204 protein-coding genes, 4 tRNA genes, 1 other RNA gene, 8 pseudogenes and 1 riboswitch (2 of these 218 only partly in view) are annotated in these 224,420 nt (G+C 71.4%); of the genes and pseudogenes, 92 read left to right on the forward strand and 125 right to left on the reverse strand.

The genetic code is table 11. The features are described from left to right. The 3 genes from ACFYV1_RS08440 to ACFYV1_RS08450 all read left to right on the forward strand — a co-directional run. Window positions 1-747 carry the 3' portion of an NAD(P)/FAD-dependent oxidoreductase gene (locus ACFYV1_RS08440; protein WP_389394666.1) on the forward strand. The gene continues 534 nt to the left of window position 1, outside the view, so the window shows 747 of its 1,281 coding nt (coding positions 535-1,281); its start codon lies beyond the left edge, outside the window; its stop codon occupies window positions 745-747. Window positions 748-781: 34 nt separating this feature from the next. After that, window positions 782-2,695 (forward strand): DNA primase, encoded by a 1,914-nt coding sequence (dnaG, locus tag ACFYV1_RS08445; RefSeq protein ID WP_389394667.1) that lies wholly within the window; start codon window positions 782-784, stop codon window positions 2,693-2,695. 407 nt (window positions 2,696-3,102) lie between these two features. Beyond that, on the forward strand, window positions 3,103-4,203 hold the full coding sequence (locus ACFYV1_RS08450; protein ID WP_389394668.1) for an RNA polymerase sigma factor: 1,101 nt from the start codon (window positions 3,103-3,105) through the stop codon (window positions 4,201-4,203). A gap of 100 nt (window positions 4,204-4,303) precedes the next feature. Here the strand turns inward: ACFYV1_RS08450 and ACFYV1_RS08455 are convergent, their stop codons facing one another. The 4 genes from ACFYV1_RS08455 to ACFYV1_RS08470 form a co-directional block, all read right to left on the reverse strand. After that, a complete protein-coding gene (locus ACFYV1_RS08455; RefSeq protein ID WP_389394669.1) occupies window positions 4,304-6,226 on the reverse strand; it encodes an ABC transporter ATP-binding protein in 1,923 nt (640 codons plus the stop codon). Beyond that, entirely contained in the window at window positions 6,223-7,956 is a 1,734-nt protein-coding gene (locus ACFYV1_RS08460; RefSeq protein WP_389395259.1) for an ABC transporter ATP-binding protein, read from the reverse strand. Before ACFYV1_RS08460 ends, ACFYV1_RS08455 begins: the two co-directional genes overlap by 4 nt. A gap of 119 nt (window positions 7,957-8,075) precedes the next feature. Continuing rightward, complete coding sequence (locus ACFYV1_RS08465; RefSeq protein WP_389394670.1) at window positions 8,076-9,521, reverse strand: FGGY family carbohydrate kinase; 1,446 nt, start codon at window positions 9,519-9,521, stop codon at window positions 8,076-8,078. Window positions 9,522-9,587: 66 nt separating this feature from the next. Further along, window positions 9,588-9,887, reverse strand: coding sequence for a YtxH domain-containing protein (locus tag ACFYV1_RS08470; protein WP_389394671.1), 300 nt, complete (start codon window positions 9,885-9,887; stop codon window positions 9,588-9,590). Window positions 9,888-10,061: 174 nt separating this feature from the next. Between ACFYV1_RS08470 and ACFYV1_RS08475 the strand changes: the two genes are divergently transcribed. From ACFYV1_RS08475 to ACFYV1_RS08490, 4 genes are all read left to right on the forward strand, one after another. Beyond that, window positions 10,062-10,134, forward strand: a tRNA-Asn gene (locus ACFYV1_RS08475). 5 nt (window positions 10,135-10,139) lie between these two features. After that, a tRNA-Asn gene (locus tag ACFYV1_RS08480) sits at window positions 10,140-10,212 on the forward strand. Between the two features lie 200 nt (window positions 10,213-10,412). After that, window positions 10,413-10,486, forward strand: a tRNA-Ile gene (locus ACFYV1_RS08485). Window positions 10,487-10,721: 235 nt separating this feature from the next. After that, on the forward strand, window positions 10,722-11,021 hold the full coding sequence (locus ACFYV1_RS08490; protein WP_389394672.1) for a hypothetical protein: 300 nt from the start codon (window positions 10,722-10,724) through the stop codon (window positions 11,019-11,021). A 305-nt stretch (window positions 11,022-11,326) separates the two neighbouring features. Here ACFYV1_RS08490 and ACFYV1_RS08495 read toward each other — a convergent pair whose 3' ends face one another. Continuing rightward, window positions 11,327-11,740 (reverse strand): VOC family protein, encoded by a 414-nt coding sequence (locus ACFYV1_RS08495; protein WP_389394673.1) that lies wholly within the window; start codon window positions 11,738-11,740, stop codon window positions 11,327-11,329. A gap of 516 nt (window positions 11,741-12,256) precedes the next feature. On the opposite strand from ACFYV1_RS08495, the gene ACFYV1_RS08500 reads away from it, so the two are divergent. Then, a complete protein-coding gene (locus ACFYV1_RS08500; protein WP_389394674.1) occupies window positions 12,257-14,194 on the forward strand; it encodes a ricin-type beta-trefoil lectin domain protein in 1,938 nt (645 codons plus the stop codon). On the opposite strand, the gene ACFYV1_RS08505 is transcribed toward ACFYV1_RS08500, so the two are convergent. Continuing rightward, on the reverse strand, window positions 14,187-14,975 hold the full coding sequence (locus ACFYV1_RS08505) for a VOC family protein (protein WP_389394675.1): 789 nt from the start codon (window positions 14,973-14,975) through the stop codon (window positions 14,187-14,189). The two genes, ACFYV1_RS08500 and ACFYV1_RS08505, sit on opposite strands and share 8 nt — an antisense overlap. A 416-nt stretch (window positions 14,976-15,391) precedes the next feature. Here ACFYV1_RS08505 and ACFYV1_RS08510 point away from each other — a divergent pair, with 416 nt between their 5' ends. Beyond that, window positions 15,392-15,679: a hypothetical protein gene (locus ACFYV1_RS08510; protein ID WP_389394676.1), complete on the forward strand. Its 288-nt coding sequence runs from the start codon at window positions 15,392-15,394 to the stop codon at window positions 15,677-15,679. Window positions 15,680-15,896: 217 nt separating this feature from the next. Here ACFYV1_RS08510 and ACFYV1_RS08515 read toward each other — a convergent pair whose 3' ends face one another. The 6 genes from ACFYV1_RS08515 to ACFYV1_RS08540 form a co-directional block, all read right to left on the reverse strand. Further along, window positions 15,897-17,327, reverse strand: a complete 1,431-nt coding sequence (locus ACFYV1_RS08515; protein ID WP_389394677.1) for a carboxyl transferase domain-containing protein — start codon at window positions 17,325-17,327, stop codon at window positions 15,897-15,899. Further along, window positions 17,320-18,771: an acyl-CoA synthetase gene (locus ACFYV1_RS08520; protein WP_389394678.1), complete on the reverse strand. Its 1,452-nt coding sequence runs from the start codon at window positions 18,769-18,771 to the stop codon at window positions 17,320-17,322. Before ACFYV1_RS08520 ends, ACFYV1_RS08515 begins: the two co-directional genes overlap by 8 nt. Window positions 18,772-19,108: 337 nt before the next feature. Continuing rightward, complete coding sequence (locus ACFYV1_RS08525) at window positions 19,109-19,759, reverse strand: lysine transporter LysE (RefSeq protein WP_389394679.1); 651 nt, start codon at window positions 19,757-19,759, stop codon at window positions 19,109-19,111. Window positions 19,760-19,953: 194 nt separating this feature from the next. Then, window positions 19,954-21,555, reverse strand: a complete 1,602-nt coding sequence (locus ACFYV1_RS08530) for a GAF domain-containing protein (protein ID WP_389394680.1) — start codon at window positions 21,553-21,555, stop codon at window positions 19,954-19,956. Window positions 21,556-21,577: 22 nt separating this feature from the next. Next, entirely contained in the window at window positions 21,578-22,657 is a 1,080-nt protein-coding gene (locus tag ACFYV1_RS08535; RefSeq protein ID WP_389394681.1) for a rod shape-determining protein, read from the reverse strand. A 122-nt stretch (window positions 22,658-22,779) separates the two neighbouring features. Then, a complete protein-coding gene (locus tag ACFYV1_RS08540; protein WP_389394682.1) occupies window positions 22,780-23,340 on the reverse strand; it encodes a hypothetical protein in 561 nt (186 codons plus the stop codon). Window positions 23,341-23,482: 142 nt separating this feature from the next. Here ACFYV1_RS08540 and ACFYV1_RS08545 point away from each other — a divergent pair, with 142 nt between their 5' ends. Then, a complete protein-coding gene (locus ACFYV1_RS08545) occupies window positions 23,483-24,238 on the forward strand; it encodes a hypothetical protein (RefSeq protein ID WP_389394683.1) in 756 nt (251 codons plus the stop codon). Window positions 24,239-24,359: 121 nt separating this feature from the next. On the opposite strand, the gene ACFYV1_RS08550 is transcribed toward ACFYV1_RS08545, so the two are convergent. Then, window positions 24,360-24,818, reverse strand: coding sequence for a MarR family winged helix-turn-helix transcriptional regulator (locus ACFYV1_RS08550; protein ID WP_389394684.1), 459 nt, complete (start codon window positions 24,816-24,818; stop codon window positions 24,360-24,362). Between the two features lie 90 nt (window positions 24,819-24,908). Here ACFYV1_RS08550 and ACFYV1_RS08555 point away from each other — a divergent pair, with 90 nt between their 5' ends. Together ACFYV1_RS08555 and ACFYV1_RS08560 are read left to right on the forward strand one after the other, a co-directional pair. Continuing rightward, on the forward strand, window positions 24,909-25,925 hold the full coding sequence (locus ACFYV1_RS08555) for an NADP-dependent oxidoreductase (RefSeq protein ID WP_389394685.1): 1,017 nt from the start codon (window positions 24,909-24,911) through the stop codon (window positions 25,923-25,925). A 78-nt stretch (window positions 25,926-26,003) separates the two neighbouring features. After that, window positions 26,004-26,426 (forward strand): organic hydroperoxide resistance protein, encoded by a 423-nt coding sequence (locus ACFYV1_RS08560; RefSeq protein ID WP_389394686.1) that lies wholly within the window; start codon window positions 26,004-26,006, stop codon window positions 26,424-26,426. A gap of 54 nt (window positions 26,427-26,480) precedes the next feature. On the opposite strand, the gene ACFYV1_RS08565 is transcribed toward ACFYV1_RS08560, so the two are convergent. Beyond that, window positions 26,481-29,030 (reverse strand): M14 family zinc carboxypeptidase, encoded by a 2,550-nt coding sequence (locus ACFYV1_RS08565; protein ID WP_389394687.1) that lies wholly within the window; start codon window positions 29,028-29,030, stop codon window positions 26,481-26,483. A gap of 142 nt (window positions 29,031-29,172) precedes the next feature. Between ACFYV1_RS08565 and ACFYV1_RS08570 the strand changes: the two genes are divergently transcribed. Beyond that, window positions 29,173-30,015 carry an EI24 domain-containing protein gene (locus ACFYV1_RS08570; protein ID WP_389394688.1) on the forward strand — a complete coding sequence of 281 codons (843 nt, stop codon included), beginning with the start codon at window positions 29,173-29,175 and terminating at the stop codon, window positions 30,013-30,015. On the opposite strand, the gene ACFYV1_RS08575 is transcribed toward ACFYV1_RS08570, so the two are convergent. From ACFYV1_RS08575 to ACFYV1_RS08585, 3 genes are all read right to left on the reverse strand, one after another. After that, complete coding sequence (locus tag ACFYV1_RS08575; RefSeq protein WP_389394689.1) at window positions 29,991-30,731, reverse strand: carbon-nitrogen hydrolase family protein; 741 nt, start codon at window positions 30,729-30,731, stop codon at window positions 29,991-29,993. The genes ACFYV1_RS08570 and ACFYV1_RS08575 overlap by 25 nt on opposite strands. A 7-nt stretch (window positions 30,732-30,738) precedes the next feature. Beyond that, window positions 30,739-31,992, reverse strand: a complete 1,254-nt coding sequence (locus ACFYV1_RS08580) for a pyroglutamyl peptidase (RefSeq protein WP_389395260.1) — start codon at window positions 31,990-31,992, stop codon at window positions 30,739-30,741. A 69-nt stretch (window positions 31,993-32,061) separates the two neighbouring features. Then, window positions 32,062-32,991 (reverse strand): GDSL-type esterase/lipase family protein, encoded by a 930-nt coding sequence (locus ACFYV1_RS08585; protein ID WP_389395261.1) that lies wholly within the window; start codon window positions 32,989-32,991, stop codon window positions 32,062-32,064. Between the two features lie 264 nt (window positions 32,992-33,255). Here ACFYV1_RS08585 and ACFYV1_RS08590 point away from each other — a divergent pair, with 264 nt between their 5' ends. Further along, window positions 33,256-33,750, forward strand: coding sequence for a DUF3145 domain-containing protein (locus tag ACFYV1_RS08590; protein ID WP_389394690.1), 495 nt, complete (start codon window positions 33,256-33,258; stop codon window positions 33,748-33,750). A 146-nt stretch (window positions 33,751-33,896) separates the two neighbouring features. Here ACFYV1_RS08590 and fabF read toward each other — a convergent pair whose 3' ends face one another. From fabF to ACFYV1_RS08615, 5 genes are all read right to left on the reverse strand, one after another. Continuing rightward, complete coding sequence (gene fabF, locus ACFYV1_RS08595; RefSeq protein WP_389394691.1) at window positions 33,897-35,159, reverse strand: beta-ketoacyl-ACP synthase II; 1,263 nt, start codon at window positions 35,157-35,159, stop codon at window positions 33,897-33,899. Between the two features lie 79 nt (window positions 35,160-35,238). Continuing rightward, a complete protein-coding gene (locus ACFYV1_RS08600) occupies window positions 35,239-35,487 on the reverse strand; it encodes an acyl carrier protein (RefSeq protein ID WP_389394692.1) in 249 nt (82 codons plus the stop codon). Window positions 35,488-35,553: 66 nt separating this feature from the next. Further along, entirely contained in the window at window positions 35,554-36,585 is a 1,032-nt protein-coding gene (locus ACFYV1_RS08605; protein ID WP_389394693.1) for a ketoacyl-ACP synthase III, read from the reverse strand. 16 nt (window positions 36,586-36,601) lie between these two features. Next, complete coding sequence (locus tag ACFYV1_RS08610) at window positions 36,602-37,516, reverse strand: ACP S-malonyltransferase (protein WP_389394694.1); 915 nt, start codon at window positions 37,514-37,516, stop codon at window positions 36,602-36,604. Window positions 37,517-37,605: 89 nt separating this feature from the next. Then, entirely contained in the window at window positions 37,606-38,790 is a 1,185-nt protein-coding gene (locus ACFYV1_RS08615) for a PucR family transcriptional regulator (protein ID WP_389394695.1), read from the reverse strand. Window positions 38,791-38,883: 93 nt separating this feature from the next. Between ACFYV1_RS08615 and ACFYV1_RS08620 the strand changes: the two genes are divergently transcribed. Then, window positions 38,884-39,543: a pirin family protein gene (locus ACFYV1_RS08620; RefSeq protein ID WP_389394696.1), complete on the forward strand. Its 660-nt coding sequence runs from the start codon at window positions 38,884-38,886 to the stop codon at window positions 39,541-39,543. Window positions 39,544-40,816: 1,273 nt separating this feature from the next. Continuing rightward, window positions 40,817-42,967, forward strand: coding sequence for a HEAT repeat domain-containing protein (locus ACFYV1_RS08625; RefSeq protein ID WP_389394697.1), 2,151 nt, complete (start codon window positions 40,817-40,819; stop codon window positions 42,965-42,967). A 209-nt stretch (window positions 42,968-43,176) separates the two neighbouring features. On the opposite strand, the gene ACFYV1_RS08630 is transcribed toward ACFYV1_RS08625, so the two are convergent. Further along, window positions 43,177-44,364: an Ig-like domain-containing protein gene (locus tag ACFYV1_RS08630; RefSeq protein WP_389394698.1), complete on the reverse strand. Its 1,188-nt coding sequence runs from the start codon at window positions 44,362-44,364 to the stop codon at window positions 43,177-43,179. A 187-nt stretch (window positions 44,365-44,551) separates the two neighbouring features. Between ACFYV1_RS08630 and ACFYV1_RS08635 the strand changes: the two genes are divergently transcribed. The 5 genes from ACFYV1_RS08635 to ACFYV1_RS08655 all read left to right on the forward strand — a co-directional run bounded on the left by ACFYV1_RS08635 (window position 44,552) and on the right by ACFYV1_RS08655 (window position 50,311). Then, on the forward strand, window positions 44,552-45,724 hold the full coding sequence (locus ACFYV1_RS08635) for a lipid II:glycine glycyltransferase FemX (RefSeq protein WP_389394699.1): 1,173 nt from the start codon (window positions 44,552-44,554) through the stop codon (window positions 45,722-45,724). Further along, on the forward strand, window positions 45,721-47,439 hold the full coding sequence (gene murJ, locus ACFYV1_RS08640; RefSeq protein WP_389394700.1) for a murein biosynthesis integral membrane protein MurJ: 1,719 nt from the start codon (window positions 45,721-45,723) through the stop codon (window positions 47,437-47,439). Before ACFYV1_RS08635 ends, murJ begins: the two co-directional genes overlap by 4 nt. A 156-nt stretch (window positions 47,440-47,595) precedes the next feature. Further along, the gene (locus tag ACFYV1_RS08645; RefSeq protein WP_389394701.1) at window positions 47,596-48,279 is read left to right on the forward strand and encodes a response regulator; all 684 of its coding nucleotides are present in this window, start codon (window positions 47,596-47,598) and stop codon (window positions 48,277-48,279) included. Beyond that, the gene (locus ACFYV1_RS08650) at window positions 48,276-49,754 is read left to right on the forward strand and encodes an ATP-binding protein (RefSeq protein ID WP_389394702.1); all 1,479 of its coding nucleotides are present in this window, start codon (window positions 48,276-48,278) and stop codon (window positions 49,752-49,754) included. The genes ACFYV1_RS08645 and ACFYV1_RS08650 overlap by 4 nt, the downstream gene beginning before the upstream one ends. Then, on the forward strand, window positions 49,751-50,311 hold the full coding sequence (locus tag ACFYV1_RS08655; RefSeq protein ID WP_389394703.1) for a hypothetical protein: 561 nt from the start codon (window positions 49,751-49,753) through the stop codon (window positions 50,309-50,311). Before ACFYV1_RS08650 ends, ACFYV1_RS08655 begins: the two co-directional genes overlap by 4 nt. 103 nt (window positions 50,312-50,414) lie before the next feature. Here ACFYV1_RS08655 and bla read toward each other — a convergent pair whose 3' ends face one another. The 4 genes from bla to ACFYV1_RS08675 form a co-directional block, all read right to left on the reverse strand. Further along, a complete protein-coding gene (gene bla / locus ACFYV1_RS08660) occupies window positions 50,415-51,386 on the reverse strand; it encodes a class A beta-lactamase (RefSeq protein ID WP_389394704.1) in 972 nt (323 codons plus the stop codon). A 248-nt stretch (window positions 51,387-51,634) separates the two neighbouring features. Next, entirely contained in the window at window positions 51,635-52,453 is an 819-nt protein-coding gene (locus ACFYV1_RS08665) for a serine hydrolase domain-containing protein (RefSeq protein ID WP_389394705.1), read from the reverse strand. Between the two features lie 134 nt (window positions 52,454-52,587). Beyond that, on the reverse strand, window positions 52,588-52,980 hold the full coding sequence (locus tag ACFYV1_RS08670) for an ACT domain-containing protein (RefSeq protein WP_389394706.1): 393 nt from the start codon (window positions 52,978-52,980) through the stop codon (window positions 52,588-52,590). A gap of 43 nt (window positions 52,981-53,023) precedes the next feature. Then, a complete protein-coding gene (locus ACFYV1_RS08675) occupies window positions 53,024-53,488 on the reverse strand; it encodes a GNAT family N-acetyltransferase (protein ID WP_389394707.1) in 465 nt (154 codons plus the stop codon). A gap of 86 nt (window positions 53,489-53,574) precedes the next feature. Here ACFYV1_RS08675 and ACFYV1_RS08680 point away from each other — a divergent pair, with 86 nt between their 5' ends. Together ACFYV1_RS08680 and ACFYV1_RS08685 are read left to right on the forward strand one after the other, a co-directional pair. Then, window positions 53,575-54,096 carry a MerR family transcriptional regulator gene (locus tag ACFYV1_RS08680; protein ID WP_389394708.1) on the forward strand — a complete coding sequence of 174 codons (522 nt, stop codon included), beginning with the start codon at window positions 53,575-53,577 and terminating at the stop codon, window positions 54,094-54,096. Window positions 54,097-54,103: 7 nt separating this feature from the next. Further along, window positions 54,104-55,117 carry an aldo/keto reductase gene (locus tag ACFYV1_RS08685; RefSeq protein WP_389394709.1) on the forward strand — a complete coding sequence of 338 codons (1,014 nt, stop codon included), beginning with the start codon at window positions 54,104-54,106 and terminating at the stop codon, window positions 55,115-55,117. A 129-nt stretch (window positions 55,118-55,246) separates the two neighbouring features. On the opposite strand, the gene ACFYV1_RS08690 is transcribed toward ACFYV1_RS08685, so the two are convergent. From ACFYV1_RS08690 to ACFYV1_RS08720, 7 genes are all read right to left on the reverse strand, one after another. Continuing rightward, a complete protein-coding gene (locus ACFYV1_RS08690) occupies window positions 55,247-56,440 on the reverse strand; it encodes an acyltransferase (protein WP_389394710.1) in 1,194 nt (397 codons plus the stop codon). Continuing rightward, on the reverse strand, window positions 56,437-57,465 hold the full coding sequence (locus ACFYV1_RS08695) for an alpha/beta hydrolase (protein ID WP_389394711.1): 1,029 nt from the start codon (window positions 57,463-57,465) through the stop codon (window positions 56,437-56,439). Before ACFYV1_RS08695 ends, ACFYV1_RS08690 begins: the two co-directional genes overlap by 4 nt. 140 nt (window positions 57,466-57,605) lie before the next feature. Continuing rightward, on the reverse strand, window positions 57,606-58,289 hold the full coding sequence (locus ACFYV1_RS08700) for a response regulator (protein ID WP_389394712.1): 684 nt from the start codon (window positions 58,287-58,289) through the stop codon (window positions 57,606-57,608). Then, window positions 58,286-59,587, reverse strand: coding sequence for a sensor histidine kinase (locus tag ACFYV1_RS08705; RefSeq protein ID WP_389394713.1), 1,302 nt, complete (start codon window positions 59,585-59,587; stop codon window positions 58,286-58,288). Before ACFYV1_RS08705 ends, ACFYV1_RS08700 begins: the two co-directional genes overlap by 4 nt. Window positions 59,588-59,888: 301 nt before the next feature. Beyond that, the gene (locus ACFYV1_RS08710) at window positions 59,889-60,818 is read right to left on the reverse strand and encodes a DUF4429 domain-containing protein (RefSeq protein ID WP_389394714.1); all 930 of its coding nucleotides are present in this window, start codon (window positions 60,816-60,818) and stop codon (window positions 59,889-59,891) included. 84 nt (window positions 60,819-60,902) lie between these two features. Next, the gene (locus ACFYV1_RS08715; protein ID WP_389394715.1) at window positions 60,903-62,105 is read right to left on the reverse strand and encodes an alpha/beta hydrolase; all 1,203 of its coding nucleotides are present in this window, start codon (window positions 62,103-62,105) and stop codon (window positions 60,903-60,905) included. A gap of 198 nt (window positions 62,106-62,303) precedes the next feature. Beyond that, window positions 62,304-62,954, reverse strand: a complete 651-nt coding sequence (locus ACFYV1_RS08720; RefSeq protein WP_389394716.1) for a TetR/AcrR family transcriptional regulator — start codon at window positions 62,952-62,954, stop codon at window positions 62,304-62,306. A 115-nt stretch (window positions 62,955-63,069) separates the two neighbouring features. Here ACFYV1_RS08720 and ACFYV1_RS08725 point away from each other — a divergent pair, with 115 nt between their 5' ends. Further along, window positions 63,070-64,680, forward strand: coding sequence for an MFS transporter (locus tag ACFYV1_RS08725; RefSeq protein WP_389394717.1), 1,611 nt, complete (start codon window positions 63,070-63,072; stop codon window positions 64,678-64,680). A 170-nt stretch (window positions 64,681-64,850) separates the two neighbouring features. After that, window positions 64,851-65,291, forward strand: a complete 441-nt coding sequence (locus ACFYV1_RS08730) for a peptidase inhibitor family I36 protein (protein WP_389394718.1) — start codon at window positions 64,851-64,853, stop codon at window positions 65,289-65,291. On the opposite strand, the gene ACFYV1_RS08735 is transcribed toward ACFYV1_RS08730, so the two are convergent. After that, entirely contained in the window at window positions 65,272-66,117 is an 846-nt protein-coding gene (locus tag ACFYV1_RS08735) for a potassium channel family protein (RefSeq protein ID WP_389394719.1), read from the reverse strand. The genes ACFYV1_RS08730 and ACFYV1_RS08735 overlap by 20 nt on opposite strands. 146 nt (window positions 66,118-66,263) lie before the next feature. Then, window positions 66,264-68,996: a pyruvate dehydrogenase (acetyl-transferring), homodimeric type gene (gene aceE, locus ACFYV1_RS08740; protein ID WP_389394720.1), complete on the reverse strand. Its 2,733-nt coding sequence runs from the start codon at window positions 68,994-68,996 to the stop codon at window positions 66,264-66,266. A gap of 440 nt (window positions 68,997-69,436) precedes the next feature. Between aceE and ACFYV1_RS08745 the strand changes: the two genes are divergently transcribed. The 6 genes from ACFYV1_RS08745 to ACFYV1_RS08770 all read left to right on the forward strand — a co-directional run bounded on the left by ACFYV1_RS08745 (window position 69,437) and on the right by ACFYV1_RS08770 (window position 73,966). Further along, a complete protein-coding gene (locus ACFYV1_RS08745; RefSeq protein WP_037774769.1) occupies window positions 69,437-69,877 on the forward strand; it encodes a DUF3052 domain-containing protein in 441 nt (146 codons plus the stop codon). 144 nt (window positions 69,878-70,021) lie between these two features. After that, window positions 70,022-70,480, forward strand: coding sequence for a peroxiredoxin (locus ACFYV1_RS08750; RefSeq protein ID WP_389394721.1), 459 nt, complete (start codon window positions 70,022-70,024; stop codon window positions 70,478-70,480). 134 nt (window positions 70,481-70,614) lie between these two features. Next, the gene (locus ACFYV1_RS08755) at window positions 70,615-71,190 is read left to right on the forward strand and encodes a TerD family protein (protein ID WP_389394722.1); all 576 of its coding nucleotides are present in this window, start codon (window positions 70,615-70,617) and stop codon (window positions 71,188-71,190) included. Between the two features lie 118 nt (window positions 71,191-71,308). Then, window positions 71,309-71,884, forward strand: a complete 576-nt coding sequence (locus tag ACFYV1_RS08760; RefSeq protein WP_389394723.1) for a TerD family protein — start codon at window positions 71,309-71,311, stop codon at window positions 71,882-71,884. A 71-nt stretch (window positions 71,885-71,955) separates the two neighbouring features. Continuing rightward, window positions 71,956-73,107 carry a DUF475 domain-containing protein gene (locus ACFYV1_RS08765; protein ID WP_389394724.1) on the forward strand — a complete coding sequence of 384 codons (1,152 nt, stop codon included), beginning with the start codon at window positions 71,956-71,958 and terminating at the stop codon, window positions 73,105-73,107. 115 nt (window positions 73,108-73,222) lie between these two features. Beyond that, window positions 73,223-73,966 (forward strand): Tellurium resistance, encoded by a 744-nt coding sequence (locus ACFYV1_RS08770; RefSeq protein ID WP_389394725.1) that lies wholly within the window; start codon window positions 73,223-73,225, stop codon window positions 73,964-73,966. A 341-nt stretch (window positions 73,967-74,307) separates the two neighbouring features. Here the strand turns inward: ACFYV1_RS08770 and ACFYV1_RS08775 are convergent, their stop codons facing one another. After that, window positions 74,308-75,141 (reverse strand): TerD family protein, encoded by an 834-nt coding sequence (locus ACFYV1_RS08775; protein ID WP_389394726.1) that lies wholly within the window; start codon window positions 75,139-75,141, stop codon window positions 74,308-74,310. Between the two features lie 203 nt (window positions 75,142-75,344). Between ACFYV1_RS08775 and ACFYV1_RS08780 the strand changes: the two genes are divergently transcribed. From ACFYV1_RS08780 to ACFYV1_RS08790, 3 genes are read left to right on the forward strand one after another with little or no spacing between them, the layout of a single operon-like run. Further along, a complete protein-coding gene (locus tag ACFYV1_RS08780) occupies window positions 75,345-76,508 on the forward strand; it encodes an HpcH/HpaI aldolase/citrate lyase family protein (protein WP_389394727.1) in 1,164 nt (387 codons plus the stop codon). Further along, complete coding sequence (locus ACFYV1_RS08785) at window positions 76,508-78,955, forward strand: phosphoribosyltransferase (protein WP_389394728.1); 2,448 nt, start codon at window positions 76,508-76,510, stop codon at window positions 78,953-78,955. The genes ACFYV1_RS08780 and ACFYV1_RS08785 overlap by 1 nt, the downstream gene beginning before the upstream one ends. After that, window positions 78,952-79,809 carry an HAD family hydrolase gene (locus ACFYV1_RS08790; protein ID WP_389394729.1) on the forward strand — a complete coding sequence of 286 codons (858 nt, stop codon included), beginning with the start codon at window positions 78,952-78,954 and terminating at the stop codon, window positions 79,807-79,809. The genes ACFYV1_RS08785 and ACFYV1_RS08790 overlap by 4 nt, the downstream gene beginning before the upstream one ends. Here the strand turns inward: ACFYV1_RS08790 and ACFYV1_RS08795 are convergent. Continuing rightward, the gene (locus ACFYV1_RS08795; RefSeq protein WP_389394730.1) at window positions 79,778-80,422 is read right to left on the reverse strand and encodes a DedA family protein; all 645 of its coding nucleotides are present in this window, start codon (window positions 80,420-80,422) and stop codon (window positions 79,778-79,780) included. The two genes, ACFYV1_RS08790 and ACFYV1_RS08795, sit on opposite strands and share 32 nt — an antisense overlap. A 226-nt stretch (window positions 80,423-80,648) precedes the next feature. On the opposite strand from ACFYV1_RS08795, the gene ACFYV1_RS08800 reads away from it, so the two are divergent. Then, on the forward strand, window positions 80,649-81,833 hold the full coding sequence (locus tag ACFYV1_RS08800; RefSeq protein ID WP_389394731.1) for a sensor histidine kinase: 1,185 nt from the start codon (window positions 80,649-80,651) through the stop codon (window positions 81,831-81,833). Next, window positions 81,824-82,468, forward strand: a complete 645-nt coding sequence (locus ACFYV1_RS08805) for a response regulator (protein ID WP_389394732.1) — start codon at window positions 81,824-81,826, stop codon at window positions 82,466-82,468. The genes ACFYV1_RS08800 and ACFYV1_RS08805 overlap by 10 nt, the downstream gene beginning before the upstream one ends. 38 nt (window positions 82,469-82,506) lie before the next feature. Here ACFYV1_RS08805 and ACFYV1_RS08810 read toward each other — a convergent pair whose 3' ends face one another. The 4 genes from ACFYV1_RS08810 to ACFYV1_RS08825 all read right to left on the reverse strand — a co-directional run bounded on the left by ACFYV1_RS08810 (window position 82,507) and on the right by ACFYV1_RS08825 (window position 85,986). Next, window positions 82,507-82,728 carry a zinc ribbon domain-containing protein gene (locus tag ACFYV1_RS08810; RefSeq protein WP_389394733.1) on the reverse strand — a complete coding sequence of 74 codons (222 nt, stop codon included), beginning with the start codon at window positions 82,726-82,728 and terminating at the stop codon, window positions 82,507-82,509. Window positions 82,729-82,738: 10 nt separating this feature from the next. Further along, window positions 82,739-83,464, reverse strand: coding sequence for a DUF4383 domain-containing protein (locus ACFYV1_RS08815; RefSeq protein WP_389394734.1), 726 nt, complete (start codon window positions 83,462-83,464; stop codon window positions 82,739-82,741). A gap of 238 nt (window positions 83,465-83,702) precedes the next feature. Then, window positions 83,703-85,109: a hypothetical protein gene (locus tag ACFYV1_RS08820; protein ID WP_389394735.1), complete on the reverse strand. Its 1,407-nt coding sequence runs from the start codon at window positions 85,107-85,109 to the stop codon at window positions 83,703-83,705. An 82-nt stretch (window positions 85,110-85,191) separates the two neighbouring features. Further along, window positions 85,192-85,986 (reverse strand): DUF4097 family beta strand repeat-containing protein, encoded by a 795-nt coding sequence (locus tag ACFYV1_RS08825; protein ID WP_389394736.1) that lies wholly within the window; start codon window positions 85,984-85,986, stop codon window positions 85,192-85,194. A gap of 178 nt (window positions 85,987-86,164) precedes the next feature. Between ACFYV1_RS08825 and ACFYV1_RS08830 the strand changes: the two genes are divergently transcribed. The 3 genes from ACFYV1_RS08830 (at window position 86,165) to ACFYV1_RS08840 (ending at window position 88,263) form a co-directional block, all read left to right on the forward strand. Continuing rightward, window positions 86,165-86,239 (forward strand) — tRNA-Val (locus ACFYV1_RS08830). Window positions 86,240-86,484: 245 nt separating this feature from the next. Next, window positions 86,485-87,174, forward strand: coding sequence for a hypothetical protein (locus ACFYV1_RS08835; protein ID WP_389394737.1), 690 nt, complete (start codon window positions 86,485-86,487; stop codon window positions 87,172-87,174). A gap of 129 nt (window positions 87,175-87,303) precedes the next feature. Then, window positions 87,304-88,263: a reverse transcriptase family protein gene (locus ACFYV1_RS08840; protein WP_389394738.1), complete on the forward strand. Its 960-nt coding sequence runs from the start codon at window positions 87,304-87,306 to the stop codon at window positions 88,261-88,263. Between the two features lie 87 nt (window positions 88,264-88,350). Here ACFYV1_RS08840 and ACFYV1_RS08845 read toward each other — a convergent pair. From ACFYV1_RS08845 to ACFYV1_RS08860, 4 genes and pseudogenes are all read right to left on the reverse strand, one after another. Continuing rightward, window positions 88,351-88,683, reverse strand: a pseudogene (locus ACFYV1_RS08845) (tyrosine-type recombinase/integrase); the annotation flags it as partial. A gap of 165 nt (window positions 88,684-88,848) precedes the next feature. Further along, entirely contained in the window at window positions 88,849-89,526 is a 678-nt protein-coding gene (locus ACFYV1_RS08850) for a hypothetical protein (RefSeq protein WP_389394739.1), read from the reverse strand. Window positions 89,527-89,588: 62 nt separating this feature from the next. Further along, window positions 89,589-89,749 (reverse strand): annotated as a pseudogene (locus tag ACFYV1_RS08855) (IS5/IS1182 family transposase); the annotation flags it as partial. A 364-nt stretch (window positions 89,750-90,113) separates the two neighbouring features. Continuing rightward, a complete protein-coding gene (locus ACFYV1_RS08860) occupies window positions 90,114-90,437 on the reverse strand; it encodes a hypothetical protein (RefSeq protein ID WP_389394740.1) in 324 nt (107 codons plus the stop codon). A gap of 329 nt (window positions 90,438-90,766) precedes the next feature. Here ACFYV1_RS08860 and ACFYV1_RS08865 point away from each other — a divergent pair, with 329 nt between their 5' ends. Together ACFYV1_RS08865 and ACFYV1_RS08870 are read left to right on the forward strand one after the other, a co-directional pair. Beyond that, window positions 90,767-91,423: a hypothetical protein gene (locus tag ACFYV1_RS08865; protein ID WP_389394741.1), complete on the forward strand. Its 657-nt coding sequence runs from the start codon at window positions 90,767-90,769 to the stop codon at window positions 91,421-91,423. A gap of 678 nt (window positions 91,424-92,101) precedes the next feature. Next, the gene (locus ACFYV1_RS08870; protein ID WP_389394742.1) at window positions 92,102-92,308 is read left to right on the forward strand and encodes a hypothetical protein; all 207 of its coding nucleotides are present in this window, start codon (window positions 92,102-92,104) and stop codon (window positions 92,306-92,308) included. Between the two features lie 108 nt (window positions 92,309-92,416). Here the strand turns inward: ACFYV1_RS08870 and ACFYV1_RS08875 are convergent, their stop codons facing one another. Then, a complete protein-coding gene (locus ACFYV1_RS08875) occupies window positions 92,417-93,217 on the reverse strand; it encodes a hypothetical protein (protein WP_389394743.1) in 801 nt (266 codons plus the stop codon). Window positions 93,218-93,440: 223 nt separating this feature from the next. Between ACFYV1_RS08875 and ACFYV1_RS08880 the strand changes: the two genes are divergently transcribed. From ACFYV1_RS08880 to ACFYV1_RS08890, 3 genes are all read left to right on the forward strand, one after another. Continuing rightward, window positions 93,441-93,821 (forward strand): hypothetical protein, encoded by a 381-nt coding sequence (locus ACFYV1_RS08880; RefSeq protein WP_389394744.1) that lies wholly within the window; start codon window positions 93,441-93,443, stop codon window positions 93,819-93,821. 69 nt (window positions 93,822-93,890) lie between these two features. Next, on the forward strand, window positions 93,891-94,163 hold the full coding sequence (locus ACFYV1_RS08885) for a hypothetical protein (protein WP_389394745.1): 273 nt from the start codon (window positions 93,891-93,893) through the stop codon (window positions 94,161-94,163). Window positions 94,164-95,186: 1,023 nt separating this feature from the next. After that, entirely contained in the window at window positions 95,187-96,407 is a 1,221-nt protein-coding gene (locus tag ACFYV1_RS08890) for a Cmx/CmrA family chloramphenicol efflux MFS transporter (protein ID WP_389394746.1), read from the forward strand. Between the two features lie 82 nt (window positions 96,408-96,489). Here ACFYV1_RS08890 and ACFYV1_RS08895 read toward each other — a convergent pair. Continuing rightward, window positions 96,490-97,008: pseudogene (locus ACFYV1_RS08895) on the reverse strand (hypothetical protein); the annotation flags it as partial. Window positions 97,009-97,074: 66 nt separating this feature from the next. Between ACFYV1_RS08895 and pyrF the strand changes: the two are divergent. Beyond that, window positions 97,075-97,779 carry an orotidine-5'-phosphate decarboxylase gene (pyrF, locus tag ACFYV1_RS08900; protein ID WP_389394747.1) on the forward strand — a complete coding sequence of 235 codons (705 nt, stop codon included), beginning with the start codon at window positions 97,075-97,077 and terminating at the stop codon, window positions 97,777-97,779. Between the two features lie 37 nt (window positions 97,780-97,816). Then, on the forward strand, window positions 97,817-98,623 hold the full coding sequence (locus tag ACFYV1_RS08905; protein WP_389394748.1) for a maleylpyruvate isomerase family mycothiol-dependent enzyme: 807 nt from the start codon (window positions 97,817-97,819) through the stop codon (window positions 98,621-98,623). 148 nt (window positions 98,624-98,771) lie between these two features. Here ACFYV1_RS08905 and ACFYV1_RS08910 read toward each other — a convergent pair whose 3' ends face one another. Beyond that, window positions 98,772-99,113 carry a hypothetical protein gene (locus ACFYV1_RS08910; RefSeq protein WP_389394749.1) on the reverse strand — a complete coding sequence of 114 codons (342 nt, stop codon included), beginning with the start codon at window positions 99,111-99,113 and terminating at the stop codon, window positions 98,772-98,774. A gap of 419 nt (window positions 99,114-99,532) precedes the next feature. Between ACFYV1_RS08910 and ACFYV1_RS08915 the strand changes: the two genes are divergently transcribed. After that, window positions 99,533-100,273 carry a class I SAM-dependent methyltransferase gene (locus ACFYV1_RS08915; protein ID WP_389394750.1) on the forward strand — a complete coding sequence of 247 codons (741 nt, stop codon included), beginning with the start codon at window positions 99,533-99,535 and terminating at the stop codon, window positions 100,271-100,273. A gap of 82 nt (window positions 100,274-100,355) precedes the next feature. Here ACFYV1_RS08915 and ACFYV1_RS08920 read toward each other — a convergent pair whose 3' ends face one another. Further along, window positions 100,356-101,180 (reverse strand): SAM-dependent methyltransferase, encoded by an 825-nt coding sequence (locus ACFYV1_RS08920; RefSeq protein ID WP_389394751.1) that lies wholly within the window; start codon window positions 101,178-101,180, stop codon window positions 100,356-100,358. A gap of 152 nt (window positions 101,181-101,332) precedes the next feature. After that, window positions 101,333-101,743, reverse strand: a complete 411-nt coding sequence (locus ACFYV1_RS08925; RefSeq protein ID WP_389395262.1) for a four-helix bundle copper-binding protein — start codon at window positions 101,741-101,743, stop codon at window positions 101,333-101,335. Window positions 101,744-102,150: 407 nt separating this feature from the next. Here ACFYV1_RS08925 and ACFYV1_RS08930 point away from each other — a divergent pair, with 407 nt between their 5' ends. Both ACFYV1_RS08930 and ACFYV1_RS08935 read left to right on the forward strand, forming a co-directional pair. Continuing rightward, window positions 102,151-102,840 (forward strand): hypothetical protein, encoded by a 690-nt coding sequence (locus ACFYV1_RS08930; protein WP_389394752.1) that lies wholly within the window; start codon window positions 102,151-102,153, stop codon window positions 102,838-102,840. A 68-nt stretch (window positions 102,841-102,908) separates the two neighbouring features. Continuing rightward, window positions 102,909-103,214 carry a hypothetical protein gene (locus tag ACFYV1_RS08935; protein WP_389394753.1) on the forward strand — a complete coding sequence of 102 codons (306 nt, stop codon included), beginning with the start codon at window positions 102,909-102,911 and terminating at the stop codon, window positions 103,212-103,214. Between the two features lie 22 nt (window positions 103,215-103,236). Here the strand turns inward: ACFYV1_RS08935 and cobN are convergent, their stop codons facing one another. Next, on the reverse strand, window positions 103,237-106,899 hold the full coding sequence (cobN, locus tag ACFYV1_RS08940; protein WP_389394754.1) for a cobaltochelatase subunit CobN: 3,663 nt from the start codon (window positions 106,897-106,899) through the stop codon (window positions 103,237-103,239). Between the two features lie 55 nt (window positions 106,900-106,954). Next, window positions 106,955-107,027, reverse strand: a riboswitch (cobalamin riboswitch). A 151-nt stretch (window positions 107,028-107,178) separates the two neighbouring features. On the opposite strand from cobN, the gene ACFYV1_RS08945 reads away from it, so the two are divergent. From ACFYV1_RS08945 to ACFYV1_RS08955, 3 genes are read left to right on the forward strand one after another with little or no spacing between them, the layout of a single operon-like run. After that, on the forward strand, window positions 107,179-108,996 hold the full coding sequence (locus ACFYV1_RS08945) for a hypothetical protein (protein ID WP_389394755.1): 1,818 nt from the start codon (window positions 107,179-107,181) through the stop codon (window positions 108,994-108,996). An 11-nt stretch (window positions 108,997-109,007) separates the two neighbouring features. Further along, entirely contained in the window at window positions 109,008-109,634 is a 627-nt protein-coding gene (locus ACFYV1_RS08950; RefSeq protein ID WP_389395263.1) for a precorrin-8X methylmutase, read from the forward strand. Further along, the gene (locus ACFYV1_RS08955; RefSeq protein WP_389394756.1) at window positions 109,631-111,127 is read left to right on the forward strand and encodes a precorrin-2 C(20)-methyltransferase; all 1,497 of its coding nucleotides are present in this window, start codon (window positions 109,631-109,633) and stop codon (window positions 111,125-111,127) included. Before ACFYV1_RS08950 ends, ACFYV1_RS08955 begins: the two co-directional genes overlap by 4 nt. Here the strand turns inward: ACFYV1_RS08955 and ACFYV1_RS08960 are convergent. Beyond that, the gene (locus ACFYV1_RS08960) at window positions 111,115-111,855 is read right to left on the reverse strand and encodes a cobalt-precorrin-6A reductase (RefSeq protein WP_389394757.1); all 741 of its coding nucleotides are present in this window, start codon (window positions 111,853-111,855) and stop codon (window positions 111,115-111,117) included. The genes ACFYV1_RS08955 and ACFYV1_RS08960 overlap by 13 nt on opposite strands. A gap of 12 nt (window positions 111,856-111,867) precedes the next feature. Between ACFYV1_RS08960 and ACFYV1_RS08965 the strand changes: the two genes are divergently transcribed. Further along, window positions 111,868-112,992, forward strand: coding sequence for a cobalt-precorrin-5B (C(1))-methyltransferase (locus ACFYV1_RS08965; protein WP_389394758.1), 1,125 nt, complete (start codon window positions 111,868-111,870; stop codon window positions 112,990-112,992). A gap of 60 nt (window positions 112,993-113,052) precedes the next feature. Here ACFYV1_RS08965 and ACFYV1_RS08970 read toward each other — a convergent pair whose 3' ends face one another. From ACFYV1_RS08970 to cbiE, 4 genes are all read right to left on the reverse strand, one after another. Continuing rightward, window positions 113,053-114,321 carry an SGNH/GDSL hydrolase family protein gene (locus tag ACFYV1_RS08970; protein WP_389394759.1) on the reverse strand — a complete coding sequence of 423 codons (1,269 nt, stop codon included), beginning with the start codon at window positions 114,319-114,321 and terminating at the stop codon, window positions 113,053-113,055. A 4-nt stretch (window positions 114,322-114,325) separates the two neighbouring features. Next, the gene (locus ACFYV1_RS08975; protein ID WP_389394760.1) at window positions 114,326-114,931 is read right to left on the reverse strand and encodes a TetR/AcrR family transcriptional regulator; all 606 of its coding nucleotides are present in this window, start codon (window positions 114,929-114,931) and stop codon (window positions 114,326-114,328) included. Window positions 114,932-115,136: 205 nt separating this feature from the next. Next, window positions 115,137-115,886: a precorrin-4 C(11)-methyltransferase gene (cobM, locus tag ACFYV1_RS08980; RefSeq protein ID WP_389394761.1), complete on the reverse strand. Its 750-nt coding sequence runs from the start codon at window positions 115,884-115,886 to the stop codon at window positions 115,137-115,139. Continuing rightward, the gene (gene cbiE / locus ACFYV1_RS08985; RefSeq protein ID WP_389394762.1) at window positions 115,883-117,121 is read right to left on the reverse strand and encodes a precorrin-6y C5,15-methyltransferase (decarboxylating) subunit CbiE; all 1,239 of its coding nucleotides are present in this window, start codon (window positions 117,119-117,121) and stop codon (window positions 115,883-115,885) included. The genes cobM and cbiE overlap by 4 nt, the downstream gene beginning before the upstream one ends. A gap of 165 nt (window positions 117,122-117,286) precedes the next feature. On the opposite strand from cbiE, the gene ACFYV1_RS08990 reads away from it, so the two are divergent. Further along, window positions 117,287-117,556, forward strand: coding sequence for a DUF2277 domain-containing protein (locus ACFYV1_RS08990; protein WP_389394763.1), 270 nt, complete (start codon window positions 117,287-117,289; stop codon window positions 117,554-117,556). On the opposite strand, the gene ACFYV1_RS08995 is transcribed toward ACFYV1_RS08990, so the two are convergent. The 4 genes from ACFYV1_RS08995 to ACFYV1_RS09010 all read right to left on the reverse strand — a co-directional run bounded on the left by ACFYV1_RS08995 (window position 117,510) and on the right by ACFYV1_RS09010 (window position 121,895). Continuing rightward, window positions 117,510-118,169: a DedA family protein gene (locus ACFYV1_RS08995; protein ID WP_389394764.1), complete on the reverse strand. Its 660-nt coding sequence runs from the start codon at window positions 118,167-118,169 to the stop codon at window positions 117,510-117,512. The two genes, ACFYV1_RS08990 and ACFYV1_RS08995, sit on opposite strands and share 47 nt — an antisense overlap. A gap of 290 nt (window positions 118,170-118,459) precedes the next feature. After that, the gene (locus ACFYV1_RS09000; RefSeq protein WP_389394765.1) at window positions 118,460-118,924 is read right to left on the reverse strand and encodes a DoxX family protein; all 465 of its coding nucleotides are present in this window, start codon (window positions 118,922-118,924) and stop codon (window positions 118,460-118,462) included. Between the two features lie 364 nt (window positions 118,925-119,288). Continuing rightward, window positions 119,289-121,022 carry an alkaline phosphatase D family protein gene (locus ACFYV1_RS09005; RefSeq protein ID WP_389394766.1) on the reverse strand — a complete coding sequence of 578 codons (1,734 nt, stop codon included), beginning with the start codon at window positions 121,020-121,022 and terminating at the stop codon, window positions 119,289-119,291. A gap of 192 nt (window positions 121,023-121,214) precedes the next feature. Continuing rightward, a complete protein-coding gene (locus ACFYV1_RS09010) occupies window positions 121,215-121,895 on the reverse strand; it encodes an HNH endonuclease family protein (protein WP_389394767.1) in 681 nt (226 codons plus the stop codon). A 166-nt stretch (window positions 121,896-122,061) separates the two neighbouring features. Between ACFYV1_RS09010 and ACFYV1_RS09015 the strand changes: the two genes are divergently transcribed. Together ACFYV1_RS09015 and ACFYV1_RS09020 are read left to right on the forward strand one after the other, a co-directional pair. After that, the gene (locus ACFYV1_RS09015; RefSeq protein ID WP_389394768.1) at window positions 122,062-122,814 is read left to right on the forward strand and encodes an ABC transporter permease; all 753 of its coding nucleotides are present in this window, start codon (window positions 122,062-122,064) and stop codon (window positions 122,812-122,814) included. 247 nt (window positions 122,815-123,061) lie between these two features. Further along, complete coding sequence (locus ACFYV1_RS09020; RefSeq protein ID WP_389394769.1) at window positions 123,062-123,646, forward strand: TMEM165/GDT1 family protein; 585 nt, start codon at window positions 123,062-123,064, stop codon at window positions 123,644-123,646. A 29-nt stretch (window positions 123,647-123,675) separates the two neighbouring features. Here ACFYV1_RS09020 and ACFYV1_RS09025 read toward each other — a convergent pair whose 3' ends face one another. Continuing rightward, window positions 123,676-124,341, reverse strand: coding sequence for an HAD-IA family hydrolase (locus tag ACFYV1_RS09025; protein WP_389394770.1), 666 nt, complete (start codon window positions 124,339-124,341; stop codon window positions 123,676-123,678). 121 nt (window positions 124,342-124,462) lie between these two features. Continuing rightward, window positions 124,463-125,248, reverse strand: a complete 786-nt coding sequence (locus ACFYV1_RS09030; protein WP_389394771.1) for a peptidoglycan-binding protein — start codon at window positions 125,246-125,248, stop codon at window positions 124,463-124,465. Between the two features lie 945 nt (window positions 125,249-126,193). Between ACFYV1_RS09030 and ACFYV1_RS09035 the strand changes: the two genes are divergently transcribed. Next, entirely contained in the window at window positions 126,194-128,266 is a 2,073-nt protein-coding gene (locus ACFYV1_RS09035; protein WP_389394772.1) for a DHA2 family efflux MFS transporter permease subunit, read from the forward strand. Between the two features lie 19 nt (window positions 128,267-128,285). Here ACFYV1_RS09035 and ACFYV1_RS09040 read toward each other — a convergent pair whose 3' ends face one another. Beyond that, entirely contained in the window at window positions 128,286-128,765 is a 480-nt protein-coding gene (locus ACFYV1_RS09040; protein ID WP_389394773.1) for a GNAT family N-acetyltransferase, read from the reverse strand. 116 nt (window positions 128,766-128,881) lie between these two features. Here ACFYV1_RS09040 and ACFYV1_RS09045 point away from each other — a divergent pair, with 116 nt between their 5' ends. Next, window positions 128,882-129,511, forward strand: coding sequence for a hypothetical protein (locus tag ACFYV1_RS09045; RefSeq protein WP_389394774.1), 630 nt, complete (start codon window positions 128,882-128,884; stop codon window positions 129,509-129,511). After that, complete coding sequence (locus ACFYV1_RS09050; protein ID WP_389394775.1) at window positions 129,508-129,990, forward strand: hypothetical protein; 483 nt, start codon at window positions 129,508-129,510, stop codon at window positions 129,988-129,990. Before ACFYV1_RS09045 ends, ACFYV1_RS09050 begins: the two co-directional genes overlap by 4 nt. 139 nt (window positions 129,991-130,129) lie before the next feature. Here ACFYV1_RS09050 and ACFYV1_RS09055 read toward each other — a convergent pair whose 3' ends face one another. From ACFYV1_RS09055 to ACFYV1_RS09065, 3 genes are all read right to left on the reverse strand, one after another. Beyond that, window positions 130,130-130,459 (reverse strand): antibiotic biosynthesis monooxygenase family protein, encoded by a 330-nt coding sequence (locus ACFYV1_RS09055; protein WP_389394776.1) that lies wholly within the window; start codon window positions 130,457-130,459, stop codon window positions 130,130-130,132. 69 nt (window positions 130,460-130,528) lie between these two features. Further along, a complete protein-coding gene (locus tag ACFYV1_RS09060) occupies window positions 130,529-131,200 on the reverse strand; it encodes an O-methyltransferase (protein WP_389394777.1) in 672 nt (223 codons plus the stop codon). 16 nt (window positions 131,201-131,216) lie between these two features. Next, window positions 131,217-132,311, reverse strand: a complete 1,095-nt coding sequence (locus ACFYV1_RS09065) for a DUF2330 domain-containing protein (RefSeq protein ID WP_389394778.1) — start codon at window positions 132,309-132,311, stop codon at window positions 131,217-131,219. A 221-nt stretch (window positions 132,312-132,532) separates the two neighbouring features. Here ACFYV1_RS09065 and ACFYV1_RS09070 point away from each other — a divergent pair, with 221 nt between their 5' ends. Further along, window positions 132,533-134,569 (forward strand): bifunctional glycosyltransferase 87/phosphatase PAP2 family protein, encoded by a 2,037-nt coding sequence (locus tag ACFYV1_RS09070; protein WP_389394779.1) that lies wholly within the window; start codon window positions 132,533-132,535, stop codon window positions 134,567-134,569. Between the two features lie 222 nt (window positions 134,570-134,791). Here the strand turns inward: ACFYV1_RS09070 and ACFYV1_RS09075 are convergent, their stop codons facing one another. Beyond that, window positions 134,792-136,036, reverse strand: coding sequence for a cytochrome P450 (locus ACFYV1_RS09075; RefSeq protein ID WP_389394780.1), 1,245 nt, complete (start codon window positions 136,034-136,036; stop codon window positions 134,792-134,794). Between the two features lie 274 nt (window positions 136,037-136,310). Here ACFYV1_RS09075 and ACFYV1_RS09080 point away from each other — a divergent pair, with 274 nt between their 5' ends. Continuing rightward, complete coding sequence (locus ACFYV1_RS09080; RefSeq protein ID WP_389394781.1) at window positions 136,311-137,480, forward strand: steroid 3-ketoacyl-CoA thiolase; 1,170 nt, start codon at window positions 136,311-136,313, stop codon at window positions 137,478-137,480. A 114-nt stretch (window positions 137,481-137,594) separates the two neighbouring features. Here the strand turns inward: ACFYV1_RS09080 and ACFYV1_RS09085 are convergent, their stop codons facing one another. The 7 genes from ACFYV1_RS09085 to ACFYV1_RS09115 all read right to left on the reverse strand — a co-directional run bounded on the left by ACFYV1_RS09085 (window position 137,595) and on the right by ACFYV1_RS09115 (window position 145,813). Further along, entirely contained in the window at window positions 137,595-138,020 is a 426-nt protein-coding gene (locus ACFYV1_RS09085) for a transglycosylase SLT domain-containing protein (RefSeq protein WP_389394782.1), read from the reverse strand. A 326-nt stretch (window positions 138,021-138,346) separates the two neighbouring features. Beyond that, the gene (locus ACFYV1_RS09090; RefSeq protein WP_389394783.1) at window positions 138,347-139,177 is read right to left on the reverse strand and encodes an ECF transporter S component; all 831 of its coding nucleotides are present in this window, start codon (window positions 139,175-139,177) and stop codon (window positions 138,347-138,349) included. After that, window positions 139,174-141,000, reverse strand: coding sequence for an ABC transporter ATP-binding protein (locus tag ACFYV1_RS09095; RefSeq protein WP_389394784.1), 1,827 nt, complete (start codon window positions 140,998-141,000; stop codon window positions 139,174-139,176). The genes ACFYV1_RS09090 and ACFYV1_RS09095 overlap by 4 nt, the downstream gene beginning before the upstream one ends. Beyond that, entirely contained in the window at window positions 140,997-142,100 is a 1,104-nt protein-coding gene (locus ACFYV1_RS09100; protein ID WP_389395264.1) for an energy-coupling factor transporter transmembrane protein EcfT, read from the reverse strand. Before ACFYV1_RS09100 ends, ACFYV1_RS09095 begins: the two co-directional genes overlap by 4 nt. A gap of 458 nt (window positions 142,101-142,558) precedes the next feature. Continuing rightward, on the reverse strand, window positions 142,559-143,209 hold the full coding sequence (locus ACFYV1_RS09105) for an SCO2322 family protein (RefSeq protein WP_389394785.1): 651 nt from the start codon (window positions 143,207-143,209) through the stop codon (window positions 142,559-142,561). After that, complete coding sequence (locus ACFYV1_RS09110; protein WP_389394786.1) at window positions 143,209-144,426, reverse strand: prenyltransferase/squalene oxidase repeat-containing protein; 1,218 nt, start codon at window positions 144,424-144,426, stop codon at window positions 143,209-143,211. Before ACFYV1_RS09110 ends, ACFYV1_RS09105 begins: the two co-directional genes overlap by 1 nt. 322 nt (window positions 144,427-144,748) lie before the next feature. Continuing rightward, window positions 144,749-145,813, reverse strand: coding sequence for an MBL fold metallo-hydrolase (locus ACFYV1_RS09115; protein ID WP_389394787.1), 1,065 nt, complete (start codon window positions 145,811-145,813; stop codon window positions 144,749-144,751). A gap of 80 nt (window positions 145,814-145,893) precedes the next feature. Between ACFYV1_RS09115 and ACFYV1_RS09120 the strand changes: the two genes are divergently transcribed. The 3 genes from ACFYV1_RS09120 (at window position 145,894) to ACFYV1_RS09130 (ending at window position 149,619) form a co-directional block, all read left to right on the forward strand. Then, complete coding sequence (locus ACFYV1_RS09120) at window positions 145,894-147,354, forward strand: aldehyde dehydrogenase (RefSeq protein ID WP_389394788.1); 1,461 nt, start codon at window positions 145,894-145,896, stop codon at window positions 147,352-147,354. Further along, entirely contained in the window at window positions 147,354-147,587 is a 234-nt protein-coding gene (locus ACFYV1_RS09125) for a ferredoxin (protein ID WP_389394789.1), read from the forward strand. The genes ACFYV1_RS09120 and ACFYV1_RS09125 overlap by 1 nt, the downstream gene beginning before the upstream one ends. A 109-nt stretch (window positions 147,588-147,696) precedes the next feature. Further along, the gene (locus tag ACFYV1_RS09130; RefSeq protein ID WP_389394790.1) at window positions 147,697-149,619 is read left to right on the forward strand and encodes a hypothetical protein; all 1,923 of its coding nucleotides are present in this window, start codon (window positions 147,697-147,699) and stop codon (window positions 149,617-149,619) included. A 114-nt stretch (window positions 149,620-149,733) separates the two neighbouring features. On the opposite strand, the gene ACFYV1_RS09135 is transcribed toward ACFYV1_RS09130, so the two are convergent. Continuing rightward, complete coding sequence (locus tag ACFYV1_RS09135) at window positions 149,734-150,453, reverse strand: TetR family transcriptional regulator (protein ID WP_389394791.1); 720 nt, start codon at window positions 150,451-150,453, stop codon at window positions 149,734-149,736. Between the two features lie 178 nt (window positions 150,454-150,631). Here ACFYV1_RS09135 and ACFYV1_RS09140 point away from each other — a divergent pair, with 178 nt between their 5' ends. From ACFYV1_RS09140 to ACFYV1_RS09150, 3 genes are read left to right on the forward strand one after another with little or no spacing between them, the layout of a single operon-like run. Beyond that, on the forward strand, window positions 150,632-151,957 hold the full coding sequence (locus ACFYV1_RS09140; RefSeq protein ID WP_389394792.1) for a glycosyltransferase family 4 protein: 1,326 nt from the start codon (window positions 150,632-150,634) through the stop codon (window positions 151,955-151,957). 44 nt (window positions 151,958-152,001) lie between these two features. Continuing rightward, a complete protein-coding gene (locus ACFYV1_RS09145; protein ID WP_389394793.1) occupies window positions 152,002-152,736 on the forward strand; it encodes a methyltransferase domain-containing protein in 735 nt (244 codons plus the stop codon). Then, window positions 152,733-153,812: a prenyltransferase/squalene oxidase repeat-containing protein gene (locus ACFYV1_RS09150; RefSeq protein ID WP_389394794.1), complete on the forward strand. Its 1,080-nt coding sequence runs from the start codon at window positions 152,733-152,735 to the stop codon at window positions 153,810-153,812. The genes ACFYV1_RS09145 and ACFYV1_RS09150 overlap by 4 nt, the downstream gene beginning before the upstream one ends. Before the next feature lie 316 nt (window positions 153,813-154,128). Here ACFYV1_RS09150 and ACFYV1_RS09155 read toward each other — a convergent pair whose 3' ends face one another. Further along, the gene (locus tag ACFYV1_RS09155; protein ID WP_389394795.1) at window positions 154,129-154,419 is read right to left on the reverse strand and encodes a hypothetical protein; all 291 of its coding nucleotides are present in this window, start codon (window positions 154,417-154,419) and stop codon (window positions 154,129-154,131) included. Between the two features lie 119 nt (window positions 154,420-154,538). On the opposite strand from ACFYV1_RS09155, the gene ACFYV1_RS09160 reads away from it, so the two are divergent. Beyond that, the gene (locus ACFYV1_RS09160) at window positions 154,539-155,105 is read left to right on the forward strand and encodes a hypothetical protein (protein WP_389394796.1); all 567 of its coding nucleotides are present in this window, start codon (window positions 154,539-154,541) and stop codon (window positions 155,103-155,105) included. Between the two features lie 15 nt (window positions 155,106-155,120). Here ACFYV1_RS09160 and ACFYV1_RS09165 read toward each other — a convergent pair whose 3' ends face one another. The 4 genes from ACFYV1_RS09165 to ACFYV1_RS09180 form a co-directional block, all read right to left on the reverse strand. Continuing rightward, entirely contained in the window at window positions 155,121-156,131 is a 1,011-nt protein-coding gene (locus tag ACFYV1_RS09165) for an LLM class F420-dependent oxidoreductase (protein WP_389394797.1), read from the reverse strand. 99 nt (window positions 156,132-156,230) lie between these two features. Further along, entirely contained in the window at window positions 156,231-157,061 is an 831-nt protein-coding gene (locus tag ACFYV1_RS09170; protein WP_389394798.1) for a hypothetical protein, read from the reverse strand. 150 nt (window positions 157,062-157,211) lie between these two features. Further along, window positions 157,212-158,171: an N-acetylmuramoyl-L-alanine amidase gene (locus ACFYV1_RS09175; protein WP_389394799.1), complete on the reverse strand. Its 960-nt coding sequence runs from the start codon at window positions 158,169-158,171 to the stop codon at window positions 157,212-157,214. Between the two features lie 32 nt (window positions 158,172-158,203). Continuing rightward, on the reverse strand, window positions 158,204-158,857 hold the full coding sequence (locus tag ACFYV1_RS09180) for a class I SAM-dependent methyltransferase (RefSeq protein ID WP_389394800.1): 654 nt from the start codon (window positions 158,855-158,857) through the stop codon (window positions 158,204-158,206). A 150-nt stretch (window positions 158,858-159,007) separates the two neighbouring features. On the opposite strand from ACFYV1_RS09180, the gene ACFYV1_RS09185 reads away from it, so the two are divergent. Both ACFYV1_RS09185 and ACFYV1_RS09190 read left to right on the forward strand, forming a co-directional pair. Beyond that, a complete protein-coding gene (locus ACFYV1_RS09185; protein WP_389394801.1) occupies window positions 159,008-160,195 on the forward strand; it encodes a beta-ketoacyl synthase N-terminal-like domain-containing protein in 1,188 nt (395 codons plus the stop codon). Window positions 160,196-160,426: 231 nt separating this feature from the next. Next, window positions 160,427-161,863, forward strand: a complete 1,437-nt coding sequence (locus tag ACFYV1_RS09190) for an MFS transporter (RefSeq protein WP_389394802.1) — start codon at window positions 160,427-160,429, stop codon at window positions 161,861-161,863. A gap of 220 nt (window positions 161,864-162,083) precedes the next feature. Here ACFYV1_RS09190 and ACFYV1_RS09195 read toward each other — a convergent pair whose 3' ends face one another. Further along, window positions 162,084-162,740 (reverse strand): response regulator, encoded by a 657-nt coding sequence (locus tag ACFYV1_RS09195; protein WP_389394803.1) that lies wholly within the window; start codon window positions 162,738-162,740, stop codon window positions 162,084-162,086. A gap of 376 nt (window positions 162,741-163,116) precedes the next feature. Here ACFYV1_RS09195 and ACFYV1_RS09200 point away from each other — a divergent pair, with 376 nt between their 5' ends. The 3 genes from ACFYV1_RS09200 to ACFYV1_RS09210 are packed head-to-tail and all read left to right on the forward strand — an operon-like array spanning window position 163,117 to window position 166,104. After that, window positions 163,117-163,989: a MaoC/PaaZ C-terminal domain-containing protein gene (locus ACFYV1_RS09200; RefSeq protein WP_389394804.1), complete on the forward strand. Its 873-nt coding sequence runs from the start codon at window positions 163,117-163,119 to the stop codon at window positions 163,987-163,989. A gap of 22 nt (window positions 163,990-164,011) precedes the next feature. Further along, entirely contained in the window at window positions 164,012-165,088 is a 1,077-nt protein-coding gene (locus ACFYV1_RS09205; protein ID WP_389394805.1) for a Zn-dependent alcohol dehydrogenase, read from the forward strand. Between the two features lie 11 nt (window positions 165,089-165,099). Next, entirely contained in the window at window positions 165,100-166,104 is a 1,005-nt protein-coding gene (locus ACFYV1_RS09210; RefSeq protein ID WP_389394806.1) for a 3-oxoacyl-ACP reductase, read from the forward strand. 354 nt (window positions 166,105-166,458) lie between these two features. On the opposite strand, the gene ACFYV1_RS09215 is transcribed toward ACFYV1_RS09210, so the two are convergent. Continuing rightward, window positions 166,459-167,700 carry a hypothetical protein gene (locus ACFYV1_RS09215; RefSeq protein ID WP_389394807.1) on the reverse strand — a complete coding sequence of 414 codons (1,242 nt, stop codon included), beginning with the start codon at window positions 167,698-167,700 and terminating at the stop codon, window positions 166,459-166,461. Between the two features lie 184 nt (window positions 167,701-167,884). Here ACFYV1_RS09215 and ACFYV1_RS09220 point away from each other — a divergent pair, with 184 nt between their 5' ends. The 4 genes from ACFYV1_RS09220 to ACFYV1_RS09235 are packed head-to-tail and all read left to right on the forward strand — an operon-like array spanning window position 167,885 to window position 171,830. Then, a complete protein-coding gene (locus ACFYV1_RS09220) occupies window positions 167,885-168,922 on the forward strand; it encodes an ABC transporter substrate-binding protein (RefSeq protein WP_389394808.1) in 1,038 nt (345 codons plus the stop codon). A 42-nt stretch (window positions 168,923-168,964) separates the two neighbouring features. Continuing rightward, window positions 168,965-169,804 carry a Nif3-like dinuclear metal center hexameric protein gene (locus tag ACFYV1_RS09225; protein WP_389394809.1) on the forward strand — a complete coding sequence of 280 codons (840 nt, stop codon included), beginning with the start codon at window positions 168,965-168,967 and terminating at the stop codon, window positions 169,802-169,804. Beyond that, window positions 169,801-170,544 (forward strand): zinc ribbon domain-containing protein, encoded by a 744-nt coding sequence (locus tag ACFYV1_RS09230; protein ID WP_389395265.1) that lies wholly within the window; start codon window positions 169,801-169,803, stop codon window positions 170,542-170,544. The genes ACFYV1_RS09225 and ACFYV1_RS09230 overlap by 4 nt, the downstream gene beginning before the upstream one ends. Further along, window positions 170,544-171,830, forward strand: coding sequence for a bifunctional RNase H/acid phosphatase (locus ACFYV1_RS09235; protein ID WP_389394810.1), 1,287 nt, complete (start codon window positions 170,544-170,546; stop codon window positions 171,828-171,830). Before ACFYV1_RS09230 ends, ACFYV1_RS09235 begins: the two co-directional genes overlap by 1 nt. Window positions 171,831-172,398: 568 nt before the next feature. Here ACFYV1_RS09235 and ACFYV1_RS09240 read toward each other — a convergent pair. Both ACFYV1_RS09240 and yaaA read right to left on the reverse strand, forming a co-directional pair. Continuing rightward, a complete protein-coding gene (locus ACFYV1_RS09240; protein WP_389394811.1) occupies window positions 172,399-173,013 on the reverse strand; it encodes a bifunctional 4-hydroxy-2-oxoglutarate aldolase/2-dehydro-3-deoxy-phosphogluconate aldolase in 615 nt (204 codons plus the stop codon). 59 nt (window positions 173,014-173,072) lie between these two features. Continuing rightward, entirely contained in the window at window positions 173,073-173,873 is an 801-nt protein-coding gene (gene yaaA, locus ACFYV1_RS09245; protein ID WP_389394812.1) for a peroxide stress protein YaaA, read from the reverse strand. Window positions 173,874-173,982: 109 nt separating this feature from the next. Between yaaA and ACFYV1_RS09250 the strand changes: the two genes are divergently transcribed. Further along, window positions 173,983-175,419: an RNB domain-containing ribonuclease gene (locus tag ACFYV1_RS09250; protein ID WP_389394813.1), complete on the forward strand. Its 1,437-nt coding sequence runs from the start codon at window positions 173,983-173,985 to the stop codon at window positions 175,417-175,419. On the opposite strand, the gene ACFYV1_RS09255 is transcribed toward ACFYV1_RS09250, so the two are convergent. Beyond that, entirely contained in the window at window positions 175,406-176,233 is an 828-nt protein-coding gene (locus ACFYV1_RS09255; RefSeq protein ID WP_389394814.1) for a hypothetical protein, read from the reverse strand. The genes ACFYV1_RS09250 and ACFYV1_RS09255 overlap by 14 nt on opposite strands. Continuing rightward, complete coding sequence (locus tag ACFYV1_RS09260) at window positions 176,230-177,012, reverse strand: MerR family transcriptional regulator (protein ID WP_389394815.1); 783 nt, start codon at window positions 177,010-177,012, stop codon at window positions 176,230-176,232. The genes ACFYV1_RS09255 and ACFYV1_RS09260 overlap by 4 nt, the downstream gene beginning before the upstream one ends. 134 nt (window positions 177,013-177,146) lie before the next feature. On the opposite strand from ACFYV1_RS09260, the gene ACFYV1_RS09265 reads away from it, so the two are divergent. Both ACFYV1_RS09265 and rnpB read left to right on the forward strand, forming a co-directional pair. Then, window positions 177,147-177,728 carry a Uma2 family endonuclease gene (locus ACFYV1_RS09265; RefSeq protein WP_389395266.1) on the forward strand — a complete coding sequence of 194 codons (582 nt, stop codon included), beginning with the start codon at window positions 177,147-177,149 and terminating at the stop codon, window positions 177,726-177,728. Window positions 177,729-177,758: 30 nt separating this feature from the next. Then, window positions 177,759-178,176, forward strand: an RNA gene (gene rnpB, locus ACFYV1_RS09270) — RNase P RNA component class A. A 547-nt stretch (window positions 178,177-178,723) separates the two neighbouring features. Here rnpB and ACFYV1_RS09275 read toward each other — a convergent pair. The 14 genes and pseudogenes from ACFYV1_RS09275 to ACFYV1_RS09340 form a co-directional block, all read right to left on the reverse strand. Beyond that, window positions 178,724-179,182, reverse strand: a complete 459-nt coding sequence (locus ACFYV1_RS09275; RefSeq protein WP_389394816.1) for a Fic/DOC family protein — start codon at window positions 179,180-179,182, stop codon at window positions 178,724-178,726. Beyond that, on the reverse strand, window positions 179,179-179,529 hold the full coding sequence (locus ACFYV1_RS09280; RefSeq protein WP_307625421.1) for a type II toxin-antitoxin system Phd/YefM family antitoxin: 351 nt from the start codon (window positions 179,527-179,529) through the stop codon (window positions 179,179-179,181). Before ACFYV1_RS09280 ends, ACFYV1_RS09275 begins: the two co-directional genes overlap by 4 nt. Window positions 179,530-179,933: 404 nt before the next feature. After that, window positions 179,934-180,743, reverse strand: a pseudogene (locus tag ACFYV1_RS09285) (alkaline phosphatase PhoX); the annotation flags it as partial. 30 nt (window positions 180,744-180,773) lie between these two features. Then, the gene (locus ACFYV1_RS09290) at window positions 180,774-181,298 is read right to left on the reverse strand and encodes an alkaline phosphatase PhoX (protein WP_389394817.1); all 525 of its coding nucleotides are present in this window, start codon (window positions 181,296-181,298) and stop codon (window positions 180,774-180,776) included. 197 nt (window positions 181,299-181,495) lie between these two features. Continuing rightward, window positions 181,496-181,969: a DUF6083 domain-containing protein gene (locus ACFYV1_RS09295; RefSeq protein WP_389394818.1), complete on the reverse strand. Its 474-nt coding sequence runs from the start codon at window positions 181,967-181,969 to the stop codon at window positions 181,496-181,498. Between the two features lie 147 nt (window positions 181,970-182,116). After that, window positions 182,117-182,305 (reverse strand): annotated as a pseudogene (locus ACFYV1_RS09300) (hypothetical protein); the annotation flags it as partial. A 90-nt stretch (window positions 182,306-182,395) separates the two neighbouring features. Next, window positions 182,396-183,004: an NUDIX hydrolase gene (locus ACFYV1_RS09305; protein WP_389395267.1), complete on the reverse strand. Its 609-nt coding sequence runs from the start codon at window positions 183,002-183,004 to the stop codon at window positions 182,396-182,398. Between the two features lie 61 nt (window positions 183,005-183,065). Then, window positions 183,066-183,542: a hypothetical protein gene (locus ACFYV1_RS09310; protein WP_389394819.1), complete on the reverse strand. Its 477-nt coding sequence runs from the start codon at window positions 183,540-183,542 to the stop codon at window positions 183,066-183,068. Between the two features lie 6 nt (window positions 183,543-183,548). Further along, complete coding sequence (locus tag ACFYV1_RS09315; RefSeq protein ID WP_389394820.1) at window positions 183,549-184,088, reverse strand: hypothetical protein; 540 nt, start codon at window positions 184,086-184,088, stop codon at window positions 183,549-183,551. A gap of 131 nt (window positions 184,089-184,219) precedes the next feature. After that, on the reverse strand, window positions 184,220-184,759 hold the full coding sequence (locus tag ACFYV1_RS09320; RefSeq protein WP_389394821.1) for a DUF6262 family protein: 540 nt from the start codon (window positions 184,757-184,759) through the stop codon (window positions 184,220-184,222). Between the two features lie 26 nt (window positions 184,760-184,785). Beyond that, window positions 184,786-186,672 carry a tyrosine-type recombinase/integrase gene (locus ACFYV1_RS09325; RefSeq protein WP_389394822.1) on the reverse strand — a complete coding sequence of 629 codons (1,887 nt, stop codon included), beginning with the start codon at window positions 186,670-186,672 and terminating at the stop codon, window positions 184,786-184,788. A 653-nt stretch (window positions 186,673-187,325) separates the two neighbouring features. Further along, entirely contained in the window at window positions 187,326-188,507 is a 1,182-nt protein-coding gene (locus tag ACFYV1_RS09330; protein ID WP_389394823.1) for a tyrosine-type recombinase/integrase, read from the reverse strand. 76 nt (window positions 188,508-188,583) lie between these two features. Further along, complete coding sequence (locus ACFYV1_RS09335; protein ID WP_389394824.1) at window positions 188,584-188,820, reverse strand: MazG-like family protein; 237 nt, start codon at window positions 188,818-188,820, stop codon at window positions 188,584-188,586. 14 nt (window positions 188,821-188,834) lie between these two features. Continuing rightward, on the reverse strand, window positions 188,835-189,638 hold the full coding sequence (locus ACFYV1_RS09340) for an SDR family oxidoreductase (RefSeq protein ID WP_389394825.1): 804 nt from the start codon (window positions 189,636-189,638) through the stop codon (window positions 188,835-188,837). Between the two features lie 132 nt (window positions 189,639-189,770). Between ACFYV1_RS09340 and ACFYV1_RS09345 the strand changes: the two genes are divergently transcribed. Next, window positions 189,771-191,399 (forward strand): alkaline phosphatase D family protein, encoded by a 1,629-nt coding sequence (locus tag ACFYV1_RS09345; protein WP_389394826.1) that lies wholly within the window; start codon window positions 189,771-189,773, stop codon window positions 191,397-191,399. Here ACFYV1_RS09345 and ACFYV1_RS09350 read toward each other — a convergent pair. Beyond that, on the reverse strand, window positions 191,396-192,400 hold the full coding sequence (locus ACFYV1_RS09350) for a Gfo/Idh/MocA family protein (RefSeq protein ID WP_389394827.1): 1,005 nt from the start codon (window positions 192,398-192,400) through the stop codon (window positions 191,396-191,398). The genes ACFYV1_RS09345 and ACFYV1_RS09350 overlap by 4 nt on opposite strands. Before the next feature lie 114 nt (window positions 192,401-192,514). On the opposite strand from ACFYV1_RS09350, the gene ACFYV1_RS09355 reads away from it, so the two are divergent. The 4 genes from ACFYV1_RS09355 to ACFYV1_RS09370 all read left to right on the forward strand — a co-directional run bounded on the left by ACFYV1_RS09355 (window position 192,515) and on the right by ACFYV1_RS09370 (window position 197,042). After that, window positions 192,515-193,825, forward strand: a complete 1,311-nt coding sequence (locus ACFYV1_RS09355) for a Bcr/CflA family multidrug efflux MFS transporter (protein ID WP_389394828.1) — start codon at window positions 192,515-192,517, stop codon at window positions 193,823-193,825. A gap of 176 nt (window positions 193,826-194,001) precedes the next feature. Next, window positions 194,002-195,039 carry a small ribosomal subunit Rsm22 family protein gene (locus tag ACFYV1_RS09360; protein WP_389394829.1) on the forward strand — a complete coding sequence of 346 codons (1,038 nt, stop codon included), beginning with the start codon at window positions 194,002-194,004 and terminating at the stop codon, window positions 195,037-195,039. Window positions 195,040-195,077: 38 nt separating this feature from the next. After that, complete coding sequence (locus ACFYV1_RS09365) at window positions 195,078-195,695, forward strand: TetR/AcrR family transcriptional regulator (RefSeq protein WP_389394830.1); 618 nt, start codon at window positions 195,078-195,080, stop codon at window positions 195,693-195,695. Between the two features lie 588 nt (window positions 195,696-196,283). Continuing rightward, complete coding sequence (locus ACFYV1_RS09370; protein WP_389394831.1) at window positions 196,284-197,042, forward strand: bifunctional DNA primase/polymerase; 759 nt, start codon at window positions 196,284-196,286, stop codon at window positions 197,040-197,042. A 55-nt stretch (window positions 197,043-197,097) separates the two neighbouring features. Here ACFYV1_RS09370 and ACFYV1_RS09375 read toward each other — a convergent pair whose 3' ends face one another. After that, window positions 197,098-198,093: a hypothetical protein gene (locus ACFYV1_RS09375; protein WP_389394832.1), complete on the reverse strand. Its 996-nt coding sequence runs from the start codon at window positions 198,091-198,093 to the stop codon at window positions 197,098-197,100. 268 nt (window positions 198,094-198,361) lie between these two features. Here ACFYV1_RS09375 and ACFYV1_RS09380 point away from each other — a divergent pair, with 268 nt between their 5' ends. Continuing rightward, window positions 198,362-199,147 carry a PhzF family phenazine biosynthesis protein gene (locus ACFYV1_RS09380; RefSeq protein WP_389395268.1) on the forward strand — a complete coding sequence of 262 codons (786 nt, stop codon included), beginning with the start codon at window positions 198,362-198,364 and terminating at the stop codon, window positions 199,145-199,147. A 3-nt stretch (window positions 199,148-199,150) separates the two neighbouring features. Here ACFYV1_RS09380 and ACFYV1_RS09385 read toward each other — a convergent pair whose 3' ends face one another. Further along, window positions 199,151-199,813 (reverse strand): heme oxygenase (biliverdin-producing), encoded by a 663-nt coding sequence (locus ACFYV1_RS09385; protein WP_389394833.1) that lies wholly within the window; start codon window positions 199,811-199,813, stop codon window positions 199,151-199,153. Window positions 199,814-199,946: 133 nt separating this feature from the next. Then, on the reverse strand, window positions 199,947-200,804 hold the full coding sequence (map, locus tag ACFYV1_RS09390) for a type I methionyl aminopeptidase (protein ID WP_389394834.1): 858 nt from the start codon (window positions 200,802-200,804) through the stop codon (window positions 199,947-199,949). Window positions 200,805-200,862: 58 nt separating this feature from the next. Here map and ACFYV1_RS09395 point away from each other — a divergent pair, with 58 nt between their 5' ends. Beyond that, window positions 200,863-201,093: a hypothetical protein gene (locus ACFYV1_RS09395; protein WP_389394835.1), complete on the forward strand. Its 231-nt coding sequence runs from the start codon at window positions 200,863-200,865 to the stop codon at window positions 201,091-201,093. 403 nt (window positions 201,094-201,496) lie between these two features. Here the strand turns inward: ACFYV1_RS09395 and ACFYV1_RS09400 are convergent, their stop codons facing one another. Next, a complete protein-coding gene (locus tag ACFYV1_RS09400) occupies window positions 201,497-202,765 on the reverse strand; it encodes an MFS transporter (RefSeq protein ID WP_389394836.1) in 1,269 nt (422 codons plus the stop codon). 43 nt (window positions 202,766-202,808) lie between these two features. Beyond that, window positions 202,809-203,429, reverse strand: coding sequence for a hypothetical protein (locus ACFYV1_RS09405; RefSeq protein WP_389394837.1), 621 nt, complete (start codon window positions 203,427-203,429; stop codon window positions 202,809-202,811). Window positions 203,430-203,611: 182 nt separating this feature from the next. Here ACFYV1_RS09405 and npdG point away from each other — a divergent pair, with 182 nt between their 5' ends. Further along, a complete protein-coding gene (gene npdG / locus ACFYV1_RS09410; protein ID WP_389394838.1) occupies window positions 203,612-204,331 on the forward strand; it encodes an NADPH-dependent F420 reductase in 720 nt (239 codons plus the stop codon). A 103-nt stretch (window positions 204,332-204,434) separates the two neighbouring features. Then, complete coding sequence (locus ACFYV1_RS09415) at window positions 204,435-204,623, forward strand: hypothetical protein (protein ID WP_389394839.1); 189 nt, start codon at window positions 204,435-204,437, stop codon at window positions 204,621-204,623. 4 nt (window positions 204,624-204,627) lie between these two features. On the opposite strand, the gene ACFYV1_RS09420 is transcribed toward ACFYV1_RS09415, so the two are convergent. From ACFYV1_RS09420 to panB, 4 genes and pseudogenes are all read right to left on the reverse strand, one after another. Continuing rightward, the gene (locus ACFYV1_RS09420; protein WP_389394840.1) at window positions 204,628-205,428 is read right to left on the reverse strand and encodes a site-2 protease family protein; all 801 of its coding nucleotides are present in this window, start codon (window positions 205,426-205,428) and stop codon (window positions 204,628-204,630) included. A 386-nt stretch (window positions 205,429-205,814) separates the two neighbouring features. Next, window positions 205,815-206,073 (reverse strand): annotated as a pseudogene (locus ACFYV1_RS09425) (ATP-binding cassette domain-containing protein); the annotation flags it as partial. Between the two features lie 39 nt (window positions 206,074-206,112). Beyond that, entirely contained in the window at window positions 206,113-206,475 is a 363-nt protein-coding gene (locus tag ACFYV1_RS09430) for a cupin domain-containing protein (RefSeq protein WP_389394841.1), read from the reverse strand. Window positions 206,476-206,587: 112 nt separating this feature from the next. Continuing rightward, window positions 206,588-207,451 carry a 3-methyl-2-oxobutanoate hydroxymethyltransferase gene (panB, locus tag ACFYV1_RS09435; protein ID WP_389394842.1) on the reverse strand — a complete coding sequence of 288 codons (864 nt, stop codon included), beginning with the start codon at window positions 207,449-207,451 and terminating at the stop codon, window positions 206,588-206,590. A gap of 337 nt (window positions 207,452-207,788) precedes the next feature. Here panB and ACFYV1_RS09440 point away from each other — a divergent pair, with 337 nt between their 5' ends. After that, window positions 207,789-208,832: an endonuclease/exonuclease/phosphatase family protein gene (locus tag ACFYV1_RS09440; RefSeq protein ID WP_389394843.1), complete on the forward strand. Its 1,044-nt coding sequence runs from the start codon at window positions 207,789-207,791 to the stop codon at window positions 208,830-208,832. Between the two features lie 54 nt (window positions 208,833-208,886). Here the strand turns inward: ACFYV1_RS09440 and ACFYV1_RS09445 are convergent, their stop codons facing one another. Together ACFYV1_RS09445 and ACFYV1_RS09450 are read right to left on the reverse strand one after the other, a co-directional pair. Then, entirely contained in the window at window positions 208,887-210,260 is a 1,374-nt protein-coding gene (locus tag ACFYV1_RS09445) for a PP2C family protein-serine/threonine phosphatase (protein ID WP_389394844.1), read from the reverse strand. Beyond that, window positions 210,244-211,062 (reverse strand): alpha/beta fold hydrolase, encoded by an 819-nt coding sequence (locus tag ACFYV1_RS09450; protein WP_389395269.1) that lies wholly within the window; start codon window positions 211,060-211,062, stop codon window positions 210,244-210,246. Before ACFYV1_RS09450 ends, ACFYV1_RS09445 begins: the two co-directional genes overlap by 17 nt. 188 nt (window positions 211,063-211,250) lie before the next feature. On the opposite strand from ACFYV1_RS09450, the gene ACFYV1_RS09455 reads away from it, so the two are divergent. Further along, window positions 211,251-212,483: an MFS transporter gene (locus ACFYV1_RS09455; protein ID WP_389394845.1), complete on the forward strand. Its 1,233-nt coding sequence runs from the start codon at window positions 211,251-211,253 to the stop codon at window positions 212,481-212,483. Here ACFYV1_RS09455 and ACFYV1_RS09460 read toward each other — a convergent pair. The 8 genes from ACFYV1_RS09460 to ACFYV1_RS09495 form a co-directional block, all read right to left on the reverse strand. After that, entirely contained in the window at window positions 212,452-214,209 is a 1,758-nt protein-coding gene (locus ACFYV1_RS09460) for an NAD+ synthase (protein ID WP_389394846.1), read from the reverse strand. The two genes, ACFYV1_RS09455 and ACFYV1_RS09460, sit on opposite strands and share 32 nt — an antisense overlap. A 75-nt stretch (window positions 214,210-214,284) precedes the next feature. After that, window positions 214,285-214,740 (reverse strand): CBS domain-containing protein, encoded by a 456-nt coding sequence (locus ACFYV1_RS09465; protein WP_389394847.1) that lies wholly within the window; start codon window positions 214,738-214,740, stop codon window positions 214,285-214,287. A gap of 139 nt (window positions 214,741-214,879) precedes the next feature. Then, the gene (locus tag ACFYV1_RS09470; RefSeq protein WP_389394848.1) at window positions 214,880-215,548 is read right to left on the reverse strand and encodes a DUF305 domain-containing protein; all 669 of its coding nucleotides are present in this window, start codon (window positions 215,546-215,548) and stop codon (window positions 214,880-214,882) included. A 5-nt stretch (window positions 215,549-215,553) separates the two neighbouring features. Then, the gene (locus tag ACFYV1_RS09475) at window positions 215,554-216,201 is read right to left on the reverse strand and encodes a DUF3105 domain-containing protein (protein ID WP_389394849.1); all 648 of its coding nucleotides are present in this window, start codon (window positions 216,199-216,201) and stop codon (window positions 215,554-215,556) included. Window positions 216,202-216,270: 69 nt separating this feature from the next. Further along, entirely contained in the window at window positions 216,271-216,642 is a 372-nt protein-coding gene (locus tag ACFYV1_RS09480) for a hypothetical protein (RefSeq protein ID WP_389394850.1), read from the reverse strand. Between the two features lie 129 nt (window positions 216,643-216,771). Then, the gene (locus ACFYV1_RS09485) at window positions 216,772-218,973 is read right to left on the reverse strand and encodes an MMPL family transporter (protein ID WP_389394851.1); all 2,202 of its coding nucleotides are present in this window, start codon (window positions 218,971-218,973) and stop codon (window positions 216,772-216,774) included. A gap of 175 nt (window positions 218,974-219,148) precedes the next feature. Continuing rightward, entirely contained in the window at window positions 219,149-219,403 is a 255-nt protein-coding gene (locus ACFYV1_RS09490) for a hypothetical protein (RefSeq protein ID WP_389394852.1), read from the reverse strand. After that, window positions 219,400-219,732 (reverse strand): ArsR/SmtB family transcription factor, encoded by a 333-nt coding sequence (locus tag ACFYV1_RS09495; RefSeq protein ID WP_389395270.1) that lies wholly within the window; start codon window positions 219,730-219,732, stop codon window positions 219,400-219,402. The genes ACFYV1_RS09490 and ACFYV1_RS09495 overlap by 4 nt, the downstream gene beginning before the upstream one ends. A gap of 348 nt (window positions 219,733-220,080) precedes the next feature. Between ACFYV1_RS09495 and ACFYV1_RS09500 the strand changes: the two genes are divergently transcribed. Then, a complete protein-coding gene (locus tag ACFYV1_RS09500) occupies window positions 220,081-221,442 on the forward strand; it encodes a glutamine synthetase family protein (protein ID WP_053557377.1) in 1,362 nt (453 codons plus the stop codon). Window positions 221,443-221,517: 75 nt separating this feature from the next. On the opposite strand, the pseudogene ACFYV1_RS09505 reads toward ACFYV1_RS09500, so the two are convergent. The 4 genes and pseudogenes from ACFYV1_RS09505 to ACFYV1_RS09520 form a co-directional block, all read right to left on the reverse strand. Further along, window positions 221,518-222,159, reverse strand: a pseudogene (locus tag ACFYV1_RS09505) (site-specific integrase); the annotation flags it as partial. A gap of 92 nt (window positions 222,160-222,251) precedes the next feature. Continuing rightward, window positions 222,252-222,710, reverse strand: coding sequence for an SMI1/KNR4 family protein (locus ACFYV1_RS09510; RefSeq protein ID WP_389395271.1), 459 nt, complete (start codon window positions 222,708-222,710; stop codon window positions 222,252-222,254). A 134-nt stretch (window positions 222,711-222,844) separates the two neighbouring features. Further along, window positions 222,845-223,674 (reverse strand): annotated as a pseudogene (locus tag ACFYV1_RS09515) (IS5 family transposase). A 55-nt stretch (window positions 223,675-223,729) separates the two neighbouring features. Continuing rightward, window positions 223,730-224,420 carry the 3' end of a dsDNA nuclease domain-containing protein gene (locus ACFYV1_RS09520; protein WP_389395272.1) on the reverse strand. 2,630 nt of this gene lie beyond the right edge of the window, so only the last 691 of its 3,321 coding nucleotides appear in the window; its start codon lies beyond the right edge, outside the window — the gene reads right to left on this strand; it ends in the stop codon at window positions 223,730-223,732.

A 224,420-nucleotide genomic window follows, 5' to 3' on the forward strand; every position in this document is an offset into this window, starting at 1 on the left:
GTCGTCGAGCCGCAGGCCACCCCGCTCCACCAGGCCATCGGCCCGGAGCTCGGACAGGTCTTCGCCGACCTGCACCGCGAGCACGGGGTCCGCTTCCACTTCGGCGCCGGCATCGCCGAGATCATCGGCCAGGACGGCATGGTGCTGGCGGCCCGCACGGACGACGGCGAGGAGCACCCGGCCCACGAGGTCCTCGCCGCGATCGGCGCCGCCCCGCGCACCGCCCTCGCCGACGCGGCAGGCCTCGACCTCGCCGGCCGGGAGCACGGCGGCGGCATCGCCGTGGACGAGAGCATGCGCACCTCCGACCCCGACATCTACGCCGCCGGCGACGTCGCCGCCGTCCGGCACCCGCTGCTCGGCGCCCGGCTGCGGGTCGAGCACTGGGCCAACGCCCTCAACGGCGGTCCGGCCGCCGCGCGCGCCATGCTCGGCCAGAACGTCAGCTACGACCGCGTCCCCTACTTCTTCTCGGACCAGTACGACCTGGGCATGGAGTACTCGGGCTGGGCCCCGCCCGGCTCCTACGACCAGGTGGTGCTCCGCGGCGACGTGGGCAAGCGGGAGTTCATCGCCTTCTGGCTCAAGGACCGGCGGGTGCTGGCCGGGATGAACGTCAATGTGTGGGACGTCACCGAACCGATCCAGCAGCTGATCCGGTCCCGCGCAGAGGTGGATCCGCAGGTTCTCGGCGACCGGGACGTGGCCCTCACCGACCTCACCGGTGTGGACCGCGTCGCCGACTGACCGGAGTGTCGCAGCGCCACCGTAGACTTCACACGTGGCAGGCAGGATCAACGATGACGACGTGAAGGCGGTCAGGGACGCGGTCCCGATCGACGCCGTCGTTTCCGAGTACCTCCAGCTGCGCAACGCCGGCGGCGGGAACCTGAAGGGGCTCTGCCCCTTCCACGACGAGAAGTCCCCTTCCTTCCAGGTCAGCCCGAGCAAGGGTCTCTTCCACTGCTTCGGCTGCCAGGAAGGCGGCGACACGATCGCCTTCGTGATGAAGATCGACCATCTCTCCTTCTCCGAGACGGTCGAGCGCCTCGCCGCCCAGGCGGGCATCACCCTGCGCTACGAGGAGGGCGGGTACAACCCCACCCACCAGCGCGGCGAGCGGATCCGTCTGGTCGAGGCCCACAAGATCGCCGCACAGTTCTACGTGGATCAACTCGACGGCCCCGAGGCGGAGATCGGCCGGAAGTTCCTCGCGGAGCGGGGCTTCGACCAGGCCGCCGCCCAGCATTTCGGTGTGGGCTACAGCCCGGCCGGATGGGACCACCTCACCCGTTTTCTGCGCGGCAAGGGCTTCAGCGACAAGGAGCTCACCCTCTCCGGGCTCTCTCAGGAGGGCCGCCGCGGCCCGATCGACCGCTTCCGCGGCCGGCTGATGTGGCCGATTCGCGACATCACCGGCGAGGTCGTCGGCTTCGGCGCCCGCAAGCTCCGCGAAGACGACAACGGCCCGAAGTACCTGAACACGCCCGAGACGGCGATCTACAAGAAGTCGCAGGTGCTGTACGGGATCGACCTCGCCAAGAAGGAGATCGCCCGCACCACCACCGCCGTCGTCGTCGAGGGCTACACCGACGTCATGGCCTGCCACCTCGCGGGCGTCACGACCGCCATCGCAACCTGCGGCACGGCGTTCGGCGGCGACCACATCAAGATCCTCCGGCGTCTGCTGATGGACAACGCCACCGCCGAAGTGATCTTCACTTTCGACGGCGACGCGGCCGGTCAGAAGGCGGCGCTGCGCGCCTTCGAGGACGACCAGAAGTTCGCCGCGGAGACCTCCATCGCGATCACGCCGGGCGGTATGGACCCGTGCGAGCTGCGGCTCGCGGAGGGCGACGCGTCGGTGCAGAAGCTTGTCGAGACCCGCACGCCGCTGTTCGAGTTCGCGATCCGTCATGTGGTGACCCGGCACAACCTGGAGACCCCGGCGGGCCGTGCCGCCGCCCTCGACGAGGCCGCGCCGATCGTCGCCGGCATCAAGAACATCGCTATCCAGCACGAGTCGGCCGTGCAGCTCGCCGGCATCCTCGGCATCCTCGACACGCAGTTCGTCGTCAAGCGGGTCGCGCAGCTCGCCCGCTGGGCCCGTGACCGGGGTGCCGACCGCGGCGGCCGCGGCGGCGGCAGTGCCCACAGGCCGCAGTACGCGACGCAGGCAGCGCCCGCCCCGGCCGCGCCGTCGGGTCCGGCCCTCAACCTGCGCAGCCCTGCCCACCGCACCGAGCGCGAGCTGCTCAAACTGGCCCTCCAGCACCCCGAGCTGGTCTCACCCGCCTTCGACGCCTACGGCATCGACGAGTTCACGGCCCCACCGTACGCCGCGGTGCGCCGGACCATCGAGGAGGCAGGCGGTGCCGAGCAGGGCACCCGCGACACCTCCGGCTACCTGGCCCGCGTCCGCGAGGCCGCCCCCGACGACACCGTGCGTGCACTGGTCACCGAGCTCGCCGTGGAAGCGGTGCACACCCGCACGGTCGACGAGGTGTACGCGGGCGTCCAGCTCGTCCAGGTCCGGCTGCGTGCCGTCGACCGCCGTATCCGTGATGTCCAGGGCACGATGGCACGGCTGGGCAACGGCGGGGACCCGGAACAGTACGCGGCGGTCGCCAACGAACTGTGGGTCCTCCAGCAGTACGCGCAGTCCCTGCGCAACCAGGGAGCGGCCGCGCTGTAGCCCGCGTCGGGCTCTGCGGGCGACCGCCGGCCGCCGGTCCATCCCGGCCCGTGGGCCACAGAGCCCGTCAACGGACGTCAACGGACGTCAACGGACGTCAGCTTCGGCATCGGCCGGGAGCCGTCCGCCCCGGCACCGGCCCGATGCGCGTCACCTCGAGCCCGGCGACCGGTTCCCCGGCGTCCGACCGGCCCCAGAGCCCTGTCTGCGCGGCGCGCCGGCACGACGCGGACGCACCGGCGGCGTCTTTGGACGCACGTACGACGGACTTCCGGGTAACCGGGCGGTCACGCACGGGTCTCAGAAAGTCGCCGCACGCCCCTCGTGGCGGTGATGTGTCGTACCCCACACTGGGGGGCGGTATGTAGGGCCCCCCGACCGGCAGCGATCACCCTGGAGGTCGCCCCGTGCAGACCCAGACCCTGACCGAGAGCCATACCGACGCCGTCGCGGCCGTACTCGCGACCGCGGTCGAGCAGGTGCCCGCGCAGGGCCTGCCCGCGGGGCATCCCGAGACAGTGCCGGGGAGTGTGGTCGAAGAAGTGGTGGAGCCTCCCGAGCCGCCGCGGCCGACCGGGCGCGGCACCGAGACCGGCGGCCCGTCCTCGGACCTCTTCCGCCAGTACCTGCGGGAGATCGGCCGCATCCCGCTGCTCTCCGCCGCGGAGGAGGTGGAGCTCGCCCGGCGGGTCGAGGCAGGGCTCTTCGCGGAGGAGAAGCTCGCCAACACCCGCGACCAGGACTCCCGGCTGGCCTTCGACCTCGACCGGCTCGTGGTCATGGGCCGGATGGCCAAGCGCCGGCTGATCGAGGCCAACCTCCGGCTCGTCGTGTCCGTGGCCAAACGGTACGTCGGCCGGGGCCTGACCATGCTCGACCTGGTCCAGGAAGGGAATCTGGGCCTGATCAGAGCGGTCGAGAAGTTCGACTACGCGCGGGGCTACAAGTTCTCGACGTACGCGACCTGGTGGATCCGCCAGGCCATGTCCCGCGCCCTCGCGGACCAGGCCCGCACCATCCGAGTGCCGGTCCACGTCGTCGAACTGATCAACCGGGTGGTGCGGGTGCAGCGCCGCATGCTCCAGGAACGGGGCTACGAACCCACCCCCGAGGAAGTCGCCCTCCAGCTGGAACTGACCCCCGAGCGGGTGAGCGAGGTGCTGCGGCTGGCCCAGGAACCGGTGTCCCTGCACGCCCCGGTGGGCGAGGAGGACGACGTCGCCCTCGGCGACCTCATCGAGGACGGCGACGCGGCGTCGCCGGTCGAGTCGGCCGCCTTCCTGCTGCTGCGCGAGCACCTGGACGCGGTGCTGTCCACGCTCGGCGAGCGCGAACGCAAGGTGGTGCAGCTGCGCTACGGCCTGGACGACGGGCGGCCCCGCACGCTGGAGGAGATCGGCCGGCTCTTCGGGGTGACGCGCGAACGGATCCGCCAGATCGAGTCGAAGACGCTCAGCAAGCTCCGCGACCACGCGTTCGCGGACCAGCTCCGCGGCTATCTGGACTGACCGGGCCCGCCCCCGCGGCCGTGATCATCGGCGGGGGCCCGTGCCGGGAAGGGGCCGGGGAAAGCGCCCGGCAGGGCGCCATTCCCCGGCCCCCGGTCCGTCACTCGACCTCGACCACCGCCTGCGCGAACTGCGCGGCGTACAGCGCCGCGTACGAGCCCTCCGCCGCCAGCAGCTCCTGGTGCGTCCCCTGCTCGACGATCGCCCCGTTCTCCATCACCAGAATCACGTCCGCGTCGCGGATCGTGGAGAGCCGGTGCGCGATCACGAAGCTCGTGCGGCCGTGCGCCAGTCGCGCCATCGCCTTCTGGATCAGCACCTCCGTACGGGTGTCGACCGAGCTCGTCGCCTCGTCCAGCACCAGGATCACAGGGTCGGACAGGAACGCCCGCGCGATCGTGATCAGCTGCTTCTCGCCGGCGCTGACCCCGGAGCCCTCGTCGTCGATGACGGTGTCGTAGCCGTCGGGCAGCGTACGGATGAAGCGGTCCGCGTGTGCGGCACGCGCCGCGGCCTCGATCTCCTCGCGCGTGACCTCGCGGGACGCGCCGTACGCGATGTTGTCCGCGATCGTGCCGCCGAACAGCCAGGTGTCCTGCAGGACCATGCCGATGCCGGAGCGCAGGTCCTCGCGGGACATCTTCGCGATGTCGAGCCCGTCGAGCGCGATCCGCCCGCCGGTCACCTCGTAGAACCGCATCAGCAGGTTGACCAGGGTGGTCTTGCCCGCTCCGGTCGGGCCGACGATCGCGACCGTGTGGCCGGGTTCGACAGCGAGGGACAGGTTCTCGATCAGCGGCTTGTCCGGCTCGTAGCGGAAGGAGACCTTCTCCAGCGAGACCCGCCCGCGCGGCCGTTCGAGACGATCCGCGGACGGCGCGTCGGCTTCCTGCTCCTCCGCGTCGAGCAGCTCGAAGATCCGCTCGGCGGACGCGACACCCGACTGCACCAGGTTCGCCATGGACGCGACCTGCGTCAGCGGCATCGAGAACTGCCGCGAGTACTGGATGAACGCCTGCACGTCGCCGATGGACAGGGACCCCGACGCGACCCGCAGTCCGCCGACGACCGCGACCAGCACGTAGTTCAGGTTGGAGATGAAGAACATCAGCGGCTGCATCATCCCGCTGTTGAACTGCGCCTTGAACCCGGCCTCGTACAGCGCCTCGTTCTGCTCCGAGAACGCCTTCGCGGACTCCTCCTGGCGCCCGAAGACCTTCACCAGCGAATGCCCGGTGTACATCTCCTCGATGTGCGCGTTGAGCGCACCCGTCGACTTCCACTGCGCCACGAACTGCGGCTGGGACCGCTTGCCGACCTTGGCCGCCACGAACACCGACACCGGCACCGTGACCAGCGCGACCAGCGCCAGCAGGGGCGAGATCCAGAACATCATCGCCAGCACGCCGACGATGGTCAGCAGCGAGTTGATCATCTGACCCATGGTCTGCTGCAGGGTCTGCGAGATGTTGTCGATGTCGTTGGTGGCCCGGCTGAGCACCTCGCCGCGCTTGGCCCTGTCGAAGTACGACAGCGGCAGCCGCGACAGCTTCGTCTGCACGTCCTCGCGCATCCGGTACACGGTCCGGTTGATCACCTTGATCGACAGCCGCGTCGCCACCAGCATCGTCAGTCCGGCCGCCACGTACACGGCCAGCGCCAGCAGCAGGACATCGCCCACGGCGGTGAAGTCGATGCCCTCGCCGGGAACGAAGTCCACCCCGGAGAGCATGTCGGCGAGACCGCCGTCACCGCTCTGCCGCAGGCCCTCCACGGTCTGCTCCTTCGAGGTGCCCGCAGGCATCTCACGGCCGACGACACCGGCGAAGACCAGGTCGGTGGCCCGGCCGAGGATCTTGGGGCCGACCACCGCGAAGGCGACGCTCAGCACGCACGCCGCGAGCATCACCCACAGCGTCGCCCGTTCCGGGGCCAGTTGCCGAAGCAGCCTCTTGCCCGAGCCCTTGAAGTCCATCGACTGCTCGACGGGGCCCGTCATCATGCGTCCACCCGGCCCGCTCATGCGGCCTCAGCCTCCGTCAGCTGCGAGAGCACGATCTCTCGGTACGTCTCATTGCTCTCCATCAGCTCGTGATGGCTGCCCGCCCCCACGACCCGCCCCTCGTCCAGAACCACGATCCGGTCCGCGTCACGGATCGTCGACACCCGCTGGGCGACGATCACCACCGTCGACTCGGCGGTCTCGCGGGCCAGGGCCTCGCGCAGCGCCGCGTCCGTCGCGTAGTCGAGCGCGGAGAACGAGTCGTCGAACAGATAGATTTCCGGCCGCCGCACCAGGGTCCTCGCGATGGCGAGCCGCTGGCGCTGTCCGCCGGACACGTTCGTACCGCCCTGGGCGATGGGCGCGTTCAGCCCGCCCTCCAGGCCCCGTACGAAGTCGCCCGCCTGCGCCACCTCGAGCGCCTGCCACAGCTCGTCGTCACTGGCGTCGGGCTTCCCGTAGCGCAGATTGGTCGCCACGGTGCCCGAGAAGAGGTACGGCTTCTGCGGAACGAGACCCACGGTCCGCGCCATCAGAACGGGATCCAGCTCCCGCACGTCGACCCCGTCGACGAGTACCTCGCCGCCGGTCACGTCGAACAGCCGCGGCACCAGCCCCAGCAGCGTCGACTTGCCGCTGCCCGTCGAGCCGATGATCGCCGTGGTCTCTCCCGGACGCGCCTCCAGGTCGATGCCGTGCAGCACCGACTCCTCCGCCCCGGGGTAGCGGAAGTCGACGCCCCGCACCTCGAGCCGGCCGCGGCTGCGCAGCTCCCGCACCGGAGCGAGCGGCGGGACCACGCTCGAGTCGGTGTCCAGCACCTCCTGGATGCGCTCCGCACACACCTCGGCGCGCGGCACCATCATGAACATGAAGGTGGCCATCATCACCGCCATCACGATCTGCATCAGATAGGCGAGGAACGCGGTGAGCGCGCCGATCTGTATGGCACCGCTGTCGATCCTGAGGGCACCGAACCAGACGACGGCGACGGAGGAGACGTTCACGACGGTCATCACGGTCGGGAACATCAGCGCCATCAGCCGGCCGGTGGACAGCGACACGTCGGTCAGCTCTTCGTTCGCCCCGCGGAAGCGCTCCTTCTCGTAGCCGTCCCGCACGAAGGCGCGGATCACGCGGTTGCCGGTGATCTGCTCGCGCAGCACCCGGTTCACGGTGTCCAGCCGTTCCTGCATGGTGCGGAACAGCGGCCGCATCCTCTTCACGATCAGCGAGACGCAGATGCCGAGCACCGGCACGACCGCCAGCAGCACCGCCGACAGCGGCACATCCTGGCCGAGCGCCATGACGATGCCGCCGACGCACATGATCGGCGCGGACACCATCAGCGTGAACGCCATCAGCACCAGCATCTGGACCTGCTGGACGTCGTTGGTGGTGCGGGTGATGAGCGACGGCGCCCCGAAGTGGCCGACCTCGCGGGCCGAGAAGCTCTGCACCCGGTCGAAGACGCCGGCCCGGACATCGCGCCCGAGCGCTGCCGCGGTGCGCGCGCCGTAGAACACCGCCCCGATGTTGCAGAGCACCTGGACGACGCTGACGGCGATCATCAGCGCGCCCAGGGCCAGGATGTAACCCGTGTCGCCCTTCACGACACCGTTGTCAATGATGTCCGCGTTGAGGGTGGGCAGGTAGAGGGTGGCGCTGGTCTGCAGCAGTTGCAGCGCCACCAGGAAGCCAATGGGTCTCTTGTACGGACTGAGGTGGGTCCGCAGCAGTCGTATCAGCACGCACTGTCTCTCGGGCTCGGCAAGATCGGGGGTCACCCAATCTTCCGGCACCCGGTCGGGAAAACTCGAAGGGTTTTCCTCAAGCCCGGGTCAAAAACAGCTTGTACGACCAGCGGTTGTCACGACCCGGTGGTGAACGCCCCCGGGTGGATCTCGTCCCGCGTCGCTCCGTACTGCTGGCGCACCGCCTGGCCCACCGCCAGGTCCTCACCCGGCTCGAACGCCTGAGCCGACGCCTCCTGCCAGGCCGGGGGCGCCTGCGGCGAGAGCGTGCCCCGGGCCGCGCCCAGCGCCCAGGCGGCCTGCCGGGCCGCGCCGAGCGCCGCGTAGTCGGCGGGCTGCGGCACGACGACCTGCGCCCCGAAGATCGCCGGAGCGAGCGCCTGTACAGCGGGCAGTTCCGCGGCCGCGCCGAGCAGGAACACCCGGCGCACCTCCACCCCCCGGCCTCGCAGCACGTCCATCGCGTCCGCGAGGGAGCAGAGCATGCCTTCGAACGAGGCCCGGGCGAGGTGCTCCGGTTTCATCGACTCACGCCGCAGGCCGGTCAGCGTTCCGGCGGTGTGCGGCAGCTGCGGCGTCCGCTCGCCCTCCAGGTAGGGCAGCAGCACGAGCCCGCACGAGCCGGGTGTCGACTTCATCGCCAGCGCGGAGAGCTCATGGAGCTCCGTGACACCGAGCAGCTCCGCGGTGCCGCGCAGCGCCCGTACCGCGTTAAGCGTGTGCACGACCGGCAGATGCATTCCGGTCGCGTCGGCGAAGGAGGTGATCATCCCACTCGGGTCGGACAGCGCCTCGTGGTGCACGGCCATCACGGAACCGGACGCCCCGAGCGACACGACCGCGTCGCCGACGGCCACTCCGAGGCCGAAGGCCGCCGCCATGGTCTCGCCGGTGCCGGCGGAGATCAGCAGCCCTTCCGGCGTCGTGCCGGCGGCCTCCGCGGGGCCGAGCACCTCGGGCAGCGCGCACTGCTGCCCGAGTGCGAGTTCCACGAGGTCCGGCCGGTACGCCCCGGTGCCCGCCGACCAGTAGCCGGTGCCGGACGCGCCGCCGCGGTCCGTGGTCCTACGGGCCGGGCGGCCCAGCAGTTGCCACACCAGCCAGTCGTGCGGCTGCAGTACGGAGGCGACGCGCCGCGCCGCCTCCGGTTCCGCGCGGGCGAGCCAGCGGAGCTTCGCCACCGGCTGCCCGGACTGCGGCACGGAACCGACCGCCTCCGCCCAGGCCTGCCGGCCGCCCAGCGCGTCGACGAGATCGGCGGCCGCGACCTGAGCACGCTTGTCGTTGCCGAGCAGCGCCGGGCGCACCAGGCCGCCCTGGGCGTCCAACGGGATCACGCCGTGCTGCTGCGCGGACACACCGATGGCCTGCACACCCTCGAGCAGGCCGCCGGTGGCGGCTTCGCCGAGGGAGAGCAGCCACGCCTGCGGGTCGATCTCGGTGGCCTTGGGTTCGACCGGGTGCGGTGCGTACCCCTGGCGCAGTACGGCTCCCGTGTCCGCGTCGCAGACGACGATGCGTGTGAACCCAGACGAACTGTCCAACCCGGCGACTATCCCCATGTCCGGAATTCTGCCGTACGCGGGAGGTGGGTGACGTCACGCGTGCCGCGGGCGGGACCGGTCGTCTCAGGTGTTGGTCGTTCCCCAGTCGTCCTCGACGCCGGCGCCCCGCTCCCGAAGCGCCCGCACCCGGCCCGCCACGGACTCCGGCACGCGGTCGCCGACCTTGTCGCTGACCACGTGGTAGGCCTTGCCGGCTGCCTCGCGGCCGCCCAGTGCGGCGGCCTCGGCGGCGTTGCGGACCGCCGGGTTCTGGGAGATCTGCCGCGCGGACTTCTTGAGCTGTTCGTAACGCTCGCGCCCGGCCCGTGTCCCGAGCACGAAGCCGATGGCCAGTCCGGCGACGAACGTGAGCTTGTACCGCATGGGTGACACCCTTCCGTTGCGTCGGTGCTGCCCGCCTACCCGTCGGGAGCGTTGATCACCCGGCGCCATACCGATTGGCGGAGCACCCCCCTGCTTGCGCTAATGTATGTGTCGCAGCGAGCGCACGCCCTCCGGGAAGCCCCGGGGTAGGTACGTTCGGTGCACACGCAGCAATCCCCTGTAGCTCAATTGGCAGAGCAGCCGGCTGTTAACCGGCAGGTTACTGGTTCGAGTCCAGTCGGGGGAGCGCGATCCCCTGTAGCTCAATTGGCAGAGCATTCGGCTGTTAACCGGAGGGTTGCTGGTTCGAGTCCAGCCGGGGGAGCACATACGGGAGAGGGCCCTGAGGGGCCCTCTTTCATGTTCCGCTCGTATGACTTTCATGTGTTCTTCCCTGCGGCTGGAACCGCGCGGGCGGCAGCGCAGTCCTCATGATCGAGTGTTGCCGACCATGCGGAGCAGGAGATCGTATGACCGGCTATGCTGCGGCAGACGGCGCGCACAAATGTGCGCGACGCGCCGTTAGGGGCGGTAGCTCAGCCGGTTAGAGCAGCGGACTCATAATCCGTCGGCCGTGGGTTCGAGTCCCACCCGCCCCACTCCGGAGTTCTCTCAGAGGACCGTTTCTACCTGTGGAAACGTGGCAACGGGGGAAGCGCGCCAGGGTGGCGACCACCGTTCATACGTTCAGACCAAGATCCACTGGGCGCGTGGTGAACGCCGCGACGTTTCAAAGGGCAGAGGCGCTCCCCCAGGCTGTCGGGCAGGGGCCGCCCCCTCGTCGCCCCTCACCTCACGCCCGTGCGCGGTCGGAGGTCTCGGCCCGGCAGGAACATGCGCGAGATGGGCCCGGGGCCCGAGCCGCTGCCGATGGGTGAAGGCGCCGTCCGGAAGCCCGCGTTGACCGACGCCAGAGCATGGGCGGTCGTCAAATGCGACGGCGAGAACGCCGGATTCGCCGCGCACTGGGGCGACGGCTTCCCCTGCCGGGAGCCAGGGGAGAAGGCCGGACCTCCGACAGAGGTCAAGCGCCAGGAGCGGCGTGTGCTGCTGCGTGAGTACGTCGCTGCGTTCGCCGACGACCAGGTGCGGCGCGGCGGCTGTACGGAGTTGCAGCTGCCGGCGGTCCCGTGAGGCGTGCTGTCCGCGGGCATGCGCCCGCTCGTTGACGTGCCTTTTCTGACCGGCGCCCCGGTGGGTCCGGACGGTTGCCGTCGTACCGGCCGCCGATGGCGGACGAGCCGCCCTTCGCTCGCCGCCGCGCCCCACCGCCTGGGACCGCTGTGGGCGAACGCCGCAACGGCCTCTGTCGGACCGTCCTGACCCGCCGAGGCGACGAACGTCATCACCCTCTCGGATCAGGACCGGCAGGACCGGCTGCGCGGGCGCGGAACGAGGGGCGTGGCCCGCGATGCCGCACCCCCGCCCGCAGGTACGACTCAGGCCTGGCTCTCGTTGATGTTGACCATCCAGGCGACGCCGAACCGGTCCACGCACATGCCGAAGGTGTCGCCCCACATCTGCTTCTCCAGCGGGACCTGAACCGTGCCGTCGGCGGAGAGCTTCTCCCAGTAGCCGCGGAGTTCGTTCGCGTCCTCGCCGCTCAGGCTCACTGCGAAGTTGGTGCCGGGCTTGTACTCCATCCCCGGCGGGGTGTCGGCGCCCATCAGTGTGAAGCCGCGGTCGGTCTCGAGCATGCTGTGCATGATCTTGTCGGCGTCGCCGGGTGCCTGCCCGCCGAACTCGCCGAAAGTGTTCAGCCGCAGGTCGCCGCCGAGGACGCTCTTGTAGAACTCCATCGCCTCGCGGGCATTGCCGTCGAAGCTGATGTACGGGTTGAGGCGAGATGGCATGGAGTGCTCCTTTTGTCCGTGCTCCGTTTCCCGCACAGTAGCGGCCGCGGCTCCGTGGGTCGGTGTTCTGTGCCGAGCGGCAGTCGCGTCCCCTCTCCCGGGTCAGCCCCCTCGGGTCGGCCTCTCGGCCGCCCCCGCCTTCACCCGGTGCGCCGCGTCGACTTCCGCCGTGGGGTGACGCATTTGCGGACTTCGTCAAGCGGCGCCGCTGCAATGCTTCGCCATTGTTGTACTTACTCGAGTTCCAGAAAGTGGAGCGCCTGCCCGGAAGATGTCTTGAACGGTGCGGAGGGAATGGTCGGCGTTCCGGAACTCTTGTTCGCAGCAGGCCAGTTGTGTAAGGGTGAGGCCCCTCGACACCCGAACAGCATCACCCGGATCAACCGTTCGAATTTCTCAGCGGCCAACTCCAAAAGAGCACCGAGCCGCTCACTCGAAGGTATGTACCAATCGGTGCACCCCTTTCGATCGCACACAGCAACCCCCCACCGCATTGCCATGGATGGAACGACGTCGATGCAGCATCCCCGTACGCCCGGAACCGCCCCTACTCCGCAGCCCGGCCGTGCCCCCGGGGTCTCCGACGAGGAGCTCGCCGCCGCGCTGCGGGCTGGTGGAGGAGCCCAGGAGGTCCAGCCGGTCGCCATGCTGCTGGCCCGGCACTGGCAGTCCGTGTTCGACTACGCCTCTATTTGTGCGGGCTCGAACAAAACAGCCTCCATGCTGACCACCACCGCTTTCGCGCAGTTGCTGGAAAACCTGGCGCGCAACGGAGCCGTAAGCGCTCTGCGCCCCCATCTTCTGGTGACCGTCCGTCATATCGCCAAGGCCTGGGCCGGCGATCAGCGCGTCGCCGCGGTGCTGACCGGACTCATTAATCCGGAAGGTCCCCAGGAGAATAGGCAGTTGATCTCGCGGGCTTTCCATGCAATGCCGCTCACCGCTCAGGTGCTGCTCTGGCATGCGGAGGTCGAGGCGGAGGGCATATCCATACCGTCTGGTTTGCTGGGAATTGATCCGCGTGTCGCCTCCGACGAACTCGTGGAGGCGCGTGAGCAGTTCAGACAGGCCTGTGTACGGGTCCACCGGGAGTACGCGCCGACGGGGGAGTGCCGGCACTACAACCGTCTCCTCGACATCTCGCTGCGCCGCGGCGGGGCACTGATCCCCGACATCCAGGTGCATCTCTCCGAATGCTCGTACTGCCGGTTCGCCGCCGACCAGTTGCGCCAGTCCGATGGGCGTCTGGGAATGCTGCTCGCCGAGGCGCTGCTCGGCGGCGCGTCCCGGCCCTATCTGGACTCGCGGCCGGGACAGCGGCGCAAAGCAGGTGTCCGGGGCGGAACCGGAGCCGGGCCGCGGCCCCCTCGCGGCAGCGGCCGGCACTCCCGTGGCGGCCCCCGGACACTGCGCGGCCTCGCCCTGCGGGGCCGGCGCGTGGCGGCGGTCGGCATCACGCCGGGCGCACTGGCCGTCGGGGTGGCCGTGGCCGTGACCGGACTGCTCGTCATCGCGCTCGCGTCGGCCTTCTGGGAGGACGACGACAACCACGCGGGCCCGGCCGTCCCCAGCGGCGCCGTCACCGGTACCGCCCCTCCGGCCACCGGCACAGCCACGCCCGTACCTTCGGCCCCCGTGCCCGGCCCGTCGGCCACCTCGGCCAACAACCCTGTCGGGCCGCTGACCACCCGCCTGCGCAACGTCGAGGCGGATCTCTGCCTCGACATCGCGGACCCCGCCCCGGCGGCGGGGGCGGAGGTGACCATGGCGGCCTGCTCCTCCGCGCCCACGCAGCAGTGGGTGTACGAGACCGACGGCCGGCTCCGCAGTGCCTTCGCGCCGGCGCTCTGCCTCGACTCCCACGGACTCGACGGCATCGTTGTCCTGGACGGCTGCACCGGCCGGTCCGCCCCTGACGCCGTGGACGTCCGCTACGACCTGACCATCCAGGGGCAGGTCGTTCCGCGCTGGAACGAGGGGCTCGCCATGGCGCCCGCGGCGAGGGAACGGGGGTCCTCCGTGGTGGTCAAGATCCGCGACGAGTCACCCGCCCAGGTCTGGCGGACCGATGGCTCCGGCACCGGGCCGCAGCAGCAGTCGGGTACGAGGGAGAGCAGTCCGTACGCGGAGGAGGTCAACGTGCCGCCGGCCGCGGACGACGACTGCGTTCCGGAGACCTGCCCGGCGCCGCGGGCGGACCCTCGCGCGGGCACGGCACCGGTCGCACCCGGCGGTCCCGCCGCCGACGACGCGCGGGGGGCCGTGCGCGACGGGGCGCCGGGGCCCGCGAGCGAGGGAGATCCACGCCGGGCCGACGACGGTCCGCCGGACCAGGGTGCGCAGCACAGCCGTCCGTCCGTGGTGCCCGCCGGCGTGATCAGGGACCTGGCCGGGGTGCCCGTCGGGCCTGCCGCCCTCGCGCCCCCGACGGTGCCGGCGAGCCCGGTCAGGTGAACCGGGGCGTCTCGCCGACGGTCCTGGTCACGTCGATCACGGAGAACGCGGCGCCCTGCGGGTCGGTCACCGACGCGTACCGCCCGTAGGGGCTGTCCGACGGGCCGCGCCGCAGTTCGCCGCCCAGCCGGGTGACCGTGGCGATCGCCGCGTCGCAGTCGTCGACGCCGAAGTACACGTTCATATAGGGATGCGCCTCCGGCGGGAAGTCGTCCGTCATCTTCAGCCGGCCCGCGACGGGCTCGCCTCCGAGGTGCCACAGGCTGAAGTCGACCGACTCGTGCTGCATCTGCCGCATCTCGTACGAGAACACGGCGGAGAAGAAGTGGTCGGCCTTCTCCACGTCCCGCGTGGTGACCTCGGCCCAGCAGTAGGCACCGGGCTCCCCGGTCGTCCCGAAGCCGGTGTGACTGCCCGCCTGCCACAGGCTGAAGAACACCCCGCTGGGTTCCTCCGCCGTGACCATCGTGCCGAAGGGGCCCACCGGCATCGGATCCATCAGCAGCGCGCCGCCGTTGTCACGGACCCGCTCCGCGGCCGCGGCCACGTCGGACGCGGCGAAGTAGAGGTTCCAGGCCGGCGGTCCGCCCGTCCCCGGCATCCGCGGGACGACCGCCGCCACGGCCCTGCCGCCCGAGAACGCCTGCGTGTAGCCGCCGAACTCCGGTGAGCCCTCGTCGAAGGTCCAGCCGAGCAACTCGCCGTAGAAGCGCTTCGCGGCCTCCACATCGGGGAACATCGCGTCGGCCCAGCAGGGCGTGCCTTCGGGGTGCGCTGCCATGGTGACCAAACCTTCCTGCCCGTCGGGGTCCTCTCCTGCGCACGCTATGCGCCTCTCCGCCGTGCCGCCCGTCGGGCGCGGCGGCGGGAGCGTCTCGCCCCCCGGCCCGTCCGGCGGGCCGGGGCGGGGCCTGCCGCGGGCGACTTCCGGCGATTGACCGCCATGGCACCCACCCGTCGGCGAACGCCGATTCGTATCCGGCCTGATCGCCCAAGGACTCGTCCCAGCGTCCGGAGCCACCCCGTTGCACCGGGCGTCCGAGGAGAGGCATCCATGACCAGAGCACCCGCGAGACGCGGAGCCCCGCTGATGGCGCCGGGGTACCGCTCGTCCTGCTCCCGGCCGGGCAGGCCGTCGCCGTGGCGGGGACCCGCGAACCGGTCCCCGCGGCCATCACGTCGGTCACAGGTGACAAGGTGGCCGTCACCGAACTCGGCGGCGGGAGGAAGCCGGTGACCGTGCAGCGCCCCCAGGGCGCCACGGGTGCGCTGCGCAGCGAGATCTCCGGTGGGCGCATCACCGTCGTGCCGGACGAGGCACGCTCCTCGGCACCGGCCGCGTCGACGTTCCCGGCCGCCGTCGGCGCCGCCGTCACCGCGACCGGCAGTGCCGGCCTCGGCGTGTTCGCCGAGTACGTGGACGGGCGCCGGGCGCTGGGCCTATCGGTGGCGGGATCTGGAGGTCTCGTTCCGACGGCGGCGTGACAAGGACGGCCGTCGCGCTCGACGGTGTCCGCGGCGGTTAGGCGGCCTGGCAGGGCACGGTCCGTATGCCGCAGGACGCGCAGCACATCTCGGTCCCGGCCTCGGTCTCGGACGACCGGGGCGGCACGGTGAAGCAGGGGAGCATCCGTGCGGTGGGCGTGATGGGCCCCGCGCAAGAGGGAGGCCCGGTACGTGCTCCGAACCGCGCCTCCCTTCGCTACGCGGGCCCCACGATGCCCCGTACGACCCCCAGTTCCACCAGGTCCTGCGGCCGCAGCCGCAGCTGGTCGGCGGTGTGCGGCACCCGCTCGGGGGAGCGTTTGAGGATCGCGGCCGCGAGCTCGGGCGCGATGACGGAGAAGTAACTGTCCGGTGTGACCCAGGTGTTGTCCGGCGCGGCCAGTGCCAGGGCCCCGCCGGAACCCCCTTCGCCGATGAGCAGGCTGGTCAGCGGCGTACGGGCGGCGGCCACGGCGGTGAACAGTTCGGCGATCGCCGCACCCGCACCACAGCGCTCCGCCTCCGCCCCGTTCGCGGCGCCCGGTGTGTCGATGAGCGTCAGCACCGGCAGGCCCAGCCGGTCGGCGAGCCGGACCACACGGGCGGCCGTGCGGTATCCGGCGGGCGTCGTCGCGGTCCCGGACTGGGCGGCGTACGCCACGGGGCGGCCGTCCCTGAGCCCGACGCCGCACAGCATCCCCGGATCGTCCCCGCCGCACCGGTCGCCGCGCAGTGGTTCGCGGCGCGTGAAGTAGGAGTCGAGATAGGCCCGGGCGCGCGGCCTTCCCGCACCGCGCGCCTGCCGCACCGCGTCCCACCCGGTCCGCGGCAGCTCCGCGCCGCCGATCGCCGGCGGCGGTTCCACGGCTTTCGGCCCGCCGGGGCCCGCCCCGTCCGCCGCGCCGGCCCCGTCCGCCACGCCCTCGGCGGACGCGCCGCCCGCCGTACCGTGAACGGGCCCGCCCGCTCCGGGGACCTCCGCGCCCAGCGTCGTCACCCAGAACGCCAGGGTGTCGCGCAGCGACTCGGGGGCGACGACCGCGTCGATCTGGCCGGAGGCGAGCTGGCTCTCGGCCGTGTAGGCCGCCGGGTCCGCGTCCGGCGGGCGCACACGGGAGCCGGCGAAGCCGACCTGGGCGCCGGGCAGTGCCAGGATCACGTCCGCGCCCGCGCCGAGTGTGGCCCAGCCGCCGCCCGTGGTCGGGTCGCGCAGCACGGCGATGTGCGCGACCCGCGCCTCGCGCAGCAGCGCCGACGCGCGTGCGACCCGCTGCAGCTGGGACAGCGCGAGCATCCCCTCCTGCATCCGGCTGCCGCCCGTCGCGATGAGCGAGACGAGCGGCAGCCGGCGCTCACGGGCGAGCGTGTACGCGGCCTCCAGCCGGTCACCGGCCCGTTCGCTCAGTGAGCCGCCCAGGAAGCCGAACTCGAAGGAGATCAGCACGCACGGCGCGCCGCCGGCCCTCGCGGTGCCGTGGACGACGGACTCCGCCGAGCCCGTACGCCGTGACGCGCGGGCCCGCTGCGCGCCGTAGCCCTCCCAGCCGAGCGGCCCGTCGCCGACCTCCGGAAGCTCGGCGATCTCCTGCTCGACGAAGTCGTCGCAGACCAGCGCGATCGCCTCTCGGGCGGACATCCGCTCAGCCATGGAGCGCCCGCTTCATGATCTTGCCCATGTCGTTGCGCGGCAGTACGTCGAGGAACCGGACCGTCCGCGGTCGTTTGTGCGGGGCGAGCTGGGCGGCGACGTGGTCCGTCAGCTCCTGCGCGGACGGCGGGTCCTGCGGGTCCGCGGCCACGATCCAGGCGACCACGCGCTCGCCGAGGTCCGGGTCGGCCTCGCCCGTCACCGCGGCCTCGCGGACGGCCGGATGGTCGAGCAGTACGTTCTCGATCTCACCCGCCCCGATCTTGTAACCGCCGCTCTTGATCAGGTCGGTGGCCTTTCTGCCGACGATGCGCACGTACCCGTCCGGTTCCCGCACGGCCATGTCGCCCGTGCGGAACCAGTCCCCGTCGAAGGCGGCGGCCGTCGCGTCGGGGCGGTTCAGATACTCGGTGAACAGGTTGTCCCCGCGGACCTGGATCTCGCCGATCGTCGTGCCGTCCATGGCGGTGATCTCCGTGCCGTCCTCCTCGACGAGCCGCAGTCCCACGCCGTGCAGCGGCACGCCGACGGTTCCGGGCCGGGCCTCGCCGTCGACGCGGACACTCGTGTTCATCAGGGTCTCCGTCATCCCGTACCGTTCCACGACGCGGCGCCCGGTCGCCGCCGCGATGCGCGCGTGGTCCGGCAGCGGCAGGGCGGCGGAGCCGGACACCAGCAGCCGCGCCCCGGCCAGCGCCTTCGCCAACCCGGTGTCCTCGTCGAGTGCTTCGGCCAGCCGGTGGTACATCGTGGGCACGCCGAAGAGCATCGTCCCTCCGGAGTTCAGCTCCCGTGCCACACCCTGCGGCGTGAAGCGGCCCAGGTGGCGCACCTCGCCACCGCGGCGCAGCGGGCCGAGGACGCCGAGGATCAGTCCGTGCACATGGAACAGCGGCAGCGCGTGCACCAGGACGTCGTCGGAGCTCCACTCCCAGGCGTCCCGCAAGGCGTCCAGTGAGGCGGCGACCGCCCTGCGCGGCAGCACCGCGCCCTTGGGCGGACCGGTGGTGCCCGACGTGTAGACGATCAGTGCGGGCGAGCCGGCCTCGGCCTCCGGCGGAAGTCCGCCCCGGGCGCTGCCGCCGGTCACCGTGATCGTGATCTGCTCCAACGGTCCGAGAGCCGCCGGAAGTTCCTCGTCCGGTCCGGACAGCACCACGGTCGGCGCGCTGTCCGTGACGATGTGCGCCAGTTCCCGTTCGCCGGTCCTCGGGTTCAGCGGCACGACCGGTACGCCCGCCAGCAGGGCGGCCACGACGCCGACCGCGGTCTCCATCGTGGGCGTCGCCCACAGGGCGATCCGACCCGCCCCACCGATCCGCAGCGCCAGGGCGCCCGCCGTGTCACGCAGCTGTCCGTATGTCAGGGACCGTTCCCCGAACCGCAGAGCGACCCGGTCGGTGCCGCCGGCCGTGGCCGCCAGCGCTGGGAAGAGGGAACTCACTCGTCGGCCTCCTGGTGTCGTCGCGTGCCGCGCTCGGCATGGCCGCCCGCGACGGCCATTGTCTCCCCCGTACGGCGGGGCCGCCGATACCGGCGGGTCCCTCCGGGGAACGATGCGCGGGCTTCCTCGAGTCCGGCAGGATCGGGGACCGACGGGGGAAGCCCGCCGTCCGGCCGGCATCCACGGGGCGGGCCGGACGGCGGTCACGCGTCAGCGGGCCGACGCGACCGGCTTCGCGCCGTACGCGTGGACCGGTGCGCCGCCGGGATCCGGCCGAGCAAGCCGACGAGCGACGGCACGGCGACGAGCAGGACCGCCGGCACCGAGCCGGGACGACTCACGGGAGCGGCAGGGCGATCTTGACCGCGTACACGGCGACGAGGCCGTACCCGACGCGGAACGTCCACGCGCGTGCCGTGTCCGAGATCCTGGCCCCGGCGAAGCCGCCGGCCGCCACCAGCAGTTGTTGCCACACGAAAGAGGCGACGAACACACCGGTGACGAACACGGCCCCGGCGACCCCGCCGCTGAGGGCACTGCCCTGGGCTGTGGTGAGGGCGGCGAAGTAGAGCGCCGTGGTGGGATTGACGAGAGTCAGCGCGGCGAACCGTGTGAACACACGGACGGCGCTCGCACCCCCCGCCTCGGTGCCACCGTCGGCCGCGGCCGCGGCCGCGTCGCGGGCGGGGAGCGCCGCTGTGCGCGACGCGAGCAGTCCGTGCGCCGCGATGGCCGCGAGGACGAGGGCGGAGGCGAGCCGCACCCACGCCTCCACACCGGAGAGCGCGGACGCGACCAGCGGGCCGAGCACCGTGGCCAACGCCGCGTACGCCATGTCGACGACAGCGACCGCCGACGCCGCCGCGACCGCTCCCCGGCGCCCGCGCATGCTCTGCTGGATCAGCAGCACGCCCATCGCCCCGACCGGCACGGCAACACCCAGCCCGGCTACCGCACCCGCGGTGGCCGTCGTCCACAGTTCGCTCATGGCACACCACTGTCGCCCTCGTGGCATGGGCCGTGCGACTCATTTACGCGCGGTCCGGGACACGGTCCCAGAGGCGTCCGCCGGGCCGGCCCGCCCCGGCCGGGCGTGGGCCCCGCCCTGTGCCGGTCGCACCCCGTTCACCGCGTCCCAGGCCGAAAACCCCAGGTCACATAAGCCAGGGCACATAAGCCGGGTCACAGCGCGTGGTACCAGGACGTCGTGGTGCCCCGCTCGCCGTCGTCGCCCAGGCCGTCGTCCGCGACCGTGAGCCGCACACCCTGCCGACCGTCCGGCAGCGTCACCGTCGCGTCGACCTCCACGTCGATCGAGGAGACCTCGCCGCGCCGGTGCGCGGCCGCCAGGGCGCTGCGCAGAGCCGCCAGCAGCTCGCGGTCGGCGGGATCGCGCACCAGTGCGTCGACGGCTCCGTTGAAGTGCACCGACGGTGAGAAACCGAGCGGCACGGCAGCGCCGCGCGTCTCCCTCAGCACCCGCCCCCGGAAGGTCGTCGGCGCGTCGGCGGGCGGCTGCTGGAGGGCGAAGATCGTGGTGCGCACCTTCTGGATGGTGGAGTCGAGTTCGTCGACGGCCCGGGCCAGCAGCTCGTCGGTCTCCCCGGCCTCGGCCCGTCTGCGCGTCGACTCCAGCATCATCTCGGTGGCGAACAGCCGCTGGACGACGAGGTCGTGCAGATCCCGGGCGATCCGGTCGCGGTCCTCGTACACCGCGAGCTGCTCGCGGTCGTGCTGTGCGTCGGCGAGGACGAGTGCCAGCGCCGCCTGTGAGGCGAACTGCGTGGCGAGCAGCCGCTCGAGCGAGGTGTAGGGGCGACCGCCGCGCCTCCGGGGCAGGGCCAGGGTGCCGATGAGCCGGCCGCCGCTCTGCAGCGGCAGCATCATGCTCGGGCCGAAACGGCTGCGGACATGCGTGGTCATCCGGGGGTCGGTCGCCGAGTCGCCGATGAACACGGGTTCGCCGCCGAGTAGTTGGGTCAGCACCGGTGAGCCGGGGAGGATGGTCGTCCCGACGATGTCCCCCGGGTCGTCCATGGTGGACGCCGCGACGATCTCCATGCCGCCCTCGGCGGTGGGCTGGAGCACCACTCCTGCGGAGGCGTCGGCCAGGATCCTGGCCTGTTCGGCCACGGTCATCAGGGCGTCGTCGGCACTGCTGCCGGTGAGCAGCGCGGTGGTGACGGCCGCCGCCCCCTCGATCCAGCGCTCGCGCTGCCGGGCCGTCTCGTACAGCCGGGCGTTGCCGATCGCGATGCCGGCCTGCGGCGCGAGCACTCGAAGCAGCGCCCGGTCCTCTTCCGTGAACGGCCTGCCGCGTCCGGCGACCAGGTGCAGCTCGCCGGACACCCCGGCGTCCACCCTGATCTCGACGCGCAGCGGCTCGACGGTCACCGCCGGTTCGTCGGTCACCGCCGGTTCGTCGGCGGTCGCCGGTTCGGCCGCGGGTGCCCCGGGGTCGGCGACGGGGCGTGCGGGCCGCTCGTGCCCCGCTTCGTGCGCCGCCTTGTCCCCTGCGGCGGTGAACCGGCGCTCGTGCGCGGTCTCGTCCCCTGCTGCGGTGAACCGCGCTTCGACACGGCCGCGTTCCGGGTCGGACAGGCCGAGCGCGGCGTACCGGGCGCCGGTCAGTTCGGCGGCGGCGTCCACGATCCGCTGGAGGGTGGTGGCCAGGTCGAGATCGGTACCGATGCCGATCACCGCTTCGAGGAGCGCCGCGAGCCGGTTGACGCCGGCGGACCGCGGCGCCGGGCGGTCGGCGTCGCCCGTGACGCCGCTGGTCACCGGTGTGGCCTCCGCCCCGACGTCAGTCGGTCTCGGTGGCCGAGACGGATGTCAGGTCGGCCGTCGGCTCGGTCTCCGCAGCGAGGTCGAGCGGCTGGATCCGGCCGTCGAGCATCACTCCGAGGCCCTGCACGACACAGGTGTCGGGTCGCTCCGCGATGGTGACGGACATTCCGGTGGCGTCGTGCAGCATCTGGTCGAGCCCCGGCAGCAGGGCGCTGCCGCCGACCATCATGATGCCGCGGTCGACGAGGTCGGCGACCAGGTCGGGCGGGCAGTCCCGCAGCACCTTGCCGATCCCGTCGAGCACCGAGGTGAGCGGGGTGTGGATCGCCTGCCGCACGGCCGCCGTGTCGACGCGCACCGAGCGGGCGAGGCCGGTGGCCACGTCCCGCCCGTGGATCTCCGTGACCGCCGGGCCCTGCTGGGTCAGACCGTTGCCGTGGAGGGCGAGCTGGAGCGGGCGCACGGACTGGCTGGGCAGCATCAGCTCGTGCTGGTGGCGCAGGTGCTGGATCACCGCGTTGTCGATGGCGTTGCCGCCGATGGGGATACGGGCGGCGGTGACGATGGAGCCGAGGGACAGGACGGCGATCTGAGTGGTCGCGGCCCCGCACACCATGATCATGGTCGCCCTGGGCTGTTCCACGGGCAGCCCGCAGCCGACGGCCGCCGCGATCAGGCTGTCCACCAGCTCGACCCTGCGTGCGCCGAGGCCGACCAGGGTCTCGACGGTGGCGCGCTGGGCGAGCGGGTCGCTGTCGTGCGGGGTGCTGGCCGCCGCGCGGAGCCGGGGCTTGCGGCGCAGTTGGCGGCGGAGCTTCTCGCCCAGCAGGTGACGCAGCATCCGCTGGGCCATCTCGATGTCGACGACGGTCCCGCCGGAGACGGGGCGCACGACCCGGATGTAGTCCGGGGTGCGGCCGGTCATCTTCTCGGCGAGCGTGCCGACAGCGATCAGCGCCCCCGTCCGGGTGTTCACGGCGGCGACGCTGGGTTCGTCGACGACGAGGCCGAGCCCCTTCACGAATACGCGGGTTCTGGCTGCGCCCAGATCGACTGCCACATGGCAACGGCGCAACTGCTCAAGGCTGACGGTCACGGCAGGTCCTCCCGAGTGCGGTACTTGTTCGCATCGTGCGATCACCGCGGGCGGGGCGCGCGCTGGGCTGCGCCGGTCGGGCGTACGTACCTGACGGACCGCCAGATCGGTCGGTCACCGGATCAGTCGGTCAGCCGTTGCAGCAGACCCCAGGTGAACTCCGCGACGCGCACCTCTCCACCGGGCAGGGTGAACGTGAGCCGCCATCTGGTCGGGGCGGAACCCTCCATGGGCCGGGCCGGCGGGAAGGCCCGCGCCACCTCGTCCACGGTGCACGACCAGGGGACGAGATCCTCCGCCGTGCGCAGATCGGGGCCGGCCGCCCCCGGGGCGCGCACCAGCCACTCGTTCCATACGGCGCCGCCGTCCGCGGCCAGCACCTCGAACCGCAGGTCCGGCCAGAGTGGAACCGGCCACGACAGCGCGTCGCACTCGAGGTCGCCGATCCGGCGCCGTTCCGCCCGCTCGGGTTCACCGAGCACCGAGCGGTAGCGGGACAGCGCACCGCGCGACCTCGGCGCCCGCACCATCGCCTGCCAGCGCCGATTCGACTCACGCATCCGCGAGAGCGGGACGCCGAGCCGATGCCGCGCGTCCTCCACGAGGCCCGGCTGGAAGTCGGCCATCCGGCGCAGCAGCACCAACTGGAAGTCGAGAGGGCCGAAGCGGGCGTCAGGGGTCATGGCCGACATCCTGCCAATCGCCGGGAGGGTGCGCGGTGTCAATCAGGACGAGCGGACTCGCCGTGGAGTTGAGCATTCCACACAGGATCTACACAGGGTCAGTCGCCTAACGGCCGCCGACGGCGCATAATCTGCGGGCGCCATGGATTACTGCCACCCGTGCGGACGGCATCTCAACGGCGCCCTGGCCTGTGCCGGGTGCGGCACCCCGGTCGAGGAGCTCCGCCACCACAGCCCCAGTGCCGTCGAGCCGGCGCACGTCTACGAACTGGACGTGACGCCCGAGCCTGCGGACGCCGCTGGGCCGCGCCGTTCGCGCCGACAGGCCGCCGCGCCGCGGCGCAAGTCCGCCGGTCGCCGAGCCCGCAAGCGCCGCGGGCGCAAGGTGCTGATCGGGACGGTCGGCCTGGTGCTGGCGGTGGGCGCGCTGAGTCTGGCGGAGCTCGCCATCGAGAGTTCCGGCGACGACGGGGCGGCGACGGCGGTCAGGGAGAGTCCCATCGTCGAGTCGGAGACGCCGGAGCCCACGGCCTCCGACGAGTCGCCCGAGGGCCCGGACCAGGTGAAGGAGTCGGCCGTCACGAAATCCGGCTCGCCGCGTCCCGGGAAGTCAGGGACGGGCTCCGGCGACGGTGAGGGCGAGCAGGGACCGGGCGGCGAGGGCTCGGACGGTGAGGCCGACGGGACGAGGCCCTCCGCGTCGGCGTCCGCCGGTGAGGGTTCCCCGTCGCCGTCGTCCTCGGGTGACCCCTCTGCGCCCGGCGAGCCTGGCGCCTCGGACGATCCGCCGGCGGATCCGGACGACCCCGAATCGCCCGGCCAGGACGATCCGCCGCCACCGCCCCCGGAGCCGACGCCCACAGAGACGTGTGAGCGCTGGCTCTTCTGGTGCCTCTAGGGGTTTGTGTCCGGATCGGGCGAGCCCGGCATGATCGCGGCGATGGGCTCTGGCCGGGTGTGGCGCCGGAGCACACGCGTGCCGGGTGCCGGTGAGCCCCTGTCCGCGCGGGCCCTGGCGGTCAGGCCCGGTCGGCAGATGACGGTTCGGCCGTCTCCTCGCCCAGCATCCGCTTGAGCAGGTCACGAAGCACCGAGCGCTCGACCGCCGTCAGCTGCGCCAGTGGCTCGCGGGCGAAGTCCAGCGACTCGCGCAGCCGCCGCGCCGTGGCGCGGCCCTCCGCGGTGGCGGCGGCCAGCTTGACCCTGCGGTCACCCGGGTCGGGGCGCCGCTCGACGAGTCCCCGCGCCTCGAGCCGGTCCACGATGCCCGTGACGTTCGACGGTTCGCACTTGAGCTTCTGGGCCATGCGGCGCATGGGGGTGGGCTCCAGGGACAGAAGTCCCAGAACACGGGCCTGCGCCCCCGTGAGGGCGTGCTCGGCGGCTGCCTGCTCGTACTCCTCGTGGTAACGGGCCACGACGGTGCCGATGAGCTCGACGACCTCGAGGGTCAGGGGGTCTGTTCGCTGGGCGGCCATGGACGACAGAATACCCCGATGCTTGACAACCTGAAATATTCAGGAGCATGGTTGTTTCAGATAATGAAGCTTTTCTAGGAGGCATGCACCATGTCCGCACTTCCCGCGTCCGGCCGTGAATGGCACCTTGTCGCCCGCCCGCACGGCTGGCCCAAGGTCGAGGAATTCGCACTGCGGGAGGCGCCCGTCGCCGAGCCGGCCGAGGGCCGCGTCCTGGTGCGCAACCTGCACTTCTCCGTCGACCCGTACATGCGCGGCCGGATGAACGACGTGAAGTCGTACGTCCCGCCCTTCCAGCTCGACAAGCCCATGGACGGCGGCGCGGTCGGCGAGGTCGTCGCGTCGAACGCCGAGGGCTTCGCCGTCGGCGACCACGTGCTGCACGGCCTCGGCTGGCGGGAGTACGCGGACGTGCCCGCCAAGCACGCCACCAAGGTCGACGCCTCCCTCGCCCCGCTCTCCGCCTACCTCGGCGTGCTCGGCATGACGGGCCTCACCGCCTACGCGGGGCTGTTCGATGTCGCGTCCTTCAAGGAGGGCGACGCCGTGTTCGTCTCCGGCGCCGCGGGCGCCGTCGGTGGCCAGGTCGGCCAGATGGCCCGGATCAAGGGCGCCTCGCGCGTGATCGGCTCGGCCGGCTCCGACGACAAGGTCAGGCTCCTCGTCGAGGAGTACGGCTTCGACGCCGCGTTCAACTACAAGAACGGCCCGGTCGCGGCACAGCTGCAGGAGGCGGCCCCCGACGGCATCGACGTCTACTTCGACAACGTCGGAGGGGACCACCTCGAGGCCGCGATCTCCTCGTTCAACGTCGGTGGCCGCGCCACCATCTGCGGAATGATCGCCCAGTACAACAACACGGAGGCGACGCCCGGCCCGCGCAATCTGGCGCTCGTCATCGGCAAGCGGCTGCGGCTGCAGGGCATGCTGGTGAACGACCACACCGCGCTCCAGCCGCAGTTCGTCAAGGACGTGGCCGGCTGGATCGCGTCCGGGGAGCTCAAGTACAACGAGACCCTCGTCAAGGGCATCGAGAACGGGTACGACGCGTTCGTCGGCCTCCTCCGCGGCGAGAACACCGGAAAGATGATCGTTTCTCTCGCCTGACAGGGCACCCGTTAGGCTCTTCCCCAGCCGTCGCGATCGTGGGCGCGAGTCGCGGCGAACCAGCAGGAGGAAGACTTCATGTCGATCCAGCAGTCCGAGGTGCTCTACACCGCTGTCGCCACCGCCGAGAACGGCCGTGACGGCCGCGTCGCAACGGACGACGGCACCCTCGACTTCGTGGTGACACCGCCCAAGGCGATGGGCGGCAGCGGTGCCGGCACCAACCCGGAGCAGCTCTTCGCCGCCGGGTACAGCGCCTGCTTCCAGCAGGCGCTCACCGTCGTCGCGCGCCAGGAGAAGGCCGACATCACCGGTTCCACGGTCACCGCGGAGGTCGGTCTCGGAAAGAACGACGACGGCTTCGGCCTCATCGTCAAGCTCTCCGCGACCATCCCGAACGTGGACGCCGCGACCGCGGCCGATCTGATCGAGAAGGCCCACCAGGTCTGCCCGTACTCCAAGGCGACCCGCGGCAACATCACCGTCGACCTCGCGGTCTGACACAGGGCACGGCAGAGGGCCGCACCCCGGTCGGGGTGCGGCCCTCTGTTTGTGTCAGCGGGTCAGCAGTGCCCGTCCGACCTGTGCGAACACACCTTTCGGGTGTGCCCGGAACAGCGGCTCGGTGCCGAACAGCGTCACCGGCGTCCCGGCCGACGAGGTGCCGGAGACGACCGAGGCGTGACCCGCCGCGTCCGCCGGGCCGCCCGTGCCGTTCTCCGCGGCACGCCAGTGACCCGACACCAGCGGGTTGCCTGCCCCGTAGGACTGGTCCGCCCGCACACCGTCACCGAGGCCGGTGAACCACAGCGGCGAGTAGACGAAGGTGTGCTCCGGGGCGCCGCCCGTGATGGCGCCACCCGCGTTGTTCACCCGCACCACACCGTTCGCGTCGCCGTTGCCGGCCACCGTCGTGACGTCGAGGAGCGCCGCGGCCCTGTTGAACGCCGCGCCCTGCTCGCCCAGTCCGACCACACCGACGCCGCTCCTCTCGAACGCGGTGCGGGCGGCCGGGGTCAGCTTGGCGTGGTCCAGGCCGGACGACACGTACAGCACATCGGCCTTCGACCAGTCGAAGCCGGCGTTGAGGACCGTGGTGCCGACCGGCACCACGTCGAAGCCCATCTCACGCAGTGCGAAGAGTTCGCCCGCCGTGACGGCCGCGGCCACCCTGGTGCGCTCGAGCTTCGCCGTGCCCCTCTCCCGGGTCGCGTGGAAGGCCACACCCAGCCGGTCGGCGAGTACGCCCGCACGTCCGCGCGCGGAACCCGGGACGATCGCCGAGCCGTCCTGCCCGCGCCTGACCTGCACCCCCTGCGCCAGCAGGGAGTTGAGGGCCGCCAGTTCCCTCGGGTCGTCCAGACGCAGCCGCAGATCGCCGCGCGGGGCGACGTAACCGGTGGGTGAGGCGGTGTGGACCGTACGCGCGCGGACCCGGAGCTCGCCGGAGGCGACGGCGTCCACGTCGGCACCCCACAGCAGGCCGAGGCTCCAGCCGGAGATGTCGTACATCGTGCCGACGTCGGTGCTGATGTCCCGGCCGTCCGCCAGGATCACATTGGCCATGCCGCGCTTGGGCTGGTGCATGTCGACGACGTACGACCCGGCGGGGTACGAGCGGCCGGCGAGCCGAAACGAGGAGAGTGCCCGCTCCACTCGCACGTCGTTGGCGACCAGGTGGTCGACCAGCCGCGCCGCGGCTGTCGCCGACCGCTGGGCGCGCCCGGCGGGGATGACGTACGCCCTGGGGAACTTCGCGGTGTACACGTCCTCGGGACCGATGCCCGGGACCCCCGGGACGGTCTCCTGCGACACCGGCCGCTGTGCCTCGCCCGCCGCGCCCCGCCGGAACGTCTCGATCTGGTCGGCGATCACCGTGGAGCGGTTCGCGTGCGTGTAGTGGAGCGTCGCGCGCATCGCCGCGCCCGCGATGTCGGTGTTGACGGCCGCCCGGCGGCGCAGCTCCTCGACCGGCAGCGTGTTGTAGGCGTTGTTGTTGACGACCATCGGGAACTCGATGGTGTGCGAGGCGACGGCGCCCTGGAAGGGCATGTACTGCGGGGTGAAGACGGGCGGCCAGTCGTCCCAGCCCTCCTCCTGGTCCCGGAACGGGATCACGGCGGGCCGCACGCCGTCCTTCTCGTCCGTGTAGCCGAGGCCGTTGACGGCCTTCTCCATGCCGAGGGCGTTGGCGTACGCGTTCTTCAGGAACAGGTCGTACTCGTAGTTCTCGCCGTGCGGCGGGGTCGTCGGCTCGATCAGCGTGCCGTTGACGTATCCGTGCAGGTCGAGCATCACGGCCGGCTGCTTGTCGATCGCGATCCGCCGGATGGCGCGGGTCTCCGGCTGTGTGGCGGTGATGAAATCGCGATTGAGGTCGAAGCCGCCGGAGTTGGCGCGGGTGCCCGCGATCCGGCCGTCCGGATTGGCGGTCACATTGAGGTAGATGCGGTTCTCGGCGAGGAGGTCCGCCGTCTTCGCGTCCTTGGCCCGGGCCAGTTCCTCGATGAGTTCCAGGGCGGCGTCCGTGCCCTCCCACTCGTTGCCGTGGATGTTGTTGTTGATGAACACGGGCGTCTTGTAGGCCGCCTTGATGCGCCGGTCCTTCGCGGCGGCGGCCGGCGAGTTCTCGATCCGCTCCCGCATCCGCTCCTGTTCGCGCGCCTGGTCCGCGCTCTCCGGTGCGGTGACGGTGACGAGATACAGCTCGTGTCCGCCCGCCGAGCGGCCGGCCACCTCGACGCTTACCCGGTCGCCGAGCCGCTGCAGCGCGTTGAGGCGCGGAGCGAGGGAGTGGTAGGGCGCGAGGCCCAGTTTTATCGATTTGTCGGCAGGGTTCTCCGGTGGTGCCTCGAGCATGTTTCTGCGGGGATAGCCGCTCTCCCCGTCGAGCTCGGGGGTCTGTGCGCCGAGCGCCTGCGCGGTGGCGGAGAACGGCGCCCCGGCTGCCCCCGGCGCGTCGTGCGCGCCCGAGTCCCGCACGGGGTGCGGGAGCGGCCGGCCCTCCGCGGGAGCGGCCGCGGCTCCGGGCAGAGGGGCGAGCAGAGCGCCGGCGAGGGTGGCGGCGAGAGTGGCGGTGATCAGGGCGGGTCGGGGTGAGACCATGCGGTACGAGCCTCCGGGTTCGGAAGAAATCGGCACAAGATCAGCAGGACACGATCAGCATGTTGATCAGCACGACGATCAGTACGCACGGTCTACCGGTTCGGCTGCCGAACAACAAGAGGCACCCCGATAGGGTGTGCGCATGCGTGATCTCGGGGCGGGTTTCGGCTATCTGATGAAGGGCCAGCGCTGGGTCGCCGGCCACGGCCGGTGGTTCGGCTTCGGCCTGCTGCCCGGCCTGGTGACCCTGCTGCTCTACGGGGCCGCCGTCGTCGGCCTCGTGTTCGGCGCGGACGACGCGATCGCCTGGGCGACACCGTTCGCCGACGACTGGTCCTCGCCGTGGCTCGGCCTCTTCCGCGGCACGCTGACGGCGCTGCTGTTCGCCTTCGGGCTGTTCGTCGCGGTGATCACCTTCACCGCCGTGACACTTCTGGTCGGCCAGCCCTTCTACGAGAACCTCTCCGAGCAGGTCGACCGCTCCGAAGGCGGCGAAGTGCCGCACTCGGGACTGCCGCTGTGGCGAGAGCTGTGGATCTCCGCCAGGGACTCGCTGCGGATCGTGCTGCGTGTGGTTTTCTACGGCGTGCTGCTCTTCGCCTGCGGCTTCATCCCGGTCGTCGGCCAGACCGTGGTCCCCGTGGCCGGCTTCTGCGTCTCCGGCTTCTTCCTGGCTGAGGAACTGACCGCCGTGGCGCTCCAGCGGCGTGGCGTGGAACTGAAGGAACGCCTCGCCCTGCTGAGGGGCCACCGGCTGCGCACGCTGGGCTTCGGTGTCCCGTTGACGCTGGCGTTCCTCGTCCCGTTCGTCGCGGTCTTCCTGATGCCGGGGGCGGTGGCCGGTGCGACGCTCATGGTCCGCGACCTGGTCGGGCCCGACGAGCGGGAGCCCTCCGCTCAGCCGTCGGAGCCCGCCGCGCAGCCGCCGCAGTCCTCGGGGCAGCCGCCGCAGCCGGGCCCCTACGGCTTCCGCAAGGCCGACTGACCCACCGCGACCTCCGCCGCCACGAGACCCGGCGCGTCCGTGCCCGCGGTGGCGAGCAGCGCGCCGTCCGGGCCCCAGACGCCGCTGCCGCCCCGGCACTCACCGACGCCCGAGGGCCCCACCGCGTTGGCGAGCAGCACGGGCAGGGCGTTGTCCCCGGCCCGCACCGGATAGACGGTACGGAAGGAGTCGTTGCCCTCCTCGAGCACCGAACTCGCCACGTACACCTGGCAGCCGTCGGCCGCCGCCCGCTCCGCGACCTCCGGGAACCGGTTGTCGTAGCAGACGGCCACCGCGAACCGCACGCCGTCGAGGGTGAAGCGGCCCTCTTCCGTACCGGCGGTGAAGACGTCGTTCTCCTCGCCGTACAGATGGGTCTTGTCGTAGCGGGCGAGCAGCTCCCCGTCCGGGCCGATCACGAGTGCCGTGATCGTGGGACGGGGGCCGGCCGTACGGGCGGCGCAGCCGATCAGCGCCGCGGTCGACGTCGCACGGCACGCCTCCCGCAGCGGTTCCAGGCGGGGGTCGTCCTCCGCCAGCCACAGCCGCGGGTCCCCGGCGAGCAGCCCCAGGTCGTAACCGGTGACGGCCAGCTCGCAGAAGACGACCAGCCGGGCGCCCTGCCCGCCCGCGGCCCGAACCAGGCTCTCCATGCTGACGACGTTCGCCGTGATGTCGCCCGGTACGGACGTGAACTGCCCAGCCGCGATCCTCATGCGCCCATCATCGTGCCCCGCCGTTCTCCGCCGCCACACGGATGATCTCCCGCACCTGGGCGATGATGTCCACCCGGTTGCGGACGAACTGCGGGTCGGTGATCTCTGTCGTGTTCCCCGCCCCGAACTGAAGCACCGGCGTGTGCACATGGCCGCCCGGGATGTCGAGGCCGAGCCGGTCGCGGAGCAGGGTGGCGCGGTAGGCGATCTCGTTGGAGAGGTAGTCGCCGCCGCCGCCCGCGCGTGCGGTCGAGCCCGGCGTCGGGCCGTTCGGCCGCACCACGGGCGTGCTCTGGCCGGCAGGGATCTCGGTCACGGAGGTGTTGTCGTACACCGGGAAGCGGCCGGTCTCCGCGGCGGTGATCGCCTTGTACGGGAGCGACGTGAGCGTCCACTGCGGCTGCGAGGCCGGATCGGTCACGGGCACGGTCTCCGTGCGGGAGACGTTGTCGTTGTCCGGGAAGCCGCCCCGCCAGGCCCCGTTGAACCGTTCGATGTCGACACGGCCCACCCGGCCCTGGCTCACGGTCGTGAACAGATCAGCCTCCGGCAGCCGCGCCTCGAGGGTGCGTTCGACCGTGCCGTCCGCGAAGTCCTGCCAGCGCACCGGGAAAACGGCCGTCTCGATCCTGGCCGGCCCGTCCGCCGTGCGGATCCAGGTGCCGTCGAGCGCGAGGGCGGTCGCCCCGGACGGGTTGCTGATACGGATGTCCCGGTCGAGCGTGAACGGGTCGAAGCCCGTCATCACGATGCGCTTGACGTCCTTGCCCAGGGGAAAGTCCATCGAGTCCTGGCCGCGCGAGCTCTGCTCCAGACGGTCCATCAGCCGAGCCCGCTGCGCCTGCGGGAGGTCGAACCCGGGCTGCCACTGCCGCAGCGCCGCCGTCATCCCGAGCCGCGCCCAGTACAGCGGCCGGTCGTCGTCGCGGCTCAGGTCGCCGCGCGCCGCGCCCCTGCCCTGAGCCCGGTCCACGGCCCGCTCCCACAGCGCGGCTCCGTGGCGTGCGACGGCACGCTCTGCCTGCCGGTAGGACCGCGCGCCCTCCAGCGCGCGCCGGAGGGCCGGCGCCACCGTGTCGAACCCGCTGCGGCGCAGGATCTCCTGGGGCACGGCACGTTCGAGCCGCTGTTCCTCCACGGTGGGCGCGGCACCCGCCGGGGCCGGCGCCGCGGACGCGACGGGGGACGCGGTGAGTGTGAGGGCGGCGGAGGCGAGCAGGGCGACAGCGGTGGCGTCCAGGCGGGCGCGTATCCGGGGCACGGTGATCCTTTCGTCCAAGTGGCGGAAGTATCGCCCGCGACGAGCCGCCGCGGAAGGCCGTCCGTTCGCCTACCCGGCCGTTTCCGGGGCCCGTGCGGCCGTGATGTTGCGATATGCGATCTCCGCCAGCCGCTGCTGGCCGTCCCTGCCGGGGTGGAACCAGTCCCAGCGGCTCAACTGATCACCGGTGAACCGGTAGTCGAAGACGGCCCCGCCGTCGTAACGGCAGCGGTCGTCCTTCGCGCACACGTCCGCGAGTACGCCGTTGTACGCCACGACCCGCTCCCGGACGCTGTCCCGGCGCTGCTGCGCCCGCTCGCTGTCGTCCTGCGCGTCCCCGAGCATCGAGGCGCAGATGCCCAGTTCCCATATCCGGCTGCCCAGCGCGTCGCTCCGGCCGACCGACCACAGCCGCTTGAGGTCCGGGACGCTGGAGACGTAGACCTGTGCCTTCGGGGCGCCCTTCCTGAGCTGTGCCATGGAGGCCTCGAGGGAGGCGCGGAAGTCCTCGACGGGCGTCATACGGTCCACCGTGTCCGCGCAGGCGTCGTTCGCGCCCACCATCACCGTGACCAGCTCCGGCTTGTGGACCGCGGCCTGCGCCATCTGGCCGGGCAGGTCGGCGGCATCGGCGCCGGACCGGGCGAGGTTCCAACTGCGCTCGGCCACCGCGGACGGGCCGAGCAGCCGCATGGCAAGGCTGTTCACCGTGGTGTCCGTGCCGGTGGCCCACGACACCTCTGGGCAGTCCGCCAGCACCATGCACGCGTCGAAGCCGCGGGTGATGGAGTCGCCGACCGCGGCGAGGGACCGCGGGCTGCGGTCCCACACCCGTGTCGGGCTCGGGCTGGGGGAGGGCCGATCGGACGCGGAGGGGGGACGCCGGGAGGACTCTGACGAGGAGTCACATGCCGCGAGCGCGCCTGCCGCCAGGGCGGCGGTGGCGAGCGCGACGGTCGCACCGGTACGTGCACGGAGCGTCCGGCTGCGCTGGCGCAAGGTCACTTCCCCCTCCACAAACCCGGCATCCGACCTCCTGCCGAGTGAAAGCTTGGTGCGTACGGGCCCCAGGACCGACATTACGTCACCCCTCGGAGGGTTCCGCACGGTAACTTTTGCCACGTCGACCCAGAGGTCCACCTCGTCCATCGGCGCCGGTAAATTACATCACGTCACATGCCGTCCCTTTTGTGGAGACTTGTCCCCGATGCTGTTTACTGAGGCCGCTGGGAAGACGAACCTCGTCCCACACTGGAGGTCCCGGTGACGACACGTGGCGTTCTGTACGTTCACTCCGCACCGCGCGCGCTGTGCCCGCACGTCGAATGGGCGGTCGCGGGCGTGCTCGGCGTACGGGTCCAGTTGGACTGGATCCGGCAGCCCGCATCGCCGGGCACCTGGAGAGCCGAGTTCTCCTGGCGGGGCGAGGTGGGGACGGCCTCCAAGCTGGCGTCCGCGCTGCGCGGTTGGCATCTCCTGCGCTTCGAGGTGACGGCGGAGCCCTGCGCCACGGCGGAGGGCGAGCGCTACAGCGCCACGCCCGAACTCGGGATCTTCCATGCCGTGACCGGCATCCACGGGGACATCCTGGTCCCGGAGGACCGCCTGCGTGCGGCGCTGGCACGGTCCACGCAGGGCGAGACGGACCTCGAGGCGGAGATCGCGAAGCTGCTCGGGAAGCCGTGGGACGACGAGCTGGAGCCGTTCCGCTACGCCGGCGAGGGCGCGCCGGTGCGCTGGCTCCACCAGGTGGTCTGACCGGAAAAGGCAACGGCCCGCGCCTCCGTGAGGGAGCGCGGGCCTCGCCCGTGCGTGGGATCCGCCCGTGCGTTGGGATCTGCCCGAGCCCGTGATCGGACCGTGCCCCGGGATCTACCCGACCCCGGGGCCGGACCGTGTCTGAATCAGACGGTGCGGAACGCCAGAACCACGTTGTGGCCGCCGAAGCCGAACGAGTTGTTGATCGCGGCGATCGTGCCCTCCGGCAGCGTCCGCGGCTCACCGCGGACGATGTCCGCGTCGACCGCCTCGTCGAGGTCGTCGACGTTGATCGTCGGCGGCGCCGTGCGGTGGTGCAGCGCCAGGACCGTCGCGACGGTCTCGATGCCGCCCGCGCCGCCCAGCAGGTGACCCGTCATCGACTTCGTCGCGGAGACCGCGACATGGTCCAGGTCGTCGCCGAGCACGGCGCGCAGTGCCTTGATCTCCGCGACGTCACCCTGCGGCGTCGACGTTGCGTGCGCGTTGAGGTGGACGACCTCGGACGGCTTGAGGTCCGTGGTCTCCAGCAGGTTCCGCATGGCCGCCGCGATACCGCGGCCCGTCGGCTCGGGCTGCGCGATGTGGTGGCTGTCCGCGGACAGACCCTGACCCAGCACCTCGCAGTAGACCTTCGCGCCACGAGCGGCAGCGTGCTCCGCGGACTCCAGGACCACGACGCCCGCGCCCTCGCCGAGGACGAAGCCGTCACGGGCGGTGTCGTAGGGCCGCGAGGCCTTCTCGGGCTCGTCGTTGCTCTTGGACATCGCCATCATGTTGGCGAACGCGGCGATCGGCAGCGGGTGGATCGCCGCTTCCGTGCCACCGGCGACGACCACGTCGGCACGGCCGGTGCGGATCATCTCGACGGCGTAGCCGATCGCCTCGGCGCCGGACGCGCACGCGGACACCGGGGTGTGCACGCCCGCCTGGGCGTTCACCTCGAGGCCGACGTTGGCGGAGGGGCCGTTGGGCATCAGCATGGGCACGGTGTGCGGGGAGACGCGGCGTACGCCCTTCTCCTTGAGCACGTCGTACTGGTCGAGCAGAGTCGTCACGCCGCCGATGCCGGAGGCGATGACGGTGCCCAGGCGCGCCGGGGCGATGGACTCGTCCTCGCCGGCGGGCGCCGTGTAGCCGGCGTCGGCCCACGCCTCGCGGGCCGCGATCAGCGCGAACTGCGCGGAGCGGTCCAGCCGGCGGGCCAGGGGGCGCGGCAGGACGTCGCCGGGGTCGACCGCGGCGGTCGCCGCGATCTTCACCGGGAGCTCGGCGAAACGCTCACCTTCGAGCAGCTTCACACCGGAACGTCCGGCGATGAGACCTTCCCAGGTCGATGCGCTGTCGCCACCCAACGGTGTGGTTGCGCCGATACCGGTGACGACCACGGTGCGATTGGTCGAGTTCACAGGAATTCTTTCTCCACGATTAGAGGGTGCTGAATTTTCACGGCGCCACCGGAGGGTGGCGACAAACGCGACTGAAGACTCAGGCCTGGTGCTTGGCGATGTAGTCCGCGGCGTCGCCGACGGTCTTCAGGTTCTTGACGTCCTCGTCCGGGATCTTGACGTCGAAGCGCTCTTCGGCGGCGACGACGACCTCGACCATGGACAGCGAGTCGACGTCCAGGTCGTCCGTGAAGGACTTGTCCAGCTGGACGTCCTCGACCGGGATACCGGCGATCTCGTTGACGATCTCGGCGAGACCGGAAACGATCTCTTCCTGCGTGGCGGCCATGTTGGCGCTCCTTCGGTGTTTTTTCAGAGGGTGTGGCAGCAGCCGTCCGGAAGATCCGTACGGTGCCTAGGGGAGGGTAACGACCGTCGCGGCGTAGACGAGACCCGCCCCGAAGCCGATGACGAGCGCGGTGTCGCCGCTCTTCGCCTGTCCGGTCGCCAGGAGCCGCTCCATCGCGAGCGGGATCGAGGCGGCCGAGGTGTTGCCGGTGGTCTCCACGTCACGGGCGACCGTGACGTGCTCCGGCAGCTTCAGGGTCTTCACCATCGAGTCGATGATCCGCATGTTGGCCTGGTGCGGGATGAAGACGTCCAGGTCGGCCGCGCTTATTCCGGCGGCGTCGAGCGCCTGCTGGGCGACCTTGGCCATCTCGAAGACGGCCCAGCGGAACACCGCCTGGCCCTCCTGCGTGATGGCGGGGAACTTGACCTCGCCGCGCGAGTTGAGCGGCAGATTCGAGACGTCACCGAGGTGCAGGTCGTCCCACGGGACGGTCTGCTTGATCGTCTCGGACTTGTCGCCCTCGGAGCCCCAGACGGTGGGGCCGATGTGCGGCTCGTCGGAGGGGCCGACGACGACCGCGCCCGCGCCGTCACCGAACAGGAAGGCCGTCGCGCGGTCCTCCAGGTCGGTCAGGTCGCTGAGCCGCTCGACACCGATGACCAGCACGTACTCCGCGGAGCCCTCGACGATCATGCCCTTGGCGAGGGTCAGGCCGTAGCCGAAGCCCGCACAGCCGGCGGAGATGTCGAACGCGGCGGGCTTGCCCGCACCGACCTTGTCGGCGATCTCGGTCGCCACGGCCGGCGTCTGCTTGAAGTGCGAGACGGTCGAGACGACGACGGCGCCGATCTGCTCGGCGGCGACCCCGGCATCCGCGAGCGCCTTGCCTGCGGCCTCGACCGACATCGCGGTCACCGTCTCCTGGGGGGAGGCCCAGTGGCGGGTGGCGATACCGGAGCGGGAGCGGATCCACTCGTCGGAGGAGTCGATCTTCTCGAGGATCACCTCGTTGGGCACGACCCGGGTCGGGCGGTAGCCGCCGACACCCATGATCCGTGCGTACGGGGCGCCCTTGCTGGGCTTGATCTTCGACATGCTCTACGGCTCCTTCTCAGGCTGAGTGCTCGGCGACGAGCGTGCGGGCCGCGTCGAGGTCGTCGGGCGTCTTCAGCGCCAGGGTCGCCACACCGGGCAGCGCGCGCTTGGCGATACCGGTGAGGGTGCCGCCGGGGCAGACCTCGACCAGGGCAGTGACGCCCCGCTCCTTGAAGGTCTCCATGCACAGGTCCCAGCGGACCGGATTGGCGACCTGACCCACCAGACGGGAGATGACGTCGGCGCCGTCGGCGACGATCTGCCCGTCCTTGTTCGAGACGTACGGGACGGCCGGGTCGACGACCGTGAGGGCCTTGGCGGCCTCCTCGAGCTTGGCGACCGCGGGCGCCATGTGGAGCGTGTGGAACGCGCCGGCCACCTTCAGCGGCAGCACCCGGCGGACGCCTTCCGGCTTGTCCTCGGCGAGCGCGGCGAGCTGCTCCGCGGTGCCGGCGGCGACGATCTGGCCGGCGCCGTTCACGTTCGCCGGGGTGAGGCCGAGCTTCTCCAGGTGGGCGATGACCGTGTCGGCCTCGCCGCCGAGGATCGCCGCCATGCCCGTCTCGGTGATCGCGGCGGCCTCCGCCATCGCCACGCCGCGGGCCCGTACGAGCTTCAGCGCCGAGATGTCGTCGACGACACCGGCGAACGCGGCGGCCGTGATCTCGCCGACGCTGTGCCCGGCGACCGCGCCGGGAGCCACCTCACCGAGCGCCGACGCGGACAGCAGTCCTGCGGCGACGAGAAGGGGCTGCGCGACGGCGGTGTCGCGGATCTCGTCCGCGTCGGCCTTGGTGCCGTAGTGGGCAAGGTCGAGCCCGATGGCGTCCGACCAGGCCGCGATGCGGTCGGCGGCGCCGGGGAGGTCGAGCCAGGGAGTCAGGAAGCCGGGCGTCTGAGCGCCTTGGCCGGGAGCGACGAGTACGAGCACCCTCACACTCTCTCTTGTGGACGGCCTTGCCCGCCCGTGAGGACAGGGACGAAGAACCGTCAGGGGAATTGTCGGTGTTCCACAAAAGTCTAGAGCTGGGCATCCCCGTCGGCCAGACGCCCGAGGATGAGAGCGATTCGCAGCGTGAAGGCGGAGCGTACATCGGAGGGTGACCAGCCGGTGACGTCTGTCACACGTCGCAGCCGGTAGCGCACGGTGTTGGGGTGAACGAAGAGCATGCGCGCCGCGCCTTCGAGGCTGCTCGCCTGCTCCAGATAGACACTCAGAGTTTCCAGAAGAGCCGAGCCGGCCTCCTCCAGTGGTCTGTAGATCTCCTCCACCAACTGCTCACGCGCCGCAGGGTCGGAGGCGATGGCCCGCTCCGGCAGCAGATCGTCCGCCAGGACCGGCCTCGGCGCGTCCTGCCAGGCGGAGCACGCCTTGAGTCCCGCCGCGGCGGCCTGCGCGGACCGGGTCGCCGCCAGCAGGTCGGGAACGATCGGACCGGCGACGACCGGCCCCGCCGCGTACGGGCCGATCAGGGCCTTCGCGACATGCAGCGGATTGTCGTTGCCACCCGCGATGACGACGAGCCGGTCGCCGAGCACCCCGGTCAGCACCTGAAGCTTGGCGTGCCGGGCGGCACGGCGGATCGCCTCGACGGTCAGCTCGCTGTCCCCGTCCGGCGCTGTGCCGAGGATCACGCACACATGCTCCGGCGAGTTCCAGCCGAGGGCCGCGGCACGGGACACCGCACCCTCGTCGGCCTCACCGGAGAGCACCGCGTTGACGACGAGCGACTCCAGGCGGGCGTCCCACGCGCCACGGGCCTCCGCGGCCTGCGCGTACACCTGTGCGGTGGCGAAGGCGATCTCCCGCGCGTAGACGAGCAGCGCCTCACGCAGCACGGACTCGTCACCTGGTGCGGCGACCTCCTCGATCGCGGTCTCCATGACCTCGATCGTGGTGCGCACCATCTCGACGGTCTGGCGCAGGGTGATCGCCCGGGTCAGCTCGCGCGGGGCGGTGCCGAAGACGTCGGTGGAGATCGCCTGGGGGGTCTCCGGGTGCCGGAACCACTCGGTGAACGCGGCGATACCGGCCTGGGCGACCAGGCCGATCCACGACCGGTTCTCCGGTGGCATGGCCCGGTACCACGGCAGTGACTCGTCCATGCGGGCGATGGCGTTCGCGGCGAGCCGGCCCGAGGACTGCTCGAGGCGGCGCAGGGTCGCGGAGTGCGGGTGGGAGGAGTTCGCTGCAGGTTCGGGCACGGGACAAGAGTGCCTTATCAGGACGCGTGGGCTGCGTCCCGGGGTTCTTGTTCACCGCCACGACATGTGCGCGCTCCCGGCTACCGTGGTGGCGTGATATCCGTTCGGCGCGCCGGTGAGCGCTACAGCGGCGGCGATCTCGCGGCCGGTATCGAGTCCTTCCACGCCTTCTCCTTCGGGTGGCACTACGACCCGGACAACCTGCGCTTCGGCGCGATCCTCGCCTGCAACGAGGAGCGGCTCGCGCCCGGCGCCGGCTTCGACGAGCATCCGCACAGCCACACCGAGATCGTCACCTGGGTCGTCGAGGGCGAACTCACCCACCGCGACTCGGCGGGTCACGCCACCGTCGTGCGCCCCGGCGACGTCCAGCGCCTGAGCTCCGCGGGCGGTGTGCGGCACGTGGAACGCAACGACGGCGACGCTCCGCTGGTCTTCGTCCAGATGTGGCTCGCCCCGCTGGAACCGGGCGGCGAGCCGTCGTACGAGATCGTGCCCGGCATCGCCGACTCCACTCCGTACGCCCTCCCGGAGGCGGGCGCGATGCTCCACGTACGGCGGACGGTCGCCGGGGAGCGGTGGGCGGTGCCGGACGCGGCGTCCGTGTACGTACATGTGGTGCGCGGCCGTGTGCGCCTCCAGGGGGACGAGTTGGGCCCCGGGGACGCGGCGCGGATCACGGATGCGGAGGGCCTGGAACTCCTCGCGGCCGACGCGGCCGAGGTGCTGCTGTGGGAGATGGCCGCCGGCTGACCGCCGACGGGCGGGCCGCCCGTCGCCCCGCGGCCGAACGAGGTGAGGGGATCTCCCTCCGGATCGAGGCGCGAGGTGGCCGTCGAGCGTCAGTGCGCCCTTGAACTCGGCAAGCCGAGCCGGTGGTTCGCGAGGCGGGAGGTGGAGGGCCGGACGCGACTTCCGGTCAATTCATGACAGAGAACTGTCGTCTCCTGCACGCCTTCCTGACATGCCGCAACAACGAGTTCGTCGTCGATGACGGCACTCTCCAGTTGCCGCCGCGGGCGGAATGACAAGCGAGCACGACCGCCGAGGGCGGTACCCGGAGTTCCACGGGTACCGCCCTCGGTCCCGTTGCCCACGAGGACGGCGCCGCCGGCGGGCGCCGTCCCCGGACGGGCCCGCGCGCCGCGGCGATCTCCGGCCGGGGCGCCTCAGTCCTGCCGCGTGATCCAGTCGCCGGGCAGCGCCGTCCTGAGCGCGTTGAGCCGCGCGGCGCTGCGGGCGCGGACCCAGAGCCACTGCCGGGCGTCGTCCCGCAACAGCAGGCCGTCGCCGGCGAACCACCGGACGGGGTGCCCGTCCGGATCCGCCCAAGCGGATGGTCGGGAAACGGGATGCGGTCGAAGCGGTCCTCGACCGCCCGGAGAGTCTTCTCGTCCAGCTCGCGGTTGTCGTTGACGTCGCCTTCCGTCCCGCCGCCGTACAGCAAAGCCTCCGACAGGACCATTTCCACCGTTGCCGACGAGAACCGGTCCAGGAACGGCCGCCAGCCGGTGGGGCGGGTGTGCGCGACGTTCTGGAACACCACGGGAGGATCGGCCTCCCCCAAGTGCGGCACGGGTACGCCCCACAGGGCGCAGTGCTGGTTCTCGACCCGGAAGACCAGCACGTCGTCCTCGACCCACAACCGGTCGGGCGGCAGCAGCGGATCCTGGCGGCTCGTCAGGTCCCGGCGTCCCAGAAGCCGGTAGCACGCAGTCAGGGCGTCCGGCAGCGGGAAGCCGAGGCGCTGCTCGGCAGCGGTCGTCTCGTCCGGCCGGCACCCGTCGCCCCGCGTCCGGGGACGCGTCCAACGGGCCATGAACCCTTCGGCGAACCGCGTCGCGCCGGCGGCGTCGCAGACGGCTGAGACCGCGTCACCGAGGCTGCCCTCCTGTGCCATGCGACGACCCTACGAATCACGCGACCGGCAGGGCAACCCGGCTGCTCGCGAACGTCGTGCGGCGTCCGCCCGGCCGCCGCCGCGCACGCCGATCGACTGTCAGAGCAGCCTGCCATGATCTGTGCCATGGAACTCGCACATCCTCTCGACGGCCTCGACGCGCATCCATGGGCGCACGCCGCACATGCCTACGGCAGCGCCGAGGATCTGCCGGACGTGCTGCGGGCCCTGACCGGTGACGACCAGGAGGCCGCGGACGAGGCGATCTCTGAGCTGTACGGCAGCGTGATCCACCAGGGAACCGTCTACGCGGCCAGCGCCGAAGCCGCACCCTTCCTGGCCCGTGTCGCGGCAGCGGGGTACATGACCGCCGACGTGCTGCGACTGCTGGGCGACCTGGCGGAGAGCGACGACGAGTACGGGGTCGAACCGGGCACTGTCCGGAGGGCGGTCGCCGCACAGCTGCCGTTGCTCATCCCCCTGCTGGGGGACGCCGACCCGGAGGTGCGCCGGGCCGCCGTGTGGGCGGTCGGGCACACGCGGGCCGAAGCGATCGCGCTGCCGGAGGTCCGCGGGCGCTGGGACACGGAGCGGGAGCCGCTCGTACGGGCGGAGCTGCTCGACGCGATCGCCCGCCTCGACGTCAAGGCGGCCACCGCCCTGGCCCGCGAGCACCTGGACGCGGAGCATCCGGCGCCGCTGCGGCTCACCGCTGTCCTCGTCTGCCTGGACGCGGGCGTGGCGTGGGGGCCGGAGCACCATGACGGGGTGCTGTCCCTGCTGCCCGCGAGCTCGTTGGGCGCGGAACGGTTGGACACGGACCGCGCCGAACCGCTGCACTTCGTCGTGGAGGCGCTGCTGCGCCGGGCCACGGAGGCGGACACCACCGCTGCGATCGACCTGCTGGACGCTGCTCTGCGGGACGGGCGGACCGAGGTGCAGTCGGAGGCGGTGTGGGCGGCCGAAAGTGCCGTGACGCTCTCCCGAAGCGCCGCTGACCGGCTGCTTCCCGCCGTGCTCGCGCTGCTGGGATCCGCCGGGACGGCGGTCGGCGCGCTGCGCCTGCTGACGCCGCTGGGGCCGAGGGCCGTCGCGGCCGCGCCCGCTCTGACCGCCCTGGCGGCGCATCCGAGCAGCGCCCCCGGTGACGACCTCGCCGACCGTGCGCTCGCCGCGCTGGTGCTGGTGGCACCGGAGGAGGCGGCTCCACTGCTCGCCCGTGATCTCACGCGCCGTCCCTGGGCGCTCGACGCGGCCGCCGGGTTGCGGGCGCCGGAGGACACGCCCTTCCCCTTCCACCCGGAGCTGCTCGACGCGGTGCGGGCCCGGCTGGCGGAGGGAGAGCTGCCGGGCAACGAACCCTGGCAGCTGACGCGCCTGTTGCGGCAGTGGGGAGGGAAGGCCGCGCCCGCACTGCCCGAGCTGTACGCGGTGCTCGACCGGTATCCGCTGACGGTGGGCCCCGCCGTCGCGGCTGTCGCCGCCGACTGCCCGCCCGACGAGCGGCTTCGGGCTGCGAACGCGTTGCGCCCGGCGGCCGAGGACGGACCGCTGGCCGCTGCTCGGGCTCATCACGACCTGACGGGCGACACGGGCGTGCTCCTGGCCCGGATCGGGCGGGCGCTCGCCTCGGGAGCGGACGACGTGCGGCACGCGGCCACCGTCGCCGGCGAACTGGGCCCTGAGGCGGCGCCGTTGGCCGACGCGCTGCGTGCCGCCCTCAGTGATGCGGACGCCCGGTGCGTCACTCCGGTGCTCGACGCGGACGTCGCGACAGCCGACGCGCTCTGGCGGATCACCCGGGACGCCCGGGTCGTGGTCCCGGTGCTGGACTCGGTGTTCGCGCGCGCGGGGGACGAACCGTGGTTCCGGTGGACCTCGATACGCGCCGCACGCGTGTCCGCCCTGCTCGGTCCGGCCGGGCGACCGCTGGTGCCGCGTCTCGAAGCGCTGCTGGCCGATCCCGAGAAGGTGCCGTCGGCTGTCCTGGCCCTGGTGGCCGTCTCGGCGGAGGATTCTCTCGACCGCCCCCGACTGGCCGGTCTCGTCCTGACGTCCGCCGAGGGCGGGGCGGACGCGCTGGAGGCGTGCGACGCGCTGGCGGCCCTTGGCCCGGACGCCTCGACCGACGACCACCTGCGCAGGCTGACCGACTTGGCGGAGCGGGACCTGCGTGTGGTGCGCGCGGGCATCGACGGCGAGGTCGTCCGCAAGGACGAGCTGCTGCGGGCGCGGGCCCGCGAGGTGGTCGCCGGCTGGCGTCTCGGACCAGCCTGAGACGGCGGAGGAGGGGGGAGAGCGCGGGGAGGCGGACGGCGTCCCCCGGAGCGCGCGGACCGCTCTGAGACGCCGTCGATCGGTCACCTCAGTTGTCCGTCGTGGCCAGCTTCGCCGCGAAACCGAGGAACCGGCACGAGGTGCACGGCGCCTGGCGGGCGGCGCGACACCCGCAGGTCCGCGCCGCCCGCGCCCTCCGCGCCCCGGCCTCAGCGCAGCGCGCTCTTCGCCTGCCAGTCCGCCCACGGCACGTTCCACGCGCCGAAGCCGTTGCCGGGTGCGACGACGCCCTTGGTGTCCCTGCCGTTGATCTCGAACGGGTCCCCTGGGCGGACCTGGTCGTAGAACCAGGCGGCGTTCGCGTCGCTCATGCCTATGCAGCCGGAGCTCTTGTTGGCCCTGCCGAACCACTTGGCGTTCCACGGCGCGGCGTGCGCGTACATCCCCGACCAGGTCAGCCGCATCGACTTGTCGACCATCTTGTCGTAGGCGTCGCCGAGACCGACGGTCTCGGAATTCATGTTGATCGTGCCCTCCTTGGCCATCAGCACGGCCGTGCCACGCCAGGAGCGCTTGTCGCCGCCGGGAGTGCCGCCGGAGACCGGAATCGTACGAACCGCCCGGCCGTCGCGCTCCAGAGTGAGCTGCTTGCGGTCGAGATCGACCTTGACTACCTGGCTCGCGCCGATGGTGAAGGTGGTCGAGTAGTCGCGGACGAACCAGCCGCCGTCGCCGGAGTCCGTGCCGTTCAGTTCGGCGGTCAGCGTGACCCTGGTGCCGGGCTCGAAGTACTTCTCGGGCCGCCAGTCGACCCGGTCGCGGCCGGAGTAGTCCTCGACCCAGCCCCAGGATCCCTCGGTGGCGTTCGAGGTGGTGAGCTTCAACTGCCTCTCGACGGCGGCCTTGTCCGTGACCGGGTTGTCGAAGACGAGTGAGATCGGCTGGGCGATGCCGACGACCGTGTTCGCCCCGGGCCGCCAGTCGACCTTGTTGACCTTGTCCGCCTCGGCCGTGGTGAACACGGACTTCGTGGTGCTCCTCGTCCCGGCCTTCGTCGTCGTCACGGCCGTGACCGTGTACGAGGTGCCCGGGGCCGCGTTGCGCTGCGACGTCCAACTCGAGCCCCCCGCACCCAGCTTGCCGCCGAGAGCGCGACCCTCGGCGTCGGTGGCGGTGACCGAGGTCAGCGTGCCGCCCGCCGCCGTCACCTTGACGGGCACACCGGCCTCGACGTCCTTGCCGCGAGGCGTCACGGTCACGGTCGCCGGGCGGTCCTCTGCGGCCGCCGTCCCGCCGCCCTTGGCGTCCGGGGCAGGCGTACCGGATCCGGACGAACAGGCGGCGAGCGGAGCGAGCAGCACCGCGACCGCCGCGATGCGCACACGTATGTGGCTCAACGGATTCCCCCGTCACGAGTAGTGGTTGTACCGGCGACTGTAGAACCGGGAAAGCGCAGGTGAGCGCTGCCGGAGCCATGTGACGGCGACTGCAGGGAAACGGTCGTCGTCCGGTCACATTCGGCGCGCGGACCGGTCACGGACGGCTGTGAGCATCCTCCGCGTCCCCCACAGAGAGGCTCACACCGTGTCAGCGCTGCTCGCGACGGCCGACCGCGGCCAGGAAACACAGCTCGCGCCCATCACCGCCGCCACGTACCGCGAGTTCCTGGCATCCCGCGAGGGTGCGGCTCTGGGCGCCGGGTTCCTCCAGTGCCCGTCCTGGGCCGAGGTCAAGGAGGGATGGCGCGCCCAGCTCGTCGGCTGGGGGCCTGAGCCGGCGGCCGGACGGCTGTCCGGGGTCGCACTGGTGCTCCTGCGACAACTCCCACGGACACGCAAGTACTTCGCCTACCTTCCGGAAGGACCGGTCGCCGACTGGGCTGACCCCGGCATCGACGGCTGGCTGGACCCGCTGCTGCGGCATCTGCGCGCGGCGGGCGCGTTCGCGGTACGGATCGGGCCGTCACCCGCGTACCGCCGCTGGAGCGCGGCGCGGCTCAAGTCGGCGACCGGGCCGGGACGACGGCTGGCCGACGTCCTCGCCGGCGAGGTGGACCCGCTGGGCACCGCGGTCGCCGAAAGGCTGCGGGCCCGCGGCTGGCGGCGGTGCGGCGGCGAGGAGGACGGGGACGCGCAGCCCCGCCACGTCTTCCAGGTCCCGCTCGTCGGACGCACACAGGACGACCTGTGGTCCGGGCTCAACCAGGAATGGCGGCGCAACGTCCGGCGGGCGAAGAAGTCGGGGGTGGAGGTGGTGGTCGGCAGCGCGGCCGACCTTCCCGAGTTCTACCGGCTGCTGCGGATCACGGAGGAGCGGGACGGCTTCCGGCTCGGCAGGTCGCGGGAGTACTACGAGCGCCAGTACGCGGCCCTCAACGCGGAGGAACCGGGCCGGATGAAGCTGTATCTCGCCCGCCACCAGGGCGAGATACTCGCCGCGCACACCATGCTCCGGGTCGGCCGCAGGGTCTGGTACCAGACGGGCGCCTCCGCCGACCACCGCCGCGAGGTCCGCCCCTCGAACCTGCTGCAGTGGCGCATGATGCTCGATGCCCAGGCGCTCGGCGCCGACGTCTACGACATGCGCGGGGTACCCTCCACCCTCGACCCCGACGACCGCCCGTTCGGGCTGCTGCGCTGGAAGCTCGGCACCGGGGGAGAGGTCGTCGAGACCCTGGGGGAATGGGAGAGACCGTTGGACGGCACCGCCAACCACGCGCTGTACCGCGCGTTCCGGACGTACCTGGCCCGCCGGTGACCGCGGCGGGCACCACGAAGGTCCCGTCCGGCGGGACGGCGCCGCCCCGTACACCGTCCGTGCTGCGCAGCGGCGCCGTCATGGCCGCCGGGTCCGTGGTGTCGCGGGCGACCGGGTTCGTGCGGTCGGCCGTCGTCGCCGCCGCGATCGGCGTCGGGGCGGTCGCCGACGGGTACGCCGTCGGCAACTCCGTACCCACCATCGTCTACATGCTCCTGATCGGCGGCGCGCTCAACGCCGTCTTCGTGCCCGAACTGGTCAGGGCCGCCAAGGAGCACGAGGACGGCGGCGCCGCGTACACCGACCGGCTGCTCACCGTCTGCGTCCTCGCCCTGCTGGCACTCACCGCCGGTGCGGTGTGGGCGGCACCCGCGATCATCGACGCCTACACCGACTATCCGCCGGGGCAGACCGCCATGACGGTCGCCTTCGCCCGCTACTGCCTGCCGCAGATCCTCTTCCTCGGGCTGTTCACCCTGCTCGGCCAAGTGCTGAACGCACGGGGCCGGTTCGGGGCGATGATGTGGACGCCGGTCCTCAACAACGTCGTCGTCATCGCCGTCTTCGGCCTGTACCTCGCCACCGGCGACGGCGGATCGCTCACCGCCGAGGAGACCGCCCTGCTCGGCTGGGGCACCACGGCGGGCATCGCCGTGCAGGCGCTCGCCCTGCTGCCCGCCCTGCGCGCGGCCCGTTTCCGCTACCGGCCCCGCTTCGACTGGCGCGGCAGCGGTCTCACCCGGCCGCTGCGCAACGCCGGCTGGCTGGTGCTGCTGGTGCTCACCAACCAGGCGGCGTACTGGGTGACCACCCGGCTCGCCACCGCGGCGGGACTGCACGCGCAGGCGGAAGGCATCGACGGAGGCGCCGGGTTCTCCGCGTACAACAACGCCTATCTGCTGTGGGCCGTGCCGCACGGCATCGTCACCGTCTCGCTGGTGACGGCGCTGATGCCCCGGATGAGCGCGGCCGCCGCCGACAAGGACACCGCCGGGATACGGCGCGACGTGTCCTACGCGCTGCGCAACAGCGCGGCCGCCGTCGTCCCGGCGGCGTGCGCGCTGTTCGCCCTCGCGCAGCCGGTGATGGCGCTCGTCTTCCAGTACGGCGAGACGGACGCGGGCCACGTCGCCGTCATGGCGGGCACGCTGATGGCGTTCGCGCCCGGCCTGATCGCCTTCAGCGGTCAGTACGTCCTCTCCCGCACGTTCTACGCCCTGTCGGACACCCGCACCCCGTTCCTGCTCAACCTGGTGATCGCGGGTGTCAACGCGGGCCTGTCCGTCACGGCGTACCTGCTGCTCCCCGCCCGCTGGGCCGTGACCGGTATCGCCGGGGCGTACTCGCTGGCCCTGTGGGCGGGCTGGGCGTTGACGGCGTACGTCCTCCACCGCCGCCTCGCGTCGCGGGACGCGCCGGCCCGCCCGGTCACGCCGTACGCCGGTGCCGTGCCCCGGCCCCGTCGTGCGCCCGCCCGAGCCGCGCGCTCGTCCACCGTCGTGTCGCAGGCGCGACTGCTGCTCGCCGCCGTACCGGCGACCGCCGCCGGGTACGCCGCCGCCCGCTGGGCAGCCCCCGGCGGGGCCGCCGGCGCGACCGCCGCCGGCACGGTCGCGATCGTCGCGGTGCTCGTGCTGCTCGCCCGGCCACTGCGGCTCGCCGAGGTGGAAGCACTTCTGTCCGGGGCCGCCGCGCGGCTCCGCGGGCGTCGCTGAGACCCCGGCTTCAGGGATGCCCGCCGGACCCCCGGTTCAGGACTCCGCAACACTTCGCCGGTGCCGTTCGGCTCCGGCTTCGGGACGCCGCGCGGCTTCGCCCGTGCCGCTGGATCCCAGCCCCGAACTCCTCCGATCTCCAGGGATACTTCGCACATGCCTCGCGTGCTCCTCATCGAAGACGACCCCTCCGTGCGGGAGGGCGTCGAGCTCGGACTGCGCCGCCGCGGCCACGAGGTGCGGACCGCCGCCACCGGAGAGGCCGGGCTCGCCGCGCTCGGCGAGTTCCGCCCCGACCTGGTGCTGCTGGACCTGATGCTGCCGGGCATGAACGGCGTACAGGTCTGCCGGAAGGTACGGGAGGACAGCCAGCTGCCGATCATCATGCTCACGGCCCGCGGCGACGACTTCGACGTCGTCATCGGGCTCGAGGCGGGAGCCGACGACTACATCGTCAAACCGGCCCGCACCGAGGTGATCGAGGCCCGGATCCGTGCCGTGCTGCGCCGGATCGAGACCCCCGGCGCCGGCCGCCCGGCCGTCGAGTTCCACGGTGAACTCGCCGTCGACCGCGCCGGACTCACCGTCGCCAAGAACGGCGAACGTCTCGCGCTCGCCCCTTCCGAGATGAAACTGCTCCTCCATCTGACGGCCGCGCCGGAGCAGGTCTTCAGCCGCCAGCAACTGCTGGAGCACGTGTGGGAGCACAGCTACCACGGTGACGCGCGGCTGGTCGACGCCTGCGTGCGGCGGCTGCGCAACAAGATCGAGGACACGCCGGGCAGTCCGCGCTACATACAGACCCTGCGGGGCTTCGGCTACCGCTTCGGACCACTGTGAGGCGCCGCAGGGCCGCCGGTGAGCGGCGCCGCCGCCCCTTCGGCCTGCGCACCCGGCTCGTCCTCGCGTTCCTGCTGGTGGCCGTCGTCAGCGCCGGCACGACCGCCGCGCTCACCTTCCGCGAGGCCCGCAACGCGGTCCTGAAGACGGCGCAGGACACCGCGGTCTCCTCGTTCCGCGACCAGGTGAGGCGCGTCTTCACCGATCTGCCGGTGGAACCCGTCGGTCTGCAGGAAGTACTGCGCGAGATGGCCCGCAACGGCAAACCGCACCCCTGGTACGTCTACGCCGAGTACGGGTCCGTCCGCGCCTCGTCCGCGGACAGCCCCACCTCCACCGTGATCACGCCCGGACTGCGCCGCACGGCCAGGGCGAATCCGCACGGCAGCTTCGAGCGGGTCGTCAAGAACGGCGTGCCGTACCTGACCATCGGCATGCCCGTCGTGTTCAAGGTCGGCGTGAACGGAGTCCTGCCCACCGGGCTCGTCCTGTTCGCGGTGATGCCGATGGCCGAGGAGCAGGCGAACGTGGAGGCTCTGGTCGTCGCCGCCAGGGACGGCGCACTGCCCGGCCTCGCCATCGCCCTCGTTCCCGCACTGATCGCCGCACGCAGCGTCCTGCGCCCGGTCCGGGAACTGCGCAAGGCCGCCCGCTCCATGGGCAGCGGCCGCCTCGACGCCCGTATCCAGGTCCGGGGCAGTGACGAACTCGCGGACCTCGCCCGCACGTTCAACGAGTCCGCCGGCGAACTCGAGCGCTCCGTCGACGAACTGCGGCAGGCGGAGGCGCGCGCCCGCCGCTTCGCGTCCGACGTCTCGCACGAACTGCGCACACCGCTCGCCGGGATGCTCGCCGTCACCGAGGTCCTCGACGAGGACGCGGACCGCCTCGACCCCGACACCGCGCGTGCGGTGCGGCTGATCAGCGCGGAGACCGGCAAGCTCGCGGTGCTCGTGGAGGACCTGATGGAGATCTCCCGCTTCGACGCCCGCGCCGCCGAACTCAACACCGACGAGGTCGACGCGCCGGAGACCATACGCAAGACCCTGGAGCACCGGCGCTGGACGGACCGGGTCGGCGTCGACCTGCCGGACGGCATCCGGGCCCGCCTCGACCCACGGCGTTTCGACATCGTCGTGGCCAATCTGGTGGGCAACGCCCTGCGGCACGGTGGCGCGCCCGTCACCGTACGGCTGCGCACCGCCGCCGCCCCGGACGGCACGGCTCTGCTGGTGACCGAGGTCGCCGACAGCGGCCCCGGCATCCGGCCCGAGGTGCTCCCGCACATCTTCGACCGCTTCTACAAGGCCGACGCGGCCCGTACCCGCTCGGCCGGCAGCGGCCTGGGGCTGGCCATCACCCTGGAGAACGTCCGACTGCACGGCGGCACCGTCCGCGCCGCGAACGGCCCGGACGGCGTCGGCGCGGTCTTCACCGTCGAACTGCCCCTGCGGACCGGGGAGGCGACCGCATGAGAGGACGGTCCGGCACGTCACTCGCACTCCTCGCGACCCTGCTGCTCGGCGGCTGCGGTCTCCAGGAGACGGACGTCATCGAAGCGGGCGGCCCCGCCACCATCCAGGTCTACCCGCAGGTGGCCACCGGCCTGATGCTCTTCTTCCGCTCACCGGACGGGGAGCTGATGCCGGTGATCCGTCTCCTCGAGGGCGAGATGACGGCGCCCGACTCGCCCGGTGTGGAGACGGACAAGACGGTCGTGGCCCTGTTCACCGGGCCGACGGAGGACGAACGCGCGGCCGGACTGACCGACGGCCTGCCGGAACTGCCCCGGGACGCCCTCGTCCGGGTCGTGCCGCACCCGCGGGGCGGCGTGGAGGTGAGGCTGCCGATCGCCCTCGGCGACCTCGACGACCTGGCCGTACGGCAGTTGGTCTGCACGATCGCGTTCACCGAGGAGGCGGATGGCCGCAGCGCGGTGCACCTGCGAGGGACGGACAGTGCGCTGGAGTCCACGAACTGCGACGCCGACGTCGACCTCGGCCGCCTACCGCGTCCGACCGCCGTCCCGTGACCGGCGTCCGCCCGGGCGCTCCAACGGGACCTTCACGATCCGGACCGGGGAGGAGCCGGTCGAGTCCACGGCGGCTGGAAGTTACGCCGCGCCGGTGGCGCGGTCAGGACAGCCTGTCGGCGACCACGGACGCCGCCTCCGCGATCAGCTTGTCGTCGTGCTCCGCGTCCTTCTCGCCGCGGTTGGACATGATCGCCATGACGATGGGCGCGGCACCGGGGGGCCACACCACGGCGATGTCGTTGCGCGCGCCGTAGCCGCTGCCGGAGCCGGTCTTGTCCCCGACCACCCAGCCCTCGGGCACTCCGGCCCGGATGAGCGTGTCACCGGTCTTGTTGGTGCGCAACCACTCGGTGAGCTGGGCGCGTTCGGCCTTGCCGAGGACGTCTCCCAGGACGAACGCGCGCAGATCCCCGGCCAGCGCCCGCGGTGTACTCGTGTCCCTCGTCTCGCCCGGTGCCCAGCGGCTCAGCTCCGGCTCACGGCGTTCCATCACGGTGACGTCGTCGCCCAGCTCCGCGAGGACGGCGTCCAGGCCCCTGGGCCCGCCGAGAGCGTCGAAGAGCAGGTTGGCCGCGGTGTTGTCGCTGTAACGGACAGCGGCGTCGCACAGCTGACGCAGGGTCATCCCGGTCCGGACGTGCTTCTCGGTGACGGGGGAGTGCCTGACCAGATCGTCCTCGGAGTACTTGATCACCTTGTTCATGCCGCTCAGGGAGTACTCGCGGAGCACGGCACCGGCGGCCAGTGCCTTGAACGTGGAGGCGAAGGCGAACCGCTCGCCGTCGTTCCAGGCAATCTCGCGTCCCGTGCCGGTGTCCACGGCGTGGACACCGAGCCGCGCGTCGTACTTGCGCTCCAGATCCCTGAACTCGCGGGCGAACGGCTTCGTGTCCGTGGCGGCGGAACCGCCGGGCCCCGTCGTCGCGGACGGGGACGCCGCGGCGGAGGCGGACCGTGTCGCGGACGGCGGTGAAGAGGACGCGGGAGCGCCCTGGCCGCAGGCCGTGAGCGGGACGAGGACGAGCGTGGCGAGCGCGCCGACAAGGGCGCGCCGGACACGGGTGTGCTGCATGGTCCGAACCTCCGGGTCGCCCCGCGCGCGGGGCGCATGAGGGACGGGGGTGACACGGCCCCGTCCGGTACGTGGACATGAGTGCCGGGGACCACGGTCACCCTCGAAGTGTCCCGCGGTCCCATACGCTCATGCGTTGTTCCATGCTGATCCGGCACCGGGTCGGGGCCGTGGATCCGGCAGGAGCGTGTCGCGCGTTCGCCTGCGTCGGTGCGTACGGCGGTTCCATCCCCTGGGGGGCGCGGCACTCAGCCCCGCCGCAGCTCCGCCAGCACCGCGTCCGTGAACTGCGGCCACGCCTCGATCGCCCATGGCCCGAACGCCCGGTCCGTCAGCGCCACGCACGCGGCACGCGCGTCCGGGTCGATCCACAGGAAGGTGCCGGACTGGCCGAAGTGGCCGAAGGTGCGGGGCGAGGACGAAGCTCCGGTCCAGTGCGGCGACTTGGAGTTGCGGATCTCGAAGCCGAGACCCCAGTCGTTGGGCTTCTGGTTGCCGTAGCCCGGCAGTATCCCGGACATGCCCGGGTGCACGACCGACATGGCCTCGAGGACGGTGCGCGCGTCCAGCAGCCGCGGTGCCTGCACCTCGGCCGCGAAGCGGACCAGGTCGGCCACCGTCGAGACACCGTCCTTGGCGGGCGAGCCGTCGAGCGTGGTCGCCGTCATGCCCAGCGGCTCCAGAACGGCCTGGTGCAGGTACTCGGCGAACGGGATGTCGGTCGCCTTGGCGATGTGGTCGCCGAGCACCTCGAAGCCCGCGTTCGAGTACAGCCGGCGGGTGCCGGGGGCGGCCATGGCGCGGTGCTCGTCGAAGGCCAGACCGGAGGTGTGGGCGAGCAGGTGCCGGACGGTGGAACCCTCCGGTCCGGCCGGTTCGTCCAGCTCGATCGCACCTTCCTCGTACGCGACGAGGGCCGCGTAGGCCGTGAGCGGCTTGGTGACGGAGGCGAGGGGGAAGCGGTGGTCCGTCGGGCCGTGTGAACCGGCGACGGTGCCGTCCGCTCGTACGACGGCGGCGGCCGCGGTCGGCACCGGCCAGGTTTCGATCATCGGCAGACTCTGCATACGTACGAGCGTAGACGCCGGTGGTACGCGCCCGTCCGGGGGCCGTCGAAAGCGTCCTGGTGGCCGTCCTCGGGTTCAGCACGGCGGCTCTCGGCCGGGAGAGGGCCTTGGGCAGCGGCACCCGTGCGCTTCTGTCAGCGGGTGAGCTGTTGCAGTACGGCCATGGCCCGGGGCGCCTCGGCATGGGGCACGAACAGATGATCGTGGTGGAAGCCGGCGACCACGTTGCAGCTGAGCCCGGCCCGGGCCAGGGCCTGGGCGACGGCTGCCGTGAGGCCGACGGCCTCCAGCGAGGAGTGCACTCGCAGGGTGATCCAGCCGGCCACGTAGTCGTACGCCAACCCGGCCAGGTCGGCGTCCTGCCTGGGCAGGACGAGAGTCAGGCCCTCCTCCTCGGCGACGGTGGCCACGGGACGGATCCCGGACGGGACACCACCGTCAGGGGCCACCGCGTACACGTACTCGCCCTCATTGAGCCGCGGCCTCATCGTCGCGAGCAGCTTGTCCAGATCTCTCTCTCCGGCCACGCGGCCTCCTTCTCGGTCCGTACCTCCGGTGCCGGTCACCGCACTAGAAGCTGAGCCGCATCGCCGGGTCGGGCGTGCGGACGAAGCCCAGCGAGGTGTACAGCGGCTCGCCGTCACGCGACGCCCGCAGATCCACCTTGCGGACACCACGCTCACGGAACCAGCCGAGCAGCCCCTCCATACAGGCGCGCGAGTACCCGCGGCGGCGCATGTCCTCGTCCGTCGCGACGGAGAAGACGTAGCCGCAGGTGCCCTCCGGGTTGCCGGGGCCGCCGAGCCGGTACTCGATGGTGCCCACCGCGCATGCCGCGAGCCCGCCGCCGGGCCGGTCGACGACGTACACCGTGAGACTGCTCGCGGGGTCCCCGAGCCGGTCACGCAGTGTCGCCACGGCGGCGGGCTGCCAGCTGACGTCGGGGTTCGCGCCGAGGAAGGAGTCCTGCATGACCTTGCGCAGGCGGACCACTTCCTCGGCGTCGGCGGGCGTGGCACGGCGGGAGCGACTCATGGTGGGGCAGGCTAATCCGGGCCGCGCGGAGAACGCCACCCGATTCGCTTGCTTGGAGTGCACTCCAAGGTTTTAGCGTTGAGGGCATGACGGTGATCGACAGCACCATCGAGAACACCCCGACCGCCCGGGCCCCGGCACGCGCCCGTGCGCGCGGCGCGGCCCGTGGCACGGCGGCGCCGGCCGACATCTGCCGGGCCGCCCCCCGGACCCACCCACGCCCCGAGGGACAGGACCGCTACACGATCAGCGAGGTCGTCGCCTTCACCGGGCTCACCGCGCACACCCTGCGCTGGTACGAGCGGATCGGGCTGATGCCGCACGTCGACCGCTCGCACACGGGTCAGCGGCGGTTCACCAACAGAGACCTGGACTGGCTCACCTTCGTCGGCAAACTGCGGCTCACCGGGATGCCCGTCGCCGACATGGTCACGTACGCGGAGATGGTCCGCGAAGGCGATGCCACCTTCGAGGCGCGCGCCGAACTGCTGCAGCGCACCCGGCGCGACGTTCTCGAGCGGATCGCCGAACTCCAGGACACGCTGGCCGTGCTGGACCACAAGATCGAGTTCTACGCGGACGCCCGCACGGCGTCGGAGAGGGGCTGAACCCCTGATGAGCAACAGCCGGATCACACAGGTGCGTCTGGGCACCGATGGACCGCTCGTCGGAGTCCAGGGCCTCGGCTGCATGGGCATGAGCGAGTTCTACGGGGACACCGACGAGGCCGCGGCGAGGGACACCCTCGAGGCGGCGCTCGCCGAGGGCGTCACCCTCTTCGACACGGCCGACGTCTACGGACGGGGCGCCAACGAGGAGTTCCTCGCGCCGTTCGTCGGCGCGCACCGGGACGAGATCACACTCGCCACCAAGTTCGCCATCGAGCGGAACGACGACCCGCACTACCGGGGCGTGCGCAACGACCCCGCCTACATCCGCCGGTCCGTGGAGGACAGTCTGCGGCGGCTCCGCGTCGACGTCATCGACCTCTACTACATGCACCGGCGCGACCCTGCCGTGCCGCTCGCCGAGTCGGTCGGCGCCATGGCGGAACTCGTCGAGCGGGGCCTCGTCAAGCACCTGGGGCTGAGCGAGGTGACCGGCGCGGAACTCCGCGAGGCGCACGCCGTGCACCCCGTCGCGGCCCTTCAGTCGGAGTGGTCACTGTTCAGCCGCGACGTGGAACGCAGCGCGGTCGGCGCGGCGGCGGAGCTGGGCGTCGCACTCGTGCCCTACTCGCCGCTCGGCCGGGGCTTTCTGACCGGCGCGTTCACCGATGCCGGCAAGGACCTGTCGGAAGGCGACTTCCGTCGCCACCAGCCGCGCTTCACCGGCGAGAACGCACAGGCGAACGCGGCGCTCCTGGAGCCCGTCCACAAGATCGCGGCGGCGCACGGTGTGACGGCGGCGCAGGTGGCGCTCGCGTGGGTGCACCAGCGGGCGGACGTGCACGGGCTGACGGTCGTCCCGATCCCGGGAACCCGCAGGGCCGCGCGGCTGCGGGAGAACGTGGCCGCGACGAGGGTCGTCCTGACGGACGGTGAGCTGGCGGCGCTGGAACCGATCGGGGAGAGCGTCGCGGGCGACCGCTACCCCGACATGTCGTCGACGTCGACGGCCCGCGAGTAGCGGCCCGACCGCGGCGGTTCGACTGCGCGGCCCGACCGCGGCGCCCTGACCGGGGCGAGCCGGACCGCGGCGCCCTGACCGCGGCGGCCCGCCCCGGCAGTTCCGGGGCGGGCCCGCCGCGGTCGCTCCTCAGCCCGTCCCCAGCGCGTACACGGCGAACCCCACCGCGAGAACTCCCGCCGCCGCCCTCAGACCCCGCGCCCCGCGCGGCCACGGCGTCTCGAACCGCCGCGCGTACCGAGCGATCAGCACGAGCAGGCCCGCGAACACCGGCAGCCACATCACGCGCCAGAGGATCCAGTCCAGCGAGTCCGGCGCCGTCGTCAGACCGGGCACGGACCCGAGGAAGCCCGCGGGAACGGCGGCCGTCAGCATCGCCGTCTGGTGCCAGCACAGGATCGTCATCGCCGACAGGTTGACGACGACGACCGGTGCCCACACCGCGGGCCGCCGCTTCAGCAGCCGTCCGAGCCGGTCCCGCAGCAGGATCGCCGCCCCGCTCTGCGCCGCCGCGAGCGCGAGGACGAGCAGCGACGGGGGATGGGAGTTGGTGCGGTCCGCGCCGGGGACGCCCACCATCGACGCCGGGTAGTCGAAGACGAGGAGCAGCAGCGCGAACAGCGCCGCCCCGCCGACGAGCAGCCCCCGCGCCTGCCGGCGGGCGAACCGCCCCTCGCCCCAGCTCACCCCGAGCTGATAGGCGAAGAGCCACCCCGGCAGGATGTTGACGACGCCGACCCACGACGGCACGACGTCGGCCCAAGGCCCGTACCGCAGCAGGTCGACGGCGGCGACCGACACCAGCAGGGGCGCCGCCGCCCAGGCGCCCAGGCGGCGCGAGGCCCTGACGCAGTACGGGGTCAGAGCGGTGACCAGCGTGTACACGCCCACGAACCACAGGGGCTGCACCACCAGCGTCGCCCCGGTGCGCAACGTGTCGTCGGGTACGCCGAGCCACCACAGGACCGGGATCAGCAGCGCCCACACGGCCGTCACGCCGAGCACGGGCCGCCCCAGCCGGGCGACGCGCTGCCGAAGCCACGCACCCGTCGTACCCGCGCGGCGGTGGTAGGAGAGCACGGAGGCGTAGCCGCCGACGAGGAAGAAGATCCCCAGCATCTGCAGCACCCAGCTGACCGGGGCGAAGAAGCCGAACGCCGCGAGCGGACTGGCGTTGCGCAGCGCTCCGTCCGCGTCGAGGGTGAACCCGCCGAGCAGCCAGTGACCGGTGGGCACGGCGAGCAGCGCGATCGCCCGCAGCCCGTCCACGGCCCGGTCGCGGTGGGCGGGGGTGCGTGCCTCGATCTTCTCGGAGAGTCTCATCGGACGTCCCCTTCCGCGATGGCGGCGAAGGCGCGCAGCGAGTCCGTGCCGGGCGCGAAGTAGCCGGTGTGTCCCTGGGCGCGTTCCGCCGGTACGCGGCGTGCGCCGAACGACGGATCCGCCGGGTCGTTGCCGTGCCCGAGCCCGGCGAAGCGCACATACGGCACCTTGGAGATCCAGTCGGAGGGGTCCTTGGCGGCCCACACCCGTGCGTCGCTGCCCAGGTCGCGCACGTTCCGCGCGCGCATACCGGGGGAGGCGAGCACGACGATGTCGCGGGCGTCCGCCTCGCCCGCGGCGAGCCCGCACACGACGGAGCCGTAGCTGTGGCAGAACAGCGCGGGCTTCGGCGCGCCCGTCGCGGCGAGGCCCGCCGTGAAGCGGGCCAACCGGTCCGCTCCCGCCTCCGCGAGGTCACCGGTCGCGGCGTCGAGGCCGACACCGACGGGGGTGGTGTAGCCGGTCCACGCGATGACGGCGGTGCCGCCGCCGGCCGCCGCGCGCAGGGCCTTCGCCATGCCGGCCGGGGTGCCGTACGGGTCGTTCGCCCGGTCGTAGGTCGTGGCGTCGATGTCGGAACCCGGTACGACGACGGACACCTGCCGGGCCCGTTCCAGGTCCCCGTACACCTCCACGACCTGCCCGCGGCCGCGCGGGTCGAAGGCGAGGATCTGGCGGTCTGTGAGCCGTGCGTACGAAGTGCCCGCCACGGACAGGGCGTTGGCCTGGTACCGCAGTGCCACCGGCACCCCGTCGAGGTTGCCGACGACGAGCGGATGACGGCGGAGCAGCGCCTGCCGCTCACGTACGTCCAACGAGCCGAAGAACGCGGCGACCTGGGCGGGAGTCGCGCTGCCGGGATCGGGCAGCGGCCGTCCCAGCGAGGTGTCCGCCGTCCACGCCGCGCTCCCCGGAGGGGGCCCCGTCACCGGCTGTTGACTGTTTCCCGAGGCCCAACCGGCCGTGCCCGCGACCACCGTCGTCGCGAACGCGACGGCGACCAGGGTCCTCCTGCAGCGGCGCATGGGCCCGCCTCCTTCTTCCGACTCCGTTGCTGTGACGGAGAGGAAGGTAGGAAGCGGACGGGTGACGGTACGTCACACCGGGGAGCCAACCGCGATGTGGTACCGGGGTATCACCGGGACGACATCCGAAGGGGCCGGCCTCAGCCCCCGGTGTCGCCCGGACGGACCAGGCCCGACTCGTACGCGAAGATCACGGCCTGCGCCCGGTCGCGCAGGTCGAGCTTCGCCAGGACGCGGCCGATGTGCGTCTTGACGGTCTGTTCCGCCAGCACCAGGTGCCCGGCGATCTCCTGGTTGGACAGACCCCGCGCGATCAGTTCCAGGACCTCGGTCTCGCGCGGTGTGAGCCCGCCCAGCCGCAGGGCCGGGTCACGGCGAGGGGCCGGCCGCTGGGCGGCGAAGTCCGCGATCAGCCGGCGGGTCACCGACGGCGCGAGAAGCGCCTCCCCGGCGGCGACGATCCGCACGGCGGCGATCAGGTCCGCGGGCGGGGCGTCCTTGAGCAGGAACCCGGACGCGCCCGCGCGCAGCGCCTCGTACACGTAGTCGTCCACGTCGAACGTGGTCAGCATCAGCACCTTCGGCCGGTGCACGACACCCGCCGGAGGGCTCAGCAGTTCGCGTGCGGCCGCGAGACCGTCCATCTCCGGCATCCGCACGTCCATCAGCACCACGTCGGGGTGCGTGGTGCGGCTCACCTCTACGCCCCTGCGGCCGTCCGGCGCCTCACCCACCACGTCGATGTCGCTCTGCGCGGCGAGCAGGGCGGCGAACCCCGCGCGCACCATGGCCTGGTCGTCGACGATGATCACGCGGATGGTCAACTCGGGTCCTCGGCGTCCTCTGCGGTGACGGGGAGACGGGCCGCGACACGGAAGCCGCCGTCCGGCAGCGGACCGGTGTCGAGGGTGCCGCCGGTCAACCGTACGCGTTCGCGCATACCGACCAGACCGTGCCCGGTGCCCGTCGTCTCCAGCGGGGATGTGCGTTGCGCGGCGGGGCCGTTGACCACCAGCACGGTCAGATGGCCGTCGTCCGACGTCACGGAGACCCGGGTCGGCGCACCGGGCGCGTGCCGTACGACATTCGCCAGCGCCTCCTGCACGATCCGGTACGCGGAAAGGTCCACCGTCTGCGGCACCCGGCCGAGATCGGCGGCGAGCGACAACTCGGCCGGCACCCCCGCCCGTACCGTCGCCTCCACCAACTGCTGCACCCGGTCCAGACCCGGCTGCGGCGCCCGCTCGCCCTCCACGCCCTCGCTGCGCAGCACCGCGAGCAGCCGCCGCATCTCGGTCAGCGACTCGCGCGCACTCGCCGCGATCGACGTGAACTCCTCGCGCACGGCGTCGGGCAGGCCCTCGATACGGTACGGCGCGGAGTCCGCCTGCACGGTGATCACCGACATGTGGTGTGCCACGACGTCGTGCAGCTCACGGGCGATACGGGCGCGTTCCTCCAGAAGCGTGCGCTGAGCGCGCTCGGCCTCGCTGATGGTCTCCTGCACGACCAGCCGGCGCTGCGCGTCGCCACGTTCGCGCAGCGCGCCCGTGACGACGAGCACGACGCCGCTCAGCACGAAGAGCAGCAGATGGACGCCGTCGCTGCGGTCCTGGGAGAGCAACTCGAACACAAGCCCCGCGGCGCCGGTGGCGAGCCACACGGCGAGGAGCTTGCGGCGGGGTTCGCGCAGTCCCATGCAGACCATCAGCAGCAGATAGCCGACGACGATCATCGGAGTCCACGGCCAGGTCCTGCCGACGGTGCCGTCCGCGCCCATCAGCGCGAGTGCTCCCGCCACGTCGGCGGCCATGATGATCCACCACGCCTGGAGCGGCCGCGTCACGGCGAGAAACAACGGCGCGGTCTGCGCGGTCGCGAGGGCCCCCGCGACGGCGCCGCCCAGCTTGTAGTCCTGGGTCAGCACGGTGACGGTGACGGGCAGGAGGGAGCTGACGGCTCCGAGCATCACGACGTACGGCAGCAGCCGCAGCCACGGCTTCCCCGCTCTGCCGAGGAGGGGCTCGGTCGACTGGGAGGGCGTCCGGAGCTCGTCGGCGAGAAGCCGGGCGCCGCGGGTGACGGCGGTGGTGAGGGGGCGGGGTCTCTCTGGCACTGGCATGACGGCCCCAGCGTAGGCGGGCGCTGCCCGCCCGGCGTCATACTCCGGACCGGGGTCCGGCGTCATACCGTGGTCCGACGGTGCCGACGGTGCCGACGGGGTCCGCCGGGCGGGCCTGTTCCCCCACCCGCCCCTTCCCCCTGTACCGATGTGCGGCTCCGCCAGGGCTGCAAGGAGCCTCGCCGGCGTTTGAGGCGCGGGGGTCCGGGGGCAGAGCCCCCGAAACACCGCGCGGAGCGCGGTGAACGGGTCCGGGCGGAGCCCGGTTGTGGGAAGGGGCGGGGTGGGGGAAGACCCCCCGTCACAGCTCCGCGAGCAACTCCGCCTTCTTGCGCGTGAACTCCTCGTCCGTCACCAGCCCCGCAAGATGCAGGTCTCCCAAGTGACGTATCCGGTCCGCGATGTCCGCGGGGTCGCGGCGCGTCGCGGGGGCGGTGAGGGCCGGGGCGGGGGAGGGGTTGCGTGTACGGACCGATTCGAGGACCGCCGCCGCGAACGGCAGCGACTCGTGCACCGGCCCGTACCCGAGCCCGAAGACGACCGCCGCCGGATCCTGATCCGCCTGCGCGGCGGCAGACGCAGCCGAGGCCGCAGAGGCCGTAGACGCGGCAGACACCCCAGAAGCCCCGGACACGCCGGAAGTACCGTCCGCCCCCCGCCGCAACAGCCGCAGGTAGCCGTCGAAGACCTCCGGCGAGCGCCATTCGACGCCACTCAGCTCCGACACGGCGAAACTCTGGTCCCCCGCTTTCCACTTCGTGGACGACGCCCCCGTCCAGAACCACCGGAACGCGACGCTCGACCCGTCGAAGGACGCCTTCCCGTCGTACGCCTTGAAGCCGAGTGGCGCCTCGGGCGCCGGGACGAGGTAGCGCTCCGCCGGCCGGTCCGCGTCGGGCCCGAGCCGGGCGCGCAGTTCGTCGGCGTAGTACTCGGCGAGGGTCTCCCGCTCCACCGGCAGTACCAGCCGGTACGGATCGCACCCTTCCTTGAGCTGCCCGGCGGCCGCCTCCATCAGCGGGTCCGCGCCGGGTCTGGGAGCAGCGTGCAGGACCACCGTGCCACGCTTGCCCGGGGAGACCGTCACCGATGCCAACGCCTCGAGCGGAACACGTCGTTCGCGCAGCGAGGAGAGGAGCTTCGGCGTGCGGATCCCCCGTTCGAAGCGGATGAGCACGGAGTCGGTGTCGAACTCCCAGGTGGCTTGAATTCCGGCCAGCACATCACCCATGTGCCTCATCGTATGCGGCTCGCGCTCGCGCGTCGCCCCTGGACGGGCACCGCCTTTTGCGGCGCTCTACGCGCGTCAGCCCGCTCAGGCACCGGAAATACCACTGCGGCATTTGTCATTGTCGTCTGCGCAGCTGACATTGGCGTAGGCGCCGACGGCCAGGTCGGCGAAGTTCTCGACACTCTCGGTGCCCGGCTCGAAATAGCCTGTGTGGCCGATGGCGCCCGCCGCCGACAGCAGCCGTGCTCCGAACTCCGGCAGCACCGGGTCCTCGCCGTGGCCGAGCCCGCCGACCTCCAGGTGCGGGACGCCCTCGATCCAGTCGTCGGCGTCGCGCATGGCCCACACGCGGGCCTTCGTACGGAGGTCCGCGACGTTCTCGGCCCGCATTCCGGGGCTGCCCGCGACGGCCACGTCGCCGACCCGCGCGGGCAGTTGCCGTGCGGCGACTCCGCAGACCACCGACCCGTAGCTGTGGCAGAAGAGCGAGATCCGGGAGTCACCGGGCAGCGCTTCGGTGAGCGCGACCAGCCGTACGGCGCCGTTCTCCGCCAGCCGGCCGATCGCCGACTCCATGCCCACACCGACGGGCGACGTGTAGTCGGCCCAGGCGATGACAGCGGTGCGGAGCCGGGGCGCGGCCGCCCGCTGCGCGGCGTACAGCGACTGGGCCATGCCGACCGGGGCGGTGTACTTGCGGGCGGTGCGCTGGAAGGTGAGGAGGTTGGTGTCGACACCCGGCACGATCACCGAGACGCGTTCAGCTCTGTCCAGGTCACCGAAGACTTCGGCCACCCGCCCGGATCCGGACGGGTCGAAGGCGAGGATCTGCCGCTCGGGCCGCATCAGCGCCTCGAACCGGTGCATGCGGCGAACCGCCTGCCGGTGCCCGGCGGTCGTCAGTCCGGGGGCGGTGACCCTCTCGCGTTCCCGGGTGAGAGACGTCGACAGCGCTTTGCGGTTGGCCCGGTAGCGCAGGGTGACGGGTGCGCCGTCGAGGTTCCCGACGATGCGCGGGTACTCGTCGGCGAGCTGCTCGGCACGGGTGCTGCCGAGGGACTCGAAGAACGCGGCGAGTTGACGTGCCGGTGAGTTCGGGCCGGGCAGCTCGCGGGCGCCTATCCGCTCCTTGCTCCAACCCGCCAGTTCGGCCTCGAGGGCGTCACGGGGGCCGCCCTGATGTCGCACGGCGGTCCAGCCGGTGGTCGCCAGCATCACGAACACCACCGCAAGGGCGAGCAGCGCGCGCCACGCGGTCGGGGTGGAGGAGGTGTCGAAGGAAGTCACTTCGGGACACCCTAGGAGAAGGGCGCGGGCCCACGGGGAGAGCGTGAGGCAGATCACGTGTCGGAAGGGGAATTCGTGGGGAGGAGGGTGACGTTCCGTGCGCGTCGCGTGTGCCGGCGCGCGCGCCCTCCGCACATGTCCCCTGTGTGCGCCCCTTGTTGCTCCTCGGCGGGGGTCGCTGCTCGCGGTGTCGCCACCTCAGCGGGCGGGTGGTGTACGCCAGTTCTGCGCGAGTGCGGGGCCGAGGTGGTCGAGGTAGGTCTCCGTGAGTGAGCGGATCGCCTCCAGGGTGGGGTCCTCGCCCTGCCCCCACAGCCGTCCTGTGACGCGCATCACCCCGCTGAACGCCGCCACCGCCACCCTCGGCCGAGGGTCGGTGTCCACGTCGAGCCCTTCCCGGTCGGCGATGAGACGGGCCAAGGCCTCCTCCATCACGGTGGAGCGGCGCATGTGTGCGGCGAGCAGCGCCGGAGTCGACTCGATCATCTGGAAGCTGCGCATGTGCAGATCGAGCGGAATGATCTCCTCGACCGCTTCTCCAATGGTGTCCCAGGCGGCGAACACGGCGTTGCGCAGGGCCTCGAACGGGCCCTCCTGTGCAGGGCGGCCGCGCAGTGCCGCGACGTAGTGCGACTCCACCATCTCCTGGACGGCGAAGGCGACCTCCTCCTTGGACGCGAAGTACCGGAAGAAGGTGCGCTGGGAGACCTCGACCTCGTCTGCGATCTCGTCGACCGTCGTCCGCTCGTACCCCTGGGTCGTGAACAGTTCGAGGGCGACACGCACCAGGGCGTCACGGGTGCGCTGTTTCTTGCGGGCGCGCAGCCCGGTCGGCTCGGCCGTCGTCACTTGCTCGTCCTCGTTTCGTCGTTCGGCCCTGTTCAGGGGGCTTGTGAGTCACGCGACAGTTACCGACTAGTGAACTCGTTTGTCAACTGTCAGTCGCTGACTTTAATCTCTTCACATGACTAGTCAGACCACCGTCGAAAAGGCGCCGAGGGATCCTCAGGACCCCGCACCGGCGCCGGTCAAGGGGCTTCGCGGCCACCCCTGGCTGACCCTGTTCTCCGTGGCCATCGGCGTGATGATGGTCGCGCTGGACGGCACGATCGTCGCGATCGCCAACCCCGCGATCCAGCGGGATCTCGGTGCCACGCTCGCCGACGTCCAGTGGATCACCAACGGCTATCTGCTCGCCCTGGCCGTGGCGCTGATCACGGCGGGCAAGCTCGGTGACCGCTTCGGCCACCGCCAGACCTTCCTGATAGGAATCGCGGGCTTCGCCGCGGCCTCCGCCGCGATCGGCCTGTCCGAGTCCATCACCTTCGTCATCGTCTTCCGCGTGCTCCAGGGCCTCTTCGGCGCACTGCTGATGCCGGCGGCGCTCGGCCTGCTGCGCGCCACGTTCCCCGCCGAGAAGCTGAACATGGCGATCGGCATCTGGGGCATGGTCATCGGCGCCTCCACGGCCGGCGGCCCGATCCTGGGCGGCGTGCTCGTCGAGCACGTCAGCTGGCAGTCGGTGTTCTTCATCAACGTGCCGGTCGGCGTGATCGCCCTGCTGCTCGGTCTGGTCATCCTCAAGGACCACCGTGCGCAGAACGCACCGAGGTCGTTCGACATCCTCGGCATTCTGCTGCTGTCGGGCGCGATGTTCAGCCTCATCTGGCCGCTGATCAAGGCCGGCGAGTGGGGCTGGGGCTCGGCGAACACCCTCGGCTGGCTGGTCGGCGCCGTGGTCCTCTTCGGTCTGTTCGCCTTCTGGGAGACCAAGGTCGACGAGCCGCTCGTCCCGCTCGCCATGTTCCGTTCCGTGCCGCTCAGCGCCGGTGTGGTGCTGATGGTTCTGATGGCCTTCGCCTTCATGGGCGGCCTGTTCTTCGTGACGTTCTTCCTTCAGGGCGTCCAGGGCATGAGCCCGGTCGACAGCGGTCTGCGACTGCTGCCGCTGACCGGCATGATGATCGTCTCCTCGCCGCTGGCGGGCCTGCTGATCACCAGGTTCGGGCCGCGTGTCCCGCTGGTCGGCGGCATGGTCTGCACCGCGGCCGCCATGTTCGGCATGACCACCCTCACCGAGGGCACCGGCACCTTCGCGATGTCCCTCTGGTTCGCGCTCCTCGGCCTCGGTCTCGCACCGGTCATGGTCGGCGCAACCGAGGTCATCGTGGGCAACGCGCCGCTGGAGCTCTCCGGTGTCGCGGGCGGCCTCCAGCAGGCCGCGATGCAGGTCGGCGGCGCGCTCGGCACGGCGGTCCTCGGCGCGGTGATGTCGGCCAAGGTGAGCGCCGACTTCGCGGGCAACTGGCAGGACGCGGGCATCCCGGTCCCGCCGGACCCCCGGTTGGAGCAGGCGGCCGAGTTCGGTACCGTGCCCGCGGAGCTGGCCCAGGCACCCGGAATGACGCCGGACCTCGTCACCAAGATCGGTGACGTCATCCACGACACGTTCCTGTCGGGCATGGGCCTGGCGTTCACCGTCGCGGGCATCGTGGCGGTCGTCGCGGCCCTGGTGGCAGTGCTCACCAAGCGCGGGGACAACGCGGAGGCCGGTGCGGGCGCGGCCCACATCTGACGCCGGGACTCCCGCGAGACCCGTCAACGCACAGCCCCTGACAGCCCCGCCGGGCCCTCCCGGCGGGGCTGTCGCCTATCCGGATGATTCGCCGCGGCACCCCTTCCGTCACCGGGACAACGCAGGTCAGGGTCGGTCGACCGATTCGCACGACCACACGGGGGTTCCTCATGCGCAGGACATCCGAGACACGCAAGACGCACGAGACGCCCAGGAGGCCCTGGGCACCAGGGAGGCGCGGGGCCGTCGCCACGGTGGCCGTGGCAGCCGCCGTACTGCTGCCGCCGCTCCTCCAGCCGCCGCAGACGGCGTCCGCCGCACCACCACGCCTCGGGGCCTGCGCGGCCGGCGAACTGTGCCTGTGGGCAGGCAGCGACTTCCGCGGCGCACGGCACGTCCACGAACTCGCCGGCACCGACATCGAGAGCTGTGTGCCGCTGCCGCCCGGCACCTCGGCACAGGCGCTCGCCAACCGCACCGGCCGGCCCGTCACCACGTACCAGTCGGGCGAGTGCGCGGAGACCGGTGAGTTCGAGACCTATCCCGGCGGCGGCACCTGGGTGCCCAGCTCGCCCTACCGGGTGAGGGCGTTCAAGGTCTGGGAGAACTAGGCGCGGGCACGGGGCCGGGGCCGGGGGCGTCCGCGGCCCCGGCTCCGGGCTCCGCAGCGGCCTCGAGGTCTCCCGGCCGCGGAGCGCCGGACAGGCGCGTCACCTCGGACCGCAGCGCGCGGACCTCGGCCGTCAGTGCCTCCAGGGCCGCGGTGTGCCTGCGCTCGGCGTCCTCGTCCTTCTCGAAGCGGGCGATGAACCAGGCAGCGATGTTGGCGGTCACCACACCGAGCAGTGCGATGCCCGACAGCATCAGTCCCACGGCCAGCACCCGGCCGAGCCCGGTCGTCGGCGCCATGTCCCCGTAGCCGACCGTCGTCATCGTCGTGAACGCCCACCACAGCGCGTCGTCCAGGGACCGGATCGACGCCCCGGGCGCGTCGCGCTCCACCTCCAGCACGGCCAGCGCACCGAAGATCAGCAGCCCCAGGCAGGAGCCCGCCACATACGTGGTCACCTGCACCTGCGAGGCGAGACGGGCCCGCTGCCCGGCGAGCAGCAGCATGGAGACCAGCCTGAGGAGGCGCAACGGCTGCAGCATCGGCAGCAGCACCGCGAGCAGTGCCAGCGGATGGGACCGTACGAACCGCCACCGGTCCTCGGCCAGCAACATGCGCACGACGTAGTCGGCGGCGAAGACCGCCCACACGGCCCAGTTCAGGGCGTGGCAGAGGTCGTGAACCCACGTCGCCGCCTCAGGCATCACCACCGGCACCGCGTAGGCCACGGCGAACACGACGGCCGACCACAGCAGGGGCCCCTGCGTGCGCCTCTCCCACCGTTTCCGGCGGCATCGTGTCGGTGCTGCCACGGGCTTCTCGGTCATGCGGAGCATCGTAGGCAGAGCGGCGGACACGCCGGGGCGGCGGGACCCGTCCGTCCGGTCCCGCCGCCCTGTGCGACCTTGCCCGCGCCCGCGCGTCACGCCTGGTGCGCGCGCCGACGCCTCTTCGCGCCCGTGTGCCTTCGCGCCTACGCGTCGCCGCCTGCGGCGCCCGGATCGGCCGCCGCCACGTCCAGCAGCTGGTAGCGGTCCACCGCCTGCTTGAGCAGGCCGCGGTCGACCTTGCCCTCGCGTGCCAGCTCGGTCAGCACCCCCAGCACGATCGACTGGGCGTCGATGTGGAAGAAGCGGCGGGCCGCGCCCCGCGTGTCCGCGAAGCCGAAACCGTCCGCGCCCAGCGACTGGTAGGTGCCCGGCACCCAGCGGGAGATCTGGTCGGGAACCGCGCGCATCCAGTCGGAGACCGCGACGAACGGGCCCTCGGAGCCGGACAGCTTGCGCGTCACGTACGGGACGCGCTGCTCCTCCTCGGGGTGCAGCAGGTTGTGCCGCTCCACCTCGATCGCCTCGCGGCGAAGCTCGTTCCACGACGTCGCCGACCACACGTCGGCGCGCACGTCCCAGTCCTCCGCGAGGATCCGCTGAGCCTCGACGGCCCACGGCACGGCCACTCCGGACGCCATGATCTGCGCCGGGATCGAACCCTGCTCGCCCCGCCTGAACCGGTGGATGCCCTTGACGATGCCCTCCGCGTCCACATCGGCGGGCTCCGCCGGGTGCTGGATCGGCTCGTTGTAGACCGTCAGGTAGTAGAAGACGTCCTCGGCCTCGGGGCCGTACATCCGGCGCAGACCGTCCTGGACGATGTGCGCGATCTCGAAGCCGAACGCCGGGTCGTAGGCGACACAGCCCGGGTTGGTCGAGGCGAGGAGCTGCGAGTGGCCGTCCGCGTGCTGCAGACCCTCACCGGTCAGGGTGGTGCGGCCGGCGGTGGCGCCGAGCACGAAGCCGCGCGCCAGCTGGTCGGCCATCTGCCAGAACTGGTCACCGGTGCGCTGGAAGCCGAACATCGAGTAGAAGACGTACACCGGGATCAGCGGCTCGCCGTGCGTGGCGTACGCGGATCCGGCGGCGATCAGGGAGGCCGTGCAGCCCGCCTCCGAGATGCCGTCGTGCAGCATCTGACCGGTCGGCGACTCCTTGTACGCGAGCAGCAGCTCACGGTCCACGGCCTCGTACTGCTGACCCAGCGGGTTGTAGATCTTCGCACTCGGGAAGAACGAGTCCATGCCGAAGGTGCGGTATTCATCGGGTGCGATCAGCACGAACCGCTTGCCGATCTCCTTGTCCCGCATGAGGTCCTTCAGCAGTCGGACGAACGCCATGGTGGTGGCGATCGACTGCTGACCGGAGCCCTTCTTCACAGCCGCGTACGTCTTGTCCTCGGGGAGCACCAGCGGCTTCGCCCGGACGACCCTGGTCGGCACGTACCCGCCGCAGGCCTTGCGGTGGTCGTGCATGTACTGGATCTCTTCGGAGTCGCGTCCCGGGTGGTAGTACGGCGGGGCGCCGCCCTCGAGCTGCTGGTCCGTGATCGGGATGTGCAGCCGGTCGCGGAAGCGCTTGAGGTCGTCGACCGTCAGCTTCTTCATCTGGTGCGTGGCGTTGCGGCCCTCGAAGTTCGGCCCGAGCGTCCAGCCCTTGATGGTCTGCGCGAGGATCACCGTCGGCTGGCCCTTGTGGGCCTTGGCCGCCGTGTAGGCCGCGAACACCTTGCGGTGGTCGTGGCCACCGCGGCCCAGGTGGAGGATCTGCTCGTCCGTCATGTTCTCGACCATGCCGCGCAGCCGCTGGTCCCCGCCGAAGAAGTGCTCGCGGATGTAGGCGCCGGTCTCCGTGGCGTACGTCTGGAACTGGCCGTCGGGCGTGGTGTTCAGCTTGTTGACCAGGATGCCGTCGCGGTCCTGTGCCAGCAGCGGGTCCCAGGACCGGTCCCACACCAGCTTGATGACGTTCCAGCCGGCGCCGCGGAACTGCGACTCCAGCTCCTGGATGATCTTGCCGTTGCCGCGGACCGGGCCGTCGAGGCGCTGCAGGTTGCAGTTGACCACGAACGTCAGGTTGTCCAGGCCCTCACGGGCGGCGATGGACAGCTGGCCGAGCGACTCCGGCTCGTCCATCTCGCCGTCACCGAGGAACGCCCATACGTGCGAGTCGGAGGTGTCGGCGATGCCGCGTGCCTCCATGTAGCGGTTCATGCGCGCCTGGTAGATCGCGCCGAGGGGGCCGAGGCCCATGGAGACGGTCGGGAACTCCCAGAAGTCCGGCATCGACCGCGGGTGCGGATAGCTGGAGAGGCCGTACGGCTCCTTCGACTTCTCCTGGCGGAAGCCGTCGAGCTGGTGCTCGCTGAGCCGGTCGAGCAGGAAGGCGCGGGCGTAGATGCCGGGGGACGCGTGCCCCTGGAAGAAGATCTGGTCGCCGCCCTTGCCGTCGTCCTTGCCCCGGAAGAAGTGGTTGAAGCCCACGTCGTAGAGGGAGGCGGACGAGGCGAAGGTGGCGATGTGGCCGCCGACGCCGATGCCGGGACGCTGCGCGCGGGAGACCATCACCGCGGCGTTCCACCGGGTCGCGTTGAGGATCTTGCGCTCGATCTCCTCGTTGCCGGGGAAGAACGGCTCGTCCTTGGTCGCGATGGTGTTGACGTAGTCCGTGCTGCGCATCTCGGGCACGGCGACACGCTTCTCGCGCGCCCGCTCGATGAGGCGGAGCATCAGGTAGCGGGCCCGCTCCCGGCCGCGCTCGTCGACGGCGGCGTCGAGGGAGTCCAGCCACTCCTGGGTCTCTTCAGGATCGAAGTCCGGGACCTGGCTGGGAAGGCCGCCAATGATGATCGGGTTGCGATCTGATCCGGAAGCCACGCTGTTCCTTCGCTGTTCGGGGGTACTGGGTCGGCAAAGCTGTCGCACCGCCTCCCATCGTGTACCGCGTGGAGGCTCACGTCATCTCTACCGAGAGGTAACCCTTGTTCTTCGCGACATCCGGCCCGGAGTCGGGCTGCGGGCCGGACCAAATCGCAACCTTACGCCCAACCCGTCCATGCGTTTCGTTCGGTCGTTCGGTTCCGATTGAGATGTGAAAGGGTAGGAATGCCGCGAAGGCGGCCGAAGGGTGTGGCCACTGTCGTGGCGGGGACCTGGTGCTTGCCTGGAGTTGCGCCGAGACGGCCGCAAAAGTCACCGTTTCGGCGGTCTCGACGGCCGGGTACTTGCGCGATCCGCCCCGCCCGTGTGGACTACGGCCAATGCCGCGCGTACGCGCGTGGCCGAAGCATTTGTCGAAAACGATCAGGAGGCAAGCCGTGAGCGCGACCGCGGACCACGCGGAGGAGCGGACCAACCCGGCAGCAAGGCTGGGGTTCGAGCCCGGACAGGTGGTCCAGGAGATCGGCTACGACGACGACGTCGAGCAGGAGCTCCGTGAGGGCATCGAGGCCGCTACCGGCCAGGAACTCGTCGACGAGGACTACGACGACGTCGCAGACGTCGTGGTGCTGTGGTTCCGCGACGAGGACGGGGACCTCACCGACGCACTGGTGGACGCCATCGGTCTGATCGACGAGGGCGGGGTCGTCTGGCTGATGACCCCCAAGACCGGCCGTGACGGCTACGTCGAGCCCAGCGACATCAATGAGGCCGCCCAGACCGCGGGTCTCTCCCAGACCAAGAGCATCAACGCCGGCAAGGACTGGAGTGGCAGCCGGCTGGTCACCCCCAAGGGGGCCAAGTCGGGGAAGCGCTGAGCCGAGCCGCGAAGAGCAGGCACGAGGCCCCCACCGGTACAGGCCGGCGGGGGCCTTCTGCGTAGGCTTGGGTCCGCACCGGACCGGCCAGGGGCCGGGCTCACGGACGACTCACAGACGGCTCGAAGAAGGGAAACGCTCTCCATGGCCATCGAGGTCGGCGACAAGGCGCCGGAGTTCGAGCTCAGGGACAACCACGGACGCACCGTGGCGCTCTCGGACTTCCGCGGCGAGAAGAACGTCGTACTGCTCTTCTACCCCTTCGCCTTCACCGGCGTGTGCACCGGCGAGCTCTGCGCCCTGCGTGACGAGCTGCCGAAGTTCGTCAACGACGACACCCAGCTGCTGGCCGTCTCCAACGACTCGGCCCCCACCCTGCGGGTCTTCGGCGAGCAGGAGGGTCTCGAGTACCCGCTGCTCTCCGACTTCTGGCCGCACGGCGAGACCTCCCGCGCCTATGGCGTCTTCGACGAGGAGAAGGGCTGCGCGGTGCGCGGCACCTTCATCATCGACAAGGAGGGAATCGTGCGCTGGACGGTCGTCAACGGCCTGCCCGACGCCCGCGACCTGAACGACTACGTCAAGGCGCTGGAAGCCCTCTGACCCCCGTGGGGGTTTCAGCGGGTGTCCCCCGGAAATGACACGGCGAGCGGGAACCGGTCACTAGGATCCGTTCGTTGATCCGAATAACCACGTACTACGGGGGCGCTGCCCCTGAAAAACCAATGGAGGGACTCGTGGGAGTCAGCCTCAGCAAGGGCGGCAACGTCTCGCTGACCAAGGCCGCGCCGAACCTGACCGCGGTCACCGTGGGTCTGGGCTGGGACGTCCGGACCACCACCGGTACCGACTTCGACCTCGACGCCAGCGCCCTGCTGACCAACGCCGAGGGCAAGGTCGCCGGCGACGGCAACTTCGTCTTCTTCAACAACCTCAAGAGCCCCGACGGCTCCGTCGAGCACACCGGTGACAACCTCACCGGCGAGGGCGAGGGCGACGACGAGCAGATCAAGGTCAACCTGGCCTCGGTCCCCGCCGACGTCGACAAGATCGTCTTCCCGGTCTCCATCTACGAGGCCGAGAGCCGCCAGCAGTCCTTCGGTCAGGTGCGCAACGCGTTCATCCGCGTCGTCAACCAGGCCGACAACGCCGAACTCGCCCGTTACGACCTGAGCGAGGACGCCTCGACCGAGACCGCCATGGTCTTCGGCGAGCTGTACCGAAACGGCGCGGAGTGGAAGTTCCGCGCCGTCGGCCAGGGCTACGCCTCGGGCCTGCGCGGCATCGCGCAGGACTTCGGAGTGAACGTCTGACCGTCCGATTCGGACAAGCAGTCTCCGCGCCCGGCGCCGCACTCCTCGTGCGGCGCCGGACGCGCCTGGGCCTCCTGCGGGGCCCTCGGCAAAGCCACCCAGGGGAGGACTCACCAACATGGGCGTCACGCTCGCCAAGGGAGGCAATGTCTCCCTCTCCAAGGCCGCACCCAATCTCACTCAGGTGCTCGTAGGGCTCGGCTGGGACGCGCGCTCCACCACCGGAGCGCCCTTCGACCTCGACGCCAGCGCGCTGCTCTGCCAGAGCGGCCGGGTGCTCGGCGACGAGTGGTTCATCTTCTACAACCAGCTCCAGAGCCCCGACGGTTCCGTGGAGCACACCGGCGACAACCTCACCGGCGAGGGTGATGGCGACGACGAGTCCCTGCTGGTGGACCTCGTCAAGGTGCCGGCCCATGTCGACAAGATCGTCTTTCCGGTCTCGATCCACGAGGCGGACAACCGCGGCCAGACCTTCGGCCAGGTCAGCAATGCCTTCATCCGCGTGGTCAACCAGGCCGACGGCCAGGAACTCGCGCGCTACGACCTCAGCGAGGACGCCTCCACGGAGACCGCGATGATCTTCGGTGAGCTCTACCGTTACGGCGGCGAGTGGAAGTTCCGCGCCGTGGGGCAGGGGTACGCGTCGGGGCTGAGGGGCATCGCTCTAGACTTCGGGGTCAACGTTTCGTAAAGCCGCGTGCGGCGCGGGGGAGAACCTCCCCCAGGCTTCGCCCGGGGGACAATTACACGATTGGGTAGCCAGTGGTTCTGAAAACCTTCGGCTGGTCGTTCGCCGTCACGGCGCTCGGCCTCGCATTCGCCGCCTGGCAGTGGGGCTGGGAGGCGTTCGGGATCGTACTGATCCTGTCCATCCTCGAGATCTCGCTGTCGTTCGACAACGCCGTTGTCAACGCCGGAATCCTCAAGAAGATGAACGCCTTCTGGCAGAAGATCTTCCTGACGATCGGCATTCTGATCGCGGTCTTCGGTATGCGGCTGGTCTTCCCCGTCGTCATCGTCGCCATCAGCGCCAAGGTCGGGCCGATCGAAGCGGTCCAGCTTGCCATGGACCAGCCCGGCCAGTACGAGGCCCTGGTCACCGACGCGCACGCCGCGATCGCCGCCTTCGGTGGCATGTTCCTGCTGATGATCTTCCTCGACTTCGTTCTCGAGGAGCGCGAGCACAAGTGGCTGGCCTGGCTGGAGCGGCCGCTGGCCAAGCTCGGCAAGGTCGACATGCTGTCGGTCTGCATCGCCCTGATCATCCTGCTGGTCAGCGCCATCACCTTCGCCACCAACGCGCACACCAGCACCGGCCACGCGGACAAGTCGGCCACGGTGCTCCTCTCCGGCGTCGCCGGTCTCATCACGTACCTCGTCGTCGGCGGTCTCTCCGGTTACTTCGAGGACAAGCTCGAGGAAGAGGAGGAGCGCGAGCACGAGGAGGAGGAGAAGGCCAAGAAGGAGGGCAAGCCCGTCTCCGCGGTCGGCCTCGCCGGCAAGGCTGCCTTCTTCCTCTTCCTGTACCTCGAGGTGCTGGACGCGTCCTTCTCGTTCGACGGTGTCATCGGCGCGTTCGCCATCACGAACCACATCTTCTGGATGGCGCTCGGCCTCGGCATCGGCGCCATGTACGTCCGGTCGCTCACGGTCTACCTGGTCCGCCAGGGCACCCTCGACGACTACGTCTACCTCGAGCACGGCGCGCACTACGCGATCGGCGCGCTGGCGGTCATCCTGCTCGTCACCATCCAGCACCAGATCAACGAGTTCATCACCGGGCTCGTCGGTGTCTTCCTGATCGCCGCGTCCTTCTGGTCGTCGGTCCGCCGTAACAAGGCGATCGAGGCCGCGGAAGGGAAATCCGGGGGCAACGGTCCCGGGGACAAGGCCGAGGTGTCCTCCGGGGTGTGACACCCCCCTCGACGAGGAACGCTTCCTGCGGGGCGGCCGGGTGCTCCCGGCCGCCCCGTCGCGTTGTTCATGAGGCATGGGGTACGGGGCGACCAGTGACAACTAGGGGTGGGGCATGGCCATCTGGGACAACCTGTGGCGAGGCAGGGCGGCGCAGTTCGACTCGGGCAGTGCCGCGACCAATTCCATCGAGCTGACCAAACGGAACCCGTCCGTATCGCTCACCAAGCAGGGCGCGGCGACCGGCAATCTGCGCGTCAACCTCTCCTGGCGGATGCGGACCTCCGACATCGAGGGCCGCTCGCGCCAGAGCGGACGCCTGCTGCGCAACCCGCTGAAACTGTTCCAGCCCGACGTGGTCCAGGCCCACACCCAGGGCGTCGTCAACGTCGACCTCGACCTCGGCTGCCTCTACGAACTGACCGACGGCAGCAAAGGCGTGGTGCAGCCCCTCGGGAGCTTCTTCGGCGACCTGAACGCCCCGCCGTTCGTGAAGCTCAGCGGCGACGACCGCTTCGGCGCACCGTCCGGCGAGACGATCTTCGTCAACCTCGACCACCGCGAGTCGATCAAGCGGCTGCTGTTCTTCGTCTACATCTACGACCAGACCCCGGCGTTCGACCGCACGCACGCGCACATCACGCTCTACCCGAGCAACGGTCCGCGCGTCGAGATCGAACTGGACGAGCGCGCCCCGCAGGCCCGCTCCTGCGCGGTGTTCTCCGTGGAGAACAGCAAGGGCGAGCTGACGGTGCGCCGCGAGGTGAAGTTCGTCTACGGCTTCCAGGCGGAACTGGACCGGCTGTACGGCTGGGGCCTCCAGTGGGGCCGCGGCTACAAGTCCCAGACGCGCGCCTGAGGGCTGTCCCGCCGACCCCGCCCGGACTCCGTGCCGGGCCCCGGCCGGCGAATCCGTACCGGGTCCGGACGGGTCCCGTATCGGGCTCGGCCGGGATTCCCGTACCGGGGCGTGCGCGCCCGCGCGGGTCTTTACCGCGCTCCCGGTGGGTGCGGGGGCGGCTGCCACACAGGGGGCGGGCTGCTGCCCGGGGCGAAGGACGCGATCCGGTCCCGTACACCGGTCGGGCCGGCAAGGCCGGTCCGTCGACGGGGGCATCCCCGGCCTCACCGGCGTTCGAGGCGCGGGGTTCGGGGCGGAGCCCTCACGGGCCGGCGGAGTCCGTCCGTCCGGCGGTCGCGTCAGGAGCGCTGGAACTGGGGGCCCATCGGGGGAAGGCGGAAGCTCGGGTCAGGGGCGTACGACGCCGCCGCGGCCGGCTGCGGGTAGCCGTAGGCCGGGGCGTGCTGCGCCGGGGCCGGCTGCGTCACGTCCGACGGCGGGTAGCCGTACGCCGGCGCGGGCCGCGCATCCGGCGTGGAGGGCGTCACGGGCACCGAGGGGGACACGGGCGCCGACGGGGACACGGGCGCCGACGGGGCCACGGCGGCTTCCGGAGCCTCCGGCGCCGACGCCGCCCCCGTCTCGTCCACGGAGATCCCGAACGCCGTCGCGAGCCCGACCAGCCCCGTCGGGTAGCCCTGCGCCACCGCACGGAACTTCCACCCGTCACCGCGCCGGTACAGCTCGCCGCAGATGATCGCAGTCTCCTCACCGGTCTCCGGCTTCACGTCGAAGACGGCCAGCGGCTCCCCACCGGCCGGCGAGGCGGCGTCATGGAGCAGTATCCGCAGGTCACGCACATGCTCGAAGGTGCCGCCGTCCGAGGACGCGGCGATGACCACCTGGTCGACCGACGGGTCCAGCGTCGCCAGGTCGGCCTCGACGGTGTCGGTCAGGTGCTCGGCGACGCGCTTCTTCGGCAGCCGCCGCACCAGCCCCGAGGGGTGGCGCGGCTGGTTGTAGAAGACGAAGTCCTCGTCGGAGCGCACGCGGCCGTCACCGCCGAGCAGGAGGGCGGAAGCGTCCACGTCCGGCACCCCCGCGCCCGGTGTCCAGCGCAGCACGGCCCGTACGGCCGTGGCATCGAGAGGGACGTTCGAGCCCTTCAGCATCGCGTGCGTCATGCCCGTCATCCTGCCTGCCCGAGGGGCCCCGGGACAACGCGGGGCCCGGTTCGCGGCCCTGCCACCGTTCGCCCCGCCACTCGGACGACAGGGGCGAGAAGCGGACGAGTCACCTGGATTTCATACGCTTGGGGAACTCTGGACACCTGTGCTTACGTACTATTACCGGCCACATGTTGTCAGGGCCCAACCGGCAGTACGGGGGAACATCCATGCGTCATTTCGGGCACATCTCGCCCGCCGGCCGGGCGAGGCTCTTCCACCAGCAGCCGTGCGAGTTCTCGTCGGACTCCGAGGCCCGGACGCTGGCGGCCGCCCTGGGAGCGACGCTCTACAGCCCCGCCACGCGGCCGAAGCTGGCCGACGACGTACTCAAGCAGGCGGCCCGCGGGGTGGTCTCCATGGTGCTCTGCCTGGAGGATTCCATCGACGACGCCGAGGTCGAGGACGCGGAGGCGAACCTCGTCCGGCAGTTCGCCGACCTCGATGCGCGCGGCGTGGAGGTCCCCCTCCTCTTCATCCGCGTCCGCACCCCCGAGCAGATTCCCGACCTCGTGGGGCGTCTGGGGCACGCGGGGCGTCTGTTGTCCGGATTCGTACTGCCCAAGTTCACCGAGGAACGCGGCGTACCGTTCCTGGAGGCCCTCGGGACCGCGGAGGCCGCCGCCGGACGGCGGCTGTTCGCCATGCCCGTCCTCGAGTCGCCCGAACTGCTGCATCTCGAGACGAGGACGGAGGCGCTCACGGGCATCGCCGCCACCGTCGACAAGTACCGCGACCGGGTCCTCGCACTGCGACTCGGCGTCACCGACTTCTGCTCCGCGTACGGGCTGCGCCGCTCGCCCGACATGACCGCCTACGACGTACGGATCGTCACGTCCGTCATCGCCGACGTGGTCAACGTGCTGGGCCGCTCCGACGGCACCGGGTTCACGATCACCGGACCCGTGTGGGAGTACTTCAGGTCCCAGGAGCGCATGTTCAAACCGCAGCTGCGCCGCAGCCCCTTCCTCGAGGGCAGGGCGGAGGAACTGCGCACCGCGCTCATCGAGCACGACCTCGACGGCCTGCTCCGCGAGATCGAACTGGACCGGGCCAACGGACTCCTGGGCAAGACCTGCATCCACCCCTCCCACGTACTGCCGGTGCACGCGCTGTCCGTCGTCAGCCACGAGGAGTTCAGCGACGCCCAGGACATCCTGCGGCCGGAACGCGGCGGTGGAGGGGTGCTGCGCTCCGCGTACACGAACAAGATGAACGAGGTGAAGCCGCACCGCGCCTGGGCCGAGCGGACCCTCCTGCGGGCCGAGGTCTTCGGTGTCGCCAGGGAGGACGTCGGCTTCGTGGAGCTGCTCGCGGCCGGACTCGGGGACTGATGACGACGAGGAGCGAAGAGAACGTGGTGTGGTCGGGAAGCTGGGTCGCCCAGCGGCTGGGAGTCGGACTCGTCGGCGACGAGGGGCTTCAGGAGCTGCTGGGCCTGGCCCTGCGCCGCAACCCCAAGAGGGCGCACCTGCTGGTGTCGAACGTCCTGGGCAAGCATGTGCCGCAGAGCCCCGGGGCGGTCTACGGGCACGCGTTCGCGCTCGGCCTGCGCGTCCGGGACCTGCTCGGCCGCGAGGAGGCCGCCCGCGCCGTCGTCCTCGGGTACGCCGAGACGGCCACCGGACTCGGCCACTCGGTCGCCGACGGCATCGGCCTCGTGCCCTATCTGCACTCCACGCGCCGCCCGGTCGACGGCGTGGCCTCCGCCGGCGGGTTCGAGGAGTCCCACTCCCACGCGACCTCCCACCTGCTGCTGCCCGAGGACCCGGAGCTGCTGGCCGGTACGGGACCGCTGGTCCTCGTCGACGACGAGTTCTCCACCGGCAACACCGTCCTCAACACCATCCGCGACCTGCACGAGCGCTACCCGCGAGACCGGTACGTGGTCGTGGCGCTGGTCGACATGCGCTCCGCGGCCGACCTCGGCCGGCTGGAGACCTTCGCCGACGAGATCGGCGCCCGTGTCGACCTGGTGGCCATGGCCCGCGGCACCGTCGATCTGCCGGACGGCGTCCTGGAGAAGGGGCAGGCGCTGGTCGCCCGTCATGAACCCGCCGTGAAGGACACGCCCCCCGCCGCGGACCCACGCCACACACGCGTGCACCTCGACTGGCCCGCCGGTGTCCCCGACGGAGGACGGCACGGTTTCACCCCGGCCCACCGCGTCACTCTGGAGCCCGTGCTGCCCGGCATGGCGGCCCGCATCGCCGACGCCGTCGCGGACGCCCGCAGCGTCCTGGTCCTCGGCTGCGAGGAGCTGATGTACACACCGCTGCGCCTCGCCCTCGCCCTCGAGCGGACCGGAGCCGTGCCGGAGGTGCGGTACTCGACCACCACCCGCTCGCCCGTCCTCGCCGTCGACGACCCCGGCTACGCAATACGCACCCGCCTCGTCTTCCCGGCCCACGACGACCCGGCCGACGGCCCCGGCGAGCGCTACGCCTACAACGTGGCAGGCGCCGGCTTCGACGCGGTCGTCGTGGTCGTCGACTCCACCGCCGACACCGCACACCTGCACGCCCCGGACGGCCTCCTGGCCCAGCTCGCCGCCCACACCGCGCAGGTCGTGCTCGCCGTCGTCCCCAGCTACGTACCGGAAACCAAGGAACGCACGCCCGAAGGACCTGAAAGGCCCTCCATGCTGCCCCAGCCGCTCCGCGGACCCGCCTTCTCCTCCTACGCGCCCGAGGAGGTCGGCTGGCTGCTCCAGGACCTCTCCGACGTGGAGCTCGAAGCACCGACGGAGGAGCGCGAGGAGGCGATCCAGAGCGGCGGCGCGCACTACGCGGAGTCGCTGCCCGTCGAGTACCAGCCGAGCGAGCACTACCAGCAGCTCTTCCAGACCGCGCTGACGGCGTCCGCCGCCCGTATCGCCCGCGCCGTCGGAACCGTCACCGACACCGTCCTCGCCGAGCGGACACCGCGCCCCGTGCTCGTCTCGCTGGCCCGCGCCGGCACCCCCGTCGGTGTGCTGATGCGCCGCTGGGCCCGGTACCGCCACGGCCTCGACCTGCCGCACTACGCCGTGTCCATCGTGCGCGGCCGCGGCATCGACACCAACGCCCTGCGCTGGCTCGCGGAGCACCACGACCCGGCCGACGTCGTCTTCGTCGACGGCTGGACCGGCAAGGGCGCCATCACCCGCGAACTGGCCGAAGCCCTGCGCGACTTCCCCGGCTTCGACCCCGAGATCGCCGTCCTCGCCGACCCGGGCGGCTGCGTGCGCACCTACGGCACCCGCGAGGACTTCCTGATCCCCTCCGCCTGCCTCAACTCCACGGTCTCCGGCCTGATATCCCGTACGGTCCTGCGCGCCGACCTGGTCGGCCCGGACGACTTCCACGGCGCGAAGTTCTACCGCGAACTCGCCGGCTCCGATGTCTCCGGCCACTTCCTCGACACCGTCGCCGCACACTTCGACGAGGTCACCTCCGCCGTCGACGCCGAGGTCAAGGAACTCCTGTCCGCCGACCGCACCCCCACCTGGGAGGGCTGGGGCGCGGTGGAGCGGATCAGCGAGGAGTACGGCATCCACGACGTCAACCTCGTCAAGCCCGGCGTCGGGGAGACCACCCGCGTCCTGCTGCGCCGCGTTCCCTGGAAGATCCTCGCCGACCGTGCCGCCGGCGCCGACCTCGACCACGTACGGCTGCTGGCCGAACAGCGAGGCGTACCGGTCGAGGAAGTCGACGGACTCCCGTACAGCTGCGTCGGCCTGATCCACCCCAAGTACACCCGCGGCGCCACGGGCGCCGACGGCAAGGCGGTGGCCCAGTGACGGTGCTCGTCGCCAGCGACCTCGACCGTACGCTCATCTACTCGAACGCGGCCCTCGGCCTCGGCATGCCCGACGCCGTCGCGCCCCGGCTGCTCTGCGTCGAGGTGCACGAGCACAAGCCCCTGTCGTACATGACGGAGCGAGCCGCCGGGCTGCTCACCAAACTCGCCCAGGACACCGTCTTCGTCCCGACCACGACCCGCACCCGCAAGCAGTACCAGCGCATCAGCCTGCCCGGACTGCCCCCCAAGTACGCGATCTGCGCCAACGGCGGGCACATCCTCGTCGACGGCATCAGCGACCGCGACTGGCGCGAGCAGGTCGCGGCCCGGCTCGACGCCGAGTGCGCACCCCTCGCCGAGGTCCGGGCCCACCTGAGCAGGACCGCCGACCCCGCCTGGCTGCGCAAGGAGCGGGTCGCGGAGGACCTCTTCGCGTACCTCGTCGTCGAACGGTCGCTGCTGCCCGACGAGTGGGTCAAGGAACTCGCCGCATGGGCGGAGATCCGGGGCTGGACCGTGTCCCTGCAGGGCCGCAAGATCTACGCCGTGCCCAAGCCGCTCACCAAGAGCGCCGCCGTGCGCGAGGTCGCCCGCCGCACCGGCGCCCGGCTGACCCTGGCGGCGGGCGACTCGCTCCTCGACGCCGACCTGCTGCTCGCCGCCGACCGCGCCTGGCGGCCCGGCCACGGCGAGCTCGCAGAGGCCGGCTGGCGCGCGCCGCACGTCGTCGCGCTGCCGCAGATGGGCGTGGCCGCCGGTGAGGAGATCCTGCGCCTGCTGCGGCAGGAGGCCCGCCGGTTCCGCCGCGAACGGCAGGGCATCAACTCCGTCGTGATCCCGCCCCTGGCCTGAGCAGCCGTACGGCCGCGAACACCAGGACTCCCAGCACCGCCGCGGCCAGTACCGCCTTCGAGTACGCGGAGACGTAACCGGTCACGTCCTCCCATCTCTCGCCCAGCGCGTAACCGGCGAGGACGAAGACCGCGTTCCATATCGCGCTGCCGAGGGTGGTCAGCGTCAGGAACAACGACACCGGCATCCGTTCCACGCCGGCCGGCACGGAGACGAGGGACCGGAAGACCGGGATCATCCGCCCGAAGAACACCGCCTTCGCACCGTGCCGGGCGAACCACGCCTCGGTGCGCTCGATGTCCGCGACCTTCAGCAGCGGCAGCCGGGCCGCGATCGCCACCGTACGGTCGCGGCCCAGCAAGGCCCCGATGCCGTACAGCGCCAGGGCGCCGATCACGGAACCGGCCGTCGTCCACAGCAGTACGGCGAGCAGGCCCATCCGCCCGGTACTCGCGGCGAAGCCCGCGAGCGGCAGGATCACCTCGCTGGGCAGGGGAGGGAACAGGTTCTCCAGGGCGATGGCGACACCGGCGCCGGGTGCGCCGAGGGTGTCCATGAGGCTGTTGATCCAGCCCGGTGCGCTGCTTTCGATGCCGCTGCTCATGCCGCTCATGCCGCTCATCCGCTCATGCCGCTCGTACCGCTCATGCCGTGCATGCCGTGCATGCCGTGCATGCCGCTCGTACCGCTCGTACCGCTCGTACCGCTCGTACCGCTCACGCTGCTCATGCCGTGAACGCTAGGGAACCGCGGCTGAAGGCACCCTGAAGGCGGCCGTACGGCTTCCTGTGGTTTTCCGCAGTGTGCCGGGCACCCCGCGACGGCTAGCGTGACCGATCATGAAGAGGTTGGCGGCTCAGGGAGCCCGGTACGCGGCGGGTCTCGTGCTCGGAACCCTCACCGCGGCGGCGGAGATGATCTTCGCGCTGGCCGGTGGGCTGGCACTGCTGCCCGTGCTCGCATGGCCGCGCGGCAGGCGTGCCGTCCAGCGGCCGCTCAGCCACCTCGCCGCCCGGCTCGCCGACCTCGAGCGTCGCAGACTGGGCCGCTTCCTCGGAGCACATGTCTCCGCCACGTACGCCTCGGCCGCCACCTCCGTGAACTCGTCCACCGTCGCGTCCGGGGCCGGGCGCGCCGCCAGGTACGTCGTCGCCCGCTGGCCGCTGGGACTGCTCGGCGGGCTCGTGCTCTTCTGCGTACTCGTCGGCCTGCTGTACGTCGGATACGCCGTGTTCGGCTGGACCGTCCACGAGATCAGGTACCCGTGGGCGGTCGCCGGGACCGGCCTGCTCGGCCTCTTCCTCATCTTCCTCGCCGGCCAGAGCGTCTTCGGGATCGCCCTGCTCGAAGCCCACTTGGCCCGCCGCATCCTCGGCCCGAGCCACCACGACGAACTGGAACAGCGGATCGCCGAGCTCGCCACCACCCGCGCCGGGATGATGGACGCGGTCGACGGCGAACGCCGCCGGATCGAACGCGACCTCCACGACGGCGTCCAGCAGCGCCTGGTCGCCCTAGGCATGCTCCTCGGCCGCGCCCGCCGCAGCCGAGACCCCGACCGCGCCGGTCAACTCCTGCTCCAGGCCCACGAGGAGAGCCGCCGCGCCCTCGCCGAACTGCGCGAGGTCGCCTGGCGCATCTACCCGACCGTCCTCGACGAGGCGGGACTGCGCGCCGCCCTGGAGACCGTCGCGGAACGGACCCCGCTGCCCGTGCACCTCACCTACGAGGCCGAGGAGGCGCTCGCCTCCCGGCAGGCGGAGACCGTCGCGTACTTCGTCGTCTCCGAGGCCGTGACCAATGTCGTGAAGCACTCGGGCGCCACCCGTGTCGCCGTCACGCTGCGCCGCGAAGGCCCGACGCTCGCACTGCGCGTCGAGGACGACGGGGTGGGCGGCGCGGACCCGGCGGGCGGCGGACTGACCGGCCTGGCGAGCCGGGTTGCCGCACTCGACGGCCGGTTCCGGGTGGACAGCCCGGCCGGCGGACCCACCCGCGTCATCGCGGAGCTGCCGTGCGCCTGATCCTGGCCGAGGACTCGACCCTGCTGCGGGAGGGCCTGGTGCGGCTGCTCGCCGAGGAGGGACACGAGGTGCTCGCCGCCGTCGGCGACGCCGCCGCGCTGCTGGCGGCCGTGGACGCGTCGCCGCCCGACGTCGTCGTCGCCGATGTGCGGATGCCGCCCACCCACACCGACGAAGGGCTCCGCGCCGCCCTCGAGATCCGCCGGAACCGGCCGGAGGTGGGGGTGCTGGTGCTGTCCCAGTACGTCGAGAAGCGGTACGCGACCGAGCTGCTGACGGCCGACGAGGGCGGCGTGGGCTACCTGCTCAAGGACCGTGTGGTGCAGGTCGACGAGTTCCTCGACGCGCTCGAGCGGGTCGGGCGGGGACAGGCCGCGTTCGACCCCGAGGTCGTACGGCGGCTCCTGGCCCGCAGCACCCGTACCGACCCGCTGTCACGATTGACCGCGCGGGAACGGGAGGTGCTCGCGGAGATGGCCGAGGGGCACACCAACGCGGCCATCGCGGCCCGCCTGCACGTCTCGCAGAGCGCCGTCGAGAAACACATCAACGCGATCTTCGACAAGCTGGAGCTGAGCGGGACGGCCGGTTACTCACGGCGGGTCCTGGCGGTGCTGCGTTACCTGGGCTCCTGACGCCGTCGCCGTCCCCACCTCCGCGGCACGGGGGGTGATCAGCCGCAGCAGCCGCCTCCGCAGCAGCCCCCACCACCACCGCCCGACCCACTCGGGGCGGGCGCGGTGGACGTCGTGCCGCCGACGGCGACCGCGGAGAGGAGCTTCACTGTGTCGTCGTGGCCCTCCGGGCAGTTCGCGGGGTCGGAGGACTCGGCCATGGGGCGGTTCACTTCGAAGGTGTCGCCGCAGGTCCGGCAGCGGAATTCGTAACGAGGCATGGGCGTAAGGCTAGCGGCGGGAGCGCGGCTTGCGGGAGAGCAGCCGCCGACGGCCGGCTGCCGGGGCGGACCGGGCCACGGTGGTGGGGGCGGAGCCGGTTGACGGGACTGGGCCGGGGGCCGTGCCGGGGCCGGGGGCGGCCGACCGGGCGGCGAGCGGCTGCCGGGCGGCCAGCGCGGCACGACGGCGGCTCGCGCGCTGCTCGCGCTCCGCCTCCTCCGGGTGGCGGGCCCGCCAGTACGGGTTGTCGTGCGGCAGGGTGGCGCTGACCCGTCCGTACATGCCGAAGAACATCAGCATCACGCCGACCACGAAGCTGAACATCACGTTCTGGATCCGGAACGCCAGGGGGTTGAAGCTGCGGTCGAGCAGGGCGAGGTTCACGAACCCGCTGAGGATGAACAGGATGCCGAGGATCATGTTCAGCGTCGAGGCGAAGTTGCCGCCGATCACCATGCCGACGAAGAGCAGCAGGCCGACGGCGATGGACAGGACGCTGAGCGCGCCGTTGGTGTTCAGGCCGGCGACGGTGTCGCCACGGGTGTCGAAGAAGCCGATCCGGTCGACGAGCCCGAGGACGCCGAACGCGACCAGCACCAGACCCATGAGCCCGGCGCCCACCCGGTAGAAGCGACTGAGGCGATGGTCGACGGGCAGGTGCTCGTCCAGCTTGATGCGGCGCCCGCCGGCCCGGTCCTGAGCGGTTCTCCTCGAGTGCAGTACGTGTGCGGCCATCACCGGCCTCCTTCGTACGTACGCGTACAGCGCGGAATCCCAGGATCCGCCCGGCGGCGGACCGCTACAACCGCGCGGATCCGGCCGCCGGCCCCCGTGCGCTGCGTCCCTGCCCGACGCGCCACCCGCCACATGCCCGTGCGCCGCGTGCCCCGGGCCCTGCCCGTCCCTGCCCCATGCCCCTGCCCCACGCGCCGCCCGACCACGTCCTGGGCCCACCTGCCCTGCCCGGCCGACCTCAGATGTGGCCGGTGCCCCGCTCCTCGCGAATCTGCTCGACCACACGCGCCACGGTCCGCCGCACGCCCTCGGTCTCGGTCAGGAAGTGCCAGTAGTCGGGGTGCCTGCCCTCGAGCCCGGCGAGGGCCCGCTCCAACCTGGCCACCGAGTCGTCCAGCGGGCGGGCGTGGCGCGGGTCCGGGGTGTTGCGCCCGGCCATCGCCAGGCGCTGTGCGTCGCGGATGGCGAACCGGGTCCGCTCGATCTCCTGCTGCGGGTCCTTGGCGACGGCATCCAGGCGCCGGAGCCGGTCACCGGCCGCGGAGACCGCCTCGTCCGTCGCGTTCAGCAGCGCCCGTACCGTGCTGAGCAGGGCCGTGGCGTCCGGCCAGCGCTGCTCGTCGCGCGCCTTGCCGGCCTCCTCGAGCTTCTCCTCGGCCCGGCGGACACTGACGACCGCCTGCTCGGGGACGGGCTGCAGGTCCTGCCAGCAGGCCGCGGTGAACCGTCGCCGCAGCTCACTGAGCACCGGCTCCACCTGCGCGGAGCGGGTGGTGAGCGCCTGGGCACGCGTACGGAGCGACACCAGGCGTTTGTCGATCTCGGCGGCGCGCTCGGGGAGCCGCTCCGCCTCCACGCGGACGGCCTCGGCGTCGCGCAGCACACGGTCGGCCCGCTGAAGCGTCTCCGGCACACCGTGCCGGCCGGCGCCTTCGTTGAGCCTGGTCAGCTCCGGGGCCAGCGCGGCGAGCCGGGCGGCGAGATCGTCCGCTCTCAGACCGGAGCCGCGGACCGAATCGAGAGCATTGCTCGCGGAGATGAGCGCCTGCCGCGCCCGCTCCACTGCCGGAGCCAGCCGCGCCAGCTGCGTCTCCGCCTTGTCCAGCAGCGGCCCGAGCCCCTGCTCGAACCGGTCGAGCTCCCCCTTGACCCGGACCAGCTCGTCCCTCGCCCGAGTCAGCTGCGTACGCGCCTGCGCGGCAACCGACGACTCCAGGTCGTCCCGGTCCAGATCATGCGCGTCGACGGCGGTGATGTAGGCGTGACTCACCTCGTCGATCCGCCGCCCCAGAGCGGCGAAGTCGTCCACGGCACGGCGCGCCCCCGGCGAACTGTCCACCGCCGTGATCGTCTCGATCGAGATCCGCAGATCCCGCTGCGCCGTGTCCAGCTCGTAGAACGCGGCCGCGGCGGCGTCCTTCGCGGCCTGCGCGTCGGCACGCTGGCTCTCGCCCCGCCCGCCGAACCAGCGCCGCGTCCCTCCGCTCCCGGCGAACGCGGCGGGCAACAACGCCGCGAACAGGACCGGTACCGGCACGAGCATCAGCGTCACGACGTCCCTGAGGTCGGCGCGCACACCCCTGCGGACACCCCTGACGGCGATCGCTCGTACCTTGTGGTGCGGCCGTGCGTCTCTCGCCGTCACATCCCTCTCCCGTGCTGTGTTCGCCCTGCCCGGTCCCGGTCCGGTCAATTCTCCCACCAGGAAGGACGAACACACGGGTCGGTTAGTTCGCGGCGCGCACGACGACTTTGCCGTTGTCGCTGCGAGCCTTGACCACGTGCCCGCTGCCGGCGTCGGTCGGCACGGCGACATCCACGCGCCCGTTGTCGCTCTTCGCGTCCACCGCGTACGGCGCCCCCGCAGCCGGCAGCCGGATCTCGATCCGCCCGTTGTCACTCGCGGTCTCGACCCGGTCGGGAACCCCGGCCAGCTCGAGCCGCACCGACCCGTTGTCCGACCTGGCCACGACCTTCTTCCCGGTCACCCGCTCCGCGACGACGCTGCCGTTCCCACTGTCCAGCTCGAGTGCCCCGCTGGAGTCCGTGACCCGCACACTCCCGTTGTCAGACCGCAGCTTCAGCGCAGTGTCGAACCCACTCGCGGTCACGCTCCCGTTGTCGTCGTCCACGGTCACGGAGGTGCCCCGCGGCACCTTGACGGTGTGCTGCGCCACGCAGTTGCTGGCGATGGCATCGCATTTCACCTTGAGCGTGAGCTTGCCGTCCTCCATCTTCCACGTGGCCTCTGGCCCGCTCCCGAAGAGGACCCACCCGTCGACCTGCCGGGTCACCTCCACCTCGTCGACATCGGCCGGCACGAGCTCGATGTCCGAGTTGTCGGAGTCGATGGTCAGCGTCTTCCCGCTGAGCGCGAACGACTTCTTCTCCAGGGGCGCCTCACTCGCATCCGCACTCCCGCACCCGGAGAGCCCGACTCCGAGCAGCACGACCCCGCAGACGGCGAGCCCGCCCCGCACGGCCCCGCGGTGATGACGACTGAGTCCGGTACGGCTTGTCATGACGATCGTTCCCCCAGGTAGCTCTCCGTGATGTCCCTTCACACTACGAGCGCCCCCCGCCCCACTCGATGCGGCCGCCCACCGTCTTCCTGGTGGGGCTACCCCCAGTACGTCCGGGACCCGACGGAGCGGTTTGGAGCTGCACTGCGTACGCCATGTAGGCTGTTCCCTCGTCCACGGGTGCGTAGCTCAGGGGTAGAGCGCTGCTCTTACAAAGCAGATGTCGGCGGTTCGAAACCGTCCGCGCCCACCAGTACGAAGGCCCCCGCAGCTCATCGCTGCGGGGGCCTTTGACGATAGAGGCTGACGGCAGTGCCGCCTTCGACACGAGAACGGCCCAACACCAGTTCTCTTCAACGCACCACCCAGGTTAGACGCGGGGGGTAGCGTGACAGCGCGAAGTGCCTTCGTAGGGCCAGCCTGTCTCATGCGACGACGCGGACGGACTGACGGCGTTGCGGCAGGCCTCACGAAAGGCTATTTACGGTGAAGCTATTTATGGACGAGTCAGGAAACGGAAATGCCTCTCAGTCGCTGATCGTTGGTGCAGTTGAGCTAAGCGAAGATGCGGATGATGTAGAGAACAGAATTCGAGACCTGCATAAAAGCCTATCCGCGAAGAGTAGTTTGTTCGGTTTGGGTAGCTTCGAGAATTTTCGCGAGAACGGCTTTCACAGTTCGACCGATCCGCGAGAGGTGTCCGGTCGCTTTCTAGAGCTGATGGGCAACATTTTTTTTCGGTCGTATATGGTTACAACCGATCGGACGCGCTTTCCCGGAAGGACGGAACCTGAACTAATTGAGCTTATGTATGTAAAATTGTTGAGTGATCTATCGATCAAGCATCGCCATGAAACGGAATTGCTTTGCTATGTAGAGCAGAGCGAGGGCATGCAGTCGATTATTCGGCGACTCCCTGATGGCGTGCTTAAGCAATCCCGTAAAGCGATCGGAAAAGTGACGTCGCTGCCGGATCTGAATATTACGATGGTCGCCAAACAGGATTACATGTCGACGGCCATCATCGACTACGTCATGGCGGCCGTAAGTAGGTGGCTCAAAGCGGGCTGCACCACCAGTCCGTCAGAATATTCCTATAGGTCATTTCGTGAGATTGAGGCATCCATCTCGATGCTCTATTCGCTTGAGCGTGGTCGGATCTCTAGTCGAAAGGACCCCCTTCATTGACGTGTGATACCCTCACGTACGAGGTAGGGCCGCGGTCAACTTTGTGCGCGAGTTCGCGTGCGTTGGATGATAGCCCTTGCATCGGGAGTGAGGCCCTACCTCGTTGCGCCCCATCGTAGGGGGGGGGTAATGTCATACTCGGTTGATGACCTGGCGGAGCAAGCCGGCGTATCGGTTGAAACTCTGGAATTTCTATCTTCGAGTCTGCCTGCAGGCGCAGGGCGCCTCTATGTTCAGCGGATACACCGCAAGAGGCACGGCGGAGTCCGAGAAATTTTCAAGCCGAAGATGGCTTTCCAGTTCGCCAATAAGAACTTGCATCGGAGCTTTATAGGGCTGCTCTCTTACGAGGCTCCTGATCATGTTCATGGATTTGTTCGTGGGCGTTCTACCGTCAGTAATGCTAGGCAGCACCTGGCAAAAGCATGCGTGTTGCGCATGGACCTTGAGGATTTTTTTCCGTCAATCAGAGCCGAAACCGTAAAGGGCTCGTTGATGGAGCAGGGTTACGAAGAGAAGGCCGCGGACATAGCTGTCAATCTTGTCACTATCGGCGGCAAGTTGCCAATTGGGCTTAGTACATCGCCGTTCCTATCTAACCTGGCCTTCCTGGACACGGACCGCTCCCTTGCTGAATACGCACAGTCGGAGGGTCTATCGTTTACGCGTTATGTGGATGATCTCGCATTCTCTGGCGATGTCACTGACCGGCACGCAGTGGATATCGCTCGCATTCTCGACGATGCTGGTTGGTCGGTGAATACGCGCAAGACCGCTTTCATGCGCCGCGGTGGCCCGCAATATGTTACTGGGCTATACGTCGGAGAATCAGGCGGTCCGCGAATTCCGCGCAGGGTGAAGCGGAAGATGCGATGGATCTTGCACGTGATATCGAAGTTCGGTTACGACGCTTATATGGCGGAGTTTGGCGGCTCTGACGAGGGGATGACTCGTCGTCGTTTGTTGGGTTGGGCATGTTATATCGCTGCAGTCGAGCCGGAAGTGGGTTATCCACTGGTGAGACAATTCGATGCACTGGTACCGGATGAGGAGGAAGAAGACCTGGATTACCTAGAGATCATCACGTAGCCGGTGACGAGGTTTCGGCGTTGCTCGACTCCACCAGTCGAGGGGAGTCGCCGTTCCCTCCTCGGAAGGTCGGCGACTCCGCTCCTCTCACTTCGTGCGCTTCAGGAGGCGGTCCATGTGGCCCATTGCCTCCCGCCGATGCTCGCCAGAGACATGGGTGTAGATGTTCATGGTGACGGCGATCTGTGAGTGCCCCAGGATCTCCATCACGACCCGCGCCGGCACGCCTGCGGCGAACAAGAGCGTCGCGCACCCGTGCCGGGCGTCGTGCAGCCGGATCCGGGGGAGCGCGGCCACCTCCGTAATGCGCTGGAATGAGGGGCTCAGGTTCATCGGCTCGACCGCGCGGCCTGTACGGGTCGTGAAGACGTAGTCACTGCCGAGCCAGTCCGCCCCCGCCGCGTCCCGCTGCGGCCTCCAGTACGTCAACCGTCTAACGGAGGCAAACTAGCGAAAGTGGGAGTCGGGTTCACCATCGTTACCGAACGGGCATCGATAGGTATCTGTTAATTAATCGACCTGGCGCCCCGCGCCGCGCCTACGGTGGCTTCGCGAATCAGTATTAATTATCACCCTTGGAGTCGATCAATTTTGGAGCCAATCGATGTACGAATCAGGCAGCAAGAACGCGATCAGGAAGCTTATCCAAAGCGCGGTGAGTGACATGATAAGTATCCCGTAACTAAATGCCTTTGGTGCGCCAATATCTCGGATTATCGCGCCGATTTCACCTGGTAGCACAAGCGCCTTGCGAAGGCTGCCGTTGAGTAGTGACCCTGTTGCCGAGAGCTCTTCAACGGGACCGTCGAAAAGAAGGGTGTACGACACCACTTGTCCCTTCGGAATGTGCGTTGGGGCAAGTGTCGCCCGCCCTGCCATGTCAAGCTCCAGGATTGGGGTCGCTGCTGTGCCACGCACTGTGGTGGAACCCAGAATGCTCACGACCGGCCGGCCGAAGCTGAATTCGAGAGCCGCGCCGTTCGGGAACATGTCGTCTTCGATGTCGCGCCTCCCCTGATTGGCCAGGTCGAAGACGACGACGTGGGGTGTAGCAAGAGCGACGCCGCCATGAAGCACAGCGAGGTTTAGGTGCCCTGGCAACAGGTCAACGGTCGAGCGGACATCGTACGTCAACCTGATCTTCGGGCTTGCCGCCCTCAACGTTGCCCAGGCCGTAAGGCAGGCAGCGCCCACCGCCACCACCACAGCTAGCGCCGACCAAAATATCGCGTTGGAGTACCAAGCCCCCGCCACCATCACCATGTACGGCATTCAATCGGTGCGGGCACGCGAGAGTCCACTCCACGACTGCTGCTGCAGTCATCTCATTTGGCGAGTCGGCGATAGCTGATGAGGGTGCAGGCGATGCTGGTGAAGGCGAGGAAGTGCTCGGCTTGCGCTCGTAGCGTCGGTGGAGGCGGCGGCAGCTGGCGGGCCAGGCCATGGTGCGCTCGATGGTTCAGCGGTGGCGCCCGAGCCGTTGCGAGCAAGGACGGAGTCATGGCAAGACCCTCCCGTTACGCTTGAGCTGCGCCGTCGTGCGGTGCGCATAGTCGCTGAAGTGCGCAACGACTACCCGAACGAGACGGCCGCCCTTCAGGCCCTTCTCACCGTGGGGCGCGTCGAACTCAGTCCGCTCCGCGACTGGTGGGCGTCGTGCGGTACAGCAGCGCTGTACCGCAACCCCAGCAACCGCCCCCGTCAGGTAGCGTCCCTTTGGGGCAGTGAAGCGGCCGGTATGATCGACGCTCACCGATCCCGCTGGAGCTACGGATCTACTCGGCCCACTCAAGCCATCGTTGTTGTGAACCAGCCCCAGCCCTGGTGCTGCTCGAAGAACGCCTTGCGCCCTACGACCCCAGCACGGCATCCACTACCGCGCCGAGACCAACCAGCCCGAACACGGTCAAGCCAGCGATCCAGACCCGATGGGATCGGAGCTTGACCAGACCCTTGGACGGTAAGCCGGCCACCTGGCAGCGCTCTGAAGCGGAGGCGTGGACCTCGGGTAGCCCCCTTGCCTTCTCGAATCGCTCCAGCCAGATGCTGTCAGCCAGCTCGTGATGACGATGCTTCACCAAGAGCTGCACGGACATGAAGGAGACCACCATGGAGAGCAGCCCGGAGCTAGCCTGCGCCAGTTGCCCTGTACCGGGATTGAGAGCAATGGTCATGAGGAACGCCTGAGCGGCTAGCCCCAGCCCGGGCGCTTGCCACATCATCGAATCGAATCCGCCCCGGCGGGCAGCAACGACCTGGTACAGGACAAGATCTTGCTCAGCGCTACTTGAGGTCGGAGGAGTTGGCATGAACGCAATGCAAGCAGGCAAGCAGCAGCCCTGCGGGCATTTCAATAAAAACGATGCCAGAGCGGGCGCAGTGACAGGTCATGCTGATGAGCACTGAGTGCCCGACTGCGTGACAACCGCGATAGACAGCGCCGAACGCCGGCGAAACCTTCACGAACCATGCCCGCAGGCCACAGAGGGCTCAGCCCCTGGCCATGCCACTCTCGAAGTTGCTTCGGGACGAAGAGGTCATGCGCGACCACGGTATGTCCGTTCGGCGTAGGGGTGTTGTCGGCGCTCAGTCCTTCGCTCCTCTTATGCGAAGAGGAGCGATCACGCGAGAGTCCGTGCTCAAGGTCCTGGTGGAGCGCGATGAGTTGGGGCGTGAGGCCTTCCTGAAGAAGTACGGCTTCGGGGAGGCACGGTCCTACGTCGTGGTGCACGAAGGGCGAGAGTACGACTCCAAGGCGGCCGTCGCCGGGGTGGCGCAGAGGTCGACTGTCAGTGCCCGGTGGGAGGGTGCTGCCATGCAGGACGCACTCTTCGACTTGCCGGAGACACCTCCGGAGCACGCCGTGATCGCTCGCTTCCAGCTGGGCGGCGACGGCCTTGGTGAATCTGACCAGTGGTCACAGGTGTTCGAGGCCGAGCAGTCGATGGGCGCCGCGGTCGCCGCCGCTGGTGTTGGCGAGGTTGACGGCAACGAGTTCGGTGGGGGCGAGGTTGTGATCTTCGCCTATGGGCCTGATGCAGATGCCTTGTACCGGGTGATGGAGCCGGGCTTGTGTGCGCTTCCGTTTCGGCCGGCGCACGTCGTGCTGCGCTATGGGGAGCCTGATGACGACGTTGTGAGCGTGCGGGTTGATCTCTGAGCACGCGTGCCAGATACGTGCCAGATCGAGCGGTCAGCCACGGTCATTTGCGGAACGCCAGGGCGTCTGCAGTGCTGACCTTTCCGGGAGCCACTCGCCCGTAGGCGCTCTTGCCGTCCGCCAGCGACCTCACCAGCCGCTCCAGCTCAGTCCTTGTATCCACGAAGCTCATGCTTACAGAAGCGCGGCTCTGTCGGTGGCCGTGCCCGATCAAGCTCCCACGCTCAGCGCGGCCTCGGTCTTGACGCCCTTAATCCGCCCTGACCACCTGGGTCCTTGATCACAGGCCCGAGTGAGTGCGACAAGGTGATATCGGCCGTGTCGGCCCATCTGCCTTAGCTGAGCGGCCGGTCCGTCGTACCAGCATCTTGCGTGCCTGGCAGCGGCAACGGTTCGGCAGGCTCCCGTTGATGCACTGCGCGATGAAGCTGCCCAAGACGTTCCTTCGTAAGCCGTGGACGGGTTCGCCCGTAGGATCTCTGAGGACACGGACGCGTTCGCGTTCTGACGATTACGCCTGACAGAAGGTTCCGAGTCCGCTCGTTGACCGTTCGAGCGGCAGGCTCCCATGACGTCGAGGTTCCCTGCTTCACCTGCTCCGGCTCGGCCGCCGGCCGAGCCGGACCACGGAACTCGGGGCCAAAACCGCTCACGGCACCCTCGCTGTAGCGTGAGGCCATGGATGAACCCAAGATCAAGGTGTACGGCTCGGATACCGAAATCACCGTTGCCGCCAACGCGGCCGGGTTGCGCGAACTGGCCGAGCGGCTCCTCGGTCTTGCCGATCCGGAAGTTCGGGACGGACACCATGAGCATCTCGACGGCGGCATCAATCTCGAAGACGGCTCGATCAGTTTGATCCTGGCGCGGGACGAACAGTTGTAGGCAGCGATCAGGCCAGGGGGAGTCCGGCGCCCCGGCAACAGAGCCTGAATCCCTGCCATCGGGGGCCCGACTCCGGGACTGCCGGACCCGTCCTACCGGACTCGAGTGTCAGTGGCAGTCGAAGCGCCAGTCCCACGGGAGGCCGGGGCACTCGCGGCAATGGAAGAAGTAGACGCCGCCGCAGTCGCCCAACTGTATGTCGCCGGTGATGGTCAGCAGGTGCTCCATGCGCTGTCCGCATACGCAGTTCGGCCAGTCGGCAGGCTGCGTCCAGGCAGGCCAGCCGCCGACCTTCGTCCCGATGAGGTTGCAGTCGGGTGGCCACTGGGCGCCGCCCGCCGGCAACCGGAGACGAGGTTCCCAGGCGTCCCGCATCTCCGCGGGCAGATCATGCCGACTCGGATAGTCCTCCGCGGCCGTCGGGGACAACGTTGACGGTTCCGGCATGTTGTCCTCGTCGTACTCCCCGTCGCTCACCCCGGGGATCTCGGACAACAGGCCGCCGGCCACGACCTCCGACTCGTTGCGCCAGTACAGCCGCGGCATCACCGGCCCGGGATCCTGCTCGTGTATGAGCGCGCACCACGTCAGCTGCAGCAGGTCTTTCCCCTCCGGGAACTCCAACCCCGGTACGTCCCGGGCGAACAGCTGGAGGATCGGCACCATCGGCACCGCGCCAGGGACGATCTCGCTGCCTGGGGCGGACCCGTACGTCCAGTGGTCCTCCTGCGCGCAGTACGGCCACGGTTCGTCCGCGGGCCACAGCAACTCGCCCCCGAGTGAGCTCTCCCGCACATCAGGTTCGCCCGGTCCGGGGTTGAGGAGGATGGTTTCACGGACGAGGCCCGCGTACTCCGGTATCAGGGTGAGCAGATCCTTCGCGGCCGGCTCGGGTGTCTCTCCGGGCATCGTGGCTCCTCAAGGCGTACGAACATCGACGGAACGCTGCAGGCACGCTATTACGTGCCACCGACAACGCTTCCCGCGACCCCGACGGGCTTGCGGAGCTGATGCCGACGGTTCGAAAACCGGTCCGCGTCCCACCAGCGTCGGGCTGTCCGGTCCGTCGCCCCGGTGGGCTTGCACGGGCGCGGAGTCGTCCCCCGCAGTCTCAAGGGGGTTGAATGCCCAGGTGGTCAACCGGACGCAGATGTACGACTGTCAGGGGGACGTCGATCGTGTCCCGGAGCTTCTGGCCCGGGTCGAGCGCGCGGACGACGCGGAGACGTGGGACGAGCTGGGCCACCGGCTTGTCCTCGAGGACGACTTGGTGTTCCCCGCCAGTTTTGCCGCACTGCCGCGTCTGGTGCGTCTCGCGTCACGGAGCGCGCGGGCGCGTGACCTGGCCGGGGCGATTGTGCGACGCGCGGCAGGGGGCCACGGCTGCGACGACCTGCCGGCAGGCTGTGCCGATGCCGTCGCGGAACTCCGTGACCTGCTGGACCGGTACCTGCGGACGCGGCCGGACGACTACCTGGCGACGTTCCGTTACTTGCTCGCGGTCGCGGAGTAGTATCACTGGAGTGCGGTCCTCGGGGACTTCTCCGACGACTTCTACCAGGTCGACTGTCCTCAGTGCGCCGTGGAGGTCACGATCGCCATCGGCGGTCACGGGCGCTACTCGGCGATTCGGGACTGGCACCTGGGCGACGTGGACCGGCGCGACCTGAGGCCGGCGTCCCCCGAGGCGATCTCCGGCGTCGGCCGCTGGATGCATGAGACTGCCGTCCGCGATGGGGAAGTCCTGCTCGCCGACGGGATCGCCCATCTCTTCGGCCGAGCGGAATGCCCGCGCTGTGCCGCGGCCTTCGGCATCGCGGACGAGTACGCGTCCTCCAACCGTCCCCTCATGTGAGCGACGGCGTTGCCGCGGGTGGCGGTGGTTGCGGCGCGAGCTCTCGGCAGGCGGCGTCGTTCGGGCCGTGAGGAGCGGCAGCCCTGACCGCGGGCGGTCGACCGGCCGTGGACTGATGAGGTGCGCCCGAGCAGGTCCCGATCGTCCCCGGGCGACTCGCCATCCGTGATCAGCGCCGGCGATCGGCCGCGCCCTGCCGTCGGCCGCGTACGGGACACCGCCCCCTGTGCAGCCACAGTGTCGCCCCGCCCCCGGACCCGGACTGTTTGTCGACGGCTTGGTAGTCCTCTCCACGAAGGATGGGCAGGTCGCAGCGGGCGCAGATCATGCAGTGATCATTCTCGTACGGGTTGCCCGACGCTCGCGTAACGCGCCGGGAGGGCGCTCGGATCGCTCGGAAGGATCGGTGTACGGGGCGGACTGAGCCCCCGGGGCAGAGGGGGGCCGCGTTCGCTGTCGGCGTGCTGCCGGTCGGCGCCATGACGGGGACGACCGTGACGACAGACTGAAGGACGCGTACAACGTGTGGGCGGCGGACGGTTGTTCTCGGGAGAGGCGGGGCTGCGTGAGGCCGGCCGTGGTTGACACGCCGTCCCATCGGGGCCCGTCGCGGGGGGATATGCCGTGGACGGCGCGCGGCTGATGTCACTACGGTGGGCTCATGGCAGGCCCTGAGGCGTCAAGACGCTAGCCACCGTCTCCCGGTGGCTGTTCGTCGTGTCGCGTTGCTGAGGCGCCGTCTCTGCTGAGGCCGCGTGTTCCTTCCGCGTACCCCGCCACCGGAGTGCCGTCTTACGGACCGGTTCCTCCTGGGCTCCGCGTCGCTGTCATCGCCCCGTGGTGAAGTCCGCGATGCCGCACCGGGATTGCCGTCCTTCACGCGGTGTTCCCGCATGCGCCCGCCGGCCGGCCCGTCCCGCCATTCCGCCTTTCCACGTGCTGTGCGGAACGTCCGGTCCCGGTGCGCCTCGGCCCGCCGCGGTCTCTCGTCATTCCATTGCGATGCGGTTGTGGAGTCCTGTCGTGCCAATTGCTGTCTACATGCTCGGACTGGCGGTCTTCGCCCAGGGGACGTCCGAGTTCATGCTGTCCGGTCTGGTGCCGGGGATCGCTGCCGATCTCCAGGTGTCCGTTCCCGCCGCCGGGGCGCTGACCTCGGCGTTCGCCGTGGGGATGATCGTCGGCGCACCGCTGATGACCGTGCTCAGCCTCCGGTGGCCGAGGCGACGGGTGCTGCTCGTCTTCCTGATCGCCTTCGCACTGGCCCACGTCGTGGGCGCGCTGACGACGAGCTTCGGTGTGCTGCTGGTCACCCGGGTCGTCGGGGCGCTGGCCAATGCCGGGTTCCTGGCCGTGGGCCTGGCGACGGCGGCCGATCTGGTAGCGCCCGAGGCCAAGGGGCGGGCGACGTCCGTCCTGCTCGGCGGGGTCACCGTTGCCTGCGTGGTGGGAGTTCCCGCCGGCGCGGTGCTGGGGCAACTGTGGGGCTGGCGCTCGGCTTTCTGGGGAGTCGCGCTCGTCTGCATACCGGTCGTCTTCGCGATCGTCCGGTCGGTACCGGGGGGCGCGCCGCGGCCCGGACAGGCGGTGGCGGTACCGGGGGACGCGTCGCGGCCCGGTGTCCGCCGTGAACTAGGTGCTCTGCGCGACCCCCGGCTGCTGGTGACGCTGCTCCTGGGCGCCTTGGTGAACGCGGCGACGTTCTGCACCTTCACCTATCTCGCTCCGCTGGTCACCGACGTCGCCGGATTCGGGACGGGTTGGGTCCCGGTCATGCTGGCACTCTTCGGGACCGGGGCCTTCGTCGGTGTGACCGTGGGAGGGCGCATGGCCGACACGCGGCCGAAGCGGATCCTGTTGTCGGGTGGCGCCGCACTCCTCGTCGGATGGGTGATCTTCGCGGCCGCCGCGGGCAGTACGACGGCGACGTTCCTGTTCGTGTTCGTCCAGGGGGCGCTGTCGTTCGCCGTCGGATCGACACTGATCGCCCGGGTGCTGTACGCGGCGGCGAAAGCCCCTTTCCTCGGTGGGGCGTTCGCGACCTCGGCCTTCAACGTGGGTGCGGCGGTCGGGCCGTTCGCGGGCGGTGCCGCCATCGCCGCCGGCCTCGGCTACCGCTCCCCGTTGTGGGTCAGTGCGTTGCTGGTGGCACTGGCGTGCGTGACGGCGGGAGTGGCCGGATCGGTACGGCGGATCAGGAGGAGCGGCAGCGGCGAGAAGGCGGTCGTGAACCGGCACGGGTAGCAGTCGCCGCGGGGCGGGCCGCGGTGGAGTCCTCGACGCGCCGATCGTCGCTGCGCGGGCCTTCTGCCGCGGCAGAGGTCCCGCGCAGCCAGTCGTCGAGCACGGCGAAGTCCGTCTCTGTGAGGCCGACCGCGGAGTCGACGCGGTGGAGGAGTGCCTGACCTCGATGGTGCGTCGCCACCCACGCCCGGTCCGCTTCGGTGATCTCGTCGTCGACCCATGCGAACGGCCGTCCGGCCGCCGCTTCGACGAGGGCGCGGGTTTTCCAGTGCAGCCCCCTCGCCTCGTACTCCTCGAGCGTGTCCGGCGGGTCCTGAATGCCCGGCAGGGCGGTCACCGGCAGTTCGGGCAGGCCGAGCAGCGGCGACACCACCTCGTTGGCGTCCTCCATCCACGCGGTCGCCCACATCAGCGCACAGGGCAGCGCCAGCAGACGCGGCCCGTGCGCGCGGTCGAGCTTGGCCAGTTGCGGATTCGACATGTTCTGCCAGGCGTCCCCCTTCAGGGCCGCCGGGGGCCGTCCGCCTCCTCCGCCTCCGAAGGGCAGGAGCGTTCCGTCGATGTCCAGGAACAGAACGGGAAATCCCGTACGAACGGTCATGACCGCACGGTACCGGCTTCCGCCCGGGGTATGACAGGGCTGCCGGTCGCGTGAGGTAATGCGGTCGTGGAGCGGACCGAACGTGTCATCGTGGCGCTGGATTTCGACAACCGGCGGGCGGCCGAGGAAGTGGTCGCCCGGCTCGGTGACGACTGCGGCTTCTACAAGATCGGTCTCGAGCTGCTCACCGCCGCCGGACCCGGCCTGGTCGAGAAGCTCGTCGCCGAGGGCAAGGACGTGTTTCTGGACCTGAAGCTCTTCGAGATCCCGAACTCGGTCGCCGGAGCGGTCCGTGCCGCCGGCGCGCTTGGGGCGTCCATGGTGACCGTGCACAGCATGGGCGGTACGGGCATCATGGCGGCCGCCGTCGAAGCGGCCCGGGACTTTCCCCGGTTGCGGGTGCTCGCGCTGACCGTGGTCACCAGCATGACCGGATCCGATCTCGCCGACATCGGCGTCGCGGCGGACCCCCGGGCGCAGGTGCTGCGGCTGGCCGGTCTCGCCCGGCTGGCCGGCTGCCACGGTGTGATCGCGTCGCCGCAGGAGGCCGCGTCACTGCGGAGCCTGCTGGGCCCGGACGGCCTGATCGTCACACCGGGGGTCTCGCTCCCGGGGGAGTCACCGGCCGGGCACGCCAGACCGGGCACTGCGCAGGCCGCGGTCGCCGCCGGAGCCTCGTACGTCGTCGTCGGCAGGACGGTCACCAGAGCGCCGGACCCGGTGGCCGCGATGCGGCTCGTCAGCGCGGGAATCGGGCCGGGCGTAGCCTGATTACGGGGGTGTCGGACGGGCGTGAGGAGGGCGCACCATGACCACGCCGGCAGTCTTCGCCAGGGAGGAGATCCCACGCACCTCCGCCGCGCGGGCCCGTGAGGTGAACGAGGCGGAGATACGCGCCTCGCTCGCGACGTTGGGTTCGTTGGGCCCCGACGCGTGGTCGAAGCCCACGGCCTGTGCGGGCTGGAGCGTACGGGACATGGTCGCCCACGAGGTCGGGCAGTACGAGGAGTTGCCCAAGCCGTGGCTCATGATCAGCCGGATCCGGCACGGCCGGCGGACGCATCCCGGCCTCGGCGCCCTCGACGGGCACAACGCGAGCCAGGTCGCCGACCGCAGTGGGGTGCCCGGCCCGGAACTCGTCCGCCAGTTCGCGAGGCTGGCTCCGCGCGGCACCCGGTCGCTGCGGCGGATGCCCGCGCCGGTGCGGCGGCGGATGCGGCTCAGCATGATCTTTCCCGAGGGGAAGGAGCTGCCGGAGGACTCCATGGACTACCTGAACAGTGTCCTCGTCGCCCGTGACACGTGGATGCACCGGATCGACATCAGCGACGCCACGGGGGCCGAGCTGGTGCTCGACGAGCACGACCGGGAGATCATGAACCAGATCGTCCTGGACCTGGCGCTCGACTGGACCGGCCCGCCGTGCCTGCTGGACCTGTCGGGTCCGGCCGGGGGACGCCACCGCCTGGGGAGCGGGGAACCGGTCGCCACGGTGCGTGCCGACGCGGTCGCCTTCGCCCGGCATCTGTCCGGACGGCCGCCGGGCGGCGAGCTGCGGTACGAGGGCGACGAGGACGGGATCGCGGCCCTGGTCACGGCCCGCGTCCTGTTCTGACGGCGCTCGGTGGGGGCTCCGCTCAGAGGGGCCCTGCCCGGTGGGGCTTCGCTCAGACGGCCCTGCCCCGGTGGGGGCTCCGTTCGGAGGGGGCCTGCTCGGAGGGCCTCCGAGCAGAAGGGTTGTGGCGCCCTCCGCGGCGGCTGCCTCAGTGGACGAAGCTGTAGCTGAGCCAGGGGCCCGCGTCCGGCGCGGGGACGTCCGCCGTCATGGACGGCACGTAGACCGACTCCTTGCCGGAGCAGTCGTCCGTCGGGTAGACGACCGCGTCGGTCTGGGTGTTGTTCTCGACTCCGACCGCGCCCGGCGCTTCGAAGTGGTGGCAGCCCGCGACCCGGGGGCTCGTCACCGTCGTGTGGTGCTCGTGCCCGCCCTCGTAGACGAATGTCCCCACGGCGGTCCGGTCGAGTCCGGAACAGCCCGCGGCGGTGAGGGCGAGGAGCACGGTCGCCGCGGCGACGGCGGCATGCCGTTGGGGGATCACGGACATGGGTGCTCCTCGTCCGGTCGGGAAGGCTGGCCAAGGCCACCTTGCCGCGTCACCCCTGTGGCGGCATCCGGGGAGCGGCCGGCCGGGGTACGGGGCGCCCGGCAGCACCCCGTGCCGCTGTCCGCGCCGGGTCGCTGTGCGTTGTCCGCGCGCAGCGCCCGGAGGCGCGGCGGTCGCGGCAGACGGAACGAGGAGCGGGCGGAAAACAGTGCCGGGCCCGGCCCCGCAAGGCCCCTTCAGGGGCACCGGACGGGCGTTCCCCGGCCTCGCGGCCCGGCCCGGCGGCGGGGGCCCGGCGGTGCCGCCGGGCCGGGGCAGGGCACCCGTCCAGGGCCTCCGCGTGATTGCCCGAACCGGCTCTGAGCTGGGCTTCTGTGCCCTCTGGCCGTAGCGTTCAACCATCGGGAAAGGGGGTCCGGATGGACCGGAACATACGCACGGTCGACGATGTCCTGAAGCTCATGGACGGGCTGTTCGCGCCGGAGGCCGACCGCTGGACGGCCGACGCGGCCGACTGGTGGGACGACTTCTACGACGACCGCTCCAAGCCCGTTCCGTTCTTCGTGGCCAAGCCCGACGAGAACCTGGCCTCGTACCGCGAGCGTGGCCTGATCCCCGAGGGCGGCCGGGCTCTCGATCTGGGCTGCGGACCGGGCCGCAACGCCCTGTACCTGGCGTCCCTGGGGTATGAGGTGGACGCCGTCGACCTGTCGCCGACGGCCATCTCATGGGCACAGGAACGCGCCCGTGAATCCGGTGCCGGCGACTTTGTCCGCTTCCACTGCGGCGACGCCTTCACCCTCGACCCCGCCGAATTCGGTGGCCCCTACGACCTGATCCACGACTCGGGCTGCTTCCACCACCTGCCGCCCCACCGGCGCGTCAGCTACCTCGCACTCCTCGACCGGGTCCTCGCCCCCGGCGGCAGTCTCTCCCTCACCTGCTTCGCCTCCGGCGAGATGGGCTCGGAGCTTCCCGACGCCGACTTCTACGGGCAGGCCGGCCTGCACGGCGGACTCGCCTACACGCCCGAGTCCCTTCGCTGGATCTTCTCCGACCTGGAGGAGACCGAACTGCGCCGCATGAACGACGAGCCCGCCGAGTCCCCGTATTTCGGCGAACTCTTCCTCTGGACTGCCCTGTTCCGTTGCCCGTCCTGACGGCTGCACGGGAAACGACGGCTGCACGGGAAACGGCGCCGCTCCCCGCCGGCCCGGGCGGGGAGCGGCGCCGTCACGACGGCTACGCCTTGCGGCCCACCGCGCCGTACGCGTCGACCGCCATGGCGCCGGCCGACGCGTCGTCGGCCTCCGGACGCCACCCGGTGACCTGCACGACTCCCGGATCCGCCAGTTCCAGACCGTCGAAGAAGCCGGCGATCTCCTCCACGCTGCGTACGTAGTAGGGGACCGCGCCACTGGCGTTGTACGCGGCGGATGCGGCGATCATGCCCTCGCTGGTGGCGGTGCTGTCGCTGATCACCAGGTAACTGCCGGACGGCAGGCCAGCCATGAGCCTGCCCACCAGTTCCCGGGCCTGCTCGTACTCCGCGACGTGGCCGAGGGTGTTGAGGATCATCAGTGCGACGGGCCGGGACAGGTCCAGCGTGCCCGACGCGGCCTTCAGGATGCTCTCGGGGTCGTAGAGATCGGCGTCCAGGTAGGCGGTTCGGCCTTCGGGCGTGCTGGTGAGCAGCGCCCGGGCGTGGGCCAGCACCAGCGGGTCGCTGTCGACGTAGACGATCCGTGAGTCGGGGGCGACCCGCTGTGCCACCTCGTGGGTGTTGTCCGCGGTGGGCAGACCGGTGCCGATGTCGAGGAACTGGCGTATACCCTGCTCGACCGCCAGATGCCGGACCGCACGGCCCAGGAACTGGCGGCTCGTGCGGGCGACGTCGACGAGCCCCGGGAAGATCTCCTTGATGTGGTCGCCGGTCTCCCGGTCGACCTCGTAGTTGTCCTTGCCGCCCACGAAGTAGTTCCAGAAGCGGGCGGAATGCGGCTTGCTCGTGTCGATACGCGCGCGTATGTCTGCGGCGGCGGCGAGCTGGGGGTCGTGTTCTGACACGAGAGGCCTCCTGGGCACGAACGATTCCTCGACCGAACCACCAACCTAGACCAATCGGTTGGTCGCGGGCGCGTGTCAGGGTGGTCCAACTCACGTCTTGGGCAGGGAGTTTGTCCACCCGCCCGTTCTGAGCCCCGCTCGCCCGCTCCTTCTCACCCGAGGGACGCGAGGAGTTCGTCGCACGCCCGTTCGCAGTTCCGGCACGCCTCGGCGCAGATCCGGCAGTGCTCGTGCATGTCGGCGTGGCTCTCGCACTCGTCCGCGCACGCGGCGCAGGCGGTGGCGCAGGCCCGCACGATCGCGCGGGTGATGTTCGCGTCGTACCCGGTGTGGCGTGAGAGCACGGCCGCGGTGGCGGTGCAGATGTCGGCGCAGTCCATGTCGGTGCGGATGCATTTCGTCAGGTCGCCCACCATGCCCTCCGACAGACAGGCGTCCGCGCAGGCGGTGCATGTCTGGGCACAGGCGACGCACGCCTCGATGCACCGGGTCAGGGCCTGCCGGTCGACGCCGCCGAGGTCGGCGGGGTACGTGTTCAGCATGTCCTTCACGGTCGTGGTGATGGCCATCGTGTTCTCCTGCTCGTCTCCCCTTCGCCGGGCCGGTGCGGCTTCCGCGCGGCGTGCCGTGGCTCGGCCGTCGCGCGACGGGTGCCCGTGCCGCGAACCGCGAAACGACCGTGCGGACAGCGACGGGCGCGGCCCGTCGTGGCACGGTCGCGGAGATCCGGCCCGACCGGCGTCCGCTCGCCGTCCCATCGGCGCGTCCGACCGGCGTCCGACCGGCGTCCGCTCGCCGTCCCATCGACGCGTCCGACCGGCCCGGAGCATCCAGGGCGGTGACCGGTTGTGCTCGCACGAGGGCAGGGTGTGCGGTCCGCTGTCCCGAGTTGCGCGGGGGGCCGCCGCGCGGATCGTGGAGGTGGGGCCGGTGGGTGTCGCGCCGGTGACGGGCAGGAAGGGAGTCGGGCATGGCCGACCACTGGCAGGGCGGGCGAAGGCAGGGGCGGGTCTGGAGTGTCGTCGCCGCGGTGGTGCTGCTGGTCGTGGCACTGACCGCCGTGCAGACCGGCGGGGCAGCGGCGGGCGTCCGGCAGCCGACGCCGACCGCGCCGCCGATCACGCTCAGTGGTACGGGCCAGGAGGTGACCGAGGAGTTCGCGCTGACCGAGGGGCTGGCCGTGATGCGGTCGGAGTGCCCCTCCTGCACGGAGAACTTCATCGTCGAACTCCTCGACGACGAACGCCAGGTGAAGGACCTCGTCGTCAACCGGATCGGGTCGTACGAGGGCACCAAGGGCGTGGAGGCGAAGGCGGGGAACCATGTGGTCCAGGTGAACGCCGACGCTCCCTGGACCGTCGAGATCACACAGCCCGGGGACCAGCCGGCGGCCGCGCTGCCGCAGGAATGGTCGGGCAGCGGCGACCGCCTCGAAGGCCCCTTCGACGCGGACCATGTGGTCACCGTGGCGGGGACCAACACCGGGTCCGGCAACTTCGTCGTCACGGTCATCGACGCCAAGGGCAGGGCCCAGGACCTGGTCTACAACGAGATCGGGAACTTCGAGGGCTCGACCGTCGCCAGGATGACGAGCCAGGGCCCCTACTACGTCAACGTGACCTCGGAAGGCGATTGGACACTGACGCTGACCGAGCCGTAGGGGCGCTGTGGCATGATCTGCTGACTTCGGTCCGCAGCGGGCCGGCCGGCAAGCAGGGACGGGTTCCGATGAACGTGTACGTGGGGGTCCCGCTCGGTGGGCTCGCCGTCGCCGTGGCGGTGCTCGGGGTCGTCGCCGTACGCACCGGGTGGGTGCTGCCGTCGCAGCGCAGGCACATCGTGCGGTCGAAGCTGTTCGGCTACGCGCAGCTGCTCGTCGCCACGGGCCTGGCGATGCAGGTGGCAGCCGTGCTCCTGGTGTCCGGGGAGCAGGCGCAGGCCTACGTGCGGTTCGCGGGCCTCGCCGTCCTGCTGGTGGCTCCCGGCATGATCTGGGCCGCGCAGCGGCCGGCCCGCACTGCCGCCGCCCGCTGACGCGGCCCGCCCGCCCCGGGGGCTACGACTCGTCGTCCTCCAGGTCGCCCTCGGTCTCGAGGAAGACCTGGCGCAGCTGCTCCAGCACCGCCGGGTCCGGCTTCGCCCACATGCCGCGGGACTCGGCCTCAAGCAGCCGTTCCGCGATGCCGTGCAGTGCCCACGGGTTGGCCTGCTGGAGGAAGGCGCGGTTCTCCGGGTCGAGGACGTACGTCTCGGTGAGCTTGTCGTACATCCAGTCCGCGACGACGCCCGTCGTCGCGTCGTACCCGAAGAGGTAGTCGACGGTTGCCGCCAGCTCGAAGGCGCCCTTGTAGCCGTGGCGGCGCATCGCCTCGATCCAGCGCGGGTTGACCACGCGGGCGCGGAAGACCCGTGAGGTCTCCTCCACGAGGGTGCGGGTGCGGACCGTCTCGGGGCGGGTGGAGTCGCCGATGTACGCCTCGGGGGCCGTGCCGCGCAGGGCGCGGACGGTGGCGACCATGCCGCCGTGGTACTGGAAGTAGTCGTCGGAGTCGGCGATGTCGTGCTCGCGGGTGTCCGTGTTCTTCGCGGCGACGGTGATGCGGCGGTAGGCCGTCTCCATCTCCGCGCGTGCCGGGCGGCCCTCCAGCCCGCGGCCGTACGCGTAGCCGCCCCACACCGAGTAGACCTCGGCCAGGTCCGCGTCGGTGCGCCAGTCGCGGCTGTCGATCAGCTGGAGCAGGCCCGCGCCGTACGTGCCGGGGCGGGAGCCGAAGATACGGGTCGTGGCCCGGCGCTCGTCGCCGTGTTCCGCGAGGTCGGCCTGGGCGTGGGCGCGGACGAAGTTCGACTCGGCCGGCTCGTCGAGGGAGGCGGCCAGGCGGACGGCGTCGTCGAGGAGGCCGATGGTGTGCGGGAACGCGTCACGGAAGAAGCCCGAGATGCGCAGGGTGACGTCGATGCGGGGGCGGCCCAGCTCCGCGAGCGGTACGGGCTCCAGGCCCGTCACACGGCGCGAGGCGTCGTCCCAGACGGGGCGGACGCCCAGCAGGGCCAGCGCCTCCGCGACGTCGTCGCCCGCCGTGCGCATGGCGCTGGTGCCCCACAGGGACAGGCCCACCGACGGGGGCCACTCGCCGTTGTCGGTGCGGTAGCGCTCGAGGAGGGAGTCGGCGAGGGCCTGGCCCGTCTCCCAGGCGAGGCGCGAGGGCACGGCCTTCGGGTCGACGGAGTAGAAGTTGCGGCCCGTCGGGAGGACGTTGACCAGGCCGCGCAGCGGTGAGCCGGAGGGCCCGGCGGGGACGAAACCGCCGTTCAGGGCGTGCACCGCGTGGTCGATCTCGTCGGTGGTGCCGGCGAGACGCGGCACGACCTCCAGCGCGGCGAACCGCAGGATCGCCGTGACGTCGGGGCCGTGCGAGTCGGGCACCGCGTCCGGGTCCCAGCCCGCCGCCTCCATCGCCTCGACCAGTTCGCGGGCCGTGGCCTCCGCCTCGTCGGCGGTCGTACGGGTCGCCGCGGACTCGTCGAGGCCGAGCGCCTCGCGCAGGCCGATCAGGGCCTGAGTGCCGCCCCAGATCTGGCGGGCACGCAGGATGGACAGCACCAGGTTGACGCGCTCGGGGCCGGTCGGGGCGCCGCCCAGCACATGCAGGCCGTCTCGGATCTGCGCGTCCTTGATCTCGCACAGCCAGCCGTCGACGTGCAGCAGGAAGTCGTCGAACCCGTCGTCGTCGGGCCGGTCCTCCAGACCCAGGTCGTGGTCGAGCTTCGCGGCCTGGATCAGGGTCCAGATCTGGGCGCGGATCGCGGGCAGCTTGGACGGGTCCATGGACGAGATCTGCGCGTACTCGTCCAGCAGCTGTTCCAGGCGCGCGATGTCGCCGTACGACTCGGCGCGTGCCATCGGCGGCACCAGGTGGTCCACGAGCGTCGCGTGGACGCGGCGCTTGGCCTGGGTGCCCTCGCCGGGGTCGTTGACGAGGAACGGGTAGACCAGCGGCAGGTCGCCGAGCGCGGCGTCGGGGCCGCAGGCCGCGGACAGGCCCGCGTTCTTGCCCGGCAGCCACTCGAGGTTGCCGTGCTTGCCGAGGTGGATCATCGCGTCCGCGCCGAAGCCCCCGTCGGCCGCGGCGGCGGCGATCCAGCGGTAGGCGGCCAGGTAGTGGTGCGACGGCGGCAGATCGGGGTCGTGGTAGATCGCGATCGGGTTCTCGCCGAACCCGCGCGGCGGCTGGATGAGGATCAGCAGGTTCCCGCGGCGCAGGGCGGTGAGCACGATGTCGCCCTCGGGGTTGCGCGAACGGTCCAGGAACATCTCGCCGGGGGCCGGGCCCCAGTGCTCCTCGACGGACTCGCGCAGCTCGGCGGGCAGCGTCGCGTACCAGCGCTTGTAGTCGGCGGCCGGGATGCGCACCGGATTGCGGGCCAGCTGCTCCTCCGTCAGCCACTCCTGGTCGTGGCCGCCGGCCTCGATCAGGGCGTGGATGAGTTCGTCGCCGTCGCCGGACTCGAGGCCGGGGACCGCCTCGTCGCCGAAGTCGTATCCCTCGCCGCGCAGCCGGCGCAGCAGTGACACGGCGGAGGCGGGGGTGTCCAGGCCGACCGCGTTGCCGATGCGGGAGTGCTTCGTCGGGTACGCGGACAGCACCAGTGCGAGGCGCTTCTCGGCGTTCGGGATGTGGCGCAGCCGGGCGTGGCGGACGGCGATCCCGGCGACGCGGGCGGCGCGCTCGGCGTCGGCCACGTAGGAGGGCAGGCCGTCCTGGTCGATCTCCTTGAAGGAGAACGGGACGGTGATCAGCCGGCCGTCGAACTCGGGGACGGCGACCTGGCTGGCCGCGTCGAGCGGCGAGAGGCCCTCGTCGCTCTCCTCCCACGCCGAGCGCGACCCGGTCAGGCACAGCGCCTGGAGGATCGGTACGTCGAGGGCGGCGAGCGCGCCCGCGTCCCACGACTCGTCGTCGCCGCCGGCGGACGCCTCCGCCGGGCGGGTGCCGCCCGCCGCGAGGACCGTCGTCACCAGGGCGTCGGCCTCCCGCAGTTGGTCCAGCAGCTCGGGCTCCGGGGCGCGCAGGGACGCCACGTACAGCGGCAGCGCGCGGGCGCCCGCATCCTCGATCGCACCGCACAGGGTGTCCACGAAGGCGGTGTTGCCGCTCATGTGGTGGGCCCGGTAGTAGAGCACCGCGACCAGCGGGCCCGCCGGGTTCTCCGAACGGGGCGTGCGGGACAGCCGGCCCCAGGAGGGCGCGGCGGCGGGGGGTTCGAAGCCGTGGCCGGTGAGCAGCACGGTGTCGGACAGGAAGCGGGCCAGCTGCTCCAGGTTCGAGGGGCCGCCGTGCGCGAGGTAGGCGTGGGCCTCGGCCGCGATACCGATCGGGACCGTGGAGGCCTCCATCAGCTGGGCGTCGGGTGCCTGTTCGCCGGTGAGGACGACGACGGGGCGGCCTTGCGCGAGCAGCAGGTCGATGCCGTCCTGCCAGGCGCGCAGCCCGCCGAGGAGGCGCACGACGACGAGGTCAGCGCCCTCCAGCAGGGCGGGCAGCTCTTCGAGGGGAAGGCGGGCCGGGTTCGCGAAGCGGTATGTGACCGGGCCGGTCGCGGCGCGTGCGCTCAGCAGGTCGGTGTCGGAGGTCGACAGGAGCAGGATGCCGGGACCGGCATCGGGGCTCGGGCTGTGGCTGGGGTGCGCGGGGCGTCCCTCGGACGAGTGCGACATGCGGCGTCTGGCCTTCCTCGGGGTTTCCGCGCCCCGGGCTGGTGAAGGACGGCGGGAGTTCCTGACTCACCCGGCAGGTGCCGGGCTCACAGTGGCGGGACCGCGCCGGAATCTCACCGGGCTTCCTCCCCTGACGCCGTCTTCGGCGGTGGCGGGCCGTTCGGCCCGCCGAGCAGCATAGTAGGGCGGTCACCTGCCGGGTAGGGCGCCCGGGGGCGCTCCGGGGGCGGTCGGGTGCAGCAGGGGGGGGCTTGTGTGATGGTCGGTATGCTCGCCGCCATGCCTCCGGCCCCCTCGAACCGCCCGGACAGGGACGAAACTCCCGTAACTCCCGCCCGGGACCGCGGTGATGCCTGCCCCGGCGCACTGCGTCTGCACACCGCGGACGACGGTGCGCTGGCGCGCGTCCGCGTCCCGGCGGGCGTCCTGAGCGCGGCCCAGGCGTACGCGCTCGCCGACGCGGCCGAGCGGCTGGGCGACGGCGCGCTCGACATCACCTCCCGCGGCAACCTCCAGCTGCGTGGCCTCGGGGCGGGCTGCGGAAGGGAGTTGGCCGCGCTTCTGGACACCGCCGGGCTGCTGCCCTCCCCCCGCCACGAACGGGTCCGCAACGTCGTCGCCTCCCCGTTGTCCGGCCTCGACGGGCAGGGTCACACCGATGTGCAGCCGCTGGTACGGGAGCTGGACGCCCTGCTGTGCGCGAGCGAGCGTGCGACGGAGCTCTCCGGACGTTTCCTGTTCTCGCTGGACGACGGCCGCGGGGACATGGCGGAGCTCGCGGCGGATGTGATGTTGCTCGCAGAGCGGGGCGGCGCGAACGCGCGCGTGACGGTCGGCGAGGCGACGGTCCGCGTCCGGACCGAGGACGGGCCCCGCGTCATGCTGCTCGCGGCCTGCGCCTTCCTCGACGCGGCGGCCGCGAGTGCCACGCGGGCGTGGCGGGCCCGTGAACTCCCGGCGGCGTACGCGGTGTCGGCCGCGGACCTCGCGGGGCGCACTGTCGCGGCCGGTATCGAGGCGACGCCCGTCGAGGGCGCGGACACGCCGGCCGGGGACGCGGCCCGCGCGGCTTTGCCGCTGTCCGGGGACTCACCCGGCGCGGGGGCGGTCGTGGCTCTGCCGGAGGGAGGCGGAGTGTCCGCTCCGACCGCCCCGGGAGGGAACCCGGCGGCGGATGCCGGCGGGCCCGGCAGGGACGCCGCCTCCGTCGGCGGCAGCGCGCGGCCTTCGCACGTGGGCGGCGCGGTGACCGCGGCGGGCGGCGTGACGTCCGTGCACCGGGGGGCCGGATCCGCGGGACAGGAGACGGCCCGCGCGGCTTTGCCGCTGCCCGGGGACTCACCCGGCGCGGGGGCGGTCGTGGCGAGCAGCCCGGAGAGGGCCGGTCACGAGCGGCCTGGAGCGCAGAGCGCGCCGCGAGGGCCCGGCCTCGTCCGCGGCGTGCCCGGGAGCGGTGTGTCCGGCGCGCACGTACAGGGCCGGGACGGGAACGGCGTGCCTCGCCCCGGCCACATCCGCGGGCCCGGCCGGGGCGGGCTCTACGCGCTCGTGCCGCTCGGGCGGGTCACCGCCTCCGCGTGGCGGCTGCTCGCCGCCACCGCCGAGCGGTACGGCACGGGGGAGTTGCGCGTCACACCCTGGCGGGGCGTCGTCGTGCCCGGCGCGGGGAAGGACCGGATGGGCGTGCTCGCCGGCGCCGGGCTCGTCACCGGCTCCGCCTCGCCGTGGCTCGGCGTCGGCGCCTGCACCGGCCGGCCCGGCTGCGCCAAGTCCCTCGCGGACGTACGGGCGGACGCCACCGCACTCCTCCCGGCGGGCGCGGGCGGCCTGCCCGTGTACTGGTCCGGCTGCGAACGCCGCTGCGGTCACCCCCGCGGCGCCGCGGTCGCCGTCGTCGCGGCCGGCGACGGCCGCTACGAGGTGACCGCGCCCGGCGCGCCGCCCCAAAGCGTCCCCCTTCACGAACTCGCCGGCGCCCTCGAGGCGGCGCGCGCCGTCACCACCCAGGCACCCCGGTCACAGCACACGCACCAGTCGCACCACACGCACCACACGCACCAGACGTCTACGACGACCTCCACGACCCCGACGAAGTGAGCGAGAGCACCGTGTTCGAGTACGAGAAGGACGGGGCGGCCATCTACCGCCAGTCCTTTGCCACGATCCGCGCGGAGGCGGACCTCGCCGGGTTGCCGCCCGAGGTCTCTCAGGTCGCGGTCCGCATGATCCACGCCTGCGGGATGGTCGATCTCGTCGCCGACCTCGTCCACAGCCCGGACGTCGTCGTCCGCGCCCGCGCCGCCCTGCGCTCCGGCGCGCCGATCCTGTGCGACGCGCAGATGGTCGCCAGCGGCGTCACCCGCAAGCGACTGCCCGCCGACAACGATGTGATCTGCACGCTCTCCGACCCGTCCGTGCCCGACCTGGCGGCGAAGACGGGCACCACCCGGTCCGCCGCCGCCCTTGAACTGTGGCGCGACCGTCTCGAAGGCTCCGTGGTCGCCGTCGGCAACGCGCCCACCGCGCTGTTCCGGCTGCTGGAGATGATCGAGGAGGGCGCGCCGCGCCCGGCGGCGATCATCGGCGTGCCCGTCGGCTTCATCGGTGCGGCCGAGTCGAAGGAGGCGCTCGCCGCGCACCCGCTGGGCCTCGAGCACCTGGTGGTGCGCGGGCGCCGGGGCGGCAGCGCGATGGCCGCCGCCGCAGTCAACGCGATCGCGAGTGAGACGGAATGAGCGAGCAGAAGACGGGCCGTCTGTACGGCGTCGGACTCGGCCCCGGCGACCCGGAACTGATGACCCTGCGCGCCGCGCGTGCCATCGCCGAGGCCGACGTGGTCGCGTACCACTGCGCCCGCCACGGCCGTTCCATCGCCCGGTCGATCGCCGCCCCGCATCTGCGCCCCGAGCACATCGAGGAGCGTCTGATGTACCCGATCACCGTCGAGACCACCGACCATCCCGGCGGTTACCGGGGCGCGCTGGACGACTTCTACGAGGAGGCCGCGGCACGTCTCGCCGCACACCTCGACGCCGGGCGCACGGTCGCCGTGCTCGCCGAGGGCGACCCGTTCTTCTACGGCTCGTACCAGCACATGCACAAGCGGCTCGCGCACCGCTACCCGACCGAGGTCATCCCCGGTGTCACCTCCGTCAGCGCCGCCGCGGCAAGGCTCGGCACGCCGCTGTGCGAGGCGGAGGAGGTGCTGACGATCATTCCCGGCACGCTGCCGCAGGAGGAGCTGACCGCCCGTCTCGCCTCGACCGACTCGGCCGTCGTGATGAAGCTCGGCCGCACGTTCCCCGCCGTACGGGGGGCGCTGGAGACCGCCGGGCGGCTGGACGAGGCCCGTTACGTGGAGCGGGCCACGATGAGCGGCGAACGCACCGGCCTACTCGCCGGCATCGACCCGGAGTCCGTGCCGTACTTCTCCGTCGCCGTCGTCCCGAGCCGAATCGCGAACCCCCGGCCGGCCGCCGGCCGCGGGGAGGTCGTGGTCGTCGGCACCGGCCCCGCCGGGCCGTTGTGGCTCACCCCGGAGACGCGGCGCGCCCTCGCCGACGCCGACGAACTCGTCGGCTACACCACCTACTTGGACCGTGTGCCGCAGCGCCCCGGCCAGATCAGGCACGGCTCCGACAACAAGGTCGAGTCCGAACGCGCCGAGTTCGCGCTCGACCTCGCACGGCGCGGACGGCGCGTCGCGGTCGTCTCCGGCGGCGACCCGGGCGTCTTCGCCATGGCCACGGCCGTACTGGAGGTCGCCTCCCAGGACGCGTACACGGACGTGCCCGTACGGGTGCTCCCCGGCGTCACCGCCGCCAACGCCGCCGCCGCGAAGGCCGGTGCGCCGCTCGGCCACGACTACGCGGTGATCTCGCTCTCCGACCGGCTCAAGCCCTGGGAGGTCATCGCCGAGCGACTGGCCGCCGCGGCCGCCGCCGACCTGGTGCTCGCGCTCTACAACCCGGGCTCCCGCAGCCGCACCTGGCAGGTGGGCAAGGCCCGCGAACTGCTCCTCGGGCACCGCGCGCCCGACACGCCCGTGGTACTCGGCCGGGACGTCGGTGGACCGGAGGAGAGCGTACGGATCGTACGGCTCGGCGAACTCGACCCCGCACAGGTCGACATGCGCACGATCCTGCTGATCGGGTCCTCTCAGACACAGGTCGTGCGCAGGGGCGGCGGCGAGGAGATCGTCTGGACCCCGCGGCGCTACCCGGAGTAGGCCGCCAGCCAGGCGGCGGCCTCCTCGGGACCGGTGACGACGGGGACCCCGTCGGGGACGGGCGGGCGGCGCACGATCACCACGGGCACGCCCGCCTCCCGCGCCGCCGTCAGCTTCGGCGCGGTCGCCGCGCCGCCGCTGTCCTTGGTGACGAGTACGTCGACGCGGTGGCGGCGCAGCAGCTCGCGCTCGCCGTCGAGGGTGAACGGGCCCCGGTCCAGCAGCACGTCCATGCTGGGCGGGCAGGGGCCGTCGGGCGCGTCGACGGACCTCACCAGGAACCAGACGTCGTCGATGTGCGCGAAGGAGGCGAGCCCCATCCGGCCGGTGGTCAGAAAAACCCTGCTGCCCAGCGCCCGGGCGGCCGCCGCGGCCTCCTCCAGGGAGCCGACCGGGTGCCAGTCGTCGCCGTCCGCCGCCGCCCAGCCGGGGCGGCGCAGCGCCAGCAGGGGAACATGGGCGTCGGCGGCGGCCCCGGCCGCGTTGAAACTGATCGTTCCGGCGAAAGGATGGGTGGCGTCGATGACCGCGCCGACCTCGTGCTCGCACAGCCACCGCGCCATGCCCTCGGCCCCGCCGAACCCGCCGACCCGGACCTCGCCGGGAGGCATCCTGGGGGCGGCGACCCGGCCCGCGAGGCTGCTGGTGACGCGCACACCGGTGGTGGCGTGCAGCGTCTGTGCGAGCAGCCGGGCCTCGGTCGTCCCGCCGAGGATCAGTACGTGCATCGGAGTCCGTCCATGAGCTCGGGAACAGGTGGCGGGCGTGAGGCCCAACTCAAGCACACCGGTCTGCGGCCCGGCTGGACGACCGGTGCCTGCGCGACGGCGGCGACGACCGCCGCGTACACGGCACTGCTGACCGGGGAGTTCCCCGACCCGGTGACGATCACCCTGCCCAAGGGACAGACGCCGTCCTTCGCGCTGGCCGCGGAGGAGCTCTCCGGCGACCGGGTCATGGCCGGCGTCGTCAAGGACGCCGGCGACGACCCGGACGTCACGCACGGCGCACTGGTCCGCGCGACGGTACGCCTGCTGCCCGCCGGGTCCGGTGTCGCCTTCCGGGCGGGCCCCGGGGTCGGAACGGTCACCCGTCCCGGACTGCCGCTCGACGTCGGCGAACCCGCGATCAACCCCGTGCCGCGGCAGATGATGCGCGACCACGTGGCCCGGGTCGCCGAGCGGCACGGCGGCAGCGGCGACGTCGAGATCACCGTCTCCGTCGACCACGGCGAGGAGATCGCCCGCTCCACCTGGAACCCCCGGCTCGGGATCCTGGGCGGACTGTCCGTCCTCGGTACGACGGGGATCGTCGTGCCCTACTCGTGCTCCGCCTGGATCGACTCGATCCGGCGCGGCGTGGACGTGGCGCGGGCGGCGGGCCGTACACACGTCGCCGGCTGCACCGGCTCCACGTCGGAGAAGACCGTCGTCTCGCTGTACGGGCTGCCGGAGGACGCGCTGCTCGACATGGGCGACTTCGCGGGCGCGGTGCTGAAGTACGTACGTCGCCACCCTGTCGAACGCCTCACCATCTGCGGGGGTTTCGCCAAGCTCTCCAAGCTGGCCGCCGGTCATCTGGACCTGCACTCCGGCCGCTCGCAGGTCGACAAGTCGTTCCTGGCGGACCTGGCGAGACGGGGCGGCGCGGACGAGGCGCTCGCGTCCGAGATCGCGGCCGCCAACACGGGCCTCGCCGCGCTCCAGATGTGCCGCGCGGCCGGTGTCCCCCTCGGCGACCTGGTGGCGGCGGCCGCGCGCGACCAGGCACGCGCCGTCCTGCGGGGCGCGCCGGTTTCGGTGGACGTCGTGTGCATCGACCGGGCCGGAGCGGTCGTCGGCCGAGCGGCCCCCGAGGGCGCCTGAGGCGCCCGACGCCGGGGCGCGCGCCCCCGGCGGACCGGCGGATCGGTGCGGCCGGGTGGGTCAGACGCCGCCGTCCTTGAAGACGCTGCCGTCCTTGAAGACGCTGCCGTCCCTGAAGACGCCGCCGTCCGTGAAAGCGCCGCCCCCGGCGAAGGCCAGCGCGGCGAAGCGTTCGCCGATGCGCCGGTGGGTGGCGGCGTCCGGGTGGAGCTCGTCGGGGAGCGGCAGCTCCGCGTGGTCCGCCTCGCCGTACAGGTCGCGCCCGTCGAGGTGGTGCAGGTTCGGGTCCTCGGCCGACCGCTGCGCCACGATCCCGGCCAGCTCGTCACGGACGACGCCCAGGGTCAGCTTCCCGCTCGCCCGTTCCGCCGGATCCCCCATGGCCCGGAAGCGCAGCTGCCCGCTGCCGATCGAGGCGGGATCCACGGCGCTCGGACCGGGCGTGTCCTCATGGATGGGGCACAGGACGGGTGAGACGACGAGCAGCGGTGTGGTGGGGTGGCCCTCGCGGATCGTGTCGAGGAAGCCGTGGACGGCGGGCGTGAAGGCCCGCAGGCGCATCAGGTCGGTGTTGACCAGATTGATGCCGATCTTGACGCTGATCAGGTCGGCCGGGGTGTCCCGCATGACACGGGCGACGAACGGGTCGAGCAGCGCGCCGCCGCCCAGGCCCAGATTGATCAGTTCCACGCCCCCGAGGGACGCGGCGAGCGCCGGCCAGGTCGTGGTCGGGCCCGCGGCGTCGGAGCCGTGGCTGACCGAGCTGCCGTGGTGCAGCCACACCCGGCGCCCCCGGTCCGGCGCGGGCTCCACGGGCGCGTCGGTGCGCAGTGCGACGAGCTCGGTGGTCTCGTTGTACGGCAGCCAGATCTCGATGTCCTTGGGACGGTCCGGCAGGCCGGTGAAGCTCAGGGTGCCCACCGGCCCGGACCGGTGCTCGACGGACCAGTCGCGCATGTCGACGGTCAGGGTGTTGCCGCCGCTGACGGTGGCCTGTCCGGCCGGGCGGCCGTCGACGAGCAGTTCGTACAGACCGTCCGGGCGGGGCGGGGCGCCCACGTAGACCCGCTTGGTGGGCAGCGTGTCCAGTTCCACGGTGGTGGCCCGGGTACGGAAGGCGAGCCGTACGCCGGAGGGCTGGGCCTCGGCCATCGCCAGCTGCCCGTCGGCGCACTGGGCGCGCGCCCAGGCGGGCAGTCGGTGCGGCAGCACGCCGTGCTCGGTGCGCTCCACCTCTGTCGCGCCGCGCAGAAGGTCCGCGGTGACGGGCGTGGTGATCCGGTCGTCCGCGGTGACGGGCGTGGTGATCCGGTTGTCCTCGGTGTGCATTGCCTCAACCTGTCGATCGATTGTCCGGTACGGGCTCCGGTCGGTCCTCCGGCCAGTTCCGCAGCAGGGCGTCGAGGGCGTCGAGGACGCGTGACCAGGTCTCCTGGGAGTCGGGTGCGCTGTGGCTGAACCCGCCGGCGAGCTCCAAGGTCACGTAACCGTGGAAGACGCTGCCGAGCAGCCGGACCGCGTGTGTCTGGTCCGGCTCCGTCAGGTCGTAGCCGCGCAGGATCGCCCGCGTCATCTGTGCGTGCCTGACGCCCGCGCTCGCGGCCGCCGTTTCCGGTGCGAGCCGCAGCTGCGCCGCGGCGTAGCGGCCGGGGTGCTCGCGGGCGTAGTCGCGGTAGACGTTCGCCAGGGCGGTCAGGGCGTCCTTGCCCGCCCGTCCGGCAAGCGCGGCGGCGCCGCGGTCGGCCAGCTCCTCCAGGGCGAGCAGGGCGATCCGCGTCCTCAGGTCCTGAGAACTCTTCACATGCGAGTAGAGACTGGCGACCTTGACGTCGAACCGCCTGGCGAGCGCCGAGACGGTCACCTGGTCGAAGCCGACCTCGTCCGCCATCTCCGCACCCGCGCGGGCCAGACGTTCCGTGGTGAGGCCTACGCGTGCCATGACCTTCCTCCCGTTCAACTGATTCGATTATGCATTTACCTAAAGGTATTAGGCAAGTGGCGATAGTGGTTCGGTACGCAGGGTGGCGACGCGCCGCCTTGCCGTGCGGGATCGCTGTGAGGGGCGCCAAGCGGCCCCAGAAACGGCTACGGGGCAGGCCACGGGGCGCGAGTCCCCGTGACATGCCCCGTTTGCCGGGCCCGGCTCAGCAGGCGTGGCGGTCGCGCTCCGGCGAGTACAGATGGCTGTCGCGGAAGCCGGTCGCGGCCAGTACCCGGCCGACCATGATCACCGCCGTGCGCGTCACGCCCGCGGCCTTCACCTGCGACGCGATGTCCTCCAGCGTCCCCCGCAGGACGAGCTCGTCCGGACGGCTGGCCATCGCCACCACCGCTGCCGGGCAGTCCGCGCCGTAGTGAGGGACGAGCTCGGAGACGATCCGGTCGACGTAGCGCGCGCCGAGGTGGAGGACGAGGAGCGCGCCGCTGCGGCCGAGGGTGGCCAGGTCCTCGCCGTCCGGCATGGGCGTCGCCTGCTGGGAGACGCGGGTGAGGATCACGGTCTGGCCGACGGTCGGGACCGTGAGCTCCCGCTTCAGCGCCGCGGCCGCCGCCGCGAACGCCGGGACGCCCGGCACGATCTCGTACGGCACGCCCGCCGCGTCCAGGCGGCGCATCTGCTCGGCTACGGCGCTGAAGACCGACGGGTCGCCGGAGTGCAGCCGGGCCACGTCGTGGCCCTCCTCGTGGGCGCGGACGACCTCCGCGGTGATGGCGTCCAGGTCGAGCCGCGCGGTGTCGACCAGCCGGGCGTCCGGCGGGCATTCGGCGAGGAGTTCACGGGGTACGAGGGAGCCGGCGTAGAGGCAGACCCCGCACGACGCGAGCGTACGCGCGCCGCGCACGGTGATCAGGTCGGCGGCGCCGGGGCCCGCACCGATGAAGTACACGGTCATGACGGATCTCCTGCTTTGGTGACGGACCATTGGGTGACGGGCATGGCCTGACGCCAGCCGGTGAAGCCGCCTACGGGCACGGCGTGGGAGACGGCCAGACGCACGAGTTCACCGCCGTGGCGGGCGTGACGCCCGGCCAGCAGCGCCTCCGACTCGAGGGTGACCGTGTTGGCGACGAGGCGGCCGCCGGCCGGCAGCGCGGCCCAGCAGGCGTCGAGGAGCCCCGGCGCGGTCAGGCCGCCGCCGATGAACACCGCGTCGGGTACGGGGAGTCCGGCCAGCGCTTCCGGCGCCGCCCCGGTGACGACACGCAGTCCGGGCACACCGAGGACATCGGCGTTGCGGGCGATGCGCTCCGCACGTACCGGGGTGCGTTCCACGGTGACGGCGCGGCAGGAGGGGTGCGTCCGCATCCACTCGATCGCGATGGAGCCGGAGCCGCCGCCGATGTCCCACAGCAGCTCGCCGGGCGCGGGCGCGAGAGCGGCGAGGGTCGCCGCGCGGACGTGCCGCTTGGTGAGCTGACCGTCGTGCTCGTACGCCTCGTCGGGCAGACCCGGGACGGCGGACAGCCGCAATGCGCCCGGTTCCCGCCGGCATTCGAGGGCGACGACGTTCAGCGCATCACCGGGCGGCGCGGTCCACGTCGCCGCTTCGCCGTCCACGACACGCTCCGACCCCGCGCCGAGCTGTTCGAGGACCCGCATCCGGGTCGGCCCGAAGCCGCGGTCCCGCAGCAAGGCCGCCACCTCCGCGGGCGTGTCCGCGCCGGCACTGAGCACCAGCAGCCGGCGGCCGTCGTGCAGCGCGGCGGCCAACTGCCCGGCGGGGCGGCCGACGAGGGTGACGGTCGAGGTGTCCTCGACGGGCCAGCCGAGCCGGGCACAGGCGTACGAGACGGAGGAGGGATGCGGGACGACGTGGAGTGCGTCGGGGCCCAGCTCCTCGGCCAGCGCACGCCCGATGCCGTAGAACATCGGGTCGCCGCTGGCCAGTACGGCGAGCCTGCGGCCCTCGTACGCGGTGAGCAGCCCGGCGACGGCGGGCCGCAGCGGGCTCGGCCAGGCCACGCGCTCGGCGGCGCAGCCGTCGGGCAGCAGCGCCAGCTGACGTGCCGCGCCGATGACGACCTCCGCGCCCCGCAGGGCCCGCTGGGCGGCCTCCGGCAGTCCGGGCCAGCCGTCGGCACCGATCCCGACGACGGTTACTGCTGGTGAACGTGGTGCGGGGGTCACTGAGCGGTACCTCGTCGGTGGAACGGCAGGGGGACGCTGCCGCACTCTACTGGCCGCCCCAGCGGGCGTTCGCGGGCCCCTGGGGTTACCGCGGTGCGCGGCGCCGCCGAAGGCGGTGCGGGCAGCGCCCTCCGTGTGTCAGTGGTGCTGCGGCACACTGGAGTCATGTGCCGCAGCATCAAGACCCTCCGCCCGCCCGTCCTCCCCGAAGAGGCCACAGAGGACGACATCCGCGCCGCAGCCCTGCAGTACGTGCGCAAGGTCTCGGGCTTCCGCGCCCCGGCCGCGCACAACCGCGAGGTCTTCGAGCAGGCCGTCGAGGAGATCGCGGACGCGACCCGCAGACTCCTCGAAGGGCTCGAGGTCCGCGGCTCCGGCGGACATGCCGCTAAGCGGCAGGATCAGGAGCCGGCGCCGCAGCCGGACGCCGCATGACATAGGCGGCGAGCGAACCCGCGCCGAACAGCGCCAGTACGGACACGGCGGCGCCGATCCAGCTCGCGCCGAGCCACTGCCCGCCGAAGTAGCCAAGTCCTACGGCGTATCCGGCCCAGGCGACACCGGCCAGGGCCGACCACGGCAGGAAGTCGCGCACCTTGCGGTGCGCCGCGCCCGCGCCCAGCGAGACGACGGAGCGGCCGGCCGGTGCGAAGCGCGCGATGACGACGAGCGCACCACCGCCGCGGCTGAGGGCGGCGCCGAGACGTTCCTGCGCTCGCGTCAGCCGACGCGACCGGGCGATGGCCCGGTCCAGACGGTCTCCGCCGCGCCAGGCGAGACGGTAGGCGACGAGGTCGCCGAGCACGGAGGCGGTCGCCGCGCACAGCACCAGCACCAGCAGTGACGGGACCTCGCGCGGTACCTGACCTGCCGCGACCGCGGCGGTGCCGACCGTGCCGGCGGTGGACCCCGCCGCGGCCGCGGTGGCGGCCGTGATCACCAGCACACCGCTGGGCAGCACGGGCAGGAACACGTCGAGGAGTACCGACAACGCCACCACGGCGTAGATCCATGGGCTGCCGGTCAGCGACCCAAGACTCTCGAGCACCTTGACTCTCCCCGTCAATCACGAGGCCACGGTGTCGCGGGGGAGCGGCAGGGCGGCCAGAGCGCTGTACAGCGTACGCCCGACGCGCGCCGGAGATCGACAGGGGTCGTTCGCCGGGCGGTCATTGAAGCGAAACCGGCCGTACGGAAGGAGCGCCCGGCACTCGTCGACGAGTGCCGGGCGCTCCTGCGCGCCGTTGTGCGCGCCGTTGTTGTGCTGCGCGCCCGCTGTCGTGCCGCGCCCGCTGTCGTGCGCGCCGCTGTCGTGCGTGCCGCCGGGTCGGTGGCGGGTCAGGCGGCGGCGGGGGTCCGCTCCTCGTGCTGTTCGGCCGCGCGCTCACCGCCGCGCGGGGTGAACAGCCGGTCCAGCGCCGCGGCGCCGGGCCCGGTGAAGACCAGCAGCAGGAACGCCCAGCAGAACATCGCGGACGCCTCGCCGCCGTTCTGGAGCGGGAACAGCGACTCGGGCTGGTGCACCTTGAAGTACGCGTACGCCATCGAACCGGAGGCGACGAACGCCGCGGTTCGGGTGCCGAGGCCGAGCAGCACCAGGGAGCCGGCGACCAGTTGGATCACCGCGGCGTACCACCCGGGCCAGGTGCCTGCCGGGATGGTCGCGCCGTTGACGCCGCCGAGGACGCCGAACAGCGCGGCGGCTCCGTGGCAGAGGAACAGCAGGCCCACGACGACGCGGAACAGGCCGAGCGCGTATGGCTGGGCCTGGTTCAGGCGTGCGGCGAGAGTGGGGGTGGCCATTGTGGGGGCTCCTTCGGTTTCGGGGACAGAACCGATGAGGGGGGCCACACGTTAGGTCGGCCTAATCATTGCTTGCAAGTTCAACATTTGGTCGCGAGTCGAATTCGGCCGAGGGCCCGCTTTCCGGCACCCCGTGAGCAGACCGTCGACAGTCCGTCAACAGGCCGTCAACAGGCCGTCAACAGCCCGTACGGGCCCGCCCCGCACCCCGCGAAACGGACGTCGGGGGAGATGACGGTCGGTCCCCTCCGGTTATGTGACGCGCGCGACGGAATAGCGGGCGCTCGACGAAGAGGCCGACCTCGGCCGGGTGTTCGATGTTTGGCGGAAAATCGTGCTCGCGGATCGCGCGTCGCGGAACGGCTCAGGACCCTGAGGTCAGCCGGCGCTCGAACCGCTTTGTCAGCCGCCCTCGTTCGCCCGGACCGTCGGCGCGTGCCTGGTCCAGCCGGAGCGAGGCCGCACGACCCCGCAGGCTCAGGGTCATCAACTGGTTGCCGAACCACGGCCCGCCGGTACGCCCCCAGCGGACGAGGGGCCTTCCGGTGCGGCCGTGCCAGGCGAAGAGGCGGCCGAGGCGCCGTCCCGCCCTGCTCCAGCCGAAGCGGAAGCCGATCCTTATCGGGCGGGGAATGGAGTTGTGCACGGGCGAACAGGTCAGCTGCAGCACCCGGGCGTCCGGCCGTTCGATCAACTCGCCGGCCTCCGTGCGCCGGGCGCGCCGGGAGCCCGGCCCGCGCCGTCCGTCCGGCCCCCGCTGGGGACCGTCCGGCCACTGGGGCTCGGCCACGTACGCGTGATGGACGTCCCCGGACAGCACGCACACCGTCGCCGGAGCGTCCGGGCCGCTGCCCACCTCCGTGAGCAGCCGTGTCAGTTTCTCGAACGACGACGGGAACGCCGACCAGTGCTCCAGATCCGCGTGACGGCGCACCTTCTCCCCGAAGCGCGACCACCACGCTCCCCGCTCCCCGCGGCACAGTGCCGCGTTCCAGCTCTCCGCGTGATGGATCAGGGGCGGCAGCAGCCAGGGCAACGAGGTGCCGACGAGCAGATGGTCCAGCGAGCCCGGATCGTCCGTCGCCTGCTCGCGCAGCCAGCGGGCCTCGCCCTCGTCGAGCATCGACCGCTTCTGCTCGTCCAGGACGCGGGCGGCACGCGTGTCGACCATCAACAGCCGGGTCCGTCCGAAATCGCGGCGGTAGCTCCAGCGCACCGCCGTCGCGTCACGGTCCGCCGCCTCCGCGAACCGCCGCAGCGTGTCCGTGCCGTCGGGCGCGGACCGCACCGCCTCGTAGACCGGGTCCGCGGCGAGCTCGGCGGGGGAGAGGTTGCCCAGGTGCTGGTACACCCAGTACGACATCAGCGCGCTGAGGATCCGCTCCCGCCACCACGGCGTCGCCCGCATGTCGGCCAGCCAGGAAGTGCTGGTGTTCCAGTCGTCGATGACGTCGTGGTCGTCGAAGATCATGCAGCTGGGCACGGTGGAGAGCAGCCAGCGGACGTCCGGGTCGCCCCAGGACTCGTCGTACAGCCAGGTGTACTCCTCGTAGTCCGCCACACCGGAGCCCGGCGGTACGTCGGGGTCCCGCTTGGCCGCCAGCCGTGCGGCGGTCGCGTCGGAGGTCTCGTCCGCGTACACCTGGTCGCCGAGGAGGAGCAGCACGTCGGGGCGCTCCTCGTCCGGGGCGGAGGCGAGGCGCACGGCGAGTGTGTCGAGGGCGTCCGGACCCACCGGGTCGTGGCCCCGCGCGGGACGCGCCGCCCAGCGGCAGGAACCGAACGTGACCCGCACGGAGTCGGAACCCGCGGCGGGGGTGCGGATGGTGCTGGGCGGAAGGTTCGAGCCCTCGAGAGGCCAGACCCGCTCGCCGTCCAGCAGTACCTCGTACTCGGTGGAGGAGTCAGGTGTCAGGCCCGTCACCGGGATCAGGGCGTAGTGGTGTCCGGCGACGAGGAACGTACGGGCGGAGCCGCCGCCCCGGCCGCAGCGGACCTCGGCCGTGCACGGACGCTCGGTCTCCACCCAGACGGTCGCACTCGTGCCCGTCTCCCAGTCCACGTGCCGCAGCAGTGGTCCCAAGCGCAGCCCGGTCATGTGTGCCACCTTCCTTCGACCCGTACGGTACGGAACGTCCGAGGTGGGCGGAGGGGTTCCGCCAGGAGCGGTCCCGGCGTGTCGGGTCCTCGGGCCTGCCCCTCACGGCCGGTGGCCGCCCGGCTCATGCGGCGGGCCGGAACGCCGCTGTGCGCGGCGGACCGGCCCGCGACGGGGACCGGGCGGCCGGGATCAGCAGCCGTTCAGGACCGACTGCAGCGCGCTCTTCTCAGCGGAGTCGACCTTCAGGTTCCAGTAGTACTTCGTGTGGACCCACATCCGCGCGTAGTAGCAGTGGTACGAGCTCCGCGGCGGCATCCACTCCGACGGGTCCTGGTCGCCCTTGGACTGGTTGACGTTGTCCGTGACGGCGATCAACTGCGGCCGGGTGAGGTCGTTGGCGAACTGCTGGCGCTTGGAGGTGGTCCAGCTGCTCGCGCCGGAGCGCCATGCCTCCGCCAGCGGGACGATGTGGTCGATGTCGACGTCGGAGGCCGCGTACCAGGTGGCGCCGTCGTAGGAGGAGTACCAACTTCCGCTGGTGGCCGCGCAGCTGGAGTCCTGCTGCACGTTCGAGCCGTCGCGCTTGAGGACGACCTCGCGGGTGTTGCAGTTGCCCGACTGGGTGATCCAGTGCGGGAACAGGTCGCGGCTGTAGCCGGAGGTGGAGCCCTCGGCGGCCACGGTCAGCTGGCTGAGGTAGCTGCGGGCGGTGGAGGCGGTGACGGGGGTGGGCGGCGCGGCCTGCGCGGCGGGGGCGGTGGCCAGCAGACCGGTCGTGGCGAGGGCCGAGGCGGCGGCGAGCACCGCTATTCGGCGGACGCCGCGGGCACCGGCGGCACCGCGGATTCGACGCGCGTAGACACCTGACATGTGAACTCCTCTGAGGTGGGGGGAGCTTGGCCTTCCTGGCATGGCCATGCTGGCGGCGCCGGATTGACTGGGGATGGGCGCCAGGTAACAGAGTGGCGACATGCGCACGTCACATCAAGAGTTCTGACGAACCGGCATGATCCCCTCGGCGTCGTAGGGTTGCCGCGTGCTGCTCCCGGTCAACCTCACCCTCGGGGCCGTGCTGGCCGTCCTGCTGGCCGTCGCGGCGACCGTCGCGGCCCTCGCCCACCTGGGCCGTTCGCGGGAGATCGCCGTCGCCGGCGTGCGCGCGGCCGTTCAGCTCGCCGCCGTCTCCGCGGTGATCGTGTGGGTGGTCCGCTCGGTCCCGCTGCTGCTTGCCTTCATCGCCCTCATGTACTCGGTCGCCGTCCGTACCGCGGGCCGGCGCATCACCGCCAACGGCACCTGGTGGTGGGCGGGCCTGCCGATCGCCGCGGGTGTGGTGCCCGTCGTCGCCGCGCTGATCCTGACCGGTCTGGTGCCGGTGAAGGGGATCACGCTCATCCCCGTGACCGGCATCCTCATCGGCGGGGCGCTGACCGCGACGGCGGTCGGCGGCCGGCGCGCGCTGGACGAGCTGGAGCAGCGCCGTGGAGAGGTGGAGGCGGGCCTCGCCCTGGGGCTCACCGAACGCGACGCCCGGATGGAGGTGGCCCGTACACCCGCCTCCGACGCCCTGCTCCCGGGCCTCGACCAGACCCGGACGGTGGGGCTGGTCACGCTGCCGGGGGCGTTCGTCGGCATGCTGCTGGGCGGCGCGTCGCCGGCGGAGGCGGGCGCGGTCCAGCTGTTCGTGCTGGTCGCGCTGATGGCGGTGCAGGCGGTGGGGGTGGCGCTGGTGCTCGAACTGGTGGCGCGCGGACGTCTGCACCGGGCGGGCCGGGACCTTGGTCCCTGACGGCCGTCCGGGTGCATGACGTAGGCTGTGCAGCGCAGAAGGGGAGTAGCTCTTCGCCGGACCGTCGACATACTGCTGGGCCTCGTGCCCGGCCGGCGCCCGGAGGCGGCCTCGTCACAGAGGTTCGCCAGCGAGACCTTCGGCCGCAGTGCCCATGTACGTATTCATGGCGCTGCCGTGCCGAAGCGACCCCTGGAACGCTCAGGACTCTCGGCAGGGCCGCGCCCGACCGATTGAGGTTTCACCCGTGATCAGCTTCACCGTCATGGCGATCACGTTCGGCGTGGTCTTCCTCGCCGAGCTGCCCGACAAGACCGCCCTCGCCGGTCTGATGCTGGGCACCCGCTACCGCGCCTCGTACGTCTTCGCCGGTGTCGCGGCCGCGTTCGCCGTGCACGTCGCGCTCGCCATCGCCGCGGGCAGCGTGCTGACGCTGCTGCCGCACCGCCTCGTGCAGGCCGTGGTGGGCCTGCTCTTCCTCGCGGGCGCGCTGATGCTGCTGCTGAAGAAGGACGACGACGACGAGGAGACCATCAAGGCCCCGGCCGACCAGTCCTTCTGGAAGGTCTCCGGGGCGGGCTTCATGCTCATCCTCGTCGCCGAGTTCGGCGACCTGACCCAGATCATGACCGCCAACCTGGCGGCCCGTTACGACAACCCCGTCTCGGTCGGCATCGGTGCGGTGCTGGCGCTCTGGGCGGTCGCGGGCATCGGGATCCTCGGCGGCCGGACGCTGATGAAGTACGTGCCGCTGAAGCTGATCACCAAGGTCGCGGCCTGCCTGATGCTGGCGCTCGCCGGGTTCAGCCTCTTCGAGGCGATCACCGGCTGAGCGCCGGAAGGCGTTCTCCGGGACAGCCCTCAGCGACCCGCGCCGACGGCACGCAGCTCGATCGTGCCGTCCGCGGCGGCGGTCACGGCGAGGTGGGTGAGGTCCGGTACGTGGAGGTCCGGCGCCATCGCCAGGGCGCGGGGCCCCACGCCCACCACGCGCATGCCGGCCGCCCGGGCCGCCGTGATGCCGGCCTCCGAGTCCTCGAACGCCACGCAGTCCTCGGGGGTGAAGCCCAGTTCGGCGGCGCCCTTGAGGAAGCCCTCGGGATCCGGCTTGCTCGCGCCGACGCTCTCGGCCGTCACCCGGACCCGCGGCATCGGCAGCCGGGCCGCGTCCATGCGGGCGGTGGCCAGGGCGAGGTCGGCCGATGTCACCAGGGCGTGCGGCAGGCCGGCGACGGCGGACATGAAGGCGGGGGCGCCGGCGACGGGGACCACGCCCGTGGTGTCGGCGGTCTCCTGCGCGAGCAGTACGCGGTTGTCGGCGTGGTTCTGCTCCATGGGGCGGTCCGGGAGCAGCGCCGCCATCGTGGCCCACCCCTGCCGGCCGTGGACGACCTTGAGCGCGTCGTCGGCGTCCAGCCCGTGCTCCACCGCCCAGGCCCGCCACACCCGCTCCACCACGGCGTCCGAGTTGACGATGGTGCCGTCCATGTCCAGCAGGAGGGCGCGAGCGGTCAGGGCGGTCGTCATGAGGACTCCGATGCTCTGGAAAGCAAGAAAACAAGCGGCTCCGCCCGCCGGTCAGGGAGTACGGGCGGAACCACTTTGTTCCTTCACGATACAAAAAGCTGGGGCCCGACGCCAACCCGTCTCACGGATCGCGCGTTTCCGCCTCCAGCGCACGGCGCGTGTGCGGCCCGTAGACGCCCAGCGGATCGCGCTCGATGCCGCGGTCCCACTGGTAGACCTTCACGGCCTGCTCGACGTCCTCGTCGAACCGCCCGTCCGCCTCGTCGTACGGGTACAGCCACAGCTGCCGCAGCCGCTGCTGGAGCTCGGTCACCGCGGGACCGCTGTCCCCGCGCCGCAGCGTGCCCCCGTTGTTCTGCGGCGGAGCCTCGGACACCGTGCCCGTGGCTCGCGCGGTGGAGGGCGGCGGGGCGGAAGGGGCGGCCGGCGCGTCGCCGGCGCTCGGGGACGTACGCGGCGCGGATCGCGACGGTGAGGGCGACGAGGACGGCGATGCCGACACGGACGCCGACGGTGAGGCGGACGCGGACGCCGAAACGCCGGTCGAGACGGATCCCGAGGGAGCGTCCGGCTCCACGCTGGCACTCGGGGCGCTGCTCCGGGTGTCCGGCGGCAGGGCGCGGTCCTGTGTGTCGTCGCCCGCGAACAGCCCGCCGGCCAGAGCGGCCGTCCCCGCCACGGCGACGGCCGCCGCGCCCACGACGATCCCGGCGAACGCCCGCCGCCGCCGGGCGCGGCGCTCCGCCTCGGCGTCGCCCGCTCCCGGACCGGCGACGTAGAACGCGGCCTCTTCCTCGTGGTGCATGGCCACGGCGTCCGGCAGCGGTCCCGGCCCGGCGGCGGGCGGATGCGTGCCGCTCCGGTGGTCCTGGACCGCCTCGTAAGGCCCCGGTCCGTGGGACCACACAGGGGTCCCGGCATCTGTGCCCGGCGTGGCCACGACCCGAGGGAGCGGCGCGGTGTCACCGCTGCCGGAACTGCCGGAGGCGGCCGGGCCCGGGCCGTCGTCTGCTCCACGGCCGCCGCCCCCCGCGGCGAACCCCTTCGCAGCGCCCAAGGCCGCGCCGCCCCCGGCCGCCGGCCCGGCTCCGTCCTCTGACCAGGCCGGGTCCTCCTGCCAGGCTCCGGACTCCGGCCCGGACCCGAACGGAGGTTCGGACGAGGACCCTGCCACGGACGCTGCCCCCGGCCCGCCCCCGTCCCCTGGCGTGAGCCCCGGTCCGCCCCCGTTCCCTGGCGTGAGCCCCGGTCCGGCCCCGGCCCAGGACTCCGCCCCGGACGCGAACCCCGCCCCGGGCGCGAACTCGGCCCCGGACGCGTTCCCCTGCCCGCCCACGACCGCCGGCCCGCCCCGGGGCTGCACGCCCGGCCCCGCCGCGGCAGCGCCCGGAGGCTCAGCCCGCCGACCCCGACCCGCGGGCTCGTCGGCCTCCATCGGCGGCAGCGGCAGCCGCGCCGGAGGCCCCGCGTGTTCGGCCGGACTCGGCACGCCGCCCGACGGCTCGTCCAGGCGCAGCCCTTCCAGCGTCACGTACGGTCTGATCCGCAGCGGATCGAAGTCCTCCGCCGCCGCGATGTCCGCCTGTCGTTCCGCCCGCAGCGCGGCCCCCGCGCGCTCGGCACAGTCGCAGCCGGTTCCGGCGCTGCCGTCCGGGTTCCGCGGTCTGTCGCACTCCGGACATCTGCTTCCGGTCATTGCCGGTACCCCTCCCCTTCGAATGCCGCCGATTATGCAGCCGCCCCATGCCGCACCCAACGCCCACCGGGTGCCACGCGCGTCTCGGCAGGCCATAACCGGACAGACCAACCACGATGGGAGGGGACAGTGCGTCACGGAACCGAGGAGACCGGCATGGCCCAGGAAGTGAGCACGGCGCGGACGGGGCCCGCCCCCGGCCAGGGGCAGGACCGGCGAGGGGTCCTCCTCGCCATCGGCGCGCTGCTGCTGGGCATGCTGCTCGCCGCCCTCGACCAGACCATCGTCGCCACGGCACTGCCGACCATCGTCAGTGAACTCGGCGGCATGGACCATCTGTCATGGGTGGTCACCGCCTACATGCTGGCCTCCACCGCCGCGACCCCGCTGTGGGGCAAACTCGGTGACCAGTACGGCCGCAAGAAGCTGTTCCAGACGGCCATCGTCATCTTCCTCATCGGCTCCGCCCTGTGCGGCATCGCGCAGAACATGCCCCAGCTCATCGCCTTCCGGGCGGTCCAGGGCCTCGGCGGCGGCGGGCTGATGGTGCTGTCGATGGCCATCGTCGGCGACCTCGTCCCCCCACGCGAGCGCGGCAAGTACCAGGGGCTGTTCGGCGCGGTCTTCGGCGCGACGAGCGTCCTCGGACCGCTGCTCGGCGGCTTCTTCACCGAACACCTCAGCTGGCGCTGGGTCTTCTACATCAACCTGCCCATCGGCGTCGTCGCGCTGCTCGTCATCGCCGCCGTACTGCACATCCCGGCACGCCCGACCCGGCACACCATCGACTACCTCGGCACCTTCCTCATCGCGTCCGTCGCCACCTGCCTGGTCCTCGTGGCGTCCCTCGGCGGGACGACCTGGGCGTGGGGCTCGGCGCAGATCGTCTCCCTCGCAGTCCTCGGGGCCGTACTGCTCGTCGCGTTCGTCGCCGTCGAACGCAGGGCCGCCGAACCGGTCCTGCCGCTGAAGCTGTTCCGGATCCGGACGTTCACACTCGTCGCGGTCATCAGCTTCGTGATCGGCTTCGCGATGTTCGGCGCGATGACGTATCTGCCGACGTTCCTCCAGGTCGTCCACGGCACCACACCGACCATGTCCGGTGTGCACATGCTGCCGATGGTGTTCGGCCTGCTGATCACCTCCACCCTGTCCGGGCAGATCGTCAGCCGCACCGGCCGCTGGAAGGTCTTCCCCGTCGTGGGCACCGCCGTCACGGCGATCGGCCTGCTGCTGCTGCACCAGCTCGAGGAGACCAGCTCCACCTGGCAGATGAGCCTGTTCTTCTTCGTCTTCGGCGCGGGACTCGGCCTCGTCATGCAGGTCCTCGTCCTCGTCGTGCAGAACTCGGTCGGCTACGAGGACCTGGGCGTCGCCACGTCGGGCGCGACGTTCTTCCGCTCCATCGGCGCCTCGTTCGGCGTGGCCGTCTTCGGCACGATCTTCACCAACCGCCTGGAGCACAAGCTCACCGACGCCCTCGCCGGACAGACCGTCCCGCCCGGCGCCGGGGCCGGCGAACTCGCCGCCGATCCGCGCGCCATCGCCGAACTGCCCGCCGACCTGCGCCCTTCCGTGCTCCACGCGTACTCGACCGCGATCACGGACGTCTTCCTCTACGCCGTGCCGATCGTCGCGCTCGCCTTCGTCATCTGCTGGTTCCTCAAGGAGGACAAGCTGCGTGCCTCGGTCACCGCGCCCGACCCCACGGAGACCCTGGCCTCCAACCCCGTCGAACGCTCCTCCCACGACGAGGTGGCACGGGCTTTGTCCGTGCTCGGCTCCCGCGAGGGCAGGCGGCACATCTACGAGAAGATCACCGAACGGGCCGGCTACGACCTGCTCCCCGCCTCCAGCTGGCTGCTGCTGCGCATGAAGCGGCACGGTGTCGTCGAACCCGCCCTGCTCGCCGACACCACACCCGTGCCGCTGCGGGCGATCACGGCGGCCTCCCGTGAGGTCGAGGGGCGCGGCTACGCCCGCCGCGAGGGCCTCGACCTGATGCTCACCGACAAGGGCGCGGAAGCGGCCGTACGGCTGGCAGACGCACGGGAGGAGTCACTGGCCGAACTGCTCGGCGACTGGTGGGGTCCCGAACGGCCGACGGACCTGGTGCAACTGGTGCACGAGCTGAACGAGGAACTGTGCGGCTCTGACGACGAGCGGCCGCACAGCCCGGAACCGCGCCGGGACCACGAGGCGCCCAGGGGTCACCACCGCGCACTCTGACCCTTCAAGGGCCCCCGGATCAGAGGTCCTTGCCGTACCAGACGTCCATGTACGGGCCGGTGCAGTACGCCGGTGTCTCGACGTAGCCGTGCCGCACGTACAGCGCGCGGGCCTCGACCAGGTCGAGACGGGTGTTGAGCACCATCCGCCGGGCGCCGAGCGCCCGCGCCTCGTGCTCCAGCGTCTCTATCAGCAGACCGGCGCCACCACGGCCGCGGAACTCGTGCCGCAGGAAGACACGCGTGAGTTCGGCGCGCTCCTGGTCCAGCATCAACACCCCGCCGCAGGCGGCCGCTTCCCCGCCGTGACGCCCGACGACGAACATGCCGGTCGGCGCCGTCAGCCGCTCGACCCCGTCGCCGGCGAGCCCCTCGTCGACCTCCGCGGTGGTCGCCGGCCGGCCCCAGTAGCGGCTCGCCACGTCGTGGTAGTACGCGCGCCGCAGCGCCGTGGCGTCGGGGGTGTCGAACGGTTCAGCGGTCAGGGTCCACTCGGTCATGAGGCCTCTGTATCCCGCGCGACCGTTGTTTGGCCAACCATTTCCCGGTTACTCGCGGCAAGGCACGCTCGCGAACAGCGAGCACCCGCCCACGGGTCGGACCCGGAAGGTGAGTCATGTCAACCCTGACCACAGTTCTGATCGTCGTCGCGGTGATCGTGGTCCTCCTGATCATCGCCGGCGCTCTCCTCGCACGTCGCCGCGGCGGACAAGGCGGCGGCCGGCGAGCACTGCGCCGGCGCTTCGGACCCGAGTACGACCGGGTCCTCGCCCGCCACGACGGCGACGCCAAGGCCACGGACCGCGAACTGCACGACCGCGTCCGGCGCCACGGAGACCTCAGGCCGCAGCCGCTCGCGCCCGGTGTGCGCGAGCAGTACGACGCCGAATGGGCAGCCGTACAGGAACGCTTCGTCGACTCCCCGCACAGGGCCGTCGCCGACGCGGACCAACTCCTCGGCCGCCTCGCGGGTGACCGCGGCTTCCCCGCCGCAGGGCGCTACGAGGAGCAGCTCGCCGCGCTGAGTGTCCACCACCCGCGCCACATCGAGGGATACCGCGAGGTGCACCGCGCCGCGCGCTCCGACTCCCGGGCGAGCACGGAGGGACTGCGCGAGGCGATGGTCGACGCCCGCGACCTCTTCGACGACCTGGTCGCCGACCGCGCCGCGGACCACGGCCGCCCCCGCCACGGCCAGGGGCACGGCCGCGGCCACACCCTGCGGCCGCGGGGAAGTGGCGCGTGACGAGGCACCGGAACCGCCATGAGCCGCCCACGACTGCCGTCCCGCCCGACGCCCTCGGCGCCGCGGGAGACAACCACGCCCCCGCCGCGCTGAGCGGGCGGGACGGCAAGCAGACCGAACGCGGCGCGTCCCACTCCGCACGGACCGGGCCGGTCGACGAGCCGCCGCGGCCGGTGCGCGAGGCGCCCGGCGTGGGCGACGAGGAACCCCGCCCCGCCGGCATCCTGCCCCGGCACGACCGCGATCAACTGGGGCAGCGACTGAGGCACGCCGTGGCCGACTTCGTCGACGACCCGCGCCGCGCCGTCAAGGAGGCGGCCGACGTGCTCGACGACACCGGCGACCGGCTCACCGCGTCCCTCGACGAGCACCGGCGCACGCTGCGCGCGTCCGCGGAGGCGGGCGCACAGGACACGGAGGAACTGCGGCTCGCCCTGCGGACGTACCGCGAGATGACGGAACAGCTCCCGCGGATCTAGTGCTGTGACCGGCGGGGCCGGCGGCCGTCGGGCCCTGGGAACGGCGGTCCGGCGGGGCCGGCGGCCGTCGGCCCCGGGAAGAGCGGCGCTCCGGCCGGGCCTGCGGCCGTCAGGCCTTGGGTACGGAGGCCCGCCGCCGTCAGGCCTTCGGAGCGGCCTGCTGCACGACCTCGAACGACCACACGGTGGACCCGGTGGCGGCGGGCCTGGGGCGCTCGCCGCCACCTTCCTGCGTGCCGCCCTGGTGGGCGGCCTTCATCGGCCCCTCCATCCACGCCTGGAACGAGGCCTCGTCACGCCACCGCGTGTAGACCAGGTACTGGTCGGTGCCCTCGACGGGCCGCAGCAGCTCGAACCACTCGAACCCGTCGGAGCCCTCGACGGCGCCGGCGCGGGAGGCGAAACGCTTCTCGAGGACCTCACGCTGCTCGGCCGGGACGGTGAGGACGTTGATCTTCACGATGCTCATGCGCCCATCCTGCCCCACGGCCTCGCCCCCCTCCCCACCCCACCCCGCGGCCTGCGGCCCGAGCGTCCGTCACGCGAGTACCCGCGCCACCACCAGCCCGTCGTGCCCCTTCACGCCCACCGTCTGCACCGCCGTGGCGTCCAGCCTCGGCTCACGCGCGATCAGTTCGAACATCTCGCGCGTCCCGACGATCGCCGGGTCCTCGCTCGAGCCGTCGAGCACACCGCCGCCCCGCACCACGTTGTCCACGACGATCACGCTTCCGGGACGCGTCAGGCGCAGGGCCCACTCGACGTAGCGCGCGTTGTTGCGCTTGTCCGCGTCGATGAAGACCAGGTCGAACGGGCCCGCCCCCGGCTCCGCCTCGATGCGCGGCAGGGTGTCGAGCGCCGCGCCCGTACGCACCTCCGCGACCTTGTCCAGTCCGGCCCGCGCGATGTTCGCACGGGCCACCTCCGCGTGCGCCGGGTCGTGTTCGAGCGAGATCAGCCGGCCGTCCGCGGGCAGCGCCCGCGCCAGCCAGATCGTGCTGTAGCCGCCCAGGGTGCCGATCTCCAGCGCCGTGCGCGCGCCCTGCACACGGGCCAGCAGATGCAGCAGCTTGCCCTGGTTGGGCGCGACGTTGATCGCGGGGAGCCCCGCCGCGTCGCTCGCCGCGAGCGCGGCGAGCAGTGCCTCGTCCTCGGGCACGAGGAGATCGTTGATGTAGCCGTCCACGGCCTGCCATTGATCCTGAGTCATACGGCTCAACCTACTTTCAACGACGCTGCCTCACCCGGATCCGCCGCGACAGCAGCACGGCGAGGGCGACCGCGGCCGGACCGCCGACCACCGTGAGGAGCCACACGGGCGCCCCGCCGGCAGTCAGCAGGTCGTCGTCCCAGACCACTCGCCGAAAGGGTGTGTCCTCGGCGGTCGCCACCAGCTCGTGGTCGCCGTCGATCCGGCCCGGATCGGGAAAGCGCTGGTCGAGCACGGTGAGGAAGCGCTCCTCGCCACCCGTCAGCCGGCCCACCGCCCCACGCGGTTCGAGTTTCCCGGCGTACGTCACCTCCGGCTCCGTCCCGCCGATCGCGGAGCGCGGCTCCATACGGTGCCGCGCGAGCACGAACAGACCGAGCGACTGGGCCGACTTCGCGCGCCGGGACAGCCGCATCGGGTAGACGAGCGTCTCGCTCTCGAAGCTCAGCCGCAGCGGGTCGAGCGTGCCGTCCAGCGCCGTGCCCTGCTCGCTCGGCGCCAGCCGTACGGCCACGTACTCCCAGCCCTGGTCGACGTACGGCCGGAGATCCTCGCCGAGACCCTCCGGCATCTCGAAGCCGTTCTCCGCCAGCCAGTCGCCCAGCGCGTCGGGGTCGGTCGCCGTCAGCCGTGCCACGTCGAAGTCACCCAGCCGCTCCCGGCCGACCACCCCCACCCCGGAACCCTCCGCGCCCGGCGCCGGGGCCGCGCCCACCGCCCCGTCCACGCTGTCGAAGGGCCAGTCGCCGCCCCGCGGCCAGAAGTAGTGGCGCGTACGGTGTTCCGGCGCCGCGATCCGCACCAGTTCGTCGAAGACGGAGGCGTCGGCGAGTTCCACGGTGGCCCGCCCCGGAACGGGCATGATCCACGCGGCCTCCGGGGCGTCCGAGTCGACCGTGAAGCGCATGACGATCTGCTCGGTGCGGCCGTCCCAGTCGATCACGGAGGACTCCCGGTTCACGGAGAACTCCGCGTTCCGGTCCACCACCATCGCCCCGCAGCCACACGCGTACGCCGGGCTCACCAGCGATCCGATCTGCAGCACGAGCACCGCCAGCAGCACCGTGAGCAGGCGCGCGCGTGTGCCGAATTCTTGTATGTTCCCCCGCATACCTCCAGTGACGGTGCCGCGAACGTTCGTGGTTCCGGCCCGGACCGGTCATCTCCGCCACGACAGCCGACGCGATTCGGCCGGCAAACGGGGTGACAGCCAGGCGAACAGGGGGTTGCGTGGGTCTTCCTCAGGGGGCGGTGCGACGCTCTGCGGACGCCCTGTGGACACCAGAACAGCAGACAACAGGACGACTGAACGGTGGGGAGGCTCGGCGCGGCGTGGCGAACACGGAACGCAACGTACGGGGGAGTGCGGCGGTGGATCGGGCGGCGGATCCGAGGATCGGTGCCGCCAGGGCCGCGCTGTGGCTCTTCGCGGCGGTCCTCGCCGTGCGGCAGACGGCGGCCGTACTCACGACGCCGCCGGGCAAGCGGCTCATCGACCTGGAGACGTGGGTCGGCGCGAACGGCGTCCTGCACGTCCCCGGCTCTCTCTACGAAGAGGGCAGATTCACCGGCACCCCGTTCGCCGGACTGGTGCTCAGACCGCTCACCAGCGCCGCCGAGCAGAGCCTCGGCGTCGCATGGACCTTCGGCACCCTGCTGCTCGTGGTGCTGCTCGGTCTCGTCGCGGGCCGCGCGCTGCCGATCCCCGTCTCCCGCCGCAGCGCACTGCTGGCCGCGCCCGTCGCGATCAGCCTGCTGATGCTGTCGCTGCCCGTCCGCAACAGCTTCCATCTCGGTCAGACCAGCATCATCCCCGTCCTGCTCGTCCTGCTGGGCTGCCTCGCGGTGCGCGACGAGAGACCCGCCGGGCTCCTCATCGGTGTCGGCGCCGCCCTCCAGCCGACCGTGCTGCTGTTCGCGCCGCTGCTGTGGCTCACCGGCCGGCGCCAGGCCGCCGTGACCTCCGCGGGCACCTTCGCCGCCCTCTCCGCGCTCGCCTGGGCCGCCATGCCCGGCGATTCGTGGGCGTACTGGGTGCACCACGTCGCGGGCGCCGGACTCGGCGAGAACCCGGACAGCGCGGCCAACCAGTCCCTGCACGGAGCCCTCCTCCGTTTCGGCCTTCACGGCCCCGCCGAGATCGCCGTCTACCTGCTGCTCGCGGCCGCGGTCGTCTTCGTCGGGCTCCGCCGCGCCGTCCGCTACGCCCAGGACGGACAGCTCCTCCTCGCCGTCGCCCTCACCGGCTGCGTCGCCGTCGCCGTCTCACCGACCGCGTGGCAGCACCAGCTCCTGTGGGTGCTCCTCGCCGTCGTCGGCCGGGTGGGCAAGCGGGCGTCCGACCGGATGCTGTGGCCCGTCCTCGTCGTCCTCGCCATAACGCTGCCGGGCCACATGATGCTGCCCGAGATGACGGTGTTCCACCCCATCAGGGACAACACCCTCCTCATCGCCGCGCTCGCGGCGTCCTGCGCGGTGCCGTTCCTGCCGCTCAGCTCACCGCACTTCCGCCGGCCCGTCCCGACCGAGTACGCCACGCCCGCCCCGGCCCGCTGGGGCCGCGTCCCGCTGCTGCCGTTCTGGCGGCGGGTGCTCAGCCGCCCCAACCTGCTGCTCGAACTGCTGGTCATACGGGTCGGCTACTCCGTCTACTCCCACATCCGCGCCGCGGCGAGGGGCAGCGTGGCGGCAGCCGAGGAACACGCCCGGCAGATCCATTCGCTCGAGGGTGTGCTCGGCATCGACATCGAGCACTGGGCCAACCAGGCGGTGGTGAACACCAGGTGGGCGGAGGCGTTCCTCAACTTCCACTACACGTCGTTCCACTTCCTGGTCCCGCTGTCCATCCTCGGTGTCCTGTACGTGCGCAGGCCCTGCGACTACCGCTGGGCCCGTTCGTCGCTCGCCTTCGCGACGGTGCTCGCGCTTCTCGGCTTCTGGCTCTACCCGCTGGCGCCGCCGCGCCTTATGCCCGGTATGGGCTTCGTCGACACGGTCCACGGCCCGCAGGATCTCGCCAACCCGGACTACGGGGCGATGACCGCCGTCACCAACCAGTACGCGGCCATGCCGTCGCTCCACTTCGGCTGGTCGCTGTGGTGCGGACTCGTGATCCTGATGCTCGCGCCCAAGCTGTGGATGAAGCTGCTCGGACTGCTGCACCCGCTGATCACCGTCTGCGCGATCGTCGCCACCGCCAATCACTGGGTGCTCGACGCGGTGGGCGGAGCGGCGGTGGTGGCAGCGGGCTTCGGTCTCACGTACGTGCTGGCGGGACGCAGGCAACTGCTGGTCCCCACCGGCTTCGTCCCGGCGGCGAGGTCGCACACGGAGAAGGCGGACAAGCAGGTGGCGAGCACCCGCACATGAGCCCCGGCGGGTGCGGGGGCTCGCGCCTCCGCACCCGCCAGGCTGGATCGTCGCCTCATCAATGGTCCGCGAACCCGGCGGCTTCCGCCACTTGAGCGACGCCTGACCGGATGACGGCCCTTGCCGGGGCGCCGGCCCGGGTCGCCCGTACCGGCCGCCGTCCGGCTGGGTCGCCCGTACCGGCTGCCCGGTCCGCCCGCCGTCCCTCTGTCCCGCCCTCCGTCAGCCGTGGGTGACCCTCAGTTCCTTGATGCCGTTGAGCCAGGCCGAGCGCAGACGCCGGGGGTCGCCCGCCATGCGGAGGTCCGGGAGGGTGTCGGCGATCGCGTTGAAGATCAGGTCGATCTCCATCACCGCCAGTGACTTGCCGAGGCAGAAGTGCGGGCCGCCGCCACCGAAGCCCAGGTGGGGGTTGGGGTCGCGGGTGATGTCGAATCGTTCGGGGTGGTCGAAGACCGACGGGTCGTTGTTGGCCGAGGAGTAGAAGAGGCCGACCCGGTCGCCCTTCTTGATACGGGCTCCGCCCAGTACGACGTCCTGGGTCGCGGTGCGCTGGAAGGAGACGACGGGCGTGGCCCAGCGGACGATCTCCTCCGCCGTCGTGTGCGGGCGCAGCCGCTTGTAGAGCTCCCACTGCTCGGGGTGGGTGAGGAACGCGTGCATTCCGTGGCTGATCGCGTTGCGGGTCGTCTCGTTCCCGGCCACCGCGAGGAGGATGACGAAGAAGCCGAACTCGTCGGAGGACAGGTTCCCTTCGCCCTCCGCCGCCACCAGCCGGCTCACGATGTCCGCTGCCGGGCACTCCTTGCGTGCTGCCGCGAGGTTCATCGCGTACGAGACGATCTCCATGGCCGCCTCTGTGCCGACCTCCTCGGTGATGGCGTACTCGGGGTCGTCGTAGGCGGCCATCTTGTTGGACCAGTCGAAGATCCTGGCCTGGTCCTCCTGGGGCACACCGATGAGTTCGGCGATGGCCTGGAGGGGGAGTTCCACCGCGATCCCGGTGACGAAGTCGAAGCTTCCGTCCGGTTTCGCGCCGGCCGCCGCCGTCTCGACGACGGATCGCGCGCGGCGGCGCAGTGCGGACTCCAGGGAGCGCACGGCACGCGGGGTGAAGCCGCGCTGCACGATCTGGCGGACCCTGGTGTGTTCCGGCGGGTCCATGTTGAGCATGATCAGTTTCTGGACCTCGATCTGGTCACGGCTGATGGACTCGTTGAAGCGGATGACGGCCGTGTTCGTGTTCGAGGAGAAGAGCTCGGGGTGGGTGGAGACGTGCTTGACGTCGGCGTGCCGGGTGACGGCCCAGTAGCCCTCGTCGTCGAAGCCGGAGATGCCTGTGGGCTGTTCGCACCACCAGACGGGCGCGGTGCGCCGCATCTCGGCGAACTCGGGGTGGGGGATGCGGGCCTGGAGGAGGTCGGGGTCGGTGAAGTCAAACCCTTGGGGGAGATGGGGGCAGGACATCGGCAGCTCCCGCTGAGTCGTCGACCTGATGGGTCATCAGGAAGTGGCCGAAAGGTAGTAACGAGTTCTACAAGTGGCAAGGCTCGCGGCCCCAACTGTTGCGTGAGGGGGGCGGGACAAGCCGCAGCATGAGGCGTGCAAGACCCTTGCGTACCGGCGGTAGCAGTCATAAGACTTCTTGCGGAACTAGAACGCGTACTAGTTCCCGAGTCTTGAGAGTTCGGCCCGTAAGGGCGCCGGGACGCCCGGACGGCCGCCAGGAGAGGACGAGCTCATGGCCGCGGAACCCGTCATCGTCGAAGCCGTACGCACCCCCATCGGTAAACGGGGAGGGCTTCTCGCCAACCTCCACCCCGCCTACCTGCTGGGCGAGACCTACCGTGAACTCCTCGGCCGCACCGGCCTCCAGGCCGACTGCGTCGAACAGATCGTCGGCGGCACCGTCACACACGCCGGCGAGCAGTCCATGAACCCGGCGCGCACCGCCTGGCTGACGGTCGGGCTGCCGTACGAGACGGCGGCGACCACCGTGGACTGTCAGTGCGGCTCCTCGCAGCAGGCGAGCCACATGGTCGCGAACATGATCTCGGCCGGTGTCATCGACATCGGCATCAGCTGCGGCGTGGAGGCCATGTCGCGGGTGCCGCTCGGCAGCGGGTCCAAGCACGGTCCGGGCAAGCCGTTCCCCGACGAGTGGAACGTCGACCTGCCCAACCAGTTCGAGGCCGCCGAGCGCATCGCCCGCCGTCGCGGCCTGACACGGGAGGACGTCGACCGGCTCGGGCTGATGTCGCAGCAGCGTGCCGCGACGGCGTGGAGCGAGGAGCGTTTCAAGCGTGAGACGTACGCGGTGCAGGTGCCGACGACGGAGGAGGAACAGGCCGCGGGGCAGGGCATGTGGCGGCTCGTCGACCGGGACGAGGGGCTGCGCGACACCTCCGCGGAGGCGCTGGCGGGACTGAAACCGGTCATGCCGACCGCGGTGCACACCGCCGGCAACTCGTCACAGATCTCGGACGGCGCGGCGGCCGTCATGTGGGCGTCCAAGCGCATGGCACGGGCACTGAAGCTGAAGCCCCGCGCCCGCATCGTCGCGCAGGCGCTCGTCGGCGCGGACCCGCACTACCACCTGGACGGCCCGATCGACGCCACGCGTGCCGTGCTCGGCAGGGCGGGCATGTCGCTCAGGGACATCGACCTGGTCGAGATCAACGAGGCGTTCGCGTCCGTGGTCCTCAGCTGGGCGCAGGTCTTCGACCAGGACCTCGACAAGGTCAACGTCAACGGAGGCGGGATAGCACTCGGGCACCCGGTCGGTGCGACGGGTGCCCGGCTCATCACGACGGCGCTCCACGAGCTGGAGCGCCGGGACAAGGAATTCGCGCTGATCGCCATGTGCGCGGGCGGCGCGCAGGCGACCGGCACGATCATCCAACGGATCTAGGCACGCGTGCAGGTCCGGGTCCGGCGGGGACCCGGCGGACCCGGGGTCCGGCGGGTACGGGCCGGGTCCGGCGGAGAGGTGCCGGGCCTTCCGTGCCGGGGCCGGGCCGGCCGGTCAGTACCAGCCCTGGGACTGCCAGGCGGACCAGGCGCCGCACGGGCTGCCGTAACGGTCCTCCATGTAGTCCAGGCCCCACTCGATCTGGGTGGCGGGGTTGGTCTCCCAGTCCGCGCCCGCGGAGGCCATCTTGCCGCCGGGCAGGGCCTGGACCAGGCCGTACGCGCCGCTGGACGCGTTGGTGGCGTCCACGTCCCAGTTGGACTCGTGGGTCACGATCTTGTCGAAGCAGGCGAACTGCGCGTCGTTCTCGATCATCTTCTGGGCGATCGCCTTGGGGGAACCGGACGGCGCGGCGGGTGCCGCGGAGGCCGTGGCCGGGTTCAGGCCGAGGGCCATGCCGGCGGTGCCGAGTACGAAGACGGAGCCCGCGAGGGCGGTCTTCCGGCGGGCGGCGATGCTGCGGATGACGGAGCGCGACACGTGGTGATCCTGACTTCGGGGGCGAGGGCCGTCGCGTCCGGACGTGCCGGAACCCCGTCCGTGGGGGGTGGGGTTCCGGCCGCCGGGTGGGCGCTGCCGCTCCGTCAGGATCACGGCGTCGCGCCTTGCGACCCGACCAGTTTCAGCAGCTTCTCCGGCGTGGCGCAACGACCCCGCTTACTAGGCGGAATCGGATTCGGGTCGAAATGTCCCCAAGGCTTGACGGCACGGGACACCGCAGGTGGCGGCCGTGTACGAGGGGTCCGTGGCCCGTGCGGAGGGACTACTACCCCGTGTCGTACGGGACGAAGGCCCTGTGGGGGGTCTCACCCCCGCGGCGCCGCTTCGGGCTCCTTGAATGTGACGCGGGCCTCGAACGCGGCCCGCCGCGTCGCCCGGCGCAGCGCCTTGAGGAGCGTCGCGCCGAGGGTGAGCGTGAGGACCACGGTGAGCACCGCACGGCCGAGGTCCCAGCCGAGGGACGTGGCGGCGCAGTAGGCGAGGAAGCGCACCAGGTTCTCGTGGACGGGGTCCCCGGGGTGGAACGAGATCCCGGACGACACGGCCGTGATGATCGTCCAGCCCTGGAGGTTCATGACCGTGCCGTAAGCGAACGCCGCGACCGCCCCGTACACGGCGAGCATCAGCAGCTCCGCCCTGCCGCGGACGCGGTCGGCCCCGGGCAGCAGGCCCGCGCCCATGGCGAACCAGCCCATCGACAGCATCTGGAACGGCATCCACGGTCCGACGCCGCCGGTCAGCAGCGCGGACGCGAACATGGTCACCGCGCCGAGCACGAAACCGAAACCCGGGCCGAGGACACGGCCGCTCAGCACCATCAGGAAGAACATCGGCTCCAGACCGGCCGTCCCGGCACCCAGCGGTCTGAGCGCCGCGCCGACCGCGGCGAGCACACCCAGCATCGCCACCGCCTTCGCGTCCATGCCGGAGTCGGCGATGGTCGCGACGACGACGGCGACCAGGAGCGGGAGCAGCGCCGCGAAAAGCCACGGCGCGTCGCCCGAGTGCGAGGCGATGCCCGACCCGGCGTCGGCGAGCAGGGGCCAGCCGAAGAAGGCGACGCCGATCGCGCTGATCAGGACCAGTGCGGCGGCGGATCGGGGACCGAGGCGGACGGGGCGGTCCGTGGTGCTCATCGATTCGCCTCAAGGGCCGTCTCGACCTGGGAGACGGTCAGCCACGGCGCCGGCGCGAGGATCTTGGCGATCTGCGGCGCGAAGGCCGGGGAGGAGACCACGACCTCGTGCGTCGGACCGTCCGCCACGACCTCGCCGTCGGCGAGGATCACCACCCGGTGCGCGAGATCGGCTGCGAGCTCCACGTCGTGCGTGGCCAGGACGATGGCGTGCCCGTCGCGGGCGAGGTCCCGAAGGATCGCGACCAGCCTCGACTTGGCCGCGTAGTCCAGACCGCGGGTCGGCTCGTCGAGGAGAAGGAGCGGCGGCCGGCCGGTGAGCACGATCGCCAGTGCGAGAGCGAGACGCTGTCCTTCGGACAGGTCACGGGGGTGGGTGCCGTCCGGCACTCCGGGGAGGAGCGCGGTGACGAGCGCGCGGCACGTGCCGCGCGCCGCCTGCGCGTCGCTGTCGGCCGCGGCGCACTCGGCGGCGACGGTGTCGGCGTAGAGCAGGTCACGGGGCTCCTGGGGAACGAGCCCGACCTGACGGATGAGGTCGCGGGGCCGTGTGCGGTGGGGGGTGCGGCCGCCGACCGTGACCGTGCCGGTGGTGGGCTCGATCATGCCGACGAGCGTCGAGAGCAGCGTGGACTTGCCGGCGCCGTTACGGCCCATGAGCGCGACGGTCTCGCCGGGGGCGACGGCGAGGCCGATGTCGCGGAGCGCTTCGACGCGGGCGCGGCGGACGGTGAGGCGGGTGGTGGTGGCGACGGTGGCTGTGCCCGGGGTGCTCGGAACCGGCGCGCCCGTACTGGTGCTGTCGACCGTGCCCGTGCCCGTGCTCGCGCCTGTGCCCGTGTTCGTGCCCGTGCTCGTGTTCGCGTCTGTCGCCGGGGCCGTGGCGGGTGCGGTGCGGCGGAGCCGGGCGAGCAGACGGCGGGTGGGGCCCGGTCCGCTGTGCGGGGTCGGCCTGTTCTCCCCGCCCTGCGGCCTGCCGGCATACGGGGAGGGCGGGACGGGCGAGAGTCCCTCCAGACGCTCCCGCAGGCCGGCCGCGTGCCTGCGCGCGTCCCTCACGGACAGCGGCACCGGCGACCACCCCGCCGCCCTGGCCAGCGCGACCACCGGCGGGTGGACGGGGGAGTCGGCCATCACCGCGGCAGGCGCTCCGACCACCGGACGCGCGCCGCGCGCGGGCAGGAGCACGACCCGGTCCGCGTACTGCACCACCCGCTCCAGGCGGTGCTCCGCCATCAGCACCGTGGTGCCCAGGTCGTGGACGAGGCGCTGCAGCACCGCCAGCACCTCCTCGGCCGCCGCCGGGTCCAGCGCGGACGTCGGCTCGTCGAGGACCAGCACCTTGGGGTGCGGGGTGAGCACCGAGCCGATCGCGACGCGCTGCTGCTGGCCGCCCGACAGCGTCGCGATCGGCCGGTCGCGGAGCTCCGCGAGGCCCAGCAGGTCGAGCGTCTCCTCGACACGGCGGCGCATCACCTCCGGCGCGAGTCCGAGGGACTCCATCCCGTACGCGAGCTCGTCCTCGACCGTGTCGGTGACGAAGTGCGCCAACGGGTCCTGGCCCACCGTCCCTACGACGTCCGCCAGTTCACGGGGCTTGTGCGTGCGCGTGTCGCGGCCGTCGACGGTGACGCGGCCGCGGAGCGTCCCGCCCGTGAAATGCGGTACGAGCCCCGACACCGCACCCAGCAGTGTCGACTTGCCGACACCGGACGGGCCGACGAGCAGCACCAGTTCGCCCTCGGGGACGGTGAGATCGACGTTCTCCAGCGTCGGCGCGGCGGCGTCGCCGTACGTCACCGAGACGTTCTCGAAGCGGATCACGAGGTCGACTCCTCACGGGGAACGGGCGCGACGAACGCGGGAAGGAGGCCGATCAGCACGGACAGGGCCGGCCACAGCGGCAGCGTCGGCGCGGTCAGCGGTACGACACCGGGGTGCAGCGCCTCACCCCCGTACACGGCCGCCCGGATCATCAGCGCGGCGACGGCCGCACCGGACGCGGCCACCAGCCAGGCCCTTGCTCCCCAGCGGTCGGGACGGTAGCGCGTGCGCACGGAACGACGGCCTCCCAGCCACAGGCCGACGACCGCCGCGAGCAGTCCGGCGATCAGCAGCGGCACGCCGTACCGCGCGCCCTGCGAGGCGAGCAGCCCGTACGAACCCGCGCACACGCCCAGCAGCCCGCCGAGGGTGAGCACGGCCGTGGTCCGGCGCACCGAGGGCGGCACGTCGGCCGTACGCCCGTACCCACGGGCGTCCATCGACGCGGCGACCGCGATCGACCGCTCCAACGCGCCTTCGAGGACCGGCAGTCCGATCTGGGCGACGGCCCGTACACCACCGGTGGGGCGGCCGCGCAGACGTCGTGCGGTACGCAGCCGCAGGACGTCCGCGACCATGTTCGGCGCGAAGGTCATCGCGACGACGACGGCCACGCCCGCCTCGTACAGCGCGCCGGGCAGCGACTTCAGGAGCCGCGCCGGATTCGCGAGCGCGTTGGCGGCGCCGACACAGATGAGCAGCGTCGCGAGCTTCGCGCCGTCGTAGAGGGCGAAGACGAGTTGCTCGGCGAAGACACGGCCGCCGATGCGCACCCCGTCCGCCCAGCCGGGCATCGGCACCTCGGGGAGTGTGAACAGGATGTGCGTACCGGCGATGGGGGAGCCGAGGGCGACGGAGAAGACTACGCGTACGGCGATGACGAAGAGGCCCAGCCTGACGAACGCGCCGTAGGAGCGGGCCCAGGGCGCGTCGGTACGGCGAGCGGCGACGACGTATCCGGCGACGCCGACGAGCATGGCGAGGAGGAGGGGGTTGGTGGTGCGGGAGGCGGCGACGGCCAGTCCCAGAGCCCAGAGCCACCAGGCGGTGGCGGGCAGGGCGTTCCCCCGGTTCGCGCCGGGTGCGCGCAGCGCGCGCAGGTACGCGGTGGCCCGCGGGTTCCGCCGGCCGGCCGGGGCGGGGGCCGGGCCGCTGCGGGTGCCGGTGCCGGTGCCGGTGCCGAGGACGCGGTGCGCGGCGCGGATCTCCTGCGCCGCCGCGAACGTTGCTGCCGCCGCCGAGTCCGGCCCGGACGCCGAGCCTGGTTCGGACTTCGAGTCCGGTTCGGATGCCGAGTCCGTCCTGGTTGTCGAGTCCGGCCCGGAGGCCGACACCTGCCCGGACGTCGAGTCCGGCCCGGTCGCCGAGTTGGGCACGCTTTCCGAGTCCGGTTCGGACGCCGAGCCCGGCCCGGAGACCGAGCCCGACGGGGAGACCGGCGTCGCCCCGAACGCATGAGCCGATGGGGCAGGTGTCACCTCGCCGGTCGGCTCGGGGGCGGTGACCGCTTCGTCGGCCGGCGGGAGGCCGGGGACGTCACGGTCGTGCGGGTCGCCGGTCATCGGTTGCGGCGGCGGGAACGCCACACTGCCGCCGCGCCCAGCGCCAGCACCGCCGCGAGGCCGGCGTACACGCCGACGGACGGGCCCTCGCCCCGACTCGTGGTCTTCTCCGCCGCCGACGGCTGCTCGGCCGTGCCGGAGACCTGCTCTCCGCAACCCGACCCGGGGTAGCCCGAGATCGCGCACAGCAGGGCCTGGCTGTTGTAGCGCAGTGGCTTCGCCACCTGGGCCAGGGCCTCGGCCGTGGTCGCCGATTCGGCGACCTGCGCGCACGCCGTGCGCTGCGCGGGCGGGGTCTCGCCCTCGGGCGCGTCCGAGGGCGTGCCCGGGTCGATGACGAGCGCGACGCGCTTCCGTCCGTCCTTCGGGGGCGTGTTCGCGCAGATGCCGGCGAAGTCCGGTGCCGTGCGCGGCTTCGCCGCGTCCCCGCTGTTCTCGCTCACGGAGAACCGGAAGCCGCCCACGGATCCGTCGGCGGGCCGCGCGGTGGCCGGTCCCTCGGTGGCGTACGTCCACTGGCCGCCGCTGCTCTGCCAGAACGACCAGTAGCGGTAGCCCGCCGCCTGCGCGGGGGCCGCGGCCAAGGCCGTGAGCAGGACGCCGAGGACGCCGAGGCCGAGGAAAGAGAGGAGGCGCGGCCTTCGCATCAGCTCTTGTTCTTCCTGCGGCCGCTGAACAGGAAACCCACACCCACGGCTGCGACGAAGATGACGCCCACGAACCACCAGCGCTCGAAGAAGTTGTCGTTCGTCATGTCTTCCTGCCGGCTCTGAGGTGCCTTTTCCGGCGCCGGGCCGGTCGCGTTCAGCGCCGACACCAGGTCGGTGCCGCCGAAGTTCTTCGGGTCGGCGCCGGCCGCGCGCGCGGCGAAGACGAGCTGGGCGTAGGCGGCTGGCCCGTTCTCCTTCGCCCATGCCGCGGAGTTCTTCTCCAGCCAGGCGAGCGGCTTCTTCGCCTGCTCGTGAAGGCCCTGCACGGACAGGGCGACGACGGCATCGGCGGTGTTGCCGAAGTCCGGCTTCGGGGAGGCGTCGTCGGCGCCGGGCATCGGCGGGGTGTCGAGATGACCGGTCGCGGCGAGCTTGTTCGCCAGGTGCACCGCGCCGTTGTGCGCCGCGTCGTCGAGTGAGGTTCCCTGCACACAGGTCGGGCCGTGGCGGTCCGCTTCGTGGCTCCGGCCTCCTGCCAGACCCTCGTTGTGCAGGGCGAGCACGGCGGCGGCGGTCGAGTCGGCCACCATGCCGGGGGAGGCGATCTGGTAGACGAACGGGCCGCCGTCCTTGCCGGTGCACGGCTTCGCGAAGGTCAACAGCGCGTCGTACGGGGTCTTGCCGCCCTTGGAGAGGATGTCGGCGGGGGGCTCCCCGGCGGCGGCGAGCGCGCCGATCACGACGGAGGTGGAGTTGGCGTCGCTGGCGCTGCCGGGGTTGTAGCCCCAGCCGCCGTCCTCGTTCTGCACGGACCTCAGCCAGGCGGTCGTCTTCTTCGCGACGGCGCCCTTACCGCCCATTCCGGCCAGCGCCTGCACCGCGGCGGCACTGGCGTTGGTGTCGAGCGGCAGGTCGGCGTCGCAGTCCTTCGAGGTGTCCGCGCGGTACGAGGGGAAGCCGCCGTTCGCGCACCGCTGGCCGATCAGGAAGTCCACCGCCGCTTGCGCGGGCTTCAGGTGTTCCTCGTTCTGCGCGATGAGCGCGAGCGACTGACGCCACACGCCGTCGTACGTCGGGTCGCTCTTGCCGTACAGCCCGGCGGGCAGTTCGGCGGACGGCGTCGGGGAGGGAGCCGCGAGGGCGGCGGGCGCGGCGGTCAGGCCGAGCACGGCGGAGGCGACGAGCGCGGCTGCGCCGCGGCGAACGGTGGTCATGGCGGGCTGGTGCCTCTCCTGCGGTACTCCCGGCGGGAGCCGGGCACGGGCACGCTCAGGCACCTGGGCTCCGGCTCCGTATGCCTCGACGGTGCCGGCCACCGGCGGCTGCCGGTGACACGAGCCGGTCACGACCGCGTACGGGGCATTCCGACTCGCGGCCCAGGGGGCGGCGAGCGGTATGGGGCATCCCCAGCCGGCGCGGAGCGCATGCGAGGGGAAGGGGTCGGTGCCGGAATTGCACCGGCTTCCCCCCGTACGGGTAATGATGACGACTGCGCCACTCTACCGGCTGGTCGCGGACGTGAACGTGGGGCGCTGGTCACACGGCCACGTACCGGGCGGGCTCCCCGCCCGGTACGGCCTGTGCCCGCCCCAGTTTCACCAGCCGCCGCAGATGGGCCTCGGCCTCCGAGACCGCGATGTTCCGCGAGCCGTACGGGATCTGCGCCCAGGGCCTGTTCCACTCCATCCGCTCGGCGACCTGCCACGGCGTCAGCGGCTCGGCGAGCAGCGCCACCAGGCCGGTGAGTCTTTGCTCGTGGTGGGCGAGCAGTTCCCGTACCCGGTCCGCGGCGCCGGTGAAGGCGTGCTGGTGGGCGGGGAGCACCTCGGCCGGGGCGAGGCGGCCGACACGTTCGAGCGAGTCGAGGTAGTCACCGAGGGGGTCGGTGACGGTGGTGTCGTCGGGGTCCTCGTAGAGACCGATGTGAGGGGTGATGCCGGGGAGCAGGTGGTCGCCGGAGAAGAGGCGGCCGTTGCCGGGGCGGCCCGCCGGGTGGGCCTCCTCGAGGTGGAGGCAGACGTGTCCCGGGGTGTGGCCGGGCGTCCAGACGGCCCGCAGTCTGCGGCCTGCCAGATCGAGCAGTTCGCCGGGGACGATGTCCCGGTCGGGCAGGGCGGGGCGCAGGCCGGGCAGTGGGCCGGCGCCGCCCTTGGCGCGCGCGGCGCGCAGCGGGTCGATGTGCGCGTCGGGGGCCCCGGCGCGTTCGAGTTTGGCGGCGAGGTAGTCGAGCCACAGGCCGGGTTCCGCCTCGCGGGTGCGGCGTACGACGTCGGCGTCGGCGGCGTGCATGGCGATCCACGCGCCGGACGCGTCACGGACCCGGCCGGACAGGCCGTGGTGGTCGGGGTGGTGGTGGGTGACGACGATGCCGTGGATGTCGTCGACCGAGGTGCCGCATGCCGCCAGTCCCGCCTCGAGGGTGTGCCAGGCGGTCGGGTCGTCCCAGCCGGTGTCGACGAGGACCGGTCCCCGGTCGGTGTCGAGCAGGTGGACCAGCGTGTGGCCGAGCGGGTTGTCCGGGATCGGGACGCGCAGCGAGTGGACGCCGCCGCCGTGGTCGCGTGCGAGTGGGGCCGGGGTTCCGTCCGTCGTCGGCCTCATGCCCATTGCCCCCTGCAACTGGAACTGGTATCAGTTCTGAAACTGTGTCAGATAGTGCGCCGCGGCGGGAGGCAGCAGTCGTGACCGAGCTCGTGGAACACGGAGAACTGTTCATCGGGGGCGAGTTGACGGCCCCGCTCGGCCCGGACGTGATCGAGGTGATCTCCCCGCACAGCGAGCAGGTCGTCGGCCGCGTCCCGCACGCCTCACGGGCGGACGTGGACCGCGCGGTGGCCGCCGCGCGCCGCGCCTTCGACGAGGGGCCCTGGCCGCGCACGAGCATCGAGGAGCGGATCGAGGTCGTCGGCCGGATCAAGGACGCGATCGCCGTGCGGCACGAGGAGATCGCCCGGTCCATCAGCGCGCAGAACGGCTCCCCCTACTCGTGGAGCGTTCTCGCGCAGGCGCTCGGCGCGATGATGGTGTGGGACTCGGCCATCGCCGTCGCCCGCGACTTCACGTACGAGGAGCGGCGCGCCGGCGTTCTCGGCCCCGTCCTCGTCCGGCGGGAACCGGTCGGCGTCGTCGCGGCCGTCGTGCCGTGGAACGTCCCGCAGTTCACCGCCGCCGCGAAGCTCGGGCCGGCGCTGCTCGCGGGCTGCTCGGTGATCCTCAAGCCCGCTCCGGAGACGCCGCTGGACGCGTACATCCTCGGCGAGATCGCGCGCGAGGCCGGACTGCCGGAGGGGGTGCTGTCGATCCTGCCCGCGGACCGGGAGGTCGGCGAGTACCTGGTCGGGCACCCCGGCGTCGACAAGGTCTCCTTCACCGGCTCGGTCGCGGCCGGCCGCCGGGTCATGGAGGTCGCCTCCCGCAACCTCACCCGCGTGACGCTGGAACTGGGCGGGAAGTCGGCGGCCGTGATCCTCCCCGACGCCGACCTCGCCACCGCCGTCGCGGGGATCGTCCCCGCCGCCTGGATGAACAACGGCCAGGCGTGCGTGGCCCAGACCCGTATCCTCGCGCCGCGCAGCCGCTACGACGAGTTCGCCGAGGCGTTCGCCGCGGCGGCCTCCGCGCTGGTCGTCGGCGACCCCCTCGACGCGGCGACCCAGGTCGGCCCGCTGGTCGCCGAGCGCCAGCAGCGCCGGTCCCTCGACTTCATCCGCATCGGCCAGGAGGAGGGCGCCAAGATCCTCTGCGGCGGCGGCCGTCCGGCCGGCCTCGAGCGCGGCTGGTACGTCGAACCGACCCTCTTCGGCGGCGTCGACAACTCCATGCGCATCGCCCGCGAGGAGATCTTCGGCCCGGTGATCTGCCTGCTGCCGTACGGGGAGGAGGACGAGGCCGCCGCCATCGCGAACGACTCCGACTACGGCCTGAGCGGCAGCGTGTGGACCTCCGACGTCGAGCACGGCATCGACTTCGCCCGCCGCGTGCGGACGGGGACGTACAACGTCAACACCTTCAGTCTCGACATGCTCGGCCCGTTCGGCGGCTACAAGAACAGCGGCATGGGCCGGGAGTTCGGACCCGAGGGCTACGGCGAGTACTTCGAGCACAAGATGATCCACCTGCCCGCCGGACACGGGAGCGACTGATGGCAGACCGCTGGTACATCGAGGTGGACCGCAGCCTGTGCATCGGCTCCGGCATGTGCGTCGGCCACGCCCCGGACGGCTTCGACCTCGACTCCGCCCGCCAGTCGCACGCGCGGACCGATACGGCCGACGCCAACGAGAAGCTCCTCGCCGCGGCGGAGAACTGCCCAGTGGAGGCGATCACCTTGACCCTGGCGGACGGCGGCGAGGCGGTCTTCCCCCCGGACGAGTAGAGGAGGCGCCGGCTGCCCCGGTACGGGCGCGGCAGCCGGTTCACCGGCCCGTGAAGAGGCAGGTTCAAGCCGGCGTACGGGGGGCGTCCGGCCCGGCGATAATGCGCGCGTGAGTGATCTCCCTCTTCCCCTGCAGCCCGACCGGATACCTCCGGGAGTGCCCGACTGGCGGTCCGCCCAGGGCGGACAGTGGCTGGCTGCCGCGCCGGCGCGCTGGGCGCATCCGCTGTGGCCCGTGTGCCTGCTCGTCGTCACGGCGGTGTGGTCCGTCGCCGAGGCGCCGGTCGCCGCCTGCACCACGCAAGCACCCTGCGGGGCCGACTGGTGGGCGTTGTCACTGGCCGGCGCGGGGCTGCTGAACCTGTACTGGATCTGGCGGCTGCCCCGACTCGCGCTGCTGGGCCTGGCGACGACCACGGTGGCGGGTCTCCTCGACTCCGGGCTTCCGGCCGCCTTCGACGGCCCGGCCGACATCGCCGTGCTGTGCGCGCCGGCCTACGCCATGGTCACGATCGTCCACAGGCTGGCCGCTGCCGGCCGGCAGCGTCTGCTCGCCGAGCGGGCGGCCGGGCCCGTCCGGCATGCCCTTCCCGCGACGGCCGGACGCTTCGGGCGCGGTCGTCTCGGCTTCGTGCTCGCGGCGCTGCTGCTGACGGTGGGCGTGTTCGCCTTCTGGCAGGCCCAGCAGGTCATCGGCGAGTACGAGGAGCACGCCGCGCACGGCACCCGGATCGCCGCGGAGGTCACGCGGATCTTCGAGGACGACGAGGGAACCACGCTCATCGAGGCCAAATCCCCGGAGGGCGGCACGCACACCGTGGAGACGGCCTACCCGGAGGACCACCCGGTCGGCAGCACCGTGGACCTCGTGGTGGACGGCGAACAGGTGCTCATGGTCGCCGAGCCGTACGACATCTTCGGCTGGGAGCTGTTGCTGCTGGCGGCCGCGGCGTCGGGACTCGCCTTTCTGGCCAACGGTGTGACGGGGCACCTGCACACGCTCCGACTGCGACGCGAACCCGTGCCGGCGCTCAAGGTCCTCGTCCGCGAGGGGCACATGGACGGCCGGACGTGGGTGTACGCGGCGGACGACCTGGCGGGCGAACGTCCGTTGCTGCACTTCCACTCCATGTACTTCGACCCCGACGGCGAGGACGAGGGCGACGAGGACGAGGACGAGGACGAGGCGCTGATCGCCTCGGAGTGGGACGAGTCGGAGGAGCCGGAGGAGGAGGCACGGGCGCACGAGGCGGCGAAGGCGGCTGCCGTTCTCAAGGGCACCGATCCCGTGCCCCCGTTGTGCGAGGCCGTCCTGTTCGGGGCTCCCTGCACCGGGGCGGAGGTCGTGTTCATCGCCGCGGAGGAGGACGGCGAGGCGGCGGCGGAGCACAGCGTCACGCCGGTGCGGCCCGCCACGGCGAAGCTCTTCGGCTCCCCCGGTTCCCCCGGCGACCGCGTTCGTCCGCAGGGCCGTCCTGCCGACGAGGTCGCCGCCGGGATGCAGCCCGTCGTCGACCCGCGCACATGGTCGGCGGACGGCGGTTCGCGGGCCCTCGGGCTGTTCCTGCTGCTCGTGCAGGGCGGCGGCATCTGGGCAGTGGCCGACGACGGCCTCTCCTGGCGCTGGCTGCTGCTGGCACTCGGCCTGCTGTGGCTCATCGGTGCGGTGTCCACCGCGCTCAACTGGCGGGTGACGGCCGACCACGGAGGGCTGTGGGTGGCAGGACCCTGGCGGGTCGAACATGTCCCGTGGGCCCGGATCACCGGTGTCCGCCACGCCGACGACGGCATCCGGATCTCCGTGTCGGAGGGCAGGGACGTGTCTCTTTCGCCGACCGGTGCGGCCTGGCTGGAGCGCAGACTCGGACGCCACCCGGCCGCGGTGCGGGCGGCCGAGGAGGCCGACGCCCTGCGGCGCGATCCGGCCCTGCGCCCGGTACGCGACGCCGAACCGGGCGAACAGGGCATGCCGCTCGGCCCGTTCGTCCTGGCCCTTGGCGTGCTGTGGGGTGCCGCCGTGCTGTTGCTCTGACCGTGACGACCGGCCCCGGAACACCTGTGCCCGTGCCTCACGCCGGGCCGTGGACCCGCGGACCCCCGGCCCGCACCGGCGAGCGCAGCCGGGCGGGCCGCGTCGCCGGGCGGCTCACGTCCCCTCCGTGCCGCTCCGTTCCGCCCGCCCCCGCCCGCGCCCCTTCGAGGGCGGGGCCGGGGGCGGTGGCTGGGACGGGGCCGGCACGGCGCCCGTGTCCGGAGCCGTCAGGTCGATCAGGCGGCAGACCGTCTCGATGTCGATCTTCACCTGCGCGATCGACGCCCGCCCCGACAGCCAGGTGATCAGCGCCGAGTGCCAGGTGTGCTCGATCACCCGGACGGCCGAGAGCTGCTCGGGAGTCGGGTTCTCGATCCCCATCGCGTCGAGGATGATCACCGTCGTCTGCCGCGAGACGGTGTCCACCTCGGGGCTCACGCTGCGGTCCGCGAAGGTCAGCGCCCGTACCATCGCGTCCGCGAGATGCGGCTCGCGCTGCAGTGCGCGGAAGGCCCGCATCAGCGTCTCCGCCACCCGCTCCGCCGCGCTGTCGCCGCCCGGCGGGCGTTTGCGCAGCGTCGTGTGCATGTGCTGGAGCTGGTCCTGCATGGTCGCGACCAGCAGATGGATCTTGGAGGGGAAGTAGCGGTACAGCGTGCCGAGCGCGACGCTCGACGACTCCGCGACCTCACGCATCTGCACCGCGTCGAACCCGCCCCGGCTCGCGAGCTGCGCGCTCGCGTGGAGGATGCGACGGCGGCGCGCCTCCTGGCGTTCGGTGAGGGGCGGTGACGCGGGGCCCGCGGCCCGCGTCGGTCTTCCGTCCGCTGTCATCTGTCCCGTCGTCCGTTCCTGCACGAGCCCGCCGTGGCGGGAATCACCTGATCCGCCGGTCACAGTTGCGCTACCGCCCGGTAGATTCGAAGCTCCTTGAACGATCAAGTCTGAAACTTGTTCTAGATTAGCGCGACCGAATACGCTCCGCCGGAACGCAGTGAGAAGGGGGCCCCGGGTGACCGCAGAGGCCATAGAGGCCGGCCCCCGCGCGGGCACGTCCGGCGCCGACGACGCTCCGCTGCGGATCGCGCTCCTGACGTACAAAGGGAACCCGTTCTGCGGCGGCCAGGGTGTCTACGTACGCCATCTGTCCCGCGAGCTCGCCCGTCTCGGCCACCACGTCGAGGTGATCGGGGCCCAGCCGTACCCGGTCCTCGACGAGGGCGTACCGCTCACGGAGCTGGCCAGCCTCGACCTGTACCGCAGCCCCGACCCGTTCCGCACGCCGGCGCGCGACGAGTACCGCGACTGGATCGACGCCGTCGAGGTCGCCACCATGTGGACCGGCGGCTTCCCCGAGCCGCTCACCTTCTCCCTCCGCGCCCGCCGTCATCTGCGCGCCCGGCGCGGGGACTTCGACGTCGTCCACGACAACCAAACCCTCGGCTACGGCCTACTCGGCGACGTCGGCGCGCCCCTCGTCACCACGATCCACCACCCGATCACCGTCGACCGGCAGCTCGACCTCGACGCCGCGCAGGACTGGAAGCGCCGCGCGTCCGTGCGCCGCTGGTACGGCTTCACCCGCATGCAGAAGCGCGTCGCCCGGCGCCTGCCGTCCGTGCTCACCGTCTCCGGCTCCTCGCAGCAGGAGATCGTCGACCACCTCGGCGTACGGCGCGACCGCGTACATGTCGTCCACATCGGTGCCGACACCGACCTTTTCTCGCCCGATCCGGCGGTCGCGGAGGTCCCCGGCCGGATCGTCACCACCTCCAGCGCCGACGTCCCCCTCAAGGGCCTCGTCCACCTCGTCGAGGCACTCGCCAAACTCCGCACCGAGAACCCGGACGCCCACCTCGTCGTCGTCGGCAGGCGCGCGGAGGACGGTCCGGTGGCGCAACTGATCGAGCGCTACGGCCTCGAGGACGCGATCGAGTTCGTCAAGGGAATCACCGACGCCGAACTCGTCGACCTCGTACGCAGCGCCCAGATCGCCTGTGTGCCCTCCCTCTACGAGGGCTTCTCACTGCCCGCCGCGGAGGCCATGGCCACCGGCACCCCGCTGGTCGCCACCACGGGCGGCGCGATCCCCGAGGTCGCCGGCCCCGACGGCCGGACGTGCCTCGCCGTGCCGCCCGGCGACGCGGACGCCCTCGCCGCCGCCCTGCGCCGGCTCCTGGACGACCCGGACCTGCGGGTCCGGCTGGGCGCCGCGGGCCGGGCCCGGGTGCTGGCACGCTTCACCTGGAAGCAGGCCGCGATCGGCACCGCGGAGCGATACCGCGAGGCGATCGCCGCGTCCACCGGCTCGGCCGCTGCTCCCGTACGTACCTCCTGAACCACCCGCACCTCCCCGTTCCGCCCCCAGGAAGGCAGACCCCCGTGCTGACCGTCGACTTCTCCCGCTTTCCTCTCGCGCCGGGCGACCGTGTGCTCGACCTCGGCTGCGGCGCAGGCCGACACGCGTTCGAGTGCTACCGGCGCGGCGCGCGGGTGGTGGCCCTGGACCAGAACGGCGAGGAGATCCGCGAGGTCGCCAAGTGGTTCGCGGCCATGAAGGAGGCGGGTGAGGCTCCCGCGGGTGCGACGGCCACCGCGATGGAGGGCGACGCGCTCAACCTTCCCTTCCCCGACGAGTCGTTCGACGTCGTCATCATCTCCGAGGTGATGGAGCACATCCCCGACGACAAGGGTGTGCTCGCCGAGATGGTCCGCGTCCTCAGGCCCGGCGGCCGCATCGCGGTCACCGTGCCGCGCTACGGCCCCGAGAAGATCTGCTGGGCACTCAGCGACGCCTACCACGAGGTCGAGGGCGGTCACATCCGCATCTACCGGGCCGACGAACTGCTCGCCAAGATGCGGCAGGCGGGCCTGCGGCCGTACGGCACCCATCACGCGCACGCGCTGCACTCGCCGTACTGGTGGCTCAAGTGCGCCTTCGGCGTCGACAACGACAAGGCGCTGCCGGTGAAGGCGTACCACAAGCTCCTCGTCTGGGACATCATGAAGAAGCCCCTGGCCACCCGGGTCGCCGAGCAGGCGCTGAACCCGCTGATCGGCAAGAGCTTCGTGGCGTACGCGACCAAGCCGCACCTTCCCGTGGACGCCGTCAAGTGACGTTGCCGGGACGTACAGAGCACCTTGTCCTGCCCGGGGTCCTCGACGCGGCGGAGGCCGCCGAGACCGTCGCCGGGATCCTCGCCGCGCAGCGCGACGACGGCGCCATCCCGTGGTTCCGGGGCCACCACCTCGACCCGTGGGACCACACCGAGGCCGCCATGGCACTCGACGCCGCCGGCGAACACGACGCCGCCGCACGCGCCTACGAGTGGCTGGCCAGGCACCAGAACGACGACGGCTCCTGGTACGCCGCCTACCACGACGGCGACGCGGGCGCCGTCACCGACCACGGCCGTGAGACCAACTTCGTCGCCTACATCGCGGTCGGCGTGTGGCACCACTACCTCGCGACCGGCGACGAGTCCTTCCTCGACCGTATGTGGCCCGTGGTGTACGCGGCGATCGAGTTCGTCCTGGCGCTGCAGCAGCCCGGCGGGCAGATCGGCTGGAAGCGCGAGCCGGACGGCACGGCGGTGAACGACGCCCTCCTGACCGGCAGTTCGTCCATCCACCACGCGCTTCGCTGTGCGCTGGCCGTGGCGGAGGAACGCGAGGAGCCGCAGCCCGACTGGGAACTCGCCGCGGGCGCGCTGGCGCACGCCGTCCGCGACCACCCCGAGCGTTTCCTCGACAAGAACCGCTACTCCATGGACTGGTACTACCCGGTGCTGGGCGGTGCCGTGACAGGCGCGGCCGCCAAGGCCCGTATCGAGTCGCGCTGGGACGAGTTCGTGGTGCCCGGACTCGGTGTGCGCTGCGTCCTGCCGAACCCGTGGGTCACCGGCGGCGAGAGCTGCGAACTGGCGCTCGCGCTCTGGGCGGTGGGCGAGTCCGACCGCGCGCTGGAGATCCTCCAGTCCATCCAGCACCTGCGCGCCGAGGGCGGCCTCTACTGGACGGGGTACGTCTTCGAGGGCGAACGCGCGGTGTGGCCCGAGGAACTGACGACGTGGACGGCGGGGTCGCTGCTGCTGGCGGTGGCCGCGCTGGGCGGCGACGAGCCGACGACGGCGGTGTTCGGCGGGGAGCGCCTGCCGGTGGGGCTGGCGCCGGACTGCTGCGGGGCCCGCTGACGCGGGCGGAGCGCGCGACCGGTCCGCCGCGCGGGAGCGTGTTCCCCGCCCTGCCCCTTCCCACGACCGGACTCCGCCCGGACCCGGTGCGGCCCTGCGGGCCGCTGTACCACCCATGTGCCGCGCTTCGTGCGGTGGCCGCAAGCACCACCCACGGCCCGGCGGTCGTGGGTGGTGCTTGCGGCCGCACCGGATTTGCCGCTGTGCGGCAGGCACTCAGCCCGCCAGGGGCCGACTTCAGCCTCGCCGGCGTCTGAGGCGCGGGGGGCACGGGGGCAGAGCCCCCGAAACACCGCGCGGAGCGCGGTGAAAGACCCTAGCGGCGGCGCAGCGCGCCCGCCGCCGCGTGGCCGAGGAACAGGTAGACGACCGCCGCCAGGCCGTATCCCGCGACGACCCGTGCCCATTCCTCGTCGAAGGTGAACAGGTCGTGCGACCAGCCCGCCAGCCACCGCGCGGTCTCGCGGACGAACTCCACGAGGTCGTTCGCGCTGTTGGCGTCCAGCAGGTACATCAGGATCCACAGGCCGATGACGAAGGCCATGACGTCCGCGACGACGGCGATGATCCTCGCCGCGGCAGTGGTGTTGCTTGCGCGTGTTGTCATGTACGGCGTCTTGCCGCTTGTGCGTGTGTGAAACCCGTTCGGGCTCGCCCGGCTGGCGGCCCCCGTGCTCCGGAGTGACGCTCGAGGCAGTCTGCCCTGGCCCTGCCTGGAGGTTTCCCGTGCTCAAGTCCGGATCCGTCTCATCAGCCGGCCCCGCCCGCCGTGCCCTCGTCGCGTCGGCCGTCTGCTGCTCGCTGCTGGGTGGCGCCGTGGCGTGCGGAGGCGACGAGGGTGCCGACTCCGCCGCGGCGACGCCTTCCGGTACGTCCACCGCCGAGAAGCAGAAGTTCGCCAAGGCCCGCTTCGTCGCCAACGCCGGGCTCGCCGCCGGGGCGACGTACCAGTGGATCGTGAAGCCGTACCGCGCGGGCAAGTTCAAGAAGGGCGCCGACGGCCGGACGGTCGCCCTCGTCAAGGCCGGTCTCGCGGGCGCCTTCACCTACAACCGGCTCAAGGCCGCGGTGAAGAACGCCAAGGGCGACCCGCTGCTCTCGAAGGCGGTCGCCCCGCTGGACAAGGGCATCGAAAAGCTGAAGAACATGGGTGACCAGCTGCGCAAGGGCGACATCAACGACAAGGACATCGGCAGCTTCGAGTCCGTCATCAAGAACGTGAAGGACGCCGGGAGCAGTGCCGGTGCGCCGGTCAAGGACAAGGTGCCCTCCGTGTCCGAACTCGGCGGCTGAACACGCCGGACGGCGTCACGAGTTCAGTTCGGCGAGGACCCGCAGGGTGTGCGGGTCCGGCGCGGTGACCAGCAGGTCCGTGACCGGTCCTGCGCGCCACAGTTCCAGCCGTTCCTCGATGCGCCGCCGCGGGCCCACGAGGGAGATCTCGTCCGCGAAGTCGTCCGGCACGGCGAGCACGGCCTCCTCCCTGCGGCCAGCGAGGAAAAGCTCCTGGATCCGCCGGGCCGCCGCCTCGAAGCCCATCCGGGCCATCAGGTCCGCGTGGAAGTTGCGGGCCGCGTGGCCCATGCCGCCGATGTAGAAGCCGAGCATCGCCTTCACCGGCAGCAGCCCCTCCGCGATGTCGTCGCAGACCCGGGCGCGGGCCATGGGCGCCACCATGAACCCCTTGGGCAGGTCCACAAGGGACGCCTCGTACACGTCCGTCCGCAGCGGGGACCAGTACAGGGGGAGCCAGCCGTCGGCGATACGGGTCGTCTGCGCGATGTTCTTCGGCCCCTCCGCGCCCAGCAGGACAGGCAGGTCAGCCCGGAGCGGGTGCGTGATGGACTTGAGCGGCTTGCCCGTACCGGTGCGGCCGTCCCCTGTGTACGGATGGGCGTGGAAGCGCCCCGCCAGCTCCACGGGCCCCTCTCGGGCCAGGACCTGGCGGATCACGTCGACGTACTCGCGGGTCGCGGTGAGCGGGCTGCTCGGGAAGGGGCGGCCGTACCACCCCTCCACCACCTGCGGACCCGACAGACCGAGTCCCAGCATCATGCGGCCGCCGGAGAGGTGATCGAGCGTCAGCGCGTGCATCGCCGTCGCCGTGGGCGTGCGTGCGGCCATCTGCGCCACGGCCGTGCCCAGCCGGACACGGGACGTGTGCGCCGCGATCCAGGTGAGGGCGGTGAACGCGTCCGAGCCCCACGCCTCCGCCGTCCACACGGAGTCGTAGCCGAGCCGCTCGGCCTCGCGGGCCAGCTCGAGATGGCCGGGGTCGGGGCCGCGGCCCCAGTAGCCGAGGGCGAGTCCGAGCCGCATCCGACCTCCTTCCCGCACAGCCGTTCTGACGGGGCGTCAGGGTACGGCAACGGCCCCCCGCCCGGAAGGGCGAGGGGCCGTGCGGTGCGGAAGGAGGGGTCAGCCGCGCTGGATACCGGTGGTGTCCTGCAGGACGCCACGACGGCCGTCCTGCGTCTGGGCCACCAGGCCGGGACCGCGCTGCTCCACCGCGAGGTACCAGGTGCCGGGCGCGAGCTCGGCGATCGGCGTCGGCGAACCGTCCTCGCCGTACAGCGGACGGGCCACGGGCACGGCGAACCAGAACGGCGTGAAGTCCGACGGAGCGCCACCCTGGGAGGCGTCGGCCGGAGCCGGCTGGCCGACGGCCTGCGGCTGCGGGGCGGCCTGCTGGGCGCCGTAGGGCTGCGGCTGACCCGGCTGGCCACCGTACGGCGCCTGCTGGGCGCCCGCGCCCGGGTACCCGTAACCACCCTGCGGCTGGGGCTGCATGCCGTACGGCTGCGGGGCGGCCGGACGCGGGGCGCCGACGAGCGGGGCCTTCAGTGCCGGGACCAGCGGAGTGGCGATGGCACCGCCCGCGAGGGCGATCGTGCCGAGCAGGCCGAGAATGGCGCCCGCGCCCGCGCTGTTCATGTCGATGATCGTCCAGAACATCGTCCAGAGCGCGAAGATGGTGAGCGCCAGCCCGAACTGGCCCAGCTCGATGCCGGCGACCTTGCGGCCCGGCATCGAGCGGCTGAGCACCAGCAGCGCCGCGCCGACGATCCCGGCGATGTAGATGGACATCAGCGTGCTCAGGTATTCCCAGGCATTCGGCAGGTCGGCGCCGGAGCAGTCGACACCGCTGGGGCAGTCGACGCTGGTGAAGCTGAGGAACGAGGCGATGAACAGCACCACCGCTGCTCCGATCACCACGCCGTCGCCTCGAGTGAGGGAGCGGATGTTCACGTAAAAATCCTTCGTCGTCGTCTCATCATCGGGGCGGTCTTCGCCGCCGCCTGTTCGGCGGTGTGCGCTGACGCGGAGCTCGGGGGTGACTCCCCGTCGTAGAGGTGAATCTATCGTCTGACGGTTCCCGGCGTCCGCCCGGTATCGCAGTCACTGCTGCAGGTAGCTGCCGATTCCGTCCGCCATTCCCCGGGCCGCCTTCTGCCGCCAGCTCGGGCTGGTGAGCAGAGCGACGTCCTCAGGGTCCCGCATGTTGCCGCATTCGATGAAGACCTTGGGCACGGTCGAAAGGTTGAGTCCGCCGAGGTCTTCGCGCACGTCCAGGCCGGTGCCGCCGCCGACGTAGTTGGAGGGGGAGCTTCCGGTCGCGCGCAGGAACCTGCCGGCGATGCGCTCTCCCAGGTCACGCGAAGGGCCCACGATGCTCGCGGTGTCGGCGGCGCCCGCCTTGACCCGGCCGGGAAGGATGACGTGGAAGCCGCGGTTGCCGGCCGCCGACCCGTCCGCGTGGATCGAGACGACGGCGTCGGCCTTCGCTTCGTTGCCGAATCGTGCCCGCTCGTCGACACAGGGACCGAACGGCCGGTCGTCGTTCTGGGTGAACAGGACCTTCGCGCCCTGTTCTTCCAGCAGAGTGCGAAGACGCCGTGAAACATCGAGGGTGAAATCCGCCTCGCGGTATCCGGCGTCGGTCGCTGTCCCCGTGGTGTCGCATTCCTTGCGGTTGGTCCCGATGTCCACGTGCTTGTTGATCTCGCGGGTGTGCGAGAAGTTGCCGGGGTTGTGCCCCGGGTCCACCACGACGACCTTCCCCGCGAGCGGTCCTCTCCTCCCGGCCGAGGAGGGGGACGGGGCGGGGGAGGAGGTGGGCGGTGTGAGGGTGCCCGGCCGGGTGCTGCCTGCGGCGGGGCCCGGGGACCGGGAGTCGCCCGGCTTGCCGGCGCTGGTCGCGGACCCCGCGGGGGCGCCACCACCGAAACCGTCGGTCCGCCAGGCCAGCCATCCGCCCGCGCCACCCACGACCAGTGCGGCGCCCGCGACGGCGGCGACGAGGCCGCGCCGGGAACGGCGAGGCCGGGGATCGAGGTGCTGGTTCTCGTCGTACGACACGTCGCGATGCTAGCGGGCGGCGGGCCCGGAACTCAGAAGCCGGGGCCCGTCCGTCGCAGGACGCGGAGCGATTCCGTGGCCGAGACCTCGGTGAAGGCGCCGGACGCCAGAGCGCGCAGGTAGATGCGATACGGCGCCTGGCCGGTCCACTCGTCCACCGGGTCGGGGAAGACATCGTGGATGACGAGCAGGCCGTCCTGGGCGACGTGCGGGGCCCAGCCCTCGTAGTCGTTCGTCGCGTGCTCGTCGGTGTGGCCGCCGTCGATGAACACGAGACCGGCCTCGCCGCCCCACACCTTCGCCACCTGGGGTGACCTGCCGACGACGGCCACGACATGGTCCTCGAGGCCCGCCCTGTGCAGGGTGCGGCGGAAGGTGGGCAGCGTGTCCATCAGCCCGACCTCTGGGTCGACCGTCTCCGGGTCGTGGTAGTCCCAGCCCGGCTGCTGCTCCTCGCTGCCCCGGTGGTGGTCGACGGTCACGGCGACCGTGCCGGCCTCGCGGGCCGCGTCGGCCAGCAGGATCGTCGAGCGCCCGCAGTACGTTCCCACCTCCAGCAGCGGCAGCCCGAGCGCCGCCGCCTCGACGGCGGCCGCGTACAGGGCGAGACCCTCGTTCACAGGCATGAAGCCCTTGGCGGCCTCGAACGCGGCGAGGGTCTCCGGCTTGGGGGTGGCGGCGGCCATGGGGGTCCTCCTGAGCGGACGTACTGGTGGGAGCCCATCGTGCACCACGCGCCGGCGTCTCCTCCTCGCCCGGCCTTCCGTCCGATTAGAACGTGTTCTACTCTGGCCCGCGCCCCTCGGCCGTTCCGCCCGAGACAAGGAGCCCTGGAGATGAAGGCGTACATCGTCGGCGTCGGCACCACGAAATTCGAGAAGCCCGAGACCCGCGACTGGCAGTACTGGGACATGGCGCGGGAGGCGGGCGCGGGCGCGCTCGCCGATGCGGGCGTCGCGTACGAACAGGTGGAGCAGGTGCCCGTCGGGTACTGCTTCCAGGCGTCCACCGCCGGGCAGCGGGCGGCGTACGAGCTCGGTCTCACCGGCGTCCCCGTCTACAACGTCAACAACAACTGCGCCACCGGCGCGACCGCGCTCATGCTGGCCCGGCAGTTCGTCGAGGGCGGCGCGAGCGATTGCGTACTGGCGCTGGGCTTCGAGAGGATGAACCGCGGCGCGCTCGGCGGCGGGTCGGGGCAGGGGGACTTCGCGACCTCGCCCGTCGCCCGGCACTACGGCGTGATGGCCGCGCGGCACGGCTTCGCGCAGTCACCGCCCACCGCCCAGATCTTCGGCAACGCGGCCCGGGAGCACATGGAGCGGTACGGGACGACGAAGGCGCAGCTCGCCGCGGTCGCGGCCAAGAACCACCGGCACTCGGCGGACAACCCCGACGCCCAGTTCCAGGACGTGTACTCCGTCGACGAGGTTCTCGCCGCGCGGACGATCCATGATCCGCTGACGAAGCTGCAGTGCTCACCCACCTCCGACGGCGCGGCCGCCGCACTCGTCGTGTCCGAGCGTTTCGTCGTCCGGCACGGGCTGCACGGCAGAGCGGTCGAGATCGCCGCGCAGGCGATGACCACCGACACCGAGGAGTCCTTCGCCTCCGGCTCCTGCGTCGACGCGGTCGGCAGGCCGATGTCCCGGGCAGCGGCGCAGGCGGCGTACGAGTCGTCCGGACTCGGGATCGAGGACGTGGACGTCGTCGAGCTGCACGACTGCTTCTCCGTCAACGAGCTGCTCACGTACGAGGCGCTGGGCATGTGCCCCGACGGGGCGTCCGGCAAGCTCGTGGAGAGCGGCGCGACGACGTACGGCGGACGGTGGGTCGTCAACCCGTCCGGCGGGCTGATCTCCAAGGGGCATCCGCTGGGCGCGACGGGGCTCGCGCAGGCGGCCGAGCTGGTACGGCAGTTGCGCGGGGAGGCGGGCGCGCGGCAGGTGGACGGGGCCCGGGTCGGTCTCGCCCACAACATCGGACTGGGCGGCGCGGCCGTGGTGACGCTGCTGCGGCGCTGACGCCCCCGGGCGGTTCCGAGGCGGTTTCCGGGCGGTTCCCAGGCGTTGCCGTCGGGTCTCCTGGCGCCGCGCCGGTCCCGTGAGGCGCCCGGCCACGGGCTGGAGACGGCAGCCGGTTCGTGCCCCGGCCCGCCTCGTCGGGACCTACGGCCAGGGTCCTGGTCCCGTGCCCCGTGGCATACGTCGAAATCCCCATGTACGGACCGCCCGACGGCTGCGACCATGACACGCATGGCCCAACCCGCATCGAGGACACAAGAGTCCGTCCTGCCCGCGCCCGTCGTCCCGTCCCCGCGTACGTGGGCGGTGATCGCCGCCGCGTGCGCCGGTCAGTTCCTCGTCGTACTCGACGTCTCCGTGGTCAATGTGGCGCTGCCGTCGATGCGTGCGGACCTGGCGCTCTCCGCGACCGGGCTGCAGTGGGTGCTCAACGCGTACTCGATCGCGTTCGCGGGATTCATGCTCCTCGGCGGCCGCGCGGCGGACATGTTCGGGCGCAAGCGGATGTTCGTCGTGGGGCTGAGCCTGTTCACCGCCGCGTCCTTCGCCGGCGGACTGGCCCAGGAGGGCTGGCAGTTGCTGGCGGCGCGAGGCGTGCAGGGGCTCGGCGCGGCCGTACTCGCGCCCGCGACCCTGACCATCATCACCGCGGCCGTGCCGCCCGGACCCGCCCGTACCCGCGCCATCGCGACCTGGGCCGCCGTCGGCGCGGCGGGCGGAGCCGCCGGCGGGCTCGTCGGCGGGGTGCTGACCGATCTGCTGTCCTGGCGCTGGGTGCTCCTGATCAACGTCCCCGTCGGTGTGCTGGTGCTGGTCGCCGCCGCGGTGTGGCTGACCGAGAGCCGGACCGGCGGGAGCCGCCGCCTCGACCTGCCCGGCGCGGTCCTCGCGACGGGCGGTCTGGCCGCCGTGGCGTACGGGATCGTGCAGACGGAGGAGGCCGGGTGGGGCGCGGGGGAGACGATGCTGCCGCTGCTCGGCGGGCTCGCGCTGCTCGGTGTCTTCGTGGCGGTGGAGGCCAGGACGAAGGCGCCGCTCATGCCGCTGAAGGTGTTCCGATCGCGGGCGGTCTCCGCCGCCAACGTGGCCATGCTGGTGACGGGTTCGGCCTCCTTCGCCATGTGGTTCTTCATGACGGTCTACGCCCAGAACGTCCTCGGCTACACGCCGCTGGAGGCCGGGCTCGCTCTCATCCCCAGCTCGGTCAGCGTCATCGTGGGCTCCAAGCTCGCGCCGCCGCTGATGGCGAGGGCCGGCGCCCGAGGCGTCGCCGTCCTCGGTGCGCTGATCGCCGCGACCGGATTCGGCTGGCAGTCGACGATGGGCGCGCACGGGGAGTACCTCACGGCGATCGCCGGTCCCGGCGTGCTGATGATGGCCGGTGTCGGCCTGGCCGCCACCCCGCTCGCCTCTCTCGCCACGTCCGGTGCCGCCCCGGACGACGCGGGCCTCGTCTCCGGCCTGATCAACACCTCCCGCACGATGGGCGGCGCGCTGGGCCTGGCGATCCTGTCCACGGTCGCGGCCTCCCGGTCCGGCGGCGCCACCGATCCGCAGTCCCTGACGGCCGGTTACGCGCTGGCGTTCCGCACGGGTACGGGCGTGCTGCTCGCGGCCGCGCTGCTCATGCTGCTGTGGCTTCCGCGCCCGGAGGCCGACCGGGCGTAGGGCGGCGGGGACGCGGCCCGTTCAGCGGGACGCGGGAGGCAGGACGCAGGGCGCAGGGGGCGCGGGGCGCAGGGCCTTCGGCCGGACGCGGGGCGGCGGTGCGGGGTGCGGCTTGCGGTCGCACCAGTGCCCTTCCCGGCGGGCTCCGCCCTGTCGCGCCGCCCAGGGCGCCCACGGGAGGTGCCCCCGGCACCGGACGACGCTCCTTGACGGGCGGGCATCACTGGTCAGGACACTGGAGCCAGCCCTGCCGGTGTGCGGCCCGCACCGCCTCCATGCGATCGCGGGTGCCCGTCTTGCCGATGGCCGACGACAGACAGTTCCGTACGGTCGACTCCGGCAGGTCCAGCTGCGCCGCGATGTCGGCGACCGTCGCCCCGTCCACAGAAGCGTTGAGCGCGTCGCGTTCCCTGGCCGTGAGCGGGCTCGGATCCGCGCCGAGCGCCGCCGCGGCCAGCGCCGGATCGACGACCGTCTCACCGGTCAGCACCCGCCGGATCGCCTGTGCCAGCTCCTCCACCGGACCGTCCTTCACGAGGAAGCCCGCCGCCCCCGCCTCCATGGCCCGCCGCAGACTGCCCGGCCGGCCGGAGGTGGTGAGGATCAGCACCCGGCAGTCCGGGACCTCCCGCGCCAGGTCCGCGGCGGCGTCCAGGCCGCTGCGGCCCGGCAGCTCGATGTCCAGCAGGGCTACGTCCGGCCGTGACGTGAGCGCCGTGTCCACGATCTCGTCACCGCGTCCCACCTGGGCGACGACGTCGAGGTCCGGCTCCATTCCCAGCAGCAGCGCGAGCGCGCCGTGCGTCATGCCCTGGTCCTCCGCGAGCAGCACCCGTACCGACTTGGCGGGTCTGTGGTCGCGGGGCATCTCGTCCATGGGCTCAGGTTACGGCCGCGACCGGCAGTTCGCGGGTCACACGGAAGCCGCCCGGCGGGCCGGGGCCCGACGCCGGCGTGCCGCCCGTCGGGGCGAGCCGTTCCGCCCAGTCCCGCAGAACGCTGCCGGGCGTGTCGACGGGGTGGGGCCGCGGCCGTCGCCGGTGACCGTCAGACGGGTGTGCTCGCGGGCGGCCATGACCTGACGTACCGTCAGACGCCTTCACAACTTCCGGGGGCCGCGCTATACATGAAGGCCATCGGCCTAGAACGCGTTCTAGAACGGGCTCGCCCGGCCGGTCCCGTACGACCTCGGTGCGGCCGACGGTGCGGACGGCCGTGCCGAGGTCTTCCACTCCTCGAGGAGCAGCAGCCCCATGCCCATCGATGCCGCCAGGGCCGTCGCCGCGAAGCCCCGATCCACCACCATCACCTGGGACCACAAGGACATCCAGCTCTACCACCTCGGTCTCGGCGCCGGCCGCCCGGCCACCGACCCCGACGAACTGCGGTACACCCTCGAGTCCCGGCTCCATGTGCTGCCCAGCTTCGCCACCGTCGCCGGAGCGGGCATGGGCGTCGTCGGCGGCCTCCGCGCCCCCGGACTCGACATCGACCTCGCCTCCGTCCTCCACGGCAGCCAGCGCGTCGAACTGCACCGCCCGATCCCGGTCAAGGGCACGGCCACCTCCACCTCGCGGGTCGCCGCCGTGTACGACAAGGGCAAGGCAGCGATCCTCGTCCTGCGCACGGAAGCGGCCGACGACGACGGGCCGCTGTGGACGAGCGACGCCCAGCTCTTCGTACGCGGCGAAGGCGGCTTCGGCGGTGAACGCGGCCCCTCGGAGCGACTGGAGCTGCCGGAGCGGGCGCCGGACCGCACCGTGGAGCGGGTAATCCGCGAGGACGCGGCGCTCCTCTACCGGCTCTCCGGAGACTGGAACCCGCTGCACGCGGACCCGGAGTTCGCGAAGCTCGCCGGTTTCGACCGGCCGATCCTGCACGGCCTGTGCACCTACGGCATGACCCTCAAGGCGGTCGTCGACACCCTCCTCGACGGGGACGTCGCCAAGGTCCGCTCGTACGGCACCCGCTTCGCCGGAGTGGTCTTCCCCGGCGAGACGCTCCGCATCCGGATGTGGGCGGACGACGGCGGCCGGGTCCAGGTGACGGTGACCGCCGCCGACCGGGACGACGCCCCCGTGCTCGCCGACACCCTCGTAGAGACCAGTGACAGCGAGATCTTGTGACAGCCTGCTGAAGGGACCCGTCATGCGCGCAGCCGTAGTGCACGAGATCGGCCAGGACAAACTCGAAGTCCTCGACGACGTCGAGGCGGTGGGCTTCGGCCCCGGCAAGGTGCGGATCCGGATCAGGGCCACCGGCCTGTGCCACTCAGACGTCTCCGCGATGAACGGCGTACTGCCGCAGCCCGCGCCGTTCGTCCCCGGCCACGAGGGCGCCGGCGAGATCCTCGACGTCGGCGACGGCGTCGAGGGCCTCGCAGCCGGCGACCGGGTGCTGATGTGCTGGCTGCCGGCGTGCGGCGGCTGCGCCTCCTGCCGGCGCGGGCAGGGCCATCTGTGCCTGTCCGGCCTCATGAACGCCGGCACGCCCAACTTCCGGCGGGGTGACGGCGACGTCTTCGGCTTCGCCGGTACCGGCACGTTCGCCGAGGAGGTCGTCGTCGACGCGGGCTGTGCCGTGCCGATACCCGACGACGTGCCCTTCGACATCGCAGCCCTCATCGGCTGCGGTGTCACCACCGGCCTCGGCGCGGCGATCAACACCGCGAAGGTGGAGGCCGGTTCGTCGGTCGCCGTCATCGGCTGCGGCGGCGTCGGCATCTCCGCCGTACAGGGGGCGAAGCTCCAGGGCGCGGCGCAGATCGTCGCCGTCGACCCGGTCGAGTCCCGGCGGGAGGCGGCACTGCGGTTCGGCGCGACTCAGGCGGTGGCGCCCGACGGTCTCGTGGACGCCAAGCAGCGGATCACGGCGGGCGAGGGCTTCGACTACGTCTTCGAGGTCGTCGGCAGGTCGGCGACCGCGCGCACGGCGTACGAGGCGACCCGGCGCGGCGGGACGCTGTGCATCGTCGGCGCCGGGGCCATGGACGACAACCTGCAGCTCAACATGTTCGAGCTGTTCTTCGACGAGAAGCGCATCCTGCCCTCGATGTACGGCGGCGGGGATGTGCTCCGTTCCTACGAGCGGGCCATCGCGCTGTGGCGGGCGGGCCGGATCGACCTGGCCGGCCTCATCACCCACCGGGTGCCGCTGGCCGGCGTCGGCGACGCGGTCGCGCAGATGCGCAGCGGTGAGGCCCTTCGTACCTGCATCGAGCTGTGAGGAGCCTCTTCATGTCCCTTCCCCTCGAAGGCCGGAGTGCGATCGTCACGGGCGCCGGCCGCGGTCTCGGGCGGGCCGAGGCCCTGGAACTCGCCCGGCTCGGCGCGGCGGTCGTCGTCAACGACTACGGAGCGCCGCGGCGCGACGGCGTCACCCCCTCGGCGGAAGACGGGGGAAGTGGCGGGCGGACATCGGCGGCGCCCGCCGGATCCGTGCCCGCCGAAGCCGCGCCCGCCGAATCGGTGGCCGAGGAGATCCGCGCGGCGGGCGGCCGGGCCGTGGCCCACGTCGGCGACGTCGCCGACTTCGAATCGGCCGCCGACCTGGTCGACCTGGCGGTGCGCGAGTACGGCCAACTGGACATCCTCGTCAACAACGCGGGCATCCTGCGCGACCGGATGATCTTCTCGATGAGCGAGGACGAGTGGGACTCGGTGATCCGGGTCCATCTCAAGGGCCACTTCAACACCACACACTTCGCGGCCGCGTACTGGCGTTCACGTTCCAAGGCCGCGGGCGGCGGGCCGGTGTACGGACGGATCGTCAACACCTCCTCCGAGGCGTTCCTGGCGGGCTCGGCGGGGCAGCCGAACTACGCGGCGGCCAAGGGCGGCATCGTCGGCCTGACGACGTCGACGGCGCTTGCCCTGGCGAAGTACGGCGTCACGGCGAACGTGATCTGCCCGCGGGCCAGGACACGCATGACCGAGGACGTCTTCGCGGGCTTCGCCGAACCGGAATCGGGCCGGCTCGACCCGCTGTCGCCGGCGCATGTGGCACCTCTGGTCGGCTACCTCGCGTCGCCGCAGGCGGCGAACGTCAACGGCCGGCTGCTGGTGGTGCACGGCGGGATGGTGGCGGTGGTGGAACGCCCCCGAGTGACCGCGAAGTTCGACGCGGAGAAGGAGATGTTCGGCTTCGAGGAGCTGGCGGACGTACTGGGCGAGTACTTCCTCGGGCGGCCGAAGGGCGAGACGTTCGCGGCGGCGGAGGTGCTGGGGCTGAAGCGGGGGTAGGAAGCACGGGCCGCCGGGCAGGGCCCCGTCCTCCCGCCGCGGCTGCCGAGCCGCCGCGGGAGGGGCGGGAACCGTGCGGCGGACCCGTCAGGCCGTGTCGGTCCCCGACGGCCTCCGGTGACGGCCCTGCGACGGCGCGGACGAGTCGTCCCGTGCCGCCGCACCGCCCCGGTGCCGACCTGCACCGCCGCCGGCGTCGGCCCCCGCCGCCGCGGGCTGCGGCCGCTCGTGGGTCGTGTCGGTTCGGGCTTCAGACATGTGGGAAGTCACCCCGTGTGATCGCTGCGTACATGTGTCGCAGGGCCCCGGGCCGCACCTGTGGAAGTCACTGCCCGGTCGCCCCGGCCCGTGAGTCTAACCACGGGCTCCGCGGCCGGTGAGCGGCGCCTGCTGCAAGGGGACCGGCCTGCACACAACAGGACTGACGGAGTCTTTGCACGGTTCCCCACCTGCGGCTTCCGGTTGTGCCGGTTCTGTGGCCGTCTCGTGGGGACACGTTTGCGCGGGAGGAACGGAAGCCGCCGGCGCCTTGGCCCGTACCACCGCGCACGGCATCGACTCCGTCGCGCACGGCAGTTGCAGCACACCCTCCCGGTTCCAGGTGCCGGACCCCGCCAGCCACCCCGCCGGAGCGGGCAGTTGACGCAGCCGCCGGTCGGCCGGGCGCCACATGCCCACCCAGCTGCCGGCCGCGCCGTCGATCCGCAGGGCCACGGCGCAGCTCTCCGGCATCAGGACCTGGCCCGGCTGAACGGCGAACGGTGTCACCAGCGCGTCCGGCAGCCGCAGGCTCCGCGGGAACCGCACGGGACGCAGGCTGCCGAGCACGCCCCAGCCGAGCAGGTCCTGGCCAGGGCCCGGCGCGTTCGAACGGACCAGCAGCAGACCGCTGTCGGGGTCCGCGAGCAGCAGCCGGTCGTCGCTGTCGTCCGTGATCTGCAGCAGTGGCGTCACCTCGCCGCCCCGTGCCAGGTCGACCGCGACCGTCTTCACCGGCCCGCCGTCCGGCTGCCTGCGGTCCACGGCGAGCAGCCGTCCCGTGCGGTCCAGCCACGCGCCGCCGGAACAGTGTCCCGCCACGTCCGCGACGTGCTGTGGTCCAACCGCGCCGCCGCCCGCCACCAGCCAGATGCCGGTCGTACGTGCTCCGGGTGCCAGGGCATAGGCCCGGGCGCCGTCCGGCGACGGCGGCAGCAGCGTCAACTCCTCTGCGGTGACGGCCCCGAGGGCCAGCTCGCCCGTCGCCGGACCGGTCGGGTACAGCAGCGAGAACGTGTGCCGCTCGGCGACCCGGCGGCGGATCAGCACCCGGCCGTCGGAGAGCGGCAGCACCTGGGTTCCGCGCTCCTCGGGCTGGTCCAGCGGGAGCGGAACGGCGTACGGCTCCGGGCCGTCGAGCGTCCAGCGCTCCGGGAACAGCGCGTCGCCCTTCCCTGCGAGGCGGGCTCCGTACGTTCCGTCCGCGGTGATCGTGATTCCCGGGTCCCGGGCGACCGCCGGGGGCCGTGCGTCCCCCGAGCCACGCGTACCGTCCGTACCGTCCGTGCTCGCCACCGCCCTGTTCGCCGCGGCGGTCTCGATGGCCAAGGCTGTCATCGATGCCTCACCTCCGGCCACCGAAGCTAGGTTTGTGGTTCCCGCAGGACAACGGGAGACACGGGTCTTCACACATAAGGGTGGCCATGCCCCGATTTGCATGAGATCGGCAGGGTGGTTGTGCTCGACGGTGTGGTCGTGATTAAGGTAAGGACCACCTAAGTTTCTTGATCTGGAGCACGCCATGTCCCCACGCCGCCGCGGTGCCGCCGCAGCAGTCGCCCTCGCCGCCGTCCTCTCCCTCGCAGCCTGTGGCACCGGCGGCGGGGCCGGTGAGGACAAGGGCGCGAAGGCCGACACCGGCGGCAAGGAGGCCGTGGCCCAGGGCGGGAAGGACTTCGGCGACGCCGCGGCGAAGACCGCCGCGATGGGCACGGACGCGAAGCCCGGCGAATTCCCGCGCACCATCACCCACGCGCTCGGCAAGACCGAGATCAAGGCCGCTCCCCAGCGCGTCGTCGTCCTCGACGTCGGCGAGCTGGACAACGTCGCCTCGCTCGGAGTGAAGCCCGTCGGCTACGCGCCGACCGAGGGCGACGACGGCGTCCCCGGCTACCTGAAGAAGGAAGCCGGCAACCCCAAGAGCATCGGCACCATCAACAGCCTCAACCTCGAGGCCATCGCCGCGCTGAAGCCGGACCTGATCCTCGGCAGCCAGCTGCGCGCGAGCGACAAGTACAAGGAGCTGTCGCAGATCGCGCCGACCGTCTTCTCCATCCGCCCCGGCTTCACCTGGAAGGAGAACTACCTCCTCAACGCCGCCGCGCTGGACAGGACGGCGGAGGCGGAGGCGAAGCTCGGCGCCTACGAGAAGAAGGCGAAGCAGCTCGGCGCGGACCTCGGCGAGAAGAAGCCGACCGTGACCATGCTCCGCTACATGCCGGGCAAGATCCGCCTCTACGCGCAGGCGTCCTTCATCGGCACGATCCTGCGCGACGCGGGCGTCCCGCGACCGAAGAACCAGCAGATCGACGACCTCGCGGCCGAGATCAGCCCGGAGAAGATGGACGAGGCCGACGCCGACTGGATCTTCACCGGCGTCTACGGCGACCCGGCGAAGACCAAGCGCGACACCGCCGAGTCCAACCCGCTGTGGAAGAACCTGGGGGCCGTAAAGGCCGGGCAGGCCAAGGACGTCCCCGACGAGACCTGGTACCTGGGCCTCGGCGTCACCGCCGCCGACAAGGTCCTCGACGATCTGCGCGGCTTCCTCGTCAAGTAGGGGCAGACCTCATGGACGGGCGGGGCAGGTAGCCTTTGCTGCGTGCCCCGTCTGTCTGAAGTCATCGCCGCGCTCGACGCCCTCTGGCCCCCTGAGCGGGCCGAACAGTGGGACGCCGTCGGCACGGTCTGCGGAGACCCCGACGCCGAGGTCACCCGTGTGCTGTTCGCCGTCGACCCCGTCCACGACGTCGTCGAAGAGGCCGTGAAGCTCGGCGTCGACCTGCTCGTCACACACCACCCGCTGTATCTGCGCGGTACGACGACGGTCGCGGCCGGCCACTTCAAGGGCCGGGTCGTGCACACCCTGATCAAGAACGACATCGCCCTGCATGTCGCGCACACCAACGCGGACACCGCCGACCCGGGCGTCTCCGACGCCCTCGCCGGCGCGCTCGATCTGCGCGTCGTACGGCCCCTGGTCCCCGACGCCACCGACCCGAACGGTCGGCGCGGCCTCGGCCGGGTGTGCGAACTGGACCGTCCCGAGACACTGCGGGAGTTCGCGGCCCGCGCCGCGAAGCGGCTCCCCGCCACCGCGCAGGGCATCCGCCTCGCAGGTGACCCCGAGGCGACGGTCCGCACCGTCGCCGTCAGCGGCGGCTCCGGCGACAGCCTCTTCGACCGGGTACGGGCCGCCGGCGTGGACGCCTTCCTCACCGCCGACCTCCGCCACCACCCGGCGTCGGAGGCCACCCAGCACTCACCGCTCGGCCTGGTCGACGCCGCGCACTGGGCCACCGAATGGCCCTGGTGCGAACAGGCCGCGGCGCAGCTCGACGAGATTTCCGACCGGAACGGCTGGGACCTGCGGGTCCACGTCTCCAAGACGGTCACCGACCCCTGGTCCTCCCACCACGATTCCTCTGGAGCCCCCAACTGAACGCCGCGCCCGCCGACCAGATCCGACTTCTCGACGTCCAGTCCCTCGACCGGCGCCTGGCGCAGCTCGCGCACAAGCGCAAGTCGCTGCCCGAGCACGCCGAGATCGAGTCGCTCGACAAGGACCTCACTCAGCTGCGGGACCTGCTCGTCGCCGCGCAGACGGAGGAGAGCGACACCGCCCGCGAGCAGACCAAGGCCGAGCAGGACGTCGACCAGGTGCGCCAGCGCGCCACCCGCGACCAGCAGCGCCTCGACTCCGGCGCCATCACGTCGCCCAAGGACCTGGAGAACCTGCAGCGCGAGATCGTCTCCCTCGCCAAGCGCCAGGGCGACCTGGAGGACATCGTCCTCGAGGTCATGGAGCGCCGTGAGTCCACGCAGGAGCGCGTCGCGGAGCTGACCGAGCGTGCCGCGTCCGTGCAGGGCAAGGTCGACGCCGCCACCGCCCGCAGGGACGCCGCCCAGCAGGAGCTCGACGCCGAGTCCGCGTCCGTCACCAAGGAGCGCGAGGTCGTCGCCGGTTCCGTCCCCGCCGACCTGATGAAGCTCTACGAGAAGCTCCGTGTCCAGCAGGGCGGCGTGGGCGCGGCCCGGCTGTACCAGCGTCGCTGCGAGGGCTGCCAGCTGGAGCTGAACATCACCGAGGTCAACGAGGTCCGCGCCGCCGCGCCCGACACGGTGCTGCGCTGCGAGAACTGCCGCCGCATCCTCGTCCGCACCTCGGAGTCGGGTCTCTGATGCGGGAGTTCGTCGTCGAGGCCGACGGCGGCTCCCGGGGCAATCCCGGCCCCGCAGGTTACGGCGCGGTCGTCCTCGACCCGGTCTCCGGCGAGACGTTCGCGGAGGCCGCCGAGTACATCGGCGTGGCGACCAACAACGTCGCCGAGTACAAGGGCCTGATCGCCGGCCTCAAGGCCGCGTTCGCGCTCGACCCGGACGCGGTCGTCCGCGTACGCATGGACTCCAAGCTGGTCGTCGAGCAGATGTCGGGCCGCTGGAAGATCAAGCACCCCGACATGAAGCCGCTGGCCGCGGAGGCGGCACGCGTCTACCCGCCCTCGCGGGTCACGTACGAGTGGATCCCGCGCGAGCGCAACAAGCACGCGGACCGGCTCGCCAACGAGGCGATGGACGCGGGCAAGAAGGGCAGGCAGTGGGAGCCCTCGCGTTCCACGGCGGCGCTCGACGCGCGTGACGCGGAAGCGGCACGCGTGGTGGGCGACGCGGCGGCGGGCGCGGCGAAGGCACGGGCGGCACTGGGCAGGGCCGGCCGGCCGGCCGCCGCGGTCGGCTCCGCGGAGCCCGCCGAGCCCTTGGAGCTGCCGGTTTCCGCGGAACCGGGCACGGGCGCCGCCGGTACGACCGCCTCCCCGACCGTCGGTTGGGGCCCGCCCGACATGGGGCTGCCCGCCACCTTCGTGCTGCTCAGGCACGGCGAGACGGTCCTGACCCCCGAGAAGCGGTTCTCCGGCAGCGGCGGCAGCGACCCGGTGCTCTCCGCCGTCGGCCGCGGCCAGGCCGACGCCGTCGCCGCGGCGCTCGCGGAGCGCGGCACGATCCAGGAGATCGTCAGCTCCCCGCTGCGGCGCTGCCGCGAGACGGCGGACGCGGTCGCCGCGAGGCTGGGCCTCGCCGTGACCGTCGAGGAGGGCCTGCGGGAGACCGACTTCGGCGCGTGGGAAGGCCTGACGTACGCCGAGGTACGGGAGCGGTACCCGGACGACCTCGACGCGTGGCTCGCCTCTCCGAAGGCCACGCCGACGGGCGGCGGCGAGAGCTTCGCGACGGTGGCACGCCGGGTCGCGGCGACCCGCGACAAGCTCGTCGAGCGGCACCAGGGCCGCACGGTCCTGCTCGTCACACACGTGACCCCGGTCAAGACCCTGGTCCGCCTGGCACTGGGCGCCCCGCCGGAGTCCCTGTTCCGCATGGAACTCTCCGCGGCGTCGCTGTCGGCGGTGGCCTACTACGCGGACGGCAACGCGTCGCTGCGCCTGCTGAACGACACGTCACACCTGCGCTGAGGCGGTGCGGGGCCCGCCGCACGGGGGCGTTTCCCCCTACCCGCCCCTTCCCCAACCGGGACAGGCCCCGAGCCCCGCGCGCCGTCCCCGGCGGGTCGCGGGTCTCGTGTGTTGTCCCGATGGGTCGCTGGCCTGTGCGCTGTCCGGGAGGTCCCGGGCCCCGCGCGCTGTCCGGGAGGTCCCGGGCCCCGCGCGCTGTCCCGGCGAGCTTCCCGGCCCCGCGCGCTGTCCCGGCGAGCTTCCCGGCCCCGCGCGCCGTCCCGGCGGGCCCCGGTGCCGCAGTGCGGGCCGGGCGGTTGTACCGCCCTGGCGCGCGGTGGCCTCGAACTCTCCCTACGGCCTGGCGGCCGTGGGTGTTCCAGGCCGGGCTGGATTCGCCGCTGCGGGGCATCTTCAGCCTCGCCGGCGTTTGAGGCGCGGGGGTCCGGGGGCAGAGCCCCCGAAACACCGCGCGGAGCGCGGTGAACGGGTCCGGGCGGAGCCCGGTTGCGGGAAAGGGGCAGGGAGGGGAACAGGCCCGCCGCAGGCGCTCCCCCCGGCGCCACCCGGCAGGCCCACCCGCCAACCCCTACCCCAGCGCCGCCGCCCCCCGCGCCAGCGACTCGACCCGCCCCCAGTCCCCGGCCCGTACCGCGTCCGCCGGCAGCATCCACGTGCCGCCCACACACGCCACGTTCGGCAGCGCGAGATACGACGGCGCGGACGCGAGCGACACCCCGCCCGTCGGGCAGAACCGGGCCTGGGGGAGGGGCCCGGCGAGGGATTTGAGGTAGGGCGTGCCACCCGCCGCCTCCGCCGGGAAGAACTTCATCTCGTGCACGCCCCGTTCCAGCAGCGCCACGACCTCCGACGTCGTCGAGACCCCCGGCAGGAACGGCACTCCCGATCCCCGCATCGCGTCCAGCAGCGTGTCGGTCCACCCGGGGCTGACCAGGAAGCGCGCTCCGGCCGCGACCGCCGAGGAGACGCCCTCCGCCGAGATCACCGTGCCCGCCCCGACGACCGCCTCCGGCACGTCCGACGCGATCGCGCGGATCGCGTCGAGCGCGGCCGGTGTCCGCAGTGTCACCTCGATCGCCGGCAGGCCGCCCGCGACGAGGGCGCGCGCGAGGGGCACGGCGTCGGAGGCGTCGTCGATGACGACGACAGGAATCACAGGGGCGAGGCCGAGCACGGAGGTCATGCCGCCATCCTGCCCACCGTGAGCGTCACGTGCAACGAACGTTGCGCATGGTGCAACGATCAGTGGATCTCGGACACCACCACGTCCAGCGCCCACGGCTTCCCCGCCTTCGCGGGCGCCTCCGCCTCCACCGCGTACCCGAGGTCCCGCAGCGCCTCCACCAGCGCCGCGGGGGACTTCGGCGCCGCCCCGGCCTCCAGCAGGCTCCGGACGATCCGGCCCTTCGTCGCCTTGTTGAAGTGGCTGACCACCGACCGCTTCTCGACTCCGTCGACCAGCTGTGAGTGCAGCACGCGCACCGTCGCCGTGCGGCCCGCCACCTCCCCCTTCGGCTTCCACGCGGCCGCGTAGGCGGACGAACGCAGGTCGAGGACCAGCCCGTCGCCCGCCGCGTCCGGCAGTACGGCGGACATCGGGCCGCGCCAGTGCGCCCCCAGCGCGCCGAGTCCGGGCAGCTTCACGCCCATCGAGCAGCGGTACGACGGGATACGGTCGCCGACCCGGACCGCCCCCCACAGCCCGGAGAACACCAGCAGGGACTGCCGCGCCCGCCTGCGCGCGGCGGGATCGAGCGTCGCCAGGTCCAGCGCGTCGTACAGCACGCCCGTGTAGATCTCGCCGGCCGGCCGGGTGCCCGCGGTCCGCAGCTCCACGTTCTTGGCGATCTCGCCGCGCAGACCCTCGCTCAGCCCGAGGACCTGCTGGGCCTTCGACTCGTCCGCGGCGCAGAGCTCGACCAGCTCCTCCAGCACCGCGGCCCGTGCCTCGGCGAGTCCCGGCAGCGACAGCGACTCCGGCTTCAGCGGAGCCCCGCGGCCGGAAGCGGCCTTGCCCTCCGACGGCGGCAACAGGACGAGCACGGCAGGTCTCCTTCGTACGAACACGGGCGGGGGTGCGGCCCCGCGCCAGGGTACAAAGGTCCGGGCCCGCCGAAATGCCACCACCCCCGCCCCGCCCTACGCTCGGTCCATGCCCCGCCGCCAGATGAACGTGACCGGCGCAGCCGAGGCCCCGCTGCGCGCCGCCCTCAGTGAGCTGCGTACGACGCTCGACGTCCCGGGGGACTTCCCGGCGGCGGCGCTCGCCGAGGCCGACGCCGCCGCCAAGGCTCCGCGGCTGCCCGAAGAGGACGCCACGGACATCCCGTTCTTCACGATCGACCCGCCAGGCTCCGTCGACCTCGACCAGGCGATGCACCTCGCCCGGCGCGACGGCGGCTACCGCGTCCACTACGCGATCGCCGACGTCGCCGCCTTCGTCACGCCCGGCAGCGCGCTGGACGCGGAGGCCCACCGCCGGGTGCAGACCCTGTACTTCCCGGACGAGAAGGTCCCCCTCCATCCGCCCGCCCTCTCCGAAGGCGCCGCCAGCCTCCTCCCCGGCCAGAGCGCTCCCGCACTGCTGTGGCGGATCGACCTGGACGCCGAGGGCCGTACCGTCGAGACGGACGTGCGCCGGGCGCTCGTCCGCAGCCGGAGCAGGCTCGACTACGAGGGCGCGCAGCGGCAGATCGACACCGGCACCGCGGAGGAGCCGCTCGCGCTGCTGAAGGACATCGGCAGACTGCGCGAGGCCCTCGAGATCGCACGCGGTGGCATCTCCCTCAACGTGCCGGAGCAGGAGATCGCGCAACGCGACGGCGCGTACGTCCTCGAGTACCGCGCACCGCGCCCCGCCGACGGCTGGAACGCCCAGATCTCCCTGCTCACCGGCATGGCGGCCGCCGATCTGATGGCTGAGTACGGCACGGGCGTCCTGCGGACCCTGCCCACCGCGCCGGACGGCGCAGTGGCGCGGCTGCGCCGCTCGGCGAAGGCCCTGCACGTCGAGTGGCCGCACCACGTCTCGTACGCGGAGCTCGTCCGTTCCCTCGACCCGGACGAGCCACGCAACGCAGCCTTCCTCCAGGAGTGCACGACGCTGCTGCGCGGCGCCGGGTACACGGTGTTCACGGGCGGGGTGCTGCCCGTACCGGCCGTTCACGCGGCGGTCGCGGACGAGTACACGCACTGCACCGCCCCGTTGCGCCGGCTCGTCGACCGTTACGCGGGCGAGCTGTGCGTCGCCGCCGTGGCGGGACAGGACCCGCCGGAGTGGGTGACCGCGGCGCTCGACGCGCTCCCCAAGGAGATGGCCGAGGGCTCCCGGCGCGGCAACACCGTCGAACGTGAATGCGTCGACATCGTCGAGGCCGTGGTGCTGCAAGGCCGGATCGGCGAGACCTTCGACGCCGTCGTCGTCGACGTGAAGGAGAACGACCCGTCGGCCGGCACCGTCCACCTCGAGGACCCGGCGGTGGTCGCCCGTGTCGACGGCGGCGAGACACTGCCGCTCGGCGAGCGGCTGCGGGTGCGGCTGGCGGAGGCGGATCCGGGGCGGGTGAAGGTGCGCTTCACGCCGGCGTGACCGGTGCCTTCGCCGGGCGCTCCCCGTCGACCGCCTCCCGCACCGCCCTGGCGAACGCCCTCGCGTCGTCGGCGTGGACCCGGACCGTACGGACGGGCCGCTCGCGTCCGAGCAGGCCGACGTGAAACACCGGCTCCGACAGCTCCAGCGTCACGGACGTCTGTGTGGCGACCTTCAGGTCGAGGACGCCGTCCCGCTTCTCGTGCGAGAAGAGCAGCTCGTGCCGGACGTCGGCGATCCGGTCCAGCGGTATCCACAGGTCCACATGGCCCGCCTGACGCAGCCGGAGCCCGTGCGCCGACAGCACATGGGGGCGGGTCACGGAAGCGGCCTGCAGACCCAGCATGAACAGCACGGTGTAGACGTCGACGAAGAGGAGCACGGCGTGCGCCGCCGGCCAGTGCCTCAGGAGATACGACACGGCCACCGTCTCCACGACGCACACGAAGGTGAAGCCGTACATCAGCGCGGCCTGGTCGCGGGCGTGCCCGAAGGGCCTGTCGCCGGGCCCGACGCCGTCGCGGCGGCGCCCCACCCAGAGGAACAGGCTGCGCATCAGCCGCAGTTCATGCCCCACCAGCCGCAGTACGGGCACGGGCACCAGGTCCGCCAACGCCTCCCGCCGCTCGCGGCCGCTCCGGCGCAGTGTGATGTACGCGTACACCTCGGCGGCGAGCAGCAGCGCGACGGCGGCCTCCGCGGCGGCGAGGACCGGCAGCGGAACCGTCACGCCGCCCACCAGACAGACGACGAGCAGCAGTTCCGCGGGCAGCACTCCGTACGCGAGCGCCCGCAGCGCCCGCAGCCGGTTCACCGGTCACGCTCCATCAGCAGTTCCAGGGCGCGGGTCACGACGGCGGCCTGGGCGGCGGAGAACTCGGCGAGGAAGGCGTCCATGAAACCGTCGTCCGGCGCGGAGCCGGACCCGAGGTGCGTCGTGATCTCTTCGGGCAGCAGGGCGGCGAGGGTCCGGGCCGCCTCCTCGACGCGCGGATCGGCCGGGTCCGCGTCCGCGAGAGCGTCGAGCTCCGCGTACAGCGCGTAGGCCCTCTCCATCGCCCCCGGTGCCTCGGTCATCCGGCGCATCGCCCCCATCAGTTTCTCCTGCTCAGGCCCGGGCGCCACGGTGTCGAGCAGCGCCAGCATCTCCCGGTCCCTGGCCGCCATCGCGGGTTCCGGCCCGGGCAGCCCGGCGGACGCGCGGGCCATGTCCGCGAACAGCTCCGCCAGCCGGGGCGACACCGGCCCCTCGGCGGTCAGTTCTCCGCTCCTCGCCTGTACGAGGAGGTCGGCCAGCCTCGCCCGACGGGTGTGGACCAGCGCCTCCTGGCGGGCCAGGTCCTGGTCGAGTTCCTCGAGCACCTCGACGAGATCGCGCCCCGCCTCGTCCGCGAGCACGTCCCGCACCTCGTCGAGTCCCAGACCCAGCTCGGTGAGCCGCCGGATCCGGGCCAGCAGCACGGCATCGCGGAGGGAGTACTCGCGGTACCCGTTGGCCCGTCGTACGGGCTCGGGAAGCAGCCTCAGATGGTGGTAGTGCCGCACGGCCCGCGGGGTCACCCCCACGAGCGCGGCGATCTCTCCGATTCGCATGCCACCAGTAGAAACGTTGACGCCGCGACAAGGTCAAGCGTCGTCGGCCCATGGACGGGGGGCTCTGTGCCACGATCGAGGGAACAACCCCGATCACACGGACGGCGGGTGCCTCGATGTCCGACGCTGACGACATGACGGCCATGACGCACGAACCGATCACGCAGGACGCGGACGTCCTGCTGGAGGGCTTCCTGGCGCTGGACACGCCGGAGGGCTCCCGGGCGGAACTGATCGAGGGGGAGATCGTGGTGACACCGCCGCCGGACGGGGATCACGAGGACTGCATCGGGCTGATCGTGGAGCAGGTGTACAGGCACTCGCGAACGCCCATGCAGTTTTCCGGCAACAAGGGTCTGACGCTGGGGGAGCATCTCGCCGGCCCTGAGGACCATGTCATTCCGGACGGCACCTTCGCCCCGAGGGAACGGCGGCTCTACCGTGGCGCCGACCCCTGGATGCCCTGTGACGGGGTGGCCATGGTCCTGGAGGTGACCTCCACCCGCGCCAAGGCCGACCGCGAGACCAAGCGGCGCTGCTACGCCCGCGGGCTGATCCCGCTCTGTCTCCTGGTGGACAGGGACACCGCCGCCCTGACGCTTTTCACCGACCCCGAGCGCGGCGACTACCGGGAGCAGCACACGGTTCCCTTCGGCAAGGCGCTCCCCGTTCCCGGCCCCTTCGGCTTCGATCTGGAGACCGCCGACTTCCTCTGAAACGCCAGGTAGCATGGTCCTCACGGCAGACGAGCCGGGCGGACGGCCGCGTGAGGTCCCGAGAGGGGTCTCCCGAGGAACGTCCGGGCTCCACAGGGCAGGGTGGTGGCTAACGGCCACCCGGGGTGACCCGCGGGACAGTGCCACAGAAAGCAGACCGCCGGGGCTGCGCTCTTCACGGAGGGCGGTCCTCGGTAAGGGTGAAACGGTGGTGTAAGAGACCACCAGCGCCTGAGGTGACTCAGGCGGCTAGGTAAACCCCACCTGGAGCAAGGTCAAGAGGAGCCACCGCAAGGTGGTTCTGCGCGGACGACCGAGGGCTGCCCGCCCGAGTCCGCGGGTAGACCGCACGAGGCCGGTGGCAACGCCGGTCCTAGATGGATGGCCGTCGCCCCGACGACCGCGAGGTCCCGGGGCACAGAACCCGGCGTACAGCCCGACTCGTCTGCCGCCTTAGGCCCCTGACCGGTGAAATTGCTATCAGGGGCGCTTTTCTGTCGAATCTGAGACGCAGCCAGACCTCGTCCCGTACCGGTTTGAACGGGGTCGCACGGCTCCGTAGGTCGCCATGAAGGTAGCCATGGCCGACAACACTCAAGTGGACGCGCTTGCCGCCGTGCTTGCCGAGTCGATGACGATCCCGGACGTTGAGCGCGATGAGCTTCAACGGCGCCGCCGAGCCCTCGCCGAGGCGGGCAGGAAGGGCGAGACCACTGGCGGGAGTTCTCAGAACCGACTGGACTCTCGGAACGGCCGCGTCACGTCCATACCCGCCTCCGGAACCGAACCCCACGATGCGTCAGGTGTGGACGAAGGGGCAGCTGAGCGAGCTGTCTGCAGCGAAGCCGGAGAGGGCTTTGTCGTCAGGTCATGCGGGTGGGCCGCGTGCGTGGTGGTGATGAGCTCGTCGAGTAGCTGCTCCAACAGATTGTTGTCACCGAGGAAGCTCTTCACCGAGGCGTCCTCGTTGCGTTGAGGGTCCATGCCCGACCAGTTCAGGGCGTATCCCGCGTCGCGCTCAGCTGGGCCAGGAACGCCCGCTGGGCACGGCCGTTGCCCTCGCGGAACGGGTGTAGGACGTTCATGTCGCCGTACAACGTGGCCAGTTGGATGACGGATTCCTGCCGAGGGAGACTCCGCAGCCGGCCGGATGAGGCGAGACGGCCGAATACCTCTCCGGCGTAGGGCACCAGGTTTCTCGCCGGGCAGAAGGGTGTGCGCTTGGCGATGTTCACCGTGCGTAACTCGCCTGCCCACGGGTAGATGTCGCCGAAGATCGCGGCATGGAACGCTTGGAAATGGCCGAGGTCGTACGCGCCGGGTAGGGGGCGTTCGGCGAGCATGACGAGGCGCGCCCGGGTGATGTCCGCCTCTGCTGCCGCGAGCAGCTGATGGTCGGTGATGCCGAGCTTGTTGCGCAGCACGCCGTTGGGCATGGCGTACGGATCGTTCACCCTGCCCGCCGCTCCGACGTCTGTCGGTGGCGGGCGATCGCGCGGGCGACCAGGGTGTCCGCGTCGACGTCGCCCTTCACATACGCCTCGGTATCGCGGTCGGAGGCCTCGGAGGCATGGAGCCCTTCGGCCTCGATGGAGCCGGTGGCCGAGGCGACGGCCGCACGTCGTGCCGCCCGGCCGCTCAGCGCTTCGAAGGCCTCGACGGACAGGAGGACGCCCTGGGGCTTGCGGTGGGCGCCGATCAGGACCGGGTCGGCATCCGCGCCGGACTCTGACAGGTCAGCCAGGATCCGCGACAGTCCCGCGCGGGCGTCGCTTACGGTCACGACCTCAGGGATCACCATGCTGTCACCGTACCCATATAGAGGCTTGATTCTGTACAGATTCTAGTACGGATTCCGGTGAGTGTCCCGTCCGGGCGGGTTCGCCGTCCTGGAAGCGGAGCTGGACAGCGGGCCGGTAGCGCCACAGGGGGCGGCCAGGTGCCGAAATGAGCCGGGACTGAGATGTTCTCGCCGATGGCGGCGGGGTTGAACCGGACTACCGGCACATCGCGCCGGTTGAGTTCGGTGATCTCCATCCTTACGTAGCCATCAAGGTAGCCGCGGAAACGCCCTCCACGGCGGCCTCGGTCCACCGCGCCTGGGCGGTGCGGCCGCTGTCCTGTCCGTGCCGGAGAGACGGTGCGGGACAGGACAGCGGCCGTTTCAGCGCGTCACCCCTGGGTGCCCGGGGGCGGACGGACCGATCAGAGCGCGCCCCGGGTCCAGGGTCCGGTGATCGCGAACGTGATGCCCGGGGTCTGGATGTTCACGAACAGCCAGTTGCCGTTCTTCGGCTCGAACACCGAGCCGGCCCACTCGGAACCCCTGTTGTCGGCGGCCGGGACGTTCTTGCCCGCGGTCCCGCCGCGCAGGTCCACGTTGTTGGTCGCGAAGCGGAAGATCTCGCCGTCCACGGTCAGCCCGTGGACGTACTCCGTGCCGCCGCCGTCCTCGCAGAGCACCAGGCCGCCGCGGGGGCTGACGCACATGTTGTCCGGTGCGTTGAGCACGTCGGCGTTCGGGGAGGCGAAGAGCACCCGGAACCGGTCGGTGGCCGGGTCGAGTTCGAAGACCTGTCCCTGGCGGGCGGGACCGCCGTCGGTCGTGATCACGTAGATGCGGTCGTTGCCGTACCAGGCTCCCTCGAGGCGGCTGAACACCGCCGCGCCGTTCGCCTGGGCCTGGTAGCGGACCGTGTCCGCCACCGGGTCGACGTCGTCCACGGGGACCCAGGAGACGGTGCCGTACTCCTTCTCCCCGTCGAGGCGGGTGTCGTACCGCATCTCGCCGATGCGCATGGCCTCTAGCCGACCGCCCTTGGCCAGGTCGCCGGGCACGGACGGAACGAAGCGGTACAGGGAGGCGTCGCCCCGGTCCTCCGTCTCGTAGACGTAGCCGGTGGCCGGGTCGACGGCCACCGCCTCGTGGTTGAACCGGCCCATGGCCTTGTAGGGCTCAGGGTTGCCCTTGCCCTCCGAGGCCACCTCGAAGATGTAGCCGTGGCGCTTGCCTGCGGTCGTGGAGAAGGTCTCCTCACAGGTGAGCTAGGTGTTCCACGGCGTGGGGCCGCCGGCGCAGTTGCGCAGGGTGCCGCCGAGGCTGCCGTAGGACTCCAGCCACTGGCCGCCGTCCGGGTCGAACACCATGGTGGTGGTGCCGCCGCCGGCCTCGGGGTTGTACGCCGGGGCGGTGAAGGCGGGTGCGGCGCCGCGCTCGTGGTTGCGGACGATGTTGACCCGGTCGCCGTACCGGAAGGCGGCCATGCCGTCGTGCATCGACGGGGTGCGCACCCCGTCGTCCATGAGGTCGTTGGTCCAGCCGTACGAGATGTACTCGAACCCGCGCGGCAGATGCAGGAGTTCCAGGCCGGTCGTCTGGTCCTTGACCGGGCTCAGCGGGCCGTAACCGGCATCGAACGTGGTCTTGACGGGCGCGGCCGCCGCGGTCCGCGCGGCGAGGGCCTGGAACGGGATGGACGCGGCCGCGGCCACGGCGGCTCCGCGCAGGAGGGTGCGTCGCTCGAAGCCGGAGCCGGAGCCGGTCGAATTTCCCGCGGACATGCCTGTCATGAACGTTCCTCTCGGTGCACCGGGCTGGGGAGCGGCACGGGGCAGCCTAGGAGCGGAACGTCGTCCGATTCCCAATGGAAGGTGACCGTTGGAAGAACCTCTTTCCGGCCATCGGCCGGAAGGCATCGGAGGCATCGGAGGCATCGGAAGGCATCGAAGGGCGTGGGTGGGCGTCGGAGGCGGATGGGGGCGGCAGGTCAGTGTCGTTCGGACACGTTGCCGCGCGCCGTGCCACCACTGGGTGAGCAGCGCCGGGGAGCCGGGGACGCGGAAAGTGCCGGGCAGACGTCGAAGTGGCTGACGCGACAGGTGTCGGAGGGTGCGGCGGCACGCAGGGCGACGGCGGTGCCGTCGCCCGCGATGTGCCAGCGGCGGCCGGCGGGGACGGACCTCACGGGGAAGGTGCCCGGCTCCATGAGTATCCAGCGGCCACCGGTCGTCCGGTGCCACTCGGCGGTGGCGTCGCAGTACCGGCAGGTGGTGGGGCGGTGGCGGGTGTGGTCGGGGGCGGTGAACCTCAGGGCTCCGCCGGTGACCGTCAGGATGTCGCCGAGCCGGACCGGTTCGCGGGTGGGCGGGCCGGCATGCTCGCACGAGGTGCACAGGGCGGAGCGCCGACCGGCGTCCCACCGGGCGTCCGGGCCGTCGCACGCGGTGCATCGAAAGCCCAACTCCGGCCCCCCACTGGTCCGTTGTGGTCCCTCTCCGTAGGGATTCTACCGAGAGTGACGGAGTTGAAACGTGGTGTACGGCCCCGTCGGCAGCGGGTGGGGCCGGGTGGGGCCCGGCGGGACCGGCGGTTCGTCGGGACCGCCTCGTCAGGCGGGACCGGCCGCCTTGCCCGTCTCCGTCGTGTCCGTCCCCGCCGCGCCGCCCAGGGAGCGGCCCGCCACCCGGTCCAGGTGCGAGGCGAAGACGGCCGCCGCTTCCGGGTTGAGCGTGCGCAGCGCCACCATGGCCGTGATGATCACGTCGCACAGTTCGGACTCCACGTCCTGCCAGCTGTTATCTGGGGTTGTACTCAAATACATGCTGGTCAGAGCGCTCTACAGATGTCAGTTACGTGAGGCACGTCTTCTCCTGGTGACCGGATGCCATCACCGCGTGCTCCTATGTAGGGCAAGCAAGCTCATCAGCTTGCGAGTGAATCGGTGCATGTGGGGGTCGAGGGTGTCCTCTGGTGTGGCGAGGACCCGGTCCAAGGTGAGCCACTTGATCGCGTCGAACTCGGTTTCGTCGAAGGAAGTGACCTGGCCTGCCTCTCCCCGCAGGACGTACCACAAGGACACGTCAGTGTGCTGCCCCTGTCCGCGAGTCCGTGTGACGGTGAGGAAGGTCGGGCGGTCCCCGGTGATCGAGGCGGGTACGGCTTCGATGCGCAACTCTTCGAGGCATTCACGACGGACCGTGTGCCATGGATCCTCTGCCGGCTCGACGTGACCGCCGCTGGGAAGCCACAAGCCGGCCTTGCGGTGGGCAACGAGTAGGAGCTCCTCGCGCGTCTCATCGAGCACGACGAAGTAGCTGACCAGGTGCTTCGCGGGGATGGCAGGCTTAAGCGTCCTGTAGAGAGGTGCTCCGCTGGTGATCCACTCTGCTGCTGCAGCGAGGTGTGTCTGCTCCTGATCGTCCCAGGGCTCGATGCCGCTGAGCACCTGCATCAGCTGGGCACGGAGTAGTTGGTCGGGGGCGTTTGACGAATCCATGGTGACCACGGGCACATGATGGCAAGGAGCCGCAACCTCTCGCTGGTCAAGTCAGCCAGCGCTAGCGGACGGGGCCCTGCTCGTCGATGAAGAAGTCAGGCGTTCCACAGAACAGGTCAGTGGTCACCGGTCCGTAGGCGATGTTGAAGGTGTCCAACCAGTAGGACCAGTCCCGGATCCCCAGTGCGCTGCTGAAGCGGTAGTTCAGCTGCCAACGGACCCACTGCCCGGGAACAAGTCGCACGGCCGGCAGGCGTCGTCGCCGCGGCGGCGGCAGGGCAAACAAAGGCTGCACTCGCGGGAAAACCCGCAGGCGTCCTTCGACTTCACGGAGTTGGACATCGACCTTGCCGAGGTCCTCAAGAGTGTCATGAGGCTGAAAGCCGTTCTCCTCACGCATGCGCACCACGTGCGCCAGCGAACTCGACGCATGTGGAAGAGGGAACCCGATCGGGGCGGCATTCCTGCGTGCGGCACTCACACCTCCCCGCGACACCTTGGTCCACGAGGTCCGTACCCACTGCACAGTGATCTCCACGCCGTCTCACTCCCCACTCAGTTCGTCGAGGATCTCGCCGTAGTAGCGGCGCCGCTGGCTCAGTGTCTGGGCGACCTCCTTGTCTGTGACCTGGGAGATTTTCCCGAGGTGCTCTAAGAGGTTGTCCCGCTGGGGATGGTCAGAGCCTTTGACGTACTCCGTGGTGATGGACACTCCGGCAGTGAGCAGCAGGTGGTGGGGAAGGCCGCACCAGGTGTCGAAGCTCCGGCAGACGGCTTCCCACAGGAGCCAGACGTCCTCGACGCGGCGCTCTTCGGCGACCCGCAGGGCGGCGAGTTCGATGCTGTGGCTGAATCCCCAGGAATGCCCATGCCAGCGTGTCTCCTGAAGGAGCAGGAACCGGGCGAAGTTCCCGTCTTCCTGGCAAGGGTCCCGGACCAGGGCTTCGAGGACCTGCTGCCTGTCCTCCCAGCGGGCGTCCATGGGCAGCCCATCCTCAGTGTGCTGCCCGTCGAACTCCAGAAGTTCCCATCGCTCGTGGTCCCCGCGCCACCATGCCAGGTCGGGTATCGCGGGACGGCTCATTGGCGTGTCCTTCGTGCGGGGTAGGGCGACATCGTTGCATGTGCGTGATCAGCATCGACTAGGACGCCCCAGCTTCGCATGGCTGCTGCTACGGCCAGGGCCGCCTGCGAGCAATCTGAGGGGCGATTACGTTAAGTCGCGTTCTGGTCGCGCATCATGTTCCGCAGGGCCGTCCGGGCGGCGGCCAGGTCGTCCTGTGCCTCGGCCAGATCATCCTTCAGGCTGTCGCGGTCTGCTTCGGCTCGGGCCAACTCTGCGGCGAGCCGTTGGTTGGCGATGGACAGCTCCTGAACACGGGCGAGTAAGTCCTTAGCCGAGACGGCGTCGACCCGCTCGCCGAGGCTGCGCTGCACTGCGGCCCTGAGCCGGTCACGTTCTTCGGTGAGCGTCCGGACCTGGGCACGCGCAAATTCAAGGTCGGTCGCCAGGCTCGCGGCGCTGGCCACCGCTCCTTCCTTGCGCTGTCGAGTTATGCCGCCCGCCTGGCCCGCGCGAGCGGCTTCGATGTGCTCGCGAACCCCTTCGGCGTAGACAAGCCAGTTTGAGACGCCAGCCCGCTTGGCGACTGCGAGGAACGTGATCGGGTGGCCGTCGGCCTTCATCTCATCCACTACAGCGAGCACCCTTGCGCGCTTCTCCCGGCTGGCCTTCTGCCGGGATTCAAGCAGCACTTGAGCTCGTGTACGCGGCTCCGCCGTCATGCGACTACCTCCGGAGGACCGAACGCAGGCATGCCCAGGCTGACAGCCCCCGTTGAGGCCCCAGCACGGAGCTTTCGCAGAACCTTGCTGGCCTCCTCGACCTCGTGTCGCATCTCATCGGGCATCGAAGCCAGTTTCTCCTTCTGGCTCTCACGGACGGCCTGGAACGCAGCAATCTGGTCGTCCAGGTTCCGGATGACGAACTCGGCTGCTCCGGCGGCGGCAGCGACCTCACGGTCCGCCTTCAACGCACGGATGTGCTCCTCAACGGCAGGCAGGTAGGAGGGATCGGGTCGGTACGAGCCGCAGCCAGCGCATTGGAACCGGATGGGGCACGCCTTCCCGCCGGCCTTCACGTTGGTGGGTTCAATGCAGTTTCCGAATGCCACCGCTACCGACCGCATCTCGTACGCCGTGCTCGATCTCATCGGAGCAGGAGTGCCGAAGCGGTCGGTGGTCAGACTCTTGATGGTGTTGATGGCCTCCCGCTTCATTTTGATGCTCACCTTGTAGTAAGCCGCAGTGGTATCGGCGGACTTGTGATCCATCAGGTCCTGGAGGACGTGCTGTGGCATACCGGCGTCGGCGTATCGCTGGCAGAAGGTGTGGCGGAAGGCGTACGGGTAAATCAGCGACCGTTCGAAAGGCAATGGTGCACCGTCCGGGTCGAGTTCTTCGGAGTGGATCTCCGGGATCGAGTCGGCCCATGTCCGGATGGCAGCACCGATGTTCCCGGTAGTCAGGTGGCCGGTGGCGGCGTTGTCGGTGATCGCAGGGAACAGGAAGGGGAGGGTCCGAGAAGGCAGGTCGAGTCCCTCCCGGACCGATGTCCACTCTTTGACCGCGCTGACCGTGTCCCTGTCCAAGGGAAGGCGTCGCCGGAGCCTACGTGCCTTGGTGTTGTCCCAGATCAGCTGGTACTCACCGTCGTCGCACTCCAGGCAGCCCAGGCCAAGAGCGCCGATCTCGTTGGGACGGCGTCCGGTGTCTCTCAGCAGCACGTAGACCGTGCGGAACATGGCCCGGATGCAGTCCGTCGGCATGCTGCCGTAGGTCATCCCCACACCGATGAGGTCGACGTGCTTGTCGAGCTGAGCAACGACCGACTCGGGAAGGGCCTTGCCGATGTTGTCCTCATCAACTTTGTCCCGCTTGATGCGGTGCTCGTTCGTATGGAGAACGAACCGGGGAGAGAGATCATCAAGGACTCCTTCGATTCGGCCGAATTCCAGGAGCTCCGTGAAGAGCTTCAGTAGCCGGGCCCGGGAGTCGTTGCTGCGGGGCTTCCCGTCTCTGCGAACGGACACCCTGAACTCGTTGACGACCGCCGTCATGTCCGCGAAGCCCAGTCCGGCTGGGTCGGAGCCAGCACGTCGGGTAGCGAGGGCCCGAGAGGCGATCGTGCAGGCCAGGAGCCGGTCACGAAGAGCCGAGGATCCCGGACTCGTCGTGCGAGCCCAGTGCATCGCTACTTCCCTTAGCCATGGCTGGAGGATGGGTGTGAAGTCGATCTCGCCCTCACGCACGCGGAACCCGGTCCGCGTGCGGGCCGGTAGAGGGGTATCGAGCGCCCGCAGGTCCCACACCGGTTTGGCGGTCTCGTCGATACCGCGGTACGCGTCGAGGCCCCTGGTGATGTCCCGCTTGACCTCCTTGATCAGAGACTGAGTCGCCGTGCATGTGGTGTCGGAGGGGCCAGGCGTGGCGCCAACCGCGAGAGCCACAGAGGGGATGCCGGCGAACAGCTTGACGATCTTCCTGACCTGGGTCGGGCGGAGAACCTGGCCCCGTGCGTCCCTCTTCTGGAGGGCGTAAAGCAGCTCAAGGCGCGTCGTCTCCTCAAGAGGAACGAGGCTGAACTCGTTCTGGAGGAGGAACGGCACCCGGGTCTCGGTCCACCTGGCCAGGTCCTCGCTGCTGTCCCGGCCGCTCTCACGGGCGCGCGCCGCCCACAAGTTGCGGTGCGCATAGCAGAGGTGCGTCGGAAGGCTCTCCTCGCTTCGGCACCCTCGGACCGCGCACAGAGGCAGCCCGGGGAACGGCTCTTGTGCGGTTGCCCATGCCTCACGCTCAGCCGCGTAACGGCTGATCCTGGCATCGTGGCCGTAAGTCCTGCGTACATGGCTGCGCCAGACCGAGTAGTGGCTGTGGCAGAGCTGCCCTTTGATCCCGTCACGTCCGCAAGCGGGGACAACGCATCGCTCAGGCCTGGCGTGGAACCTCCGGTTGCGTCGCGGGACGAAGGTCTGGTCGAACTCTGTTTCCGTCAGTTTGGAAGCGCGGTAGTCGATGTTGCAGCTTCCGCAGTACGTCGGCCCCTCGGTCGGGGAGTCGCAGAGAGGATGACGGCAGCGTCGAGATCCCGTGAGGGGGTTGTCCGGGTCTCCGACGAACAGCAGATCGTGAGGACTCCATTCACCGGGCCTCCAGCACATGTCGATGGCGTCCTGAAGCCAGGTGTTCCAGGACCGGAGCAGGTGATCACCAGTTGGCAGAGCCGCGATGCCTACGTTCCTCGCCAAATTGACCCTGTCATTCACCGCTGTGCGGCCCTTCGCATCTCCGAGACCGCCGTCACAGCGTCCCGTTTTTCCTGGTCGCTGGCGTGCAGGTAGATCTCCATCGACTGCTCGCTGACATGCCCGAGCAGGTCCTGAACCACATGACGCTGCTTGCCCTGGCGAATCCACCGCGTCGCGGCCGAGTGCCGGAACATGTGCGGCCGTGTGGCGAAGCCCGCCCGTTTGGCAAGCCGCGCGAACAGGTCGTACGTGGCTTGGTACTTCATCGGCGAACCCAACGGCTCACGGAACAGGTTGACGAACGTCATGTCGCAGGACGCGGCTTCGGGCACGGCCTCTCGTTCCCACTGGTAGTCGGCGTAGAGACCGACCAGGCTGTCGCTGACCGGGACCGACCGTGGGTGCCGCGACTTGGCCAGGGCTCCGTTGGAGTTCTGGCGACGGCGCACATGGATGTGAGGACCGACCGTGCGGCACCCGAGTGTCGCCGAGTTCGACAGCAGATGCATGTCCTCCCGTCGCAGACCCAGGGCTTCCCCGATGCGCACACCTGTTTCTGCCAGGAGCGTCACCAGGAACCTGTCGCGAGAGTGGCATGTGAGGTCGATGATGCGGAGGATCTGCTCGTCGGTCAGGTACTCGTAGCCGGAGATGGCGACTTTGAACTTTAGCTTCCGTGCACGCACAGTGCGGTACTGATCGTCCTCGCCGGTGTTGTAACCGGTCGGCATGTGGTGGAGGAGCCTCGGCTCGGTCAGCAGAGCGATCAAGTCTGCGGCGACCCACCCGTGCAGGGAGCAGTGCCTGAGGAACTGGCCTGTGGTGGTCATGATCGCGTTCGCGGTTTTCTTGCTGCGGTGCCGGGGCTCGGCGAGCACCCTCTGACTCCTGGCCGGCAGGGGTTCGTCAACCAGCCAGTGCAGGAACTGAGCAAGCTGAACGACGGTGGGTGCCGCCCAACAGATACCGAACTCCGCACAGTAGGACAGGTACAGCGCCACCCGGCCCGCGTAGCTGCGCAGGGTATTGACGGATGCGTCCTCCCGGGAGGCCAGCGCGGTCAGGTACGAAGTCGCCTCAGGGTGGATCTCGTAGTCCTTGCTGATGACGATCCACGTCGTTGCCTCATCGGAGGGCCTGATGGCCTTCTCAGCCCGGTAGGCGCGGGGCTTGGAAGAGGGTCTGGCTGACGTCACTGAAGTCCCCCAAGATAGTTGTCTGTCACGTAGAGAACGCGCAAACGTCACTTAGGTAACTGAACTTCAGGACTTACTAGAGATAACAGCTGTGCGACGTTCCCTTGCGCGGGTTCTGGCCCTTGGCGCCGATGACCGCCTGGGCGACCTCGCCGACCTCCTCCGAGAGCTTCAGCACCCGCAGCAGCACCTCCTGCTCCGGCGGGTACCTGCTGTTCTCGTGCAGCCACGAGTGCAGACGGCCGACGGTCTCCCAGGTGCGGTCCGCACAGTCCGCGCCACCCGCACCGTCCGCACCGCCCGTGTGCTCCATGTGCCGTGCCCCCGTCAGCCGCGCCCGATGAACGGCATGTTCGTGGCGAGCACCGTCGCGAACTGCACGTTCGCCTCCAGCGGCAGCTCTGCCATGTGCCGTACGGTCCTGGCCACGTCGCTCACGTCCATCACCGGCTCCGGGGCCAGTTCGCCGTTGGCCTGGAGGACGCCCGACTGCATGGCGTTCGTCATGTCGGTGGCCGCGTTGCCGATGTCGATCTGGCCGCAGGCGATCGAATAGGGGCGCCCGTCCAGGGACAGGGACTTGGTCAGTCCCGTGAGCGCGTGCTTGGTGGCCGTGTAGGGCGCGGAGTTCGGGCGCGGTACGTGCGCCGAGATCGAGCCGTTGTTGATGATCCGGCCGCCCTGCGGCTCCTGCTCCCTCATCTGACGGAAGGCGGCCTGCGCGCACAGGAAGGCGCCGTTCAGGTTGGTGTCGACCACCTTGCGCCAGGCGGAGTACTCCAGGTCCTCGAATCGGACACCGCCGGGCCCGAAGGTGCCCGCGTTGTTGAACAGCAGGTCCAGCCGGCCGTACCGCTCGCGCACCGTGGAGAAGAGCGCGGCGACCGCCTCGGGGTCCGACACGTCCGTCGGGACGCACACCACGTCCGCGTCCGGCCGAACGGCGCGGATCAGCGCCGCGGTCTGCTCCAGCGTCTCGTTACGCCGACCGGCGAGTGCCACGGCCCACGTCGGGGTGACGCTCGAACTGACGGCCGCGTCCTGCACTGTCTGTGCCAATTCGAGTGCGACGCTCCGGCCGATGCCTGAGCCGGCGCCCGTCACCACCGCGATCCTCACTGCTGCCTTCATGGCCCGCAGCGTACGCGGACGTGCCGTGCGCGGATCTCATCCGACCGACATTCGGATGTTGTGTCCCCGACAACGCGGATTCGTCGGCCGCGACTCCAATGCGACTGACAACAGCCGTCAGGGGAGGGCCATATGACACCCGCGCACACGACCCACTCGCCCGAGCTCAGAGCGGCGGCCAGGTACCTCGGCCGCCGGACCTTCCTCACCGCCACTGCCGCCGCCGCCACGCTCGCCTTCTCGGTGAACCTGCCGGGCACCGCACACGCCAGGACCGTCAACGGCCGGAAGATCACCGAGGACCCCTTCACTCTGGGCGTCGCCTCCGGTGACCCCCTGCCCGACTCCGTCGTGCTGTGGACACGCCTCGCGCCCAAGCCGTACGAACCGGGCAGCGGGATGCCGCAGGCCAACGTCCAGGTGCAGTGGGAGGTCGCGTACGACGCCGCCTTCGCCCGGATCGCCAAGCGCGGCTCCGTCACCGCCCACCCCGAGTTCAACCACAGCGTCCACGTCGAGGCCGTCGGCCTGGCGGCGGACCGCGTCTACTACTACCGCTTCCGCACCGGCACCTGGATCAGCCCCACCGGCCGCACCCGCACCGCGCCCGCGCCCGGCGCCGTCATCGGCGAGCTGAAGCTGGCGGCCGTGTCCTGTCAGGCCTACCACGACGGGTACTTCACCGCCTACAAGCACCTCGCGGCCGAGGACCTCGACGTCGTCTTCCACCTCGGCGACTACCTCTACGAGTACGCCGTGAACTCCGCGGGCGGCGCCCGCAACTACACCGATCGCGTGCTGCCCGCCCACTTCGCGCGCGAGACGGTCACCCTCGAGGACTACCGGCTGCGCTACGGCCTCTACAAGTCGGACCCCGACCTCAGGGCCGCCCACGCGGCGCACCCCTTCGTCGTCACCTGGGACGACCACGAGACGGAGAACAACTACGCCGACAAGATTCCCGAGAACGGCGTGCCGCCGGAGGAGTTCCTGCTGCGCAGGGCCTCCGCGTACCGCGCCTACTGGGAGAACCAGCCGCTGCGCTCGCCGCAGCAGCCCGTCGGCGCCGACATGCGGCTGTACCGCCGGCTGCAGTTCGGGCAGCTCGCCCAGTTCGATGTGCTGGACACCCGTCAGTACCGCTCGGACCAGGCCTACGGCGACCGGGCGCACGTCTCGGGACCCGAGTCCGAGGACCCGTCGCGCACGATGACCGGTGCGCAGCAGGAGCGGTGGCTGATCGACGGCTGGCGCGCCTCCACCGCCACCTGGAACGTCGTTCCGCAGCAGGTCAACTTCTCCAGGCGCGGGCTGGACCTCAACGCCGACCCCAAGCTCAGCATGGACGCCTGGGACGGCTACCCGGCCTCCCGCGACCGCGTCCTGGACGGGGCGCGGGACGCCGGCGTCGAGAACCTGATGGTCCTCACCGGTGACGTGCACGTCGCCTACGCGTACGACATCAAGCGCGACTACGAGACGCCCGGTGCCCAGGTCGTCGGCACCGAGATCGTCGCCACCTCCATCTCCAGCGGCAAGGACGGCGCCGACAAGCCGGCCACCTGGGACACCTACACCAGGGCCAACCCGCACATGAAGTTCTACAACGGCCGCCGGGGCTATGTGACGGTCACCCTCGACGAGCAGCAGGCGCGCGCCGACTTCCGTACGGTGGCCGCCGTGACGACGCCGGACGCGCCGATCTCGACGGCCGCCTCCTTCGTGACACAGACCGGTGACCCGGGCCTGCGGCCCGCCTAGAAACCGACCGGAACACCCTCGCCCGGGAAGCGGACGCCGATGCGCTCACGCACCGCGTCGAGCGTCCGCATCACGGCGAGTGTGCCGTCGAGGGGGACGAGCCGGGACTCCGACTCGCGCGCCCGTACGGCACGCATCACCTCGGCCGCCTCGTACTCCAGGGTGTCCCTGCGGCCGTCGAAAAGGAACTCCTCGGGCTCCTTGCCGTCACGGTGCAGGACGAACCGCTCGGGGTAGAAGAAGCCGTCCGGGACGTCGATCCGGCCGGCCGTCCCGGTCACGGACGCCGTGACCGGGGTGCCGGCCGTGATCGAGCACGACAGCAACGCCGTCGCGCCCTTGTCCTGCCAACCGAGCAGCATGCCCGTGTTGAGGTCCACGCCCTCCGGGGACAGCAGGGCGTCGGCCTGCACCCGGTCGGGCTCGCCGAGCAGCAGCTGGGCGAACGAGACGGGGTAGACGCCGAGGTCGAGCAGTGCGCCGCCGCCGAGTGCCGGGTCCCGCAGCCGGTGGCCCGGGGCGAACGGGCCCGCGAGCCCGAAGTCCGCCTGCACAGTCCGCACGTCACCGATCGCGCCCTCGTGGACCAGTTCGGCGATGCGGCGGACGGCCGGGTGGCAGTACATCCACATGGCCTCCATGAGGAACGTGCCGCGCGAGCGGGCCAGTTCGACCAGCTCCGCCGCCTCCGCGGCGTTCAGTGTGAACGGCTTCTCGCACAGGACCGGCTTTCCGGCCTCCAGGCAGAGCCCGGCCGCGGCACGGTGCGCGGAGTGCGGTGTCGCGACGTACACCACGTCCACGTCCTCGTCGGCCGCGAGCGATGCCCAGTCGCCGTACGCCCTCGGGATGCCGAACCGGTCGGCGAAGCCCTTCGCGGACGCCTCCGTACGGGACGCCACGGCCACGACCTCTGCGTCGGGCATCCGCGTCAGATCCTCGACGAACCGGGCGGCCATCCCGCCGGTCGCCAGGACGCCCCATCGCACTGCTGTGTTCATTTTCGGTCCACCTGTGTCGTGGTTCACGTCACGGCCCGCCCCCGGGCTCGTGTGCTGCCGCCGCCGACCTGAGAGCATAGTTTGTTGAAACCCGGAACAAGGAGAGTTTTGCCGATGCCGTCGTTGCCGGAGACAGGCCCGAGCAGCAGCAACCGCACAGTCCGTCCCGACGTCACGGCACCGGTCCCCATCGCGCCCCCGGCGGGCAACGCCGCGGCCCGCCGGGCCGGGCTGGTCGTGACCCTGGTTCTCGGCGGCCTCACCGCGCTGCCGCCGCTGTCCATGGACATGTACCTCCCCGCACTGCCCGCCGTCACCGACTCGCTGCACGCGCCCGCGGCGACCGTCCAGCTCACCCTCACCGCATGCCTCGCGGGCATGGCCCTCGGGCAGCTCGTCGTCGGCCCGATGAGCGACAAGTGGGGGCGTCGCCGGCCGCTGCTCGTCGGAATGCTCGTGTACGTCGTCGCCACGGCGATCTGCGCGTTCGCCCCCACCGCCGAAATGCTCATCGGCTTCCGGCTGTTGCAGGGCCTCGCCGGAGCGGCGGGCATCGTCATCGCCCGCGCCGTGGTGCGCGACCTGTACGACGGCGTGGAGATGGCCAGGTTCTTCTCCACCCTGATGCTGATATCCGGCGTCGCGCCGATCATCGCGCCGCTCATCGGCGGCCAGGTGCTGCGGGTGACCGACTGGCGCGGCATCTTCGTCGTACTCACCGGCGTCGGCATCCTGCTCACCCTCGTTGTCGTCAAGTGGCTCGGCGAGACACTGCCGGTGGAGAAGCGGCACTCCGGGGGAGTCGGCGAGGCGCTGCGCACCATGCGCGGGCTGCTCTCCGACCGGGTCTTCACGGGCTACATGCTGACCGGCGGGCTCGCCTTCGCGGCACTGTTCGCGTACATCGCCGCGTCGCCGTTCGTGGTGCAGGAGATCTACGGGGCCTCCCCCCAGACGTTCAGCCTGCTCTTCGGGGTCAACTCGATCGGCCTGATCATCGTCGGCCAGATCAACGGCAGGCTCCTCGTCGGACGGGTCAGCCTGGACAAGGCCCTGGGCTTCGGCCTGGTCGTGATCGCGCTGGCGGCGACCGCGCTGTTGCTGCTGACGTCGGGCGTCTTCGGCGAAGTGGGCCTGTTCCCGGTCGCGGCAGGGCTGTTCGTGCTGATGTCCGCGATGGGGCTGGCGATGCCGAACACGAACGCGCTGGCACTGCTGCGCACACCGCACGCCGCGGGTTCCGCGTCCGCGCTGATCGGTACGTCGTCGTTCCTGGTCGGCGCGGTCGCGTCGCCTCTGGTGGGCATCGCGGGGGAGGCGACGGCGGTGCCGATGGCCCTCGTACAGCTGGTGTGCGCGGTAGGGGCGATGGCGTGCTTCGTCGGGTTCTGCCGCCCGTGGCGACGGCGAGCGGAGTCGGTCTGAGGGCCGGTCAGGTACGGCAGCCGGCGCCCGTCCCGATCTCGGGGACGGGGGGAACGAGAGGAACGGGCGAGCGCGCGGGGTGCGGGGCGGTGCCAGGCCGGGCCGTGCCGGGTGGCGGTGCGGGTGCCGGGTCGGCTCCGCGCAGCGGCCCCCGCCGCCCCGCGTACACTCGCTCGGTGAACGTCACCGCCCCCACCGCCGACACGCTCCGCGCCGCCCTCGCCGGGCTCGTGGACGGGCTGCCGCCCACACAGGCCGCGCAGGCCGTAGAGCGGCTGATCGCCAGCTACCGCGGGGACACCCCCACCGGCGCGCCCATCCTGCGGGACCGCGGTGACGTCGTCGCGTACGCCGCGTACCGCATGCCGGCGACCTTCGAGGCGGTGCGATCCGCGCTCGCCGCACTGCGCGCGGCGGCGCCGGACTGGGTGCCGGCCACGCACACCGACATCGGCGGCGGCACGGGTGCCGCGAGCTGGGCCGTGAGCGAGGCGTGGGACGAGGCCGCGCCGAGCACGACCGTCCTGGACTGGGCGGAGCCCGCTCTCGCGCTCGGCCGGGAGTTGGCCGTCGCATCGCAGGTGCCTTCGCTGCGCGACGCGAAATGGCAGCGCTCGCGGATCAGTTCGTCGCTCCGTGTCGAGAGCACCGATCTCGTGACCGTCTCGTACGTCCTCAAGGAGCTGACCGCCGCCGACCGCGCCGCGGTCGTCGCGGAGGCGGCCCGCGCGGCCCGCGCCGTCGTGGTGGTCGAGCCCGGCACACCGGACGGGTACGAGCGGATCATCGAGGCCCGTGACGCGCTGATCGCCGCGGGGATGCACGTCGCCGCGCCCTGCCCGCACAGCGCCGCCTGCCCGATCGAGCCGGGCACCGACTGGTGCCACTTCGCCGCCAGGGTCTCCCGTTCCTCGTTGCACCGGCAGGTCAAGGGCGGTTCGCTGCCGTACGAGGACGAGAAGTTCAGCTACGTCGCCGCGACCCGCTTCCCCGTGGCACCGGTCGCCGCCCGGGTGACGCGCAAGCCCCAGATCCGCAAGGGTCTGGTGCTGCTCGATCTCTGCACGGAGCACGAAGGGCTGCGCCGCGACACGGTGACCAAGCGGCACGGGGAGCTGTACAAGGCCGCCAGGGACGCCGAGTGGGGAGACGCCTGGCCGCCCCGCGGGGCCGACGGCGACGAAGCGGAAAGCCGTGACGGCCGCAGCGAGTGAGACGAGACGTCTCGACTCTGCGTTGCTAGATTTGCCGCATGACCGAGACGAAGGCCCCCGACGCCTCCCGCCGCAGCGAGCGCTCCCGCCGTGCCATCTACGGCGCGGCCCTCGCCCTCGTCGGTGAGATCGGCTACACGAAGACCACCATCGAGGGCATCGCCTCGCGCGCCGGTGTCGGCAAGCAGACGATCTACCGCTGGTGGCCCTCCAAGGCCGCCGTCCTCCTGGAGGCGTTCCTCGACCTCGCCGAACAGGCGTCGGACGCGGCCGGCCCCGGCGGTTACGAGATCCCCGACACCGGCGACCTCGAGGCCGATCTCCGCCTGGTCCTGCGCGCCACCGTCGACGAGATGAACACCCCCGTCTACGACGCTCCCGCCCGCGCCCTCACAGCGGAGGGCGTGGTCGACGCGGCGGTCGGCGCCGAGTTCGTGAAGAAGCTGCTGGAGCCGCAGCTCCAGCTCTACGTCACACGCCTGCGCGCGGCCCAGGAGGCCGGGCAGGTACGCGCCGGGATCGACCCCCGTATCGCCCTCGAGCTGCTGGTCGGGCCCATCACGCACCGCTGGCTGCTGCGTACGCTGCCGCTCACCCACGAGTACGCCGACCACGTCGTCGACTGCGCCGTGAACGGCCTCGCACCGCGCGACTGACCCGGCCGACCGCCCCGGCGCCACCGGGCCATGGGCCGACGACCGAACGGACCGGTGACCGGCCCGCGGCCGGACCGGTGACCGGCCCGCGGCCGGCCCATGGACCGGCGGTCGAATGGCCCGGTGACTGGCCCGGTGCCACCGGCCATGGGCCGGCGGTCGGACGGACCGACCGGTGACCGGCCCGTGGCCGGCTCGGTGGCCGGCCCGCGTCCGGCCCATGGACCGGCGGTCGAATGGCCCGGTGACTGGCCCGGTGCCACCGGCCATGGGCCGGCGGTCGGACGGACCGACCGGTGACCGACCCGTGGCCGGCTCGGTGACCGGCCCGCGGCCGGACCGGTGACCGGCGGTCGGACGGACCGCCGACCGGCCCGCGTCCGCCCCGGTCACCCGCCTCGCCGCCCCGCCGCCGACCGTGCCCGGCCCTGCGCCCCGCCGGTGATCCCTGCGCACCTCGAATGCCTCTGCGCGCCCCCGGGAAGATGCCGTGCCCCACCCCGGTTGAGGACTGTGGACTCCCGAGGCGCAGGATGGTGGGACCATGGCATTGTCCGCGTGAGGCTGGCGTGAGGTGTGAGGGGATAGATGGGCGACGGTATCGGCCGCTACCGCGGCACGGAAGGCAGGTCTTCCCGGGAGGGCAGGCTGGCCCAATGGCTGCGCCGCCGGAGCGGGAACACCGAGGCGGAGGACTCGCAGCGCGAGGACCTTCTGCTGGCCGCCGCCGCCGTGGGACTGCCGCTCGCGCCCGCCGCCCACCCCGTTGGCTACCGCTGCTCCTGCGAGCGCATCGGCTGCCCGACCCCCGCCACCCATCCGATCTCGTTCGCCTGGCAGACGCAGTCCACGACGGACAGGGCCCAGATCCAGCGGTGGGTCCAGGGCCAGCCGGAGGCGAACTTCATCACCGCCACCGGCATGGTTCACGACGTGCTCGACGTCCCCATGGAGGCCGGGCGCGGGGCGCTCGACCGGCTGCTCGAGCTGGGGATCGACGTCGGTCCGGTGGCCGAGCTGGGCGTGGATCGGATGCTGTTCTTCACCGCGACCCGCGGCACCCCGGAGGACGAGGACGAGTGGTGGCCGTGCGCGCTGGACTGCCACCCCGAGACGATGGACGAGCACCCCGGCCTGCGCTGGCACTGCCGCGGCAGCTATGTTCTCGTGCCCCCGGCCCGGCTTCCCGGTGACGGTGACCTCGGCGTCGCCTGGGTCCGCGGCCCGGAGCATCCGCTGCCCGATCCGCTGACGCTGCTGGAGACGCTGACCGACGCGTGCGCGAAGTACGCGGGCGAGAACGAGGACGTGGACCACCACGCGGCGGCCTGGCCTCTCGGACGCTGAGGCGACCGGCCGCGCGGCCCACGGCCCCGGGGGAGCGGTCACGCCGCCGCAGGCGTCACGCCCCCTTGGCGGCGGTCAGGCCCGTAAGACGACCCACCACATCCACCGCCCGGCCGGGTTCTCCACCGTTGCCGGGCGGCACGATCACCACCTGGCTCGAGACCCGTTCCTTGGTGAGGGTCGACTTCACCTCACCGGTCAGCAGCGCCTTCACGTCCGGTACGACCTTGAGACGCACGCCCTTGGCGGCCGTCTGGCGCTCGAAGTTGCGGACCGAGAAGAAGACGAACGCGCTGCCGTTCTGCGTGGTCAGCCCCAGCGGTGCGAAGTCGCCCGTGTCCAGCGGCTGATCGATGTACTGCGTGCTCGTCCCGAGCAGCCTCGACCGCTTCTTGCGGTCGTCCCGCCACTTGGACGTGTGCGGGCCGGGCTTGAAGTGGTCCGGCTCCCCGCTCTGCATGTAGGTGGCGTACTCCTCGCTCAGGTTGCGCGGAGCGACCGCCAGTGCCGTGCTGTCCGGGGCGACCGCCTCCGCGTATCCGTCCTTGTCCGTCTTGAACGCCGGGATCTGCCGCGGAAGCATGATGGCCAGGTAGGCGGCCTTCCACCCCTCGTCGACGCCCGAGCGCACGAAGACGAGCACCCAGCGGTTGTCCTGCGGACTGTCGTCCCGGTCACGGTTGGAGTCGGCGTCGGCCACGAACCACCGGGGCCAGCCGGCCTTCTTGGGGATGGTGAACTTCGGGTCGGTCAGTTCCAGCGGCACATGGTTCGGGTTGCCGTTCGGGAAGTTGACCTGCCGGGCCTTGAGGCCGGCCTGGTTGATCGCCCCCAGCGCACCGGTGACATGGGCCGCGTCCAGCGCGGGGTCGTAGGCCTTGTCGGCCTTGTTGTACGCCTCCGTGAACGCGGCGAGCGCCTGCGCCGCCTCGTCCTTCGTCGCCGACGGGACGATCTCGAGCTCCCCGTGCACCGTCACGCACGCGCTCGCCGTCAGGGACAGTACCGCCGTCGCCGCGAGCCCCGTCGCCGCCCGACCCAGCCTTCTCATCGGTTGCCTTCTGCTCCTCGACCCCCATGGACCGTCCGAACCCTACCGGGAGCGGGAACAGGTCGAGCGCCCGGACCGGATAGAGCACCCACACCGTGACCCGGCGGACGGTCGGACACGGCAGGAAGCCAACATGCCTTCCGGCGGCGTCCCGTCGTCCCCGCCGGGTGCCGCCCCGGTCCCCGCCGGACGTCCGCTGCCGCGAAGCCGCCCGTTCCGGAAACCGGGATGCTTGAATGCCTGCGTGAACGAACTCGACGCGCTCGGCGTGAACGGCGTACTCGACGTCCTCCACGTCTTCTGTGACGGCGACGGGCGACACGGCAACGCCCTGGGTGTCGTACGCGACCCCCGTCGCCACCCGGACCAGGAGTCCCGGCAGGCGCTCGCCGCCGAACTCGGCTACAGCGAGACGGTGTTCGTCGACGACCCGGAGCGCGGCGTCGTCGACATCTACACCCCCACGCTCCGCCTGCCCTTCGCCGGGCACCCGCTCGTAGGCACCGCGTGGCTGCTGGACCTGGAGGCGGTCAACCCGCCCGCGGGCGAGGTGTGGGCGCGCAACGACGGCGAGTTCACCTGGATCACCGCCCGAGCCGAATGGGCGCCGCCGCGGCAGCTCGAGCAGTACGCGTCCCCCGCCGAGGTCGATGCCCTGCCCGCCCCGCCGCCGGGCGAGGGCCGGCTGTACGCCTGGGCCTGGGAGGACGAGGCGGCGGGCCGGGTGAGGGCCCGTGCCTTCCCCCGGCGCGGGGACGGCATCGTCGAGGACGAGGCGACCGGCTCGGCGGCGCTGCTGCTCACCGACCTGCTGGGCCGGGCGCTGAACATCACCCAGGGGCAGGGGTCGCAGATCCTGACCGCCCCCGGTCCTGACGGCATCGTCGAGATCGGCGGCCGCGTACGCCTCGCGACGCCCCCGTCCGCTGCTGCTGCCGCCGCTGCCGCTGCTGCCGCCGTCGTTCCGGCGCACGCCCCGCTGCGGATGACCCTGCCGCGGGGCGGGCGGACCCGGCTGCCGCACGCGGTGACCATGCCGGGCCTCCCGTCCTGACGGTCAGGCGCTGAGCGGGAACTCCCGCTCCAGCTCCCGCAGGATGGCCACGTTGTGGTCGAACGCCAGCCTGCACTCGTCGACCATGCGCTGCTTCTCCAGGTCGTCGGCGTCCACCGAGTCCAGCAGCTCCCGGTAACCGCGCTTGAACGCCGCCGGGTTGGGGATCTGCTCGAAGACGTAGAACCGGACGCCGTCGCCCCTGCGGTCGAATCCCCAGGTCTTCTCCGCCATGTCCCGCAGCACCTGCCCGCCGGAGAGGTCACCGAGATAGCGGGTGTAGTGGTGTGCCACGTAACCCGCGGGCCAGGTACGCGCGCATTCCTCGATCCGGGCGGCGTACGCGGCGGTGGCCGGCAGTGGCACGAGTCGGTCCGGGCGGGCGCCCGCGCCGCGCAGGTGCTTGAGATCGCGCTCCAGCTCGGCGGTGCGCATCAGCTCGGGCCGGATGAACGGACCGGCGACCGGGTCGTCCTCCAGCGTCTTCGCCGCGCCCTCCAGCGCCCGGTACACGAACCACAGTTCCTCGGTGTACCGCGCGTACGCCTCGACGTCGAGACGGCCCGCGAGCAGGTGGTCCATGAAGTGGGACGTCTGCACCGTGGTGTGCCGCTCGTGCGAGGCGAGCCGGATCAGCGTCGAGAAGGGAGTACCGGTTGCGTCCAAGGCGGGCCTCCAGGGACCGAGAGGAACGGGAACGGACGGTGACGGCTGCTGCCGCCACCTGTCCTGCTGCTCAGGCTTGCCTGAGCAATATGTTCCCGACGTCCTGTCGGTAAAACGCCACCCGCCTCCGGGATCAGGGCAGCGTGAGGATTTCCGCGCCGGAGTCGGTGACCACCAGCGTGTGCTCGAACTGCGCGGTGCGCCTGCGGTCCTTCGTGACCACCGTCCAGCCGTCGTCCCACATGTCGTACTCGTACGTCCCGAGCGTGAGCATCGGCTCGATGGTGAACGTCATCCCCTGCTTGATGACGGTGGTCGCGTGCGCCGCGTCGTAGTGCGGGATGATCAGTCCGGAGTGGAACGACGAGTTGATCCCGTGCCCGGTGAAGTCCCGGACGACCCCGTAACCGAAGCGCTTGGCGTACGACTCGATGACCCTGCCGATGATGTTGACCTGGCGGCCGGGCTTGACCGCCTTGATCGCGCGGTTCAGCGACTCCCGGGTCCGCTCGACGAGCAGCCGCGACTCCTCGTCGACGTCGCCGCAGAGGTAGGTGGCGTTGTTGTCGCCGTGCACACCGTTGATGTACGCCGTGACGTCCAGGTTCACGATGTCCCCGTCCTTCAGGACGGTCGAGTCCGGGATGCCGTGGCAGATGACCTCGTTGATCGAGGCGCACAGCGACTTGGGGAAGCCGCGGTAGCCGAGCGTCGACGGATAGGCGCCGTGGTCGCACATGAACTCGTGCGCGACACGGTCCAGTTCGTCGGTGGTCACGCCCGGTGCGATGTGCTTGGCGGCCTCCTCCATCGCCTGCGCGGCGATGCGGCCCGCGATACGCATCCGCTCGATGGTGTCCGAGTCCTGGACCTCTGGCCCGGAGTACGGGGTCGGCGCCGGCTTCCCGACATACTCGGGACGCCGGATGTTGCCGGGGACGGAGCGGGTGGGAGAGAGCTCCCCTGGTACGAGCAGCGACTGGCCAGACATGCCAGCGAGTCTAACCAGCCCCGCCGGGGCAGCATGGCCTGAGAGGAAGGAGCCCACGATGGCCCTGTTCAAGAAGCGCACGGCGGGCAAGCCGGGCGAGTGGTACTACTGCCTGCAGCACAAGAAGGTCGAGGAGGGGCCGGAGTGCCCGGCCAAGGACCGCTTCGGGCCCTACGCGTCCCGTGAGGAGGCGACGCGGGCGATGGACACGGCGCGTGAGCGGAATCTCGAATGGGAGAACGACCCGCGCTGGCACGAGGCGCCGCGGGGCGGGGGCGACGAGTCGTAGGTCCGGGTCCGGGGCCGGGGCTGCTGCGCGCGGGGCGTGTTCCCCTGCCCGACCCTTCCCGCTGTACCGATGTGCGGCCCCGCCGCGTGGCGGGCTCCGCCCGAGACCCGGTACGCCGCCCGGTGGGCGGCGTACCGCGCGTCACGCGGTGGCCTCGAACTCCACCTGGGCCCGGCGGCCGTGGGTGGTTGCCCCAGCCGGGCCGGTTTTGCCGCTGCCCGGCACCCCCGGCCGTGGGTGGTGTCCCCAGCCGGGCCGGATCTGCCGTTGCACGGCACCCAGCCCGCCAGGCGGCGACTTCAGCCTCGCCGGCGATCGAGGCGCGGGGGATGCGGGCGGGGGCACCTCCCACTTGCCGCCGGGCGTAGGGGGGAAGCCCCTGAAACACCACGCCCCGCAGGCGTCACGCCGCCCGCGCGGCCCGCCGCGCCACCGCGTCCTCGTCCGTCTCCGCGTCGTAGGTCACCAGCTTCGGCAGCACCGCCGCCAGCAGCCCCACCGACACCACGCACGCCACACCCCCGGCCCAGATCGCCGGTCGCGTGCCCGTCCAGCCCGCCATCGCGCCCGCCCGCACCTGGCCGAGTTGCGGGCCGACGCTGTACGAGAGGACCTCGATGCCGGCCAGGCGGCCCCGCAGGGCGTCGGGGATCGTCTGGTTCCAGATCGTCGAGCGGCCGAGTCCGCTCAGCATGTCGCCCGCGCCCGCGAACGCCAGGCACAGCAGCACCAGCCACACGTTCGAGAACCAGCCCGCCGCGGCCACCGCCAGCCCCCAGCCGGCCGCGCCGAAGACCACGAACAGGCCGTGCCGCCGTACCCGGGACGTCCAGCCACTCGTGAGGCTCAGCAGCACGGAGCCGAGAGAACCCGCCGCGTACATGAGACCCAGCGACCACTCGGCGTCCAGGTCGTCCGCCAGGAACGGGAAGATCGTGTGCGGGAAGGCGAGGACCATCGCCGCCAGGTCGATCGCGTAGGTCCCCAGCAGTACCGGCCGCGACCACGCGTACCGCGCACCCTCCGCGATGCCCCGCAGGGACGGCTTCTCCGCGTCGTGGGCCGGCGGCGCCGGGGCGACGCGCATACAGAGCAGCACGGAGACGGCGAAGCCGGCGACCGTGAGCCCGTACGCCGTCGCGTGTCCGGTGTACGCCACCACGACGCCCGCCACCGCCGGGCCGGCGATCGCGCCGAGCTGCCAGCGGATGGAGTTCAGGGCGGCCGCCGCCGTCAGCTGGTCGTGCGGCACGATCCGGGCCAGCAGCGAGTCGAGCGCCGGGCGCTGCAGCCCGGAGCACGCGGAGACTCCGGCGGCGACCAGGTACAGCGGCCACAGCATCGGTTCCGGCAGCGCCGCGTTGACGAGCAGGACGCCTGCCAGCACACCGAGCGCGGCCTCGGTGCCGAGGATCATCTTCCGGCGGTCCACGGCGTCCGCGAGCGCGCCGCCGTAGAGGCCGAAGACGACCAGCGGTACGAGTTCCACCGCGCCCATCGCACCCACCGCGAGCGGCGAACCCGTCAGGTCCTTGATCTGGAGCGGCAGGGCGATCATCGCCATCGAGCTCGCGAAGTAGGTGACCAGACCCTGCACCCACAGCAGCCGGAAGTCGCGGGAGGACCGCCAGGGCGAGAGATCGGGCAGAACGGCGGAGAGCTTGGAGGTCACAGACGGCCATGCTCCAGCGGTCCCGGAGCCCCGGGCAACCGAATTACCAGCGGGCAGGCGGCGGTGACGTCAGCTGGTCCGCCAGCCACGACAGCCGGCCCCGCAGACGGGACCGGCCGCGGGGCGGGGGCACGCTGTTCTCCCCGGCCGCCGCACTCACCAGGTGCTGCACCGTGTCGATGTCGATCTCCGCGGCACCCGCCTCGTGGTCCGGACCGGGCACGGTCAGCGCCTCGTGCGCCAGTCCGCGCACCTCGGGGTCGCCACCGTCCAGGGCCAGGACCGTCGCACCCGCCCGCCGTGCGTCGTGGACCCTCTCCAGCAGGTCCCCGCCCGGCGTCGTGGGCGCCACCACCAGCAGCGTCTCCCCGCGCCTGGCGGCCTCGAGACGGCCGAGCCCGACGGCCAGGTGCGCCGGGTCGGCGGCGCGCACCCGGTGGCGTACGAGTGTGGGCGCCAGCTCCGGCTGCCCCGACCACGCCGCCTCGTCGACCAGGTGCGCGGCCATGTGCCACGGCTCGTACTCCGCCGTTCCCACCAGCAGCAGCCCGCCGCCCCGCGGCACCACGGACGAGCGCAGTGCCTGGGCGAACCGGCGGGTCGCCGCGGGCCACTGGGTCCCGGCGAGGACTTCGCGCAGCAGCGCGACGCGTACGGCATCCATGGCGCAGCATCCTGCACCGGACCGGGGCCGGGCGGGGCCGGGTCGGCCTCGTCTCACCCGATCGGGAGGGGCCGGGGCCGAAACCGGGGCGGTCGGGGCTTTCGAAACCGGGGCGGCCGGGGCCGAAACCGGGGCGGCCGGGGCCGAAGCCGGGGCGGCGAGGCCCGAAGTAGGGTCGGCGCATGACACTTACGGGTACTGACAGTTCCGGCACCGCGCCCAAGGCCCCGGCGAAGGACCCCTGGGATCTCCCCGACGTATCCGGCCTGGTCGTCGGTGTTCTCGGCGGCACCGGGGACCAGGGCCGTGGCCTCGCCTACCGGCTGGCCAGGGCCGGCCAGAAGGTGATCATCGGCTCCCGTGCCGTGGAGCGCGCGGAGGCCGCCGCGGAGCAGCTGGGTCTCGGTGTCGAGGGCGCCGACAACGCCGAGTGCGCCCGTCGCAGCGACGTGGTGATCGTGGCGGTGCCGTGGGACGGACACGCCGAGACGCTGGAGACCCTGCAGAAGGAACTCGCGGGCAAGCTCGTCGTCGACTGCGTCAATCCGCTCGGCTTCGACAAGAAGGGCGCGTACGCGCTCAAGCCGGAGGAGGGCAGCGCCGCCGAACAGGCCGCCGCCCTGCTGCCCGACTCACGGGTGACCGCGGCCTTCCACCACCTCTCGGCGGTGCTGCTGCAGGACGAGTCGATCGAGGAGATCGACACCGACGTGATGGTGCTGGGCGAGGTCCGTGCCGACACCGACATCGTGCAGGCGCTGGCCGCCCGTGTCCCCGGTATGCGCGGAGTCTTCGCCGGCCGGCTGCGCAACGCGCACCAGGTCGAGTCGCTGGTCGCCAACCTGATCTCGGTCAACCGCCGGTACAAGGCACACGCGGGGCTGCGCGTCACCGACGTGTGAGCCTCCCGGGGCATGGGGGACACTGGAGGGGCCGAACCTCCCCTGCGCCATGGCGGGCGCGGGAGGCGCCCCCATCCGCAGGACCCGACAGGAGCCGTACCCCATGCCCCGCCTCGCTCTCTACTCCCTCGCTGTCTGCGCCCTCGCCGTCGTCGCGGCGGTGATCTCCTTCGTGCAGGGCATCTGGCTCGGGATCGTGTGGGTGCTGCTCGCCGGGGTGTCGTCGAACATGGCCTGGTACTACATCCGCCGGGCGAAGGCCGAGCGGGCGGCCGGTTCCGGTTCCGTCTGACGCGTCAGGCGGACGCCGCGCAGAACTGGTTCTGCCCGTTCCAGAACTCGAACAGGTCCCGGCCGCAGTAGATGCCGTTCTCGTTCACGCCGAGGGCCTGCATGACCCCGTACACGGCGTCGAAGAAGACGGTGTTGACCTCGGGGATGAAGAGGATCACGAAAACGATGATCAGGCCGAAGGGCGCGATCGGCTCGACCTGCCGGCGCACCTTGTACGACAGCCAGGGCTCGATCACGCCGTAGCCGTCCAGTCCGGGGACCGGCAGGAAGTTCAGGATCGCGGCGGTGACCTGGAGCATCGCGAGGAACGCGAGCGAGAAGCGGAACGCGGCCGGCACACCGTCCAGCGCCCCCAGCCAGAACGGGGCGGTGCACACGGCGGCGAACAGGACGTTCGTCAGCGGGCCGGCGGCCGAGACGACGCTGTGCTTCCAGCGGCCGCTGATGCGATTCCGCTCGATGAAGACCGCGCCGCCCGGCAGGCCGATGCCGCCCATGATCACGAAGACGACCGGCAGCACGATGCTCAGCAGGGCGTGCGTGTACTTCAGCGGGTTCAGCGTCAGATAGCCCTTGGCGCCGATGGAGATGTCGCCGCCGTGCAGCGCGGTGCGGGCGTGGGCGTACTCGTGCAGACAGAGCGACACGATCCACGCGGAGACGACGAAGAGGAAGACGGCGAAGCCGGGGACGGCCGAGAAGCCGGTCCACACCGCCCAGCCGGTGACCGCCATCACCGCGGCGATCCCGATGAAGACCGGACTGACGGCGCGGTCGCTGTGGCGCCTGGCGGCGGTGGTCATGAACGCGGCTCCTGAAATGCGGCGGAAGTACGGGCGTGTGGAACGAGCGGAACGGGCATACGGGCGGGTCGGCAGAGCACGCGGAGCGTGCGGAACGAACCCGCGGCACGGAGTGGAACGATCCGGAAGGCGCTCCCGGTTCCTGCTCCTGCCCCGCCGGAACGGTACCGACACCGCGGCCGCCCCACCGCAGGGGCAATGGGCGGGTGCGGCGTCTCCTGCTCGGCACCACCCAGGCCGTCCACGACGACGGCACGCCCGTCGCGCTCGGCGGGGCCCGGCTGCGCGCCCTGCAGGCGGCGCTCGCGTTCCGCGCGGGGCGCCCGGTCCCGGTGAACATCCTGGTCGACGAGGTGCTGGAGGACGACCCACCCGCGGAGCCGGCAGAGGTTCTCCCGGCCGGAGAGCTTCTCGTCGACCGAGGCGTACTGGCCGGTGAGGCCGATGGTCCGGTGAAGCTGCCGGCCTGCTTCACCCCGTCGCAGCCGGCGACCGTCGCACGGCTCGCGTCGGGGAGGACCAGCGTGGACAGGCAGCGCACCAGGTGGTCCTGCCGGCGCCGTTGGGACCGAGGACACCGAGCACCGTGCCTTCACGGACGTCCAGGTCCACCCCGTCGAGCGCCTTCGTCACGGATGGCCGCAGGCCGCCGGCGCGCGGTCGGCGGCCTGTGGTTCCGGCCGTTCAGGTCTTCGCGTAGTCGCCGAATCCGACCCAGTCGAGCATCACGCACGGCTCGTCCCCGACCACGTACGCGTCGTGTCCCGGCGGCACGGTGACGAACTGGCCGGGCCGTACTTCGGCCGTCTCGCCGTCGTCCATGACGATGGTCATCCGGCCGCTGACGACGTAGCCGACATGCCCCGCCATACAACTGTCGGTGCCTGCGATGGGCTTGACGTGGGTGGACCAGCGCCAGCCCGGTTCGAACACGGCCCGGCCGACCGGCCCGTGCTCCGTGTTGAGGAGATCCAGCTTCCCTTTCCCGTCCTTGAACGCACGGGTCTCGTCGGCCGAATCGAAGGTCCTGGTCAGGATTTTGGCCATGATGTTCCGCCTCCTGGCGGCGTGCGGGGATCCCCGAGGCCACTCCTCACACTACGCCGACAGCCCGCCGACGGGGGACGATCGGCGGGCTGTCGTTGGTGCCGGTAGTGGCTCAGTGGAAGCTGTGCTCCTCGGCGGGGAACGCCCCGCCCGCGACGTCGTCGGCGAACGCCTTCGCCGCGTCGCCGAGGGTCCGGCGGAGGTTGGCGTACTGCTTGGTGAAGCGCGGCACCTTGCCGCCCGTCAGACCGGCCATGTCCGTCCACACCAGGACCTGCGCGTCGGTGTCGGGACCGGCGCCGATGCCGATGGTGGGGATGTGCAGGGAGCGCGTGACCTCGGCCGCGAGCTCGGCGGGCACCAGCTCGAGGACCACCGCGAACGCGCCCGCGTCCTGGGCGGCCTTGGCGTCGCGGATCAGCTTGTGGGCGGCCTCGTCGCTGCGGCCCTGCACCCGGTAGCCCATGGTGTTCACGGACTGCGGGGTCAGGCCGAGGTGCGACATGACCGGGATGCCGGACTGCACGATCAGGTCGGTCTGGGCCAGCGACCGCTCGCCGCCCTCCAGCTTGATCGCGCCGACGCCCGCCTCCTTGACCAGCCGGGTGGCGTTGCGCAGGGCCTGGACCGGGCCCTCCTGGTACGCGCCGAAAGGCAGGTCGCCGACGACGAGGGCGCGTCTGGTGCCCCGCACGACGGCGGCGGACAGCAGTGTCATCTCGTCCATCGTGACGGGCACGGTGGTCTCGTAGCCGAGGTGGCAGTTGCCCATCGAGTCGCCCACGAGCACCACGGGGATGCCGGCCTCGTCGAAGACGGACGCCGTCATCGCGTCGTAGGCGGTGAGCATGGGCCACTTCTCACCGCGCTCCTTGGCGGCGGCGATGTCGTGGACCGTGATGCGGCGAGTCTGCTTACCGCCGTACAGCGCTTTGCTGCTGCTGTCGGAGGCGTTCTGGGCAGGCTGAAGCGTCATGAGTATTCGGCTCCTTCTTCATCTCGGGGCACCCTGACGGCGTCCCCGGATCGCTTCCATGGTGGCACCTCATGCCGCCCGTACGGAAGAGGACCCCGTCACACCCCCGCGTGCCGCGCGGTCGCCGTGGTCGGCCCGGCCGCGGCGCGGCAAGTGTGCCCGTTCTGTCACAGCGTCCTCATCAGGCCCGATGCCAGGAACCCGTCGTGCCGCCCCGTCGTCATCGAGGCAGTACGGCCGTCCCCGCGCGGACGGCGGAGTGACCACCGGTCATCGCCTAGTGTCCCTATGGACGACGGCGAGGCGGCGTGACGGCAAGGCAGTGAGGGACAGCTTTATGGCGCAGGCGTACACGGCGGACACGGGGAACGGCGCGACACGGACGCGGCCCACCGGGCCTCTCGCCGGGAGGCTCCGACGCCTGTCCGCCCGGTGGCGCGGCGACCGCGGCATCTGGCGCCGCGGCATCGTCCTCGCGCTCTGCGCCGTGCTGGTCGCCCTGCTCATGGCCCTGCACGCCCGGATCCCCAACCGGATCGGCAACCTCGGCAGCCTGACGGAGACGTTCCTGCCCTGGTTCGGCGTCTTCGTCCCGCTGATCGGCGTCGGGGCGGTGCTGCGGCGCTCCGCGACCGCGCTGATCGCCGTGCTGCTCCCGCTGGTCGTCTGGCTGAATCTCTTCGGCGGGCTGCTGACCGGCAAGTCGGCGGCCGCGGACGCGGAGAGCGGCGATCTGACCGTCGCCACGCACAACGTGAACGCGCAGAACCCGGACCCGGCGGGCACCGCACGGGACGTGGCCGCCTCCGGCGCCGACGTCCTGGCGCTGCAGGAGCTGCCGATCGGGCAGGTCGGGACGTACGAGCAGGCGCTGGCCGGTACGTACCCCTATCACGCGGTCGAGGGCACGGTCGGCCTGTGGAGCAGGTACCCGCTGACCGGCACGACCCCCGTCGACATCGGGATGGGCTGGATCCGTGCCATGCGGGCGACGGTGAGGGCGCCCGGCGGGGACGTCGCGGTGTACGTGGCGCACATGCCGTCCGTACGCGTGAAGCTCGAGGCCGGCTTCACCGCCAATCAGCGGGACAACAGCGCCGACGCGCTGGGCGAGGCGATCGCCCGCGAGCGGATGGACAGGGTCGTACTGCTCGGAGACCTGAACGGCACGATGAACGACCGCTCGCTGAACGCCGTCACGTCCCAGATGCGTTCCACACAGGGCGCGGCGGGCGACGGCTTCGGCTTCAGCTGGCCGGCGGCGTTCCCGATGGCGCGGATCGACCAGATCATGGTGCGGGGTGTGGAGCCGGTGTCCTCGTGGACGCTGCCGCGGACGAACAGCGACCATCTGCCGATCGCGGCAAGCGTCGATCTGTGACCCCGCCGGCCTCGTCCCGCGGTGGTGCCGGGGGCACGGGATGCCGGACGACGTTCAGCGGGCTCGGCCCGGGTGGTCCGACACCGGCGCGGTGCGGGGCCCGGCGGTGGGGACGCCGAGGGCGAGCAGGGCCGTGTCGTCGTCGAGACCGTCGCCGAAGCTCTCCAGCAGTCCGGCCAGTGCGGTGATCACCTCCCGGGGTGCGGCGGGCGCGCGGTGCGTGGCGAACGCGTGCAGGGCTTCCTCGCCGTACAGGCCGTCGCGGGCCGGGCCGGTGCGGGCCTCGGTGAGGCCGTCGGTGTAGAGCAGGAGCGTGTCGCCGGGAGCCAGAACGGTCTCCGCGGTGCCGACGGGTGCGTCGGGCAGCACCCCGACGAGCATTCCGCCGGGGGTGGGCAGGAGGTCGGCGTGGCCTTCGGCGCGCAGGACGAGCGCCGGAGGGTGGCCGCCGGAGGCGAGGCGGACCGTGATGCGGTCGCCCTCGTCGAGTACGAGGAGGCCCGCGATGCACGTGCAGTACTCGGGTTCGTCGTCGCCGGCACTGTGCCGCGCGTACAGGGTGGCGTTCAGCGTGGTCAGCGCCGCGGCCGGGTCGGGGTCGTGGAGCGCGGCGGCGCGCAGGGTGTGGCGGGTCAGCGAGGTGAGGGACGCCGCCTGCGGACCTTTGCCGCACACGTCGCCGAGGAAGAACGCCCACCGGCGCTCGTCGACGGCGAAAAGGTCGTAGAAGTCGCCGCCGAGCTGGTCGGGACAGGCCGTGTGGTAGTGGGCGGCCGTCTCCAGCCCCGGCAGGACGGGCAGGGTGTCGGGCAGCAGGGACTTCTGCAGCACGGCGAGCACGTCGGCCAGCCGTTCCCGGTCGGCCTCGGCCTGCCGCCGCACCTCCTCGGCCTCGGCGCGGGCCCGTTCGGCCTCGGCGCGGGCGCGTTCGGCCTCGGCGCCGGCCTCTTCGGCCTCCTGGCGGCGGTGCAGGAGTTCCTCTTCGTAGGCGCGGCGGTCGGAGGCGTCGAAGACGGTGGTGCGGATCAGCAGCGGCTCCCCTTCGCTGCTGTGCTTGACCTGTGAGGAGACAAGCACCGGCAGCCGGCCGCCGTCGGCGTCCCTCATCTCCAGAGCGATACCGTGCAGTTCGCCCTGCATTCTCAGCAGGGGCGCGAAGTGAGTTTCGTGATACAGCTTCCCCCCGACCGTGAGCAGGTCGGCGAAGCGTCTGTGCCCGACCACCGCGTCGCGCTCCATGCCGAGCCACTGGAGCAGCGTGCTGTTGATCTTGGCAATCGTGCCGTCCATCAACGTGGACAGGTAGCCGCAGGGAGCCGAGTCGTACAGCTCCTCGGCGCTGTCCTCCAGCAGCCCGGTGAACACCGCGTCCGCGTCCTCGTCACCGCCCGCGCCGAGCGGCTTCGGGTCCCTATCCGCGCGGCACATCGCGGATGTCCTCCAGGAAGTCGAGAATCGCTTCCGCGGTGGCCTCCGGGGCGCTCAGCTGCGGGCAGTGCCCGGTCGCGTCCAGCGTGACGAGGCGGGAGGAGGGAATCGCCGCGTGCACGTACGCGCCGACGTCGCGAGGGGCGATGGCGTCCTGGGAGCACTGGAGCACGAGCGTCGGCACGCTCACGCTCTCCAGGTCGTCACGGTTGTCGGACAGGAACGTGGTGCGGGCGAAGACACGAGCGATGTCGGGATCAGTGGCGCAGAAGCTGTTCGTCAGTTCCTGCCCCAGCTCCGGCCGGTCGGGATTGCCCATGATCACCGGGGCCATGACGGACGACCAGCCCAGATAATTGGACTCCAGGGACGCCAGCAGTTCGTCGATGTCCTCCGTGGTGAAGCCGCCGCGGTAGTCGCCGTCGTCGATGTAGCGGGGCGAGGGAGTCACCATCACCAGCGTTCCGATACGCCGCGGCGCCGCCCGCGCCGCCAGTACCCCGACCATGGCGCTGACCGAGTGCCCCACGAACACCGCCCGCTCGAGGTCGAGCTCCTCGCAGATCTCGATCACGTCCTGCGCGTAGCCGTCGATCGAGGAGTAGCGCTCCTCGCTCCAGGCCGACAGGTCCGAGCCGCCGCAGCCGACGTAGTCGAACAGCACCGTCCGGTACCGCTTCGCCAGGGCCGGTACGGTCAGGCGCCACAGGTTCTGGTCGCAGCCGAACCCGTGCGCCAGCACCATCTCCGGCCCGTCGGCGAGACCGGTCACCGTCACGTTGTTCCTGCGGCGGATGTCCATACCGGTCATGTTTACACCTGACCGACATGCCCGAAAGGCGTCATGTGATCCCGGTGTCTCCGCCGCCGGGGGTCCGAGTGGTCGGCGGGTCCGGAAAACGTCACCGCAACCAGGTGTTCACCGCCGGGAACAGAATCTCTGAGAAGATTTGTTCCGAGAACAAACTTACTCGGAAAGGCTCACCCCACATGCCCCTGGCGCTGCTCGCCCTCGCCGTGTCCGCCTTCGGCATCGGTACCACCGAATTCGTGATGATGGGCCTCCTGCCCAACGTCGCAGACGATCTCGGCACCTCCGTTCCCACCGCCGGCCACCTGGTCTCCGCCTACGCCATCGGCGTCGTCATCGGCGCACCCCTGCTCACCGCTCTGGGCTCCCGCGTCCCGCGCAAGCGGATGCTGCTGCTCCTGATGGCGCTCTTCACCGTCGGCAACCTCGCGTCCGCGCTCGCCCCCGGCTTCGGCACCCTGCTCGCCGGACGGGTCCTCGCCGGACTGCCCCACGGCGCGTTCTTCGGCGTCGGCGCCGTCGTCGCCGCCCGCCTCGTGAGGGAGCACCGGCAGGCCCGTGCCGTCGCCACGATGTTCCTCGGGCTCACCGTGGCGAACATCGTCGGCGTCCCCGCCGCGACCGCGCTCGGCCAGCAGCTCGGCTGGCGGGCGACGTTCCTCGTCGTGACCGCCATCGGCCTGTTCGCCATGGCGGCCCTCGCGAAGCTCGTGCCCCACATGCCGCTCGACACCCGCCAGGGCATCGGCCGCGAGATCCGCGCCCTCGGCGACCGGCAGGTCCTGCTCGGCCTGCTGACCGCCGTCTTCGGGTTCGCGGGCGTCTTCGCCGTGTACTCCTACCTCGCGTCGATGACGACCGAGGCGATCGGCCTCGGCGAGTCGTCCGTCACCCTCGTCCTCGCCCTGTTCGGCATCGGCATGACCCTCGGGGCGCTGGCCGCGGGCCCGCTCACCGACCGGGCGCTGCGACCGACGCTCTACGGCTCCCTCGCCGCGCTCGCGCTCGTCCTGGCCGCCTTCCCTCTCACGGTCCGCACACCGTGGCTGGCGCTCACCACTGTCGTCGTCCTCGGCGCGGTCGGGTTCCTGACCACCACGCCGCTGCAGATGCTGGTGATGCGCAAGGCCAAGGACGCCCCGACGCTCGCGTCCGCCTCCAACCACTCCGCGTTCAACCTCGCCAACGCGGGCGGCGCCTGGCTCGGCGGCACGGCCATCGCGGCGGGCTGGGGCTGGACGTCCCCGGCACTCGTCGGAGCGGTCCTCGCCGTGGTGGGCCTGGCCGTCGCCGCGACCGCCGGCCTGCTGGACCGCGACCGTACGGCGGAGGGGGCCTCCCGCGTCGTCGCGGGAAGCCCCCTCGCACCGGAGCGGCCGGTCAGCCCGTCGTCTCGCGCCAGCGGTTCGTGATCGGCAGCCGCCGGTCCTTGCCGAACCCCTTCGCCGAGATCTTGGTGCCCGGCGGGTACTGACGCCGCTTGTACTCCGCCGTGTCCACCATCCGCAGCGTCTTCGCCACCAGCGCCTCGTCGTAACCGGCCGCCACGATCGCGTCCTTGCCCTGGTCCCGGTCCACGTACAGCTCCAGGATCCGGTCCAGTACGTCGTAGTCCGGCAGCGAGTCGGTGTCGACCTGGCCGGGGCGCAGCTCGGCGCTCGGCGGCTTGGTGATCGACGCCTCCGGGATCGGCGGGGTCTGGCCGCGGTCCTCCGCGGCACGGTTGCGCCACTTCGCGAGCCGGAACACGGTCGTCTTGTAGACGTCCTTGATCGGCCCGTACGCGCCGACCGAGTCGCCGTACAGCGTCGAGTACCCCACCGCCAGCTCGGACTTGTTGCCCGGCGCGAGCACGATGTGACCCTCCTGGTTGGAGATCGCCATCAGCATCGTGCCGCGCAGCCGCGACTGCAGGTTCTCCTCGGCGAGGCCGGTCAGCCCCAGCGAACCCATGTAGGCGTCGAACATCGGCTCGATCGGCACGGTGCGGAAGTTGAGCCCGGTACGGCGGGCCAGCTCGGCCGCGTCGCCCTTGGAGTGGTCGGAGCTGTACTTGGAGGGCATGGAGACGCCGTACACGTTCTGCGCGCCGAGCGCGTCGCAGGCGATCGCCGCGACGAGGGCGGAGTCGATGCCGCCGGAGAGCCCGATGAGCACGGACCGGAAGCCGTTCTTGGCGGCGTACGCGCGCAGGCCCACCACCAGGGCGGAGTACACCTCCTCGTCGTCGTCGAGCCGGTCGGCGTACCCGCCGGTCAGCTCGGCCTCGTACGCCGGAAGCGGTTCCTCGGAGAGGATCACGCGGTCGATGCGCAGCCCGTCGTCGACGACGCCGGTCGGGGCGTCGGCCGCGGCCGCCGGCAGTTCCAGATCGAGTACGACGCTGCCCTCGGCGAACTGCGGGGCACGGGCGATCACTTCACCGTCGGCGCCCACGACGATCGAGTCACCGTCGAAGACCAGCTCGTCCTGCCCGCCGATCATCGCGAGATACGCGGTGGTGCAGCCCGCCTCCTGGGCGCGCTTGCGCACGAGCTCGAGGCGGGTGTCGTCCTTCTCCCGCTCGTACGGCGAGGCGTTGACCGAGATCAGCAGCCCGGCCTTCGCGCTGCGCGCGGCCGGCACCCGGCCGCCGTCCTGCCACAGGTCCTCGCAGATCGCGAGCGCGATGTCGACGCCGTGCACGCGCACCACGGGCAGGGTGTCGCCCGGCACGAAGTAGCGGAACTCGTCGAAGACGCCGTAGTTGGGCAGGTGGTGCTTGGCGAAGCTCAGCGCCACCTCGCCGTGGTGCAGGACTGCGGCGGCGTTGCGCGGGGACCCGGCGGGGCGTCCGTACCGGGGGCCGTCCGTCTCCGACCGGTCCAGATAACCGACGACGACCGGCAGCTCGCCGAACCCCTCGGCGGCGAGCCGCGAGGCGAGCGCGCGCAGCGCGGAACGGGACGCTTCGACGAAGGACGACCGCAGCGCGAGGTCCTCGACGGGGTAGCCGGTCAGCGCCATCTCGGGGAACGCGACGATGTGCGCCCCCTGTTCCGCGGCGTGCCGGGTCCAGTGCACGATCGCCTCGGCGTTGCCGGCGAGATCGCCGACGGTGGAGTCGATCTGATTCAGGGCGAGACGTAGTTGAGGCACGGGGCCAGTGTAATCGTCTTTCTGACGCGATGTCCTTCCGGCCCCGAGCCCCGTGTCCGCCCTCGCCTGGCCCCGTCAGGTCATCCGTCCCGCATCGGCCAGCCGCTCCGTGCCGCTCTCCGCGTAGACCCGCTCCGCCCAGCTTGCCAGCTGCTCCTCGCTCAGATGCTGCGCGAGGTCGGCCTCGCTGATCATGCCGACCAGCCGCTTGTTCTCGATCACCGGCAACCGCCGGATCTGATGGCCCTGCATCTCCCGCAGGACGGCTTCCACGTCCGCGCCGGCGTCGATCCACCGCGGCGTGCCCTTCGCCATGTCGCCCGCCGTGGTCCGGGCGGGGTCGTGGCCCATCGCCACACAGCCGACGACGATGTCGCGGTCGGTGAGGATGCCGCACAGGCGCTCGTCGGCGTCGGCGATCGGCAGCGCGCCCACGTTCAGTTCGCGCATCAGCTGCGCCGCCCGGTCGAGGGTCTCGTGTTCGGGGATCCAACGGGCCCCCGCGTGCATGATGTCCTTCGCAGTGGTCATGGGTCGTGCCTCCTGGATGCCGTACGGCCCCGAGCCACCCCATTGTCGTTGCGCCTTCCGGGGTGTGCGACCGCAGTCGCACACCCCGGAAGGCCACGCGCGTCAAGCGCGCCAGATGCAAGCCAGATGCGCGTACGCGTCAGGTGCGCGGCTGAGCACCGCGCTTGCGCAGCAGGTCGACCATCAGCTCGACCTCCGACGCCTGCGCGTCGACCATGCCCTGCGCCAGATCCCGTTCCACCCCGACCTCGCACTGCTCGACGCAGCCCTTGGCCATGGCGATGCCGCCGTTGTGATGGATGATCATCAGCTGCAGGTAGAGGATCTCAGCCTGCTTGCCGTTCAGCCGGGAGAGCTGCTCCAGGTCCGACTTGGTCGCCATGCCGGGCATCAGCGACCCGTCCTCGGCCTGGTGCCCGCCGTGCCCGGAGTGGGCGGTGGCATCGCCGCCGCCCTCCGGGCCCATCCACTCCATCGGCTCCGCGTCCGCCGACACCTTCGGCAGACCCCACAGGTCGAGCCAGCCCAGCATCATGCCGCGCTGGTTGGCCTGCGTGTTGGCGATGTCGTACGCGAGCCTGCGCACCTCTTCGTCCTGCGTACGGTCCCGGACGATGAAGGACATCTCCACCGCCTGCTGGTGGTGGACCGACATGTCGCGGGCGAAGCCGGCGTCCGCGGACGCCCCCGTCGGCGTGCGGTCCGCGGACGCGCCCCCGCCGTCCCCCGCGGAGGCCACCGTGGCGGCCCCCGCGAACAGCAGCGCGAGCACCACCGCCGTGACGGCGGCCCAGTGCGTACGCGTCATGCCCGTCACTTGCCGCTCAGCCCGCCCGTGCACGCCGCGCCCGGCTCGGGCGTCTGCGCGCCCTGCACGTACTTGGTGAAGAACTGGCTGACCCGCTTGTCGTCGGCCGAGTCGACGACGACCTGCTTGCCCCAGGCGCTCAGCATGATCGCGCCCTGCTGGTCCTTGTACGGGCTCATCAGCGTGTACGGCGTCTTCTTGACCTTCTCCGCGAGCTTGTCGACGTCGGCCTTGGCCGCCTTGTCGGTGTAGGTCACCCACACCGCGCCGTGCTCCAGGGAGTGCACGGCGTTGACCTCGGGAATCGGCTCCGAGTAGACGTCGCCGTTGCAGTTCATCCACACCTGGCTGTGGTCACCGCCGACCGGCGGCTTCATCTCGTACGAGACGGCCGTCTCCACATGGTTGCGGCCGAGCTTCTTCGCGTCCCAGGTCTTCTCGTCCACGACGGGGGCCTTCGCCTCCGCGACGCGCTGCTCCTTCTCCTCGGACTCCTTGTTGAGCACGAAGACCCCGAAGCCGACGAGGCCGGCGACGACGACGCCGCTGATGCCGATGGTGAGGATCCGGTTGCGGCGCTCGCGGGCCTGCTCGGCCCGGCGCATCTGCTCTATTCGGGCCCGGCGGTCGTTGTTGGTGTTACGGCTGGCCATGATGGCGGTGTCCTTCGTGGAGTCTGCGGAATGGGGGTTCGGCAATGCCTGCGAGGTCGTGCGGGCGTCTCACGTCCGCAGTACCTGAAGGACGTGCAGGTCAGGGGCGCGGGCGAGCGCTCCGGAACGGTTTTGACGGCCGACGTCGGCGGCCCGCCCGGCGTACAGGGGCCGGGCGTCGGCCTCCAGAGGGGCGTCCGGCGGCGGCACGGTGAGCACCGCGGGGCTCAGCACGGGGAGCAGTCCGCAGCCACCGTCGTCGTACGGGCAGCTGTACGCGGTTGTCGTGGCCGACTCGTACGGCGAGTGGGCGGTGGTGCCGTGGTGCGGGCGGGCCGGGCCCAGACAGACGAAGAGCGCGCCGAGGAGCGTCGCCACGGCGCTCAGCAGAGCCGTGGGACGCTTGGCGCCCGAGAGGCGGCCGGGCCGCGAACCTCCCATGGCCGCAGATCGTAGTAGGCGTACGCGTCCGGTACGCCAGTCGGGCGGCGATTTCGGGAGACCGGCGACGAGCGGGCGGGGTCCCGCCGTGCGTACGGCGGGACCCCGCGCGGGCCGTGTGCCCGGGCCTCAGACGTGTTCCGGCGCCCGCCCGGCCGTCGAGGGACGGCCGACCGCGGCAGCCGGGACGGCCCCGCCGACCCCGCCTGCCCCGCCGGTCCTGAACAGCCGGCCCGGCCACCAGAACCAGCGCCCCAGGTCCAGCGCGAGCGCCGGCACCAGCACCGTACGGACCAGGAACGTGTCCAGCAGGACGCCGAGGCCGACGATCACGCCCATCTGGGCCATGGTCACCAGCGGGAGTCCGGCGAACACCGCGAACGTGGCCGCCAGCACGACGCCCGCGCTCGTGATCACACCGCCCGTGGTCGTGAGCCCCTCCAGCACGCCGCGTGCGAGGCCGAGGCGCTCTGACTCCTCCTTGACGCGGTGCATGAGGAAGATGTTGTAGTCGATGCCGAGGGCGACCAGGAACACGAAGCCCATCAGCGGGATCGACCAGTCGACACCGGCGAAGCCGAGGACGCGCTCGAAGAGGAGGTTCGAGGCGCCGAGCGCCGCGAAGTACGAGAGGACCACCGTCGCCAGCAGCAGCACCGGCGCGACGATCGCCCGCAGCAGCCACACCAGCACGAGCAGCACCACCAGCAGCACCACCGGGATGACGGTCCGCAGATCACGGTCGGCCGCCCGCTGGGTGTCCAGCGTCTGCGCGGTCGTACCGCCCACCAGGGCGTCCGCGCCTTGGACCCGGTCCACGGAGGAGCGCAGCGCGTCGACGGTGTCCTTCGCGGCCTCGCTGTCCGGGGCGTGGTCGAGCACGACCTTCACGGTGGCGAGCTCCCCGTCCCGCGTGCGCTCGCCGTCCTCGACCCGTGCCACGCCCGGCACCGCCGCGGCGGCCGCCTTCACCTCACCGGCCCGCGCGGACTTCGTCACGATCGTCGCCGGGTCGGAGGCGCCCGACGGGTAGTGCGCGGAGATCCGTTCCTGGGCGACGACCGACTCGGGCCTGGTCTGGAACATCTCGGACTGCGTCAGGCCCATGTCGATGCCGAAGGCGCTCAGCGCCAGCACACCCGTCACGCCGACGGACATCAGCCACGACCAGCGCGGACGCCGGGCGACGGCGTTCCCGATCCGCGCCCAGACCGTGACCGGCCCGCGCGCCGGCCCCGCGGGCCCCACCGCCCCCGCCGCGTCCGGTGCGCCCGCCGCGTCCGGTGCAGGTGCCGGGGCGAAGCGCGGCACGAACGGCCAGAACACCCAGCGGCCCGCGACCGCCAGCAGGGCGGGCAGCACGGTGACCATCGCCAGGAACCCGCACACGACGCCGACGGCGCCCACGAGGCCCAGCGAACGCGAGGAGTTGATGTCGGCGAGCGACAGGCAGGCGAGACCGACCGCGATCGTGCCCGCGGAGGCGAGGATCGCCGGACCCGAGCGCCGCAGGGCCAGCCGCATCGCCGTGTGCCGGTCCTCGTGGCGGTGCAGCTCCTCCCGGTAACGGGCGATGAGCAGCAGGGCGTAGTCGGTGCCGACACCGAAGACGAGCACCATCAGGATGCCCGCGCTCTGCGGATCGACGGGCAGCCCGGCGTACCGGGCCAGCAGATAGGTGCTGACCTGGGTGAGGACGGCGGCGAAGCCGACGGCCAGCAGCGGAAGGAGCCACAGCACCGGGCTGCGGTACGTGATGAGCAGCAGAACGGCCACCACGAGCGCGGTGGCGATCATCAGGGTGGCGTCGAGCGTGTCGAAGACCGCGACCTGGTCCATCAGCGAACCGGCCGGTCCGCCGACCGCCACATCGAGGCCCGGGGGAGCGTTGGCGCCCGCGATCTCGCGGATCTCCTCCACCCGGTTCCCGAGGTCGTCCGACAGCGGCACCACGACCATCAGCGCCAAGCCGTCGTCGGAGGGCAGCACCGGGGACATCCGCTGCCCCTCGGCGACATGACCGGCGAACGCGCGCCGGTCCGACTCCGCCTTCGCGCGGGCGTCGGCACCGGCCTCCGTACCGTCCGTGCTGCTGTAGACGGCGACGACCGGCATCACCTCGTCGGTACGGAACTTCTCCAGCTGGGTGTTGACCTGGGCCGACTCGGCTCCGCGCGGCAGGAACGCGTTCGGACCGGTGTCCTCGACCTCGCCGAGCTTCCCGGCGAGCGGACCGAGGGCGACCGCGAGGATCACCCAGCCGGCGAGCACGAGCCACTTGGTGCGCCGGCCGCCGGGCGCCGAGGCCAGGCGCTTGAGCAGCGCTTTCATGAGTAGTCTCCTGTGTGTGGAGTTCGGGGCGCACGGGTTCCGCACCGCGGCGTGAGGGTTTGCGGACCTGCCGCGGCGCGGGTGATGTGCCTGGGATGTGTTCTCCATGGGTACGGCCGGGAGTTGCCGCTCCTGGCCGTACCGCCGCGGCGTGCAAGCCGCGTGCGTTCGAGCGCTATTCGATCTCGCGCATCATCTTCTCCATCGACGTGAGCGAGGTGCGCGTCTGCGTCAGTTCCTCGAGCGTGCGCCGGTGCAGTTCGGTGGTGTCCTCCAGCAACTGCGCGTACTTGTCCGCGAGTTTGCGGTACTCGTTGTCACGTGTCGCCAGCACCCGGGCCCGCCAGGTCGCCGCGACCTGCCAGACGATGACGATGCCCAGCAGGAAGACTCCGGCGGCCCCGACCGCTCCGACCAGGTCCCCGTTCATTTCGCCGTCTCCTTCATGGTGTCCTTCTCCTCCTCCGTGAGCGTTCTCGCCGCTGCCGCCACCGCTTCGGGCGTGAGCGCGACGCAGAACGGCGTGAGCTCGAAGTACTTCATCGCCTTGCCGCCGTCGGACAGTTCCAGCTCGCCGCGGACCAGCCCGGCCGCCTCGAGCCGCTGCAGATGCATGTGCAGCAGGGGCCGCCCGATGCCCAGCTCGCGAGCGAGCCGGCTGACGTAGTCGCGGCCGTCGAGCAGCGCGGCCACGATCCGCATCCGATGGGGATTGCCCAGCGCCGTGAGGACCTTCAGCAGCGCGTCGCCCGTCAGCACCGGCTCCGGCTCCGGTTTCGACGCCGACGCCGACGCCGACTTCGACGCCGACCCCGATGCCGATCCCGACGCCGGATCAGGCTCCGGCACGAGGTCCCGATCCGGGTTCTCGCCCATCGCGCCCCCTTCGCCTCGGTGTGTCAGTTCAAGCTGACACCCCCGCGGGGACGTGTCAAAGAAATCTGACACATGTCCGGGGGCGGTGAGGGTCCCCTCAGGGTCGTCTAGGGGTCGGCCCTGACACACAATGGGCTCAGCCGCGTGCGCAACCTCCCCGAAACCCGCGGATGGGATGCTCCAGGGAGCAGGCACGCGCCGTGACCGGCAAGGATGGGTAGGAACGCAGACATGGACAAGCAGCAGGAATTCGTGCTCCGCACGCTCGAGGAGCGCGACATCCGCTTCGTGCGCCTGTGGTTCACCGATGTGCTCGGCTTCCTGAAGTCGGTCGCCGTGGCCCCCGCCGAGCTGGAACAGGCCTTCGACGAGGGGATCGGCTTCGACGGCTCCGCGATCGAGGGCTTCGCGCGCGTCTACGAGTCCGACATGATCGCCAAGCCGGACCCGGGGACCTTCCAGATCCTGCCCTGGCGCGCGGAGGCGCCCGGCACGGCCCGCATGTTCTGCGACATCCTGATGCCCGACGGCTCACCGTCCTTCGCGGACCCGCGCTTCGTGCTCAAGCGGATCCTGGCCAAGACCTCGGACCTGGGCTTCACCTTCTACACCCACCCCGAGATCGAGTTCTTCCTGCTCAAGGACAAGCCCGTCGACGGCAGCCGCCCCACGCCCGCCGACAGCTCCGGCTACTTCGACCACACCCCGCAGAACGTCGGCATGGACTTCCGCCGCCAGGCGATCACCATGCTCGAGTCCATGGGCATCTCGGTCGAGTTCAGCCACCACGAGGGAGCCCCCGGCCAGCAGGAGATCGACCTGCGGTACGCGGATGCGCTCTCCACGGCCGACAACATCATGACGTTCCGCCTCGTGATGAAGCAGGTCGCGCTCGAGCAGGGCGTCCAGGCCACTTTCATGCCGAAGCCGTTCTCCGAATACCCCGGCTCAGGCATGCACACCCACCTCTCCCTCTTCGAGGGCGACCGCAACGCGTTCTACGAGTCGGGCGCCGAATACCAGCTCTCCAAGGTCGGCCGCTCCTTCATCGCCGGACTGCTCAAGCACGCCGCCGAGATCTCGGCCGTCACCAACCAGTGGGTCAACTCCTACAAGCGCATCTGGGGCGGCTCCGCCCGCAGTGCCGGCGCCGGCGGCGAGGCCCCCTCGTACATCTGCTGGGGCCACAACAACCGCTCCGCCCTGATCCGGGTCCCGATGTACAAGCCGGGCAAGACCGGCTCGGCCCGTATCGAGGTCCGCTCCCTCGACTCCGGCGCCAACCCGTACCTGTCCTACGCGGTCCTGCTCGCCGCCGGCCTCAAGGGTATCGAGGAGGGTTACGAACTCCCGGCCGGCGCCGACGACGACGTATGGGCCCTCTCCGACGCCGAACGCCGCGCGATGGGCATCGCCCCGCTCCCGCAGAACCTGGGCGAGGCGATCGACCTGATGGAGCGCAGCGAACTGGTCGCGGAGACGCTGGGCGAGCACGTCTTCGACTTCTTCCTCCGCAACAAGAAGCAGGAGTGGGAGGAGTACCGCTCCGAGGTCACCGCCTTCGAGCTGCGCAAGTCCCTGCCGGTGCTGTAAGCCCAGGTCAGCCCTGGCTCCACCGCTGTACGGCACTCCGGGCCGACGGTCACCGACCGTCGGCCCGGAGGCGTCTCAGCCTCCCTGGGCCGTCTGTGGGCCGTCGGGTGTGGGAGAGGCGGCCTCGTACATGGTGTCCACGGCCTGTCGCGCCCGGCCGTCGCTGCTCGGCATCAGGTGCGTATAGACGCGCAGGGTGAACCCCGGGTCGCTGTGTCCGAGGTACGTGCTCAGCGCCTTCACGTTCTCGCCGGCGTCCAGAAGAACCGACGCGTAGAAGTGCCGGAGCGCATGCATCCCGTGCTCACGGGCGGCCTGGTGACGCTCGCCGGCCGACGGCTCCGGGATGACGCCGGCGGCCACGAGCGCGGGCTTCCACACCCGCGTGTTGAAGTCCGTGCGCCGCACGGCTCCGCCTCCGTCGATGCGGGTGAACAGCAGGTGCTTTGTCACGAGCGGGCCATCCGGTCGGAGCCACGGGAGACTGACAGCGACCGGCGGGAACCGCTCCATGTGTCCCTTCAGGACGTGCGCAACGCGGTCGGGGAGTGGCACATCCCTGACCTTGTTGCGCTTCGGCGGTCCGAAGACGAGGTGCCCGTTCGCCACCTTCACCTGGCACGCGACGTGCAGCCAGCCCGTGTCGAACCTGACCTGGTCGTCCGCGAGGCCAAAGATCTCGCCCTGACGGAGACCGCACCCCGCTCCGAGGTCAACGCGGCTTCCGAGGCCGCTTTGAACTGCATGTGACGTGATTCTAGTCGGTTACGCCTTACAGCAGCTAACACAATGAACTGCTGGGCCACCGGCTACAGGCATCCCGGCTCGCCATCGGCGACGAACCGTGTCAGGGATTGCTCCAGCAGCTCGAGAAACTGCCGTAGGTCATCGGCCACCTGGTCGAGCTCGAGTTCGTCCAAGGGCACAGTTCGCGTCCGGTAGATCACTCCGCCAGGGCTAGCAAAATAGGACAGGCCGCCACCGTTCGAGCCGATGACCAGGCCACCGTCCTTCTGATCCGCGCCGACACCGACAGCTCCGTCCTGCTGGAACCGGAGCAGGACATCGGCTGCCGGGTCGACGAAGTAGCCGTTGCCAACATCCGCCCAGGTGACGTCGCCGATGCTGTCGTAAAAGGTGCCCAGGTCGGCAGGCATGTTGCTGACCTGGGCAAGCATGCGAGCCGCGACTTGGTCGGCGTGGTCGGCCAGCCGAACCTCATTGGCTCCTGGGGGAAAGCCGTGCCGGCGCTCGAACTCGTCTGTCATTGCCTTCAGGGTCTCCGAGACCCTGCTGGTCCACGAGGTCAGCCAGGCGGGCGAAAGCGAACGGTCACTCATGATTCCGGATCATGGCACGAGCTGCGGACATCCATACGCGCCCGGCAATCCTGCGTTGAAGGTCAGCGCAATGCCCTGAGCTGTCGATGGGTGATGAGGCAGCAGGCAAGTTTGAGGAAGGCTTCGTGCATGTCGGCCCGGCGTTCCCAACGGATGCGCAGGCGCCGGAAGCCGTGCAGCCAGGCAAACGTCCTCTCGACCACCCACCGGTAAGTGCCCAGGCCAGTGCCGTGCCGTGTTCCTCGCCGGGCGATCGCCGGGATGATGCCACGAGCTCGGACCTGATCACGGTAGACGTCATGGTCATAGCCGCGGTCTGCGAACAGCGAGTCGGGCTTGCGGCGCGGCCGTCCGACGCGGCCCCGGACAGGCGGAACCGCGTCGAGTAAGGGCAGGAGCTGGGTAACGTCGTTGCGGTTGCCGCCAGTCAACAGGACCGCGAGCGGAGTGCCGTGTCCGTCGGTGATGAGGTGGTGTTTCGAGCCAGCCCGCCCACGGTCGACCGGCGACGGGCCCGTGTGGCTCCCCCTTTTAGCGCCCTGACGTGCGAGGAGTCGACCACGCAGCGGGACCAGTCCACCCGGGAGGCCGCGTTGAGCTCGGCCAGCAGGACCTCATGCAAGCGTTGCCAGACGCCGGCCTCGTTCCAGTCCCGCAATCTGCGCCAGCACGTCATGCCGGAGCCGAAGCCGAGCTCTTGAGGCAGATGCTCCCACTGCACTCCGGTGTGCAGCACGTACAGGATCCCGCAGAGCACCTCCCGATCCGGCAGCGGCTTGCGGCCGGGATACCGACAGCGTCGCTCGCGCTGTGGCAGCAACGGCTCCAAGCGGCCCCAGAGCTCATCCGACACGATCCACGGTGACGTCCCCACACAGGGTCGAACGCTCACCCCTCGCCCCGGACACGGCCGTCACTGCCTGCCCACCTCATTGTGTTAGGCGCTGTTAGGGCGCGTCAGCGCCCCCAATTACCAAAGCGTTTCGTCCCTCTAGCATCTGCTTGTGGAGCTCTCGACAGATAAGTGACTGGTCGCTACCGTGCCCGGCCGTGGCGGTATAAATCCTGATGGTTTCTGACATGAGTGAAATTGCGGCCTTGCGCTCACCAATCTGGTACGTGCATACTGCGACCTTCTCAAGACACTGAGCAACCCTGAAGCTTTCAGCGCCAAAAGTCTCTTTCGCGATCTCAAGCGCCTTGTTTAGCCACTTAAGAGCCGCCTTTGGATTCCCGGCCAGCATCAATGCGCCCGCCAGGTTGTTATAGTCGGCAAGCAACTCTGGATGACCCTCGCCGTAGACACCGACGTCGATTCGTAGAGCTCGGAACGCCGCTTTGGAAGCGTTGCCGAACAAGCCCAGAACCGTATAGGCGACTGCAAGGTTGGCCAGGGTAGCAGCGACTTCTCGATGATCAGCACCGATGATCTCTTCCTGGATGCGCAGGGTCTTTTCCAAGGTTTTCCTTGAAGCTTCTGCGTCACCCTCGGCTAGTTGCGCTCGACCGAGGTTCATGAGAGCGATGAGGTAAAGGGTGGTTCTCTCTCCGCCCAACCTCTCGTGAACTTCGAGCGATGCCATGAAAGCTTTCTTCGCTTCACCTGTATTTTGGAGCTCCAGAAGTGCGAGGCCAGCA

This window comes from Streptomyces sp. NPDC003023 (genome assembly GCF_042888225.1).
Taxonomy (GTDB): Bacteria; Actinomycetota; Actinomycetes; order Streptomycetales; family Streptomycetaceae; genus Streptomyces.

What these genes read in the sequence shown, in the direction of transcription:
- ACFYV1_RS08455 (WP_389394669.1), bottom strand. Translation starts at nt 6,226, where the DNA reads ATGAGCGGGCCGGGTGGACGCATGATGACGGGCCCCGTCGAGCAGTCG.
- ACFYV1_RS08465 (WP_389394670.1), bottom strand. Translation starts at nt 9,521, where the DNA reads ATGGGGATAGTCGCCGGGTTGGACAGTTCGTCTGGGTTCACACGCATC.
- ACFYV1_RS08470 (WP_389394671.1), bottom strand. Translation starts at nt 9,887, where the DNA reads ATGCGGTACAAGCTCACGTTCGTCGCCGGACTGGCCATCGGCTTCGTG.
- ACFYV1_RS08490 (WP_389394672.1), top strand. Translation starts at nt 10,722, where the DNA reads ATGCGCGAGATGGGCCCGGGGCCCGAGCCGCTGCCGATGGGTGAAGGC.
- ACFYV1_RS08495 (WP_389394673.1), bottom strand. Translation starts at nt 11,740, where the DNA reads ATGCCATCTCGCCTCAACCCGTACATCAGCTTCGACGGCAATGCCCGC.
- ACFYV1_RS08500 (WP_389394674.1), top strand. Translation starts at nt 12,257, where the DNA reads ATGCAGCATCCCCGTACGCCCGGAACCGCCCCTACTCCGCAGCCCGGC.
- ACFYV1_RS08505 (WP_389394675.1), bottom strand. Translation starts at nt 14,975, where the DNA reads ATGGCAGCGCACCCCGAAGGCACGCCCTGCTGGGCCGACGCGATGTTC.
- ACFYV1_RS08515 (WP_389394677.1), bottom strand. Translation starts at nt 17,327, where the DNA reads ATGGCTGAGCGGATGTCCGCCCGAGAGGCGATCGCGCTGGTCTGCGAC.
- ACFYV1_RS08525 (WP_389394679.1), bottom strand. Translation starts at nt 19,759, where the DNA reads ATGAGCGAACTGTGGACGACGGCCACCGCGGGTGCGGTAGCCGGGCTG.
- ACFYV1_RS08540 (WP_389394682.1), bottom strand. Translation starts at nt 23,340, where the DNA reads ATGACCCCTGACGCCCGCTTCGGCCCTCTCGACTTCCAGTTGGTGCTG.
- ACFYV1_RS08545 (WP_389394683.1), top strand. Translation starts at nt 23,483, where the DNA reads ATGGATTACTGCCACCCGTGCGGACGGCATCTCAACGGCGCCCTGGCC.
- ACFYV1_RS08550 (WP_389394684.1), bottom strand. Translation starts at nt 24,818, where the DNA reads ATGGCCGCCCAGCGAACAGACCCCCTGACCCTCGAGGTCGTCGAGCTC.
- ACFYV1_RS08555 (WP_389394685.1), top strand. Translation starts at nt 24,909, where the DNA reads ATGTCCGCACTTCCCGCGTCCGGCCGTGAATGGCACCTTGTCGCCCGC.
- ACFYV1_RS08560 (WP_389394686.1), top strand. Translation starts at nt 26,004, where the DNA reads ATGTCGATCCAGCAGTCCGAGGTGCTCTACACCGCTGTCGCCACCGCC.
- ACFYV1_RS08565 (WP_389394687.1), bottom strand. Translation starts at nt 29,030, where the DNA reads ATGGTCTCACCCCGACCCGCCCTGATCACCGCCACTCTCGCCGCCACC.
- ACFYV1_RS08570 (WP_389394688.1), top strand. Translation starts at nt 29,173, where the DNA reads ATGCGTGATCTCGGGGCGGGTTTCGGCTATCTGATGAAGGGCCAGCGC.
- ACFYV1_RS08575 (WP_389394689.1), bottom strand. Translation starts at nt 30,731, where the DNA reads ATGAGGATCGCGGCTGGGCAGTTCACGTCCGTACCGGGCGACATCACG.
- ACFYV1_RS08600 (WP_389394692.1), bottom strand. Translation starts at nt 35,487, where the DNA reads ATGGCCGCCACGCAGGAAGAGATCGTTTCCGGTCTCGCCGAGATCGTC.
- ACFYV1_RS08605 (WP_389394693.1), bottom strand. Translation starts at nt 36,585, where the DNA reads ATGTCGAAGATCAAGCCCAGCAAGGGCGCCCCGTACGCACGGATCATG.
- ACFYV1_RS08625 (WP_389394697.1), top strand. Translation starts at nt 40,817, where the DNA reads ATGGAACTCGCACATCCTCTCGACGGCCTCGACGCGCATCCATGGGCG.
- ACFYV1_RS08645 (WP_389394701.1), top strand. Translation starts at nt 47,596, where the DNA reads ATGCCTCGCGTGCTCCTCATCGAAGACGACCCCTCCGTGCGGGAGGGC.
- ACFYV1_RS08655 (WP_389394703.1), top strand. Translation starts at nt 49,751, where the DNA reads ATGAGAGGACGGTCCGGCACGTCACTCGCACTCCTCGCGACCCTGCTG.
- bla (WP_389394704.1), bottom strand. Translation starts at nt 51,386, where the DNA reads ATGCAGCACACCCGTGTCCGGCGCGCCCTTGTCGGCGCGCTCGCCACG.
- ACFYV1_RS08665 (WP_389394705.1), bottom strand. Translation starts at nt 52,453, where the DNA reads ATGCAGAGTCTGCCGATGATCGAAACCTGGCCGGTGCCGACCGCGGCC.
- ACFYV1_RS08675 (WP_389394707.1), bottom strand. Translation starts at nt 53,488, where the DNA reads ATGAGTCGCTCCCGCCGTGCCACGCCCGCCGACGCCGAGGAAGTGGTC.
- ACFYV1_RS08680 (WP_389394708.1), top strand. Translation starts at nt 53,575, where the DNA reads ATGACGGTGATCGACAGCACCATCGAGAACACCCCGACCGCCCGGGCC.
- ACFYV1_RS08685 (WP_389394709.1), top strand. Translation starts at nt 54,104, where the DNA reads ATGAGCAACAGCCGGATCACACAGGTGCGTCTGGGCACCGATGGACCG.
- ACFYV1_RS08690 (WP_389394710.1), bottom strand. Translation starts at nt 56,440, where the DNA reads ATGAGACTCTCCGAGAAGATCGAGGCACGCACCCCCGCCCACCGCGAC.
- ACFYV1_RS08695 (WP_389394711.1), bottom strand. Translation starts at nt 57,465, where the DNA reads ATGCGCCGCTGCAGGAGGACCCTGGTCGCCGTCGCGTTCGCGACGACG.
- ACFYV1_RS08705 (WP_389394713.1), bottom strand. Translation starts at nt 59,587, where the DNA reads ATGCCAGTGCCAGAGAGACCCCGCCCCCTCACCACCGCCGTCACCCGC.
- ACFYV1_RS08710 (WP_389394714.1), bottom strand. Translation starts at nt 60,818, where the DNA reads ATGGGTGATGTGCTGGCCGGAATTCAAGCCACCTGGGAGTTCGACACC.
- ACFYV1_RS08725 (WP_389394717.1), top strand. Translation starts at nt 63,070, where the DNA reads ATGACTAGTCAGACCACCGTCGAAAAGGCGCCGAGGGATCCTCAGGAC.
- ACFYV1_RS08730 (WP_389394718.1), top strand. Translation starts at nt 64,851, where the DNA reads ATGCGCAGGACATCCGAGACACGCAAGACGCACGAGACGCCCAGGAGG.
- ACFYV1_RS08735 (WP_389394719.1), bottom strand. Translation starts at nt 66,117, where the DNA reads ATGACCGAGAAGCCCGTGGCAGCACCGACACGATGCCGCCGGAAACGG.
- ACFYV1_RS08750 (WP_389394721.1), top strand. Translation starts at nt 70,022, where the DNA reads ATGGCCATCGAGGTCGGCGACAAGGCGCCGGAGTTCGAGCTCAGGGAC.
- ACFYV1_RS08760 (WP_389394723.1), top strand. Translation starts at nt 71,309, where the DNA reads ATGGGCGTCACGCTCGCCAAGGGAGGCAATGTCTCCCTCTCCAAGGCC.
- ACFYV1_RS08770 (WP_389394725.1), top strand. Translation starts at nt 73,223, where the DNA reads ATGGCCATCTGGGACAACCTGTGGCGAGGCAGGGCGGCGCAGTTCGAC.
- ACFYV1_RS08775 (WP_389394726.1), bottom strand. Translation starts at nt 75,141, where the DNA reads ATGACGGGCATGACGCACGCGATGCTGAAGGGCTCGAACGTCCCTCTC.
- ACFYV1_RS08780 (WP_389394727.1), top strand. Translation starts at nt 75,345, where the DNA reads ATGCGTCATTTCGGGCACATCTCGCCCGCCGGCCGGGCGAGGCTCTTC.
- ACFYV1_RS08785 (WP_389394728.1), top strand. Translation starts at nt 76,508, where the DNA reads ATGACGACGAGGAGCGAAGAGAACGTGGTGTGGTCGGGAAGCTGGGTC.
- ACFYV1_RS08795 (WP_389394730.1), bottom strand. Translation starts at nt 80,422, where the DNA reads ATGAGCGGCATGAGCAGCGGCATCGAAAGCAGCGCACCGGGCTGGATC.
- ACFYV1_RS08800 (WP_389394731.1), top strand. Translation starts at nt 80,649, where the DNA reads ATGAAGAGGTTGGCGGCTCAGGGAGCCCGGTACGCGGCGGGTCTCGTG.
- ACFYV1_RS08810 (WP_389394733.1), bottom strand. Translation starts at nt 82,728, where the DNA reads ATGCCTCGTTACGAATTCCGCTGCCGGACCTGCGGCGACACCTTCGAA.
- ACFYV1_RS08815 (WP_389394734.1), bottom strand. Translation starts at nt 83,464, where the DNA reads ATGGCCGCACACGTACTGCACTCGAGGAGAACCGCTCAGGACCGGGCC.
- ACFYV1_RS08825 (WP_389394736.1), bottom strand. Translation starts at nt 85,986, where the DNA reads ATGACAAGCCGTACCGGACTCAGTCGTCATCACCGCGGGGCCGTGCGG.
- ACFYV1_RS08835 (WP_389394737.1), top strand. Translation starts at nt 86,485, where the DNA reads ATGGACGAGTCAGGAAACGGAAATGCCTCTCAGTCGCTGATCGTTGGT.
- ACFYV1_RS08840 (WP_389394738.1), top strand. Translation starts at nt 87,304, where the DNA reads ATGTCATACTCGGTTGATGACCTGGCGGAGCAAGCCGGCGTATCGGTT.
- ACFYV1_RS08850 (WP_389394739.1), bottom strand. Translation starts at nt 89,526, where the DNA reads ATGGTGATGGTGGCGGGGGCTTGGTACTCCAACGCGATATTTTGGTCG.
- ACFYV1_RS08860 (WP_389394740.1), bottom strand. Translation starts at nt 90,437, where the DNA reads ATGACCATTGCTCTCAATCCCGGTACAGGGCAACTGGCGCAGGCTAGC.
- ACFYV1_RS08865 (WP_389394741.1), top strand. Translation starts at nt 90,767, where the DNA reads ATGCCACTCTCGAAGTTGCTTCGGGACGAAGAGGTCATGCGCGACCAC.
- ACFYV1_RS08870 (WP_389394742.1), top strand. Translation starts at nt 92,102, where the DNA reads ATGGATGAACCCAAGATCAAGGTGTACGGCTCGGATACCGAAATCACC.
- ACFYV1_RS08875 (WP_389394743.1), bottom strand. Translation starts at nt 93,217, where the DNA reads ATGCCCGGAGAGACACCCGAGCCGGCCGCGAAGGATCTGCTCACCCTG.
- ACFYV1_RS08905 (WP_389394748.1), top strand. Translation starts at nt 97,817, where the DNA reads ATGACCACGCCGGCAGTCTTCGCCAGGGAGGAGATCCCACGCACCTCC.
- ACFYV1_RS08910 (WP_389394749.1), bottom strand. Translation starts at nt 99,113, where the DNA reads ATGTCCGTGATCCCCCAACGGCATGCCGCCGTCGCCGCGGCGACCGTG.
- ACFYV1_RS08915 (WP_389394750.1), top strand. Translation starts at nt 99,533, where the DNA reads ATGGACCGGAACATACGCACGGTCGACGATGTCCTGAAGCTCATGGAC.
- ACFYV1_RS08930 (WP_389394752.1), top strand. Translation starts at nt 102,151, where the DNA reads ATGGCCGACCACTGGCAGGGCGGGCGAAGGCAGGGGCGGGTCTGGAGT.
- ACFYV1_RS08935 (WP_389394753.1), top strand. Translation starts at nt 102,909, where the DNA reads ATGAACGTGTACGTGGGGGTCCCGCTCGGTGGGCTCGCCGTCGCCGTG.
- cobN (WP_389394754.1), bottom strand. Translation starts at nt 106,899, where the DNA reads ATGTCGCACTCGTCCGAGGGACGCCCCGCGCACCCCAGCCACAGCCCG.
- ACFYV1_RS08945 (WP_389394755.1), top strand. Translation starts at nt 107,179, where the DNA reads ATGCCTCCGGCCCCCTCGAACCGCCCGGACAGGGACGAAACTCCCGTA.
- ACFYV1_RS08955 (WP_389394756.1), top strand. Translation starts at nt 109,631, where the DNA reads ATGAGCGAGCAGAAGACGGGCCGTCTGTACGGCGTCGGACTCGGCCCC.
- ACFYV1_RS08960 (WP_389394757.1), bottom strand. Translation starts at nt 111,855, where the DNA reads ATGCACGTACTGATCCTCGGCGGGACGACCGAGGCCCGGCTGCTCGCA.
- ACFYV1_RS08965 (WP_389394758.1), top strand. Translation starts at nt 111,868, where the DNA reads ATGAGCTCGGGAACAGGTGGCGGGCGTGAGGCCCAACTCAAGCACACC.
- ACFYV1_RS08970 (WP_389394759.1), bottom strand. Translation starts at nt 114,321, where the DNA reads ATGCACACCGAGGACAACCGGATCACCACGCCCGTCACCGCGGACGAC.
- ACFYV1_RS08975 (WP_389394760.1), bottom strand. Translation starts at nt 114,931, where the DNA reads ATGGCACGCGTAGGCCTCACCACGGAACGTCTGGCCCGCGCGGGTGCG.
- cobM (WP_389394761.1), bottom strand. Translation starts at nt 115,886, where the DNA reads ATGACCGTGTACTTCATCGGTGCGGGCCCCGGCGCCGCCGACCTGATC.
- ACFYV1_RS08990 (WP_389394763.1), top strand. Translation starts at nt 117,287, where the DNA reads ATGTGCCGCAGCATCAAGACCCTCCGCCCGCCCGTCCTCCCCGAAGAG.
- ACFYV1_RS09000 (WP_389394765.1), bottom strand. Translation starts at nt 118,924, where the DNA reads ATGGCCACCCCCACTCTCGCCGCACGCCTGAACCAGGCCCAGCCATAC.
- ACFYV1_RS09005 (WP_389394766.1), bottom strand. Translation starts at nt 121,022, where the DNA reads ATGACCGGGCTGCGCTTGGGACCACTGCTGCGGCACGTGGACTGGGAG.
- ACFYV1_RS09010 (WP_389394767.1), bottom strand. Translation starts at nt 121,895, where the DNA reads ATGTCAGGTGTCTACGCGCGTCGAATCCGCGGTGCCGCCGGTGCCCGC.
- ACFYV1_RS09025 (WP_389394770.1), bottom strand. Translation starts at nt 124,341, where the DNA reads ATGACGACCGCCCTGACCGCTCGCGCCCTCCTGCTGGACATGGACGGC.
- ACFYV1_RS09035 (WP_389394772.1), top strand. Translation starts at nt 126,194, where the DNA reads ATGGCCCAGGAAGTGAGCACGGCGCGGACGGGGCCCGCCCCCGGCCAG.
- ACFYV1_RS09040 (WP_389394773.1), bottom strand. Translation starts at nt 128,765, where the DNA reads ATGACCGAGTGGACCCTGACCGCTGAACCGTTCGACACCCCCGACGCC.
- ACFYV1_RS09045 (WP_389394774.1), top strand. Translation starts at nt 128,882, where the DNA reads ATGTCAACCCTGACCACAGTTCTGATCGTCGTCGCGGTGATCGTGGTC.
- ACFYV1_RS09055 (WP_389394776.1), bottom strand. Translation starts at nt 130,459, where the DNA reads ATGAGCATCGTGAAGATCAACGTCCTCACCGTCCCGGCCGAGCAGCGT.
- ACFYV1_RS09060 (WP_389394777.1), bottom strand. Translation starts at nt 131,200, where the DNA reads ATGACTCAGGATCAATGGCAGGCCGTGGACGGCTACATCAACGATCTC.
- ACFYV1_RS09065 (WP_389394778.1), bottom strand. Translation starts at nt 132,311, where the DNA reads ATGCGGGGGAACATACAAGAATTCGGCACACGCGCGCGCCTGCTCACG.
- ACFYV1_RS09075 (WP_389394780.1), bottom strand. Translation starts at nt 136,036, where the DNA reads ATGTCCTGCCCCCATCTCCCCCAAGGGTTTGACTTCACCGACCCCGAC.
- ACFYV1_RS09080 (WP_389394781.1), top strand. Translation starts at nt 136,311, where the DNA reads ATGGCCGCGGAACCCGTCATCGTCGAAGCCGTACGCACCCCCATCGGT.
- ACFYV1_RS09090 (WP_389394783.1), bottom strand. Translation starts at nt 139,177, where the DNA reads ATGAGCACCACGGACCGCCCCGTCCGCCTCGGTCCCCGATCCGCCGCC.
- ACFYV1_RS09105 (WP_389394785.1), bottom strand. Translation starts at nt 143,209, where the DNA reads ATGCGAAGGCCGCGCCTCCTCTCTTTCCTCGGCCTCGGCGTCCTCGGC.
- ACFYV1_RS09110 (WP_389394786.1), bottom strand. Translation starts at nt 144,426, where the DNA reads ATGACCACCGTTCGCCGCGGCGCAGCCGCGCTCGTCGCCTCCGCCGTG.
- ACFYV1_RS09115 (WP_389394787.1), bottom strand. Translation starts at nt 145,813, where the DNA reads ATGAGGCCGACGACGGACGGAACCCCGGCCCCACTCGCACGCGACCAC.
- ACFYV1_RS09125 (WP_389394789.1), top strand. Translation starts at nt 147,354, where the DNA reads ATGGCAGACCGCTGGTACATCGAGGTGGACCGCAGCCTGTGCATCGGC.
- ACFYV1_RS09135 (WP_389394791.1), bottom strand. Translation starts at nt 150,453, where the DNA reads ATGACAGCGGACGGAAGACCGACGCGGGCCGCGGGCCCCGCGTCACCG.
- ACFYV1_RS09155 (WP_389394795.1), bottom strand. Translation starts at nt 154,419, where the DNA reads ATGACAACACGCGCAAGCAACACCACTGCCGCGGCGAGGATCATCGCC.
- ACFYV1_RS09165 (WP_389394797.1), bottom strand. Translation starts at nt 156,131, where the DNA reads ATGCGGCTCGGACTCGCCCTCGGCTACTGGGGCCGCGGCCCCGACCCC.
- ACFYV1_RS09180 (WP_389394800.1), bottom strand. Translation starts at nt 158,857, where the DNA reads ATGGCCGCCGCCACCCCCAAGCCGGAGACCCTCGCCGCGTTCGAGGCC.
- ACFYV1_RS09185 (WP_389394801.1), top strand. Translation starts at nt 159,008, where the DNA reads ATGAAGGCGTACATCGTCGGCGTCGGCACCACGAAATTCGAGAAGCCC.
- ACFYV1_RS09190 (WP_389394802.1), top strand. Translation starts at nt 160,427, where the DNA reads ATGGCCCAACCCGCATCGAGGACACAAGAGTCCGTCCTGCCCGCGCCC.
- ACFYV1_RS09195 (WP_389394803.1), bottom strand. Translation starts at nt 162,740, where the DNA reads ATGGACGAGATGCCCCGCGACCACAGACCCGCCAAGTCGGTACGGGTG.
- ACFYV1_RS09200 (WP_389394804.1), top strand. Translation starts at nt 163,117, where the DNA reads ATGCCCATCGATGCCGCCAGGGCCGTCGCCGCGAAGCCCCGATCCACC.
- ACFYV1_RS09205 (WP_389394805.1), top strand. Translation starts at nt 164,012, where the DNA reads ATGCGCGCAGCCGTAGTGCACGAGATCGGCCAGGACAAACTCGAAGTC.
- ACFYV1_RS09210 (WP_389394806.1), top strand. Translation starts at nt 165,100, where the DNA reads ATGTCCCTTCCCCTCGAAGGCCGGAGTGCGATCGTCACGGGCGCCGGC.
- ACFYV1_RS09215 (WP_389394807.1), bottom strand. Translation starts at nt 167,700, where the DNA reads ATGACAGCCTTGGCCATCGAGACCGCCGCGGCGAACAGGGCGGTGGCG.
- ACFYV1_RS09220 (WP_389394808.1), top strand. Translation starts at nt 167,885, where the DNA reads ATGTCCCCACGCCGCCGCGGTGCCGCCGCAGCAGTCGCCCTCGCCGCC.
- ACFYV1_RS09235 (WP_389394810.1), top strand. Translation starts at nt 170,544, where the DNA reads ATGCGGGAGTTCGTCGTCGAGGCCGACGGCGGCTCCCGGGGCAATCCC.
- ACFYV1_RS09240 (WP_389394811.1), bottom strand. Translation starts at nt 173,013, where the DNA reads ATGACCTCCGTGCTCGGCCTCGCCCCTGTGATTCCTGTCGTCGTCATC.
- ACFYV1_RS09250 (WP_389394813.1), top strand. Translation starts at nt 173,983, where the DNA reads ATGCCCCGCCGCCAGATGAACGTGACCGGCGCAGCCGAGGCCCCGCTG.
- ACFYV1_RS09260 (WP_389394815.1), bottom strand. Translation starts at nt 177,012, where the DNA reads ATGCGAATCGGAGAGATCGCCGCGCTCGTGGGGGTGACCCCGCGGGCC.
- ACFYV1_RS09265 (WP_389395266.1), top strand. Translation starts at nt 177,147, where the DNA reads ATGACGGCCATGACGCACGAACCGATCACGCAGGACGCGGACGTCCTG.
- ACFYV1_RS09280 (WP_307625421.1), bottom strand. Translation starts at nt 179,529, where the DNA reads ATGGTGATCCCTGAGGTCGTGACCGTAAGCGACGCCCGCGCGGGACTG.
- ACFYV1_RS09290 (WP_389394817.1), bottom strand. Translation starts at nt 181,298, where the DNA reads ATGACAGGCATGTCCGCGGGAAATTCGACCGGCTCCGGCTCCGGCTTC.
- ACFYV1_RS09305 (WP_389395267.1), bottom strand. Translation starts at nt 183,004, where the DNA reads ATGGATTCGTCAAACGCCCCCGACCAACTACTCCGTGCCCAGCTGATG.
- ACFYV1_RS09315 (WP_389394820.1), bottom strand. Translation starts at nt 184,088, where the DNA reads ATGAGCCGTCCCGCGATACCCGACCTGGCATGGTGGCGCGGGGACCAC.
- ACFYV1_RS09335 (WP_389394824.1), bottom strand. Translation starts at nt 188,820, where the DNA reads ATGGAGCACACGGGCGGTGCGGACGGTGCGGGTGGCGCGGACTGTGCG.
- ACFYV1_RS09340 (WP_389394825.1), bottom strand. Translation starts at nt 189,638, where the DNA reads ATGAAGGCAGCAGTGAGGATCGCGGTGGTGACGGGCGCCGGCTCAGGC.
- ACFYV1_RS09345 (WP_389394826.1), top strand. Translation starts at nt 189,771, where the DNA reads ATGACACCCGCGCACACGACCCACTCGCCCGAGCTCAGAGCGGCGGCC.
- ACFYV1_RS09350 (WP_389394827.1), bottom strand. Translation starts at nt 192,400, where the DNA reads ATGAACACAGCAGTGCGATGGGGCGTCCTGGCGACCGGCGGGATGGCC.
- ACFYV1_RS09355 (WP_389394828.1), top strand. Translation starts at nt 192,515, where the DNA reads ATGCCGTCGTTGCCGGAGACAGGCCCGAGCAGCAGCAACCGCACAGTC.
- ACFYV1_RS09365 (WP_389394830.1), top strand. Translation starts at nt 195,078, where the DNA reads ATGACCGAGACGAAGGCCCCCGACGCCTCCCGCCGCAGCGAGCGCTCC.
- ACFYV1_RS09370 (WP_389394831.1), top strand. Translation starts at nt 196,284, where the DNA reads ATGGGCGACGGTATCGGCCGCTACCGCGGCACGGAAGGCAGGTCTTCC.
- ACFYV1_RS09375 (WP_389394832.1), bottom strand. Translation starts at nt 198,093, where the DNA reads ATGAGAAGGCTGGGTCGGGCGGCGACGGGGCTCGCGGCGACGGCGGTA.
- map (WP_389394834.1), bottom strand. Translation starts at nt 200,804, where the DNA reads ATGTCTGGCCAGTCGCTGCTCGTACCAGGGGAGCTCTCTCCCACCCGC.
- ACFYV1_RS09395 (WP_389394835.1), top strand. Translation starts at nt 200,863, where the DNA reads ATGGCCCTGTTCAAGAAGCGCACGGCGGGCAAGCCGGGCGAGTGGTAC.
- ACFYV1_RS09405 (WP_389394837.1), bottom strand. Translation starts at nt 203,429, where the DNA reads ATGGATGCCGTACGCGTCGCGCTGCTGCGCGAAGTCCTCGCCGGGACC.
- npdG (WP_389394838.1), top strand. Translation starts at nt 203,612, where the DNA reads ATGACACTTACGGGTACTGACAGTTCCGGCACCGCGCCCAAGGCCCCG.
- ACFYV1_RS09415 (WP_389394839.1), top strand. Translation starts at nt 204,435, where the DNA reads ATGCCCCGCCTCGCTCTCTACTCCCTCGCTGTCTGCGCCCTCGCCGTC.
- ACFYV1_RS09420 (WP_389394840.1), bottom strand. Translation starts at nt 205,428, where the DNA reads ATGACCACCGCCGCCAGGCGCCACAGCGACCGCGCCGTCAGTCCGGTC.
- ACFYV1_RS09430 (WP_389394841.1), bottom strand. Translation starts at nt 206,475, where the DNA reads ATGGCCAAAATCCTGACCAGGACCTTCGATTCGGCCGACGAGACCCGT.
- panB (WP_389394842.1), bottom strand. Translation starts at nt 207,451, where the DNA reads ATGACGCTTCAGCCTGCCCAGAACGCCTCCGACAGCAGCAGCAAAGCG.
- ACFYV1_RS09440 (WP_389394843.1), top strand. Translation starts at nt 207,789, where the DNA reads ATGGCGCAGGCGTACACGGCGGACACGGGGAACGGCGCGACACGGACG.
- ACFYV1_RS09445 (WP_389394844.1), bottom strand. Translation starts at nt 210,260, where the DNA reads ATGTGCCGCGCGGATAGGGACCCGAAGCCGCTCGGCGCGGGCGGTGAC.
- ACFYV1_RS09450 (WP_389395269.1), bottom strand. Translation starts at nt 211,062, where the DNA reads ATGGACATCCGCCGCAGGAACAACGTGACGGTGACCGGTCTCGCCGAC.
- ACFYV1_RS09455 (WP_389394845.1), top strand. Translation starts at nt 211,251, where the DNA reads ATGCCCCTGGCGCTGCTCGCCCTCGCCGTGTCCGCCTTCGGCATCGGT.
- ACFYV1_RS09465 (WP_389394847.1), bottom strand. Translation starts at nt 214,740, where the DNA reads ATGACCACTGCGAAGGACATCATGCACGCGGGGGCCCGTTGGATCCCC.
- ACFYV1_RS09470 (WP_389394848.1), bottom strand. Translation starts at nt 215,548, where the DNA reads ATGACGCGTACGCACTGGGCCGCCGTCACGGCGGTGGTGCTCGCGCTG.
- ACFYV1_RS09475 (WP_389394849.1), bottom strand. Translation starts at nt 216,201, where the DNA reads ATGGCCAGCCGTAACACCAACAACGACCGCCGGGCCCGAATAGAGCAG.
- ACFYV1_RS09480 (WP_389394850.1), bottom strand. Translation starts at nt 216,642, where the DNA reads ATGGGAGGTTCGCGGCCCGGCCGCCTCTCGGGCGCCAAGCGTCCCACG.
- ACFYV1_RS09485 (WP_389394851.1), bottom strand. Translation starts at nt 218,973, where the DNA reads ATGAAAGCGCTGCTCAAGCGCCTGGCCTCGGCGCCCGGCGGCCGGCGC.
- ACFYV1_RS09490 (WP_389394852.1), bottom strand. Translation starts at nt 219,403, where the DNA reads ATGAACGGGGACCTGGTCGGAGCGGTCGGGGCCGCCGGAGTCTTCCTG.
- ACFYV1_RS09500 (WP_053557377.1), top strand. Translation starts at nt 220,081, where the DNA reads ATGGACAAGCAGCAGGAATTCGTGCTCCGCACGCTCGAGGAGCGCGAC.
- ACFYV1_RS09510 (WP_389395271.1), bottom strand. Translation starts at nt 222,710, where the DNA reads ATGACAGACGAGTTCGAGCGCCGGCACGGCTTTCCCCCAGGAGCCAAT.